The organism is Streptomyces sp. CNZ301 (genome assembly GCF_004217425.1).
In genome coordinates, this window is sequence record NZ_SHLG01000001.1 from 3,271,161 (window position 1) to 3,501,846 (window position 230,686).

Genomic DNA, 230,686 nt, shown 5'->3' on the forward strand with positions numbered 1-230,686 from the left:
CGGGCCCTCCGGCTCCGGGAAGTCCCGGCTCTCCGCGCGCAGCGGGCTGCCCGTCATGCGTCTCGACGACTTCTACAAGGAGGCCGGCGACCCCACGCTGCCCCAACTCCCGCACGGCATAGGCGTGGACTGGGACTCGCCCGCCTCCTGGGACGCCGACGCCGCCGTCGCCGCCGTGTGCGACCTGTGCGCGACGGGACGCACCACCGTGCCGCTGTACGACATCGCGCTCAGCGCCCGCGTCGGCAAGGAGACGCTCACGCTCGACGGTGCCCGGCTCTTCATCGCCGAGGGAATCTTCGCCGCCGACATCGTGGCCCGCTGCCGCGAACTGGATCTGCTCGCCGACGCGATCTGTCTGCGCGGACGCCCGTCGACGACGTTCCGGCGGCGGCTGCTCCGGGACCTGCGGGAGGGCCGCAAGTCGGCGTTGTTCCTGCTGCGACGCGGCTGGCGACTGCTGCGCGCCGAGGGGGCGATCGTGGCGCGCCACCGTGAGCTGGGCGCGTATCCGTGCACGCGGGACGAGGCCGCCGAGCGGATCGGCAGGCTGCGGGACGCGAGCCCGGCCCGCAGCCGGACCTGAGGCACCTGCCGCACGTGCGGCCGACCGGAAGAGTTGCGCCGACCGGACGGTGCACCCGGGGCAGGGCCACGGCACCGCGCACGCGACGCCGTTGGCCGGAGCAGGACACAACAAGGCCGTACAGCAGGGCACATGGGAGGCCAAAAGGGAGAGAGCGGGTTCGGGCAGACCCCCCGGTTGCCCGTACCCGCTCTCTCACCCCGTCCCCCCGGACGGGTCCCCGTATTCCCCTCTGTTCCCCCGGTGCACCCCCTCGGGGCTCCCCAGCCCCTCCTCCGAGGCTGCGGCGGGGGCCCATCCCCCGGCCCTCGCCCGCCTCGGGTCCCTGCGGTCAGGCGACCAGCTCGCCGAACGACTCCTCCCGGTCCCTGCCGAAGCTGAGCACTTCGTCGTCGCGCAGGCGGCGCAGCGAACGCCAGATACTGCTCTTCACCGTACCGACGCTGATGTCGAGTATGTCTGCGATCTCCGGGTCCGTGCGTCCCTCGTAGTAGCGCAACACCAGCATGGTGCGCTGGAGTTCGGGGAGCCGGGCGAGCGCCTGCCAGAGCACGGTGCGCAGTTCGGTGCCGCGCATCGCGTCCTGGTCGCCGGCGGTCTCCGGCAGTTCCTCCGTCGGGTACTCGTTCAGCTTGCGGCGGCGCCACGCGCTGATGTGCAGGTTCGTCATGGTGCGGCGCAGATAGCCGCCGAGCGCCGCCTTGTCGCTGATGCGGTCCCACGCGCGGTACGTGGAGAACAGCGCACTCTGCAGCAGGTCCTCCGCCTCGAAGCGGTCGCCCGTGAGGTGGTAGGCGGTGGCGTACAGGGAGGCGCGGCGCTCGCGCACGTAGGCGGTGAACTCCGCCTCCGACGCGGCCTGTTGCCGTGCTCCCGGCTCCTCCCTGTACTCACCGTCCCCCGTGCTGCGGGCCTCCCCTCGAAGGCCCTCCACCGCAGTGATGTGCGGCGGCCGCGCACGCCCGGACGGACGGACGCACCCACGCCCGATCGTCGCGGACTTCTCGGCGGCCTTGTTCGTCGGGTTTACCGGAACCGAAGGGGTGTGCAGACGCGTGTGAATGACTGCGCTGACGTTGTCCTTGTGCAGTGTGTTCATCTTGCGCCCCCCTCGGGCAAACCTGGCCGCCTGCTGATGACGTACACATTGCACGGCCGATTTCATCGCCAGGTCCCCCGTCTGTCACAGCGGTGTCACAAGGACGTGCGCGGCCGTGTCCTGCCGCCTGAGCTGCGGTCTCCCGCCGTGCCCGGAGCACCGCCGGAGCGCCGTGCCGGGCAGGGGACGGAGCCGTGCTGTCGAAGTGAACGGGGGGCATGGGACAGAATGGCCGGCGTGCCTTTCCTGTTGCTGATCGAGGACGACGACGCTGTCCGTACGGCCCTTGAGATGGGCCTGACCCGGCAGGGTCACCGAGTCGTGACCGCCGCGTCCGGCGAGGACGGCCTCAAACTGCTGCGCGAGCAGCGGCCGGACCTGATCGTGCTGGACGTGATGCTGCCGGGCATCGACGGTTTCGAGGTGTGCCGACGCATCCGCCGCACCGACCAGTTGCCCATCATCCTGCTGACGGCGAGGAGCGACGACATCGACGTCGTCGTGGGCCTGGAGTCGGGCGCGGACGACTACGTCGTCAAACCGGTGCAGGGCAGGGTGCTGGACGCGCGCATCCGCGCCGTGATGCGGCGCGGTGAACGCGAGTCCAACGACGCGGCGACGTTCGGCAGTCTGGTCATCGACCGCTCCGCGATGACCGTGACGAAGAACGGCGAGGACCTCCAACTGACGCCCACCGAGCTGCGGTTGCTTCTGGAGCTGAGCAGAAGGCCCGGACAGGCGCTGTCCCGGCAGCAGTTGCTGCGACTGGTGTGGGAACACGACTACCTCGGCGACTCGCGCCTCGTCGACGCGTGCGTGCAGCGGCTGCGCGCCAAGGTCGAGGACGTGCCCTCGTCGCCGAAGCTGATCCGCACCGTCCGCGGCGTCGGATACAGGCTGGACGCGCCGCAGTGACCACCCCGGCGCAGCCGACGCCGGAGCGGGGACAGGGCCCCGGGAAGCGGGGGCGGGACGACAGGGCACAGCAGGACCGGATACGGCCGAACCCGCGGCGTGAGGACCGGGTGCGCGGCTGGTTCGCGGGAGTGCTGCCGACCCTCCGGCTCAGGCTCGTCGTCGTCTTCGCGCTGGTGGCGCTGACCGCCGCGGTCTCCGCGTCGGGGATCGCGTACTGGCTCAACAGGGACGCCGTCCTCACCCGCACCCAGAACGCCGCGCTCAACGACTTCCGCAAGTCCATGGAGGACAACGCGGGAAGCCTGCCGCGCCGGTACGGCTGCCGCCAACTGCGCGACGCCGCCGAGAAGATGAGCGGTACGACGCAGAACTACGAGGTGCTGCTCACCGGTGAGGACGCCGACGGCTCCCGGTGCGCGGTCGCCTCCGACCCGGGTGCCTTCACGATGGCGGACGTACCGCCCCGGCTGCGCACGGCCGTCGCGAAGCGCCGCCCCGTCGACAGCGGCAACTCCTACCCGTACCACCTGTACTGGCAGCGGACCTCCGAGGAAGGCGGCAACGAGCCCTTCCTCGTCGGCGGCGCGAAGATGATCGGCGAGGGGCCGACCCCGTCGGGCTACATGCGCAAGTCGCTGGCGCCGGAGCGGGACGATCTCAACTCGCTGGCCTGGTCGTTGGGCATCGCGACCGGTCTGGCACTCGTCGGTGCGATGCTGCTCGCGCAGGCCGCCGCGACGACCGTGCTGCGTCCCGTGCGGCGGCTCGGCGACGCGGCGCGGCGGCTGGGCGAGGGGAAGCTGGACACCCGGCTGAAGGTTTCCGGCACGGACGAACTCGCCGAACTCTCACGAACGTTCAACCAGACCGCGGAGTCTTTGGAGCACCGGGTCGCCGACCTGAGCGCGCGCGAGGAGTCCTCGCGGCGCTTCGTCGCCGACATGTCGCACGAGCTGCGCACCCCCATGACGGCGATCTCGGCGGTCACCGAGGTGCTGGAGGAGGAACAGGACAACCTCGACCCGATGATCGCGCCCGCGGTGCAACTCGTCGTCAGCGAGACCCGCCGCCTGAACGACCTGGTGGAGAACCTGATGGAGGTCACCCGCTTCGACGCCGGCACGGCGAAGCTGGTCCTCGACGACGTGGACGTGGCCGACCAGGTCACCGCCTGCATCGACGCCCGCGCGTGGCTGGACGCCGTCGAACTCGACGCCGACCGTGGGCTGATGGCACGACTGGACCCCCGCCGGCTCGACGTCATCCTGGCGAACCTGATCGGCAACGCGCTCAAGCACGGCGGCTCCCCCGTACGCGTCTCGGTCCGCACGGAGGAGACGGCCGCGGGCGGCACCGGTGAGCTGCTGATCGAGGTGGCGGACCGCGGGCCCGGCATCCCGGAGGAGATGCTGCCGCACGTCTTCGACCGCTTCTTCAAGGCCAGCGCGTCCCGGCCGCGCTCCGAGGGAAGCGGCCTCGGGCTGTCGATCGCCCAGGAGAACGCGCACATCCACGGCGGCTCCATCTCGGTGCGCAACGACACCGAGCACGGAGGGGGCGCCGTCTTCACCCTGCGCCTGCCCCGCGAGTCGCACGAGGACGAAGCCGGACAGGACGACGACGCGGACCGCGGGCCCGGCCCGGACGGCGGCGGACGATGTCGCTCCGGCCGCGAGGGCGGCGACGGCGAAGACGACGACGGGAACGGCAGCGGAGGAGACAGCGGGAAGGGGGGAGACCGTTGAGGAGCACGGCACAGCGCCACGGCACGGCCGGGGGCCGGCTGCGGGCCGCGTTCACGGTGGTGACGCTGCTCGGCGCGCTCGCCTCGGGCTGCGGCATCCGCTCCACGTCGGTGCCCGTCGACGCGGGTGCGGCACCCTCACGCGTCGGCTGCGTGCTGCCCAAATCGCGGGAGACGGCCGGCGAGAGCGGCGGCGGGAACCTGCCTGTGCGCGTGTACCTCGCCTGCGGCTCCCGGGTCTCCCCGGTGGAGCGGCGCGTGACCCTGCCGGACGGCGACGACTCGGAGCGCCTGCCCGTGGCCCGCGGGCTGCTGGACGCCCTGCGGGCGCAGCCGGACTCCGAGGAGGAGGCCGCCGGATTCAGGACGTCCGTGCCACGCGACCTGGAGGTCTCAGGGCCGCGCGAAGGCGATCCGGCAGCGGCCCTGCGGCTGAACAGGCCCCTGAAGGACCTGCCGTCGTTCGCGCTCGCGCAGATCGTCTGCACGTACGCGGACACAGCGGCCGCGGGCACGGACCGTTCCGTGATTCTCGGCGGACTCACCGAGGAGGGCGGGAGCGGCGGGGACGAGGAGCCGGTGCGCAGCTTCGCGTGCGACACGGCCCTGCGCACGCACCCGGAAGCCGCAGCGACGGCCGGTACACCCCTGTGACCACGGACCGGAACCACGGGCAGGACCGCGGCGTCATTGGTGGTGTGCAGCGTCATGGCCGTGGCGGAGACACCGCCGCTTCCGCTCCCCGAACCCGCGTCGCAGGACTCGTCCTGCTGATCGCGTACCTGACCGTTGCCGGATGGCTGGCGCTGCGTCCGCTTCCGGTGCCCTGGGTCGCACCCCCGAATCTCCAGCCCTTCGCCACGATCCGCTCGGACCTCGCAGAGGGCTCGCTCGACGCCCTTCGCGGCCTGGCACGTGACCTGGCGACGCTGGCTCCGCTGGGTGTGCTCCTGCCGCTGGCGTCGGGGCGCGCCGAGCGTCCGCTGGCGGTCGTATGCGCCCGCACCGTCTGCGTGGGGGCCCTCGTCTCGTCCGCGATGCTGCTGTTGCAGTCGGGCGTCCCGGGGCACTCCGTCAACGTCGACTCGGTGCTGCTGAACACCGCGGGCGTCGCCCTGTCCTGCCTGCTGGTCTTCCCGCTCGTACGGGCGTGGCTGCGGCGCAGATCTGCCGGCGTGCCCCCATGGGCGGGGTCCGTCCCAGGTACGGCCGTGCCGGATGCGCTCCCTCTGCGGGACGAGGCCGGCGGGAGTGCGCCCCCGAGAACGGCCAGGGTCGGGATCGCTCCGTAGACCGACGTCAACGGGTGTGGGCACTCCATATCGTGGATACGCGGACACCGAGAAACAAGACGGAGTTAAGGAGTCGCGTCATGCCAGCACTTGCCCGACCGCGCGAAGGCCGGATGATCGGCGGTGTCTGTGCCGCGCTGGCCCAGCGCTTCGGAATGAAGCCCAACACCATGCGCCTGATATTCGTGGTCTCCTGCCTCCTGCCGGGACCGCAGTTCCTGATCTACCTGGCGCTGTGGATCCTGCTGCCGAACGAGAAGGAGCGCACTGCCTGGTGACGCCGGTGGCTCCGCCAGGGCCTGATACGACGGCGGGCCGCGCATCGGAAGCGATGCGCGGCCCGCCGCGTGCGCTGCGGCGCGAAGACCTCAGATCCTTGTGGGCTCGTCCAGCGTCCGGCTGACCGGACCGTCGAAGGCGACCGGCTTGGCGTGCTTCTTCATGGCGTTCTTCTTCGCCTGCCTCACGGCGCCGGTGACGTTCCCCGCGGCGTGATCCCCTTCCTGAACCGCCTTGGCGGGGTTGTTCGTCACGGAACGGAGAGGAGTGTCGGCGGAGGCGACCCCCGTGCCGGCCGAGGCGAGAGCGGCGCCGAGCACGGCGACTCCGAGGATCTTCCTGGTTACCTGCTGCATCGTGGCTACGTCCTGTCGTCTGTGGAGCAGTCCGGCGAAACGTAGCGACGCGGGCGCCGACGCGGCAAACATGCCGGAACGCCCGTAAATGCCCCCGCCGGCTCCGTGACCTCCCCGTCCGCACCGCCGGTCCGCCGCTGCCACGGCGAGGCGAGTGCAGGTCACAGCCCTGGCACTGGTCAGTCGCGGAAGAGCCACTCGGACTTGAGCTCGGCGTAACCGGGCTTGATCACCTCATTGATCATCGCGAGACGTTCATCGAAAGGAATGAACGACGACTTCATCGCATTGACCGTGAACCACTGCATGTCGTCGAGCGTGTAGTGGAACGTCCTCACCAGGTGCTCGAACTCCTTGCTCATGCTCGTACCGCTCATGAGCCGGTTGTCCGTGTTCACCGTGGCGCGGAAGTGCAGCCGCCGCAGCAGCCCGATGGGGTGTTCCTCGTACGAAGGGGCCGCCCCCGTCTGGAGGTTGGAGGTGGGGCAGAGCTCGAGCGGGATGCGCTTGTCCCGTACGTACGAGGCGAGACGGCCCAGCTTCACCGTGCCGCCGCCGTCCTCCTGGATGTCGTCGATGATGCGCACACCGTGGCCGAGCCGGTCGGCTCCGCACCACTGGAGCGCCTGCCAGATGGAGGGCAGCCCGAACGCCTCGCCGGCGTGGATCGTGAAGTGGTTGTTCTCGCGCTTGAGGTACTCGAAGGCGTCCAGGTGGCGCGTGGGCGGGTGGCCCGCCTCGGCGCCGGCGATATCGAAGCCGACGACGCCCAATTCGCGGTAGCGGTTGGCGAGTTCGGCGATCTCGAGGGCCCGCGCCGCGTGCCGCATCGCGGTGAGCAGCGCACCGACCCGGATGCGGTTGCCCTGGGCCCGCGCCCGCTGCTCGCCCTCGCGGAAGCCCTCGTTCACGGCCTCCACGACCTCTTCGAGCGTGAGGCCCTTCTCCAGGTGCTGCTCCGGCGCGAAGCGGACCTCCGCGTAGACGACTCCGTCGGCGGCGAGGTCCTCGGCGCACTCGGCGGCCACCCGGGTCAGCGCCTCCCGGGTCTGCATGACGCCCACGGTGTGGGAGAACGTCTCCAGATAACGCTCCAGGGAACCGGAGTCGGCGGACTCGCGGAACCAGCTCTCCAGCCGGCCGGCATCGGTCTCGGGGAGTGCGTCGTACCCCGTCTCGGCGGCCAGCTCGACGATGGTCGCGGGCCGCAGGCCACCGTCGAGGTGGTCGTGCAGCAGGGCCTTCGGAGCGCGGCGGATCTGCTGGGGGCTGGGAATGGTGTTGAGGGTCTGGCTCGTCATCCACGTACTCTAGCTCCTACGCGCGTAGATGGCATCTGCACCCTAACTCCCTTCTGACCGGGCACAGTTGGAGGACGACGGCCGCTTCGATACGCAATGGTGATCCCGCGGCACCGTTCGTGCACCCCCGCTTCTGCCATCGTCTTCCCTATGGCTCAGCAAGCTTTGCCCGAGCGGGAGGCCCGACTGGGGCGGGCGATGGGCGCGGACGCCTCCGGAGCGGCGCCGCATGCGGTGGTCCTGCTGCTGCCGGGCGGCGGCATGGAACACAGCGCCCGGCGGCGCTCGGCCGTCGCGGCGGCAGCGGTACGGCCGCTCGCGCGGCGCCTGGTGCGCGGGGCGCAGCACGGCGAGCCGGAGACGTCTCTGGTGGCTCACGTCGTCCACTACCGGTACCGGGGCTGGAACGGGGACGCGGCCCACCCCGCGAGTGACGCGGAGTGGGCCGTGGCGGAGGTGGTACGGCGGTACGGCGACGTGCCGGTGTGCCTGGTCGGCATCGATGTCGGCGCACGCGCGGCGCTGCGCGCGGCGGGGCATCCCATGGTCACGTCGGTGCTGGCGCTTTCGACGTGGCTCCCGGGCTCCGCGTCCGGCGGCGCCCCCGAGGAGCCGGTGAGGCAACTCATCGGACGTCAAGTGCTGTTCGTGCACGGCACCGACGACGAGCACACCGATCCGGAACTCTCGTACCGGCTGGCGGAGCGCGCCAAGAAGGCGAACGCCGAGGTGTGCCGGTTCGAGGTGCACACCGACGGACACCGGCTCCACCAGCACAACGCGGAGGTCGTCGCGCTCGCGGAGAACTTCGTCCTCGGCACGGTGTGCGGCCGCGACTTCGCCCGCCCCGTCGTCGACGCGATGGCGGCTCCGCCTCCGCTGGGCCTGCGAATGCCGCTGGCGACGGGGTTCGGGCAGAGCCTGCGCCGATAGGGCCTCCTCGCTGACGGCTGCGCATGCCGCGCGCTCACTCGGCGGGTGCGCCGAACCACCTGCGCAGCCTGCCGGGCAGATCCGTCTGGTCCTCACCGGCCCAGACCACGTGGCCGTCCGGGCGCAACAGCACGGCGGGCACGTCCAGTTCCTCGCTGCCGTCGACCACGTGGTCGACCCGGTCCGCCCACCCGGTGACGGAGAGCCGGCCCGTCCCGTCGAGGAGCAGCCCGCGGCCACCGTGCAGCAACTCGTAGAGGCGGCCCCCCTTCAGACCGATGTCGCGCATCCGTTTGCCGAGCAGTTCGGGGCCCTCGCCGAAGTCGTAGCGGACTCCGAGCGCGGTGATCTTCTCGATCAGGTACCGGTTCACCTCGTCGAAGCCCGCGAGCTGCGACACGAGCCGGCGCACTGCGCGGGGGCCCGGCTCGGTGGACATCAACTCCATCTGCGCACGGGTGTTGTCCAGCACGTCGGCGGCCACCGGATGCCGTTCGGAGTGGTAGGTGTCCAGCAGCCCCTCGGGCGCCCAGCCGCCGACCTCGGCGGCCAGCTTCCAGCCGAGGTTGAACGCGTCCTGGATGCCGAGGTTCAGGCCCTGCCCGCCGACCGGCGGATGGACGTGCGCGGCGTCCCCGGCCAGCAGCACCCGGCCGGACCGGTAGCGCTCGGCGAGCCGGGTGGCGTCGCCGAAGCGGGACAGCCAGCGCGGTGAGTGCACGCCGAAGTCGGTTCCGGCGACCGCCCGCAGCTGCCGTTTGAACTCCTCCATGGTCGGCGGGACCGTGCGGTCCTCGGCGACCCCCTCGGCGGGCACCACGACGCGGTGCACCCCATCGTCGCCGAAAGGCCCCACGCCGAACCGCAGTTGCGTCTTCCGGACCTCGGCGACCACGGCGGCCAGCTTCTCCGGTGCCTCGGTCACCTCCATCTCGCCCAGCAGCGTCTCGACCCTGCTGGGCTCACCGGGGAAGCCGACGCCGAGCAACCTGCGCACCGTGCTGCGCCCCCCGTCGCAGCCGACGACGTACCGCGAACGCAGACGCGTCCCTGCCCCGGCGGCCAGCTCGATCGTCACTCCGTCCTCGTCCTGGCTCAGCCCGGTCACCTCGCAGCCGCGCCGGATCTCCGCGCCGAGCTCGGCCGCACGCTCGGCCAGCAGGCGGTCGGTGACGGGCTGCGGGATGCCGAGGACGTAACCGTGCGCGGTATCCAGCCGCTCCGGGGGCGGCGTGGTGATGGCGGCGAAAAAGCCACCCACCGGGTACTTCTTGCCGTGCGCGAGGAACCGCTCCAGCAGACCGCGCTGGTCCATCACCTCGATGCTGCGTACGTGCAGGCCGAGCGAGCGGACATACCCGGCCGGCTCCGCGTCCTTCTCCAGCACGAGCACGTCCACGCCGTGCAGCCGCAACTCGCTGGCCAGCATCATGCCGGTCGGCCCCCCGCCGACCACGATCACGTCGATCATGAACCCCCCATTGAATATAAAGCGCACATACTGCGCGTATCTCTCATCCCCGCATGTTCCACCCGGGCCGCCACAGTGTGCGGCACGACGGGGGCCTTGCCGCAAGGCCCCCCACGCGCTATACGTTGAGAGAGGCAAGGAGAGAGCGACGCTCCTTGCCTTTGTCGTGCCCGGCGGACACGACCCGGTCTTTCGCGGACGCGCCGCATCGGCTGCTGCCAACGCTCGGCCGCGCAAGCGCCCGTGCTCCTCCCCGGCCGCCAGCCGAACTGGCCCCTGACGGAGCGAAGTCGAGGTCGCCAACGGCCCGGAGGGGCGGGACGTGGAGGGGGAGGTTCCGGGGCTTAACCGTGATTTGCGGACCGGTATATGAAGGGCAGCACGAAAACCCGTACCGGTTCAGGGAGGGAAATCGTGCCGCCCCGGGGCCGCCCCCGGAACGGCCCGCTCCGACCCCACGCCCCCCGCCCGCGACGTCCAGCCCCGCACGGGCGCACTCTGCCCGCTCCGCCCACACCCGGCAGCCCCGACGAGCCCGCCCCGCAAGAAGCGGCCCCTCAGCGCCGCCCCGCATGAACCGTCGTCGCCGTCAGATAGAAGGCGTCGTGACGGTGGAGGATGCCAGTTGGCGCCTCGTCGTCGAGGAGCGCGTTCAGGGCGCGCGTGTCCTCGGGCGTGAGCCACTCCCCCAGCGTGTCCCGGGCGCGCTCCAGCCTGTCGTGCAGGTGGCCGCGGGCCACGGGCTCCAGCGGCGCGGGCAGGTCGGTGAGGAATGTGCGGGTGCCGGCGGGTGCCAGGCCCGCTCGCGCCAGCATGGCCGGCCAGTCCTCGACGACGGGGGTGTGGCCCGTCAGTGCCTCCCGCATGGCGGTGAAGCGCTCCTCGTTCGCCGCCTCCAGACGGGCCAGGAGCCCGGGCCGCCCGATCCCGATGTCGCGCGGCAGGTAGCGGGGGGAGAGGCCGCGTTCGACGACGACGAGCAGCCCGCCGGGCCGCACCGACGCGGCGAGTGCGTCCAGGGCGGCCTGCTGGTCGCCGATGTGGTGGATGACGTTGCTCGTCCAGATGAGGTCCGCGCTGCCCAGCGCCCCGAAGTCGTCGGGGAGCCGGGCCTCCTGCGAAATCACGTTCCGGGCGACGCCCTCCCGTGCCGCGCGGTCACGGGCACGCTCGAGAAGCCCCTGTTCGCCGTCCACCGCGACGACTTCGGCCTGTGGAAACGTCCGCGCCAGCAGTGCCGTGAACACCCCGGGGCCGCTGCCGACGTCCAGCAGACGCTGAACCGTGTCGGGGCCGCAGCCGCCCTCGAGGAGCAGGCCGCGCAGCCACGCGAGTGCCTCCTCGACGAAAGGGATGCGCAGTTCGGCTTCCCTTTCGAGGAGCGCGGCCATGGCGTCCCAGTCGACGTCTTCGTGGTCGTGGCCTCCGTGGCCGTGGCCTCCGTGTCCGTGACCGGCGTGACCCTGCCCCTCGTCGCCGTGACCCCCGTCGTCCCGACCGTGTCCGTGACCGGCGTGTGTGTGCACGTTGTCCTCCTCGTCCGTACGGGAATCCTCATCCCGCGAGAAGCCTGTCGCGCCGGCTGAGCAGAAAGCTCTTGAACGCGGCGACGGGCGGCGTGTCGGGCCGGTCCGCGAGCCAGGCGACGCCGATCTCGCGTACCGCGCGCGGCGCGGTGACGGCCAGCTCGCGGACGCCCGGGCGCGGCACGGTCGGCGGTGGCAGCAGGGCGACGCCGAGCCCCGCCGCCACCAGCCCGCGGATGGTCTCCGGCTCCTCGCCCTCGAACGCGATCCGTGGCGTGAACCCGGCCTCCGCGCACAGGGATTCGAGGATGCGGCGCATCCCGTAGCCGCGTTCCAGCGTGACGAAGGGTTCAGCGGCCGCCTCGGCGAGACGGACGCGGCGACGCGCGGCCAGCGGATGGTCGTCGGGTACGACGAGCCGCAGCCGCTGTTCGGCGAGGCGCCGCGCGACGAGGTCGGGGGCGTCCGGCACGGGAGAGGTGAGGCACAGATCGAGTTCCCCGGCCCGCAGCCGCTCCAGCATGGCCTCGCCGTAGTTCTGGACCAGTGCGAAGCGGACGCGGGGATGATCGGCGCGGAAGGCGCGGATGAGGACGGGGACGGTCTCCCAGCCGAGCGTGTGCAGGAACCCGAAGGCGACCTTGCCCTTTCCGGGATCGGCGTCCGCCCGTACGGACTCGGCCGCCTGCTCGACGGCGGCGAGGGCCCGCTCGGCGGAGGCGAGGAACGTGCGCCCGGCCGGCGTGAGGGAGAGAGTGCGGCCGCGCCGGGCGAAGAGGGCCACCCCGAGGTCGTTCTCGAGCCGGGTGACGGCACGGCTCAACGTCGACTGGGGCACGCCGAGTTCGCTCGCGGCGCGGGTGACGTGCTCGTGGCGCGCCACGGCCGCGAACTGCGCGAGACGCGGGGTGAGCAATGCACCCCAGTCGGATGTGACAGGGATGTCTTTCTCGTTGCGTGCCAGTGACATACCTTCCTCAGCTGTACTGATGCGTGACTGGAACGGTTGTCGTGGTTCTGTGCATTGGACGCATCAATGCGTGAATCGTAACGTCGAAGCATGCCCTCCGCCGATACCGAGGCGTCCGCCGCCGCGGACGCCGCCGTTGCCAGTCCTCCCGACTCCACCACCCCCACCTCCTCTCACGACGACGCCACCAAGCTGAGCCCGGGCGACCCGGGTCACGGCAGGATGCGTCTCGCGCTGTTCGCCGCCGGGCTCGCGACGTTCGCGCTGCTGTACTCCACGCAGGCGCTGCTCCCCGAGATCTCCCGCGACCTCCACGCCGACCCCGGCTCGGCGAGCTGGACGGTCTCGGGCGCGACGATCGGTCTGGCGCTGGCCGTGCTGCCACTGGCGGCGCTCTCCGAACGCTACGGGCGGCGCCGTGTGCTGACCGTGTCGATGTCGGTGGCCGTGGCCCTGGCTCTCGCGGTGCCGTTCTCACCCGACCTGGGGACGCTGATCGCGCTGCGCACCCTTCAGGGCGCCGCGATCGCGGGCGTACCGGCCTCGGCGATGGCCTATCTCGCCGACGAGGTACGCGGCAAGTATCTGGTCGGCGCGACGGGCCTGTTCGTCGCCGGGAACAGTGTCGGCGGTATGAGCGGCCGCATCCTCAGCGGGTGGGTCACCGAAGCCTTGGGGTGGCGCATCGGGCTGGCCGCGGTGGCCGTGGCCTCGCTGCTGTGCGTGGCGGCGTTCCGGCTGCTGGCGCCGCGGGCCCGCCACTTCCGTCCGAGTCCGCTGAACGCGCGGGCCCTGACCCGTACGGTCTCGGCGCACCTGCGCAATCCGCTGCTGGTGCGGCTGTACGCGATCGGCCTGCTGTTCATGGTCGTCTTCGGCGGCGTCTACACGGTGATCGGCTACCGGCTGGTGGCCGAGCCCTTCGGGCTCTCGCAGGGGCTGGTGGGTTCCGTATTCGCCATCTACCTGGTGGGGACGGCGACTTCCGCGACGGCGGGGAAGCTCAACGCCCGGCTCGGGCGGCGCGGCATGATCTACGCGGGCATCGTCACGGCATCGTCAGGTCTGCTGCTGAGCCTCCTCGACAGCCTCGTAGCGGTCGCTTCCGGGCTGGTCCTGATCACCGCGGGCTTCTTCGCCGGGCACGCGGTGGCCTCCGGCTCCGTCAGCCACACGGCGACCGAGGGGCGCGCGCAGGCCTCGGCGCTCTACCAGATGGCCTACTACACGGGCAGTTCACTCGGCGGCGCGCTCGGCGCAGCGGCGTTCGCCGGGGGCGGCTGGGGCGGGACGGTCGCACTCACGCTCGGTGCGATGACCCTCGCGGCGGGCGTCACCTTCTACGGGACTCGCAGTGCTGCCGCTCTCCGTCGTCGCCGCCTTCTGGAGGCGCGAACCTGACGGGGTCGCCTCGGCCGGCTCACGCCTCCGGGAAGTCCGCCGTGTTCAGGGTGAGTTCGAAGGGTGCGGGCAGGTGGATGTCCTCGCCGGTCTTGACCGCTGTGTGCACGCGGTAGACGTCGCCGACCGGTTCTCCGTAGAGGGTCACGGTCGGACCGCCGGGGGCGTGGGCGTCCACGAGCAGGTAGAGCGGGACGCCGGCCTGCGCGTATCCGGCGGGTTTGACGATGCGGTCGTGGCCCGCGTTGGACGGCGAGGTGATCTCGACGATCAGCTCGGCCGCGGCGGCGGGGATGTAGTTGCCGGGTTCGTGCAGCACGGGCCTCGGAGCAACGACCAGATCCGGAATGTAGAGGCCGCTCCGGGAAGGGACGGCGACCCCCAGGGTCTGGTAGATGCCCCAGTCCTCCGGAATGACGGTGTAAAGGCGGCGCTGAACCAGGTCGGCAATGCTGTTGTGGCTGTTGGCGGGCGGCGGCGAGACGGTGACGATCCCCTCGATGATCTCCACCTTGGTGCCCTCGGGCCCGTCCGTCTGCTCCCACATCCGGACCAGGTCATCCCACTCCTGGCCTCCGGCCGGGCCGTGGTCGACGGTGAGTGCGCTCATGGCGGTCTCCTTCATCAGTACGTCACCGACTCCAGCATGCCGAAAGGGACGAGCACGGCGCTACTGATCGCCATCACCCGAAAGTGAACCCGACGCCGCCGGTCAGGCCGTCACGCGCTCCAGCACGATCGGCGGAACCGTGAACCCGGTGCCCTCCGGGGCGATGTCGTACGACCCCGCCAGTGCCTCCAGCGCGTACGGGAACTTCTCCGGAGTGTCCGTGTGCAGGGTCATCAGCGGGTCGCCGGCCCTGACCGTGTCGCCCGGCTTGGCGTGCAGCTCGATCCCCGCCCCCGCCTGTACGGGGTCCTCCTTGCGGGCACGGCCCGCGCCCAGGCGCCATGCCGCGACGCCGACGGCGTAGGCGTCGAGCCGGGTGAGGACCCCCGACGACGGCACCGCGACCGGCTGCTTCTCGCGTGCCGACGGAAGGGGCGCGTCCGGGTCGCCGCCCTGCGCGGAGATCATGCGGCGCCAGTGGTCCATGGCCCTGCCGTCGGCGAGCGCCTTGGCCGGGTCGGCGTCGGGCAGACCGGCGGCGTCGAGCATCTCGCGGGCGAGAGCGAGGGTGAGTTCGACGACGTCTGCGGGGCCGCCGCCCGCCAGCACCTCCACGGATTCGCGAACCTCGACGGCGTTTCCGACGGCGGCGCCCAGCGGGGTGTCCATGCCGGTGATGAGCGCCCGGGTCCGCAGGCCGTGGTCGTTGCCCAACTCGACCATGGTGGAGGCCAGTTCGCGCGCGTCGTCCAGGGACTTCATGAACGCGCCGGAACCGGTCTTCACATCGAGCACCAGCGAACCGGTGCCCTCGGCGATCTTCTTGCTCATGATGGAGCTGGCGATCAGCGGGATCGACTCCACGGTGCCGGTGACGTCGCGCAGCGAGTACAGCTTCCTGTCCGCGGGGGCCAGGCCCGCGCCCGCCCCGCAGATGACCGCGCCGGCCTCCTCCAGTACGCGGAGCATCTCCTCGTTGCTCAGCGACGCACGCCAGCCCGGGATCGACTCCAGCTTGTCGAGTGTGCCGCCGGAGTGTCCGAGCCCGCGGCCCGAAAGCTGCGGCACCGCCGCACCGCAGGCGGCGACGAGAGGGGCCAGCGGCAGCGTGATCTTGTCGCCGACGCCGCCCGTGGAGTGCTTGTCGGCGGTGGGCCGCCGCAGACCCGAGAAGTCCATCCGCTCGCCGGAGGCGATCATCGCCCCGGTCCAGCGCGCGATCTCCGGCCGTGACATGCCGTTGAGCAGGATCGCCATGGCCAGCGCCGCCATCTGCTCGTCGGCGACCTCGCCCCGCGTGTAGGCGTCGATCACCCAGTCGATCTGTTCGGGGGTGAGGCTGCCCCGGTCACGCTTCTCACGGATGACGGAGATGACGTCCATGGACATTGAGCGGAAGTCTCCTTCATACAAGGGGGCCGGACAGGGAGGAGGAACAGGCCGCGGAGGCGGGTGAGTTGCCCCGGTTGCTCAGCGTTTCAGGTCGGCCGGGCCGAACGCGTCCGGCAGCAGATCTGCCAGCGTGCGGATGCCGCCCCCGGTCTCCATCAGCAGCTGCGGGCCCCCGTGTTCCCACAGCAGCTGACGGCAGCGTCCGCACGGCATCAGCAGCTCACCGTGCTTGTCGACGCAGGTGAACGCGGTGAGCCGGCCGCCGCCCGAGGCGACCAGCGAGGAGACCAGGCCGCACTCGGCGCACAGCGTCATGCCGAAGGCGGCGTTCTCCACGTTGCAGCCGGAGACGGTGCGGCCGTCGTCCGCCAGCGCCGCCGCGCCGACCGGGAACCCCGAATAGGGGGCGTAGGCCCGGGACATCGCCTCCCGGGCCGTTTCCCGCAGCGCCGCCCAGTCGACATCCGCGGAGCCGACCGGGACGGTCGTCATGTGCCTTGCCCCCTGCGGTAGGACTTTCCGATGGCCTTGGGTGGCCGCAGCCGCTGCGCGGCGAGCGACAGCACCAGAAGGGTGGTGATGTACGGACTCATCTCGACGAACTCCAGGGGGACGGTGTCCGTCATCAGATACCACACCAGCAGGCCCACTGCGGTCACGCCGCTGATCGCGGCCTGCACCATGCCGCCCTTGCGCAGCTTCCACAACGCGAGCGCCGCCAGCATCACGGCGACGAGGAGCAGCAGCGCGTGCACCGTCGGGCCGCCGGCGCGCAGCTGGAGCGCGTCCATGAATCCGAAGAGGCCCGCGCCCATGGCGACGCCGCCAGGACGCCAGTTGCCGAAGATCATGGTGGCGAGGCCGATGTAGCCGCGGCCGCCGGTCTGCTGGTCCTGGTAGATGTGCACGCCGATCGCGAGGAACGCACCGCCCAGCCCGGCGAGCGCGCCGGAGACCGTGACCGCCGCGTACTTGTACCTGAGGACGTTCACGCCGAGGGTCTCCGCGGCGACGGGGCTCTCACCGCACGAGCGCAGCCGCAGCCCGAACGGGGAGCGCCACAGCGCGTAGAAGCTGCCCACGAAAAGGGCCGCGGCGAGAACCGTCAGCCAGGAGACGTTGCTGACGAACGAGCCGAGTATGCCCGCGATGTCGGAGACGAGGAACCAGTGGTGCTTCTCGACCGCCTGGAGCCCCTCGGCGAGGCCCGGAACCGTGAACGTCGGCATGTCCTCCATCGGCGGGGACTGTTTGTCGTTGCCTCCCGCGTCGGAGGCGGCGCTGCCCTCCGCGCCGAACCACAGCTTTGCGAGGAACTGCACAACGCCGAGGGCCAGGATGTTCACGGCGACACCGGAGACGATGTGGTCGACGCCGAAGGTGACGGTGGCGATCGCGTGGATCAGGCCGCCGAGTGCGCCACCCGCGATTCCGGCCAGCGCCGCCACCCAGGGCCCGTGCTGCCAGCCCATCCAGCCCGCGGCGAAGGCGCCGAGCATCATCATGCCTTCGAGGCCGATGTTGATGACGCCCGCACGCTCGGACCACAGACCACCCAGCCCCGCGAGGCCGATGGGCACGGCCGCGGCCAGCGCGCTCGAGTACTGGCCGCTGGAGGTGACCTGGTCCGATCCGGTCACCATGCGCAGCAGCGAGAGAGCGACCAGCCCCCCGGCGACGATCAGCAGCACGACGGGGTACGAGAGCTTGCGGCGTTCGCCGCCGGGCCTGCGGGCGGCGGTGCCGTTCCCTTCTCCGCGCTTCTTCCCGTCGCCGTTGCCCTTGCCGTTCGCACCGCCCTCGCCGCGAGTGCCGGTGCCGTTCCCTCCGGCCTTGGCAGTGATGTTCGTGCTCACGCGGACACCTCCGCCTTCTTCTTCGCGCTCTTGCGGGCCCGGGCGGCCAGCTCCTCGCCGACCCGGCGTTGCTGCCTGCTCAGCCCGTAGCGGCGTACGACTTCGTAAGCGATGACGACGCACAGGACGATGACGCCCTGCATCACGCCCACGATCTCCTGGGCGTACTCCTCGAACTCAAGCTGTGTGCCCGTGCGTTCGAGGAAACCCCACAGCAGCGCGCCGAGCGCCATGCCCACGGGGTGGTTGCGTCCCAGCAGGGCGATGGCGATGCCGGTGAAGCCGATGCCCGCGGGGAAGTCGGAGCCGTAGTTGTACGACGTGTTGAGCAGCGTCGGCATACCGACCAGGCCGGCGATGATGCCGGAGAGCACCATCGACGTGACCACCATCCGCTTGACGCTCACACCGCTCGCGGACGCCGCCGACTCGGAACGGCCCACGGCGCGCAGGTCGAAGCCGAACCGCGTACGTCCGAGGACGAACCAGTAGGCGACGCCGACGAGCACGGCGATCACGACGGTGCCCCACACCGGGTCGGGGTTCGTCGGGATGGTGAAGAAGTGGCTGGAAGCCGGGAGGTCGGGGGTGTGGAAGAGGTTCCCGTCCTTCACCGCGAGCCTGCCGTCCTGCAGGAAGTAGCCGATGGTGGAGGCCGCGATGAAGTTCAGCATGATCGTGGTGACGACCTCGTGGATTCCCCGCGTGATCTTCAACAGCCCCGCGATGCTGGACCAGATCCCGCCGACCACCATCGCGACGAGGATGATCACCGGGATCTGGACGATGCCGGGCAGCGTCAGCGCACCGCCGACGACGGCGGCGAAGAAGGCAGCGATCCGGTACTGGCCGTCGACGCCGATGTTGAAGAGGTTCATCCGGAAGCCGATCGCGACGGCCACGGCGGAAAGGTAGTACGGAATGGCCTTGTTGATGATCCAGACCTGGCTGTCGCTCTTCGAGCCGAAGTCGATCATCACGTAGAAGGCGTAGAACGGGTCCTTGCCCGTCGTCAGGATGACTCCGGAGGTGATGACGAGCGCCGCGACGATCGCGAGCAGCGGCGCGGCGACCGCCAGTACCAGCCGGTCCTTGTCGAACTTCTTCACCGCTCAGCACCCCCTTCCCGCTGTCCCGGAACGGCGTCCGGCGCGGAGTCCCGCACGTCCCCGTCGGTGTGTTCGAGGTGGCCGCTGGCGGCGCCCGTCATGGCGGAGCCCAACTCCTCCGGTGTGATGGTGGCGGGGTCGGCGTCCGCGACGAGGCGGCCGCGGTACATCACGCGCAGGGTGTCGGAGAGCCCGATCAGCTCGTCCAGGTCCGCGGAGATCAGCAGCACCGCCAGGCCCTCGCGCCGTGCCTCACGAATCTGGTCCCAGATCTGCGCCTGGGCGCCGACGTCCACGCCCCGCGTGGGGTGCGCGGCGATGAGCAGCTTGGGGTGGTGGCTCATCTCCCGTCCGACGATCAGCTTCTGCTGGTTGCCGCCCGAGAGGGAGGCCGCGGTGACCTCGATGCCCGGCGTGCGGACGTCGTACTCGGAGACGATGCGTGCCGTGTCCCTCCGCGCGCCTGCGATGTCGAGCAGCTGGCCCTTGCTGTTGGGCGCCTCGGTCACGTGCCCCAGCATGCGGTTCTCCCAGAGGGTGCCCTCCAGGAGCAGCCCGTGCCGGTGCCGGTCCTCGGGGATGTAACCGATGCCGCCCTCGCGCCGCTCACGCGTGGAGCGCGCCGTGATGTCCTTGCCGTCGAGTGTGACGGTGCCGGCGTCGAGCGCGCGCATCCCCATGACGGCCTCGACGAGTTCGGCCTGCCCGTTCCCCTCGACGCCCGCGACGCCCAGAACCTCGCCCTTGTGGATGGTGAAGGCGATGCCGTCCAGGACCTCACGCACCGGGCCGTCCGCGTCGGCCGCGCACAGCCGCAGCCCCTCCACGGTCAGCATCGGTGCGGTCGTCACCGTCGACTCGCGGGTCTCGGGCGAGGGCAGTTCGCTGCCGACCATCAGCTCGGCGAGCTGCTTCGGCGTCGTCTCCTCCGGCTTCACCGAGGCGACGGTCGTACCGCGCCTGATGACGGTGATGTCGTCGGCGACCGAGAGCACCTCGCCCAGCTTGTGCGAGATGAACAGCACCGTGAGGCCCTCGGCCTTCAGCTCCCGCAGGTTCTCGAAGAGAGCGTCGACCTCCTGCGGGACGAGCACCGCGGTGGGCTCGTCGAGGATCAGCGTCCGCGCGCCCCGGTAGAGGACCTTGAGGATCTCCACACGCTGCCGGTCGGCGACGCCCAGATCCTCGACGAGCACGTCGGGACGTACGCCCAGCCCGTACGCGTCCGACAGTTCCTTGATCTTCTGACGGGCGCGTCCGCCGATCCCGTACAGGCCCTCGGCGCCCAGCACGGTGTTCTCGAGCACCGTGAGGTTGTCCGCCAGCATGAAGTGCTGGTGCACCATGCCGATTCCGCGCGCGATGGCGTCACCGGGGGTGGCGAAGGACACCTGCTCGCCGTCGACGGTGATGGTGCCCTCGTCCGGCTTCTGCATGCCGTACAGGATCTTCATCAGGGTCGACTTGCCCGCGCCGTTCTCACCGACGAGGGCGTGCACGGTGCCACGGCGGACCGTGAAGACGATGTCGTGATTGGCCACGACGCCGGGGAACCGCTTGGTGATGCCGCGCAGTTCGACGGCGGGCCGGGAGGCCGAGCCGTTGCCGGTGCCCGCCGCGTCTGCGGCCGCCGGGGGGCTGCTGCTGGACGTTGAGATGACGCACTCTCCCGAAACGCTGCTGTTCAGTGGAGGGTTCGGCCCGTACAGGCAGAGGCGGGACGGTCGCGGGCGCATCCACAAGCAGCAAGGCCTGCGGATACGCCCGATCCCGGAATCCGTACCGCCTCCCGTTCCGTGCACGGGAGTCGCTGCCGGCCCGCGCTCACTCGCGGCGGACCGGCAGCGGGGTCACGGGGTGTCCTTGACCTTGATCTTGCCGTCGACGATGTCCTGCTTCGCCTTGTCGAGGTCGTCCTGGATGTCGTCGATGAAGCCGCCGGAAGTGGCCAGCGAAACGCCGTCCTCCTTCAGGTCGAAGGCGGTGGTGCCCTTCATCGGCTTCTTGTCCTCGACGCTCTTGACCAGGTCGAAGACGGCGACGTCCACGTTCTTGACGGCGGAGGTGAGGATCGCGTCCTTGTACTTCGCCAGGCCGGGCTGGTTGTACTGGTCGGAGTCGACCCCGATCGCCCAGGTGCCCTTCTTCTTGCTGACCTCTTCGATCGAGCCGACACCGGACTGGCCCGCGGCGGAGTAGATCACGTCGTTGCCGGCGTCGAGCATGCCCTTGGCCTTGTCCTTGGCGGCCGCCGGGTCGTTGAAGCCCTTGGTGTTCGTCGGGTACAGGTACTGCGAAGTGACCTTGACCTTCGGGTCGGTCTCCTTCACGCCCTGCTCGAAGCCCGCCTGGAACTTCTGGATCAGCGCGTTGTTGACGCCGCCGATGAAGCCGACCTCCTTGGTCTTGGTCTTCTTCGCCGCGGCGACGCCCGCGAGGTAGGACGCCTCGTGCTCGGCGAAGACCAGACCGGCGACGTTCTTCCCCTCCGAGGGGGAGTCGACGACACCGAAGGTGGTCTCCGGGAACTTCTTGGCGACCTTGTTGATGGACTTGCCGTAGTCGAAGCCCACGCCGATGACCGGGTTGAATCCGGCCTTCGCGAGCGAAGTTATTCGCTGCTCGCGGTCCGCCTCGGTCTCGTCGTTGCTGGCTGTCATCTCCTTGAAGTTGACGCCCAGTTCCTTCTTGGCCTTGTCGACGCCACGGGCCGCCGCCTGGTTGAAGGAATGGTCGTCACGCCCGCCGACGTCGAAGGCCAGGCCGACTCCCTTGTCCTTCTTGCCGGCGGACTGTGTAGAACTCTCACCGCACGCGGTGGCGGTCAGGGCGAGGGCCGCGGTGGTGGCGACCGCGGCTGCAAGCTTGGTTACCCGACGCAAGAGGAGTCCCCTTCGGCTCATGGAGCGCCTCTTCCGGCGCTGGCTTCCGGCACAGATTAACGCGCGTAGATTTCACGTAAAGACTTGCCGGAATGCTGTTATCGGATCGGTGCCAAGGGGGCTGCGCCCCCGGTCACAACGGCGCCGCGGCCCCCGACGCTGCGCGCGGGGGCGCGGCGCGGGGCGGCGGGTGCGTGGGCGGGTGCGGCTCGGGGTGCGTGGGTGGGGCGCCTGGGGTGGGTGGGTGGTGCCGGGGGCGTGCCGCTCCGGGAGGCAAGTCCGGGCGGCATGATTTACCTCCCTGAACCGTCACGGAGTGCTGTGCTGCCTTCCATATGGCGGTCCGCAAATCACTTCCCCACGCTTCGCTGGGGAGACCCCAATGGCCCGTCCATGCCCCCCTGCGCGTCCCGCCCCCTCCCGCCGGTCCAGTGGCTCTCCCCCGGGGGCCACCCAGACCCCCAGTTCTCCCGGGGGGCTGTGGGCCCGTGCCCGTCATCCTCGAAGACCGCCACAGATCGCGCCGCACCATGCGGACGGACACCGGGCCCGCTCGCACCCCGTCCCAACGCCCAGTGAACCCGTCTACACGGCAAGGGAGTTGAGCCACCGGACGAACCTGCGCGAGTGACCCAGAGGACCAGTGGCGGGCGGGGGCCCTCCAGCCAACCGGACCGCCCGGAGGGGAGAGGTGGACGAGAGCGGCAGACGCGAGACGGGCCGGAGGGGGCGGGACGTGCAGGCGGGGGGCACGGGGCTTAAACGTGATTTGCGGACCGCTATATGCAGGGCCGTACAGAAACCCATCCGGTTCAGGGAGGTAAATCATGCCGCCCCGGGACACCCGCCGGAACGGCCCGCACCCGCACCCACCACGAACCCCACGCGCACCCACCACGAACCCCACGCGCACCCCGCACGAGCCGGAGCAGCACCAACCACGAACCCGAAGCGAACACGGCCAACCCCGGCGACACCCGGACCCGCCGGACCCGTCAAGCAGGGGCCGGGGGGTCCAGGAGAGCCGCGGCCGTGAAGAGTTCGACGCCGACCTTGATGGCCGACTCGTCCACGTCGAAGTGGCCCTGGTGGAGGTCTCGCGGGTGGCGGTCCCCCGGGGGGCGGACGCCGAGGCGGGCCATCGCGCCGGGGACGTGCTCCAGGTACCAGGAGAAGTCCTCGCCGCCCAGGCTCTGTTCGGTGTCCTCGACCGTGGGCGTGCCGCGCCGCGCCGTCATCGCCGTACGCAACAGCTCGGTCGTGCCTGCCTCGTTGACGACCGGCGGCACTCCCCGCACGTACGTGATCTCCGACTTGGCGCGGTGCAGGGTGGCCGTCTCGTCGATGGCGGCGTGCACAAGGTCGGGCGCGTCCCGCCAGGCGACGATGTCCAGGCAGCGCAGTGTGCCGGAGAGCTCCGCCCGCTGCGGCACCACGTTGCAGGCGTGGCCGGATTCGATCCGTCCCCACGTGAGGGCCATCCCGGCGCGGGCGTCGACGCGGCGGGAGAGCAGCGCGGGCACCTCGGTGACGAGCTTCGCGGCCGCCGTGACCAGGTCGGTGGTCAGGTGCGGGCGCGCGGTGTGGCCGCCGGGGCCGCTGAGGCTCACTTCGACGCGGTCGCACGCGGAGGTGATGGGCCCGGGGCGTAGCCCGATGCGGCCGGCGTCGACGCGCGGGTCGCAGTGGACGGCGAGGATGCGGCCGACGCCTTCGAGCGCCCCGCCGTCGATGGCGTCGGTGGCGCCGCCCGGCAGAACTTCCTCGGCGGGCTGGAACAGGAGCCGCACGGAACGCGTCAGGTGGCCGGCGCGGGCGAGGTCCGCGAGGACGCATCCCGCTCCGAGCACGACCGTGGTGTGCACGTCGTGGCCGCAGGCGTGCGCACGGTCGGGGACGGTCGACCGGTACGGGACCGACTTGGTGTCGGGGATGGGCAGCGCGTCGATGTCGGCGCGCAGCGCCAGCATGGGACGGACGCCGTCCCAGCGCTCGGCGAGCCCGGGGTGGATGTCGCAGACGAGGCCGGTCCCCATCGGCAGGATGCGGGGTCGCAGCCCGGCCTGTTCGAGGCGGGCCTTGATCGCGGCGGTGGTGCGGAACTCCTGGTTGCCCAGTTCCGGATGCATGTGAAGGTCGCGCCGGAACGCGACCAGTTCCTCGCGAAGCTCGTCGGAAAGTCTGCCGGGCAGTTCGGGCACCACGCCCAGCAAGGCTGCTTCGACTGCTGCTTCGCCGGTTGGGTCCACCTCCGGCTCAGGGGACAGGACTCTGTTCATATCCGCAGGGTAGGCGTTTTCAGGCCACCACATGCTGCCGATGTCGGAAAGTTCAGCCCCTCAGGGGACAAAAATTTTTCAGGATGGCGATTATGTCCTGATGCTGATGGGTATACCTACGCGCTCGCCTGGCCCGCCTCTCTGGAGACCGATGTGCGCGAAGGCTGCTGCGGCGCCGGTGCCGCCTCCGCCGGTGCGGGCCCGGCCATCGTACGGCCCGCCCCCTCCCCCTGAATCCCGGTGTCTCCCAGTTTGCGCGCCCGGCGCGCACTGTCCGTGACGCCGGAGAGGAAGCCTTCGGCGCGGGGGGAGGCGCCCGCCGTGAACCACGTGCGGTCCACCTCACAGACCGCCACCGAGACGGGCGTACCGGCCAGAGCCAGCGGCAGGGTGTGCACGACGGTGGAAGGAAAGCTCACAACGGTTCGGCCGATGGGGCCGCGGCGGGCGACGAGCTCCAGCGGCAGATCGGGCCGGACGATCTCGAGGCCCGTGGCCTTCTGCACCCGGTGGAGCTTCTCGCTGCTCTCGCGGCGGTGGGCGAAGTAGCGCGTGGCTCCGTGTTCCCGGGCCAGCGCCGTGACTCCTTCGAGATAGCGCTCCAGGTCCACCACTCCGGTCTCCACCAGTGAGGTGCCGACGAGGTCGGTGCCGCGGGTCAGCCGGGGCGGGCCGAAGCGTGAGCGGGTCCAGGCGAAGTCGTTGGCGGCGACGGTGACGCCGAGTTCCCGGAGCCGGGCGTCGGAGGCGTCCACCGGCATCGAGCTGAAGATCTCGACCCGGCGGACGGCGTCGGGGGCACGGCCTTCGGGTTCCCCTGCCTGTGGCGGCGATGCCTGGGGCGGCGAGGCCTGCGGCGCTGCGGCCCCGGGGGTGAGCCGCGAGCGGGCTCGGCGCGCGAAGGGCGCGAAGAGGACCGCCTGCGCGGCCGCCTGCGGACCGGCCGGTGCCGAGCCCTTGCGGTGCCATCGCACCAGGCGTTCCCCGCCGGCGAGTTGGGAGACGAACTCCATGGTGGCGGTGCCGTCGTCGACCACGACGACGTCGCGCGCGGAGGTGAGCGTGAGCAGCAGCTGCACGTAGCGCGAGAAGGGGTCGCCGATGACGACCCGTCGCGCACGCCGCAGTTCACGCGCCAGCGAGCCGATGGTCTTGACCGGCGCGACGGGCCCGCCGCGCGCCTCCTCCCAGCGCACGGCGACGCCCTCGTCCCGTGCGAGCTCCGCGACGCGGCGCAACTGGCCACGCGTCATGGGGTCGTGGGGTGAGAGGACGACCACCGTGAGGCCGGGCGCCCGCACGCCGGCCTCCGCCGGTCCGGCCTCAACGGGACCGGGCGCGGCGGAGATCACCGCCGCGGAGTGCGCCCACTCCAGGACGTTGAGGAGCTGTACGGGGCTCTCGACGAAGGCGAGCGTGCCGCCCGCCCTTCGTCCCCGGCTCCGTGTCGCGTCCTGTCCGCTTCGGCTCACTGGGCGGCTCCGTCAGACGGCAGCCGGCTCGCGGTCGGCCCCGTCGGCTCCTGTGCCTGCAGCCGCCGACTCCGCCTCCGCGACGACGCCCTTGACGCGACGGAGCTTCTCCATCGGCTTCAGCTCGCTGTCGTAGACCTTCTTCACGCCGTCGCCCAGCGAGTCCTCGATGGTGCGGATGTCGCGCACGAGCCGCTGGAGGCCGCCCGGCTCGACGGACGCGGCCTGGTCGGAGCCCCACATGGCGCGGTCGAGGGTGATGTGCCGCTCCACGAAGCAGGCGCCGAGGGCGACCGCGGCGAGGCTGGTCTGCAGACCGGTCTCGTGGCCGCTGTAGCCGATGGGCACGTTCGGGAACTCGCGCTCCAGGGTGTGGATCATCCGCAGGTTCAGCTCGGCCGCCTGTGCGGGGTACGTCGAAGTGGCGTGGCAGAGCACGATGTTGGCGCTGCCGAGCACCTCCACCGCGTGCCGGATCTGCTTCGGGGTGGACATTCCCGTGGAGAGGATCACGGTGCGGCCGGTTGCGCGCATCGCGCGCAGCAGCTCGTCGTCCGTGAGCGACGCGGAGGCCACCTTGTAGCAGGGCACGCCGAACTTCTCGAGGAAGGCGACGGATTCGACGTCCCACGGCGAGGCGAACCAGTCGATGCCGCGCTTCTTGCAGTGTTCGTCGATGGCGCGGTAGCCGTCCTCGTCGAACTCGACGCGGTGCCGGTAGTCGATGTAGGTCATGCGGCCCCAGGGGGTGTCGCGTTCGACGTCCCACTGGTCGCGCGGGGTGCACACCTCGGGGGTGCGCTTCTGGAACTTCACGGCGTCGCAGCCGGCCTCGGCGGCGGCGTCGACGAGTGCGAAGGCGTTCTCGAGTTCGCCGTTGTGGTTGATGCCGATCTCGCCGGTGATGTACACGGGCTGTCCGGGGCCGACGGTCTTCTCACCGAGGCTGCGCAGACGGTTGGTGCTCATGAGGACGGTTCTCCATCTCTCTTCTTGCTGAGGTGAGTTACAGGGACGGCCCGAGGAGCCAGGAGGCGATCTCGCGGATCGCGCCCTCGCCCCCCGGCGTCGAGGTGATCGCGCGTGCCGCCTCGCGTACGACCTCGTGCGCTCCCGCGACTGCCACAGGCCAGCCCACGAGGTTGAAGCAGGGAAGGTCGTTGACGTCGTTGCCGACGTAGAGCACGCGCTCGGGGCCGATGCCCCTCTCCTCGCACCACTGCTTGAGCGCGAGGTCCTTGCGGTCGATGCCGTGCAGTACGGGGATCCGCAGCTTCCGGGCCCGTGCGGCGACGACCGGGTTCTCCTCCGTGGACAGGATCAGCAGTTCGAGACCGTCGCGGCGGAGCGCGGCGATGCCGAGTCCGTCGCCGCGGTGCACGGCGACCAGTTCCCGTCCCTCGGAGTCGATCAGCACCCTGTCGTCGGTCTGGGTGCCGTCGAAATCCAGTACGACCGCGTCCACGTCCTCGCGGCCCGGCAGCACGCGGGGGCGCGCGGCGTCGAGCAGCGGCGCGAGCGCGCGGGCGCGGGCGAGGTCGTGAGGGTCGTCGATCTCCAGGACGCGGGCGGGGTCCGTGCGGACCGGTTCGGTGCGTCCGAAGAAGCGGTGTCCGCTCTTGCGGAAGCCGGCGGCGTCCATGGCGTACGCGGCGCCGGTCTCCAGCAGGTCCTGCGGGCGGTCCTGGCGGCGCGGCCGGAACGCTTTGTCATGGTTGACGCCGAAGCCGCCGGTGTCCGAGGTGTCGCCGGGAGCCGCGGAATCCCCGTGGCCGGCGGCGTCCACGGTGCCGGGGCCGTCCGGGCCGTCGCGCCAGATGAAGCCGTGGAACGGGGCGACGGTCAGGGCGCTGTCCGCGCCGCCCTCGACGACCGCCGCGGCCACCGCGTCGATGTCGTCGCGGGTGATGAACGGGCTGGTGCACTGCACGAGCAGCACCGCGTCGACGGGGACGCCCGAGCGTGACTCGCAGACGTCGACGGCGTGCAGGACGGCGGCCTCGCTGGTCGCGGTGTCCCCCGCTATCTCGCCCGGCCGCTCCACGACCTGTGCGCCGGCCGCGCGTGCGGCGGCCGCGATCTCGGAGTCGTCCGTCGAGACGGCCACGTCCGTCACCAGGTCGGCGGCGAGGCAGGCCCGTACGGCCCTGGCAACGAGGGGTTCGCCGCCCACGGTGGCGAGGTTCTTGGCCGGCACGCCCTTCGACCCGCCGCGGGCGGGGATCACTGCGAGTACGCGGCGGGAGCGCGCCGTCACGGCGTTCGTCCCGGGCCCTGCTGCGGACAACTCGGTCATGTCAACACTCCTCGGCGGTGGATGGGGGGTGGGGTGCGGGCGGGCGCGGCGCGCACAGGCGCGCGGCGCCACGGCCCGTCACAGCTCCCCCATGCGGCGGATCACGGGCGCCACGCGCTGCACGCCGTGCCGGTACGCCCCGCGTGCCACGTCCCGGACAGCGCCCCGTACGGCGGCGCGCACCCCGGTCGAGGCCTCGGCTGCGGCGGCCTTCGCCGCACCGGGCAGCACCGACCCGTCGGCGCCGAAGCCGTAGCGGGCGAGGACGCCCGGCAGATATCCGGGTGCGGTAACGGGCGTGTAGTACGGGGTGACGGCGGGCAGCCGGTCGCGGCCCGCGAGCCGCGTCACCCGCTCCCGCGCGAAGTCGAAGGCGCGCTCGTACGCGCCTCCCGCCAGCACGCCCTGCCGCGCCGTCCACCCGGCGTCGGCCTCCGGCAGGTGCCCCGCGTCGAGTTCGTCCCACGAGGCGAGGCAGCCGGAGCCGAGGAAGTGGTGGTTGCCGAGCGCTTCCCGCACGCCGAGATCTGTGAGGACGGCGGTGGGGATCCCCCGGTGCAGCGACTCCAGCGCGGCGGTCGAGCTGACGGTCACCAGCAGGTCCGTGCGGTCCAGGACCTCGCTCATGTGCCCGTAGACGAGGCGGCAGTTGGACGGCAGGCCGCCGCTCAGCCGCTCGGAGAGCCGCTGGTAGGGCAGCTCCTCGATGTGCGTGGTGTGTTCGCCCGGGCGGCTGCGGAGCTTGACGAGCACCTCGCGCCCGGGATGGCTGCGGGCGTGCGCGGCGGCGCGGCGCAGCAGGTAGGCACGGTCGTCACGGCCGGCGGGCACGGACGGCTGCGCGGCGAAGACGACGGTGAACGGCCGCCCGGAGCCCGGGCCTTCGTAGGGCGCGCCGCCGAGGAACGGCAGTGCGCCCTCGGTGACGGCGGACGCGTCGGCGCCGGCGCCCTCGTAGACGTCGCGGAAACGCTCGGCGTCGTGGCGGGAGTTGGCGAGGACGACGTCGGCGCCGTGGCGCAGCAGCAGCCCGTCGGCGAGCTTCTCGTAGACGACGCCGACATATCCGGTGACGGTCACCGGGCGCCGCACCTCTGCCTGTGCCTCACCGCTCACGGCCACGTCGGCGCCGGGACCCGCTTCGGCGGGCTCCGCGGAGGCGCGCCGCGCCGCGTGCGCCATGCCGTGCAGCATCGCCTGCACCGCCCCGCCGACGCAGGCGAGGACGACGACGTCGTACGTGCCGCGGTCGGCGGCCTCCCCCACGAAGGCCGCGCCGGTCGTCTCCCGCAGTGAGTCCACCTCGACGCCCACCTCGGCGAGCTGCCGGGGCGTCGGGGTGGCACGCCCGCGCAGCAGCAGCCCGTCGACGCGGGCGCCGGGCGCGATGCGGCGGGCGGTGAGCGCTCCCCATTTCCAGCGGGTGTCAGAATCCGCGAGCACCGCCGTACGGAGCGGGGAGGCGGAATCCGCGGAATGGTCGGCAGCCGCGAAAGGAATGTTTGCTGGCACGTCCTCGACGCTAGAAAGCAATTCCGGAGCCCGGCCCAACGGAAATACAACAGCTGGTTAACAGCGCACCGCCGACCGGCCAACTGGCCGGCGGGGAAACGGATTCACCGTCCCGCCATGCGTCGTTCACCGGCGCTTGCCGGGCGCGCCACAAACAGGGCCGCGGGCGGCCCTATGGTCGGCCGGGTGGTCAATCTCTCCGTCATCGTGCCGTTCTACAACGTGCAGTCCTACGCCCCGGAAGCAATCAGAAGCCTACGCGCGAATGCGCGCGAGGACATCGAATTCATTCTCGTCGACGACTGTTCGACGGATGACACCCCGGAGATTCTCGCGGAAGCCGAGCGGGAACTGAGCGGGGCCGTTCTCGTGCGGCACGAACGCAACGGCGGTCTCGCGACCGCCCGCAACACGGGCCTGGACGCCTCCCGCGGCAGATATCTCACCTTCCTCGACGGCGACGACTGGCTCGCACCGGGCTACTACCCCCGGCTGCTCGCCGCCATCGAGGACCTGGGCTGCGACTTCGTACGCACCGACCACGTCAGCTGCACGGCACGTGCCCGTACGATCGCTCGCGTCCCGCACGGCCGCCGCGGCGTGGTCATGGATCCGCGGGAGGCGATCCTGCCGGCCGAGCGCACCACGTCCGTCGACTACGCCTACGCCTGGGCCGGCATCTACCACCGGCGGCTGCTGGACGACGGGCTGCTCCACTTCACGCACGGCCTGCGCACCGCCGAGGACCGCCCGTGGATCTGGCGGCTGCACCGCGAGGCCAAGTCGTTCGCCACGCTCGGGATGACGGGCGTCTACTACAGGCGCGGCGTCGCCTCTTCCCTCACGCAGATCGGCGACGTGCGCCAACTGGACTTCATCCGCGCCTTCGACCAGGTCGTCGACGAGACGGCACGCGACCGCGACGCGGACAGGCTGCTGCCGAAGGCCGTGCGCACGTACTGCGCGATCATCTCCCACCATCTGACCAGCGGACGGTTCCAGCCGCGCGTGGAGCGCGAGCTGCGTGCCCGCAGTGCGGCCGCACTCCGGCGGCTCCCCGCCGGCCCGCTTGCCGACGCGCTGAACTCCATGGACGTCGAGCGGGCCTCCCGGCTGCGCAGGCTGCGCCGCCGTCCCGCCCTCTTCCGCCAGGCGCCGGGAGAGGCGGCGTGAGCGACACACACCTCTCAGGACGGACCGACCGCATGCGTACGCAGATCTTCTTCGCCTCGACCCTCTACGGCGCCGCGACGCTGGCCGCCGCCATCGACGCCGGGAAGTTCACCTCCGGCGCGCCGGACGGGAAGCCCCGGAGCGGCCGCCGGCTGCTGCTGGTCAGCAACAACGCCGCCAACCCGGAGACGACTCCCGCGCTGGACACCATGCCGGGGTTCGAGCGCTTGCGGACCCGCTTCGACCGCGTGCTGTCGTGGAACGATGCCATCGCCCCGTTCCATCCGGGGGGATGGTCGCCGCGCGCGGACGACGTGCCCGTGCTGGAGCGGTATCTGCGGCTGCTGTGGGGGCTGGGCGACGACGAGGTGGAGCTCGTCGTGGAGTCCATCCAGGTCGAACCGGCCCTCGCCGTCGCCCGGTTGTTCCCCGACGCTCCCCTCGAGGTGTACGCGGACGGCCTGATGAGCTACGGGCCCACCCGCAACAAGCTCGACCCGCTGGTCGGCTCGCGTGTGGGGCGTCTGCTCCACCTCGACCTGCTGCCGGGCCTGGAGCCGCTGCTGCTCACGGAGTTCGGCGTGCGGAGCGAGGTCGTGCCCACCGGCGCATTCACCTCCGTACTGGCGGAGCTGGCGCAGGACGTTCCGCCGAGCGTGACGTCCCTGCCCCGGGGCGGTGCGCTGCTTCTGGGGCAGTACATGTCGGCGCTGGAGATCCTCACCCCCGAGGAGGAGGAGCAGCTTCATGTGCGGATGCTGCGCGGCGCCGCCGGACTCGGCCACAGCAGCGTGGTGTTCAAGCCGCACCCGGTGGCCCCGGCGCGTTTCTCGCGTGCGCTGGAGAAGGAGGCCGGTGAACTCGGCGTCGAACTGCGGGTGCTGAACACTCCGGTGCTCGCGGAGGTGCTCTACGAGCAGATGCGGCCGGAGCTCGTCGTGGGCTGCTTCTCGACGGCCCTGCTGACGGCCGCCTCCTTCTACGGGCTGCGCGTCGCCCGTACGGGCACGGGCCTGCTGCTGGAGCGCCTGACGCCGTACCAGAACAGCAACCGGGTGCCCGTCACCCTCGTCGACGCGCTGCTGCCGGACGTCGACGGTGAGACGTCGGGCGAAGGGGCGGATCCGGATGCCGGGCCGGGTGCGTGGCGCATCCCGGAAGCGGCGGAGATCGAGCACCGGTTGACGGGTCTGCTGCGGACGGTGGGGTTCTGCATGCAGCCGGAGATCCTGCCGGGGATGCGCGGCGAGGCGGAACGGTATCTCTCCGCGCATCTCGACTCCCGTACTCTGCGCTACTTCAAGCGGCGCCGCCTCACGGCGCTCGTTCTTCCGGGCGGCTGGACGCGGCAGTTCGCGTTCCTGCGGCGCAGGCCGACGGTGCGCAGGGCGGCCCGGCGCGTACGGGCGCTCAAGCGCGCGGCTCTCGGCTGACGCGACCGGCGGACGGCGGACGGCGGACGGCGGACGGCGGACGGGCCGGTGGGTACGCGCACTTCGACGCGTACCCACCGGCCCTTCCGCTGCCGCGAACGGGGTCAGACCACGAGCCAGAGCAGCAGCAGGAAGATCAGGGCGACGACGGAGATCAGGGTCTCCATCACCGACCACGTCTTGAGCGTCTGGCCGACGCTCATGCCGAAGTACTCCTTCACCATCCAGAAACCGGCGTCGTTGACGTGGCTGAAGAAGAGGGAGCCGGCACCGACGGCCAGTACGAGCAGCGCCGACTGCGCGGTGTTCATGTCCGCGGCCAGCGGGGCGACGAGTCCGGCGGCCGAGATGGTCGCCACCGTCGCCGAGCCGGTCGCCAGCCGGATGCAGACGGCGATGAGCCAGCCCAGCAGAAGCGCCGGCACGGACCAGCTCTTCGAGAAGTCCATGATCATCTGGCCGATGCCGACGTCGACCAGCGTCTGCTTGAAACCGCCGCCGGCGGCGACGATCAGCAGGATCCCGGCGATGGGCATGAGGGAGGTCTCGACGGTGGAGGTGATCCGCCCCTTGGTGAAGCCGGCGGCCCTGCCCAGCGTGAACATCGCGACGATCACCGCCGAGAGCAGTGCGACCAGCGGCGAGCCGGCCACGTCCATGACCCGCTGCACGGTGTTCTCCGGGTCGCCGACGACGATGTCCGTCAGCGCCTTCGCCAGCATCAGCACGACGGGCAGCAGCACCGTCCCGACGGTGACGGCGAACCTCGGGCGCCGCTCCAGATCCTCCGACGGACGCTCCGGCACGATCCCCTCGGGCGGCTGCACGTCGACCCACCTGGCCGCGAAGCGCGCGAAGAGGGGGCCGGAGACGACCAGCGTCGGGATGCCCACGAGCACGCCGAAGGCGAGGGTGACGCCGAGGTTCGCGTGCACCGAGTCGATCGCGGCGAGCGGGCCGGGGTGCGGGGGCACCAGGCCGTGCATCACGGAGAGCCCCGCGAGCGCCGGGATTCCGATGCGGATGAGGGAGAGGTTGCCGCGCCGTGCCACGAGCAGCAGCACCGGGATCATCAGGACGAGGCCGACCTCGAAGAAGAGCGGAAGGCCGATGATGCCGGCGATCAGTGCCATCGCCCACGGCATCGCACGCTCGCCCGTCCTGGCGAGGATCGTGTCGACGATCTCGTCGGCGCCACCGGAGTCGGCGAGAAGCTTGCCGAGCATCGCGCCCAGCGCGATGAGGACTCCGACCCCGGCGACCGTGTCGCCGAGTCCCGTGGAGAAGCTCTCGATGGTCTTGTCCAGCGGTGCGGCCGCCACGGCACCGAGGGCGAGGGTGCCGAGGGTGAGCGCGAGGAACGCGTGGACCTTGAAACGCGTGATGAGCAGGACGATGACGGCTATGCCGGCCAGGGCCGCGAGCCCCAGCTGAAGGTTGCCGGCGGAGCTGATGGGATCTATCGGCTCCGGTCCGGCGGCAATTATCTCGGCACTGAGACGGCGCACGGCTCTTCCTTGTCGTGAGTGAACGGGGTTACGGGGGCGGGAGGTCGGGTTCGGTTACTGCCGGGAGCCGCTGGGGGCGCCCGGCAATTGCGGGGATGCGTGGGCGACTTCGGGCACGGAGCGGGCCGCCGCCCCGGACCCGCGGCGTGGAGCCGGTGCCTACGGACGGACCGCTGAGGGCCCTTCCGGCATCGCGCACCACTCGCGGACAGCCGCGAGGGCCTGCCCGGTGACGGTGTCGGGGCCGTCGCACACGGGGACGGCGGCCCCCGCCTCGTCCGCCTGGAGCGGCTGGAGCGTCGCGAACTGGGAGTCCAGCAGCGTGAGCGGCATGAAGTGGTCGCGGCGCTGCTCCATGCGCCGGGCGATGAGCGAACGGTCTCCGGTGAGGTGGACGAAGAAGACCCCGGGGGCGGCCGCACGCAGCCGGTCGCGGTAGGCACGCTTGAGCGCGGAGCAGCTGACGACCCCTCCGGATTCCATCCGCTCGGCGGCCCACCGGCCGATGGCGTCGAGCCAGGGCTGCCGGTCGGCGTCGTCGAGGGGTTCGCCGGCGGTCATCTTGGCGACGTTCGCCGGCGGGTGGAAGGAGTCGGCCTCGGCGTAGGGCACTGCCAACGCCTCCGCGAGCATCGCCCCCACGGTTGTCTTGCCGGTTCCGGCGACCCCCATGACGATCACTACGCCGCCCGCGGTGGGCTGCTCGGCCGGGAGGGCGTCGCCGTGTTCGCGTCCCTGGTCACGGCCGCCGCCTGTCGGGCCCTTCCCCTGCCTTCGGCGGGGAGACCCCAACGGCCTTCGGCGGGGAGACCCCATATGCACCTCGCAGTCCTCTTCCGTGTGGGCGCCGCACACTCAACCTCATTACGTCACACTTATTCAATAGGTCGATGTTGATTGGTCATACTTAATTGGCGTGACGGCCACCACGTACTCTGAAGTCCCCGGAGGGGGCCGGTGCGTGGCACCGGCGGTGCGGGGTGCCGGCCGGTGCGGCGCCTCCCCCGGGCGAAGCCCGAGGGGAAAAGAGAACTCGGGAGACCCATGACCAGCCAGGCTGCGGACAGCCGGGGCCGGGGCCTGCACGCGCGGCTGCTCGGCCGGCTCGGGCCCGCGATCACCGCGGGCGACTACCCGCCGGGCACCGTGCTGCTCACGGACGAGCTGGCCGAGCGCTACGAGGTCTCACGCACGGTCGTACGCGAGGCGGTGCGGGTGCTGGAGTCCATGCATCTCGTGGAGTCGCGCCGCCGGGTGGGCGTGACCGTGCTGCCCACCGAGCAGTGGAACGTCTTCGACCCTCAGGTGATCACCTGGCGTCTGGCGGGTGCGGACCGGCCACGGCAGCTGCGTTCACTGACCAGGCTGCGTTCGGCTGTCGAACCCGTGGCGGCCCGGCTCGCGGCGGAGCTGGCCACCCCGGAGGAGTGCGCCGAACTGACCGAGCACGCTCTCGGGATGGTGCGCACCTCCCGAGGGCAGCAGCTGGCGAACTACCTCGTGCACGACGTCGCGTTCCACGGCGTGATACTGCGCGCCTCGCGGAACGAGATGTTCGCCCGGCTCGGCGATGTCGTCGCCGCCGTCCTCACCGGACGCACCGAGCACGAGGTGATGTTCAGCGACCCCCGCCAGGAGGCCGTCACCATGCACGTCCAGGTAGCCGAGGCCGTGCGGGAGCGGGACGGCGCGGCCGCGGAGCGCCTGATGCGCACCATCACCGAGGACGCCCTGGCCGAACTCGACGTCCTCGCTCCGTGAACCGCCGCCCGGCCCCGCCCTGGGAAGTGGGAAGGGGGACGGGCACGGGTCAGGCTCCCGCCACCCTCCGCACCACGCGCAGCAGGTACTCCTTCCTGTTGAGCGGGGCGTGGTCGGTGCGCGGCCGCGACGGGACCTCCCCCACCACCGGCCGGTAGCGGCCGAAGGCGCACTCCAGCACTCCCTCCCCGCTTGTCAGCGTGGGCAGTTGCCGCTCCAGCTCGTGCACCCGCGCCGCCGGGATCTCGCCCTCCAGCACATACGCGTCGCCCTTCGTCGCCGGTGCCTGCGGCACCCCGCGCAGGCGCGAGAGCACGGGCAGCACGGCACCGAACGTCTCCGCGGGGATCTCCACCCGGAACCGGTGCATCGGCTCGTGCACGGTCGCCCCGGCACGTCTCAGCGCCTCCATCAGGACGAGGGGCGTCAGCTGGCGGAAGTCGGCGCCGGTGCTCGACATGCTCTTGTCGAACATCGCGTGGGCATGGCTCTGGCGGGGCGCATGGCCGGAGTACGTCATGGTGACCGCGCAGTCGGGGATCTCCCAGCCGTGGACCCCCTCGCGCAGGGTCTCGCGCACGGTGTCCTCGACCGCCCTCATGAACGCGTTGGGCATGGAACCGAGTTCGACCTCCAGCCGTACCGCACGCCGCTGCCCGGCGGTGCCGGTTCGACGCGCAGACCGACGGTGGCCAGAAACGGGTTGGGCTCCTTGTGGATGATCTCCACGGCCGAGCCGGGCCCGTCGAGACGTTCGACGCAGATGGTCGTGGACTCGCGGAACGTGACGTCCAGCCCGAACTCGTCGGCGAGCGTGGCCTGGACGACCTCCTTCTGCACCTCGCCGTAGAGCGACACGTGGATCTCGCCTCGGAGTTCGTCCTGCCGCAGACCGAATGGCGTCTCCCCGCCGAAGGCGAAGGGGGTCCCCCGCCGAAGGCGAAGGGGGTCCCCCGCCGAAGGCGAAGGGGGTCCCCCGCCGAAGGCGAAGGGGGTCCCCCGCCGAAGGCGAAGGGGGTCCCCCGCCGAAGGCGAATGGGGTCTCCCCGCCGAAGGCAGGGGACGGGTCCTGCTCTTCGAGTTGAGTGAGCGCCGCGTGCAGTGCACCCGACTCCTCCGGGCGGCACGGCACGACGACGGTCTCCAGTGTCGGCGGCGCGAAGTGGTGCTGCTCCCGTGTCACCCTGCGGGCCAGGCCGGTGGACCCGGTGTGCGGCTCAGGCCTGCACGGCAGCCGCCTCGGGCGGCCACCGCTCGAACCACCGCCGGTCCGCCTCCAGCTGTGCGGCCAGCTGGACGAGCAGCGGTTCGCTGCTCTCGGGCCCGAGCAGCTGGGCACCCAGCGGCAGCCCCGAAGTGGTGAACCCCGCGGGGACGTTGACGCCGGGCCAGCCCAGCATGTTCCACGGCCACGCGTACGGGCAGTGGGCGATCATCGTGCGGTCGGTCCGCAGGCCGGAAAGGCCCGCCAGGTCGCCGATGCGCATCGGGGGCGTCGCCGTCGTGGGGGTCAGCACCACGTCATGGCGGCGGAAGATCCGGCCCACGCGCCGACCCAGCGGAGCCTCCGCCGCACGCGCCGCACGCAGCACCGAGCCCCCCAGCAGCCTCCCCGTGCGAGCGGCGCCGCGCGTACGGGGATCGAGCAGCGCGAATTCGGGGACGCGGCCCGTCCATTCGCGGATGCCCGCCGTGGCGCGGGGCACGAACGCCAGCCCGATCGGCCCGTAATCCGGATCGGCTTCCTCGACGTCGTGACCGAGCGCGGAGAGCCGCTCCGCGAGGTCGGTGACAGCTGCGCGTACCACCGGATCGAGTGACTTCCGCGTCGCCGTCCACGGAGGGCGCAGGGAAAGCGCGATGCGCAGGCGCCCCGGGTCCCGTCCGACCGCGGGCAGAACCTCGACCGGCGAGGGCCGGTGCAGGTCCCCTTCCGCGCTTCCGGAGGCCACGTCCAGCAGCAGCGCCGCGTCCCGCACCGTGCGGGCCAGCGGTCCGAAGACCGTGATCCCCTTGAACGCCTCCGGCTCGGGCATCGTCGAGATCCTGCCGCGCTGCGGCTTGATGCCGACCAGATGACTCCAGGCCGAAGGGATACGGATCGAACCCGCCCCGTCCGAACCCAACGCCGCCGGAACCAGACCCGCCGCGACCGCGGCGGCCGAGCCGCCCGAGGACCCGCCCGGCGTGTGCTCCAGACTCCACGGGTTGCGGGTGTCACCGAAGGCCTGCCCCTCGGTGAAGGGCCACTGGCCCAGTTCGGGAGAGTTGGTCTTGCCCACGATGACGGCGCCCGCCGCACGAAGCCGGCGCACGGCCTCGCTGTCCGCCTCCTTGCGGGGAAAGTCGCCTGGGCAGCCGAAGGCCGTCGGCTCACCGGTCACATCCACGTCGTCCTTCACGGCGACGGGCACACCCAGCAGCGGCAGACGCTCACCCCGCGCCAACCGCCGGTCGGCCGCGTCCGCTTCGACGAGCGCCGCCTCCCCGCGTACGCGGCGGAACGCGTTGAGCGTCGGCTGCGAGGCGGCGATGCGGGTCAGGGCACGCTCGGTCAGCTCCCGTGCCGTCACGTCTCCGGCCGCCAGGGCGGCGGCCTGCTCGGCCAGCCCGCCCGACTCCCGAGGCGCAGCCTGCGTACCGACTTCTGCCGTCACCAGCACTCCCCATACTCGCCGGTAATACAACCCTCATCCTGCTCCCCCATTGCCCGCTCGGCAACGCCGCGGATGGGCTAGGAAAGTCACATGCCAGTCGTCTGCGGCCCCGAAGGCCCCATCCGCGCCCGCCCTTCCACCCCACCGCAACCCGTCCGAGCGGTCCTCTTCGACTTCTCCGGGACGCTCTTCCAGATCGCCGCTTACGCGGACCGCATACGTGCGGCGCTGCCGGAACCCGTCGCAGAGCCGGAGATGGACGAAATCCTCACCGCCCTGGAGGCCGGCCTCCGGGACCCCGGCGTGATCGAGGCCCAACGCGGCCGCGACGTCTCGGCACAGGCCCACCGGCACGCCTTCACCACGTGGTACGCGTCGGCGCCCGCCCTCGCCCCGTACGCCGACGTGCTCTACGAACAGATGCAGGACCCGGAGCACTGGCGTCCGTACGCCGACGCCGGGGCCGTGCTCGCGAGGCTGACCGAAAGGGGCATCGGCCTGGGGGTCGTCAGCGACGTGGGCTGGGACCTGCGCGCCACCTTCGCCCGCCACGGCCTCGCGGACCACTTCACCTCCTGGGTGCACTCGTACGAACACGACACCGAGAAGCCCGACCCGCGGCTCTTCCAGTACGCCTGCGGGGAGTTGCAGGTGACCCCCGGGGAAACGCTGATGGTCGGCGACCACCCGGCCAAGGACGGCGGCGCGTCAGCGGCGGGCCTGCGCGCCTACGTCCTCCCCGCGGGCGCGTCACCCGGCTCGGAGCGGGGGCTGGGGGCGGTGCTGCGGCTGCTCTGAGCCTGAACGGCGCGGGTGAGCGGGGGGTTGGGCGGGGGTGCGGCTCGGGGTGCGCGTGGGGTTCGTGGTGGGTGCGCCTGGGGTTCGTGGTGGGTGCGCGTGGGGTTCGTGGTGGGTGCGCGTGGGGTTCGTGCGGGGTGCGCGTGGGGTTCGTGGTGGGTGCCGGGGGCGGGCCGTTCCGGCGGGTGTCCCGGGGCGGCATGATTTACCTCCCTGAACTGGATGGGTTTCTGTACGGCCCTGCATATAGCGGTCCGCAAATCACGTTTAAGCCCCGTGCCCCCCGCCTGCACGCCCCGCCCCCTCCCGCCCGTCTCGCGTCTGCCGCTCTCGTCCGCTTCTTCCCTCCGGGAGTCCGGTTGACTGGCGGGCCCCCGCCCACCGGCGATCCTCTGACGCCACTCGCGCAGGTTCGTCCGGTGGCTCAACTCCCCTGCCGCGTGGACGGGTTCACTGGGCGTTGGGACGGGGTGCGAGCGGGCCCGGTGTCCGTCCACCCTGTGCGGCGCGATCGGCCGCGCTCATTCAGGATGACGGGCACTGGCCCACAGCCCGGTGTGGAAGAGCAGGTCTCAAGGACCCCCGGGGGGAGAGCCACTGGACCGGCGGGAGGGGGCGGGACGCGCAGGGGGGCATGGACGGGCCATTGGGGTCTCCCCAGCGAAGCGTGGGGAAGTGATTTGCGGACCGCCATATGGAAGGCAGCACGAAGGCCCGTGACGGTTCAGGGAGGTAAATCATGCCGCCCGGACTTGCCTCCCGGAGCGGCACGCCCCCGGCACCACCCACCCACCCCAGGCGCACCACCCACGACCCAAAGGCAGACGACGGCCAAACCGTCAGAACGAGTCCGTCGGCACGTAAGCGCCCCAGATCTCCCGCAGCGTGTTGCAGACCTCGCCCACGGTGGCCCGTGCCCGCAGCGCCTCCTTCATCGGGTAGAGGACGTTGTCCGTGCCCTCGGCCGCCTTGCGCAGCTCCGCCAGCGCCCCGTCCACGGCCGCCTGATCGCGCTCCGCCCGCAGCCGCGCCAGCCGTTCGCACTGCTGCTGCTCGATCGCCGGGTCGACGCGCAGCGGCTCGTACGGGTCCTCCTCGTCGCGCTGGAAGCGGTTCACGCCGACGACGACCCGCTCGCCGCTGTCGGTCTCCCGCGCGATCGCGTACGCGCTGCGCTCGATCTCTTCCTTCTGGAAGCCCTGTTCGATCGCGTTGACGGCGCCGCCCCTGTCCTCGACCTGTTCCATCAGGGCGAGGGCTGCCGCCTCCACGTCGTCCGTCATCGACTCCACGACGTACGAGCCTGCGAAGGGGTCGACCGTCGCCGTCACGTCCGTCTCGTAGGCGAGGACCTGCTGGGTGCGCAGCGCCAGGCGCGCCGACTTGTCCGTGGGCAGGGCGATGGCCTCGTCGTAGGAGTTGGTGTGCAGCGACTGCGTGCCGCCGAGGACCGCACCCAGTGCCTGCACCGTCACCCGGGCCAGGTTGACCTCTGGCTGCTGCGCGGTGAGTTGCACCCCGGCGGTCTGCGTGTGGAAGCGCAGCATCAGCGACTTGGGGTTCTGCGCCCCGAATTCCTCCCGCATGACCCGCGCCCAGATGCGCCGCGCCGCACGGAACTTGGCGACCTCTTCCAGCAGCGTCGTGCGCGCGACGAAGAAGAAGGACAGCCGCGGTGCGAAGTCGTCGACGCTCATGCCGGAGGCGACGGCTGTGCGGACGTACTCGATGCCGTCCGCCAGGGTGAAGGCGATCTCCTGCGCGGGCGTGGCTCCGGCCTCGGCCATGTGGTAGCCGGAGATGGAGATGGTGTTCCACTTGGGGATCTCGGCGCGGCAGTACTTGAAGATGTCCGCGATCAGCCGCAGCGACGGCTTGGGCGGGAAGATGTACGTGCCGCGCGCGATGTACTCCTTGAGCACGTCGTTCTGGATGGTGCCCGTGAGCTTCGCGGGGTCGGCGCCCTGCTCCTCGGCGACGAGCTGGTAGAGCAACAGCAGCAGCGCAGCGGGCGCGTTGATCGTCATCGAGGTGGAGACTTCCTCGAGCGGAATCCCGCCGAAGAGCACCCGCATGTCGTCGATGGAGTCGATGGCGACGCCGACCTTGCCGACCTCGCCGTGTGCGAGCTGGGCGTCGGAGTCGTGGCCCATCTGGGTGGGCAGGTCGAAGGCGACGGACAGGCCCATCGTGCCGTTCTCGATGAGCTGCTTGTAGCGCGCGTTGGACTCGGTGGCCGTCCCGAAGCCCGCGTACTGCCGCATCGTCCAGGGCCGCCCGGTGTACATCGTCGGGTAGACACCGCGCGTGTACGGGTAGGCGCCGGGCTCCCCCAGCTTCGCGGCGGCGTCCCAGTCACTCAGCGCGTCCGGGCCGTAGACAGGCTCGATGGGCAGACCGCTCTCGTTGAACCGCTGGTTGCCCGACTGGCGTGCCATGGACTCTGCCTCCGTACGGTCTGGGTTCGCGCCGGTGTTCCTCCGGCCGCAGCCCTGTTGCGGCGCCGCTCGGGTGAGCCTGCTGCCGCTCGGGCTGTCGCTCTTCGATTGCCACGGACTGTAGCGATCCGCGTCCGTCCGTTGCAGGGCCGCACGCTGGGACCTTCCTCACAGCGTGCCGTCCCGCCCTCACAGGATGCCGCCGCGCACCGAGGTTCACACCCGGACCGCGAGGGAAGAGAATGGGCGATCGGTGTCGGGAAATTCCGTGTTGTCCGCTCAGGTTGCGGGGGGTTCGCATGGTGGGGGCCAGACGGCCGGGAAGGCCGGTACAGGCAAGGCGCGGCAGCGTGTGGGCGGTGACGGCGGCGCTCGTCGTCACCGGGGGTGCGGCAGCCGGTTGCAAGGCGCAGACGACGGGAAGTGCGCCGATTCATGTGACGAAGACTTCGGTCGCGCCCGAGCCGACGGAGAAGCCGGCGCGCTCCTCCGTGAGCAACAGCACACAGGACAAGAACCCCGACAAGCCGGCGCAGCAGCCGAAGCCCGCCAAGCGGGCCGCCCCCGCCGACCCGGTGCTCTTCACGACGGGTGCGGGCGGCGCGCAGGTGCGTGAACTCCAGGCGCGGCTGCGCAAGTTGCAGCTCTTCGACCGCAATCCGACGGGCTACTACGGGCCGGTCACGACGGCTTCGGTCCGCGCCTTCCAGCGGCAGCAGGGCATGAGTGCCGGAGGGGCGGTCACGTCGAGCGTGTGGGCCGCGCTGCGTGCCCGCACTTCCGCGCCGTCCCACGACGAGTTGTACCCGCAGACGGCTCGTCCGCTCGACGACCCGGACCCGCGCTGCCTCACGGGGCGTGCGCTGTGCGTCAGCAAGAAGAGCCGCACGCTGGCCTGGTACGTGAACGGGCGGATGATCTCGGCGATGGACGTGCGCTTCGGCTCGGCCTACACGCCCACGCGGGAGGGGAAGTTCAGCGTCGGGTTCAAGAGCCGGGATCACGTCTCGACGATCTACGACACCCCGATGCCGTACGCGCTGTTCTTCAGCGGCGGCCAAGCCATCCACTATTCCTCGGACTTCGCGGCCCGCGGATACGCCGGCGCGTCGCACGGCTGCGTCAACGTCCGGGACAAGAAGAAGATCGCGGCGCTCTTCGCCCAGGTGCGGAAGGGTGACAAGGTCGTCGTCTACAAGTGAGCCCGGCCGCCCGCCTGCCGCGCGACGCGCGAGCGGACGAGGCGTGAGGAGCAGCCGCAAGTAGCGGAAGGCTGCAGCGAGATGAGGGGACGCCGCTCTTGAGGCGGCTGCGCCGGCCGTTCACGCCGGGAGTGAGATGGGGCGCGGGCGGGACCGGGGGAACGTGTCCCGCCCGCGCCATATGCGCGAGCCCGAAGGTACGGGGGGAACCTCGGACTTGTCGCGCAGCCGATGACCAGTCGGCTCACTTTTTACTGCGCCGTCCCCGCCGAAAGTGTCACACCAGGATTCAACTAAACTGTGTGACCTGCGTCACAGTATTCCTTGCCCGGCTGAACCTTCCGCATACGGGCGCACAACACCGGTTGAACGGGCGGCTGTCCGGGGGCGGGCCGAGTCCGACACCGGACCGGTCGACGGCACTGCCACAGCATTGCCACGGCACTGCCACGGCGCGAAAATGCCCCCGGTGGGGATCCGGGGGCTGTGCCGGCACGAGCCGAACAGAACTGTGGGGACGACGAGTTCGCCCGCCTACTGCTGGGCGTCGGCGTCGGCCGATGCGGTCTCGTCGGCGCTGGGTGAAGGTTCGGCGTCCGGCGAGGAAACGCTCTCCGAATCGCCGGACTGGTCGTCGAGGTCCTCGGAGCCGCCGCCGTCATCGGGCCTGCTGCCGCCGTCGGAGCCACCGTCAGCCGTCTCCCCGCCCGTGGTTCCACCGTCGTCCGCGTCGGCGTCGTCGCCGGGACCGCCGTCATCACCCGACGACGAACCTCCGGGTCCGTCCGGCTCGCCTATGCCACCCGAGCCGTCCGCACCGCGGGAGCTGTGACTGTCACGCCCGGAGTCATACTTTTCGCACCACTTCTTCACGCCTTCGGGGCCACCGGCCACCAATTCGAGGCGGACCCTGTCGTGGGCGGAGAGCTTGCCGTCCTCGTACGCCTTGCACAGCGCACGCGCCATCGCCTTCTTGTCGGCCCCGGAAAGACCCTTGCCGTTGCCGTTCCACCAGTCCTCGTCGCCCGCGGGGCGACCCTTCGACGTCCCGTCCCGTCCGCGCTCCTTGCCCGCGAGGTCCTCGCCATTGGGCGAGTCGGACGGGTCACCCTCGCGGGTGCCGCGTCTTGGCCCGTTGCTGTCGTCGGGGCTGCCGCCGGTCGACTCCTCGCGTTCGTCGCCGGGGCTGGCCAGCGGGGAGACACTCGCCGCGGGTGACCCGCCCCCGCCGAACGGCGTGGGCAGCACTCCCGCTCCGGCCGCCACCGCCGCCCCACCGAGCGCGCATCCGGCGACGGCCATGGCGAAGCCCGCCCGCAGCGGACGTCCCATGAATGTGCCGCGCCGGACCGCTCCGGGCCGGCGGTCGCGCGCCCGGCCCGCGTTCTCGCGGGCGGCGCGCCTGCCGACGACCGTTTCGGCCTCCGTCGGGCCCGCCGTGATGTCGACGGTGCCGCTGTGCCCGGCGCTCAGGGCCGGCTGCGCCGCGCGGAAGGCCGCCACCGCGGCGGCCTCGCCGGGGAGTTCGGCACTCGCGTCACCCGGCGCCCTTGCGGCGCGGGCCGCGCCGAGCGCGTGGAGCGTCGCCGTCTGCTCGTCGACGAGCGCGTCGAGGAAGGAATCGAGGCGGTCCTCAGCCGTGCGCTGCTGCGGTACGGAACCGCCGCGTGCCCATGAGGGTGCGGGGGCGGAGGGGCGGCCCAAGCCGCTGGTGGGAGCGCCTTCAACGTTGTTGTGATCAGCTCGGTGACGTCCGCCGCGCCGGCTGTCGCGCGCATTGAGAACCTGACCGCGGAGCAAGCGCTCCGCCGCTTCGTCGTCCAGCCACCTGTACCGGTCGTCGTCCGCCATCACGTTTCCCTCAGCGTTCGTGTCGCCTTATGCGTCACACCGCGTGCCGTGGGAGACGCATTCGGACCGGGTGGCGGTTCTCCTGCGTCGGGGAGATCTTCGGCGGATTCGTCCAGCAGTTGTGCGAGCTTGCGCAGGCCCCGATGCGCCGCCGTCCGTACGGCGCCGGCACGCTTACCCAGCACCTCAGCGGCGCTCTGGGCGTCGAGACCGACCACGACGCGCAGCACCACGGCCTCGGCCTGGTCCTGTGGCAGACGGGAGATCAAAGCCATCGTGCGGCCGGTGCCGAGCGCTTCGAGCGCCTCGTCGGCGGTGTCGGCTCCGGCGGGCAGCACCGCCAAGTCGTTCTCGTCGCCGCCGATGACGGGGCGGCGGCCTCTCGTACGCAGGTGGTCGAGCGCCCGGTTGCGGGCTATTCGCGCCGCCCAGCCGCGGAAGCGGTCCGCGTCGCCGCTGAACCGGCCGATGTCCCGGGCTATCTGCAGCCAGGCCTCGGAGGTGACGTCCTCGGCGTCGGCGTCACTGACAAGGGTGCGGACATAGCCGAGCAGCCGCGGGTGCACAGTGCGGTACACAATGCGGAAAGCGACTTCGTCCCCGCCCTGTGCCGCAAGCACCGCGGCTGTCAACTCCGCGTCGTCCCCCTGCACGGCCGTCTCTCGCCCCACTCCGCGATGTCCCAACGGATCTGGTCATGCCCCCTGGTCGGGCACCTGTCGTCGTCTCACTGATATCTGCGTATACCTCACACAGAGACCAGCATCGATGCCAGAGCACGCTAAGGCCAAGTGTGCGTCATAGTCCACGCAAGTCGACCGTCGAAGTTGACCAGGTAACAGAATGAGGAGCGCGGACGCTGAAGGGAGTACGGGCCTGCCCCTGGCGTGGTGCGCCCGTTCTCGAGGGCGATCGGGGTCTCTCCTGTGGGGGGTGGCGACCCCGGTCGCTCTCGCATTTTCCGGCAGGCCCGCCGGGTGTCCTCAGCTCGTGCGCTCACCGAGCCGCTTGAAGTTTTCCCAGCTCATGGCCGGTTTCCGGGGGTTCCAAAGTTTCTGTGCCGTCGCGCGCAGCGGCGCCCTGATTCCCGCGGCGACCTGTTCGGGAGTCTGCGCCTGCGAGCGGTCGCACCAGACGGCGAAGCGGCCGCCGGGGATGTGCTCGGGACCCGAAAGGGATTTCGGAACTGGTTTCGTGCCACGGAGCACCGCCGGAGTCCATTTGTCGTAGATGCGGCGCCCCGTCGGATATGTGAAGTTGTTGGGCTCGCCGAGCACGTAGTAGAGGAACTCGTCGTTGAGGTTGATCAGCTTCCAGCCCTCCCTGAGATACGACTCGGGGCTGCGCTCGCCGGCCTCCCTGCCCGTCCAGTAGGCGACCTGCCGGTCGCGGTTGGCGCGGACCACGCCGCCCGCGTGGATGCCGTCGTTCCACGCCTGCGCCGTCTTGCCCTTCTTCCGTACGACCTCGGCCCGGTCGTTGAGCCAGTCGGTCGCCAGGTCCTGCACTCGGGCGTCACGGCCGAACTCCTCACGGGCCTTGGCCGCCAGGCCCGGATACGAGGCCTCGGGATCCCTCTGCGCCAGGGCCAGGTACTCGTCGCCGCCGAGGTGCGAGTACTTGCCGGGGAAGAGGTCGGCGTACTCGCGCAGCAGATCGTCCACGATCTTCGCCGCGCGCGGATCGGAGATGTCCACCGCGCCCTCGGTCGGCCGCCCGGCGGCGTTCTTCAGCTGGAGCTCCGGGTGGGCCTTGAGTACGGCGCCCAGGTGCCCGGGCGAATCGATCTCCGGGATGACGTCGATGTGCCGGGACTCGGCGAGCCGGATGATGCGGCGTACCTGCGCCTTGGTCAGATGCGGATCGGAGACCACTTCGGGGTGCGTGCTGCTCTCGACCCGGAACGCCTGGTCGTCGGAGATGTGCAACTGGAGCTGGTTCAGCTTGAGATCGCCCATCTCACGGATGCGTTCCTCGATCCAGCGGGCACTGAAGTGCTTGCGCGCGATGTCGAGCATGAGACCCCGCTGCGGCCGGTCCGGCTCATCGCGGACCACGCCGTCGGCGACTTCTCCACGGGCTCGCACGGACTGAAGCAGTGTGCGGGTGCCGTAGAAGGCGCCCGCCTGGCCGGCGCCGCTGATCTTCACCTGGCCCTCGCCGCTGTCCATCACGTAGCCCTCGTGGCCGGTGTCGAGGTCCCGGTCCAGGCTCAGCTGGACGTCTCCCGTGCGGGCCGGGCCCTTGGAGAAGGGGACACCGAGCTCCCCGGCGAGCAGTCTGGCCTCGTCGGCGAGCGGCCCCTCGGGGTCGGCGACGACCCTGGTGAACTTCGACGGCTTCCACGCCGGCCCTCGCACCGGCTTCCACTCCCTCACCGAGGGAACGGACGCGGGCGCGGGGCCCGTTCGGGCCGGACCTGTCGGCTGTGGCGCCGCGTGCGCGCCGCCGGTGCTGCCGGTTCCGGTCCCGCTCTCGCTCCCGCCGCCGGAATCGTCCGCGCAGCCGCCGAGGGCGAGAAGGCCGACCGCGCCGGCCGTGAGCAGGGCCCCGGAAGCCGTCAGGGTCTTTGGCCGCTTAGGTCGCATACGGATACGTTATTGCCCCTTTTCGTCTCGCACTCGCCAGGTATCCGACCAGGATCGTTCCCGTGCGGGTGAAATTCCCATAGTCGTCGAATCGTTCGGCTCTGCGTCGTTACGGTGGCCGAGGCACACCCGCACAGCTGTATCGGGCGTCACACAGCAGGAGTTGGGCGAGCCGCAGGGTGAGTCCGGCCGTTCACGGCCGCGCTCCCCCACCGGTCCGCGGTCGCGGGCGTTGACCCGTACGCCGGACCGGTACCCACACGCCAGTCGGCCCCCCGAGGAGCCCATGCCGCCCCCAAGCCCGCGAAGCGACGAGAAGGCCCCGGCAGTGCATACCCTCGGCGCCCCCGGGAGCGCCCCCGGCCTGCTGGGCGGGGGCGGCCCCGACCGAGGGCCGGAGGACGGCCCGCCCGCCGGAGCCGGCCCGGCGCCGGCTTGGCCCGGACCGGTGCCGGCTCCGCTTCCGATGCCGCTGTCGCGCTTCAACGCCGCTCCCGACGAAGTGGCCGCCGCCGTGCTGCTGCGCTGCTGCGGGAGCAGCCGCTGGGCCGCCCGCATCGCCGCCTTCCGCCCGTACCCGGAGGCGGGCTCGCTGCTGGCCGCCCTGGACGAGGCGAGCTACGACATGACGCCGGCGGACGTGGCCGAGGCGCTGTCCTCGGAGTCGCCCGAACTGCCCTCACCCGCCGACGGCTCGGCGCGGTCCGCATCCGGCGGCGGTCCGCGGGGGCACGACCGGCCCGGGGTCCTCGTGGCGCACACCGCCTTGCGGGCGGCGCATGCCGCGTACGAGAACCGCTTCGGCCACGCCTTCCTCATGTGCCTCGACGAATGGGGCCCGGACGAACAGCTCGGCCAGGCCCTCGCCGCCATCCGGACACGCCTCGGAAACGATCCGGAGGAGGAACGTCCGGTGGTGGCGGAGGAGCTGCGGCGCCTCGCCCGCGCCAGGCTCCGGCACATCGTCGGAGGTCTTCCGTAGGCCTGCCGGGGCGTGCCGCGCCCCGCGGGGGGCTCGTGTGACGCAGGCCTCGCGGCGCACCTCTTTCGGCGTCCGGTCGGCGAGCCCCCAGGTCACAGCGCGGCGGTCCGGAGTTCCCGCCTGCCCCTCCTCCGCGCCGGCCGTCTCTGCCTGATTGATCACATCCGGCCCTCCCGGGGCCGACGTACCGACAATGCGTCGTTACGATGGCTCAGGCCGGTGGACCGTACCCGGCCGAGCCCGACCGACACCGCTGCATTCTCAGTCGAAGATGGCGGCCGGCTCTGACTTCGCTCCCGGAGGAGTTTTTTTCCGTGCCGGCTGGAACGCTGTACCGCGGCCGGGAAGGAATGTGGTCCTGGGTGGCTCACCGAGTCACCGGCGTCCTCATCTTCTTCTTCCTGTTCGTGCACGTGCTGGACACTGCGCTCGTCCGCGTATCGCCCGAGACGTACGACGAGACGGTGGCGATCTACAAGACGCCGCTCGTCAATCTCATGGAGTACGGCCTCGTGGCCGCGGTCCTCTTCCACGCGCTGAACGGCCTGCGGGTCGTGGCCGTCGACTTCTGGTCGAAGGGCCCGAGGTACCAGAAGCAGATGCTCTGGACCGTGACCGGTATCTGGGGCGTGCTGATGATCGGCGCCTTCTACCCCGTCCTGCAGCACACTCTGCACTCGCTGTTCGGGAGCTGATGAACCATGTCGACCGACACCGCGAACACGACCTCCGAGAGCGCCGGCGACGGCGGCTCCCGCTACAGCGTCGACAACCCCGCGCCGGTGATCACGCCACCGCGCGTCCGCACCTCGCAGACCCCGAAGGCGACCCGCACCAACTTCGAGCTGTACGGATGGCTGTTCATGCGGCTGTCCGGCATCGTCCTCGTCGTCCTGGTCATCGGCCACCTGCTGATCCAGCTCGTGCTCGACGGCGGCGTGACCAAGATCAGCTTCGCGTTCGTCGCCGGGCGCTGGGCCTCGCCGTTCTGGCAGGTCTGGGACCTGATGATGCTGTGGCTCGCGACGCTGCACGGCGCGAACGGCCTGCGGACCGTCATCAACGACTACGCGGAGCGGGACGGCACCCGCCTGTGGCTGAAGATGCTCCTGTACACGGCGACCGTCTTCACCGTCCTGCTGGGCACGCTGGTGATCTTCACCTTCGACCCGAACATCCGCTGACGCACGTACGGGGCTGAGGTAACCCAATGAAGATCCACAAGTACGACACCGTGATCGTCGGGGCCGGCGGCGCCGGCATGCGCGCCGCCATCGAGGCGACCAAGCGCAGCCGCACCGCCGTACTGACGAAGCTCTACCCGACCCGCTCCCACACCGGCGCCGCCCAGGGCGGCATGGCCGCGGCCCTCGCCAACGTCGAGGAGGACAACTGGGAGTGGCACACCTTCGACACGATCAAGGGCGGCGACTACCTGGTCGACCAGGACGCCGCCGAGATCCTGGCGAAGGAGGCCATCGACTCCGTCCTCGACCTGGAGAAGATGGGCCTGCCGTTCAACCGCACCCCGAACGGCACCATCGACCAGCGCCGCTTCGGCGGTCACAGCCGCAACCACGGTGAGGCGCCGGTGCGCCGCTCCTGCTACGCGGCGGACCGCACGGGCCACATGATCCTTCAGACGCTGTACCAGAACTGCGTGAAGGAGGGCGTGGAGTTCTTCAACGAGTTCTACGTCCTGGACCTGCTCCTGAACGAGGTCGACGGTGTGCGCAAGACCGCCGGCGTCGTGGCCTACGAGCTGGCCACCGGCGAGATCCACGTCTTCCAGGCCAAGGCGGTCGTCTTCGCCTCCGGCGGCAACGGCAAGTTCTTCAAGGTCACTTCGAACGCGCACACCCTCACCGGGGACGGACAGGCCGCGGCCTTCCGGCGCGGACTGCCGCTGGAGGACATGGAGTTCTTCCAGTTCCACCCGACGGGCATCTGGAAGATGGGCATCCTGCTCACCGAGGGCGCCCGCGGCGAGGGCGGCATCCTGCGCAACCGGGACGGCGAGCGCTTCATGGAGAAGTACGCCCCGGTGATGAAGGACCTCGCCTCGCGTGACGTCGTCTCCCGCGCGATCTACACCGAGATCCGTGAGGGGCGCGGCTGCGGCGCGGACAAGGACCACGTCTTCCTCGACCTGACGCACCTGCCGCCCGAGCAGCTGGACGCGAAGCTGCCGGACATCACCGAGTTCGCCCGTACCTACCTGGGCATCGAGCCGTACACCGACCCGGTGCCGATCCAGCCGACCGCGCACTACGCGATGGGCGGCATGCCGACCAACGTGCAGGGCCAGGTGCTGGCCGACAACAACACGCCGGTGCCCGGGCTGTACGCGGCCGGCGAGGTCGCCTGCGTCTCCGTGCACGGCGCGAACCGTCTCGGCACCAACTCGCTGCTGGACATCAACGTCTTCGGGCGGCGCGCCGGCATCGCCGCCGCCGAGTACGCCGCCACCGCCGACTTCACCGAACTGCCGGAGAACCCTGCCGCGTTCGTCGAGGGCGAGGTGGAGAACCTGCGGGACGCCACGGGCAACGAGCGCGTGGTGGAGATCCGCAAGGCGCTCCAGGAGTGCATGGACAAGAACGTCATGGTCTTCCGCAGCGAGCAGACGCTGAAGGAGGCCGTCGAGGAGATCGGCGAACTGCGCAAGCGCTACAGGAACATCAGCGTCCAGGACAAGGGCAGGCGCTTCAACACCGATCTGCTCGAGGCCGTCGAGCTGGGCAACCTGCTGGACCTGGCCGAGGTGACGGCCGTCTCCGCCCTCGCCCGCAAGGAGTCCCGCGGCGGTCACTACCGCGAGGACTTCCCCAACCGCGACGACGTCAACTTCATGCGGCACACCATGGCGTACCGCGAAGTGGGTGACGACGGCACGGAGTCGATCCGGCTCGACTACAAGCCGGTCGTGCAGACCCGCTACCAGCCGATGGAGCGTAAGTACTGATGAGCACCGCAGTTCTGGACAAGTCGGGCGATTCCGCGGCAGGTTCGCGGCCCGGGGCCTCGCACCTGGTCACGGTCACCTTCCGGATCCGCCGCTTCAACCCGGAGGTCTCGGCTGAGGCCCGCTGGGATGACTTCACCCTCGACATCGACCCCAAGGACCGCGTCCTGGACGCGCTCCACAAGATCAAGTGGGAGCTGGACGGGACGCTCACCTTCCGGCGTTCCTGCGCGCACGGCATCTGCGGCTCGGACGCGATGCGCATCAACGGCCGCAACCGGCTGGCCTGCAAGACGCTGATCAAGGACATAGCGGCGATCAAGGACGGCAAGGGCGCCAAGCCGATCGTCGTCGAGGCGATAAAGGGCCTGACGGTCCTCAAGGACCTCGTCGTCGACATGGACCCGTTCTTCCAGGCGTACCGGGACGTCATGCCGTTCCTCGTCACGAGCGGCAACGAGCCGACGCGTGAGCGGCTGCAGTCCGCCGAGGACCGGGAGCGCTTCGACGACACCACGAAGTGCATCCTGTGCGCGGCGTGCACCAGTTCGTGCCCGGTCTTCTGGAACGACGGGCAGTACTTCGGCCCGGCGGCCATCGTCAACGCCCACCGGTTCATCTTCGACAGCCGCGACGAGGCCGGCGAGCAGCGGCTGGAGATCCTCAACGACAAGGACGGCGTGTGGCGTTGCCGTACGACGTTCAACTGCACGGACGCCTGCCCTCGCGGCATCGAGGTGACGAAGGCGATCCAGGAGGTCAAGCGGGCGCTGATCACGCGCCGCTTCTGACCCACGACGCGAGGGGGCGCCCGCCACGCGCCCGCTCGGACAGGAACGCGACGGCGCCCGGGGCACGGCCCCGGGCGCTTTGTCGTGCCGGTGCCCCGACTTCCGTTCATCGGGGCCGATTTCGGGGCACGCTATCGACGCACCACCGCATCACCGGGATCTCGTATCCCTGCAAACGCACGTCTGTCCGCACCCCTCATCTGCCCCATCCCAGCAGAAGGAGTACGCGTGAGACGCACACGACGTACGCGCCGCACCGCCGGCGCCCTGGTGGCCGCAGGCGCCCTCCTCGGCCTCGCGCTGCAGACCACCCCCGCGACCGCCGACTCCGGCGGCAGCACGCCCACTTCGGCGGTGCCCAAGGCCGCACAGGAACGCGCCGCCGGGGCGTGGACCGCCGAGCGGATGCGTGAGGCCACGCCGGTCGAAGATCTCCTCGACATCGGTGCCCGCGCCGTCGAGCGGGCAGGCAAGGCCGTGCCCCGCGGCGAGGAGCTGAAGATACCCCCGCTCGACACGGACCCCATCACCAAGGCGCTGCCCGAGCCGGGCGGTCCCTGGTCCGGCGGCGGCGACGTGGTCGAGACCACGGGCCGTGTCTTCTTCAAGATGGGCGGCCGTGACGCCTCCTGCTCCGGCGACGCGGTCACCAGCGACAACGGCAGTACGGTCATCACGGCAGGGCACTGCGTGAAGTACCAGGGCGCCTGGCACACCGACTGGGTGTTCGTGCCCGGCTACCACGACGGCGAGGCACCGCACGGCAAGTGGACCGCCTCCAAGACGCTGACCACCCCGCAGTGGGAGGCCAGTGAGGACATGAACTTCGACATCGGCGCCGCCGTGGTGAACCCGCTGGACGGCAAGAAGCTCACGGACGTCGTCGGCGGTCAGGGGCTTTCGTTCAACGCCCCCTACAACACCACCATGTACGCCTTCGGCTTCCCCGCCGCCGACCCGTACGACGGCGAGAAGCTCATCTACTGCAGCGGAACGTCCTTCCAGGACTTCCTGCTCACCAAGGACCACGGCCTCTCGTGCAACATGACGGGCGGCTCCAGCGGCGGCCCGTGGTTCACGGAGTTCGACGAGGCGTCGGGCACGGGTCTGCAGGCCTCGGTCAACAGCTTCGGTTACACCTTCCTGCCGAACACGATGTTCGGTCCGTACTTCGGGGAGGACGCGAAGACGCTGTACGAGACCGCGCAGGCCGGCTGAACCCGCGGGGATACCCCGCACAGTCATAGCCACCGTCGCTGCGGCGGGGCCGGAGGTCCTCACGACCTCCGGCCCCGCCGCGGCTATCCAGCCTCCGGGTCGCCGCGCAGACGCACCTCGCACTCGCCGTCGTAGGACTGGTAGGAGGTCACCGACTCCGGCACCCGCAGGCCCGGGCTGTTCCGGTACAGCGCGCGCACCTCGTCGAAGTCCGCGGCCACGGTTACGCGGGCCGCCTCGTCGAGCACGGCCAGCGTCTCCTCCCCGGCCTCGTCCTGGCCGTCGCGCCCGGCGTCGCCGGCTCCCCACGCGTCCCAGGGCAGCACCTCGGCCCTGTTGAGCGCGGCCAGGTCGCGTACGACGTTGGCGCGCACCATCCACATGCCCATCAGGCCCAGCACGCTGACGCCGAAGGTCTTCGGGTCGGCCTCACCGCTGCGGCAGCGGCGCCAGCTCTCCCCGGCGACGAGGAAGCGGTCGCGGGGCACGTCGAGCGGGTCGAAGTCCAGCTCGTACGGGGACTCGATGCGCACGTCCGGCACCATCTGCGGATCGCTGAGCGTCCAGCCGCGCTCGGGATGTACGTATTCGGTGACCCAGTGGTCGTCGTGGAAGCCCTCGGCGAAGTAGGTGGCGTAGCCGCAGCGGATACGGGCCGGGGTGCCGGAGTGGCGCAGCAGTGCGCAGTGCAGCAGCGCGAAGTCGCGGCACGTGCCGGCGAAGCGGTCGAGAGGACGGCGGGGTGCGATGAGCGGAGCGTCGTCGAGCTCCAGCACCATGTCCAGGATGTCGGCTATGTAGCGGGTTTCGGCTTCGGTGCGGTAGCGGGATTCCGGCAGGGCACACCCGAAACGGCCGGCCTCCTCGCGGTGGATGAGCAAGTGCCTCACGAGAAGGGCCAGTTCGTCGGGACTACTGGGCAGCCCCGCGAGTCTGTCCTCTGTACCCGGATCACTGTGGGCGCTCTGAGTTAAATAGAAGTCACGCTCTGCGGGCAGCATGCGCGAAATCGTTGCGGATATCGTCCCGGATTTCCAGCCGGGAGGAATACCAGGTTCCGCGGACCCGCGCGGGGGTGCGTAGGGTGCCCCGCGTGGGACGCATACCGAAGGCAAGAGCGGGCTTCGCCGCGCTGCTGATGCTGGCCGCGACGGCGGCCTGCTCCGGCGGCGGCACGGACGACGCGGCCAAGCCGGACGACGACCACGCGGCGATCCACGTCGACCGTCCCGTGGCGCTCGCCGACCAGGACATGAAGGTGCGCATCGGCGGGCTCGGGGCACGGGACCGTGTGACTGTCGCCACGCACGCCGTGGACCAGCGGGGTCAACGGTGGAGCGCGCGCGGCGACTTCAGCGCCGACGCCCACGGCCGCGTCGATCTGGAGAAGCAGGCACCGCGCGGCGGACGCCCGTACGCCGAGGCGGACAGCATGGGACTGTTCGGCGCGATGCTGCCCACGTCGGGAAGTGGCGTGAAGATGACCGGCAGCGGCGACGCCTTCTCCTACCACCCGCCGTCACCCGCCGAGAAGCGCTCGTACGAAGTGCGCCTGACCGTCAGCGAGAACGGCGAGCACATCGCGGACCGTACGGTCACCCGCCAGTGGCTGACGTCCAAGGTGCGCCACCGCAAGCTCACTGTCGCGAGGAACCGCATCGACGGCGAGATGTACACGCCGCCGAAGGGCGAGCGCCGCCGCGCACCGGTCCTGGTCTTCGGCGGTTCGGAGGGCGGCAACTCCGGCGAGTACGCGGCCGCGTTGCTGGCCGCGCACGGCCATCCGGCCATGTCGCTGTGCTACTTCCGCTGCGGCAAGGGCTCCGGGCGCCCTGACGCCATCAACATGATCGACACGTCCTACTTCGTCAGGGCCGCCCGCGTACTGGCCCACGAGCCGGGCGCCGACCCCGACCGCCTTGCGGTGATGGGCAATTCGCGCGGCAGCGAGATCGCGCAGCTCCTCGGGCAGCGCCACCCGCGCGTCTTCCGCGACGTCATCGCCTACGCGCCCTCCGCCAAGGTCAACGGCCCCTATCTGGCGGGGCCTTCGGGCCGCGCAGCCTGGGCCGAGCGCGGCCGGCCGATCCCGGCGGGGCCGATCCGGCTGGACAACGTACGCGGCACGGTCCTCGCGATCGCCGGCGGGAACGACAAGATGTGGGGCTCGGCGGGGGCCGCCCGCGTCATCGCCTCGCAGCACAACGCGTCCGGCGCGAGCCACCGGCAGGTCACGTACCCGAAGGCGGGCCACCATGTGAACTGGTTCCCCTTCGGGCAGCCCGGCCAGGAGGGCGGCGCCGACGGGGAGGTCGTCAGCACCTCCGGCTCCGACCAGGAGGCCCGCGAGGACAGCTGGGCGCGGGTGCTGAATCTGCTGCAGAAGTAGAGCGGAACCGGAGAGGCCGGAGACGCAGGGGCGGAGAAGGAGACACAGGGGCCGCAGAACCGTTCAGAAGCAGTACGGGCGGGACCGTGCGAGTGCCTCTCGCACGGTCCCGCCCGTCTGTGCGGCGGCGCGCCCGCGGGCGCCGGCCGAAGCCCCCGGACCAGCCGCCGAGCCCGGATCAGCCGCCGAGTGCGTCGACGAGCTGCTCCAGACCCCAGTCGAGGTCCTCCTTCGTCACCACGAGCGGGGGCGCGATACGGATCGTCGAGCCGTGCGTGTCCTTGACCAGCACTCCGCGTTCCATCAGCTTCTCCGACAGCTCCCGGCCGCTGCCGTGCGCGGGATCGATGTCCACGCCCGCCCACAGACCGCGGCCGCGCACCTCGCGCACCGCGGCGCCGCCGGTCAGCACGCCCAGTTCGTGGTGGAGGTGCTCGCCCAGCTCCTTCGCACGCTGCTGGTACTCGCCGGTGCGCAGCATGGCGATCACTTCCAGCGCGACGGCGCACGCGAGCGGGTTCCCGCCGAAGGTCGACCCGTGTTCGCCGGGCCTGTAGACACCCAGCACGTCCCGCGAGGAGATCACCGCCGAGACCGGCACGACACCGCCGCCGAGCGCCTTGCCCAGCACATACATGTCGGGCTGCACGCCCTCGTGTTCGAGGGCGAAGGTCGCGCCGGTGCGGCCCAGCCCGGACTGGATCTCGTCCGCGATCATGAGCACGTTGCGGCGGCGCGTGAGTTCACGCACGCCCGGCAGGTAGCCGGCCGGCGGCACCAGCACGCCCGCCTCGCCCTGGATCGGCTCCAGGAGGACCGCGACGGTCTCGTCGTCGACTGCGGCCTCCAGGGCGGCGAGGTCTCCGTAGGGGACGATCTCGAACCCCGGCGTGTACGGACCGAAGTCGGCGCGTGCCTCGGGGTCGGTGGAGAAGGAGACGATCGTCGTCGTACGCCCGTGGAAGTTGTTGTCCGCGACGATGATCTTCGCGCGCCCGTCGGGCACGCCCTTGACCCGGTAACCCCACTTGCGGGCCGTCTTCACGGCGGTCTCCACGGCCTCCGCGCCGGTGTTCATGGGCAGGACCATCTCCATGCCGCACAACTCGGCGAGCTGCTCGCAGAACTCGCCGAAGCGGTCGTGGTGGAAGGCGCGGGAGGTGAGCGTCACCCGGTCCAGCTGGGCCTTGGCGGCGTCGATGAGCCGCTGGTTGCGGTGTCCGAAGTTGAGCGCCGAGTAACCGGCGAGCATGTCGAGGTAGCGCCGCCCGTCGGCGTCCGTCACCCACGCGCCCTCTGCGGAGGCGATGACGACGGGCAAGGGGTGGTAGTTGTGGGCGCTGCGCGCTTCGGAGGCGGCGATCAGCCTTTCCGACGTGGACATCCGGGGTCTCCGTTCGTCTCGTGTGGTCCCGCGGCGCCTCCCGCTGCGCCACGTTCTTCCCGTGGCGGTGCGGAAGGCTGCCTATTTCTATCGTCCACCCGGCCTGCTGCGAAGAAGCTTTGCTGCCGGTGCGGGGTTCTCACGGGACGATCCGGGGCGGGCGGGGCGGAGAGAAGCGGGCGGACGCAGCACCGGCCCGGCCGTGGACGGGGCGCGGAGCCGGCGCACGCGGACGCGGGAACCGCGCTGAGGCGGCACGCACACGCGACACGGTGCCTCAGGTCACTGCACAACTGTGCGCGCCCGGCCGGGCGGACCTGAGACAATGGGCGCATGGCCAATGACCGTCCGCGTGTACTCTCCGGCATCCAGCCCACCTCGGGCTCGTTCCACATCGGCAACTACCTGGGTGCCGTGCGTCAGTGGGTCGCGATGCAGGAGACCCACGACGCCTTCTACATGGTCGTCGACCTGCACGCTCTGACACTTCCGCAGGATCCGGCGCAGCTGCGGGCCAACACCCGCCTCGCCGCGGCGCAGCTGCTGGCCACCGGCCTCGACCCGGAGCGCTGCACCCTCTTCGTGCAGAGCCACGTGCCCGAACACACCCAGCTGAGCTGGCTGATGGAGTGCCTGACGGGCTTCGGCGAGGCCTCCCGGATGACGCAGTTCAAGGACAAGTCCTCGCGCCAGGGGGCCGACCGGACGTCCGTGGGCCTGTTCACGTATCCGATCCTCCAGGTCGCCGACATCCTGATCTACCAGGCCAACCGGGTTCCCGTCGGTGAGGACCAGCGCCAGCACGTCGAACTCACGCGGAACCTCGCGGAGCGGTTCAACAGCCGGTACGGCAGGACCTTCACCGTCCCCGAGCCGCACATCCTGCGCGAGACGGCGAAGATCTTCGATCTCCAGGACCCGACGATCAAGATGAGCAAGTCCGCGTCGTCGCCGAAGGGGATCATCGACCTTCTGGACGACCCGAAGGCGTCCGCGAAGAAGATCAAGAGCGCGGTGACGGACACGGGCACCGAGATCCGATTCGACCCCGAGAACAAGCCGGGCATCAGCAACCTGCTCACCATCTACGCCACGCTGACGGATTCCGCGGTCGCGGATGTGGAGGAGAAGTACGAAGGCAAGGGTTACGGTGCGCTGAAGACCGACCTCGCCGAGATCGTGAGCGAGTGGGCGGCCCCCTTCCGCGCCCGTACGCAGGAGTACCTGGACGACCCGGAGACGCTGGACTCGCTCCTGGCCAAGGGCGCGGAGAAGGCACGGGCCGTCGCGGTCGAGACGCTCGCTCAGGCCTACGACAAGGTGGGACTGCTGCCCGGCAAGCACTGAGGCCACGGAAGACCAGCCGGCAGCGGCTCACGACCACCAGCCAGGAAGATGCAGCTCACAGCACACAAGCCCAGACAGCAGGCCGGGGACCGGCCATCGAGCAGGGAGGAGCACGAGGTGGGGACCGTCACGCTCGGTGTATCGATCGCCGTCCCCGAGCCGCACGGCAGTCTGCTCCAGCAGCGGCGTGCGAGCTTCGGTGACCCGGCGGCTCACGGCATCCCCACCCACATCACCCTGCTCCCGCCGACGGAGGCCGACCCGGCCGACCGGCCGGCGATCGAGGCGCACCTGGCCCGGGTGGCCTCGGCCGGGCGCCCGTTCACTCTGCGCCTGTCGGGCACCGACACCTTCCGTCCGCTCTCCCCCGTGGTCTTCGTGCGGCTCGTCGAGGGGGCGTCGGCGTGCTCCTGGCTCCAGGAGCGGGTGCGCGCCGCGGACGGCCCGGTGGCGCGTGAACTGGCCTTCCCGTACCACCCGCACGTGACCGTCGCGCACGGGATCTCCGAGGAATCGATGGACCGGGCCTTCGAGGAGCTGGCCGGCTTCGAGGCGTCGTGGACGGCCACGGGCTTCGCACTGTACGAGCAGGGCTCCGACCTCGTATGGCGACTCCAGCGGAAGTTCACCTTCGGCTCGGGCGAGGAGCCGGCGCTGTCCGTCTCCGGCGTTCCGCGGCAGGTCCCGCAGCCCTTCCCCGTCTGCGGGGACGGCGCGGACTCCTTCGCTCCGTCGCACTGAGCGCAGACCCGCAGGTTCGCAGGTTCGCCCGGCCACGCGGGGCCGGCAGGCCCGCCGGGCCAGGCGGGGCAGCCGGATGAGAGACCGCTGAGCGGGTAGTCGCCGATCATGGAATGGCTGAAGAAGCTGCCGGTGATCGGTCCCGTGGCGGCGTGGTTCTTCCGGACCCGCGTATGGCGGGTCTACCAGCATCTGGACAAGCACAAGTGGGACCGGCACGCCGCGTCCGTCACCTTCACCAGCTTCATCTCCCTCTTCCCCATGTTCGCGGTCTTCGCGGCCGTCGGGGCGTCGCTGCTGACTCCCGAGCGGATGCGGACCGTGCAGCGCACGATCGACCGTCAAGTGCCGGGAATCTCCGATCAGTTGAATCTGCAGTCCCTGGCCGACAACGCGGGCACCATCGGGCTCGTCGCGGGTGCGGTGCTCGTACTCACCGGCGTCAACTGGGTCGGCACCCTCCGGGAGAGCCTGCGCGCGCTGTGGGACCTGGAGGAGGACCCGGGCAACCCGGTCGTGCTGAAGCTGAAGGACCTCGGGGCGCTGGCCGGGCTCGGGCTCGTCGGGCTCGTCTCGCTCGCCGGGTCCGCGTTCGCCGTCTCCACAGTCGGCTGGGCAGCAGGTCTTGTGGGGCTCCGCGAGCACGGGGTCGGGACGTTCCTGCTGAGCGCGGCCGGATACGCGGCGGCTCTCGCGGCTGACTTCGCGCTGCTGTGGTACGTGCTGACGGTGCTGCCCGGCGTCCGTCCGCCCCGCCGTGCGACCGTCCTGGCCTGCGGGACGGGCGCCGTCGGTTTCGAGCTGCTGAAGCTGCTGCTGGGCGGCTATCTGCGGGGCGTCGCGACGAAGAGCATCTACGGTGCCTTCGGTACGCCGATCGCATTGCTCCTGTGGATCAGCTTCATGGCGAAGCTGATGCTCTTCTGCGCGGCGTGGACGGCGACGGAACGCACCCGCAAACCGATCGAGGACATCGACGCACTCGGGAGAGGCGCGCCCGAACCCGCGGAGTCCGAACGCGCCGCTCCCGTACGCGACGCGGAATCCCGGCGCGGTGTCAGTCGGGCTTCCGAGCCCCCACCGGATCCGAGCCCGAAGGCCCGTCCTGACCGGGAGAGCCCGGAGAGTCCGAAGAGTCGGAAGAGTCCGGAGAGCCCGTCCCCCCGGAGCCGGCTTTTGAGTCCGCACCGGTGGCGGAGCCGGAAGCGGAGTCCGTGAGGGAGGCGGAACCGCCCGCAGAGGCCGGAGGGGTTCCGTGGACGAACGGAAGAGTCCGCAGCTTCGCCAGCTCCGGGATCGGCCAGCGGCGGTGCACCGCGTAGGCCACCGCCGCCACGAGCACCAGACAGCCGGCGGTGATGGCCAGGGCGATCCCGGCTCCGCCCGAGTCCTCGCCGCCCTCGCCGCTGCCACCGGTGGCCCTCTCGGCGGCCTTGCCGCGGTCCTCGCGGTCACCGGACTTCCCGGAGGAGCCGATGCCGGCCGGCGCGACGAGTTCGCCGACCGGCTCGACCTTGTCCGCGGCCTTGAACCCCCAGTCGAAGAGCTTGGCGGTCTCCTTGTAGACCTCGAGCCCGCCCTGCCGACCGTCCGGGTGCATGCACGTCACCAGCAGGACCCTGTCGCCGCGCTGTGCGACGCCGGTGAAGGTCGCCCCGGCGTTCGAGGTCGAGCCGTTCTTCACGCCGGCGATGCCCGGGTACGGGTCGAGGCCGATGTCGCCGGTCAGCAGCCGGTTGGTGTTCTGGATCTCGTACGTCTCCCGCTTCTTCCCCTTCTTCTCCTCGCCGGGGAACTGGGCGCGGGCCGTGGAGGCGTACTCGCGGAAGTCGGCCTTCTGCATTCCGTTGCGCGCGAAGAGCGTCAGGTCGTACGCCGAGGAGACCTGGCCCTTCTTGTCGTAGCCGTCGGGGCTGACGACGTTGGTGTCCCCGGCCCGCAGCTTCTCGGCCTGCTCGTTCATCTCGCGGACGGTCTTGTCCTTGCCGCCGTTCATCGCGGCGAGGACGTGGACCGCGTCGTTGCCGGAACGCAGGAAGACACCGCGCCACAGATCGCGCACGGAGTACGTCTGGTCCTCCTTCACGCCGACGAGACTGCTGCCCTCTCCCAGCCCCTCCAGGTCGGACGCCTTGACCTTGTGCGTCTTCGTCTTCGGGAACTTCGGCAGCACTGTGTCGGCGAAGAGCATCTTCAGCGTGCTGGCCGGCGGCAGCTTCCAGTGCGCGTTGCTGGCGGCGAGCACCTTCCCCGACTCCGCGTCGGAGACGATCCAGGACCGCGCGGTGATGTCCTCGGGGAGTTCCGGCGGCTTCTGCCCGGACTTGGGCTTCATCTGCGTACCGGGTGAGCCGAGCGATTTCCCGCCGACCTCCGACATACGGGCCGGCGGCTGCGGTTCCTCGCCCTCGTCGGCCACGGCACGAGCGGGCGCTGCGCCGGGGGAGGCCGCATGAGCGGTGCCGCTGAGCGATGCGGGGGCGAGAAGTGCGAGGGACAAGGCGGCGGCGGCTGTCGCGGACATGCGAACGGCGCTGAGTGAGGAAGTCGGCACAGGGCGAAATTACATGCCCCTCGAACACTTGTGGATGCCGCAGTCCTCCGTAGGGCCCGTCAGGTGGCCCCTCATGGGCTACGCGGTTAGGCCGACAGACATACGCCGCCTCCACGCGTCCCCTCGGCCTCAGCCGTCCCGCGTCATGTTCCTGCCGATCTCGGAGTGTGGTCCCGACCGTCCGGATCAGCTTCGGGACGAACCTCCGCGAGGACGGCCGCCCCGCCCCGGGCCCGCCCCCGCGCGGAGCCACCGCCGTACGCATCCGGCAAAGACAGCAGCTCACACCCCTCCCCACCGAAGCTACTGAAGGGTATGGTCGGGCGCCCCACCTCCCGCACACGTACCCGACCCCGATGGCGCAGGGACTCAGATGACGATGGAGAGGGAAACCGGGTCGTGCAACGGCTCGGTCGACGCTTCCGACAGACGCTGGCAGTGCATCTGGAGCCACCGTGAGCAGCTTCTCAAGGTGGCTCGCCGCCGGTCCCTGGGCGTCGAGGACGCGGAGGACGCCGTGCACGAGGCGATGTTGCGGGCGTGGGAGAAGCCGGACCTCGACGAGAGCCGGGTGGGCGCGTGGCTCACCACGGTCACCATCCGGCTGTGCGTGGACCGGCACCGGCAGGTGAGCCGCGAGACAGACGTGCAGGGCCTCTCCCCCGCCGCGTCCTTCCACTCCTCGGTGGAGGAATTGGTCTGCGACCGCTTGGAGGCGGACTGGCTGGCGCAGCGCAGCAGCGAACTGCCCCCGCGGCAGGCACACGCACTGTGGCTGAAGTCCGCGAACCTGGACGTCGCGCAGGTGGCCGAGGAGATGGGGCTGAGCTACCGCACGGTGGAGTCGCTGCTCGCCCGCGGCCGACGGACGCTGCGCCGACTGCTCGCCGGCGCGCTCGCTTTCGGGAGCTGGCACTGGGTGACGGGCTGGGCCCGTACCGGCGGCGGCGCGGTGGCCACAGGCGTCGCGTCCACCGCCGCGACGCTGGCGGTTCTCGGACTCCTCCTGCCCGGTGGTGCCTGGCCCGGGGCCGACGGGCCACGGCCCGCGACCACACGCCCCGGGGGACCCGCGGCGGGGCCCGGCGGCCCGGGAGCGCCCGCCGCCACCCCGGAGCCGGCGGGAGGCCGCGGGAGCGAAGCGGGTGCCGCGCGGGTGCCGGCCGGCACGGGACCGCCGGTGGCGGTGTTCGCGCTCCCCGGGCCGGTCGGCGTACTGCGGACGGACACGTTGCCGGCCTCGCACGTCACGGACGTCGGAGTCCGGCCCGACATCCCGCACGCCCGGTTGCCGGGGCGGGTCACATCCATCCCGTCGACGGTGGCGCAGCACACGGACGCACCGGAGCTGACGGCCCCCGCCGAACCGCAGGTGCCGCCCCGTCCCTCCTCCGCGGTCCCGTCGCCGCGGGCGGACGTACCGAAGCCGACGGCACCGGACACGTCATCGGTGCGCACACCGGTCGAGCCCTCCGCGCCGTCCGAGCCCCTCCTCGGGACGTCGGCCGAAGACCTCCCGTAGCCGCCCCTGCCCACACCCCTGACCGGGCCCACGCGCCCCGGCGCACACCGGTCGGCCGGATATCCCCCGCACTGTCCAGAAATTTTTTCCGCCGCTCGCGACGGACGACGCACTCCCCGCCGTAGAACACGTGGCAGGACGGTTGGTCTACGGGCTGGAAGGTGGGCTGGATGGGCGTCGAGATCAGTGTGTCAGGGCTGACCAAGTCTTTCGGCACGCAGGTCATCTGGCAGGACGTCTCGCTGACGCTGCCCGCCGGGGAGATATCGGTCATGCTCGGCCCGTCGGGCACGGGCAAGTCCGTCTTCCTCAAGACTCTCGTGGGGCTGCTCCGGCCGGACCGGGGCTCGATCCACGTCGCGGGCCAGGACATCACGCAGCTGAGCCGGCACGACCTGTACGAGGTGCGAAAGCTCTTCGGCGTCCTCTTCCAGGACGGTGCGCTCTTCGGCTCGATGAACCTCTACGACAACATCGCCTTCCCGCTGCGGGAGCACACCCGCAAGACGGAGAGCGAGATCAAGAAGATCGTGTCGGAGAAGATGGACATGGTCGGTCTCATCGGCGACGAGGACAAGCTTCCGGGCGAGATATCCGGCGGCATGCGCAAACGGGCCGGGCTGGCACGGGCGTTGGTGCTCGATCCGGAGATCATCCTCTTCGACGAGCCCGACTCGGGGCTCGACCCGGTGCGCGTTGCCTACCTCAACCAGCTGATCGTGGACCTCAACGCGCAGATCGACGCCACGTTCCTGATCGTCACCCACGACATCGCCTCGGCCCGTCAGGTCCCGGACAACATCGGCCTGCTCTTCCGCCGCGAGCTGGTGATGTTCGGCCCCCGTGCCCTGCTGCTGCACAGCGACGAACCCGTGGTCGGCCAGTTCCTGGGCGGCCGGATGCAGGGCCCGATCGGGATGGCGGAGGAGAAGGACGCCGCACAGGTCGAGCAGGAACTGGCCGCGCTGAAAGCCGGGAACGGCGGCGGCCGTCTTCCCGACAGGGGAGCCGCGCTCGCCGCGGCGTCCGTACCCCGGCTGCTGCCCAGTGCCGGCATCGAGCGGCCGCGGCGATGGGAGACGATCGCGGAACTCGAGAGAGCCCGTGCGGCCTGGGTGGGGCCCGGGGCCGGCAAGCGCCGTAGGAGCGACGAGGGCCGTGTGCCCGGCACGGCTCGTGGGACCGGCACGGGGCCGCGAGCGCAGGCCGCCCTGGAGCCGGCACGGGAGACCGGGACGGAGCCGGCCGTGGAACCGGAAGGAGAGCAAGGCCGCGGACCCGGCCTGTTCGCCCGCTGGAGAGCCGCCCGGAAGGCCGCCCACGACGCGGAGCGCAAGGCGGACGGTGCCACATGAAGATCTCCCCCACCACAGCGGCCAGACACTCGGGCGACCTGTTCGCCCTTGCCCTGGACACCCTGCGCGCCCTGCCCCGACGCCCTTTCCAGCTGCGGGAGTTCATCCAGCAGGCCTGGTTCATCGCCAGCGTCACGATCCTGCCGACAGCGCTCGTCTCGATCCCCTTCGGCGCCGTGATCGCGCTGCAGATCGGAAGCCTGACGCGGCAGTTGGGCGCCGAGTCGTTCGCGGGCGCCGCATCCGTGCTGGCAGTGCTGCGGGAGGCGTCCCCGATCGTCACGGCCCTGCTGATCGCCGGAGCCGGAGGCACCGCCATCTGCGCGGACTTCGGGTCCCGGAAGATCCGGGACGAGATCGACGCCCTGGAGGTGCTGGGCATCGATCCGGTGCACCGGCTCGTCGTTCCGCGGACGCTGGCGGCGATGGTGGTCGCCGCCCTGCTCAACGGGCTCGTCTCGGTGGTCGGCGTGGCCGGGGGCTACTTCTTCAACGTCATCCTCCAGGACGGCACTCCGGGCGCGTACCTCGCCTCCTTCACCACACTCGCGCAGCTCCCCGACCTGTGGGCGGGCGAGATCAAGGCGCTGGTGTTCGGAGCGATCGCCGCCGTCGTCGCCTCGTACAAGGGGCTCAACGCCAAGGGCGGGCCCAAGGGCGTCGGTGACGCCGTGAACCAGTCGGTGGTGATCACTTTCATGCTGCTGTTCGTCACGAACTTCGTGATGACCGCCGTCTACTTCCAGATCGTTCCGCAGAGGGGGTAGGGCATGGCGCTGTCGGACAAGAGTCTTCTCACCCGGCCACTCCGCTCCCTGGAGGAGCTGGGCACCCAACTGGTCTTCTACGGGCGTTCGCTCGCGTGGAGCCACCGGACGGTGCGCCGCTACCGGAAGGAGGTGCTGCGGCTGCTGGCCGAGGTGAGCTTCGGCCGCGGGGCGCTGGCGGTCGTCGGCGGAACGGTCGGCGTGATCGCGTTCCTGACGTTCTTCACCGGTACCGAGGTGGGCCTCCAGGGGTACACCGCGCTCAACCAGCTCGGCACCTCCAACTTCGTGGCCTTCCTCTCCGCCTACTTCAACACCCGCGAGATCGCCCCCCTGGTCTCGGGCCTCGCGCTGTCCGCGACGGTGGGCGCCGGCTTCACCGCGCAGCTCGGTGCGATGCGGATCAACGAGGAGGTCGACGCTCTCGAGGTGATGGCCGTCCCCTCGCTGCCGTTCCTGGCGACGACGCGGATGCTCGCCGGGTTCCTGGCGGTGATCCCGCTGTACGTGCTCGGGCTGCTTTCCTCCTACTTCGCCTCACGGACCATCACCACCCTCTACTTCGGGCAGTCCGCAGGCACCTACGACCACTACTTCCAGCAGTACCTGTCGCCGGTCGACGTGCTCTGGTCCTTCGGGAAAGTGATCGTCTTCGCCGTCGTGATCATCCTGGTCCACTGCTACTACGGCTACCACGCCAAGGGCGGCCCGGCCGGAGTCGGCGTGGCCGTCGGCCGGGGGGTGCGCACCTCCATCGTCGCCATCAACGTCATCGACTTCTTCCTCAGCCTGGCGATCTGGGGCGCCAGCACGACCGTACGGATTGCGGGGTAGCCGCCGATGCAGATGCCCGCCGCGATACGCGGACCACTGTCGACCGCCGCCCGGCTGCGGCTGTACGGGGTCGTCTTCCTCACTGTGATCGCCCTGCTGCTGTCGCTCACCGTCGCCGTCTACCAGCAGGTGTTCACTCCGGTCGTCCGGATCACGCTGGAGGCCGACACCCTCGGCAACCAACTGCAGCGGCGCGCGGACGTCAAACTGCGCGGCCTGATCGTCGGCGAGGTCCGCGACGTACGGACCGACGGGAGGAAGGCGACGCTGGACATCGCCCTGCAGCCCGGTCAGACCAGGCACATCCCCTCGGACGTGCACGCCCGGCTGCTGCCCAAGACGCTCTTCGGGGAGAAGTACGTCGACCTGGTCACCACGGCCGGCTCCTCGCACCGGCACATCGAGGACGGCGACGTCATCACCCAGGACCGCACCAGGGCCGGCATGGAGCTCCAGAAGCTGATGGACGACCTCCTGCCGCTCCTGCGGGCCGTGCGTCCCGGGGACCTCAACGCCACGCTCTCCGCCTTCGCCACGGCGCTGGAGGGACGGGGGGAGAAGATCGGCTCCAACTTGGCCAGGCTGGAGGCCTACTTGCGCAAGCTCAACCCGCACATGCCGGCGCTCCAGCGGAACATCTCCCGCCTCGCCGACACGACCGAGATCTACGCGGACGCCGCGCCCGACCTGCTGCGAGTACTGCGCAACACCGTCACCACCAGCCGGACGGTGGTGGAGAAGAGACAGACCCTGCGGGCGTTCCTGACCGGCACCACCACCGCGTCCGACACCCTCGAGGGCTTCCTGGGCCAGAACGAGGACCGTCTCATCACCCTCGGGCGGGTGTCCCGGCCCACGCTGGCCCTCCTGGACGAGTACTCCCCCGAGTACCCGTGCCTGCTGAACGGCCTGGTGGACCAGAGCAACCGCTCCGACGCGGCGTTCAGGGGCGGCAAGATGCGGATCACGCTCGAGTTCGTACGCCCGCGCCCCGGCTACAAGCCCGGTGAGGAGCCGCGCAACGAGGCCGATGCCGGTCCCTTCTGCGCGGATCTGCCGAACCCGCCGGTGCCCGCGCCCAACTATCCGCTCGCGGACGGGACATCGAGCACGCGGTCGAGCTCCGCCTCCGCGGCCGGCCCCGGCCCCGTGTCGGGGACCGCGGCCGAACAGCGGCTCATCGGCCCGCTCGTGGCTCCGGTCATGGGTGAGTCCGCCGACGAGGTGCCGCCGGTGGCCACGCTCCTCTTCGGCCCGATGGCGCGGGGAACGAAGGTGAACGTCGCATGAGCGCACGCACGATCACCGGGCCCCTGATCAAGTTCGGCGTGTTCGCCGTGGTGACGGTGGCGGCGACGGCACTGCTCGCGGCGACCATCGTCAACTTCAACTTCCGGCCCGAGAAGACCTACACCGCCACCTTCAGCGACGTCACGAGCCTGGAGGAGGGCGACGACATCCGCGTGGCCGGGGTGCGGGTCGGCGAGGTCGAGGACATCCGGGTCACGCGCCGCAAGCTGGCAGAGGTCGAGTTCACCGTCAGCGGCGAACGTCCGCTGCTGCGCAGCACGGGTGCCACCGTCCGCTACCGGAGCCTGGTCGGCCAGCGGTACATCGCCCTCACCGAAGGCGCGGGGAACGGCTCGCGACTGCCGGACGGCGGGCACATCCCGCTCTCCCGGACGCAGCCCGCGCTCGACCTCAACGTGCTCCTGAACGGCTTCAAACCGCTCTTCGCAGCGCTGAGTCCGAACGACGTCAACCAGCTCGCAACGGAGATCATCAAGACGCTGCAGGGCGAGGGCGGCACCGTGGGCAGCCTGCTCGCACACACCGCCTCGCTGACGACGACGCTCGCCCAGCGCGACAAGCTGATCGGCGCCGTCATCACGAACCTCAACACCGTGCTGGCCACGCTGGACAAGCGCAGCGCACGCTTCTCCTCCCTGCTCACACAGCTCAGGCGGCTCATCTCCGGGCTCTCCGCCGACCGCAAGCCGATCGGCGACTCCCTGGCCGGCATCAACGACCTGACCGGTGCCACCGCCGGCCTGCTGGAGGACGGCCGGCCCGCGCTGAAGACGGACATCGGGGAGCTGTCGAAGCTGTCCAGGACGCTGAACGGGCACGAGAAGACCGTCGAGGGCGTGATCCAGCGGCTGCCCGGCAAGCTCAACAAGCTGACCGGCACCGCCACTTACGGCTCCTGGTTCAACTTCTACATGTGCGACTTCGACGGCAAGGTCGTGCTGCCGGGCACCGCCAAGGTGATCACTCCCGAGTACCACGTCGCCAGTGGGAGGTGCGGCGGATGACCCCCTTCCGTGACCGCAGTCCGGTGAAGATCGGAATCGCGGGCCTCACCACCCTCGCGCTGCTCACCGCGGCCGCGTTCAACATCGACGACCTGCCGCTGATCGGAAGCGGCGACCACTACAGCGCCGCCTTCTCCGAGGCGGGCGGTCTCAAGCCGGGCGACGAGGTCCGCATCGCCGGGGTGAAGGTCGGCAAGGTCGACGAGGTGGCGCTCGACGACGACCACGTCCGGGTGGCCTTCCGGCTCAGGGGCGACCCCGCGCTGGGCACGCGCACCGGGGCCGCCATCCGCGTCAAGACGATCCTCGGCGCGAAATACCTCGCGCTCGAACCGGACGGCCGGGGGCAGTTGCCGGAGGGCAGCACGATCCCGCGTTCCCGCACCACCCCCGCCTACGACGTGGTGGAGGCGTTCAGCGATCTGACGACCACCTCGGAGAAGATCGACAAGAAGCGGCTGGCCAAGTCCATGGACACGCTCTCCGCCACCTTCAAGGACTCGCCGGCGGAGGTCCGGGCCTCCGTCAAGGGCCTGTCGAAGCTGTCGCGGACGGTCTCCTCCCGCGACGAGAAGCTGCGTGAACTGCTCCGGCACGCCAAGGGCGTCAGCGGCGTCCTGGCCGAGCGGTCGGGGGACTTCACCCGACTCGTCGATGACGGAGACAAGTTGTTCAAGGAGATCAGCGCCCGGCGGAAGGTCATCCACTCGCTGCTGAAGAACGCGGTGCGGATGAGCGTCCAGCTCTCCGGCCTGGTGAAGGACAACCGCGAGCAGATAGGCCCCGCGCTATCCCGTCTGAACACCGTGGTGCGGATGCTCGAACGCAACCAGAAGAGCCTCGACCGCAGCGCCGAACTGCTCGGCCCCTACTCTCGCGTCTTCGCCAACACCCTCGGGAACGGGCCCTGGTTCGACTCGTACGTGCAGAACCTGGTCGCCGTGCCCGGGAAACCCCGCGGCGGCCCCGACGTGAAGCCGGGAGGGTCCCGATGAAGCCTCTGCCTGCCGCGCTCGGCTCACTGCGCCGTGTGCGCACCGACCCGCGCTCCGCCCTTGCGCTCGCCGTGGCGCTGGTGGTGACGGCCGCGGCGGTGATCGTGCTCTGGCCCCGGAGCGACCCCAAGAACGTCACCGCCTACTTCAGCCGCACCGTCGGCATCTACCCCGGGTCCGACGTGCGGATATTGGGAGTCAAGGTGGGCGAGGTCAAAGACGTGACCCCGCAGGGCGAGCGGGTTCGCGTGCGCCTCGAGTTCCCCGCCGACCGCAAGATCCCCGCCGACGCCGAGGCGGCGATCATCAACTCCTCGGTCGTCAGCGACCGTTACGTGCAGCTCCTGCCCGTCTACCGCAAGGGCCCGGCGATGCCCGACGGCGCGGTCATCCCCCAGAACCGCACCGCCGAGCCGGTGGAGCTGGACCGCGTCTACGACAGCCTCCACATGACGTCCGAGGCGCTGGGCCCCAAGGGGGCCAACAAGGACGGCTCGCTCTCCCGGCTCCTGGGTGTCAGCGCGGACAACCTGGACGGCCAGGGCAAGCAGGTCAACCGCACGGTCCACGACCTGTCGAAAGCCCTGACGACACTCTCCGACGGGCGGGGCGACATGTTCGGCTCGATCCGGAACCTGCAGGTCTTCACGGCCGCCCTCGCAGCCGACGACGACAGCGTACGGTCCTTCAACGACAGCCTGGCCAAGGCGTCGAAGACGCTCGCCGGGGAGCGGAAGGACCTGGTCGCTGCCGTGCGGTACCTCGCGATCGCACTGCGGGACGTGTCCGGCTTCATCAAGGAGAACAAGAAGTCGCTCAGCTCCAACGTACGGGGCCTGAGCAAGGTGACCCGCGTACTCGTCAAGCAGCGCAGCGCCCTTGAGGAGCTGATGGACGCCTCTCCCACCGCACTGTCCAACCTGAAGGAGGCGTACAACCCGTCCTCGGGCACGCTCGACACCCGGAACAACGCCGAACAGGCGCAGGATCCGGACGCCGTGCTGTGCTCCCTGCTGAAGACGGCCGACCCGAAGACCGACTGCGGGGATCTGAAGGACCTCTTCGACTCGCTTCCCGAGCTGCCTGCGGCCGGTGCCCCGAAGGTGGAGAAGCCCCGTATGGACCGGTCCCTCGGCGGAATCCTGGAGGACCGTGCATGAACGCCGTGAACAGCACAGCGCACAGTGCGCCGCGGAACGCAGCGCACAGAGCCGTCAGGAGGGCCGTCGTCTGGGGTCTCACCGGATCGCTGATGTCGGGTTGCACGTTCAGCGGGCTCTACGACGTGCCGCTGCCCGGCGGCGCCGCTGCCGACGACGACGCCTACCGCGTCACCGTCGAGTTCCGGGACGTGCTCGATCTCGTGCCGCAGTCCACCGTGAAGGTCAACAACGTCACGGTCGGCGCCGTGGAGAAGATCCAGCTGGACGGCTGGCACGCACGGGCCCGGCTGCGGGTGGCCGACCACGTGAAGCTGCCGGGCAACGCCGTCGCCTCGGTGCGCCAGACGAGCATCCTCGGCGAGAAGTACGTGGCGCTGGCCGAGCCCGGGGGCGTGAAGCAACCGCACGGCAGGCTCCGGGACGGAGCGGTGATCCCGCTGTCGCGAAGCGGCTCCGGCGCCGAGATCGAAGAGGTGCTCTCCGCCCTGTCGGCGCTGCTGAACGGCGGCGGCGTGGCCCAGCTGAAGATCATCACCACGGAGCTGAATCACGCCCTCGACGGCCGGGAGGACCGCGTCAGGTCCCTCCTCAAGCAGCTCGACAAGTTCGTCGGCGGCCTCGACAAGCAGCGCGACGAGATCGTGCGTGCCCTGAAGGGGATCGACAGACTGTCCGCGCGGATGAAGCGGGAGCGCAAGACGGTCGGCACCGCGGTGGACACCCTTCCACCGGCCCTGAAGGTGCTGGCCGACGAGCGGCGCAAGCTCACGAAGATGCTGACCTCCATGTCGGAACTGGGGAAGACCGGAACCCGGGTCGTCAACGCGTCCCGCGACGACACGGTCGCGAACCTGCGGCATCTGGCTCCGATTCTCCGGCAGTTGAACAAGGCCGGCAGCGACCTGCCCAACTCCTTGGAGCTGCTGACCACTTATCCCTTCCCGCGCAACGCCGCGGACGCGGTCAAGGGCGACTACGTCAACATGAAGATGACGGCCGACCTCGACTTCGACAGCGTCTACGGCAATCTCACCGACAGGAAGAAGAAGCCGAGGAAGCCCCGCCCCGGAAGCCCGAAGCTGCCGGATCTCCCCGGCACACCCGATGTGCCCGACGTGCCCGACGTGCCCGACGTCCCGGACCTGCCCGGAGACGGGAGCGGCGGAGACGGCGGCGGAGACGGAGCCCTGTGCCCGCCGCTGTGCACCGGCGACCCCATCTCCTACCGGGACCACGACGGGCGGCCCCGCTACGGGAACGGGGTCTCCGCGTCCCTCGTCCGGCTCATGACAGGGGGGATGTACCCGTGAAGCTCACCCGTACCGTCACGGCCCAGCTCATCGCCTTCGCCACCATCACCGTCGCCGGTGTCTCCTACGTCGGAGCCGAGTACGCCGGACTGGCCGACCGCCTCACGGACCGGGGCTACACCGTGCGGGCCCGGTTCGCCGACTCGGGCGGGATCTTCAAGGGTGCCGAGGTCACCTACCGCGGGGTGCCCGTGGGCCGCGTGGGAGCACTGAAGCTGTCCGGACCTGACGGTGTCGCCGTCGAGATGCGGCTCGATGACGGTCCGCGCATCCCGTCCGACTCGCTCGCCGTGGTGGCCAGCCGCTCCGCGGTCGGCGAGCAGCATGTCGACCTCCAGCCCCGCACCGGCAACGGCCCCTACCTGAAGGACGGCAGCACCATCGCCCGCCGGGACACGCGGGTGCCGCTCCCCACGACGGAAATGATCCGCAGCCTGGACCGTCTCACCCGCTCCGTCGGCAAGAAGGACCTGCGCGTCACGGTCGACGAGCTGGGCAAGGCCTTCGCCGGAACGGGACCGGCCCTGGGGAGGACGGTCGACTCGGGCGACAAGCTGGTCAAGGCCGCAACAGCGTCACTGCCGCAGACGATCTCGCTGATCGAAAACTCCGAGACCGTGCTCAAGACGCAGGTGGACAAGGGGTCGGCGATCAAATCCTTCTCCCGCGACCTGGCGCTCCTCAGCGGCGACGTCAAGTCCGGGGACGGGGACTTCCGGAAACTGCTGAAGAACGGTCAGACGGCCGCACCGCAGATCAACTCCCTGGTCAAGGCCAACGAGTCGGCACTGCCCCTGCTGATCGGCAACCTCATCAGCGGCGGCCAGATCACCTCGGCCCGGCTGCCGGGGATGGAACAGTTGCTCGTCGCGTTCCCGCTCACCGTCGCGGGGAGCAAGACCGTCGTCCCCGGTGACGGCACCACGCACTTCGGGCTGGTCGTCAACGCCGACGACCCGCCGGCGTGCCGGCAGGGGTACGAGGGCACGAAGCGCCGTGACCCCTCGGACACCAGCGAGCGGCCCGCCAACACCGACGCCCGCTGCACGGCGCCGCGCGGCAGCGGCACCAGCGTCCGGGGAGCGCAGAACTCCCCGCGGCCCTCCGGGTCGGGCAGCGCCGGCGCAGGTACGGCTGACCGGACCGCGGCGCAGGTCAGCCCCTACGACCCGGAGACCGGAGCGGTCCGCGGACCGGACGGACGGACCGTTCGGATCGGTACCTCGGGCGGGGGACAGAGCACGTTCGGAAAGGACTCCTGGCAATGGCTGCTCGTTGGACCCATGGCATGACCTTCGCGGCCGGCCGCATAGCCGCCCGGCTGGACAGCCGCCTGGACGGCACCGGGCGGGCGATCACCGCAGCGCTCGTGGCCGCGGCGGGCGCGCTGCTCGCGCTGTCCGGCTACTTCGGCTACCAGCTCTACGGACAGCACCAGGAGGAACAGCGCCGGCAGGACGTCCTCTCCGCCGCACGGCAGACAGCGGTGAACTTCACATCGCTTCACTACAAGACCTACGAGGCGGACAGCAGGAACGTCCTGCAAGGCGCCACCGGCCGGTTCAAGAAGCAGTTCTCCGCGCAGACGGAGGAGCTGACGCAACTCGTCACCCAGAACAAGTCGGTCTCCAAGGGGCAGGTCCTGGAGGCGGGGGTCGTCCGGGCCGACGACAAGTCGGCGCGGGTGCTGGTCGTCGCCGACAGCACGGTGAAGAACGTCTCCACGCCCAAGGGGGAGACCCGCAACTACCGCTTGCAGCTCGACCTCGTGCAAGAGGGCGGACGCTGGCTCACCTCGAACGTCGAGTTCGTGTCCTGACGGGCAGAAAGGAGAGGAGGACCAATGGCGAAGTCATCCGTCCGTACTCGCAACGGGTCCGGCGCGAGCCGCAACCGCGCTGTCGCCGCCGCCGCCCGTGCGGCGGCCAAGCGGGCCGAACGTGCGCGGACCGAGGAGAGTGACGAACCGCTCGCCGTCGCCGCCGACGCGAAGGCACCGCGCGCGAAGCCGTCACCGAAGGTGCGGCAGGCCCGGAAGGCCCCGGAGCGCGCGGAGGGGCGGCAGCGGCGCGGGCGCGGCACGCGCGTGGCCCTGCTCGCCGCACTCGTCGTCGTCGGCCTGGTCTCGGCGGCGCTGCTCGGCCGGCTCCAGCATTCCGGCGAGGGCGCGCGGGAAGCGCGGGCGCAGGCACTGGCCGCCGCCCGCAAGGCCGCCCCGGACATCCTCAGCTACCGCTACCAGCATCTGGACCGGGACTTCGCGAAGGCCCGCACCCATCTCACAGGCGGCTTCCACAAGGAGTACGCGAAGACGACCGAGAAGGTGGTGGGCCCGACCGCGAAGAAGTACAAGGGCGAGGTCACCGCCACGGTCGCCGAACCCCGCTCCGGCGGAACCCCGGCCGCCTCGGTGGTCACGGCCTCCCCGGACCGGGTCGTCGTCCTGCTCTTCATGAACCAGGTCACCAAGAACACGCAGGCCAAGAGCCCTCGAGTGGACCTCAACCGGGTCCGGTTGACGATGGTGCCCACGGCGGGGAGCTGGAAGGTGAGCGCGGTGGACGCTCTCTGAGCCTGCCGGTGTCCGGGCGTCACCGAAGGGTCCGGGGCCCGCCCTCCTCCGTCCGAACCGCACCGAACCGAATCAACCGCACCGCACCGAACCAACCGCACCGCACCGCACCGCACCGCAGGGAGCCAGTGCGCCCGCCGCGGGGCGAAGCTCCGCGGCGGTGCTCTGCACGGGCGGCACGTGAGAAGGATCTGCGGGGCCCCGGCACGCGCGGGCGGTGCGCCGGGTAAGGCGGCCCTCCCGGGCTGCTTGTTCAGGCCGACAGACATACTTGACCCCATGAGTCAGTCTGCGGACACACGCTCCTCGCCGCCCTCCACGCGTCCCCTCGTCCTCAGCCGCCGCGTGTCCTGGTTCCTGCTGGCCTTCGGGGTGTGGTCCTGGACCGTCTGGATCACCTTCGTGAAGAACCTCTGGAAGGACAGCAGCGGGCTGGCCTTCGACGGCGCAGGCGAACCGACGGGCTATTTCTGGGTTCATCTGGTGCTGGCGGTCGTGTCCTTCCTGCTGGGCACGGCGATCGGCGTCCTCGGCCTGCGCGGGCTGCGGGCCCTGCGGGCAAGACCCGGCGAATGAGGGGGTGACGGACTGTGGCCGTGGTCTTCCTGCTCATCGCAGCGACGGTGATCGTTCTGGTCGGGCTCGCGCACTGGTACCTGTGGCGCCGGCTCGTACGTGACGTGGCGCGCCCCGGCAGCGTGTGGCGTCGTACGGGGACGTTCCTGGCGTTCGTGCTGCCCGTACTGGTGGTCACGAACGTCGTTGTGGGGCGCAGCGAAGCGCCCTTCGCTCTGCAGCAGATGCTGGCGTGGCCCGGCTACCTGTGGCTGGCGCTGCTGCTGTATCTGCTGATGGCCCTCGCCGTCGGGGAGGCCGTGCGGCCGCTGCTCCGTCGTGTGCTGGAGCGCCGCGCGGCGGCCGCGGGTGCTTCCGGCACGGAGCGTGGAGCGGCGTCGCAGGTGCCCTCCGGGGAGGACCGGGGTGCGCGGGACGAGAGTCCGGACAGTGCGGCGGCCGTGATGGTCACCGGCGCGACGGATGCGGAAGCAGCGGACGGAAGGGGGGCCGCGCGGCCCGCCACACCCCCGCAGCCCGGAGGTCCCGGCAGTGCCGGCGGCCCCGGAAGCGCCCGCCGTCCCGGAAGTACCGGCGGCCCCGGAAGCGCCGGCGGCCCGCAGGCGACCTCACGGAGACTGTTCGTGGCCCGTACGGTCGCCGCGGGTGCCACCCTCGCCGCGGCCGGAACCGTCGGCGCGGGCGCCTGGAACCTGCTCGACGGGCCCACGCTCAAGCGCGTCACCGTACCGCTCGCCAAGTTGCCGCGCTCCGCGCACGGCTACCGCATCGCCGTCGTCAGCGACATCCATCTCGGCACGGTTCTGGGGCGCTCCCACGCCGAGCGCATCGTCCGCACGATCAACGGCGCACAGCCCGATCTCGTCGCGATCGTCGGCGACCTCGTCGACGGGACCGTCGAGGACCTCGGGCCGGCCGCCGCACCGTTGCGTCAACTGCGCTCGCGGCACGGCTCGTTCTTCGTCACCGGCAATCACGAGTACTTCGGCGACGCCCGGGCTTGGGTGGACCACCTGCGCGAGCTGGACGTGCACCCGTTGGAGAACGCGCGGGTGGAGCTGCCCGGCTTCGATCTGGCGGGAGTCAACGACGTACGCGGCGAAGACAGCGGCGAGGGGCCGGACTTCGAGAAGGCGCTCGGCGACCGCGACACCGCACGCGCCTCGGTACTCCTCGCGCACCAGCCCGTGCAGATCCACGAATCGGTCGAGTACGGCGTGGACCTCCAGCTGTCGGGGCACACCCACGGCGGGCAGATCTTCCCCTTCCACCTGGCGGCGGCGCTCGCCAACCCGACGGTGGCGGGACTGGAACGGTACGGCGACACACAGCTGTACGTCACGCGCGGCGCCGGCGCCTGGGGCCCGCCGGTGCGGGTGGGCGCCGACCCCGACGTCACTCTCGTCCAACTGGCCTCGAAGTCGGCATGAGCCGGACGGTCCGGCGCGGGCCCGGTCGCATCGGCGGAGCCGGGCGCCCCGTCTGCTCCGGCACACCCCTCCCCTCCGCGCGGCGCCAAGTGTCTTCGGGGCTCTGAAAAGTACGGAGATGAGTGTCGGTGTCCGCCCGTAGAGTCTGCGGCATGACGACGACGGCACACGCGCACACGGACGGTGCGCGGACTCAGGCCCCCCGGCCCAGGATGGAGCTCTTCCGGGTCGCCCCCGACATCTACCGGACCATGTCCGCCTTTCAGTCGGCCGCGTCCGACGGTCTGGACCCGGCCGTGGCCGCTCTGGTCAAAATCCGCGCCTCCCAGCTGAACAAGTGCGCCTTCTGTCTGGACATGCATCTCACGCACGCCCGCGAGGCCGGCGAGACACAGCTGCGCCTGGACCTGCTCTCCGCGTGGGAGGAGCTCGGCGACCAGGGCGTCTACTCCGAGCGGGAGCGGGCGGCGCTCGCGCTGACCGAGGCGATGACCGACCTGGCCGGCGGTTCCGTGCCCGACGAGGTGTACGAGCGGGCCGCACGGCACTTCGACGAGGCCGAACTCGCCCGTCTCATCGCCCAGATCGTGGCCATCAACGCCTGGAACCGCTTCCAGGTGGCGACCCGCGCGGTCCCCGCCGGGCTCGCAGCGAAGAGGAGCGAGCGGTGAGTGCGAACACGGGCGGGAACGTGGAGGGGAGGACGGGGGACGACGGCGTCGCACGGCTGCGGTCGCTGCATCAGGGCCGCTCAACGGGCGATCCCCTCGTGCTGCCCGGCCCGTGGGACGCGGCGAGCGCACGCATCTTCGCGGAGGCGGGATTCGAGGCGCTCGCCACGCCCAGCCACGGGGTCTCGGCCTCGCTGGGCCACGCGGACGGCGACACCCCGGCCGACGAGATGTTCGCCGCGATCAGCAGGATCGTACGAGCGGTGGACGTGCCGGTCACCGCGGACATCGAGAGAGGTTACGGACTGCCGCCGGAGCAGATCGTCGAACGGCTGCTGGAGAGCGGCGCCGTCGGCTGCAACCTGGAGGACTCGGAGGGCGGGGAACTGGTCGAGCCACGGCGGCAGGCGGACTTCCTGGCACAGGTGCACGAGGCCGCGGGCGGGCGGCTGTTGGTCAACGCCCGCATCGACAGCTACCTGCGGGGTTCCGCCGACCCCCTGGCCGACGCCCTTGAACGCGGGCGGCTGTACGTGGAGGCGGGCGCCGAGTGCGTGTATCCGATGAAGGCGCCGCTCGGCGACATCGGCGTGCTGGCAGCGGAGTTGAAGGTTCCGCTCAACGCGTGGGCCCCGGTGGGCGGCGGGCCGTCGCCGCGCGAACTCGGCGCGGCGGGTGCCTCCCGCATCACTTTCGGAGGCGGGCTCGCGCACCTCGCGAGAGCGGCGGTGCAGGAACTGGCCGGGAGTCTGCGCGACGCGTGACGACGGGCCGGAGCGGGCTGCTACCGGATGTCCGCTGTGCGGCGACAGCCCACTGCCCGGCGGCCGCCGGACGGCGGACAGCGGACGGCGGACGGCGGACAGCAGGCAGCAGGCAGCAGGCAGCAACACGAGCGGGCCGGGACACCCTGAGCGGTGCCCCGGCCCGTCGCGGGAGTGTGTCCCTCAGCGGTGACGCGGCAACGTCACTTCTTCGGGATCCACTTCTGCCAGGTGGCCTTGTTCGCCTTGATCCACTTCTCGGCGGCGTCCTCCGGCTTCATCTTCTTGCCGGCGATGTCACCCGCGACCTCGTTCTGGTCCTTGGTCGTCCACTTGAAGTTCTTGATGAACTGCGCGGCGGGGCTGTTGCTCTTCGCGAAGTCCGCGTTGAGGAACTTCTCGAGCTGGTTGGTCTCGTAGCCGCACTTGGCCTTCGCCGCCGGCTCCTCACAGCCCGGCGTGTGCTTCGGCAGTTCGATCTCGACCATGTCGATCTTGTTGTTCATCCACTGCGGCTCCCACCAGTAGGTGAGGAACGGCTTCTTGGCGTCGTAGAGCCGCTGGATCTCCTTCAGCTGCGCCGCTTCGGCGCCGCTGGGGATGTGCTTGAAGTCGAGCTTGAGGTTCTTGATCAGTTCCTTGTCGTGCTGGGAGTACGACGGGGCGGCACCGATGAAGTGACCCTTGTCGCCGCTCTCGGACGTGCGGAAGTCCTTGGCGTACTTGTTGAGGTTCTTCCATTCCTTGATGTCAGGGTGCTTGTCCGCGTAGTACTTCGGCACGAACCAGCCGATGTGCCCGACGACACCGAGGTCGCCGCCGGAGACGACGGTCTTCTTCTCCTCGACGTACTTCTTTTCCTTCTTCGGTACGCCGTGCCAGTCCTCGAGGATCGCGGAGGCCTTGCCGCTGTCGAGCGCGTCGAAGGCGACGGGCTCGTCCATCTGCTTGGCCTCGACCTTGACGTCGAGTTCGTCCTCCAGGAGCTTCTTCACGACCGCGGCGTTCGCCTGCGCACCGACCCATGACGGTTCAGCGAGGACGACCTTGTCGTCCTTGCCTCCCCCACTGCTCGTGTCGGCCTTGCCGCAGCCGGCGGTGAGGGTGAGCGCGCCGAGGATGCTGATTCCGGCGACGACCGTGTTGCGTATCTGCTTGTTCTTCATGTGCGTGACCTGATTTCTCTTCTCGGGGTAGAGGGTTCCGTCGGGTGGGGGGTGCGTTTCTGGGGGTGCCGGTTACTCACTGCGCCGCTCACCTGCAGGCTGGGAGATCCGGTCGAGCATGATGCCGAGACAGACGATGGCGATACCCGCGGGCAGGCCCTGGGCGAGGTTGCCCTTGGACAGGCCCTGCACGACGTCGTAGCCGAGGGCGCCGCCGCCGATCAGGCCGGCGATGACGACCATCGAAAGCACCAGCACCACACCCTGGTTGACGCCGACAAGCAGCGACTTGCGGGCCAGCGGCAGCTGGACGCCGAAGAGCTGCTGCCTGCTCGTCGCACCGAGCGATCGGGACGCCTCCATCGCCGCGGGGTCGACGTAGCGCAGACCCTGCGCGGTGATGCGGATGACGGCCGGGCACGCGTAGATGACGGCCGCGATGATTCCGGCGCTGCGGCTGAGGCCGACGAGTGCGATCACCGGGATCAGATACACGAACTGCGGCATCGTCTGCATCGTGTCGAGCACGGGACGCATCATCCGTTCGACGCGCTGGACTCGCGCCGTGAGGACGCCGAGCACGATCCCGATGAGCATGGTCACCACGAGACCCGCGATCACCTGGGAGAAGGTGTCCATCGACTTGTCCCACAGGCCCATCACGCCGACCAGACCGAGGCAGATGGCGCCGGTCAGCGAGGCCCGCCAGGTGCCGACGATCCAGCCGATGGCCGCGACCAGAAGCACCAGCGCCCACCACGGGGTGGTCTCCAGGCCCGTGCGCAGCGGGTTGAGCACATAGACCGTGAAGCCCTTGGCCCACACTTCCGTTCCGCCCAGCAGCGGGACGCCGTGCCCGATCGCGCCGGTGAGCCAGTCCACGGCCCCCTGCAGGGGACGGGTCACGTCCACCGTCCACGCTTCCGGCCACTCGCGCTCGCCCAGGGAGGCGCCGATCGCGGAGAACACGCCGATCAGGACGACGACCAGTCCCCACACGGCCATTCGCACGCGCCTCATGAGGCTTGTCGCGCCGACGGTCACGGTGGCGTCCAGCCGCTCGCCCGCAGCGGCGGTCGTGCGGTCCAGCAGCACGGCGATCAGCACGACGGCGATGCCCGCGGTGAGGGCCGTCCCGACGTCGAGGCTGCCGAGCGCCTGGTAGATCTCGTCGCCCAGACCCTCCGAACCGATGAGGGAGGCGAGGACGACCATCGACAGGCACATCATGATCGCCTGGTTGAGGCCGAGCATCATCTGCTTCCGTGCCAGCGGCAGCCGCGCCGTCCACAGTCGCTGCCAGGAGCTCGACCCCAGGGACGCGGAGGCCTCCAGCGCCGCGGGGTCGGCGCTGCGCAGCCCGAGCGAGGTGAGGCGGGCCATCGGCGGAGCCGCGTAGATGACGGTCGCGATGAGCGCGGAGGGAACACCGACACCGAACATCAGCAGCAGGGGCAGCAGATACGCGAACGCCGGCATGACCTGCATCGTGTCGAAGACCGGGCGCAGCAGCCTCTCGATGCGGTCCGAGAGGCCGGCTCCGAGCCCCAGCAGGAAACCGAGCAGGGCGGCGGCGAAGACGGCGACCGTCATCAGGGCCAGCGTCTCCATCGTGGCCTGCCACATGTTCAGCACGCCGCAGGCGACGAAGACGCCGAGCGTGGTGGCGCCTGTGCGCAACGCGCGGCGCGAGAGGTCGGAGCCTCCGGCCGCCCAGCCGACGAGAGTGCCGACGACGGTGACGCCCACCCAGCCCATCGCGTCGAACAGACTGACGATGGCGTCCACGGAGCTCTCGGCGCCGTTGCTGATGTGCAGCAGGAAATAGAGGAAGATCGGGCTCGTCTCGCGGTTGTCGACGAGCCAGTTGTCGAGGTCGTCCAGGGGCGACTTGATGTCGACGGTCCAGCTCGCGGGCCAGATACCCGAGCCGCTGACCGCCGCGCTGACGACGACGACCAGCGCAGCGAGAAGCAGCACGAGCAGCTTCGGGTTGCCGGCGAGTGCCCCGAGTGTGCCGGGGGTCTTCTGCTGCTCCGGCCGCTTCTCCGGCTGCTCCTGCGGGGGAATGCCGGTTGCCCGCTGTTCGCCCTGTTCGGGAATGGTGGGAGTGCTCACGCCGGCCTCACCTTCCCCCTCTCGTCCGCGGGGCGGCCCTGCCGTGCGGCGGGCGCTGCGAAGCGGGTGCTCATACGGCGGCCACCTCCTTGTCCCTGCCCGGGTCGCCCTTGCCGTCCTCGTCGGTGTCGCCGCCGTCGAGACCCGCGACGACGTTGAGCAGGCAGGCGTGGTCGATGACGCCTATGGTCCGTCCGCCGTCGACGACGCGGAGGTTCTCGCCGCTGCGGGCGACGGCCTCGATCGCGTCGGAGACCAGCGTGTCCGGCGAGACGTCCGCGCCGCGATCGGCCTCGGCCTTCTCGGCGGGACGCATGGCACGGCGCACGGATATGACCTGCTCGCGGGGGACGTCGCGGACGAAGTCGCGGACGTAGTCGTCGGCGGGGTTGGCGACGATCTCCTCGGGGGTGCCGAGCTGCACGATCTCTCCGTCGCGCATCAGAAGAATCCGGTCGCCCAGACGCAGCGCCTCGGACAGGTCGTGCGTGATGAAGACCATCGTCCGCCCCTCCTCGCGGTGCAGGCGGATGACCTCCTCCTGCATGTCGCGGCGGATCAGCGGGTCGAGAGCGCTGAACGGCTCGTCGAACAGCAGCACTTCGGGGTCGACGGCGAGGGCGCGGGCCAGCCCGACGCGCTGCTGCTGACCACCGGAGAGCTGTACGGGGCGGCGGTCGCCGAGGCCCGTGAGGCCGACCTTCTCGACCATCTCGAGGCCCTTGGCGCGGCGCTGCTGCTTCGACATTCCCTGGATCTCCAGGCCGTAGGCGACGTTGTCGGTCACCGTGCGGTGCGGCAGCAGGCCGAAGTTCTGGAAGACCATGGCGGTGCGGTGGCGGCGCAGTTCGCGCAGGCGGTGCTTGTCCATGGCGCGCACGTCCTCGCCGTCCATTTCGAGCACGCCCGAGGTCGGCTCGATGAGGCGGGTGAGGCAGCGTACGAGCGTCGACTTGCCGGAGCCGGAGAGGCCCATGACGACGAAGACCTCGCCCTTGCGTACGTCGAACGAGACGTCGCGGACGGCGGCGGTGCAGCCGGTGCGCTTGGTCAGTTCGGCGGCGGAGAGCCCGGCGAGCTCTTTGTCGCCGGGCACCCGATGTGCCTTGGGTCCGAACACCTTCCACAGATTGCGGACGGAGAACACCGGGCTGGCCGGGGCGGACTCGTGGGTCTCGGACATCACGCAACACCTCCCGGTGCCGTAGTCGTAGCGGGTCGATCGGATCGGATGAGGTCAGCGGCCTTCTCCCCGACCATCAGCACACCGATCATCGGGTTGACCGCGGGCATGGTGGGGAAGACGGAGGCGTCCGCGACGCGGATGCCCTCCAGTCCGCGGATCTTCAGCTGGGGGTCGACGACGGCGAGGGCGTCGTCGTGGGCGCCCATGCGGCAGGTGCCGGCGGGGTGGTAGACGGTGTGGGCCACCTTGCGGGCGTATTCGCTGATGTCCGCGTCGGAGGTGACGTCGGGGCCGGGGCACACCTCTCGCTTGAGCCAGCCGGCGAACGGCTCGGTGCCGGCGACCTGCCGGGCGGCCTTGATGCCGTCGACGAGTGTGCGGCCGTCGTAGTCGTCCTCGTCCGTGAAGTACCGGAAGTCCAGGGCCGGTTTGTCGGCCGGGTCGGCAGAGGTGAGGTAAAGGCGCCCGCGGCTGCGCGGCTTGGGGATGTTCGGCGTCAACGACACGCCGTGCGGGGGCCGTTCGTAGCCCAGCCGCTCGGGATTGTCGGTGAAGGGGATCTGGTAGAAGTGGAACATCAGGTCGGGTCCGGCCGACTCCGGGTCCCGGCGCAGGAAGAGCCCCGCGTCGGAGTCCATCGCGGAGTTGTCGGGGATGGGCCCGTCCGTCTCCCAGACGATCACCGACTCGGGGTGGTCGAGCAGGTTCTCCCCGACGCCCGGCAGGTCGTGCGTGACGGGAAGACCGAGCGCCTCCAGGTCCGCCTTCGGACCGATGCCCGAGTGCATCAGCAGCCTCGGGGTGTCCACGGCCCCTGCGCAGACCAGCACTTCGCTCGCCGCGGAGATCAGCCGTTCCGCGCCGTCCTTGCCGCGGACGTGCACGCCGGTCGCCTTGTTGCCCTCCAGTTGGAGCCGGTACGCCCAGGTCTCCAGGAGGATGTCGAGGTTCGGGCGGTCACCGGCCTCGATGTGGGGGTGGAGGTAGGCGACGGACGCCGAGGAGCGCTTGTTGGTCTCCGGGTGGTAGGCGAGGTCGAAGAAGCCGACGCCCTCGTGGAACGGCTGCTTGTTGAAACCGTCTATCTCCGGGACGTCCAGGGCGTCCTTGGCCGCGGCGATGAAGTCACGGGCGATGTCGTTGCGGTCCTGCTCGCCGACCGGCACGACGTTGTTGCGCAGCTTGGCGAAGTAGGGATCCATGGCGGCGGCACCCCAGCCCTTGGCGCCGCCGGCCTCCCACTCGTCCCAGTCGGACGGCAGCGGCTTGAAGGAGATCAGGGTGTTGTGCGATGAACAGCCGCCGAGCACCTTCGCCCGGCTGTGCCGGATGTGCGAGTTGCCCCGGGGTTGTTCGGTGGTGGGGTAGTCGTAGTCGAGCTCGCCGCCGAGCAGACCGAGCCAGCGGCGCAGTGTGAGCACCTCGGGCCGGTCGATGTCGGACGGACCGCCCTCGATGAGGGCGACGGTGACGTCCGGGTCCTCGGTGAGCCGTGAGGCGATCACCGACCCGGCGGTACCGCCGCCGACTATGACGTAGTCGTAGGTGGATATGTCTCTGGACATTTCCGTGTTGCGCTCCTCGGGATTCACGCGTCGGGACGGAGAGGACGAGGCGGGCATGGTGCGGCTGCTCCGTCAGCCGGAGAACCAGCGGACCGGTCGGGGACGCAGGTTCTCGTACACGTGCTTGGTCTCGCGGTACTCGGCGAGTCCGTGCGGGCCCAGCTCACGGCCCACGCCCGACTTGCCGAATCCACCCCACTCGGCCTGCGGCAGGTAGGGGTGGAAGTCATTGATCCACACGGTGCCGTGGCGCAGACGGGCCGCGACGCGGCGGGCACGCGCGGTGTCCGCGGAGAAGACGCCGCCGGCGAGCCCGTATTCGGTGTCGTTCGCCAGCGCCACCGCTTCGTCCTCGGTCCGGAAGGTTTCGACGGTGAGGATAGGCCCGAAGGTCTCCTCCCGGATCACCTTCATGCGCCGGTGACAGTTGTCGAGGATCGTCGGTGAGTAGAAGTAGCCGTCGGCCGGCCGCACCTCGGACGGTTCGGGCCGCTCCCCGCCGCTGCGCAGCACGGCACCCTCGTCCAGCGCGGACGCCACGTACGCTTCGGTCTTGGCCAGCTGCTGCGCGGAGACCAGCGGCCCGCACTCGACGCCCTTCTCGGTGCCGCGGCCAAGGCGGATGCGCCGGGCGCGGGCGGCGAGCTCGGTGACGAAGCGCTCCCGCACGGACTCTTCGATGATGAGGCGGGCACCGGCGGAGCAGACCTGACCGCTGTGGATGAAGGCGGCGTTGAGGGCCTGGTCGACGGCGGTGTCGAAACCCTCGTCGGTGGCACAGGCGTCGGCGAAGACAACGTTGGGGTTCTTGCCGCCGAGCTCCAGCGCCACCTTCTTCACTCCGGGGGCGGCGGCCTGGGCGACCTTCGTCCCGGAGACGAGACCGCCCGTGAAGGAGACGAGGTCCACGTCGGGGTGCTCGGACAGGCGGGCGCCCACGGGGTCGCCGGGCCCGGTGACCAGGTTCGCGACGCCCGGCGGGAGGCCGGCCTCGGCAAGCAGCTTCACCAGGTGGATCGTGGTCATGGGGGTGATCTCGCTGGGCTTGATCACGAAGGTGTTGCCGGCGGCCAGCGCCGGGGCTATCTTCCAACTGGCCTGGAGCAGCGGGTAGTTCCAGGGCGTGATCATGGCGCAGACCCCGACGGGCTCGTGCACGACGACGCTGTGCACGTCCGGGTCGCCGGCGTCGACGACGCGGCCGGCCGATTCGCCGGTGACGAGGTCGGCGAAATAGCGGAAGGCCGCGGTGACGTCGTCGACGTCCACCCGGCCCTCTTCCCACGTCTTGCCCGCATCCCGTGACTCGGTGAGGCCTATCTCCTCGCGGTCGCGCTGGAGGAGGTCCGCGACGCGGCGGAGGAGGGCGGCCCTCTCCGCGACCGGTGTCCTTGGCCAGTCGCCCTCGTCGAAGGCGCGGCGGGCGGCGGCGACGGCGGCGTCGGTGTCCTGAGCGCCGCCCTCCGCCACGACGGCGAGCGTGGTGGCGTCAGCGGGGTCGAGGATTTCCCGCGTTCCGCCGGCCTGCGCGGAGCGCCAGTCGCCGTCGATATGAATGCTTTCTATTTCGGACACCTTCTGTACTGCCTTCCGAGCTGTAATGACGCATCGTGTCACGAAACAATCACATCGTGACTGCTGTGAAATAAGCCATGCGCTGGTCACATGGCAAGAGCGAACCCTGCCCCGTCTTGGCGTTTGCATGTCCGTCCGCGGCAGATAAGTGGGGTTCCTCACGAGCCGAAGTGTGCGCGTGACGGACGAAGAGCCCGGTTGACGCCCTCTGAGAGCGTTTTATAACGATTCTGATGCAGGCCTGGCCGATTCTTTTGCATGACGTGGGGGGCGGTATTGACGGTTCTGGCCGCGGCGATCAAGACCTCGCCGGTACTGCGTTCCTGTCCGCCCGGGCATGGATTGCGGGGCGGAACGGCGCGGCAGCGAGGGGTGGATGGAGGCCGCCGCCCGATCCGCGTCACCGGGCTGCGGTCTCGCCGGACCCGTCCTCCCCGCCCTTTCCGCAGTCCACGCCAGTCGGGCAGAAGAACGCCAGCGCCGTGTCGAGCAGCTCCTTCTGGTCTTCCGAGGCGCCGTCCTTGTCCGGCCCGTACGCGATGACCGCGTACAGCTCGCCGTCCTGGGCCTCGAAGCGGTGGTCGATGACGCGGCGCGTACCGCCGTGCTCATCGGAGTCGTAGGTGTACTCGAGACGGGCCGCCGGACCGTCGCCGCCGTCGAGGCGGTCGAGGGATTCGCGCTCGTAGCTCTTGTTCTTCTCCGCGTTCGCCTCCGCCAGCTCCAGCGACTCATACGGATCCGAGTCCTCCACCCAGAACACCTGAAGCTGACTGGAGCGGCCGGGCCCCTCGTAGAAGACGGCCTGGGAGCCTTCCCGGCCCTCGGCGCGGCGCTCCCAGCCCTTCGGGACGGCGAGGCTGAACCCCTCCGGGTCGTTCGCGATCTCGAACCCGCTCGGCGGGCTCGACTCGGCCGCGCCGGTGGGGTCGGCGGACTCCTCCCCCGCGGCCGCCGGCGCGCTCGTGGCGGGCCGGGACGTGGTATCCGGGTCGGGGACGACCACCTGCGAGCGGTTGTCGGGCGGAGCCGGCTCGTCCTTCCAGCCCAGCGCCCACGCGCCGAAGGCGAGCGCGCACACCGCGAGAACCGCCAACGCGCCCTTGGCCGCGGTCCGTTGCTGACGCGCGGACTCGGTGTGCTGCCGCGCCTTCAGGATCTCGGCCTCGTGGTCCACCCAGCGCTGCTGGTCGGCGTCGAAACGGATCACCAGGTCTCACCTCTCACGTCGCTCACCCCAGCACCTGCGCGGCGGCCTGCACGACGGCGGCCGCGGACGCGAGCATGCCGACGGCGCTCGCGCCCGTCTCCAGCCGCTCGCGGAGCCGGGTGAGGCGGCCGGTGCCGGCGCTGCCCGTACGAGTGATCTCGCCCTCGATCTCGCCCAGTTCGCCGTCGACCGCGGTGGTCTCGTCGGTGGCCGCAAGGATCCGCATGTCCGCACGCAGCGCCCGCACCGCCTCCAGGAGCGCCAGCGTCGCCTCGTCCGTCTGCGGCGGCGGCTCGGCCCGGCCGTACGAAGTCGCCCGGCCGTGCGCGCCGGTGGCGACGGCTCCCCCCGACATGTTCCCGATGTGCACGGCGCCGCCACCGCCCCCGGCCGTGAACTCCTGGACCGGCTCGGACGCCGGTTCCTGCGAGGTTTCCCGCTCTCGTTCGTCGCCGGGCGGCATCACGCCGGGCTCCCTTCCATGTGCTGCGCCTTGCCGTGCTCGCCCGTGGCCACGGCGCCGCCGCTCATCTCCTCGATGTAGACGCCGCCGTCACGTACGTTCACGATCTGCTGCTCGAAGCGGTCGGTGCGGAAGCCGCGCTGTTCAAGCGCGTCCCGCACGCCGCTGGCGATCCTGTCCTGGACTGTCTTGATGTACCGGCTGACGTCCATCTCCTGGAACAGCGACAGCTCGTTCGTGCTCGCCAACTCCCGTACGGAGATCAAAGGAGCGTCCGGCGCCGCGTACTCCGGGGAGCTGAGCCAGACGCGGCAGACCGACAGCAGCGTGCGGGCCGCGGCGATCCCAGCCGCCGCGGTGGCCGCCGGTGCCGTGAGGTAAGCGAGCAGCCCCTCACGCAGCGCGCCCCCCGCGCGGCGCTCGACGATGGCGTCGACCTCCCTGAACTCCTCGGCGACCGGCCCCAGTACGTGCGGGACGACCTCCAGCACCAGCATTCCGCCCTGTGTATGGACGCGCACGAGCAGCGAGACGACCACCTGCTCGTGCCAGGAGCCGACCCGGACGCGCAGGAAGTGCCGGCGCGCCTCACCACCGTCGTCGGCCGCGTCGGCGAGATGCTCCTGGACGTTCTCCTCCCGGTAGACGCCGCTGTCGCGGCGCACCCCGGACGGCAGATAGACGAACTCCTCGATCTCCAGGGCGCGCAGGCTGTCCCTGCTGGTGCGCGCGGTCGCCTCGCGCAGCGCCACGAGCCGGGGGGTGATCATGTCGAGGACGTGACGGCTGGAGAGGTGGTTCGCCGGCGGCAGCGGCGGGTGTTCCCGCGCGTGCGCCGGTGTCCGTCCGTCCGGCGCCGGTTCGGTGGGATGCGCCTGCGCCCTGTGATGGGCCTGGGGCGGGACGGCGTTGGCCGGTTCGGTGGAGAGCGTCTCCTTCTTGCGCCGCAGTTCCAGCGCGAAGGACCACGGTCTGTGCGGAACACCGGCGCCGACGAACGGCCGGTTCGCGTCGTACAGCGTCGCAGGCGCGTGCTGTTCGCGGTCGATCGCGTCACCGATGCGCCGGTACCGCTCGGAGTGGGGAAGCATGGGCTGCTGCGCCGTTGCGAACGTCTCGCGGCTGAGCTGCTCCCGCAGAACGGACGTGACCCTGATCCGGTGCAGCCAGACCACGGCGACCATCAGAAGCGGAAAGATGACCGGATAGGGGTTGTCGGCGACGGCGCCGAGGGCGGTGAGCCAGTAGCCCGCCGCCAGCGCCCGCGCGGCGTAGGTGACGGCCGTGCCCAGCCGGCGGCGTACCGCGGACCTGAAGGACTTGCGCGGCGCCCTGGCACCCGCGTACAGCAGCGTCTCCCGGCCCGCGATCGCACGGCCCGCCCACAGGGCGAGGACCACACCCGCGTAGAAGAGCACCCAGCTGGTGGGCCGCTCCGACACCGACGAAAGCCGGTCGTCACCCAGGAACAGGGCCATGGACAGGAGTTCGTCGAGGGGGACGTCGAAGTTCCCGCCGAACCGGTCGTCCAGCGCGTCCCACGTCACCAGCACGGAGACGAGGAAGAAGCCGGCCCAGACGGCCAGCAGCGCGAGCGCGGTCTGCATTTCCTGCCGCCGCGCCTGCAACGCGTGGGCAAGCACGGGACGCACGTCCACACCCAGCGACGGCGGAACGGGACGCTCGGCATGCCCGACCAGCTCGTCGATGACGCGCTGACGGAATCCTGCGTTCAGCCGCGCACCGGCGCACAGCAGACGCGTCGCCTCACTGTGAGCATGCGTGCGCAATGAGTAACTCATGAGTAGCCCCGATTTCCCCAAGGTCTGTTCCAGGGATTGGTCCTGAACATACCCGAGGAGCGCCGCCTCGACCACGGCGGCAAAATCCCTGTGGATAACGCTTCGGGAACGCCGGGGGCCACCTTGCCGAGTCCCACGTGAGCGGCAACTGCCCTTGGATGACGACGTGTTGGAAATGGGGCCGGGCGACGCGGCCCCGGCCGGCACACCGACGCGTCACGGGAGCGCCGTCCGACCGGGCCGCCCGCGCCGGCGCACGCCGTGAGCCGAAGAGACGCCGTGAGCCGAAGAGGCGTGGTGAGCCGGAATGACAGCGGCTGCGGCAACCGCCGCGGCAGCAACGGCGGAAGGAAACGGAGCGGGCCGGAAACGGGACGGGCCCGTGCGCCACAGGGAGGTGTTCTCCCTTGCCGCACGGGCCCGTTGTGTCCTCGCGCTCACGCGCTCAGCCCGGGGAAGTCCCTGCTTCTCCGGCCTTCCGGCCTTCCGGCCGTCCGGAATTCCGGTCGTCCGGCCGTCCGGCCGCGGAGCGCGGACATCCGCGACTGAAGGCGTCTCAGAGCAGGCCGAGACCGCGGACCGCGTCGCGCTCCTCCGCCAGTTCCTGCACGGACGCGTCGATCCGGGGCCGCGAGAAGTCGTTGATCTCCAGGCCCTGGACGATCTCGTACGAGCCGCCCGAACAGGTCACGGGGAAGGAGGAGATCAGACCCTCGGGGACGCCGTACGAACCGTCCGAGGGGATGCCCATCGACGTCCAGTCGCCGGCCGGCGTCCCGTTGACCCAGGTGTGGACGTGGTCGATCGCCGCGTTGGCGGCGGAAGCCGCCGAAGAGGCGCCGCGGGCCTCGATGATGGCGGCGCCGCGCTTGGCGACGGTCGGGATGAACTCCTCGGCCAGCCACTTCTCGTCGTTCACCGTCTCGGCGGCGTTCTTGCCGGCGACCTCGGCGTTGAAGATGTCCGGGTACTGCGTGGCGGAGTGGTTGCCCCAGATCGTCAGCTTCTTGATGTCGGAGACCTGGGAACCGGTCTTCTTGGCGAGCTGCGTGAGCGCGCGGTTGTGGTCGAGGCGCGTCATCGCGGTGAAGCGCTCGGCGGGCACGTCCGGGGCCGCGGCCTGAGCGATCAGGGCGTTGGTGTTCGCGGGGTTGCCGACGACGAGGACCTTCACGTCGTCCGCCGCGTGGTCGTTGATGGCCTTGCCCTGCGGCTTGAAAATGCCCCCGTTGGCCTCGAGCAGGTCACCGCGCTCCATGCCCTTCGTGCGCGGACGCGCGCCGACGAGGAGACCCACGTTGGTGCCGTCGAAGGCCACCTCGGGGTCGTCGGTGATGTCGATGCCGTGCAGCAGGGGGAAGGCGCAGTCGTCGAGCTCCATGGCGGTGCCCTCGGCCGCCTTCAGAGCCGGTGTGATCTCCAGCAGCCGCAGCTTGACGGGCACGTCGGCGCCCAGCAACTGGCCGGAAGCGATACGGAAGAGCAGCGCGTAGCCGATCTGGCCGGCCGCTCCGGTGACGGTGACGTTGACGGGGGTGCGGGTCATGGCGGTCTCCGTAATGCCTGGCGGTGGCAGTTTCGAGGCGGGGTCCTTCCCTGGGCACCTCCCCGGGGTCCTCCCTGGGCCCCTCCCGGCGAAGCGTTCGGGAGAAGCGAGGGGGAGTAGCCAGGGGGAGAAGCCAGAGGGAACGCGCCCTGCCGTGTTCGGAAGTCTCTCAGGATGTCTCTCTACATCAAGAGACCCCGCGCCAGGCTATCCGACGTCATATACGTACCGGCAGCCGCCCGCGGAAGGAGGGACGACGCGGACGGCTGCCGGTATGGCCAGCCCGTGGGGGGGTGCTGAAAGGGCGCTTTCCCGGGATCGGACGAGCCATGCATGCGCATTCATCCGACCACCAACGAGTTTCGGACAGCTTCAACAGGGTGCGGGGAGCAACCGATTGGGAGATTTGAGGGATGAAAGGACGAGAGACGCGGAATGAGAAATTCGGGAGAAGAATTATGAGCGAGCTCGGCTGACATGCCGGGAATCAGTGGTCAACCACTGACATCCCGGGGGTCAGTGGCCGAACGGCCAGTCATGGGCGGCTCGTCCTGGCGGCCGACCTGTAAGCGGTGAACGGTGAACGGTGAACGGTGAACGGTGAACGGTCAGCGGCGAACCGCGAACCGCGAACCGCGAGCGCCGACCCTTGAGTTGTGAGTCGGCGGCGCCGCTCACGAGGGCTCGCCCGCCCGTGAGCCGGCATTCGCCCATAAGTCAGCGGTGCCGCCCGCGAAGCCGGGGGTCGTCCGGGGTCAGCGCACGGCGTCGCCGGTCCCGGCCGGGCCTTCGGCGTCGCCCGTGCCTCCCGGCGCACCCACGTCGCCTGTCGCCGCGGGGTCCGCCGTGCCGGCGGGGTCGGCCGAACCAGCCGTTCCGGCCGTCTCGTCGGCACCGGACGCTCCGGACGCGTCCACCTTCGTGCAGCCCGTGGTACCCGCAACGAGAGTGGCGCAGGCACGCGCCTCGGTCGCGGAGGTCACCGCGACCATTTCCGTGTAGGCGTCGTTCGTCGTGCCGACCTTGTCGCTCGCCGCTTCGCCACCCGCGCTGATCTTGAGGTTGTCGCCCTGCGCCGCACCCGTTATACGGCCCCACGCGGCCTTGCAGACCTTGCTGTAGCGCACCTCGACCATGCTCGGACCGACGAACGCGGAGTTGCTGCTCTTGACGTTCTGGCCGCCACAGCCCATCTTCTCCGGATCCTTGCCCGTGCAACTCTCACCCTGGCACTTCACGCCCGCGGGCAGGGTCCGGGCCGAGTTCGTCGCCGAAGGCGAAGGCGACGCGGACGACTTGCCCGACCCTCCGGGCAGGCCGAAAACCAGCACACCGGCACCGAGAACCGCGAACACGCCCACCGCGCCCCCGAGAAGCGCGGCGACTCGGCGCCCGCGCGAGGAACGGGTGCCGCCTTCGGGCCCCTCTGGGCCGCCCGGGAGGTCTGCCCCGTCCCCGACCGGCGCTCCGTCGGCCCCGTGGCCCGGGTACGCGGGCGGGCCGTGGTCCGGTCCGGGCGGTTCCGCACGCCAGGGCCCGGCCCTGCCGGAGTCGCGGTGCTCACCGGGGGTGCCCCATGACGCCACGTCGACCCGCTGCGAGGGCACCCCGGCCGTCCCCGCACCTCGGCCTCCGTGGCTCCCTCCGCCGTGGTTACCGCCGTGCCCCTGCCGCTGACCGCCCTGGCCGGGAAGCGGACGGGGGCGCAGCACGGCCGTCTCGTCGTCCATGGGCGGCCGGTTCACGGCAGGAGCCGCGGGAGCGGCCGCGGAACCGTCACGGGCTCCCGGGATCGCGGAGGCGGACGGCGGAGCGAAGAAGTCCCAGGACCTCTGCTGCGAACTCTCGGCGGGGACAACGGAGTTCTCCCCCGTCTTCTCCTTCCACTCCTCTTCCTTGGGCGCGGCTTCGGGGGCGGCGCTCCCCTCGTCCCGCCGCCCGTTCCGGTCCTTGCCCCGATTCTTGTCCTTCTCCCGGGCCTTGTCCTTGTTGCGGCCCCACTTGCGGCCCTTGGCGGGCTCGTCGTCCCAGAACTCGCCGAGGGCTTCGCGGGCCTGCGCGACGCGGATCGCCTCCATGGTCACGTCGTGACGCATCTCGTCGCGGCTCCAGGCCCGTTCGGCCAGTTCCCACATCGTCTCGAGGTGACGGATGTCGGTGCCCGTGACGTCGCCGAGCGCGTGCGTGGCACCGCGGGGAGGCAGCAGCCGTCCGCCCAAGTACCTCTCCCAGGAGGACTTGCTGTAGCCAGTGCGGTCAGCGATGGTCGCGACGCTCATTCCGCTTCGGTCCACAAGCCGTCGCAGTTGGCTGGTGAACTCCCGGATCTGTGGGTCCAGTTCCTCCGGTAGCGGCCTCCACCGAGGCATTTCCTCCCCCTCGTCCCCCGAACATACCGAGTTCCTTCACGTGTTCCCCTAGTCTGCCACCCGGCTCCGCGACTGCCACCGCATCGTCGTTCGCTTCCGCATCACTTCACGGGCCGCGGCGGGGCGGCGGATGCGGGGATGGGCGGCGGCTGCACGCTCGCGCGTACTCCTGGAGCGGTGTCACGCCACCCGGGCCCGTGCAACGGTGCCGTCCCGGCTTCAGGTTCACGCGGACATGCAACGCGGCCTGCACCCGGCGGCCCGTGAATGACGGAGGTGACCGGCCGGAAGGGGCGGAGCGCGCGCCACCGGAAGCGGCGGCAGGGACGCGAGGTCGCCCGACCACGCGCTCTGGCCGGGCCGCAACACCCAGGGGGAACACGGCCGTTCGGTCTTCCGGCTCCACGACGCGGCAGGCGCACGGCCTCGGCCGGGCCGCGCGCGGAGGGCAGGTCCGCCGTCAGCTCTCGCCCGGGCGTACGAGCCCGCTCTCGTAGGCGAGGACCACGAGTTGGGAACGGTCGCGGGCGTCGAGCTTGGTCAGCAGCCTGCTGACGTAGGTGCGCGCGGTTTCCGGGCTGAGGTGCAGGACGGCCCCGATCTCCGCGTTGGACCGCCCCGCGCCGACCTGTGCGAGGACGTCGCGTTCCCGTTCGGTGAGCCCGGCGAGCCGGGCCGGATCCGCCACCGGGGACCGGGCCGCCGCGGCGAGCACCCGCCGGGTGACGGCGGGGGACAGCAGCGCGTCCCCGCCCGCGACGATGCGGACGGCCTCCCGCAGGGCGTCCGGTGCGGTGTCCTTGAGGAGGAAGCCGGCGGCGCCGGCGCGGATGGCCTCGAAGAGGTACTCGTCGTCGTCGAAGGTCGTCAGCATGACCACGCGGACGTCGCACAGTTGAGGATCGGCCAGGATCCGCCGTGTCGCCTCGAGCCCGTCGGTTCCGGGCATGCGCACGTCCATCAGGACGATGTCGGGTCGCTCCGCACGGACGACGTCCAGCCCGGCCGATCCGTCACCGGCCTCGCCGACGACGGTGATGTCCGGGGCGCGTTCGAGCAGGGCGCCGAGCCCGGCGCGCACGAGGTGCTGGTCGTCGACCAGGACGACCCTGACCGGGTTCATGTCTCACCCCGGGGCAGCGGCAGGCAGGCGTGGACCCGGAAACCGCCGGACTCGGCGCTGCCGGACTCGACGGTGCCGCCGAGCAGAGCGACCCGCTCGGACATGCCCCGCAGGCCCTGTCCCTTGCCGCGTGCACGGGCGTCGCGGGACATCCCCCGGCCGTCGTCGACGACCTCCAAGGACAGCCGCGCGGGCGTGATCCGGATCGTGACCGTGACCCGGGTGGCCCGCGCGTGCCGAAGGACGTTGGTCAGCGCCTCCTGCACGACCCGGTAGACGGTCGTGCCCACCACCGCCGGCAGTCCGCCGCTCTCGCCGGTGACCAGCAGATCGGCCGGCAGGCCGCTGCCCCGGACGCCGTCCACGAGCTCGGGCAGCCGGTCGAAGCCGGGGGCCGGTTCACGCGTTCCGGAGTCGCTGCGCAGCGTTCCCAGCGTGGCGCGCAGCTCGGCCATCGCGCTGCCGCCCGCCGAGTGGATCGCGGCCAGCGCGGCCTTGGCGGACTCGGGCCGGTCGTCGGCGAGCGCCTCCTCGCCCACCGCGGACTGGAGCGTGATCACCGACATCGTGTGCCCGAGGGTGTCGTGCACCTCCCGGGCGATGCGCAGCCGTTCGGCCTCGACCTGGCGCGCTGCCTCCCGGCGCCGGTCCTCGGCGGCCGCGGTGGCCTGCCGGGCCATCTCGGCCCGGAGCGAGCGCCTGTTGCGGACGGCGTCGCCGAGGGCGATGACCGCGACCATCAGCACCGCCTCGGAGCCGAGTTCGAGGCCCACGACGACCGAAGGGTCGTCGCCCTCGATCAGCCGCGCGGGGATCGAGACCGCGAGCAGGCTCCCGCCGACGACGGCGGCCGGCACCACACGGCCCCGCTCCGCCGACACGTACAGCACGGCGGCGATCGGCGCGGCCAGGCCCACCGGCGGCAGGTCCGCCACGTAGTAGCCGAGGATGCCGGCCGCGGTGACGAGCAGCACGGGAACGGGCCACCGCCGGCAACAGAGGATCAGCACGCCGAGCCCGAGAGCGAAGCAGTATGCGAGCGCCGCCCGTGCGGGTGCGGCATGGCTGGTCGCGGCGGCCGCCGCGACCAGACAGAAGGTGGCGGCGGCGAGGATCGCGTCCGTTCGCGTGGGTCGGATTGCCGGCACCTGGCCAGCGTAGACCGGCCCCGGCCTGGGCCGCTGTCGCCGCAGGGCGTCTTCTCCGGGGCTCCCCGTACGTCGAGAAGCGACCCGGTTCGCGCTGCCACGCGGCAGACCCCGCAGCCCCGCGAACCTAGCGTCGAAGCCGACCTGACGGAGCACGTCCCGCGCGGCGCGACGAACGACAGGAGGCCTCCGAGGTGTCCCGTACAAGACTGACCTGGATCGTGCTGACCGCACTCGTGTGGGGAGCGATCCTCTCCTTCGGCGGTGTCGCCGCCGAGACCGTGATGCTGTATCCGAACATCTTCGGTGACCCGCCGGAATCGCTGGACCGGGCCCGCGAGTTCATGGTGCACGGGGGCCCGAGCGACTACTTCCCGCCGCTCGGCGCCGCGGTGGCGCTCAGCGGCGTCGCCGCCACCGTGCTCGCGTGGGGGGACCGCCGGCTGCGCTGGTGGGTCGCGGCGGCGGCCGGCACCTTCCTCGCCTGCGAGTTCCTCTTCTCCGCGGTGTTCTTCTGGCCGCGCAACGAGATCATGTTCGTCGACCCGGCCGGCACCCACTCCGCGGCGTATCTGCGCCAGGTCGCCGGGGAGTTCGTCGCCGGGCACCGGGTGCGGCTCGCCGGTGGTGCGGTGACCTCCGTGCTCGCATTCACCGCGTTCGTGCGGTTCGTCCGCGGGACCGGGCGTCCGGCCGCCGACGGACTTGCGGCCGGCGCGGGAACGGCCCGCGCTCGGGCGAACGAGGCGGCGGAGGCCGGTGCGGCGGAGGGCGGGCGATGAGCCGGGCGACCCGCGAGCTCGGCTTCTCCTGGCCGGCCCTGATCGGGCTCGCCGCGCTGGCCGCGCCCCGCGTGGTGCTGCACGATCTCGGCGTCATCGAGGAAGGCACCTTCGTCAACGGGCTGTTCGTGTTCGTGCCGCCGCTGTGCTGGATCGCCGCCGTGCTGTGGCGGCGCCCGCCGCGTCCCTTCCTGACGACGGTGGTCGTCGGCGGGTTCTACGCGGTGTTCCTGGCGGCCGGCCACCAACTGCTGTGGGAGGAGAGCCTCGGGGCGACGGCTCCGGCCCTCGGCGGCAACCTCGCCGGCCTCGCCCCCACGGCACAGGAGGGCATCCTGCGTACGGCCGCGGCCGTCTCCGGCATCGTCACCGGCACGGTCGTCGGGGCGGTCACCGGTGCCGTAGCCGCGCTGTTGTGCCGCCTGGTGCCGGACCGTGAGCCTCCACGGGGTTCCCGCTGAAGGGGCGGGGACCGACGCCCGGTTCTTCCGGCTCTTCCGCACCGTCGGCGCGTTGAGGCCGAGCCCCGAGACGTCCTCGGACCGCCTCAACTCGACGACCGGTCAGCGCACTTCGACGAACCGGCTCCCGCCGGCACACCCGGGACCGGTACTCGTGCCGAGGGGACAGGCCGAGGCCGGTCACGTTGAAAGGGCGCCGGCGGCGGCCCGACCCCTGCCCGGGGGAAGGAAGAGCCCGGCCGCGTCGTGCGTCCTCCGCGCCCGCCCGCCTCCGCCCTGCGGGGCTTCTACGGCAGCCGCAGCGCCGTCACCCGCCGTCCCTGCCGACCACGAAGTGGACGATCTTCTCCAGCACCGGGACGTTCAGCCACGGCTCGGGCTGCGCCATCATCGCCAGCAGGATGATCGACAGGCCGAGCACTCCGTACGTGACGACGTCCGTGTAGGGGGACCGCACGGCGAGCATCCCCACGGACGGCAGCAGCCACCGCATCACCGCGCCGGCGATCAGCGACAGACCGATGATCAGCGTCCCCGCGCGGAACTCCCCGACCGTCACCAGCAGCCCGGTCAGCACTCCGCAGCAGACCGCGAGCAGCGGCCACTGCCGGTACGGCGCCGCGTGGCCGGCGCCCATCGCGCGCTGCCCGCCCTCCGGCCGGGCCGTGTCACGCGTGACCGCCGGGAAGCGGCGCGAGGAACCTCCCACCTTCATCTCCGTCACTCCCCCGCGGCGCGCTCTGCGGCCTCGACGACGTTTACGAGGAGCTGCGCGCGGGTCATCGGACCCACGCCGCCGGGGTTCGGCGAGATCCAGGCCGCGACCTCGGCGACGCCCGGGTGCACGTCCCCGACGATCTTGCCGTTCTCGTCCCGGCTCACGCCCACGTCCAGGACCGCCGCGCCCGGCCGTACGTCCTCGGGCTTGATCAGGTGCGGCACCCCTGCCGCGGCCACGATCACATCGGCCTGCCTCAGCAGCGCCGGCAGGTCGCGTGTGCCGGTGTGGCACTGCGTCACCGTGGCGTTCTCGCTGCGTCGCGTCAGCAGCAGCGGAATGGAACGGCCGACCGTGATGCCACGCCCGACGACGACCACGTGCGCTCCGTCGAGTTCGACGTCGTGCTTGCGCAGCAGTTCGATGATGCCCCGCGGGGTGCAGGGCAGCGGGCCGGGCTCGTTGAGCACGAGACGGCCGAGGCTGGTCGGGTGGAGCCCGTCCGCGTCCTTGTCGGGGTCCATCATCCCGAGCACGCGGTTGGTGTCGATGCCCTTGGGCAACGGCAGCTGGACGATGTAGCCGGTGCAGGCCGGGTCCTCGTTCAGCTCCCGCACGACCGCCTCGATCTCCTCCTGCGTGGCGGTGGCGGGGAGTTCACGCCGGATCGAGCGGACGCCGATCTGTTCGCTGTCGCGGTGCTTGCCCGCGACGTACTTCTGGCTGCCGACGTCGTCGCCGACGAGCAGGGTGCCGAGGCCGGGCGTTACGCCTCGTGCCCGAAGGGCGTCGACGCGCTCCTTCAGTCCGGACTTGATCGCTGCCGCCGTGGCCTTGCCATCGAGAATCTGGGCCGTCATGGGTCCATTCTCACGGATGCGGGGGCCGCTGCCGAAATCCGTACCGCTCCGCAGACACCCCCGCCCGGGCACCGCGCAACAGGGGTGTCCGCGTCGCATTTCGGATTCGCCACATTCCGAGATCTAGCTGGACAGCAAGACCATTCGGCTACCAACATGAAGCGCTGGTGCCGCGCCCGCCCACAGGGCCGTTGGCTCGGCGCCGCGCATCGGGGGAGGCACAACGTGCATGCCGCACAGCTCACGCAGTCCACGCATGGCGTCTGCGGGGGCGGAACGGTCGTTCCCCCGAGCATTTCGACCCATTCCGTCCCCTTTCGACTGCTCGGAGGAACGCACTCGTGAGCTACCCACCACCCGCCGGCCAGGACCCGAACAACCCGTACGCCCAGCCGCAGCAGCCACCGCAGCCACCGCAGCAACAGGGCTACGGCTACCCGCAGCAGCCGCAGGGCGGCCAGCCCGGCTACGGCTACCCGCAGCAGCCGCAGTACGGCCAGCAGGCGCAGCCCGGCGGCATCCCCGGACAGCCCGGTTACGGCTACCCGCAGCAGCCCGGAACCGTGCAGGCCAACAACGGCTACATAAACGTCGGCCACCTCGGTTCCCTGCAGCTGGCCACGATGGGGCAGCGATTCCTCGCCAGGCTCCTCGACGGCCTGATCGTGGGCACGGTCTACACCGTCATCATGTTCCTCGGCGTGGGCAGCGCCCTCGGGATCGCCTCCCAGGCCGAGGACTGCGGGACGTACACCGACCCGGGTTACAGCGAGTGCATCCAGGACGCGCAGGCGCAGGCATCAGGCGTCATCGGCACCATGGTCATGGTGATGCTGGTGTTCGCCTCCCTCATGCTGTTCTACGAGTGGCTGATGATCGCCTTCAAGGGCGCGACGTTCGGCAAGATGGCCCTGGGCCTGCGGGTCATCAAGGAGGCCGACGGTCAACTGCCGGGCGCCGGCAGCGGGTTCATCCGCTACATCATCCCGGTGGCGGGCTCCATCCTGTGCGGCATCGGCACGCTCCTGGTCTACCTCTCGCCGTTCTTCGACAACAGCGGCAAACTTCAGGGCTGGCACGACCGCGGGGCTGGGACAGTGGTCGTCAAGAAGTGACCTCGAGGGCTTCGCAACCGCGCTGCGATGCCCCACAGTGAGTGTCCGGTGCAGCTCTGCGCGGCATTGCTCTGCAGCACCATCACGAAGGCCGCGCCGGGTGACAATCGACGCGGCCCTTCGTGATGTCTGGCCCGCGGCACCGGAACGCCGAAGTGAGGGGAACGCGATGAGCTATCCACCAGAGCCACCGCCCGGCTACCGGTACGCCCGGCAGCCGCAGCAGCCCCGGCGGCCGCGTCAGCAGCCGTACGGCGGTCCCCAGGCGCCCCGGCCCGGCTACGGCTTTCCTCAGGCGCCTCCCCCGCAACCCGGCTACGGCTATCCCCAAGAGCCGCCGCAGCAGCCGGTCTACGGCCATCCCCAGGCCCCGCCCCGGCAACAACCCGGCTACGGCTTCCCGCAAGCACCGCCCCAGCTGTCCCCGGGTGATTTCCCGCAGCCGGCACAGAGCGGCTTCCCCCGCCAGCCCGGCTTCAACTACCCCAACGCACCGCGGACGATGCCGGGTTCCGTGAACGCTGTCCGCGTGATCATGTACGTCTTCGGTGTGCTCGGTGTGCTCGGCGCGATCGGCACCTTCTACAACGCGTCGCAGGGGGGCGGGAGTTCCACCGGCGGGGGGCCGGCTGCCATCGACCCCGGGATCCTGGTCGCGGGGGGCGTCGTCTCGCTGCTGCTGTCCGCCACGGCGATCTTCCTGGCCTCCCGGTTCAACGGCGGCGGCAACGGCGTCCGCGTGGGCGCCATCGTCTACGGCTCGGTCCTCGCGGTCCTCGGGCTGCTCACCGTCATCATCGTCGTCGGTGTCGTCCCGCTCGCCGTCGGCATCCTGATCATCATCTTCATGGTGAAGCAGGAAGGTTCCGAGTGGTTCAGGCGCACATACTCCTGAGACCACTGCTCCCGAGACGGGCGCTCCCGAATCCGTGCTCACCGCACCCGGGAAGAGAAGCGCGGACCGGTGGCACATCGCGGCACGCGGCGCCCGCACCGTCCGGGCCCGGCAGCTCCCGAACCGTTCCGGAGGTCTCAGACGCTCACGGAGCGGGCGTAGTTGACCTGCTGCATGATGTAGTGCACGGCCATCGGGTCGTACACGGGGATCATCGTCGAGTGGAACTTTCCGCCGCTGTTCACGGTCACCTGCACATGACCCGCCGTGGTCCGCTCCTTCATCAGCAGGAACAGCAGGCCCAGGAAGCAGATGACGAGGAAGACCATGGCGAGGACGATCGCATGGGTGGGTATCTTCTCCTCCGTGCGGGTCATGTCGGTGACCGTCCAGACGGCGCCCTTCAGCGGCATCGTGCCCGCCGGCGTGATGACGCCGTCGGGCGTGACGGTGATGTCACCGATGACGACCAGCGGCTGGGCGTACCCGCCCGCCTGACCGTAGGTCTGAGCCGGTCCGGCGCCGGACGGATAGCCGTAGCCCGCCTGAGGACCGGGATATCCGTACGCCGCCCATCCGCCCTTGGGTGGCGTGGCATCCCCCGCGGGCCCGAACCCGCCCTGAGGCGGCGTGGCATCCCCCGCGGGCCCGAACCCGCCCTGAGGCGGCGTGGCATCCCCCGCGGGCCCGAACCCGCCCTGAGGCGGCGTGGCATCCCCCGCAGGCCCGAACCCGCCCTGAGGCGGCGTGGCATCCCCTGCGGAGCCGAACCCGCCCTGCTCCGGCGTCGATCCATCTGTCATGACAACCGAGTATGTCGCACTGCCAACTGCCGGTCGGTGGCCGCCTTTCGGAACGCCATGCCTGTGCAACCAACCTGCCCCTCGCAGGCACAAGCGTCCGCTGAGCCCGCCGTCGGGTGGTGCGGTGTCCAAGCGGCCACCGCACCACGAGACAATCGACGCGACCTCCGTACATCACGGAGCCGCACGTGCGGAATGCACCGAACTGAAGGAAAACCGCGATGAGTTACCCGTCCGAGCCGCCCAACAACCCGTACGGGAACAATCCGTACGCCAACAACCCGTACGGCCAGCAGCCGCAGCAGCCCCAGCAGAGCTACGGCTACCCGCAGCAGCCGCAGCAGGGTTACGGCTATCCGCAGCAGCCCCAGGGCGCCCAGCCCGGCTACGGATACCCGCAGGCGCCGCCGCCGGGCGGACCCGGGCCGGCGGCGGCCGCGCTCCAGGGCAAGGTGAACGCCGTCCGCATCATCATGTTCATCGTCGGCGGGCTTCAGGCCCTCTTCTCGATAGGCGTTCTCATCATGCTCGCCTTCGCGACGAGCAGCGTGAACGAGCTTCCGAACATGGCGGACGCCCGGATCGGGATCGGCGTCGGCTATACGTTGTTCGGGGTCTTCCTCGCGCACGCCATCATCGGCATCGTGCTGGGCATTTCGCTTCCCAAGGGCAGCAACGGCGTGCGGGTCGCAGGAATCGTCTGGTCGTCCTTCCTCACCCTCTTCGGCCTGGTGTTCCTTCCCTTCGGGATCATCTGGCTCGGCCTCGGGGTCACGTGCATCGTGCTGCTGGCCCAGTCGGGCCCCTGGTTCAGCAGACAGCAGTACTGACCGGCGGTCCTTCCCGCCGGTGACCCGTGACGCCCCGGCGACCTGCCGCGGAGCAGGCCGGCAGGGGCGCCGCGAGTGGAGCCCCGGCCCGGGGGGCCGGACGGTCCGCCGCCGCCGGCCGCCGCCGGTGGAGGACCGGCCGACGTCAGGCCCGGCGACGTACGGCCGGACGGCGTACGGCCGGACGACGTCAGTGGAAGAAGTGCCGTGTGCCGGTCAGGTACATCGTGATCCCGGCCGCCTTCGCGGCCTCCGTCACGGCCTCGTCGCGTACCGAACCACCGGGCTGCGCCACGGCCTTGACGCCCGCGCGGGCCAGCACCTCGAGCCCGTCGGGGAAGGGGAAGAACGCGTCGGAGGCTGCGTACGAGCCCCGAGCGCGCTCCTCACCCGCGCGCTGCACGGCGAGCTTCGCCGCGTCCACCCGGTTGACCTGGCCCATCCCGACACCGACCGTGGCGCCGTCCTTGGCGAGCAGGATCGCGTTGGACTTCACGGCACGGCAGGCGCGCCAGGCGAAGGAAAGCTCCTCCAGCTCGGCCGGTGAGAGCGCTTCGCCGGTCGCGAGCGTCCAGTTGGCGGGGTCGTCGCCCGCGGCCTGGAGACCGTCCTTGACCTGGAGCAGCGCACCACCCTCGATGGGCCTCAACTCGACGGACGCGGAGGGCTCTTCGGCACAGCGCAGCACCCGGATGTTCTTCTTGCGGGAGAGCACCTCGACGGCGCCCTCCTCGTAACCGGGTGCCACGACGACCTCGGTGAAGATCTCGGCCACCTGCTCGGCCATGGCGAGCGACACCGGCCGGTTGACGGCGATGACGCCGCCGAACGCGGAGAGGGAGTCACAGGCGTGCGCCTTGCGGTGGGCCTCGGCGACGTCCGAACCGACCGCGATACCGCAGGGGTTGGCGTGCTTGATGATCGCCACGCAGGGCCGGTCCCCGTGCTCGTACGCGGCTCGGCGCGCGGCCTCCGTGTCGACGTAGTTGTTGTACGACATCTCCTTGCCGTGCAGCTGCTCGGCGGCGGGGAGACCCGTGCCGCTGCCGTCCGTGAAGACCGCGGCCGGCTGGTGCGGGTTCTCGCCGTAGCGCAGCACGCTGCGCCGGGTGAAGGCCGCACCGGCGAACGATGGGAGCGGGTTCGCCGCCTCGGCGCCGGCCCCGGCCTCCGTGGTCGCGTCGTCCGGCGCGTAGCCGTCGGCGAACCAGTTCGCCACGGCCACGTCGTAGGCCGCCGTGTGCTGGAAGGCCTCGCCCGCCAGACGCTTGCGCTCGGCCAGGGAGAACCCGCCCCTTGAACCTTCGGCCCCGGTGGTGCCGCCGACCGCCTCCAGCACGTCGCCGTAGCGCTCCGGGTTGACGACGACGGCGACCGAGGGGTGGTTCTTCGCGGCCGCACGCACCATGGAGGGACCGCCGATGTCGATCTGCTCCACGCACTCGTCCGGGCTCGCGCCGGAGGCGACGGTCTCCCGGAACGGGTAGAGGTTGACGACGACGAGGTCGAAGGGCTCGATGTCCAGCTCGTCCAGCTGCTCCCGGTGCGAGCCGAGACGGCGGTCGGCGAGGATGCCCGCGTGCACCCGGGGGTGGAGCGTCTTGACCCGTCCGTCGAGGCACTCGGGGAAGCCCGTCAGTTCCTCGACCGGCGTCACCGGGACGCCCGCCGCGGCGATCCGCTTGGCGGTCGATCCCGTCGAGACGAGCTGCACGCCCGCCGCGTGCAGGCCCCGCGCCAGCTCCTCCAGGCCCGTCTTGTCGTAAACGCTCACCAGCGCCCTGCGGACCGGGAGTCGCTGCTCGGTGTCCTGACTCCGGCCCTGACTCATGCCCTCACCCATCCTGCAGCCGTACCTTTCGTCCCTCGATGCGGTATCCGCCACGGGAGAGGCGGCCCACGACGTCGACCAGCAGGCGTCGCTCGACCTCCTTGATCCGCTCGTGCAGAGCGGCACCCCCGTCGGCGTCGTCCTCGTCCAGGACCTCCACCACGCCCTGCGCGATGATCGGTCCCGTGTCGACACCGTCGTCGACGAAGTGGACGGTGCACCCGGTCACCTTGGCCCCGTACGCGAGAGCGTCGCGGACACCGTGGGTGCCGGGAAAACTGGGAAGGAGCGCCGGATGGGTGTTGACCACCCGGCCTCCGAAGCGGGCGAGGAATTCCTTGCCCACAAGCTTCATGAAACCCGCGGAGACGACGAGGTCCGGCTCGTGCTCGGCGGTCGCCGCCGTCAGCGCCTCGTCCCACTCGTCCCGCGTCGCGTGGTCCCTCACCCGGCACACGTACGTGGGGATGCCCGCGCGCTCGGCACGCTCGACCCCCTCGGTCCCGTGGCGGTCGGCCCCGACGGCCACGATCCGGGCGCCGTACGACTCCGGGCCCTCCGCCTCGATGGCGTCCAGCAGTGCCTGGAGGTTCGTGCCGGAGCCGGAGACGAGAACGACGAGACGGGCGGGGTGCGTACGGGAGCGGGGGCCGAGGCCCTGTCCGCTGCCGGTGTCGGGGCGGCTCGGGCTCTGGTGCGCAGCCACGGCGAAGCTCTCTCTCACGGGATTCCCCCGGCGCGGAGGACGCCGGACAAGGGGAGAAGCGGTTTGTGTGGTCGTACGAACTCATGGAGCGGCGGGTTCCGGGGAACTCTACGAAGCGTCCGACCGTCGGCAACGATACCGGCCCCTCGCACGGCCCCCGCGGGACGGGGGCGGATGTGCCAGGTAGCGTCGGGAGGTACGGGCCCGTCACGGAACGGGCGCATCCGGCACCTGCGGCGCGCGTGGCCGCGAAGGGCTGCACGCCGGGCCCTGCCGGACAGAACGACGGCCGGCAGAGGCACGGCCGGGCAGGAGGCACGGCCGGCGCGGGAAGCGGCGGCACGCCGCACACAGGACGAGACGACGACAGCACAAGGGGAAGACGCACTCCACATGGCCGACCGACGCCGCCGCCGTGCGGCCCCCTCGGACGACGCTTCGCGCGCGGACAACCCCTTCGCGGCACCACCGGAGGGGCAGGCCGACCAGCCCTGGCAGCCGCGCCGGTCGGCGGGCTCCCGGAGCGGCACGGGGACGGACTCGGGACAGGGCCCCGGCGGCCCGGACTCCGAGAACGGCTCCGGGGACTCCGGGAACGGGAACGACGGGTCCGGTTCCGGCTCCGACCCGGGCCGTGACCGCTCCGCGTGGGGCAGCCACTGGAGCAGCAAGCAGCCGGGCCGGCAGAGCGGTGGCTTCGGCGGCCCCGGTGCGGGCGGCGGCCAGGACGGCGGCAACGGCGACGGCACGGGCGGCACGGGCGGCGGGCTCGCCCGCGGCATGCGCTGGGACCCGACGGACCCGAAGCAGCGGCACGCGCGCTACTCCCTCCACACCGGCGTCTGGGCGCTGTTCTTCGCCCTCTTCAGCCTCCCGGAGGTGGCACTGCTGCTCGGGGCGCTGTCCCTGTACTGGGGCGGGAGCGCGCTGCGCGCCGGCAAGTCCTCGTCCAAGTCCGGGACTTCGGGCACTCCGGGCACTCCGGGCAAGCGCGGTCACCAGGGTGGGGCGACCGCGGAGGACGTGGCCGGCACCGACCGTACGGCCGACGGCGAGGCACCGAAGCCGGTGCCGCAGGTCCCCGTCGCGGTCAGTCCGGCGCAGGCGGCCAAGTCCCGTAGGACGGCGGCGGTCAGCGGCCTTATCGCCGCGTCGCTCGCGCTCGCGGTCGTCGCGGCGACGTTCACCTTCCAGCAGGTCTACAGCGACTACTTCACGTGCACGCAGGACGCGCTGACGCAGTCCTCCCGCGAGGACTGCAAGGACCTGCTGCCGAGCGAACTGCGGCCGCTCCTCCAGGACCGTTCGTCATCGGCCGGCGGCCTGCAGCTGAACTGAGGCCGGGCCGGTGGCGGGCCCGCCACCGGGCCCTCGGCGAGCGCGGCACGACTCGGACGGGCCGGCGCGGCAGGGCTGTTGAGGTCCCGCAGAACGGTTGAGGCCCCGCGGGAAGGGGGCGCGCCGGCCGGATGCGGCGGCCCGGCGGCTCCGGGGGTCCACGGCCCGGCGGCTCCGGGGGTCCACGGCCCGGCGGCTCCGGGGGTCCACGGCCCGGCGGCTCCGGGGGTCCACGGCCCGGCGGCTCCGGGGGTCCACGGTCCGCCGGCTCCGGGGGTCCACGGCCCGGCGGCTCCGGGGGTCCACGGCCCGGCGGCTCCGGGGGTCCACGGCCCGGCGGCTCCGGGGGTCCACCGTCGGGCGTCAGCCGGTTCGGTCAGTCCCGGCGCGGTTCGAAGTCCGGCATCAGTCCCCCCGACACCGCCTTCAGCTCGCTCCAGCGGGCCTGACGCGCAGCGGCCGCGTCCGGACCGTCGTCGCCTCCGCTCCCCCGTAGTCGCCACGCCCGCATCGCGAGCGCCACCGGCGCCCCGACCAGCACCGCCCACATGAACGCGGCGACGCCCGTCAGCGGCCAGCTCGGCCCCAGAACCGCCATGGCCCCGGTGCCGAGGGCCCCGCCCGAGAACGCGGCGAGGACGGCGACGCCCACGGCGCATTCGCACCCCACGAGGACGACGACGGCCACCGCAGCCCGCCGGCTCACCGCCGCCTCGCACCGGCCCGGGGCAGGCGCGGCGGCGCGCCCCACGTACCAGCCGACGGTCGCGCCGGCGGCCAGCGGTACCGCCACCGCCGCGATGCCCCCGAGGAGGCCGGGGCCGCCCCCCGCGGCGGGCAACACCTCCAGCAGCGGGAACGACAGCAGTGACGTCGCACCCGTCTGCGTGAGCGGGCCGACCACGGCACCCGTACCGAGGGCGAAGCCGGGGCCGAGCCCGTAAGCGGCCGCCCACACCGCGGCGTTGGGCAGCAGCGCGATCACCAGGAGCAGCACCGCGAACTGCCCCGTCCAGGAACCTCCCGCGAGGCGCGGGAAGGCGGACTGCACCTCGTCCACGTGCCACAGCAGCGCGCCGAGCGTGACGACGAGACCTCCGCAGCACAGCACCGCCATGGCCGTCAGCGCCGTGCGAGCCGGGCGCAACCGCCGCGAGAGGGCTCGCGCCTCGGCGAGCACGGGCACCGGGAAGTCCCGCTCCCGCGCCGTCGGCACCGCGGGCCACTGCGCACTCCCGCCGGGTGATGAACTGGCGGGCTTATCAAGCTCGTTGAGCGCCGCCGGTGGCGTGCGTCCCCAGCCCGGCCACATCGCCGCCGCCGCGATGCACAGGACGAACAGCGGCAGCCGTACCGAAGCGCTCAGCACGTCGGCGCGCACGGGCCCGGCGGACGCGAACAGCACGGTGACGGCGCCCGTCACCAGATATCCGCCGGCCACGCAGCCGAGGGGCGCCAGCGCACCCGGCGCATCCTCGGCGTCCGCCCCGGTCCGTGCATCACCGGCCCTCTCGTCCCCGTCTGCGGAGAGCGCCTGCGTACACGCCCGGTACAGCAGGCACACGGGCGGGATCACCAGCAGCAGCGGAGTCAGCGCGACCGGAGCCGGAATACCGGACAGCGTCTCGGTGCGGACGAGTGCGCTCCCGTGCCCGAGCAGCCACAGGTCGGCGGCGAGATGCAGGGCGGCACCCGCGCCGCTCTCCGGGTACGGCGAGATGATCCACAGAAGCAGCACGAGGACGGTAAGCGCTGCGAGCCCCAGCCCCGCGGCGAGCATCCCCTCGAAGAACCACGAGGCCTTCGACGGCAGTCGTGACGTGCTCCGGCCGTACGGGGACAACGTCGGGCTGCGATGCGTCACTTGGCTCACGTCGACATGCTGTCAACAACACACGTTCTGTCCTGGTAACACGCATGTTGTCGCTGTGTCGCCCAATATGTGCGCATGCACCTTGTACGACAAAGCACTCATACGTGGCCGGGACTGTCTCCCGGGCCGGAAGATCTGGGGAGCTCATGAGCGGACAGCAGCACGAGCCGGCCGTCGCCGCAGCGGATACCGCCGGCTCCCCGGCAGGGGACGACGCGGTGCTCCCGCCGCACGAGGAGGCCTCCTCGCCCCGGGGCGAAACCGAGGCAGGAGCCGAGGACGGAGCCGAGGCAGCAGCCGAGGACGAGGCCCGGAGCGAAGTCCCGGACGAAACCCAGAACGAAACCCAAGACAAGGCCCCGATCGGAACCCGGACGGGACCCCAGGCCGGAACCCGGAACGGCGCCCAGGAAGGGCCACGGGGAGAACCCCGCCCCTTCCCTGTCGCCGCGGCCGACTCCTTCGACCTGCTCTACGGGGGCAGCGCCCCCGCCCTCGCCCGGCAGGCATTCCTGCTGTGCGGTTCGATCGGCCCGGCCCGCCGCTGCGTCGCACACGCCTTCCGGCTCGCCTGGCGCCGCTGGCCGCAGGTCGCGGTCGATCCCGATCCGGCGGGCTGGGTGCGGGCCGCCGCACACCGCTTCGCGCTTGCTCCCTGGCGAGGGTTCCGGCCCGTCCACTTCGTACGCCGCGTGCGGGCGATGCGTCATGTCCCGCCGGGTGACCGGGCGTTGCTGGACGCGCTGCTGCGCCTTCCGCCCTCCTACCGTGCGGCACTGCTGCTGCACGACGGGCTGGGCCTGAGCCTCGGGGACACCGCTGCGGAGGTGGAGGCCGGCACGGCGGCGACATCGGGGCGGCTGTGCCACGCACGGGCGGCGCTCGCCGAACGCGTACCGGTGCTGCGTGACGCGTCTGAGGAGGAGCTGCCGCGTGTGGCGGCGCTGCTCGTGGGTCAACTTGCGGCGCCGCAGCCCGTGTCACTGCCGCAGGCACGGCGCGTACGCAGGAGCAGCGAGGTCCGCGGCCGGTGCGGGACGGCCGCCGCGCTGGGGTTCGCCGTCTCCGTGGCGGCCGTGGGTTTCGCGCTTGTCACGTCCGACGACGAGCGGAACCCGCCTTCGCTGCCTGTTCCCAAACCGCCGACGGCGACGCTCGGTCCGGACCGGCAGCCGGAGCGCCTCCAGCCGATGGCCCGGAGCGCAGCGCTGCACGCACCGCGCGGGAAGACCGTGAGAGCTGTGATGGCCGTGAAGAGCGACGGGCCCGCTCCCTGCGCTTGTCGCGAGGGAGCGGGCCCGTTCGTCGTACGAGTGCAAAAGCTCCGGGCGTGACCGGTGTTCGCGTGTGTCACACCCTTAACCGGCCGGGCCGGGCCGGACCCGGCCGGAGGCCGGTGCGGGGAGCTCAGCCGACCAGCAGGCCGCGTGCCAGCTTCGCCGTCTCGGACGGCGTCTTGCCGACCTGCACGCCCGCTGCCTCCAGCGCCTCCTTCTTCGCCTGGGCGGTGCCCGACGAACCGGAGACGATGGCGCCCGCGTGGCCCATCGTCTTGCCCTCGGGAGCGGTGAAGCCCGCGACGTAGCCGACGACGGGCTTCGTGACGTTCGCCTTGATGAAGTCCGCCGCACGCTCCTCGGCGTCGCCGCCGATCTCACCGATCATCACGATCAGGTCGGTGTCGGGGTCGGCCTCGAACGCCTTGAGGGCGTCGATGTGCGTGGTGCCGATGACGGGGTCGCCGCCGATGCCGACGCAGGTCGAGAAGCCGATGTCACGCAGCTCGTACATCATCTGGTACGTCAGCGTGCCGGACTTGGAGACCAGACCGATGCGTCCCGGCTTGGTGATGTCCGACGGGATGATGCCGGCGTTGGACTGGCCGGGCGTGATCAGGCCGGGGCAGTTGGGGCCGACGATGCGGGTCTGGTTGCCCTTCTGGGAGGCGTAGTCCCAGAAGTACGCCGTGTCGTGCACCGCGATGCCCTCGGTGATGACGACGGCCAGGCCGATCCCGGCGTCGACGGCCTCGACGACCGCGTCCTTGGCGAACTTCGGCGGTACAAAGATGACGGTCGTGTCGGCGCCGGTGGCCTCGATGGCCTCCTTCACGCCGCCGAAGACCGGCACCTGTGCGCCGTCGAAGTCGACGTTCGTGCCCGCCTTGCGCGGGTTGACGCCGCCGACGATGTTGGTGCCGGAGGCCAGCATCCGCTTCGTGTGCTTCTGGCCCTCGGAGCCGGTCATCCCCTGGACGATGACCTTGCTCTCCTTGTTGAGGAAGATAGCCATGGTGTGTCGATGTCCTCGCAGATCTCGGTCTCGTCCGCTTACTTTGCGGCCAGCTCGGCAGCGCGGTCGGCCGCACCGTCCATGGTGTCCACCTGCTGCACGAGCGGGTGGTCCGCATCCGTGAGGATCTTGCGGCCCAGCTCGGCGTTGTTGCCGTCGAGCCGCACGACCAGCGGCTTGTTGACGTCCTCACCCTTGCTCTTGAGCAGTTCGAGGGCCTGGACGATGCCGTTCGCGACGGCGTCGCAGGCGGTGATCCCGCCGAAGACGTTGACGAAGACCGACTTCACGTCCGGGTCCCCGAGGATGATCTCCAGGCCGTTCGCCATGACCTCGGCGGAGGCGCCGCCGCCGATGTCCAGGAAGTTGGCCGGCTTGACGTTGTTGTGCGCCTCGCCCGCGTAGGCGACGACGTCGAGGGTCGACATGACCAGACCCGCGCCGTTGCCGATGATCCCGACCTGCCCGTCGAGCTTTACGTAGTTGAGGTCCTTCGCCTTGGCGGCGGCCTCCAGCGGGTCGGCCGCGGCCTTGTCCTCCAGCGCCGCGTGATCCGGCTGACGGAACTCGGCGTTGGCGTCGAGCGAGACCTTGCCGTCCAGCGCGATGACCTTGCCGTCGCCCGCCCCATCACTGGAGCGAGTCAGCACGAGCGGGTTGACCTCGACGAGCAGCGCGTCCTCGCGCACGAAGACGTCCCACAGCTTCTTGAGGACCTCGGCGACCTGGTCGATCAGCTCGGCCGGGAACTTCGCGGCCTCGGCGATCTCGCGGGCCTTGGCGTCGGTCACACCCTTGATGGCGTCGACGGGGATCTTCGCGAGCGCCTCGGGCTTCGTCGCGGCGACCTCCTCGATCTCGACGCCGCCCTCGACGGAGGCCATGGCGAGGAAGGTCCGGTTGGTGCGGTCCAGCAGGAAGGAGACGTAGTACTCCTCCGCGATGTCAGCGGTCTCGGCCAGCATGACCCTCTGGACCGTGTGGCCCTTGATGTCCATGCCCAGGATGGCCCCGGCCTTCTCGACGGCGTCCGCGGGGTCGGCCGCAAGCTTCACACCGCCGGCCTTGCCTCGTCCTCCGGTCTTCACCTGCGCCTTGACGACCGCGCGACCGCCGAGTCGCTCGGTCGCCTCGCGCGCCGCCTCGGGCGTATCGATGACTTCGCCGGCCAGCACCGGTACGTCATGCTTGGCGAAGAGGTCCCTCGCCTGGTACTCGAACAGGTCCACGCGCGTACGTCCCCTTAATCAGTGGTTCGCGGTTGTCAGCGTGATCATGGGCGTGCCGCGTGGCCGCGGCGTCACGACGAGGCGCGGCATGTCCGCCTTGCAGGTTAGCCCCGCACTTGAGCGGTGCATAAATTCCAGCTCACACCTGTGCGGTGACAACGGTCACAGCGGCACGCACATGTTGTGCGGACGGAATCTACGCTCCGGGCCGCCTCTTCCGCACGCCGCGGGCGGCGGGAACAGTGGGTTCTCCCGTGTTCCCGCACCCCTCCCGGACGGTTCGCGCGGGGCTCCGGCATCGCCCCCTCGGCTGCTGCACGGAAGGGCAGCGTGGAACCCCTGCACGGGGGAACTACCCGCTGTGCAGGGGCACTTGGTCCAAGCTGTTCGGTTGCGAACCGGTGTCAGAGCGCCGGGATCGCCGGCGTGACGGGGAGGGCGGGAATCGAGGAAGGGATGATGCCGATGCTCGGGACGCCCGGGATCAGTTCGGGCACCTCGATCACGAGGCCTTCCGGCAGCCCCGGCGCGGACGATGGGGCTGCCTGAGCCGGGATGCGGGACACAGAGCCCAGGTCCTTATCCGAGGGAGCCGACTGCTTTTCGGACACGGCCTCACCGGCCTTCTGCGTGACATCCCTGCGCCTTCCCTGAGCTCCGCGTCGCGTCCCCCGTCTCCCTTTCGTTCTTCGCGATGCGTCCGGTCTTCTTGAGAGTGTGCTGTGCGCTGTGTGCGGCGTCGGTGACTGCGTCGGTGCCGCCCGTGACGGCACGGCCGGCCGGTGCTTCGTTCGCCGACGCGCTGCCGGCACCGACTGCCAACAGCCCGGCAGCGACTGCCGCAACGGCGAATCCGCGGCGAACACTGCTGCTCATGTGCATGGTTACCTCGATCGCATGTTCCGGTGGTGGTGAAGCGATGAGCGATGGGTGGAGATGCGGGGTGGCCCGACCCCCTTTGCCGGCCACCCCGCATCCCCCTTACCGGCGGCTCAGAGGCCGGCCGGCACCTGGGAGGCGACGGGAACGACCGGGATGTCGGCCGGGATGTTGGCCGGGTCGGTCAGGTCGCGCTTGGTCGGAGCGGTGATGAGGCCCGCCACGTTCGTGGCGGTGTGGGCGACCAGCCTGTTCACGTTCCCGTGCACACCGGTGCCGACCAGTTCGTGTGCGTACACCGCCGAGTCGGAGGCGACGCCGTGAGCGAAGGTGCCCAGGTCACCGGTCGCACCGTGACTGAGCGCCTCGGTGCGGTAGTAGGTGCTCTCCACGAAGGGAGCGGTCGTGGACAGGGCGCAGTCGACCGTCTTGGCCGCGTCCGTTCCCAACTGGTAGGCGGTGGCGCGCGCGTGGAGCTGGACGGGACGGGCCGGGGGCACGATGCCGCTCACGTTGTCGATGACCGGGTGGACGGTGGCGACGGTGTTGCGGGCCGTGGTCACCGTCTCCTCGGTGGGGCGGCTCTTGAGCACCGCGGTCAGCCGCTCGGGACGCAGAGGCGCCGCGGGGAGGGCCTGGGCCGGCTCGCCGGTGGCCGGGACGGACGGCACCGTCGGGACGGCGGGAACGGCGGGCACGGCGGGAACGGCCGGCACTGCAGGAACGGCGGGCACTGCAGGAACGGCGGGCACCGCGAGGGCGGGCAGCGTGTGAGGCGGCAGGTGGCCGGAGACGTCGTCCACACCCGGAACCGCCGGAACGGTGGCGTCCGCGCCGCGCGGCTTCCCGGTCACGCCGTCGGCGGCGCCGGTGGGCAGGTCGCCGGTCGGCAGGTCGCCGGTGGGCAGGGTGTTGGTGGGCAGGCCGTTCTCGGGAATGCCCTTGCTCGGCAGGTTCTCGCGGACCTCGCGGCTGACGTCCTCGACCGTTCCGGTCGTCTCCTTCACGGTGTCCGTCGCACGCCGGACCGTGTCGGCCACGGTGCCCTTGCCGCCTTCACCGGCCATCTCTGCCTTCTCGGCCGTGCCGCCCACGGCGCTGCCGGCGTCGGACGGCACGGGCAGCTCGGCCGCGGACGCGCCGGCCGTGCTCAGCGCCCATATGCCGGAGGCGGCGGCAGCGACCATCAGTGAACGTCGGATGTTCTTGCGCATGAGACGGAAGTCCTTCGAATTCAGGGGTTCTTGAGCCCCGGGACGCCGGCCTGGGGATTCCGGTCAGGAACCCGGACCGCTGCTCCGGGGATTCGGGCGGGCGGACCTGTCCACCCCCGCGTGGCAGGTCGCGAGCGCGCGTAACGCGCTGCACAGACGGGTGGAAGGTCTGCCCTAGCCGGGGAATTCGAGGACGTCGCCGGCGCTGTCACGCGTCGGCGCACCGTCCGCGGCGCGCACGGCGCCGGACTGAAGCGGCCCGGAGTGCCCGGCGCCGGGCACGACCGCGTCGTGCTGGTGCGGGCCGCCGCGCTGGCTGTGGCCGTCGCCGGTGCAGTGCGACGCGCTGGGCGCGGGCACCGCGGGCATGCGGTGGAACGGGAGACGCTCGGCGGGGTCTCCGTCGTCCTGGGAGGTGCCGGCGTCGGGCGTCGCACCGGCAGCCCCGTAGTAGGACGCCGAAGGCGTCATGGCCCGACTGCCGTGCGTACGCGGCCCGTCGGTGCGGTCGCCCGCGTCATCGGCTGTGGCTTCGGACGTGCCGTCCGTGCCGAGGTCACCGGCATCGCCGCCGGTCCCGCCCGGCCCCTCGCCGACGACGGCTTCGCCGAGCCCGAGGCCGAGACGCCCGGGCAGTCCGGCCAGGCCCGACGGATCGGACACGCTGTCGACGGCTTCGCCGACCGGGCGGGTGACCTCATCGGTTCCGCCGGCGCCTTCCGAGACCGGGTCCACGACGTGCGAGGCCGTGCGCTCGGCGGCGTTCCGCACCTCGTGCCTGTGCTTCGCCGCGAGTTCGGCCTGGGTGTGGGCAAGACCGGCCTGCTCCTTGCCGGTCGTGCCTGCCTCGTCCGAGGAGCCCCGGTCCGAGGCGGACGGCTGGGACGTCACCAGTCCGGACGGTGCTCCGCCCGCCTCCCGCACCTCGTGGCCGGGCGCCGAAGCGGCCTGCGCACTGCCGCCGAAGGCGACGGCGAGAGCGAGGAACCCTCCCAGGAAGAGAACGGTCAGCAGGGCCCGCCGCGCGGCGGCCGAGTGCGGCAGGCGCACAACGGCAGGCACAGCTAAGGATGCTGACAAGACAGGGACCTTCCAAGGCGGGGGGATGCGGACGCACGCTGCTCAGGGGGCACAACTGCCCGCCGGGAACGCTGCGTTCCGGACAACGGAGATCCTTGCACGGACGCCGGTCCCACGCGCAACTGCCGTCACAACTTGTTCACTTCGTGGCCCTGAGCACTCCGCCGAGGCCCTCACCACGCCTTCCGCGTCGGGCTCGCACCTCCGCCCGCCCGAAGTCGTTTCCGCCCGCTCGACGTCGTTCCTGCGATGTCATTCGTCCGGTACGGGGAAGGTCATTCATCCGGTACGGGGAGGGGCCGCTTCTCGATGGCCGCCGCCATCACCTCCGGGAAGTGGTCGGGCGTGCAGGCGAACGCGGGAGGCCCGAGCGCGGCGAGGGCGCTCGCGTGGGCGCGGTCGTACGCGGGTGCGCCCTCGTCCGACAGCGCGAGGAGGGCGACGAACTGCACACCGGCCGCCTTCATCTGCGCCACCCGCTTGAGCATCTCGTCACGGATGCCGCCCTCGTAGAGGTCGCTGATGAGGACCACGACGGTCTCGGACGGACGGGCGATGTGCGACTGGCAGTACGCCAGCGCCCTGTTGATGTCAGTGCCCCCGCCGAGCTGTGTGCCGAAGAGCACGTCCACCGGATCGTCGAGTTCCTCCGTCAGGTCGACGACGCCGGTGTCGAAGGCGACGAGCCGGGTGTTCAGCGACCGCATCGAGGCGAGCACCGCGCCGAAGACCGACGCGTGGACCACGGACGCCGCCATGGAGCCCGACTGGTCGATGCAGAGGACGACGTCCTTCTTCACACCCCGCGAGGCCCGCCCGTGGCCGATGAGCCGTTCCGGGACGACCGTCCGGTGCTCTGGCAGGTAGTTCTTGAGGTTGGCGCGGATGGTGCGGTCCCAGTCGATGTCCCCGTGACGTGGACGGTGCACCTTCGCGGAGCGGTCGAGCGCGCCGGTGAGGGCCGACCGCGTGCGGGCGGCGAGCTTCTTCTCCAGCTCGGCGACGACCTTGCGCACCACGGCGCGTGCCGTCTCCCTGCTGGTCTCCGGCATGGCCGACTTCAGCGACAGAAGCGTGCCGACGAGGTGCACATCCGGCTCCACCGCTTCCAGCATCTCCGGCTCCAGCATCAGAGACGCGAGGTTGAGCCTCTCGATGGCGTCCCGCTGCATGACCTGGACGACGGAGCTGGGGAAGTACGTCCTGATGTCCCCGAGCCACCGGGCCACTTGAGGGGCGGATGCGCCGAGACCGCCGGTGCGTTCACCGCGTCTCCCCTGACCGGAGCCGGCGCCGGGGCCGCTCTGCGGTCCGCTGCCGTAGAGCGCCTGAAGCGTACGGTCCATGGCCACGTCCGCGCCGCTCAACTCGCAACCCGTGCCGTCGGAACCACCGGAACCGCCAGATCCGCCGAGCACCAGGCGCCATCGGCGCAGCCGTTCGGCGGCGGGGGTGAGGCCGCCGGTGTCCGCGGGTGCGCCGTGGGCGCCCTGGCCCAGCGGGCCCGACGGCACCGGCGACGCGGTTACCGGAGCGGCGGGGGCCCTGGTCGCGGGAGCCGTACCGGACGGGTCGGGCGGGGCGTTCGTGCCGGACGGGCCTTGTGTTCCTGACGCGGCGGTCATAGGGGCGCCTCCTCCTGCTCGATCGTGTGCTCGGCCCGCCCGCCCACCGGTTCGAGCAGCAGGCGCAGTGTCGGCAGGACCGCGTCCGCGCGGATCTCGTCCAGCCCGGGCCCGAATCCGGGCCGTACCGGGCGCGGCGGCGGCAGCGAACCGCCCGCGCTTCCCGCTCCGTTGGGCACTGCTCCGGTATCGGTCGTCCCCAGCAGAGCGCCACGCCGCACGAGTTCGCCCACGGTGCGCCGCACACCGGACTCGAATCCGGCGAACGTCCTGCGCAGCAGCGGCAGCACGTCGATGAAGGCCGCACCGGGAACGGACGACAACCAGCCGTCGACGAGGGCGAGCAACCGCTCGTCGTGGACGAGCAGCATCCCGCCTCCGGACAGGAACCCTTCGATCCATGCCGCTGCTTCCGGCGGGCCGGTGCCCGGCGAGAGGGCCAGACCCATCAGCCGGGCGGCTTCCGCCTGCGTCAGCTGGGCATCGTCCAGGAGCAGCCGGGCACACCGGCCGCGGATGAGACCCGGTATCCGGTCCCGCGAGGCGAGCTTGCGCAGGACCGCGCGCCAGCGGGACTGCACGCCCCCCGCGGCACCCTCGGCATCGGGCTCGTCGTCCCCGGCATCCCCCGCGTTCCCGGCGTCCCCGGCGTCCCCGGCGTCCCGCGAACCCTGCGACGCGGGCGTCACGTTGGTCACGCCGGAAGGCTCGGCGCACGCCTGCACCAGAAGCGCCACGGACCGGTGGACGGCGTCGATGTGGTCGCGCATCCGGGCAGCGCCGTCCGCGTCCAGCCCCGCGCAGGCGGGCGGGAGCCCAACGCACACACGCTCCGCCAGCCCGAGGGTGACCTCCGTCAGCGCCGCCGAGTCGGTGCCGCGCACATTGCCGTACCTGAGGGAACGCACCAGCGCGGGCAGGGCCTCCGCGAGCCCGCCGACATCGGCGTCCAGCGCGGCCCGGTCGGCGAGCGCCCGCATGACGACCCTCAGCGCATCCGGCAGATCCGCCGGCAGACAGCTCTCGGCGAGGGCGGTGGCGTCCGCCAGGGCAGGGGCCTCGGTGGCGCGGGCGACGGCCCTGGCCGTCGCCGCGCTCTCCACGGTCGTGCCCCACACTCCCGCTTCCGCCGTACGCACCGACAACTCCGGTTCCCAGCACAGCCGCCAGCTCTCGCGGAACGTGCCCGTGCTGCCGGTACGGGAGCGCGCGGGCACGGCCCAGTCGATGTCCAGCAGGCGCAGCCGGTGCAGGAGCCTGCTGCGCGCCGAGTCCGTCTCCTTGCGCAGGTCGAGCTCCAACTCCCGCACGGACGCCTCCGGTTTGAGGCGCAGCGTGCGCTGCTGCCTGGTCAGGTCCCGCTGGAGCGGCACGGCGGGCGCATCCTCCGGTACCTCGCCCAGTACGTCTCCGACGACGAGCCCGTCCCGTACGAGGGCGAGCGGCACGTCGGAGCCCTCGCACATCACGGCCCGCACCGCGTCGAGAGTCTCGGTGAGCCCCGGAAGCGGCCTGCCGCGCACAGCGGCGAGCGAATCGGCCAGCCTGACGGCCTCGATGACGTGTGCCGAGGAGACGACCCGGTCCTCGGCACGCAGCAGGCGGGCCACCTTGGTCATCCACCGCTCGACGACCCGGTCGGGCGAGGCGAAGAGGTGCTCGTACCAGCCGGGAGAGGTGATGCCCGCGCCGTAGCCGCTGTGGCGTGCGAGCCGCCGGTGCGTCCAGGGGACCCAGGTGATCTCCGCCTTCACCTTCGCCAGGCCCCTGAGTGCCTGTCTGTCGTCGGCGACCTTCACCTTCGCCGCCAGGGCCGGAACGTGCCACGCTCCGCAGACGACGGCGACGTCGCCCGGCCCGAACTCCCGGACCGCGTCGCGCAGTCGCAGCCGCATATGGGCCTCACGCACATGGTCGCGACGGTGGCCGGCCCCCGATTCCGTCAACGCGTGGACCGCTTCGGCACCTTGCTGCTCGCGCAGGGCGGCCATGGCCTCACCGAGCACCGCGAACGGCGCGTACGGGTCGGCGCCGGCCCGGGCCTCGCGGTGTTCGATCACGTCCTCCCACCACCGCTCGGCATCGTCGTAGCCCGCGGCCCCGGCGAGAGCCGCCAGCGGATCGACGCGCAGCACTTCACCGTTGCCCTTCCCGCATGCGGACCCGGCGTCCCCCGGCCCCGGGGCCCCCGGACCGGCCTCCCCGGCGTCGTTCCCTCCCGGTCCGGCCGCGTCGTCGGCGAGGGCGAGCGCGTGCGTGGCGGGAAGGTCGATGAAGCGGACCGGCACCCCGTGCCCCAGCGCCCATCTGATCGCGACCCATTCCGGGGAGAACGCGGCAAGCGGCCAGAACGCCGCCCGCCCCGGCTCGTCCAGGGCGTGGGCGAGGAGCGCCACCGGCGGACGCATCGCCTCGTGCCCGGCGAGCGCGACGACACCGTCCGCCTCCGGCGGCCCCTCGACGAGCAGCACACGCGGCCGCCGTGCCTCCAGTGCGGCTCGCACCGCTCGTGCCGAACCCGGCCCGTGGTGCCGTATGCCCAACAGCAGCGGCACGCCGCCCGGTCCGGACGCGGACCGGCCGGCGCCGGCGTCCGCAGCGGTCACGGGGAGACCTCCCGGCAGGCACGGTAGAAATCCTTCCAGCCGTCGCGCTCCCGTACGACAGCCTCCAGGTACTCCTGCCACACGACCCGGTCCGAGGCCGGGTCGCGCACCACGGCACCGAGCACGCCGGCGGCCACGTCGGCGGCCCTGAGCACCCCGTCGCCGAAGTGGGCCGCCAACGCCATGCCGCCGGTGACGACGGAGATGGCCTCCGCCGTGGACAAGGTCCCGGAGGGGGACTTGATCTTCGTGCGCCCGTCGGCCGTCACGCCGTCGCGCAGCTCCCGGAAGACGGTCACCACACGCCGTATCTCCGCCGTGCCGTCGGCCGCGGCAGGAAGGTCGAGGGAGCGGCCGAGCTGGTCGACGCGGCGCGCGACGATGTCGACCTCCTCCTCCGCCGTACCGGGAAGCGGAAGGACCACTGTGTTGAACCGCCTGCGCAGGGCGCTGGAGAGCTCGTTGACTCCCCGGTCGCGGTCGTTCGCCGTCGCGATGAGGTTGAAGCCGCGCACCGCCTGGACCTCGTCGCCCAGCTCCGGAATCGGCAGGGTCTTCTCCGACAGCACGGTGATCAGGCTGTCCTGCACATCGGCCGGGATCCGGGTCAGCTCCTCCACCCGCGCCGTCCTGCCCTCGGCCATCGCCCGCATCACCGGGCTGGGGACCAGGGCGTCACGGCTCGGCCCGTGGGCGAGCAGCTGGGCGTAGTTCCACCCGTAGCGGACGGCCTCCTCGGCGGTGCCCGCCGTGCCCTGCACGAGCAGCGTCGAGTCACCGCTGACGGCGGCCGAGAGATGCTCCGAGACCCACGTCTTGGCGGTGCCGGGCACACCGAGGAGAAGCAGGGCCCGGTCCGTCGCCAGCGTGCTGACGGCGACCTCGATGAGGCGGCGGGGGCCCACGTACTTCGGCGTGATCACCGTCCCTCCCCCGGGCAGTTCACCTCCGAGGAGGTATGTGGAGACCGCCCACGGGGAGAGGCGCCAGCGCTCGGGGCGCGGCCTGTCGTCCGCCGCGGCGAGCGCCTTCAGCTCGTCGGCGAAGGCGTCCTCGGCATGCGGCCGCAGCGTCTGCTGCGGCGCGGCGTCCACGGCACAGGAATCGGTCACGAGTCCCCCTCCACACACGGCGGTCGATGTCCCCTCAGCGTGCACCCCGCCACTGACAGTCACCTCCCCAACCCGTCCCGACCTGCGGGAACTTCCGGCCGGAACCGCAGCGGCGACGGATTGTCAGTGGCCGGCCGTACGGTCGGGACCATGACTGGACAGGGGGTCCGCTGGAGCGCGGAAGAGGTGCTGGCGCTCGCTCCCGACGACGCGTCACGCAGGGCGGGGAGCAAGCTCTCCTCGCCGGGTCCGTGGGCGGAGGCGGGGTCGGGCGCCGGTGCCGTATGGGGCCTGTGCAAGGGCAGCGGGAGCAGTCCGTACCGGACGGTGGTGGACCTCGGCGGAGGCGACGGCGCCCGTGACGGCAGGGGCGGTGCCGACGGGGCCGCCGGAACGCTGGACGGGCCCGGATACAGCTGCAGTTGCCCCAGCCGCAAGTTCCCGTGCAAGCACGCACTCGGGCTGCTGCTGCTCTGGGCCGGTGACCGGACACAGGCCCGGGGGGAGCCGCCGGAGTGGGCCGGCGAGTGGCTCAGCGGCCGACGCGAACGGGCCGCCCGCAGGGCCGCGGAAGATGAGGCGGGGCGAGCCGCCTCAGGGCCCGCTGCCGCCGGCGGCACGGGGAGCGGCGGCGGCCGCCGGGCCGACCCGGAGGCCGCCCGGCGCCGCTCCGAGCGCCGCTTGAGCCGCGTCACAGCGGGCGCCACGGAACTCGAGGAACGCCTCGCCGACATGCTGCGGGGCGGTCTGGCCGGTGCGGAGCAGGGCGGCTACGCGCAGTGGGAGGAGACTGCGTCCCGCATGGTCGACGCCCAGGCTCCCGGACTGGCCGCCCGCGTACGGGAGTTGAGCGCGATACCCGTCTCCGGCCAGACGTCGCCGGAGGCCGAGGGGGCATACGGAGGCTGGCCGGCCCGGCTGCTGTCGGAGTGTGCCCTTCTCCATCTGCTGAACCGGGCCGTCCTGGCTCTGGACGACCTGCCGGAGGCTCTCGCCGCGACGGTACGCACGAGGGTCGGGCTCACCGTCGACTCCGCCGATCTGCTGGCGGACGACGCCGCTCCCGGCTCCGACGGGAGGTCCGGCGGCAAGGTCAGGGACCGGTGGCTGGTGCTGGCTCAGCGGGACACGGAGGAGGGACGCCTGACGGCCAGGCGCATATGGCTGCGCGGCCTGGAATCGGGGCGTCCCGCGCTGCTGCTGTCGTACGCGGCGGGGGACCGTGCGCCCGAACAGGCCCTGCCCGTGGGCTCGGTGATGGACGCCGAGCTGGCCTATCACCCGGGCGCCCGCCCGCTGCGTGCCGCGCTGGGTGAGAGACACGCGGCGCCGGAAGCCGGTGCCGTGCCGGAAGGGGGCACGGTGACCGACGCGCTGGCCTCGTACGGACGGGCCCTGTGCGACGACCCGTGGCTGGACGCCTGGCCGGCGGTGCTGAGCAGCGTGGTCCCGACGTTCGACGACCGGGGCGGGGTCGACGGGCGTAGCGGTGGCGGCGTCGTCCGCCAACTCGCGGATGCCGACGGCCGGTTCGCGCTCCCGATTGCCCCCGGCACGTCGCCCGGGACCCTGTGGAGGCTCACGGCGGTCTCGGGCGGGCGCCCCCTCACCGTCTTCGGCGAATGCGGCCACAAGGGTTTCGCCCCGTACACGGCCTGGAGCGAGGGCGAGGCGGTGCAGCTGTGAACGCAGCGGTGAGGGCTGCCCTGTTGGGCCGCCACAGCGCCGAACCGTCCGCGTCCGGGCACAGGGAGGCGGCGATGAACGCGGTACCGCCGACGAACGGCGCTCCGGAGGGCCCGGATGAGCCGGGAGGGCGGGATGCGCCGGACGCCGCGTGGGGCGAGCTCGTCACGGCGGCGCTGCTCGGCAGCGAGCGACGCACACCGCCGGGCGGGAGCCCGGCGGCTCTGCTCGACGCGGCCGCGGTGGCGACGGTCCGGCACCGTGCCGGGCTGCTCCCCGCGCCGGCCCGCGCCCGACCCGAGCCGGCTCCCGAGGACCCGCGGCCGTCGCTGCCGGCCGCGGCCGCCCACCGGCTGACGATGCTGCTCGCCGGCCGTCCGGGGGCGGCCGGCCCCGGAGGCGGACGGCGGGGCTCCTCGCCCGACCTGACGGAGCTGCTTCCGCAGTGGCTGTCCGCCGCCAACGAGCACGGGTACCGCGCCCCTGACGCCCAGCTGCCCGCCCTGCTGGACGCCGCCCGGGCCCGCACCGATCTCCGGGCGGAGACGCTGGCGTTCGCGGGCCCGCGGGCACTGTGGCTGGCACGCCTCAACCCGGAGTGGAAGTTCGCGCTGCGCAACAGCGTGCCGCAGCACCGCGCCTCCCCCGGCGCCACGGCGCAGTCCGCGTCGGCCCGTGTGAGGCCGGACACGGAGGCGGCCCGGCAGCTGTGGGACGAGGGGCTGTTCGCGGAACGGGTCGCTGTGCTGGCCTCGCTCCGCCGCAGCGATCCCGCGCTGGGGCTCGCCCTGCTCGCCGCCACCTGGCCGGCCGAGCGCGCCGAGGACCGGCTGATGTTCCTCGACTCGCTCCGCGAAGGGCTCTGCCCCTCCGACGAGCCCTTTCTCGAGCAGGCGCTCAGCGACCGCTCCCGCACGGTGCGCGCCACCGCGGCCGAACTGCTCAGCACCCTGCCCGGTTCCGCGCTCGCGGCCCGCATGGCGGTGCGGGCCCGTACGTACGTCACGCAGGACCCTCTCGCCACGGAACCGCGGATAGCCGTCGAGGCCCCGCACGAGTGCGACGCGGACATGCAGCGTGACGGAGTGGTGCCCAAGCCCCCTTCGGGCCGGGGCGAACGGTCCTGGTGGCTGGGGCAGTTGGTGGAGGCGGCACCGCTGCCGGCGTGGACCGCGCAGTTCGGCGGGCGCGGCGCACGGGAGATCGTCGCTCTGCCGGTGGCCGACGAGTGGAAGCAGGATCTGCACGCGGCCTGGTGCCGCGCCGCGGTGCGCCAGCGCGACGTCGAGTGGTCCCGGGCGCTGATCGGGTCCCCGGCGGCTCCGGCCGCCGAGGGGGCGGGAGACGCGGCGAAGCTCCTCGCGGTGCTTCCCGCCACGGAGCGCGCCGTGTGGGCGGCGGGATTCATCGAGGCGCACGGGCTGTCGGAGGCGTTCCGCGTGCTCGGGGTGTGTGCCGTGCCGTGGGCAGGGCCACTGGGACGGGCGGTGGTGGACGCCCTGGAGATCGCGCGGGACGCCGGCAGCTATCCCTGGAGTTTCAGCGGCGTCCTCGGGCTCGCCGAACGCTGCCTCTGGCCCGCGGACGCGGGGCGGCTGGAGCCCCTGGCCGCGGTGCCGGACGAGCCGGAAGGCGGTTCACCGGGCGCTGGCGCCTACTGGGCAGAGGCCTTCCAGCGGCTCGTTGCCACGCTGCGTCTGCGCGCGGCAATGCACGCCGAACTGGCGGGAGTTCGCGAAGAGGAGGCCGGGGGCGTGGAGCAGGGCGAAGGGCAGGCCGACGGCGAGGAGCAGGGCGAAGGGCAGCGCCGCGAACCGGAGCACGGGCGACGGCCCGGCGCGGAGACCGACGGGCGGTGGTGACCGGACAGGACGGTCAGCGGCCGGTGGTCAGCGGCTGGGCGGCCACAGGCCGGCGGCCGACCGCCGCCCCCTACCCCGACTCTCGGCCGACAACGCTCGCTGGTCAGCGGTCAAGCGGCGAGGCTTCCGACGTTCGCGCGGATCCATTCGACGACCTCGTTGGTCGTCGCTCCGGGGGTGAAGATCTCCGCGACACCGCTCTCCTTCAACGGAGGGATGTCGTCCTCGGGGATGATGCCGCCGCCGAAGACCTTGATGTCCTCCGCATCCCGCTCGCGCAGCAGCTCCAGCACCTTCGCGAAGAGCGTGTTGTGTGCCCCGGAGAGGATCGACAGACCGATCGCCTCGGCGTCCTCCTGGATCGCGGTGTCCACGATCTGCTCCGGCGTCTGGTGCAGCCCGGTGTAGATGACCTCCATGCCCGCGTCGCGCAGCGCGCGTGCGATGACCTTCGCTCCGCGGTCATGGCCGTCGAGCCCCGGCTTGGCGACCACCACACGGATCGGACCCGGCACACTCATCACAGCCTCCATCTCGACGGTCCCCCTACGCCCGACGGCGTGGGAGGTGCCCCCACCTCGGGGGTTGGTTCTACGACGGCGCTTCGTCGTTCGCGGAGGCGTCCGCGACTCCCCGAGTGAACGAACGTTATCCCCAGCATCCCGCACCCCGGCGCTTCCGGTCGGCAAGCGAGGGGGAAATCACACGACGTCCGGCACCGCCGACGACCACCGCTCACTCCCGCACCGTCCACAGGGAAGCCCTGGCGTCCTGACGCCCTGACGCACAGGGCACCCGAGCACCCGAGCACCCGAGCACCCGGACATCCTCACGCCCGCCGGCCCGCACACCCCCAGTCACGCGAGCCGGGCGCCGGCGGCCGGAGCACACCTGCACCGGTATGCCCCTTCCTCACTTTCTCCCGGACACTTCTCCACCATGTCTCCCCACCCCGCGCGGCGGCCCTCACGAACACCGGACACCGGCCTCGGCACACGCACCGCCGAAGGGGCACACCTGATCCCGTCCGCACGCTCGGCCGTCGCGGGCACCCCGCACCCACCGACCGGGTGGCACCGGGCCGAACGGGACGGCTGTGTACGGCAGTTCGCGGATACCGCCGCCGTGCACCGGAGGCCTCGGACTCCCCGGAGCGGGGCGCACGCGAAGTTCTTCCGCTCCAACCCCACCCGTCTGAGCGGCCGTTGCGTCCCACCGCGTCCGCCTGCGCGGAGATACCGGCGTTTCCCCTTGCTTCGCACCGGAGTTGGAAGGCCTGAGCGGGCGGCCGGGAACCCCGGCCAGGGGTGGCCCGACGGCCCACCGTTTGGCCAAGTTGGTCGAACATTCATCGAACGCAAGGCCAAATACCCGTGCGTAGAACGCCGAAAGGCCACCGAATGCCCGTTTCTCCGGGCTGCAAAACCTGTTGAAGATTGTCGTCCTCACGTACCGCCGGGTACAGTCACCGCACTGCTCCGCCCCTGCTGTCGAGGCGAAAGAGAAGTTGGTGGTGAACGACAGTCACCCGTCGGGAAGCTCGTTCCCGGCAGATACCTCTCACGGCTTCTCGTACGCGGCCTCCGGCGCCGGACAGTACGAGCAGGCTGCTTTCGGCTCCTACGCGCAGCAGGGCCACGGCCAGCCGTCCTCGTACGAGGAGTACCCCCCGGGCAGCTTCGGCAACCACGGATTCTCCTCCGACGAGGACCCGCTCTACGGCTCGATGGCCGGTTCCGGCACGGGCAATGACGGCGCGTGGATGTCGGGCACCTACGACGCGTACTCCGGCCACGGCGCGTACGACACCGGGACCTACGACACCGGGACGTACAACTCCGGGAGCTATGACACCGGCGCGTACAACTCCGGGAGCTATGACACCGGGAGCTATGACACCGGCGCGTACGACCCGAACGAGGCCTGGACGAACGCCGGGTTCCAGCACACCGCCGACGTCCACGCCCAACCCGGCGCAAGCCAGGCGGACTTCGACTCCGGCTGGAGCAGCGGCCAGTGGGACTCCTCTCAGTGGAACGCCTCGCAGTGGGAAGGCCAGTGGGAGACCGGCGGCGAGTGGAGTTCCGCCGACAGCAACGGCGACTGGGACGCCTACGGTTACGACCAGATGCCCGCCCAGAGCCCCGAGGGTGCGGCTACCGGCTCCTTCGAGGCGTACGACCACTTCGACGCCCAGGAGTCCTACGAGGCGTACGAGCCCGGGACCACCGGGAGCTACGGCACCCAGGACCAGCAGCAGCAACCCTCGTACGATGACGCGGCGTTCACGCACGGCGCCGAACCCGACGCCACCACGGCATTCCCCGCTTTCGACGGCGGCTACGAGAATTACGACGGCTACGACGCCTACGGCACGGACTCCACCTTCGGCACGGACTCCCCCGCGCACGTCGGTGAGCCCGGCGGGCAGCACGACGCCACGCACGGCCACGCCGCGGAGAGCCGCGAGGACGCCGGAGCTCCCCACGTACGCCCGGAGCAGGACCTTAGGGTCGCGAACCTGCCGGGCCGCCGACGCTCCCCCAGGCCCAGACGTTCCGCACTCCTCACCGTCGCCGTCCCGTCCGTCGCGGTGATGGGTGTGGCCGGTGCGGCCGCGGCTTCCGTGGCGGGCAACGCCCAGCCGGACGACACGACGACACAGGCCTCCGCCGACGTCCCCGTCAAACCGGTCAACAAGAAGCTCGACACCCAGCTCGCCGGACTCTCCGCCGACGCCGACGACTTCGCCGACCGGGCCAGCCGCGCCCAGGAACGCAGGGACCTCCAGGCCCGCCAGGAAGCGGAGCGCAAGCGGAAGGCCAGGGAGGCCGCCCGCAAGGAGGCGCTGCGTCCGAAGTTCGCGCTCCCCGTCAAGGAACACGGCCTGAGCGCCACCTACGGGCAGGCCGGACTCAACTGGATGTCCGTGCACACCGGAATCGACTTCCCGGTCAGCGAGGGCACCCCCGTGATGGCGGCGACCGACGGCACGGTCACCGTCAAGTACGACGTGTCCTTCGGCAACATGGCCGTGGTGACGGCGCCCGACGGCACCGAGACCTGGTACTGCCACCTCAGCAGCACCAAGATCCGCAGCGGCCAGGTCAAGGCCGGGGACACCATCGGCTACTCGGGCACATCGGGCAACTCCACAGGCCCGCACCTGCACTTCGAGGTCCACCCGGGCGGCGGCGACGCGATCGACCCGCTCCCGTGGCTGCGGGGCAAGGGCCTGAACCCCCAGTAAGGCCGAACCCGCCGTGGGGCTGAACCTCCAGTAGGCCCGACCTGAGTCTCCCGGCCCCCGACGCCTCCCACCGGCAGCCCTCGAGCGGCTCCCGGCGCGGGGCATCGCGCCCGCGCGGCACGGCTGCTGGACGGACGCGGCGGTCCGGCTGCCCGCTCGCCCGCCTGTCGCCTGTCGCCTGTCGCCTGTCGCCTACAGCTTCTGCACCGGCGCGTAACGCAGCAGCAGCCGCTTGGGCTTCTCGCCGCCGAAGTCGACCGTCGCCTCCGCGTTGTCGCCGCTGCCCTTCACCGCGACGACCCTGCCGAGCCCGAACGTGTCGTGCGTGACCCTGTCGCCGACCGACAGAGCGACAACGGGACGGTCGGACGTACGCCGCGTCGCGAACCCGCTGGGCCCGCCACGCCGCTCCGCACCGGCGGTGCCCGCCCGGGCGGCCAGGGACGCCCCCGCGCCCAGCCCCGAGCCGATGCCGCCACCGCCGCTCGCACCGCCCCCGGCTGCGGCTCCCGTGCGCTTCCAGTCCACGTAATGGTCCGGGATCTCCTCGAGGAAGCGCGACGGCGGGTTGTAAGAGGGCTGTCCCCACACGCTTCGCAGCACCGACCGCGTCAGATAGAGCCGCTTGCGCGCACGCGTGATGCCCACGTACGCCAGCCTCCGCTCCTCCTCGAGCTCCTTCGTCTGACCGAGGGCCCGCATGTGCGGGAAGACTCCGTCCTCCATGCCCGTGAGGAAGACCACGGGGAACTCCAGCCCCTTGGCCGTGTGCAGCGTCATGAGCGTGATGACGCCGCTCTCCTCCCCCGCTTCCTCGTCGGGGATCTGGTCGGAGTCCGCGACGAGGGCGACCTGCTCCAGGAAGTCGGCGAGCGTGCCCGGCTCCTCCTCGCCGCGCTCCTGCTCGAACTCCAGGGCCACGGCGGCCAGTTCCTGAAGGTTCTCGATGCGTGTCTCGTCCTGCGGGTCCGTGGAGGACTGGAGCTCGGCGAGATAGCCGGTCTGCTCCAGCACCGCCTCCAGCACGGTCGCGGGCCCCGCCCCGGACTCGACGACCGTGCGCAGCTCCTCCATCAGTACGTTGAAGCGGCGCACGGCATTGGCCGAGCGGGCGGCCATCCCGTACGCCTCGTCGACTCGGGCGAGCGCCTGCGGGAAAGTGATCTTCTCCCGGAGCGCCAGCGCTTCGATCATGGCCTCGGCGCGGTCGCCGATGCCACGCTTGGGCACGTTGAGGATGCGGCGCAGCGGCACCGTGTCCTCCGGGTTGGCCAGCACCCGCAGGTAGGCGAGTACGTCGCGCACCTCGCGGCGCTCGTAGAAGCGGACGCCTCCGACGACCTTGTACGGCAGCCCGACGCGGATGAAGACCTCTTCGAAGACACGCGATTGTGCGTTCGTGCGGTAGAAGACCGCCACGTCGCCGGCCCTGGCCTCGCCCGCGTCGGTGAGCCGGTCGATCTCGTCGGCCACGAACTGGGCCTCGTCGTGCTCGGTGTCGGAGACGTAGCCGGTGATGCGGGCACCGGCGCCGGACTCCGTCCACAGGTTCTTCGGGCGGCGGTTCTCGTTCCGCTCGATCACGGCGTTGGCGGCGCTGAGGATCGTCTGCGTGGAACGGTAGTTCTGCTCCAGGAGGATCGTCGTGGCGTCCGGATAGTCCTCCTCGAACTGGAGGATGTTGCGGATCGTGGCGCCGCGGAAGGCGTAGATGGACTGGTCGGCGTCGCCCACCACGCACAGCTCGGCCATCGGGGGCGCCGGCCTCTCCTCCTCGCCGCCCTCGGCCCCGTCCTCGCCCTCGTCCCGGGCGGCGCGCGGTTGCTGCTCAGCGGCCTCGCCGGTGCCGACGAGTTCGCGCACCAGCATGTACTGGGCGTGGTTGGTGTCCTGGTACTCGTCGACGAGGACGTGACGGAAGCGGCGCCGGTAGTACTCGGCGACGTCGGGAAACGCCTGGAGCAGATGGACGGTCGTCATGATGATGTCGTCGAAGTCCAGCGCGTTGGCCTCGCGCAGCCGCGCCTGGTACATCGTGTACGCCTCGGCGAGGGTCTTCTCGTAGTTGTCCGAGGCCTGCGCGGCGAAGTCCTCGTCGTCGATCAGCTCGTTCTTGAGGTTGGAGATCTTCGCGCTGAACGCCTTCGGCGGATACCGCTTCGGGTCCAGGTCGAGGTCCCGGCACACCAGCGCCATCAGCCGCTTGGAGTCGGCCGCGTCGTAGATCGAGAAGGACGACGTGAAGCCGAGCTTCTTGCTCTCGCGGCGCAGGATGCGCACACAGGCACTGTGGAAGGTGGACACCCACATCGACTGGGCGCGGGGTCCGATCAGTTCCTCGACGCGCTCCCTCATCTCGCCGGCCGCCTTGTTGGTGAAGGTGATGGCGAGGATCTGCCCGGGGTGAACATGCCGTGCGGACAGGAGATGGGCGATGCGGTGCGTGAGCACACGCGTCTTGCCCGAGCCGGCGCCCGCGACGATCAGCAGCGGCGAACCGGAGTGCACGACGGCCGCACGCTGCGCCTCGTTCATCTCCTTCAGCAACGCCTCGGGGTCGACGACAGTCCTCGGCGAACCGCCCCTGTGGTACGAGGACGGGCCTCCGGCGCCGCCTCCGCGAGGGCCGTCCGGGGCTCCCCCGGAGCCGTCTCCCGCGCCGGCCGAGGGGCCGTCGGAGCTGCTCGGTCCGCCCTGCCCGGGTGAGGCACCGTCCTGCGCGCGCACGGGTGCGAGGTCCGCCAGAAAGCTGTCGTCGAAGAGGCTGCTCATCGTCGTAGAAGTCTAGATTGCCGCGCCGACACCGCACCGCCACCTCCCGCACGGGATAACGAACAGATATCGGACGTATCACCTGACGGCCTTCACATACGCCCCACATCTCGCTACGGTGCCGTGCCAGGCGGTCCGCACCATTCGCCGGCGAAAGCGTCGGCACGGGCCGCCTCCGCCGAATCCGACGGACATCCGAAGGGCATCTGACGAGCACTGCCCACGGAGCCGGGGACCCACCGCGCATGCGCGCTCAGGCGTGCGCACCCGGGGTGAATCGGGAAGTCGCACCGCGCAAGCACCGCGCACGACCCGTAGGGCAGCCTTCCGAGAGCCCGAACCCGACAGCTAACCCGGTAGGCGGTTCACGGAAGGAGTTGCCGGTCTTGGCGTCCCACCGCAAACCGCGCAGCCGGATACTGAAGTCCGCCCCGACGAAGCGCGGAGTCCTCGGCGTCACCACCGCCGCACTCGCCTCCGTCTCCCTTCTCTCCCAGAGCGCGCAGGCCGCGCCGGACGACGGCAGACCGTCGGTCTCGGAGGTCAAGAAGAAGGTCGACGAGCTGTACCAGAAGGCCGAGGTCTCGACCCAGAAGTACAACGCGGCCAAGGAGAAGACTGAGGCCCAGCGCAAGAAGGCGGACAGATCCCTCGACGAGGCGGCCGAGAGCACGGCGAAGCTCAACGACGCCCGCCGCACACTCGGCAACTACGCGACGGCCCAGTACCGTTCGGGCGGCATGTCCCAGACCGCGACCCTCCTGCTCACCGAGGACCCGCAGCAGTTCTTCCAGCAGACGCACGTGCTGGACCGGATGAGCGGCCGCCAGAAGGAAGCCGTCGCCGACTTCGAGAAGCAGCAGCAGGCGGCGAAGGACAAGCGGGAGGCCGCCACCGAGGAACTGGGCTCGCTCACCGCGTCCCAGAAGGCTCTGAAGAAGAACAAGCAGGAAGTGCAGGACAAGCTCTCCGAGGCGCGGAAGCTGCTGTCGAAGCTGACGGCCGAGGAGAAGGCACGCCTGGCAAAGATCGCGAAGCAGAAGCAGGAGGCCGCCCGCAAGGCCGCGGAACGTGCCGAGGAGGCGCGCCGCGAGGCGGAGCAGGGCGACGGCTCACAGTCGGACGGCTCGCAGGCGACGCAGGCCGGGAAGGTTCTCGACTACGCCAAGGCGCAGTTGGGCAAGCCGTACGTGTGGGGCGCGACGGGCCCCAGCTCCTTCGACTGCTCCGGCCTCACCCAGGGAGCCTGGAAGGCCGCCGGGATCTCCCTGCCCCGCACGACGTGGGACCAGGTCAAGGTCGGCACGAAGGTCGCCAAGTCGGAGATGAAGGCGGGCGATCTGATCTTCTTCTACGACGACATCAGCCACGTCGGCATCTACGTCGGCGACGGGCAGATGATCCACGCGCCGAAGCCGGGCACGAACGTGCGGTACGAGTCGACCGGCAACATGCCCTTCCACTCGGCGGTGCGCCCCGGCTGACGGCGGGCCGCCCCGTCCGGGCGCCCGGGTCGCGCTGCCGCGGCCCGGTCGCCCCCCGGTGTGACCGGGGCAGGGGCGGGTGGTGCGGCGGCTCGACCCTCCGCCGACGACGGCGATCTCAGGCCTTCATCGCGTCCGTCACGTCCACAGGACGGCGATGAAGATGTTCGCCACCGTCAGCGCGCCGACCGTGCCGAAGAGGGACGAGGGCACCTTCTCCTCGTCCCTCTTCACATAGACCAGGCCGAGGATCACGACGAGCAGCGCGAGCTTGACGCCGATCTTGACGTTGTTCACGGGGTCGCCGCCCGCCTGGTTGAGGCCCACCAGGACCATCCCGGTCAGCAGCATCGTGAGCGCGCCGTGCAGCATGCCGGGCACGAAGCGGGCCTCGTCCGCACGCATCGCCTTCATCTGGAAGAAGAAGCCGCCCAGCAAGGCCGCGATGCCGATGACGTGGAGGCCGACGAAGACATGTATGAGTACGTCCATGGACAGGGAGCCTAGCGGCGGGGCCGCCGGCAGACCGGCGCGGGGCCGCCGGCCCGCCTGCGGGAGCCCGGGTGCCGTTTCACCAGCGCACCGGCAGCTCCTTCACCCCGCGCATCAGCATCCCCGTCAGCCACGGCAGAGAGGACTCGTCCGCGTCCGCCTCGATGTCCGGGCAGCGCTCCAGCAGAGTACGGATCGCGATTCGTCCCTCCAGGCGGGCCAGCGGAGCCCCCAGGCAGTAGTGCAGGCCGTGGCCGAAGGCGATGTGGCCGCGGGCGTCGCGGCGGATGTCGAAGCGGTCGGGGTCCTCGAAGCGCTCCGGGTCGCGGTCCGCGTCGGCCATGGCGATCAAGACCGTCGAGCCCGCGGGAATGGTCACCCCGCCCATCTCGACGTCCTCCAGGGCGAGTCGCTGGGTGCACGTCTCGACGGGGCCGTCGTAGCGGAGCATCTCCTCGACGGCGCCCTCCAGCAGCCCGAAGTCCGCACGGAGCCGGGCGAGTTGGTCCGGATGTGCGAAGAGGGCGCGCATTCCGTTGCCGATGAGGTTGACCGTGGTCTCGTGGCCTGCGACGAGCAACAGCACGCACATGCCGGTGAGTTCGTCGCCGGTTAGCCGATCGCCACCGTCGTCGACCTCCTGGATCATTGCGCTGAGCAGGTCGTCGCCAGGGTCCTCCCGCTTCGCCTCGATCAGCCCGGTGAGATAGGCGGGCATCTCCTGGTACGCGCGGGCCTCCTCCTCCGCGCTGGTGGGCCCGACTATCGCGTTGGACCAGCCACGGAAGGCCTGACGGTCGAGTTCGGGTACGCCGAGCAGTTCGCAGATGACCGTCATCGGCAGCGGGAAGGCAAAGGAGGCGATCAGGTCCGCACGCCGCTCCTCCTTCCCCAGCATCGCGTCGAGCAGCCCGTCGGTGATCTGCTGGACGCGCGGTCCGAGCGCGGCGATCCGGCGCGGCGTGAACGACCCCGCCACCAGGCGACGCAGCCGGGTGTGGTCCGGCGGGTCCGTCGTCAGCATGTGGCCGATCGCCGGCAGGTCGGGGTTGAGGATCTGCCCTATGCCCCCGTGGTTCTGCCAGTCCCGACTGAGCCGGGGGTCGGTGAAGGCCGTGCGGCACATCTCGTGCCCGACCACGAGCCACAGCTCTCTCCCGTCGGGCACGCGTACGTGGTGCACGGGTGCCTCGGCGCGGAGTGCTGCGTAGACGGGGTAGGGATCGCGTACGAAGTCCGGGCTGAGCTGGGTCAGTTCGACGATGCCGTCGGCCGCCATGTGTTCCCCTCTGGTCTTGGGTCCCGGCGCACGCTACTCGCCGTAACTTCGGCTGAAGAACATCACTCTCGGACAATCGTCCACACCTCGCCCGCCTCTCCGAGGCGTTCGGAGTACGGCCGTCCACGGCCCGGCTCCTCGTCTCACACGGCCGGGTGACGAAGCGCGCCCTGCCGACGAAAGCCCCCGGTCCGTAGGGCACAATGCGCCTTTCACGAACGGTGTTTGAGAGGCGGGGTTGCGCAGTGGCCGTGGACACGGCACGAGACGGCACGGGCGGCGGCAGCGGCGCACGCGAAGAGGCCGTCCCGCTTCAGAAGTCGGCTCCCTCACAGGCGCCTTCGGGGGCCCACTCCACGTCCTGCACCTGCGGCGACTGCCCGCACGGTGTCCGCGAGGGCCACCGGCACGCACGCGAGGACTTCCGCCGCCGCCGCGACGAACTCGCCGCCGGCAAGGGCCTTCCCGCCGCCCTCGCGCACTCCCCCGGGGCCTCCCGGCAGTGGGTCTCCGACGAGTTGACCCGGGCCGCCCGCAGGGTCGCCGAGCGTGCCCGCGACGAAGGCGCGGTGCGGCTGGAGTCGATGTGGCGGCACACCGTCGTCGGCACGTGGGCGGCCGTCGGCGTGCTGCTGCTCGGGCAGTTGCTCTCCGCCCTCGCCGTGGGCTGGACGGCCGGGCGCACCGCGTCCCTCGTCGCCGCGGTGATCGCCGCCGGGGCCGTCTCGCTCGCCGCGTACCTGCACAGGGAGCGCGGCGGGGCGCTGGCCCCGCTCATCGGTGAGGACAACAGGCTCTCCACCTCCCGCGCCGTGGCGGCGGCCTGGGTGCTCCTCGCCGTGTACGACATCCTCGTCCTCGCGCTCGAACTGGCGGGCCGCTCCGGCCGGGCGGAGCGGAGCGTCCTCATCGAGGGCCTCGAACTCTCCCGGGGCGCGGGGCTGTTGACTGTTCTCGCCCTGAGCTGCGCCGTCGCGGTCTTCGTGCGCAGGACCGTTTCGGTACGCGTGCAGCACCAGCGGCTCCAGAAGGTGCGTGCCGACCGGCCGCGAGCCGCCGACCTCCTCACCGACGACGCCGGCCGGGGGTCCTTCTGCGACGTGCAGTACGTCCTGATCAGCGGCGTCGCCGTGGTGTTCGCCGCCGTCCGCCTCGCGCGGCAGCCCGACCAACTGCCCGACCTGCCCTGGAGTCTGGCGCTGCTGGTCGTGGTCTCGGCGGCGACGTACCTCACGGGCAAGTACGCCGAGGGCGGCCGTCCTGTGGTGCTCTCCGTCGTACGGGCCCGCGAGGTAGGCGACCTGCACGCGCCCATCCGGACGGGTGACGACATCGAGATCCGCGGCGCGGGCTTCGTGCCGCCGGGCGCCGGCGAACCGGACCGGCTGTCGCGGATGGTGGTCCGTGTCGGTGCGGTGCATGTGCCGGTCCCGCTGATCCCCTCCGGCAACGGTTTCTCCAACCCGGCCGACGCGACGCTCACCGTGCCGGTGCCCGTCGAGGTCGAGCCGGGCCGGGTCGAGATCCAGGTCGTCACCGCCGCAGGCGTGGAGACCAACCGCTACCCCATCGACGTCGCCGACTGAGACGGAGCGCGGTCGGCGCCGGGAGGGGACGCCCGCGCGAGGCGCATCCGGACCGCGGAACCGGCGACGGCCGGCGACGCCACCGGGGCAGCGACGGCGACGAACCGCGGGACTTCACGCGCTGCCGCATCCGGTTGGCCCCTTCTGCCGCGAATGCACCCCCACCCGCGAAGTACCCGGCGGGGGATGCTCACTGAGATCGTTCAGAGAGGGTGTAACGCGGGCCACAGCCGCGTACCGTAGCGACCCGACTTCAGCCCGAGCCGAACACCCATGCGGCACAGGCGGCGACTACGGAAGGTGGACTGTCATGTCTCTGGCTGATCAAACCAGGACTGATGCGCCTGTCAGCGGCTCCCCGGGCAGCCTGCGGGCAAGAGCGTCCAAGTACGCGCTGCTCCCGCTCCGCCTCTTCCTCGGAGCCACCTTCATCTACGCGGGACTGGACAAGCTCGTCCTCAACAAGGAGTTCCTCTCCGGCAAGGGCAGCGACTCGCTGGTCCAGGTCCTGGACTCCGTGGAGAACGTCGCGGCGATCCCCGCCCTGGTCAACCTCGCGCAGAACGACCCCAAGGCCTTCGGCATCGCCATCGCCGCGGGTGAAATCGCCGCCGGGCTGGGCGCGTTGGTGGGCCTGCTGACACGCCTGGCCGCCTTCGGCGGCATGCTCATATCGCTCAGCCTGTGGCTGACGGTCAGCTGGGGGAGCGACCCGTACTACTACGGCAACGACCTGCCGTACATGATGGCCTGGGTACCGCTGATGTTCGCCGGAGCCTCCGTGTGGTCGCTCGACATGGCCTTCTCACGCCGGCGGCGACGGAAGGGCAGGCACATCTTCGGCTGACGCACGAGCACCCGGACGGTGTGGGACGAGGCGGGGGGCCGGGCTCCCGGGGCGCGGCCCCGGGAGCCCGGCCCCCCGTCTCAGTCCGTTCCGCTTTCCCCGCCGCCGCGGCCGGGCTGCTCGTCCCCGTCCCGCTGGTCGTCACGCTGTCCCTGGAGGCGTCGTCCTCCGCCACGCAGCCCCTCGGGAGGCAGTCCCTCGTCGCCCCGTGCACCCCCGGTCCCCGACCGCTCGTACCCGCCGAGCAGTTCGTCCATCGGCATCCGCCCGGGCACGTCCGGCGCCTGGGCCCTCCGCCCTCGCAGCAGCCGCCGCACGGCGTACGCCGCCCCCGCCGTCAGCGCCGCCACCACCAGCGCCACAGGCACCAGCAGCAGCAGCGCCCACACCGGCACCCGCCACTCCCCCAGCGCGTCCAGAACATAGACCGACGCGGCGCCCATCAGCAGCAGGCCCAGCAACAGCCGGGCCGGTTCGAAACGGTGCCGGGTCATCGGCGGGCCTCGCTCAACTCGTCCCCGGGTACGGTGCCGGCAGGCAGGTCGTCGGTCCGTTCACCGGAGGGGAGGAGACGCACGATCTCCAGCTGTCCGACCGTCACGTCCGCCGCCAGCTTCAGCGTGCCCTTCCCCTCGCCGCGGCCGGAAGGCGCCAGGGTCAGCCGCTCGTGCCTGTGGACACCGCCGATGCTCTCCACCACGAAGTACTCCCCCTTGCGCTCGGTCCGCGAGGGCAGCCGGATCTCGCCCGCGCCGACCTTCGCGTCGAGTTCGACGCTCGTTCCGCTCGGCACGACCACCTTCATCGATCCGGCACCGAGCCGTACCCGCGTCCGCACGGTGTCGCGGTCGCCGGTGAACCGTACGCCGCCCAGGTCGAGTTCAGCGGCGCCGCCGTCGAGTTCGTAGGCGCCCGCGACGTCCGAGGCGGAGGCCGGTGCCCAGGTGACCTCGCGCCAGTCCGTGCCGATGCTCTTCGGGATCAGGGAGACGCCGGCCAGCATCACGGCCGTGACGACCGTCAGGAACACCGTTCCGAAGCCGACCCGGCCCGCGAACGCGCTGACCGCGAAGCCGATTCCGTACACCGCGAGAGCGCAGGCCAGCCCGACAGTGAGACCCGTGCCGAGCGACCGCGGGTCCCAGGCGGCCGCGGTCCCGGCGACCGCCGCGGCCGACGCCAGCATCGCGAGGAGCCCGCCGAATCCGCCGTCACGGCCGCGGCCCGGGCGAACGCCCGCCCCGTGACGCATCCAGGGGCCCCAGTGCGGGAAGTGCCCATGGCCCGAGGGCGTGTCCGCCTCGTCGGGCCCCCACAGATACCCGGTGTCGTACGCGGTGCCGGCGCCGTCCTTCGTCAGCGGCTCGCGCCACCACGACGGCGTCCCCGGCACCGGCGGAGCCTGCGCCTCCGGCGGCGCGTCGGCGACCGCGTGCGCCGTTGCCGGATCAACGGGGGCTCCGACGGCCTCCGCGGCCTCGGCCTCCCGCCTGTGGCGCGACCAGAACGCGGCACCGGCGACCGCCGCCGCGAGGAGTACGGAGAAGGGCGCGCTGCGGTTGCCCAGCGACGCCAGGAAGAGCCCGCAGCCGACGAGGGCCACGAGGATCGCCGAGAGCGTCGTGCCCTCGACGCGGCCGGACAGCAGCCACCGTGCCTCGTTCTGCTGCTCGCCCTCCTCCGGGATCAGCAGCCATGCGACCCCGTAGAAGACGAGGCCGAGCCCCCCGATGACGGAGAGGACGACGAGCGGCACACGGAAGATGACGGGGTCGAGGTCGAAGTAACGGCCGAGGCCCGAGCACACACCGGCGGCGACCTTGGGACGACGGCTCCGCGTGAGCCTCGCGTCCGCGGGACCGGTGCCGTCGTGGCCGTCGCCCGTCCCCCCGCCGGTGGCGTCACCCGTGGGGCCGCCGACGGGGCCGGGAGCAGCGCCGTGGTCGCCCCGCGGCTCTCCGCGGTTCCCCCGGGCCCCGCCACGTTCATCGCGCCGGTCGCGGTCGCCGCCCGCGTCGCCGTCGCCGCGCACCGGCCCGTCCGCCGGCTGATGCCGCGGCGGCACGTGCTCGTCGTCCTCCGTCATGCGCCCATGGTGTCCCCTCCCTCCCACCGGGTACATCCGGGCCCGCCCCCCATACGACCCTGATTCCGGCGCCGCTCACTGCGCCTCCGCGCGCCCGCATGAGGGTGCACGTACGGGTGGAGGATCAGGGACGACCCTGATGCCCCGCACCGCGCAAGCGTGTGACGATCGGTGCATGACCCCCGCCTCGTCGACCGCTTCCGGCCCCGGCGCCGCCCGCGCGGCCACGGGGGTCCCCCCGGCGCAGCCAGGGGGAGGGCCGCCGCCCGCCGGCGACGCCTCGCCGCCCCCGCTGCGCAAGCTCTACCGCAGCGCCGAGGGCCGCATGCTCGGCGGCGTCGCGCGGGGCCTGGCAGGGCACTTGGGGCTGCCGGTGTCCTGGGTCCGCATCGTCTTCATCGCCCTCAGCGTGACGCAGGGGCTGGGCGTGCTGCTCTACGCGGCCTTCTGGTTCGTCGTACCGCTCGGCACGGGCGGAGTGGGCACCGGCCGCAGACCGGCCGGCCGGCCCGCCGCCGGCTGGGATTCCGCCGCGGGTTCCGAGGCTCAAGGCCGGCGGGAGAGCGACGGAGGCTGGTCGCGGCTGCGGGTGCGCAAGCCCGACAAGGGCCAGCTCTTCGCCGTCCTGGCACTGCTCGTCGGCGCGGCCGTCATCGCCGACAACCTGCAGTTCGGGCGGATCAACACCTATGTGTGGCCGGTGCTGCTGATAGGCCTCGGCGTGGTCCTGGTCTGGCGCCAGGCCGACGACGCACGCCGCGCGCACTGGGCCGAGGTCAGCCGCCGCCGCGGGCTGGTCCCCCTCGCACGCAGTGCTGCCGGCGTGGTGCTGGTGGCGGTGGGGGTGAGCGGAATCGTCGTCGTGCAGGGATCGGCCAGACATCTCGGCCCGGTCCTGCAGGCCGCCCTCGCCGTCCTCGTCGGTGTCGCGCTGCTCGCCGGCCCGTATCTGGTGCGGATGATGCAGGACCTCTCCGAGGAGCGGCTGATGCGCATCCGCGCGCAGGAGCGGGCCGAAGTCGCCGCGCACGTCCACGACTCGGTGCTGCACACCCTCACGCTGATCCAGCGCAGCGCCGACGACTCCCGCGAAGTGGCCCGCCTCGCCCGGGCCCAGGAGCGCGAGCTGCGCAACTGGCTGTACAAGCCGCACGGCAGGGGCAAGGAGGAGGACGAGAAGGCGCAGACCCTCTCCGAATCCGTCAAGGAGGCGGCGGCCGAGGTCGAGGACCGTCACGGGGTGCCGATCGAAGTCGTCTGCGTCGGCGACTGCCCCCTGGACGAAGGTCTCGACGCACAGATTCAGGCAGCGCGAGAGGCGATGGTGAACGCCGCCAAGTACGGTTGTGGGGGCACCACCCACGCCGGAGGCCATGGGCGAGGAGGGGCGGTCCAGGTGTTCACGGAGGTGGAGGGGCGCACGGTCTTCGTCTCCGTGCGCGACCGTGGCCCCGGTTTCGACCCGGACGCGGTACCGGAGGACAGGATGGGCGTGCGCGAGTCCATCATCGGCCGCATGCGCCGCCACGGAGGAACGGCCCGGCTGCGGTCGGTGCCCGGCGAGGGGACAGAGGTGGAGCTCGAAATGGAGAGGGCGGCCCAGTCGTGACCAACGAGACACCAGGCACCGCGGAAGGCGCCGACACGGGCACGTCCCGCCAGGTCAGCGTGGTCCTCGTCGACGACCACCGCATGTTCCGTGCCGGCGTGCAGGCGGAGATCGGCCGCACGGACGAGACGGGCGTCGATGTCGTCGGGGAGGCCGGCGACGTGGAACAGGCGGTCTCCGTGATCGCCGCCACCCGCCCCGACGTCGTGCTGCTGGACGTCCATCTCCCCGGCGGAGGCGGCGTGGAGGTCCTGCGCCGCAGCGCCTCGATGATGGGCGCGGCCGAATCGCCCGTGCGGTTCCTCGCCCTGTCCGTGTCCGACGCGGCCGAGGACGTCATCGGCGTCATCCGCGGCGGTGCGCGCGGCTACGTCACCAAGACCATCACCGGCACCGACCTCGTCCACGCGATCTTCCGGGTCGCCGACGGCGACGCGGTCTTCTCGCCGCGCCTGGCGGGCTTCGTCCTGGACGCCTTCGCGTCCACCGACGCCCCGCCCGTCGACGAGGACCTCGACCGGCTCACCCAGCGCGAACGCGAGGTGCTGCGCCTGATCGCGCGCGGCTACGCGTACAAGGAAGTGGCCAAGCAGCTCTTCATCTCGGTGAAGACGGTGGAGTCCCATGTCTCGGCGGTACTGCGGAAGTTGCAGCTGTCCAACCGTCACGAACTGACCCGCTGGGCGGCCGCGCGGCGCCTGGTCTGAGCCGCTCCGCCGCCCGGCGCGGTGGCCGTACGGGGCTGCGCGGGGCACGGGCCGCGGCCCACGCGCGGGCATCCCGCACCCTGGCCGGGCGTCGCGACGTACCTGATGTACCGCACACATGCTCCGGGTTCGGCTGCGGCCGGTCGTCACGATGGCGCAGGATGGTGGCATGGCCCGCTCATTGCCGTGCAGAAGCGGCGGGCTCGTAACCGGCCGAGGCCGACCCCGGGAAGTTCGGGCCATGTGGAGAGCTGGGGGTCTTGGCGGCTGCGGGCACGTGCGCAGAGGTGTTCGCCATGACTCAGCCACCGCAGGACGATGACGTCGGTCCGCGGTACACGGGGCAGCGGCCTCCCCCGCCGCCGGTGCCGCGGCAGCCTCCGCCGCAGCAGCTACAGCCGCGCCAGCCGCCGCCGCAGCCGCCCACGGCCGGGTACGGGTACTGGGATTCCCCGACGCAGCAACTCCCTCCGGAGCCCCCGCCGCAGCCGCCGCTGCCCCCACAGCAGGCGTCGTGGCAGACGTCGTGGCAGACGCCGGCTCCACCGCCTGCGCCCCCGCCGCCTCCGTACGACTACGAGTACCTGTCCGACGGCTCGTACCAGGAGCCGCCACCGGGCTACGGCTACCCGCCGACGGGACCGCGGTGGGCCGCCCACTCGAAGCGGAAGCTGGTCGCCCTTCTCACGGGGACGGTCGTCGCGGTGCTGCTCGCCGCGGGCGGCGTCTACTACATGGTGGTGGGCGAGCGCGGCGGGGAGACCGGAGCGAGCGCGCCGAGCGGCGACAAACCCGAACCGGGACCTGCCGGCGAGCGGCCCGAGGGCGGGCAGAAGGGCCCCGGCCAGGACGACGGCGCTGGACGCGGCGGACAGGACGCCGGGCAGAAGGCGTTCATCGGCACGTGGCAGTCACGCGGCGGAGAGACGCTGACGGTGGGCCGGGAGGTCCGGTCCGGCAAGGCCGCCGGCAAGAACGCCGTTTCTTACAACCGCCCCGGCCGCCTGTCCACCTGCCCCGGTGTCGGCGAGCTGGACAAGTCCGGCGCGGCGTTCCGGCTGGCCCTCAAGTGCGTCAACGGAACGGTGAGGAGCGACCTCACGGGCAACGCCGGCCGGTCCGGCGACAAGCTCACCGTCGAGTGGGAGGGCGGCAGCAAGGACACCTTCGAGAGGCAGGGCGCGCGGAACGCGAGATGAGGCCGGTACGGGCCCCGGGACCGTGTCCGGTGCGGCCGCCGGCGACGCTCACCCGCACGCACCGGCCGACGCTCGCCGCGGGACTCGCACGGCCCCACCGGCTCCCGCGCACAGCGCATCAAGCGGCGCGACGACGAAGTTCAGCAGTCGACGACGCGGCGGTCGGCGGCCGGGACGGTCAACAGCGCGGCGGTCGGCGGCCGGGACGCCGCGGTCAGGAGCGGCCCGCCAGGTCGCGCACCTGTCGCCCCGAGAGTGCCGAGCCGAAGGCCCGCACCTCGTCGACGGTGCCCCGCAGCCCTTGGAAGGGCGCTCCGTCGAGCAGTCCCCTGCCGACCGTGAAGTCTCCGTCCGCCCGCCAGTCCCGCCCGTGCCTGACCGTGTCCTCCAGCCTGCCGTCGACGTACAGCCGGATCACGTTGCCCGGATCGTCGTAGACGCCGGTGAGCCGGGTCCAACTGCCCACCTTCGGCGAGGAGTCGGACAGGGCCGCGCTCTCCCCGGCCTCCGAGGAGTCGTCACCCCGGATCGCCATCGCCCAGCGGTCCTCGGCGGCGTCGTACTGGAGCGAGAACCCGCTCACGGCCTGACCGTCCTGGCTGACGACGGTCTGGGTGCCGCCCTTGTCCTGCAGCTTCACGCGAACGGAGACGGAGAAGCTGGACCCGGTGTCGAGCACGGCACCTTCCGAGCTGACGTCCTGCGTCCCGTTGAACTGGAGGGCGCCGTTCAGCAGTGCCGGCAGCGGGTCGCCGAAGAGCGTCCCGAGGATGCCGTTGGCGGAGCTGTCCGTTGTCGTCGCGCCCTGCACCGTGTCGAAGAGCCATTCCACCGCCGTGTCGACAACCGGCACCCCTCTCGGCGGCTCGCTGCCGCTGCCGCCGGGACGTCCGCCGCCGTTCCCGCGGGGCGGGGCGGTCTCCGTGGCCGTGACGGTCGAGGTGGCGGTGGCCGTCGCCGTCGTCGGCGAGGGCCGGGCCGGCTGCGCGGTGACCTGCGAACCGCCCCTGGCGGGCGGCGATTCGGCGCTCTGCGGAGAGCCGGGGCGGAAGGCCCCGGTGTAGGCGACGGCCACGACGAGCGAGCACGCGGCCACGAGCGCCGCGCTCTGCACCACGCGCTTGGTCCTGTGCCGTCTCCCCCTTTCGCCGGGGCGGACGTCCGCGTCGTCAGCACCCGGGTCTCCTCCCAGGAGCCGGCCACCGGCTCGGCCACCGGACCAGCGGAGAATCAACCCCCGCAATCGTCCCGCGTGTTGGTCCTCGTGGGTGCGCTCCCCGCGGCCCGCGCCGGCCGCGGCTCCGCTCCCGTCGGCGGCGTCGGCCTCCGAGCCGTGCGCGGCGCGGACACCCGCCGGCGAGGGCAGGCTGGATGCGGCGTACTCCGGTCCGCCCCACGGAAGCAGCGCCTCCGCCAGCAGCGCCCCGCAGTGGACGTGCATCAGCCCGAGGTCGTCGACGGCCTGTGAGCAGTGTGCGCACCGCTCCAGGTGCGGCAGAAGGTCCGCCGCGGTCTCGATCGACTTCTGGTCCGCGTAGGCGAGTACCGTCCGCTGGAGGCGTCGGCACTCGTCCTCCCGCATCTCGTCCTGGTGCATGCGCACGTAGGCGTTGTAGAAGTCCCTGCGCGCACGCCTGCCCAGCACCGAGACCTCGTCTGTCCCGCCGCCGAGGAGCTGGTCGATCCTGGCTACGCCGTCGTACTCGACCGCGTAGTGCCACAGCACCGTCTGCGCGTGATCGGGAAGCGATCCGAAGGCCCGCGCCGCCATGGACGTCCGGGGGAAGTCGTCCGCCGAGGAATCCCCGCGGCCCTCCGAGACGTAGCTCTGGATCCAGCTGACCAACTCTTCGTGCAGTTCCTCGCGTTTGGCCGTTCCGGCCCAGTCGGCCGTCGTACGCAGCACCGAGCACAGCGCGTGCGGACGCACGGCGCCGACACCCGTGTCCGCCCGTAACGCCGTCGTCGCGCGGCGCCACGCGTTGCCGGCCAGTTCCTCGGCCGCCGACGAACTGACGGTGCACACCGCCGCGAAGGCCTTCACGGCCTGGAAGTGGCGCCGCTCCAGCTCACGGAGCGCATCGCGGGACGACTCGCCCTCCTCCCGCACCAGCGAGAGGAGTTCGGCGTCTGACAGTCGCGCCCATTCCATCCGTTCGTTCAATCCCCAGACTCGACGGCGTCCCGATGCCGAGACGGATGCTCAGAGTGCATGGCCGATAACAGTACGAGGATACGACGTACCGGCGGCCGAATCGGCTCCATCGAGAGGGAGCGGGGAAGATGCCCGAAAAGACCGCAGGCATAACGGATTTACCGATCCAACCGGACAGGAGGGAACAAGACGGCAACCGGTCTCCGGGCAGCCGAGTCAGTCGTCGCTGCCGCCGCCCTTCTGGAAACCGTACGGATAGGGCAGCCGACGCCGCGCGGCACTGGTGAGCCGCTTCACCTGCGTGGACTCCAACTCCCAGTCCACAACGGCGAGATGGGAGGCGAACTGCTCCATCGTGCGCGCACCGACGATCGGCGCGGTCACACCGTCCTGCCGGAGCAGCCAGTTGACCGCCACCTGGGCCGGAGGACGTCCCGACTCCTCGGCGACAGCGAAGAGTTCGTCGAGTACGCGCCACGTCCGCTCGTCCTCCGCGTAGGCGCTCCACGACTCGCTCCAGCCCCTGCTCTCCGCGGTCCTCACCCGGCTTCCGCTCGGCGGCTCCTCCATGCCGCGCCGGATCGCGCCGCTCAGCCAGCCGCCACGCAGCGGGCTCCACGGGATCACGCCCAGGCCCTCGTTCCGGCAGACCGGGAGCAGCTCCCACTCGGCCTCCCGGTCGAGCAGGTTGTACAGCGGCTGAAGTGAGGTGAAGGGCTCCCAGCCGCGGCTGCGGGAGATGTCCACCGCCTTCTGCAACTGCCACCCGGTGAAGTTGCTCGCGCCCACCGCCCGGACCTTGCCGGCCCGCACGAGCGAGTCGAGGGTGGAGAGTGTCTGCTCCAGCGGCGTGTGCGGGTCCCAGGCATGCACCTGGTACAGGTCGATGTGGTCGGTTCGCAGCCGCCGCAGGCTCGCCTCCACGCCCTGGACGATGTGCTTGCGGCCCAGGCCCTGGTCGTTGGGGCCGTCGCCCATCGGAAACCTGACCTTGGTCGCGATGACGAGATCGTCGCGCCGCTGCCTGCTCAGCCAGCGCCCCAGTATCTCCTCGGACCCGCCGGTGGAGTACACGTCGGCGGTGTCGATGAAGTTGCCGCCCGCCTCGACGAAGGCGTCGAGGATGGCGCCGCTGGTCTCCTCGTCGGTCTCGCGGCCGAACGTCATGGTCCCCAGGCACAGTTCGCTCACGTGGAGCCCTGAGCCGCCCAGCAACTTGATGCGCATGTGTTTCTCGACCTCCGGCCGGTGTCGTACGAGGGCAGGACCTGCGCCCTTCCGCGGTCGGCGCATTCCGGAAGGGGTGGCGCGAAACCCTTCACCTCCCCGGCGGCGCCGGATCTTTCGCTTCTGTGACGGTGCCGTACGGGGCAGGGCGTACCGGCCGCAGCGCACCTACCATCACGGCATGCCCGTACCCCGTTGGAAGAGCCTCATCCGCGACATCGTCCTCGTCGTGGCGGCGCCCCTCGTGCTGGCCGGGTTCGGGCTCACGCACCCGGCCGGACTGCGGCCGCACAACGCCGCGATGTGGGCCGAGATGCACATCTGGCTGCTGCCCGTCTGGCCGCTGCTGGCGCTGGGCCTGGTCGTGCCCCTGTGGGGAAGGCCGCGCCCTGACGTGCCGGGCGTGGCCACCGTCGTCGCATGGACCGGGGCCTTCGGCTACGCCTGCTTCTACACGGGACTGGACGCCGTCGCCGGTATCGGGGCGGGCGTCGCCGAGGAGCACGGCGGCGAGCAGCGCCGCCGCGTCGTCAACCCGCTCTTCCACACCGGTGACGCGCTCGGTCAGGCGGGCGTGTGGTGCCTGGCCGTCGCGGTGGTCGCGGCGTCGGTCGCGCTGTGCCTCAGGCACGGGGCACGCGTGCTGCCGGGCACAGCGGTGCTGCTGGTGTGCTGCTGGTCGTTCTTCGACAGCCACATCTTCCACCCGCGAGGGGTGGTGACGATGCTCGGCTTCGCGCTCGGCTTCGCCCTGCTCGTGTGGGCGTCGTCGGCGTCCGCGGGACGGGCGGACGACCGTGCGTCCCAAGGACGTACGTGATGTCCGTGCGGCAGTGCGGACCGCCGCCGGGGACGGGACTCATCGGAGCGGGGCGGTGACCGCCGCCGTCTGTGGGCGGACCGGGCGGCCCCGGAGGCGGAGGCGTGGAAGGCTGCCACCATGACCCGAACCATGCCGGACGGACGTCCCGTCCCCGCCCCGCACGCCGACGAACGCACCACGCTGGAGGGCTGGTTGGACTTCCACCGGGCCACCCTGGCCCTCAAGTGCGCGGACCTCGACGACACTCAGGTGCGCGAACAGCCGGTGAAGCCCTCGTCGATGACACTGCTCGGGCTGGTTCAGCACATGGCGGAAGTCGAACGCAACTGGTTCCGGCGGATCTTCGCCGGAGAGGACGTCCCACGGCTGTACGGGGAAGAGGAGGACGGGTTCACGCTCGTGCCCGGGCGTGGCATGGGCGAGGCGATGGCCCTCTGGAAGCGCGAGGTCGAGCACGGCCGGGAGCTGATCGCCACCGCTTCCCTCGACGACTCCGGCAGACTCCCGGCGGACGCGGCGGCGCTCATGGGCGACGACAGCGTCTCCCTGCGCTGGATCCTGGTCCATCTGATCGAGGAGTACGCGCGGCACAACGGGCACGCGGATCTGCTCCGCGAGCGGATCGACGGCACCGCGGGCAGCTGAGCGGCGGGGGCCGGGCAATCGCGTCCGGCCGCCGACTTTCGCTCGGAGCACCCGATGCCCGGAAGACGGCGCACACCGTCAGGTGCGGGGCGGGCCGGCCGGGACCCGTGAGGGCACCCGTGGCTTCGTACAGCTCCACCGGTCGGCCTGCCGCTCGGCGAAGCCGGCCAGCAGCGACCGCATTCCCTCCGCGTTCAGCACCGGCGCCCCGCCGTCCCCGCCGAGCGCCCGGACGCGGAAGGCGGCGTCCGCGCCGTCGCAGCGCGCGGTCGCCCACCCCTGGGTCGCGCTCACCCACGGCTCCTTCCTGCCGAAGGCCTTCCACAGGCGGCGGGAGAAGTCGCCGTGGAACGCGGTGAGGTCGAGCGCCTCCTTCCCCCCGGCCGTCCGACCCGGCCCGGTGCCGTTGCCGTCGCGTTTCAGCAGACAGCTGCCGACCGGCGCACGCTCCGACATCCGTACCTCCACGCTCCAGGCGCTCTTCGGAGCGACGGGCGCGTGCGCGAGGACCGAGCACGGCGTCCCGCCCGTACGTCCCAGGGGCACCGGTTCGGGCCGGGTCACCTTCGCGGGTACGGAAAGGGGTTCCGCTCCGCAACCGAGCTTCTCCGCCGCCTTGTTGGCGAAGGAGACGGCGGCACGCGCACCGGCGTCGTACGACGTGCCCGCAGCGGGTTCGCCCCCGGAATCGCCCTCACCGAAGTAGCCGGGGATCTGAGCCCTGGTGTGCAACTGCCGCGGCCTCCCCGAGGCTTCCGTGCCCCGCCGGAGGCAGGCCAGCGTCACGACGAGGTCGCCGCGCGGTGTTTCGTAGCCGGGCAGCCCCGCCGGAAGCGCCAGCCGGGCCGGTTCACGGCCGGAGAAGTCCTCCGAGAGGTGGCCGTCGATGTCGTCGCGGGCGGTGTAGGCCGAGGCACGGAAGCGGTATCCGCGGCCGTCGCCGCCGTCGTTCACCTCGCAGCGGTATCTGCCGAGCGGAGCGTCCACGGTCTCCTCGTGTCCATACAGGTGTCCGTCGTCGTCCATCGGCTTCGTGCCCATGTCGTCGAGGACCCCGTGCGGCAGCGCTCCGCTGCATGCGTTGCGGGCGACCCACCAGTCGTTCATGTACGGAACGAAGACCGCCGCGAGGATTCCGAGCAGCACCACTCCCGCGGCGGCGGCCCCGACGATCCGCTTCCGACTGTCCAGGCGGCGGGGCCACCCCCCGATATCGGTCACCCGGGAAACCTACCGCCGCGGACGCCGGACCTCCGAGTTCATCGGGCCTGGCCCGGGCGGTCGTCTCTAGAGGTGGTCGATCTCGGTGAGGTCGATGTCGACCTGGAAGGGAACCGAGAGCTTCAGCTGATCATGGTGGATGCCCGTGACGGCGTACACCATGGTCGTCGGGTCCAGCTCGTAGACATAGACCACCGGACGGTCCTCGTCACCGGACATCTCCACGCGCCAGAAGTGCGGGATGCCCGCCCGCGCGTACTTGTGCGGCTTGGTGTCGCGGTCCCGCTCCTGGGAGTCCGGCGAGACGACCTCGACCGCGAGCACGACGTCCTCCGCCTCGTAGCGAGTCTGGCGCCCGTCCTTGTCCGCTTCGGCACGGACCACGCAGATGTCCGGTTCCGGTACGGTGCCGGGGCTGAGGACCACCGCCATCTCCCGGCGCACACGCAAGGTCTCAGGAACCGTGCCGCGCATCCCGCGCTCCAGCAAGTACATCGCCAGCGAATGGAACTTCCGCTGTGGGCTCACGAAGACCAGGCTCCCGTCGATCAACTCAGTGTGCGGCGGGAGGTCAGGCAGACTGAACAGGTCGTCCACGGTGTAGCCCTGCCGCGGCGGCACGGGCCACCGCGGGGCAGCATCCTGGGAATCGCCGGTGGTGGGCACGGGCTCGGCGGTCATGGTTCCTCCCATGGACGGGATTCTTGGCCCTGTGCCCACCGTAGCGGGCGGGGACGGCCTCCTGGTCACTCAGAGGCATGAAGCACAACGCCGCGTTGACGGGTGGCGCGCCTGGGGCACCCTCCCCGTGCGCCGCCGCTCACTCCCACTCGATCGTGCCCGGCGGCTTGCTCGTGATGTCGAGCGCGACGCGGTTGACGCCGGAGACCTCGTTCGTGATGCGGGTGGAGATGCGGGCCAGCACGTCGTACGGCAGCCGCGACCAGTCCGCGGTCATCGCGTCCTCGGACGAGACCGGGCGCAGCACCACGGGGTGCCCGTACGTGCGCCCGTCTCCCTGCACGCCGACGGAGCGGATGTCGGCCAGCAGCACGACCGGGCACTGCCAGATCTCGCGGTCCAGGCCGGCGGCCGTCAGCTCCTCGCGGGCGATGGCGTCGGCCTCGCGCAGCACCTCGAGGCGCTCGCGCGTGACCTCGCCGATGATGCGGATCCCGAGGCCGGGGCCGGGGAACGGCTGCCGCTGGACGATCTCCTCCGGCAGGCCCAGCTCCTGGCCGACCATGCGGACTTCGTCCTTGAACAGCTTCCGCAGCGGCTCGACCAGTTCGAACTCCAGGTCCTCCGGCAGTCCGCCCACGTTGTGGTGGGACTTGATGTTGGCCGCGCCGGTGCCGCCGCCGGACTCGACGACGTCGGGGTAGAGGGTGCCCTGCACGAGAAAGGCGTAGTCGTGGGCGGACCCACCGGCGGCGCCCGCCTCGGCGACGAGCTCTGCCTGCGCCTGCTCGAAGACCCGGATGAACTCACGTCCGATGATCTTCCGCTTCTGCTCCGGGTCGGAGGCTCCGGCCAGCGCAGTGATGAAGCGGTCGGCGGCGTCGACGACCTTCAGCTGCACGCCCGTGGCGGCGACGAAGTCCTTCTCCACCTGCTCCGTCTCGCCCTTGCGCATCAGCCCGTGGTCGACGTACACGCAGGTCAGCTGCGTACCGACGGCCTTGTGGACGAGGGCGGCGGCCACGGCGGAGTCCACGCCGCCGGACAGCCCGCAGATGGCGCGCTTGCTGCCGATCTGCTCGCGGATCGCCGCGACCTGCTCGTCGACGATGCTCGCGGTCGTCCAGGTCGGGGAGAGGCCGGCGCCGCGGTAGAGGAAGTGCTCCAGCACCTGCTGGCCGTGCGTGGAGTGCATGACCTCGGGGTGGTACTGGACGCCGTACAGCCTGCGCTCGTCGTTCTCGAACGCGGCGACCGGGACCAAGTCCGTCGACGCGGTGACCGTGAAGCCCTCGGGGGCCGCGGAGCACGCGTCGCCGTGCGACATCCACACCTGCTGGTGCGAGGGAGTGCCCTCGAAGAGCGTGGAGACGCCCTTCGAGACCGACAGATCCGTGCGCCCGTACTCCCGGCTGCCGGTGTTGTCGACGGTGCCGCCGAGGGACTGGGCCATCAACTGGAAGCCGTAGCACAGACCGAGGACGGGGACGCCGGCGTCGAAGAGCGAGCTGTCGAGCGACGGGGCGTCGTCGGCGTACACGGACGAGGGCCCACCGGAGAGAATGACCGCCTTCGGGTTCCTGGCCAGCATCTCCTCCACCGGCATGGTGGAGGGCACGACCTCGCTGTAGATCCGTGCCTCACGTACACGGCGCGCGATGAGCTGCGCGTACTGGGCGCCGAAATCCACCACGAGGACGGTCTCCGGGGCGTCCGGAGATGCGGAGGCGGATTCCGGGGAGCCTGAGCCCCGGGGGGCGGGCGCTGATGCCACGGAGCGGCTGCCTTTCGGCCTTTACGGCGGTGGTACGGGAGCGTGGGACGGCGTGGACGGCGCTTGTGCACGCCGTGCCGGAGCGCGGAGCACGTGCTCGCTTCGTACGGCCGATTCTAACGGGAGGCGCCCGTGGGGCTGCCCGGCCTCCGCAGCAGGCTCGTGCATACTGTCGGGCATGTTCGAGCTGCCCGTCACCAGTTTCTGGTTCGGCTACGGATCCGGCCCTCAAGGCCGCCGTGGTCGAGCTGCTTGATCCACTGACGAGCGACTCACCGGGCGCCCCGGGCCGACAAGGCCCGGGGCGCTCGTCGTTTCCCCTTCCCGGGCCGCGAGGTGCGGGGCTCCGCCGTACGTACGACCTACGAGGACGGAGACGTGAACACCATGAGCACCGAAGCCGCAGAGACCACCGGGCGTACCACCCCGGACACGACGGAGGCAGGCATGGGGGGCGGAGGCGAGTCCGGAGAGGGCTCCGGAGCCGGAGTCCGCTGCCGCATCGACGACCTGGACGCCCGCATCATCGCGCTCGTGCAGGAACGCAGGGCGGTCGCGGCAAGCATCCGGCAGGCGCACACCGGAGCGGGAGAGAGCCGGACCGGAGAGAGCTCCCGGACCGGCGACGCCGTGGGCCTGGCCCGTGAAATGGAGATCCTGAACCGCTACCGCGGCGAACTGGGCCGTCCCGGCACGCAACTTGCCATGACGCTGCTCGCGCTGTGCAGCGCGCAGCCGTGAACCGGGGCACGTACCGCCTTCGGCCGGCGCATCGTTCGCACAACGCGGCAAATCCGCGGCGCACCGGTCACCCGTAAGGAGCGTGACCGCCGCGTGAGCGGGTTCGTTGGTCCCGGTGACCCCGATGCCCGCCGGACGTCCGGCGTTCGGGGCGCGCCATCGCAGCGATGAGACGCCCGTTCCTCCTCGTGGGCGGGGACGGAAGTGTCGTGGGACCTCGCTCCGGCGCGAGTGACCGGTCAGCAGGGGACAGCAGCCCGGTCACCAACTCTCCCCGCGCGGGGAGACATTGGCCGGTCCGGGGGACGCCCTGGACCGGCCACTCCACGGAACGGGAATCCGCGAGTCAGGAAGATTCTCGGGAGATTGTCGGCCGACGGTAAAAGTTCCGGCCGGTCGGTACGAATGCCGTGACCGTGGGGCCGACGCCTTGCGCGGCACGTGAGCATCCAGCACGATGCACACGAACTCCCTTTCAGGACCCGGCCGTTGACCTGCTGTGCAGCTTGCTGCCGCAGCCACGACGGCCAGGCGGCACTACCCCCCGGTGCCGCTTCTCCAGCCGGGCGCTGCCCTGACGCCCTTGCTGGACGCCGAGAGCCCCGTGGCGCCGGCCACCACCCGGTCGGCGCCACGGGGCCCTTTGCGTGTGCACGGGTCCCCAGCGTGTACGCGAGCCCGCCCCCGCCGGCAGAGCTGCCGGGGCGGGGGCGGCGACTCGGGGACTACTCCACCTCCGCGCTCTCCTTCGCCGCCGTCTCCTGCCGCCTGGCAGGCACCTTCGGGACGGGCAGCACGGTCAGCCGCAGCGCCCCGAACGCGTCGTCCGGCACGACCGGTGCGCGCGGCGCCACCGGCGCCATCCGTACGTACTGCGATCCCTGCTCGGGACGCGCGTCCTCCTCGCCCCTGTTCGGCCACAGGGACATCGCGCGCTCCGCCTGTGCGGTGATGGTGAGCGCGGGGTTGACGCCGAGGTTCGCGGAGACGGCGGAGCCGTCCACGACGGTGATGCCCGGGTGCCCGTAGAGGCGGTGGTACGGGTCGATGACCCCGCTTGCGGCGTCCGCGCCGATCGGGCAGCCGCCGAGGAAGTGCGCCGTGAGCGGCATGCCCATCAGCTCCCCGAGGTTGGTCCCGGCGAAGCCGTTGATGTCCTCTGCGAGATGCCGTGCGGCCTCCGCACCCTCGGGAATGTAGGCCGGGTTGGGCGCGCCGTGTCCCTGACGTGCGGTGAGCAGTCCCTTCCCGAGACCCTTCGTCTTCCGGTACGTGGTCAGGGAGTTGTCGTGGGTCTGCATCACCAGGCCGATGATGATCCGCTCGGACCACTTGCGTCCGGAGAGCGACCGCAGGAACAGGTTCGGGTGCCGCAGGCAGGTGACCAGGTGGCCCAGCAGCTTGGGCAGCTTCGTGTCGTGGTTCACCTGGAGAGTGGTCAGGGCGCTCATCGCGTTGGAGCCCCTGCCGTAGCGGACGGGCTCGATGTGCGTGTGCTCGTCGGGGTGGACGGAGGACGTGATCGCGACGCCCCGCGTGAAGTCGAGCTTCCGGCTGTCCTTCCACTTCTTGCGGTAGCGCCGCTCGATGGTCTGCGCGCCCACCAGGGCCTCGGAGTTGGTGCGGGTGAGCTCGCCGAGGCGTTCGGAGAGCCTCGGCAGGGTGCCGGTGTCGCGCATGCGGTGCAGCAGGGTCTGCGTCCCGTACGTGCCGGCCGCCATGACCACCTTGCGGGCACGCAGCACCGTCCGGGGGCCCTTGCGCTTGTCCGTCGCGACGCAGGTGACGGCGAAGCCCTGCCCGTCCGGCAGTTCCTCGACCTCGCGCACCGTCGTCATCGGGTGGACGACGGCGCCCGCCTTCTCGGCGAGGTAGAGGTAGTTCTCGTTGAGGGTGTTCTTCGCGCCGTGGCGGCAGCCCGTCATGCACTCGCCGCACTCCGAACAGGCCCTGCGCGAAGGGCCGGCTCCGCCGAAGTACGGGTCGGCGACCTCGCCACCGGGCTCGGTCGTCGCCTTGCCGTCGGCATCCTGGCCGTCGCCGAAGAAGACGCCGACCGGAGCCATGTGGAAGGTGTCGCCGACGCCCATCCGCTCGGCGGCCGTCTTCAGATGCTCGTCCGAGGGCGTCATCGTGGGGTTGAGCCGTACGCCGAGCATCCGCTGCGCCTGGTCGTAGAAGGGCTTCAACTCCTCCTGCCAGTCGGTGATGTGGCCCCACTGGCGGTCCTGGAAGAAGGCCGGCGGCGGAACGTAGAGGGTGTTGGCGTAGTTCAGCGAACCGCCCCCGACGCCCGCGCCTGCCAGGATCATCACGTTGCTGAGCACATGGATGCGCTGGATGCCGTAGAGGCCGAGCGCGGGCGCCCATATGTAGTTCTTCGTGTCCCAGGAGTTCTTGGGCAGCGTCTCGCGGGTGTAGCGGCGTCCCGCCTCCAGCACTCCGACGCTGTACCCCTTCTCCGTGAGACGGAGAGCGGAGACGGAACCGCCGAAGCCGGAGCCGATGACAATCACGTCGTAGTCGTACGAACCGCCCTTATTCTGGGCGGAGTTCTCCTCGGGCACGGTGGGCCTCCGGTGCGAGTGGTTCGGCTCGGGATCGGTTGTGCGGTTCGTCGGGCTGGGCCGGCTCGGCGGGCGCCGGCCCGGATCAGCGGAAGCGGAGAGCCTTGAGCGCCTTCAGGGAAAGGCTCATGAACTGGGAGTACTTCGCGTCGTCCATGCCGAAGGACGGCGCCATCGGAAGCACGCGCTGGTGCGCCACGGTCTGCGACTCGGTGTACTTGAGGATGCCCTCGCTGCCGTGCCGTCTGCCGAGGCCGGAGTCGCCCATGCCGCCCATCGGGGACTGCACGCTGCCGTAAGCCGCCGCGTAACCCTCGTTGACGTTGACGGTGCCGCTGCGCAGCCGTGCCGCGACCTCCCGCGCCTGGCGTCCGTTGCGGCCCCAGACGCTCGAATTCAGGCCGTACGCCGTGGAGTTGGCGAGCTCCACGGCCTCGTCCACGTCCGAGTAGCGGTATACGGAGACGACGGGGCCGAAGGTCTCCTCGGTGCACACGGCCATCGGCGACTCGACGCCGTCGAGGATGGTCGGCTCGTGGAAGAGCGGCCCGACATCGGGCCGTGCGCGCCCGCCCGCGAGTACCTTCGCGCCCTTGGCGACCGCTTCCTCGATGTGCCGGCTGACGTTGTCGAGCTGCTTCTGCGATACGAGGGAGCCCATGTCGGCGCCGTAGGCAAGTGCCGAACCGAGCCGCATCCGCTTCGTACGGGCGACGAAGCGTTCCACGAACGCGTCCGCCACCGACTCGTGCACGTACAGCCGCTCGATCGAGATGCACAGCTGGCCCGCGGAGGAGAACGCGCCGCGCACCGCACCCGCCGCTGCCTTGTCCAGGTCGGCGTCGGGCAGCACGATCATGGCGTTCTTGCCGCCGAGTTCGAGGGAGGCGCCCACCAGGCGCTCCGCCGCCTTCTGCGCCACGCCGCGGCCGGTCCTGGTGGAGCCGGTGAACGAGACGTAGTCGCCGCGCTCGACGACCGCGGGGCCGACCACATGGCCCTCACCGATGACGACCTGCCACACGTTCTTCGGCAGCCCGGCCTCGATGAGCAGACGGCGCGCCCACAGGGCGGTCAGCGCCGTCTCCGTGTCGGGCTTCATCACGACGGCGTTGCCCGCGGCGAAGGCGGGAAGGGCGTCGCCGACGGAGAGTTCGAAGGGGTAGTTCCAGGGCGCGATCTGCCCGACGACGCCACGGGGATGACGGTTCTCCGTCACCTTGGTCAGGACGGGGAACGCGCCCGTGTGCCGCCTGGGACGCAGATAGGCGGGGGCACGCCGCCCGTAATGGCGTGCGGCGACCGCGACGGCCTGTACCTCCTCGTGCGCGTGCAGCCGCGCCTTGCCGGTCTCCAGCTGGATCAGGTCCAGCACCTCGCTCTGCCGCGCCAGTACCAGATCGTGGAAACGCAGCAGGACGGCGGCCCGCTCCCGTACGGGCGTCGCGGCCCACGCACGCTGTGCCTCGCGGGCGCGGTGGAAGGCGAAGGCGACGTCCTCGGGCGTCGACTCCGGCAGCTCGGCGAGCTTCTTGCCGGTGAACGGCGTGTGACTGGACGTGCGACCGCTGCCGATCACTCCCTCGGTGAGGGCCTCGACGAGTTCGGCGGTGACGACGTCGGCGGCCGTGCGCACCCCTGTGGGAGCGGCGGCCACCGGGTTGCCGCCGGGAGTGCCTTCGGATGTGGCGCTGCCACCGGCGGTGCCGCGGTCTTCGCCGTTGCTCTGGGAGCGGGTGTCCTGCGTGTCCGTCATGCGAGAGAGAGTACGACCCGGGAAACACGCTGCATACCCGGCGGTAACCACTTTCACCGAATCTGCCAGTGAACGCTGGCGTGACGATTGGGCGGCCGGTGCCGGCTCAGGTCTCCGGCCCCGGCACCGGGCCGGGGCCCGGGAACCGCGGCACCCCGGCCGCGGCACGGCGTACGCAGATCAGCGCCCTGTGGAGCGGTAGGTGTCGGCCACGGCCTCGAAATGCCGGTCGATCTCCTGCTTCTTGCCCTTCGAGCCCATCACCATCAGTACGTGGTAGCGCCCGTCGAGGATCATCGCACGGTTGCGTGCGTACACGTCGCGGCCGCCGTCCTTCCAGCTGAACGTGCCCTCGGCCATGGCGGTTTCACCGACGTCGATGCGCCGCAGTCCCGACGTCGACGCCCAGTCCGAGGCCCGGTAGGCCTTCAGCTCGGGCTCGTCGTCGCTCTGGTAGGCCATCGGGTCGTTACCGAACTTCCCCACGCTGTCACGGCCGTTGACGACGACCATCTCGATCTCGCCGCCGTTGTAGCGGACCTGGCCGCGGCCGGTCGTCGAGCGGCGGTTCCACTCGTCGGGAACGGCGATCCGGAAGCCCGCGGGGTCCTGGCTGAGCTTGTAGCCCTTCGGTGCCTTGCCGGCGGCGGGCGGCCGCTGCTTCCCGGCGCCGCCTCCACCGTCGCCATCGCCATCGCCGTCGCCGCTGCCGTCACTGCCGTCACCGGGCTGCGAGGAGGGCTTGCTCTCGCCCCCGACCGAGCCGCGCTGCTGGTTCGAGGCGCCGTTCGTATCGCCCTTGGGCATGAACCACACCGCGTACGCCAGTGCAGCGGCCAGACCCGCCAGCACGAGCCCCACCAGCACGCCGCCGAGCCTGCGGGGGCCCGCACCCTGCCGCGGCTTCTTCTCCCGCGCGGACCGGCGCCGCCCGTGCGCGGCCCGTTCGCGCCCGGCTTCCGGTGCCTGCCGGGGCAGGGGCGGGACAGGGCCGGGCTGCCGGCGCTGCGTCTGATGACGCACTGCCTGATCGGCTGCTGCCTGATGGTGGCGGTCCTGATCGGGCGGGACCTGATGGTGGAGGCCCTGATCGGGCGGGGCCTGGTGCGGGGCGGCCCGCGGTCGTTGCTGCTTCTGGCGGCGCTGTTCCCGCGGCTGATGCCGGTGCTGCTGTCGCTGCTCGGCGCGGGCCGCGCGTCTCGCCGCCCGCCGTCTGCGTACGAGTTCGCCGCGACGACGCAGGATCGGCAGCCGTCTCGGATCCGACGTGCCGCCGGGGTCCAGGGAGGGGGCGTACACCGTGTGCCAGCCGACCTCCGGCTCCGGTGCCGAGCGCACCAGGGACCGCAGCCAGCCCCTCAGCTCCTCGAAGTCCGGCCGCTCCGTGGGGTCCTGACGCAGCAACGACTCGACGACGGGACGCAGCGGGCCGCACTCCTCCGCGAACGCGGGAGGTTCGCCGCACACCATCTGCACCAGCTCGGCGACATCGTCCTCGGGGTAGGGCGCATGGCCCTGCACGGCACGGAAGAGCAGCACGCCCAGCGCCCAGAGGTCCGCGGACGGGCCCACCGGCGGCGCCAGCCGCCAGTTCTGATGCACCGGCCCCGCCTGCTCGGGCGCCCACCGCTCGCTGACCGCACCGACGACCGTCATGCGCGCCTGCCGCGCACGTTCGGCGGCCAGCGCCGTGGCGGGGCCGTGCAAGCCTTGCGGCGCGCCGTGCTCCTCGGCACCCTCGCCGCCCCAGGGCCGGCTGCCGGAGCCGTCGGCCAACGGGCCGTCGCCGTACGAACCTTCGTCGTACGGGCTTTCGCCGTACGGGCTTTCGCCGTAGGAGCTTTCGCCGTACCGGGCCCCGGCGTACTGGTCCGCGTCGTACCGGTCGTCGTCGTGGTGACCGCTGGAGGGGTCCTCGCTGTAGGGGTCCTCGCTGCGCGGACCCTTGCCGAACTCGCCCTCGGCGTAGGGAACATCGGCGTCGTAAGGGACGTCGGCGTACCGGGAGCCCTCCGGTCCGCCCTCGCGACCGTGCCCGGGCCGGGACTCGGGCCCGGGCTCAGCCGGACGCCAAGTGGCCTTCACCGGAAGGCTGTTGGGCGGACGTGAACCCGGCAGATCGCTCGGGGTGACCTCGTCCTCCCCGGACGGGAACCAGCGCACGTAGTCGTCCGGCGTGGCGTGACGAGTGTCCGCCGGAGGCGCCGATCTGGGGCGGTTCCACCAGTCCTCCCCCGCGCCCCCCTCGTCCTGCTGCCGCCCCTCCTGCCGGTCCTCCCGCTCCGCTTCACCGCTCTCCGTGCCGCGCACACGGGCGGCAGCGCCGCGCCGTGCGCCCGCCTGATATGCCGCGACGGCGCCGCTGCGCGGTCCGCGCCCCCCGGTCTCGTACCCGTGGCGCACGGGCCCGCCGCCCTGCTGTGCCGAGCCGGTGCCGGTGCCGGTGCCGTTCCCAAGGCTCTGGAGGCCGAAGATGCCGCGCGGTGAGCCGCCGGCACCCGAAGTGCCCGTGCCCGCAGCGCTGTTGGGGCCAGAACCACCCCCGCGCCCGTACGGGTCGTCCGCCTGGTCCGCCTGGTCCGCCTGCCGTTCGTCGAAGCCCTCGGGAAGCGCGATGCCCTTCAACGACGCCGGTACGGGCGCCCCCTCGGGCCCCGCCTGCGGCCGCTGCCCGCCTTCGTCCGTCCCGCCCCCGGCACCGCCGCCACGCCGCGGCTCCCCCGGAATGTTGCCGCTGGGCGGCAGCGCCACTCGCTCGGAGTCGGGCAGAGGGCTGTATCCGCACAGCGCCTCCTCGGCCGCGCCGACCGCAAGCCCCGTCAGCAGGGCCCGCCCGTCGTCGCAGATGAGGACGGTGCGCGGGGTGACGTTCCGGTGGGTCCAGCCGTGCGCGTGGACCACGCGCAGCGCGGTCAGCAGATCGGCCGCGATCTCCGCGGCTCTGTGCGCGGTCAGGGTCTGGTGCGAAAGCAGCGTCGCCAGTGGCGTGGCGGGCAGCAACTCGCTGACGATCCACAGGCCGTCACCCTCGACGAAGACGTCGAAGACCTGGTCGAGCCTGGGGTGGTCGGGCAGCCGCGCAGCCGCTATCGCCGCCTCGAGGGCCCGCCGGACGGCGGGATCGGCGGGCCTGCGGGTGGCGCGCCCGACCGAGCCGCGGAATGCGGCGCCCTGTGCGGTGCCGGCGACGGGGTCGCCGCCGTCCTCCAGTACCTCGGCCTCGACAATCTCGGGCAACGGCACCTGGCGCACGAGCACTTCCTGCCCGCTGGCCGTGTCGTAGGCCACCGACTCCGTCAACTGGTGCGAATCGGCGGTGGTGCGGGGCAGGCGGTAGCGGTCGGCGAGCAACCGTCCCGTCTTGTCCGCGTAGTCGTCCACGACGCCTCCCCACCGCGCGCGAGACCGTCGATTCCACAACGCATCCGCATCTTTACGGACGGATACCGGTCCGCGGCCATTCACGATACGTGCCCGAGCTGTCCGGCGCGGGCGGACTCGGTGACTCTCCGGCCGCACGCGCGCCGCAGCAGACCTCACTCACGTGAAACGCTTGCCCGATTCGGCCTCAACCCGAACGTCCCCCGCGCCGCGGGCCGGGAACCCCGTCGGGTGAGACTTCAGGTGAGCGGCTTGAACGTGCTGAACGCCGTCTTGCGGAGCGTCTTGCACTCCTTGTCGTCCCACTTGTCCGCCCGGCACGTAATCATGATCGCGTAGCCGTGTGAATCGTCCACCCGGAAACCGCGGTTGAGCACCCGCACCTTGGTGCCGTCCTCGTCGCGCTCGAACAGCCAGTCGCCGACGGTCGGGTAGCCCCGCCAGTCCTTGCTCTTGATGCTGATCTGCCGGTACCCGCTGCTGTTGCTCCTCACGGACGGCTCCAGGTCGCGCCATCCGGCTGCGGCGTCCTTCAGCGGCTTGGGGCTGAAGTCCACCTGGAGCTTGGGCAGTCCGCCGTCGGAGTACTTGGCGCCCGAGTTGGCTCCGGCGACTCCCGAACGCTCGAAGTCCTCCGGCATCGCCATGCTGAAGTGGAAGCGCTTGTCGGTGACTTGCTCGTAGTCCTCGGGGAGTGAGGGCTCCGCCCCGGGCTCCTCCTCGTCCTCGCCGCTGCCGGAGGAGGCACTCGGATCAGGGGACGCACTCCCCTTGTCCTCGCCGCCCTTGTCCTCCTTCTTGGTGCTGCCGCCGCCTTCGCCCTTGTCACGTTCGGCGCCTCCGGCACCCGAACTCGACGTGTCCTTCGAGGAGTTGTCGCCGCCCTCGCCACCGCCGCCGTAATTGAGAGCGAGGACCGCGATCAGCGTCAGCACGGCGACCGCCGCCACGGCCACGATGGCCAGCGAGCGGCGAGAGACGCGGCCCGCGAGCCGCGATACGCCCGTCGCCGCCCCTCCCGTGCCGTCCCCGGAACCCGTCGAGGCATGCGCTGCCTCCGTGTCACCGCTGCGTGCGAGTGCGCCGGAGCCGACGGGCGCCGAGGACTCGTCACCGTCGCCGCCCGCAGCGCCGCCGGATTCGGCGTCGCCGGCCGCGGAGGCTGAACCCGCGGCACCCGCAGCCGCGGCACCCGCGACCGCCGCGCCCGACGCGCCGCGCGAAGCCGCCTTCTTCGAAGTGCCACGCGCAAACGCCGGCTTCCCCTCGCCCTCACCGGGCTCGGCGCCCTGCTTCCTGCCACCGTCGCCGCGCCCGGCCTCTGCGGCCTCTGCGGCCTCGGAGGCGTCGCCCTCGGTGCCGTCCGGCTTCGGCGGCAGCACGGCCGTCGTACCGCCGTCCTGCGCGGCAGCGGCACCGGCGCCCGCGCCGTGCCTCCCGAGGGCCACCGGTTCCAGCAGTGCGCGTGCGCCCGCCACGTCGAGTCGCTTGTCCGGGTCCTTCGTGAGCAGCCCGAAGATCACTTCCTCGAGCTCACCTGCCTGCTCCGGCGGCGGCACGTCCTCCGTCATCACCGCCGTCAGAGTCGATATGGCCGAACCCTTGTCGTACGGGGGATGGCCCTCGACCGCCGCGTACAGCAGGGCGCCGAGCGACCACAGGTCGGCCGGCGGCCCCGGCGGCTTCCCGCGGGCCCGCTCGGGAGAGATGTACGAGGGAGCGCCCACGAGCATGCCCGTCGACGTGACCGACGGGTCGCCCTCGACCTTCGCGATGCCGAAGTCGGTGAGCACCACACGTCCCGTGACATCCTCCAGCAGCACGTTGGACGGCTTCACATCGCGGTGCAGGACGCCTTCGCGGTGCGCGGCACGCAGCACATCGAGCACGGCGAGCCCGACCTCCGCGGCGCGCTGCGGAGTGAGCGGCCCTTCGGTGCGGATGTGATCGGCGAGCGAACCGCCCTCGACGAGCTCCATCACGATCCACGGCCGGTCGTCCTCGTCGACCACGTCGAAGACCGTCACAGCACTGCCGCTGCGGATACGCGCGATCGCCTTCGCCTCGCGCAGAGTACGGGTGATGAGCCGCTGCTTCTCGTCCTCCTCGACGCTCGAGGGGAAACGGAGCTCCTTCACGGCGACCGAACGGCCCAGGACCTCGTCCTCGCCGCGCCACACGGTGCCCATGCCACCACGGCCGAGGACTCCCCCGAGCCGATAGCGACCTCCTACCAGCCGACCCTCGTGCTCGCTCATGAATCCCCTTGTATCCCCTCAGCGATGGCCCACCCCAGCCCGGCTCTCATTGTGAACCATCGTGCCGTCACATCGCGTCCGGGGGCGCCGCAACCGGGCAGCACGACGCCGTCGCACACGCCGCCCCGCGCATCGCCGCGGACGCCGTCGGAGCAACGGAAGTGCGGGTGCCCCACCCGGGTGCCGCCTACTCATGCGGCGCCGGTGAGCGGGGCCCGGTCCGCCCACTCGCACCCACCGTGCAGAGCCACGTCGTCGACGCGGCGTCCCGACGTCGCTCGGCGCGGCAAGCTCCACGCCAACCCACGCGACGACCCGGAGAAGTTCCCTCAACGCCTGCATGCCGAACGTCCGGAAGCACCACGGCCACAAGGGCCGACCCGCGCACAGACGCAAGCCGGCTCCCCCAGCTCTCGGCGCCGCACCTCACACCGGCGCGATGTCCGGCGCTCCCAACCGTGCGGCGTCCGCCGTCAGATCGTCCGGCTGGAGCTGCGACTCACGCTCCGCCTCGACGCGCTTCTCGTAGTACTCGACCTCGCGGTCGATCTGGTCCGCGTCCCAGCCGAGGACCGTTGCCATCAGCTCGGCGACCTCGCGGGCGCTGCGCACGCCGCGGTCGAACGTCTCGATCGAGATGCGCGTACGGCGGGTGAGGACGTCGCCGATGTGCCGCGCGCCCTCGTGGGTGCACGCGTAGACGACCTCCGCCTTGAGGTAGTCGTCCGCGGCCGGCAGCGGCTCGCCCAGCTTCGGTTCCTCGGCGACGAGTTGGAGCAGCTCCTCCGTCAACGTGCCGTACCGGTTGAGGAGATGCTCCACACGCGCTACATGCAGGCCCGTACGGGCGGCCAGTTGGGCCCGCCCGTTCCACAGCGCGTGATAGCCCTCGGCGCCGACGAGCGGCACCTCCTCGGTGACGCAGTCCGCGACGCGGCGGTCCAGCCCGTGCACCGCCTCGTCCACGGCGTCCTTCGCCATAACGCGGTACGTCGTGTACTTGCCGCCCGCGACGACGACCATCCCCGGAACCGGATGTGCGACCGTGTGCTCCCTCGACAGCTTGCTCGTCGCCTCCGACTCGCCGGCCAGCAGCGGACGCAGGCCCGCGTACACGCCCTCCACGTCGTTGCGCGTCAGCGGCACCGCGAGCACCGCATTGACGTGGTCCAGCAGATAGTCGATGTCGGCACTCGACGCCGCCGGGTGCCTCTTGTCCAAATCCCAGCTGGTGTCGGTGGTGCCGACGATCCAGTGCCGACCCCACGGGATGACGAACAGCACGCTCTTCTCGGTGCGCAGGATCAGCCCGGTCGTCGAGTTGATCCGGTCCTTCGGCACGACCAGGTGGATGCCCTTCGAGGCCTTCACGTGGAACTGGCCCCGCTCGGCGATCAGCCCCTGTGTGTCGTCCGTCCACACACCGGTGGAGTTGACGACCTGCCGGGCACGCACCTCGTACTCGCCGCCGAGCTCCAGGTCCTTCACCCGCGCCCCGACGACGCGCTCGCCCTCGCGGAGGAAGCCCACGACCTGCGCCCGGTTCGCGGCGTGCGCCCCGTACGCGGCGGCGGTGCGGACCACCGTCGCGACGTACCGGGCGTCGTCCATCTGTGCGTCGTAGTACTGCAGTGCACCGACCAGCGCGTCCTTCCTCAACGCCGGTGCCACGCGCAGGGCGTGACGCCTGCTGAGGTGCCGGTGCCGGGGAAGCCCGCGCCCGTGCCCCGAGGAGAGCGACATGATGTCGTACATGGCCACGCCCGAACCGGCGTAGAGCCGCTCCCAGGCCTTGTGCTGCAACGGGTAGAGGAACGGCACCGGCTTCACCAGGTGCGGCGCGATGCGCTGGAGCAGCAGCCCGCGCTCCTTGAGCGCCTCTCTCACGAGGGCGAAGTCCAGCATCTCCAGATAGCGGAGTCCGCCGTGGATCAGCTTGCTGGAGCGGCTGGAGGTACCCGATGCCCAGTCGTTCGCCTCGACGATCCCGGTGGACAGTCCGCGCGTGACGGCGTCCAGCGCGGTACCGGCGCCGACGATGCCACCACCGACGACCAGCACGTCGAGTTCGTGCTCGGACATCTGCGCCAGCGCCCGTACGCGCTGCTCCGGTCCCAGTGTCGCCGTCCTCACCGCTGCCTCCCGTGGGTCGTGCGTCCGTCGGTGTGCTTGTAGTGGTGGTTGATAAGAACGTAGGCAGTGTTCCCCCGCCGATGGTCCTCCAATTCCCTGACTTCGGCCGCGCTGCGGGCGCCGCAGAGCGGGTAATCCCAGATATCCGTCATATTGCCGATTAACTTGCTATAGCGCCGCACAGCACCGGACCGGGCAGTTCGACGCGATCTTCGGGGACCGCCCCCCGGAACGGCACGCACGGGGCCTCGCCACCCCAGCGAGGGAAGCAAGGGGAAGGATGTCCGCAGCAATGCCCGCAGATCTCGCCGTCCTCGGACTGGGCCATTCGGGTCTTCCGGTCGCACAGGCCGCCGTCGCCGCGGGGATCGAGACCATCGGCTACGACGCGGACGAGGAGACCGTCGCCGGCCTCAACGCGGGCAGGCCGCCCGCCGACGGCATCATCACCGCCGCCGGGGTCCGCCGCATGATCTCCCGGGGCTTCCGCGCCACGACCGACCCCGAAGTCCTCAGCCACGTCCGCACGGCCCTCATCTGCGCCCCGACGTCCCTAGGGCCCGACCGCGCGCTCAACCTGGACGCGGTGCGCGCCACAGCTCAAACTCTCGCCTCTCACCTGCGCCCCCGCACGACCGTCGTGCTCGAGTCCGCGGTCTACCCGGGCAGTACGGAAGAAATCCTCAAACCGCTGCTCGAAGAAGGCTCCGGCCTGCGCGCCGGCCGTGACTTCCATCTCGCCTACTCCCCCGCCCGGCTCGACCCGGGCAGCCGCCGCTACGGCTACGCCAACACCCCCAAGGTCATCGGCGGCCTGACACCCGCCTGTACGGAGCGGGCCGCCGCCTTCTACGGGCGGCTCGCCGGAAAGGTCGTACGGGCACGCGGGCCGCGCGAGGCGGAGACGGTGAAGGTGCTGGAGACCAACTTCCGCCAGGTCAACATCGCGCTGGTGAACGAGATGGCCGTCTTCTGCCACGACATCGGCGTCGACCTGTGGGACGTCATCCGCTGCGCCGAGACCAAACCGTTCGGCTTCAAGGCCTTCCGTCCCGGACCCGGAGTCGGTGGCCACAGCGTCTCCATCGACCCCAACTACCTTGCGTACCGCAGCCGTTCACTGGGCTATCCGCTGCGCATGGTCGAACTCGCCCAGGAGGTCAACGGGCGCATGCCGCGGTACGTGTGCCAGCGCGCCGCCGAACTCCTCAACGAGCACGGCAAGTCGGCACGCGGAGCTCGCGTACTGCTGCTCGGCGTCACGTACAAGCCCGACCTGCCCGACCAGGAAGGTGCGCCGGCACGCGAGGTGGCACTGCGGCTCAAGCAACTCGGTGCGCAGCTGAGCTTTCACGACCCGTACGTCATGCAGTGGCAGGTCGCCGACCAGCCCGTGCCGCGCGCCGATTCCCTCTACGAGGCCGCCGCGGCCGCCGACCTCACCGTGCTGCTCCAGCACCACCGCAGGTACGACCTGCAAGGGCTGGCCGCGAAGGCCCGACTGCTCTTCGACACAAGGGGAGCCAGCCCCACGGGCGCCGCACACCGCCTGTGACGCGGGCGGCGGGCGAGCGGGCGAAGGCCCGCCGCGGGCGCCGCTGCATACGCCCCGCGGCCGGGGCGCAGAGCGGTTTGATCCGCCGTGGAGAAGCGCGCTCACGGCTGCCAGACTTGTTCACCGCCCCAGCAGAACGGCACCCGGCCTCGTCCGCCCCGTCGACGGGAGAACCGTGACCGACACCGAAAAGACCCGGCCCCTCCCGGCCGAGCTCCTGACTTCCATGCCCTTCGCGGCTCAACTCGGGATCGAACTTCAGGACGCCACCGCGAACCGCGTCCTCGGCTGCCTCTCCTGGTCCCCCGAGAAGTGCACCGTGGCCGGCGTTCTCCATGGAGGAGCCCTGATGGCGCTGGCCGACTCCGTCGGGGCCGTGTGTGCGTACCTCAACCTGCCCGCAGGGGCGGGTACTTCCACGGTGGAGTCCAAGACCAACTTCCTGCGGCCCGTGTCCGCGGGCCGAGTCCACGCCGAAGCCCGTCCCCTGCACACCGGACGCACCGTCGTGGTGGTGCAGACCGACCTGCGGGACGACGAGAACCGCCTCTGCGGTCAGACCACCCAGACCCAGCTCGTGCTCGTTCCGAAGGCCGGCTCCGCGGACTGACGTCCGTTCACGGTGCCGAGAGGGAACCGCCCGGACCGGACGGGTGCCACTGTGCTCAAGCCCGCTCTGTGCCGCCGCTCTGTGCCGCCGCCCTGCAACGCGACCTGCGCCGCGGGTGCTACCGGGCCACCGTCACCTCGACGCGCTGGAACTCCTTCAGCTCCGAGTAGCCGGTCGTCGCCATCGCGCGGCGCAGGGCGCCGAAGAAGTTCATCGAGCCGTCCGGGGTGTGCGACGGGCCGAGCAGGATCTCCTCCGTGGTGCCGACCGCGCCAAGGTCCATGCGCTTGCCACGCGGCACGTCCTCGTGCACGGCCTCCATGCCCCAGTGGTGCCCGCGCCCCGGTGCGTCCGTGGCCCGGGCCAGCGGCGAGCCCATCATCACCGCGTCCGAGCCGCAGGCGACGGCCTTGGGCAGGTCGCCGGACCAGCCGACGCCACCGTCCGCGATGACGTGCACATACCGGCCGCCCGACTCGTCGAGGTAGTCGCGGCGCGCGGCCGCCACATCGGCCACAGCCGTCGCCATCGGCACCTGGATGCCGAGCACGTTGCGCGTGGTGTGCGCGGCTCCGCCGCCGAAGCCGACCAGCACGCCCGCCGCGCCCGTACGCATCAGGTGCAGCGCCGCCGTGTACGTCGCGCAACCCCCCACGATGACGGGCACGTCCAGCTCGTAGATGAACTGCTTGAGGTTGAGCGGCTCCGACGCCCCGGAGACGTGCTCCGCGGAGACGGTGGTGCCGCGGATGACGAACAGATCGACGCCCGCGTCGACAACGGCCTTCGAGAACTGGACCGTACGCTGCGGCGAGAGCGCGGCGGCCGTCACCACGCCCGCGTCACGCACCTCCTTGATCCGCTCACCGATCAGGTCCTCCTTGACCGGCTCGGCGTAGATCTCCTGCATCCGGCGGTTCGCCGTGCGCTCGTCCAGCTCGGCGATCTCGGCGAGAAGGGGCTCGGGGTCCTCGTAACGCGTCCAGAGCCCCTCGAGGTTGAGCACACCGAGCCCGCCCAGCTCGCCGATGCGGATCGCGGTGGCGGGTGAGACGACCGAATCCATCGGCGCGGCCATGAACGGCAGTTCGAAGCGGTAGGCGTCGATCTGCCAGGCGATCGACACCTCTTTGGGGTCGCGCGTGCGGCGGCTCGGCACCACAGCAATGTCGTCGAAGGCGTACGCCCGGCGTCCGCGCTTGCCGCGTCCGATCTCGATCTCAGTCACCTGTGAAGCCCTTCTCGCCGTGCGCTGTGCTGTGCCGCTCCAGTATCACCGACACGCGGCGCCCTCAGGCCCCGTGGGTGGCGGGCGCTCAGCGGCGTGAGTAGTTCGGCGCCTCGGTCGTCATCTGCACATCGTGGGGATGGCTCTCCTTGAGCCCCGCCGAGGTGATGCGCACGAACCGGCCGCGCTCCTTCAGATCCGGCACACTCCGCCCGCCGACGTAGAACATCGACTGCTTGAGCCCGCCGACCAGTTGGTGCACCACGGCGCCCAACGGGCCCCGGTAGGGCACCTGTCCCTCGACGCCCTCCGGGATGAGCTTGTCGTCGCCGCCGACCTCCTCCTGGAAGTAGCGGTCCTTCGAGTACGACTTCTGCTCGCCGCGCGTCTGCATCGCACCCAGCGAGCCCATGCCCCGGTAGGACTTGAACTGCTTGCCGTTGATGAACAGCAGCTCGCCCGGCGACTCCTCGCAGCCGGCGAGCAGCGAGCCGAGCATCACCGTGTCGGCGCCGGCCACAAGGGCCTTGGCGATGTCGCCGCTGTACTGGAGGCCGCCGTCGCCGATGACGGGGACCCCGGCCTCCCGCGCGGCGAGCGACGCCTCGTAAATGGCCGTGACCTGCGGGACCCCGATGCCCGCGACGACGCGCGTCGTGCAGATGGAGCCCGGCCCGACACCGACCTTGATGCCGTCGGCGCCGGCGTCGATCAGCGTCTGCGCACCGTCACGGGTGGCGACGTTGCCGCCGACGACGTCGACCGGCGAATTGGACTTGATCTTGGAGACCATGTCGCCGACGAGCCGCGAGTGACCGTGCGCCGTGTCCACCACGACGAAGTCCACACCAGCCTCGATCAGGGCCTGCGCCCGCTCGTACGCGTCGCCCGCGACACCGACCGCCGCACCCACGACGAGGCGGCCCTCCGCGTCCTTCGCGGCATACGGATACTGCTCCGCCTTCACGAAGTCCTTGACGGTGATGAGCCCTTTGAGCACACCCTCGTCGTCGACCAGCGGCAGCTTCTCGATCTTGTGACGGCGCAGCAGTTCCATCGCGTCGTTCCGCGAGATCCCGACCTTGCCGGTGACCAGCGGCATCGGCGTCATCAACTCGCGCACAGGACGGTCGCGGTCCGACTCGAACGCCATGTCGCGGTTCGTGACGATGCCGAGCAGCTTGCCCGCGTCGTCGGTGACCGGCACGCCACTGATGCGGAAGCGGCCGCACAGCACGTCGGCGTCGCCGAGCGTGGCGTCCGGACGGATCGTGATGGGGTCGGTGACCATGCCCGACTCGGAACGCTTGACCCTGTCGACCTGGGCCGCCTGGTCCTCGATCGAGAGATTCCGGTGGAGCACGCCGACGCCGCCCTGGCGGGCCATGGCGATGGCCATCCGCGCCTCGGTGACCTTGTCCATCGCGGCCGACAGCAGCGGCACGTTCACGCGGACGTTGCGGGAGATCCGCGAGGAGGTGTCGATGTCACCGGGAGCCATGTCCGACTCGCCGGGCAGCAGCAGGACATCGTCGAACGTCAGGCCGAGCATGGCGAATTTCGCGGGGACTCCGGCCTCGGTTGCGACTCCGTCGTTCGCTGTCATGACACCTTCCAATGCTTGCCCAGGGTGAAAGTCCATGCTAAACGGCACAGGCCTACTGCTCGGCCAGTGCCCTCAGCCTGCTCAGCGCCCTGTGCTGTGCGACACGCACCGCACCCGGCGACATCCCGAGCATCTCGCCGGTCTCCTCGGCGGTGAGCCCGACCGCGACGCGCAGCAGCACGAGTTCGCGCAGATGCTGCGGAAGGTTCGCGAGCAGTTGCTTGGCCCACGCCGCGTCGCTGCTGAGCAGCGCGCGCTCCTCCGGACCGAGCGAATCGTCCGGCTGCTCGGGCATCTCGTCGGAGGGCACCGCGGTCTGGCCGGGGCCACGCATGGCGGCCCGCTGCAGGTCGGCGATCTTGTGCTGGGCGATGGCCACGACGAAGGCTTCGAAGGGCTTCCCCGTGTCGCGGTAACGCGGGAGGGCGCAGAGCACCGCGATGCAGACCTCCTGCGCCAGGTCGTCCACGAAGTGCCGTGCGTCGCCGGGGAGTCGGGTCAGCCGCCTGCGGCAGTACCGCAGCGCCAGCGGATGCACGTGGGCGAGGAGATCGTGCGTGGCCTGCTCGTCGCCCTCCCTGGCGCGTCGTACGAGTGCGCTCACGACCGCGTTGTCGTCGGACCCGTCGTTGCGCATCGGTCCATGGTGCACCTGGGCCCCGGGATCCGTCGCGCCGCGTCCTTGGTTGTGCACCGAAGCGTTATGAGCAGGGGTGCTGACCCTCATCTCCCGCGCCCTCCCCTCACGCATGACCGACCGGTCCCCGAGGAACTCCATACGACAAGCATGCGGCACGCGCGGGATTCCTGGGCCTCATACGCCACCCCGCCCTTCCCCCCCGGGCCGGCCCCGCGCATCGCGGATCACGCAACTTCGCAGGCGGGGACGGGCGGGCAATGGGCGAACGTGAGCTATCTATCGGACGAGACCCCAGCGGAAACCGAGGGCCACGGCGTGGGCCCGGTCCGATGCGCCGAGCTTCTTGAACAGCCGCCGTGCGTGGGTCTTCACCGTGTCCTCGGAGAGGAAGAGCTCCCGGCCGATCTCGGCGTTGGACCTGCCGTGGCTCATGCCCTCCAGCACCTGGATCTCTCGGGCGGTGAGGGTCGGGGCGGCACCCATCTCGGCCGAACGCAGCCGGCGCGGCGCGAGCCGCCACGTCGGGTCCGCGAGCGCCTGCGTGACCGTGGCGCGCAACTCGGCGCGCGAGGCGTCCTTGTGCAGGTAGCCGCGGGCGCCGGCTGCCACGGCGAGTGCGACGCCGTCGAGGTCCTCGGCCACCGTCAGCATGATGATGCGGGCACCGGGGTCGGCCGACAGGAGCCGCCGCACGGTCTCAACACCACCGAGACCGGGCATGCGGACATCCATGAGGATGAGGTCGGACCTGTCGGCGCCCCAGCGGCGGAGGACTTCCTCGCCGTTGGCCGCCGTCGTCACGCGCTCTACGCCGGGCACGGTCGCGACCGCGCGGCGGAGCGCCTCTCGGGCAAGCGGGGAATCGTCACAGACGAGGACGGATGTCATGACCGCCCTCCGCAGCTGATGCGCGTCACCTTGAGCCTCCAGGCTGTTACGAGTCGTCACCTGTGCGGTTGACACCCCTCGGACAACAGTGCCCGAGATCGTTCCGCCAACCGCCTCCGCACACTCAACGACGGTCACCCAAAAGAGTTACGGGTTTCGGCCACCGCCATCAGCACTCTACGTGATCGCGCGTACACAGATCTGCCGCGTCGCGCTGAAGGGTTTCCCCGAGTGGCGTCTTTTACCTTTTGCCCTATTTAGCAGACTTAGCGCTCCTTCTTGCTTTCTTTCGGCTAGGTTCGCAATGAGTCATATTTGTCTATAAATGGACGGAGCGAGAGCGAGCCCCACGTACGCCGACGAGAGGACACGCAATGGCAGACTTCTCCCGCCTACCGGGCCCCAACGCCGACCTGTGGGACTGGCAGCTGCTCGCCGCCTGCCGCGGAGTCGACAGCTCTCTCTTCTTCCACCCCGAGGGCGAGCGCGGCGCCGCCCGCAGTGCGCGTGAGGCATCGGCCAAGGAAGTCTGCATGCGCTGCCCGGTCCGCTCGGAGTGCGCCGCCCACGCTCTGGCCGTACGTGAGCCGTACGGGGTATGGGGCGGACTGACCGAGGACGAGCGCGAGGAACTGATGGGGCGTGCCCGCAGCAGGCTCGTCGCCGTGCCCGACAGCCAGAATTGAGAACAAACGTATTTGCCCGAGTCAGCGCTCAAGAGGCCGGACCGTCCTCGCCGTAGCCCACGTCTCGTCCTGTTCCTCGCCCCGCCGCACATCTGCCGAGCCGGTACGGAAACCGGTCGTCCGCGGAAATTCACCCGCATAGCCTGACGCTCATGAAATTGCTCTCCGTCAATGTCGCCAGGCCGCTGCACGCCCCTTCGTACACCGACGCACCGGGGAATCTGACGGGCATCGACAAGCGCCCCGCCCCCGGGCCCGTCGAAGTGGCCCCGCCCGGGCCGAAGGGCACCGGCGGCAGTGGCCTCGCGCGGGACACCATCGGCGACATGCGCCACCACGGCGGCGACGACCAGGCCGTTTACGCCTTCTCGCGCGAAGACCTCGACGACTGGGCGCACGTACTCGGCCGGGCGCTGGACAACGGCTCGTTCGGCGAGAACCTGACCACCCGCGGGCTGGACGTCAACGGCGCCCGCATCGGCGAGCGCTGGCTCGTGGGAAGCCGGGTGGTGCTGGAGGTGACCGCACCGCGCATTCCCTGCCGTACGTTCGCGGGCCGGCTCGGGGAGCGGGGCTGGGTCAAGCGCTTCACCGAGAGGGCCCGGCCCGGGGCGTATCTGCGGGTGATCGAGCCCGGGCAGGTGTGCGGCGGCGACGGGATCGAGGTCGTGCACCGCCCCGGCCACGAAGTGACCGTGAGCTTCCTCTTCCGCGCACTGACGCGGGAGCCGGAGCTGCTCCCGCGCGTGCTGGCCGCGGGCGACGCCCTCCATCCGGAGGCCCGCCGCAATGCCCTGCGGCGCACGGGCGGTTGACCCGCGGATAGCGTGCCCTCATGACGACTGCGCTGATCACGGGAGCGACCGCCGGCCTCGGAGCCGCCTTCGCCCGACGGCTCGCACGGGACGGGCACCACCTCGTACTGGTCGCCCGCGACAAGGAACGGCTGTCGCAGGAGGCGACGCGCCTTCACGACCTGCACGGCGTCGAGGCGTCCGTGCTCGCCGCCGACCTCGCCACCGACGAGGGGATCTCCGCTGTCGAGGAGCGGCTGCGGGACCGGGAACACCCCGTGGACCTGCTGGTCAACAACGCCGGCTTCGGCAACAAGGGCGCGTTCCTGGACGTGCCCGTCGAGGACGAGCTGACGATGCTCAAGGTCCACTGCGAGGCGGTCCTGCGGCTCACCTCGGTCGCGGCGGAGCGCATGCGGGAGCGGGGGCGCGGAGGTGTCCTGAACGTCGCGTCGGTCGCCGCGTTCGTCCCGCGCGGGACGTACGGGGCGAGCAAGGCGTGGGTCGTGCAGTTCACGCAGGGTGTGGCCAAGGACCTGGCGGGCTCGGGTGTGCGGCTGATGGCGCTGTGCCCCGGGTTCGTGCGGACGGAATTCCACCAGCGGGCCGGGATGGAGACCGGGAGCGTGCCCGGCTGGATGTGGCTGGAGGCGGACGACGTGGTCGACGCGGCGATCAAGGACCTGGCCCGCGGCAAGAGCCTCTCGATCCCGGACGCCCGCTACAAGGCGCTCATGGGCGCGGCGCGGCTCCTGCCCAGGGACCTGCTGACGAAGGCGTCGTCGACGACGGGCCGCCGGTTCGGGCCCCGCTGACAGCCACGGCACGGCCGGGACGCCCGTACGCGCGAAGGCCCGGTACCCCGCGAGACGGGTACCGGGCCTCTGCGTGTGACGCGTCAGTGGGCGTGGCCGTGACCGTGGCCCGCCGCTGCCGGCTCTTCCTCTTCCGGCTTCTCGACGACCAGCGTCTCGGTCGTGAGCATCAGCGACGCGATCGACGCCGCGTTCTCCAGCGCGGAGCGCGTGACCTTGACCGGGTCGATGACGCCGGCCTTGATCAGGTCGCCGTAGTCGCCGGTGGCCGCATTGAAGCCCTGGTTGCGGTCGAGTTCGGAGACCTTCGAGGTGATGACGTAGCCCTCGAGGCCGGCGTTCTCGGCGATCCAGCGCAGCGGCTCCACCACGGCACGGCGCACGACGGCGACACCGGTGGCCTCGTCGTCCGTCTTGCCGAGCGAGCCTTCCAGGACCTTCGCGGAGTGGACGAGGCTGGCGCCGCCGCCGGCGACGATGCCCTCCTCGACCGCCGCGCGGGTCGCGGAGATCGCGTCCTCCAGGCGGTGCTTCTTCTCCTTGAGCTCGACCTCGGTCGCGGCACCGACGCGGATGACGCAGACGCCGCCGGCCAGCTTGGCCAGGCGCTCCTGGAGCTTCTCGCGGTCCCAGTCGGAGTCGGTGGCCTCGATCTCGCTCTTGATCTGAGCGACGCGGGCCTCGACGTCCTCGTGCTTGCCGGCACCGTCGACGATCGTCGTGTCGTCCTTCGTGACGGTGACGCGGCGGGCGGAGCCGAGCACGTCCATCCCGGCCTGGTCCAGCTTGAGGCCGACCTCTTCGGCGATGACGGTGGCGCCGGTCAGTGTCGCCATGTCGCCGAGCATCGCCTTGCGGCGGTCACCGAAGCCGGGCGCCTTGACGGCGACGGCGCTGAAGGTGCCGCGGATCTTGTTCACGACCAGGGTCGAGAGCGCCTCGCCCTCGACGTCCTCGGCGATGATCAGCAGCGGACGGGAACCGCCGGCCTGCATGATCTTCTCCAGCAGCGGCAGCATGTCCTGGATGGAGCTGATCTTGCCCTGGTGGATCAGGATGTACGGGTCGTCGAGGACGGCCTCCATACGCTCCTGGTCGGTGACCATGTACGGCGAGAGGTAGCCCTTGTCGAAGGCCATGCCCTCGGTGAAGTCGAGCTCCAGGCCGAAGGTCTGGGACTCCTCGACGGTGATGACACCGTCCTTGCCGACCTTGTCCATCGCCTCGGCGATCAGCTCACCGACCTGCTTGTCCTGGGCGGACAGACCGGCGACCGAGGCGATGTCCTCCTTGGAGTCGATCGGGCGTGCGTTGGCGATCAGGTCGTCGGAGACGGCCTTGACCGCGGCGTCGATGCCCTTCTTCAGAGCCGCGGGCGAGGCGCCGGCGGCCACGTTGCGCAGACCCTCGCGGACCAGGGCCTGGGCGAGCACGGTGGCGGTGGTGGTGCCGTCACCCGCGATGTCGTTGGTCTTGGTCGCCACCTCCTTCACCAACTGGGCGCCGAGGTTCTCGTAGGGGTCCTCGACCTCGACCTCACGCGCGATGGTGACGCCGTCGTTGGTGATGGTGGGCGCGCCGAACTTCTTGTCGATGACGACGTTGCGGCCCTTGGGGCCGATGGTCACCTTCACGGTGTCGGCCAGCTTGTCGACGCCGCGCTCGAGGGCGCGGCGCGCGTCCTCGTCGAACTTCAGGATCTTGGCCATGGGAGCTGTGGGTCCTCTCAGACGAACCGCGCCCCGGCCCCGGTACATCTCGAGTCGATGCGGGAGGGACCGGGGCGCGGATCAGAAATGTCTTCCGGCTGCGGTGACTTACTTCTCGACGATCGCGAGAACGTCGCGAGCCGAGAGGACGAGGTACTCCTCGCCGCTGTACTTCACCTCGGTGCCGCCGTACTTGCTGTACAGCACGATGTCGCCGACGTTCACGTCGAGCGGCAGACGGTCGCCGTTCTCGAAGCGGCCCGGGCCGACAGCCAGGACCGTGCCCTCCTGGGGCTTCTCCTTGGCGGTGTCAGGAATGACCAGGCCCGAGGCCGTGGTTTCCTCGGCGTCGAGCGGCTGGACCACAATGCGGTCCTCGAGCGGCTTGATGGCAACCTTGCTGGCGGTCGTCACGATCCGACCTCCCCCTTCGGAGATCTCATAACGGGGTCTTATGTCTGGGGTGGCGACCTGGCAGATCCGTCGTCGCGGGTGCCGGATCTTCCTGTCGCTGTGTCTGGCACTCGCATTGGGAGAGTGCCAGAGCCGACATTATGCCGCGGTTAGCACTCCGTCAACCAGAGTGCCAGTCGCGCCGGTGCCGCCGCCCCCCGCCCCCAGGCGGAACCGGGCGCCGCCGGAGGCGAGAATGCCGTGGTGGACCGTGAGGCGTTCGCCGCGTTGCTCGGCGATGAAGGACAGGCGCTGCTGGGCTCGTTGGAGCACTACGAGCCGGAGAGCGAGCTGGCCGTGGCGACGCGGCTGCGGCGTACGCATGCGCCGGAACTGGTGTCGGCCGCCCTCGGCCAGGCACGGCTGCGGCAGCGGGCGGCGGCGAAGTTCGGCGCCGAGGACGCAGCGAGGATGTACTTCACACCGGGCGGCCTGGAGCAGTCGACGCGGGCGAACGTCGCCGCCCACCGGGCGGAGCGCTTCCGCCGGTCGGGGGTGGAGCGTCCGGCAGATCTGTGCTGCGGCATCGGCGGGGACGCGATCGCACTGGCGCGCGCCGGGATGCACGTACTGGCCGTCGACAGCGATCCGTTGACGTGCGACGTCGTACGGGCGAATGCCGCGGCGCTCGGGCTCGGCGACCGCATCGAGGTCCGCTGCCAGGACGTCGGGGACGCCGACGTCTCGGGTTGCGACGCCCTCTTCGCGGATCCCGCGCGCCGGGGCGGCAAGGGCCGGATCTTCGACCCCGAGGCGTACTCCCCGCCCCTGTCATGGGCCGTCGAGGCGGCACGGCGCTTCCCGCACTCGGCGCTGAAGGTGGCGCCCGGCATTCCGCACGAGGCGGTTCCCGGCGACGCGGAGGCGGAGTGGATCTCGGACTCGGGGGACGTCAAGGAGGCCGTGCTGTGGTTCGGCGCCGCGGGCACGGAGGAAAGTTCCCCCGTACGGGCGACATTGCTGCCCGCGGGGCGTTCACTCTCGTCGCGGGGGCTGCCCGATCCGCCGGTCGGGCCGGTGGGCCGCTTCCTGTACGAACCGGACGGCGCGGTGGTGCGCGCGCACCTCGTGGCGGAAGTGGCGGCGGATCTGGACGGCAGGCTCATCGACCCGACGATCGCCTATGTGACGTGCGACGAGGCGCGTTCCACCCCGTACGCCACCGGCTACGCGATCACCGATGTGCTGCCATTCCAGCTGAAGCGGCTGCGGGCGCTGCTGCGCGAGCGCCGCATCGGCGTGGCCACCATCAAGAAGCGCGGCTCGGCGGTGGAGCCGGCCGAGCTGCGAAAGAAGCTCAAGCTCGAAGGGCCGGGCGAATGCACGGTGTTCCTCACCCGGGTCGCGGGCGCACCCACGGTGCTGCTCGGACATCCACTCGGTTCGCCGGCGGCGGCCTGACCGAACTGGCCCGTGGCGGATCGGAGTTGATCCAGGGATGGTGCGGTCGGGAAGCCGTCCGCGAGCTCTCGGAACGCAACCAGGCGTCTTCCGGAGGTAGTTGGCAGAATCCTTCCGGAGGCAGTTGGCAGAATCACCGCGAAGTCCAGGATTTCCCGATCCTGTTGACGCTCCGTGAGAAGTGACACGCAGGCACCTGCCCCGGGCGCCCTCAGACCTGTTCGAACCGCCAGCGGTGCACCGGACGGGCGCTCAACTTCGTTGGAGGGTCCGGGAGTTCGGGAAGCTTCTCGGACAGCTCCGCGGACCACCAGGTGATGACCAGGACGCGGCCACCCGGAGCCCTGAAGGTCTCCCGGCGCTGCGGGGAACCGTCCAGCTCCTGGGCACGGGCCCAGGAGAGCAGCTCACCGCCGCGGCCCTCGGCCGCCTTCGCCTCCCACATCAGGGCGACCGTCATGAGTAGAGGTTCTCCCGGCTCAGATCGTGCACGTGGTCGTGGGTGTGACCGTGCCCGTGCGCGTGCCCCTGGCCGGGCAGGTGCGGTTCGGTGACCGGGAGCGAGGAGTCCGCGGGAAGGTCCCAGTCGGAGGCGGCGCGGCGGCGCGCGACCATCTCGGCACCGAGAGCCGCGACCATCGCCCCGTTGTCCGTGCACAGCTTGGGACGGGGCACGCGCAGCTCGATACCGGCGCCGGCGCAGCGCTCCTCGGCCATGGCGCGCAGGCGCGAGTTGGCCGCGACACCGCCGCCGATCATCAGATGGGACACGCCCTCGTCCTTGCAGGCCCGGATCGCCTTGCGCGTCAGAACATCGGTGACGGCTTCCTGGAAGGACGCGCTCACGTCGCGTACGGGCACCTCCTCCCCCGCGTTGCGCCTGGCCTCGATCCACCTGGCCACGGCCGTCTTGAGGCCCGAGAAGGAGAAGTCGTACGGGGCGTCGCGCGGACCCGTCAGACCGCGCGGGAACGCGATCGCGTCGGGGTTTCCCTCCCGTGCGTACCGGTCGAGGACCGGGCCGCCCGGGAAGCCGAGATCGAGCAGGCGCGCCACCTTGTCGAAGGCCTCCCCCGCCGCGTCGTCGATGGTCGAGCCGAGCGGACGCACGTCCGCCGTGATGTCGGGCGCCAGCAGCAGCGAGGAGTGTCCGCCCGAGACGAGCAGGGCCATGGTCGGTTCGGGAAGCGCACCGTGTTCGAGCTGGTCGACGCAGATGTGGGACGCGAGGTGGTTGACCCCGTACAGCGGCTTGCCGAGCGCGTACGCGTAGGCCTTGGCGGCGCTGACACCGACGAGAAGGGCGCCCGCGAGCCCCGGGCCCGCGGTGACCGCGACGGCGTCGAGGTCGGAGGCGGCGACGCCGGCGTCGCGCAGGGCGCGTTCGATGGTGGGGACCATCGCCTCCAGATGGGCTCGGCTGGCGACCTCGGGGACGACGCCGCCGAAGCGTGCGTGCTCGTCGACGCTGGAGGCGACGGCGTCGGCGAGCAGCGTGTGGCCGCGGACGATGCCGACGCCGGTCTCGTCGCAAGAGGTCTCGATGCCGAGGACGAGGGGTTCGTCAGCCATGAGTCTTCGTTCCTTGGGAGTTCGTCGAGGGGGCGGGGTTCTCCAGGCGCATCACGAGGGCGTCCACGTTGCCGGGCTGGTAGTAGCCGCGGCGGAGCCCGATCCGGGTGAAGCCGAAGCGCTCGTAGAGACGTTGGGCGGGTGCGTTGTCCACGCGGACCTCCAGCAGCACCTCGTGGCAGGCGAACCCTGCGGCCGCGGCGAGGAGTTCGCCGAGCAGGCGGGCGCCGAGGCCGGTGCCGCGGTGGGAGGGGAGCACGCCGATGGTCTGGATGTCGCCGGTGCCGCCGACGGCGGCCAGGCCGCCGTAGCCGACGAGCATGCGGCCGGCGCCGGCCGTCCGGCCAGTCGCGTCCGCGGTGCCGGCTCCCACGGGCCCGGCGTCCTGTTCCTCCGCCACGATGTAGCGACGGGTTGCTCCGGGGCCGCGGGCGTGCGCGAGTTCCGACCAGAAGAGGCCGGCCGACCAGGCGTCCTCGGGAAAGAGGATCCGTTCGAGTTCGAGCACGCGCTCGATGTCCCACCAGCGCATCTCACGGAGCACGACACCGGCGCTGCCCCCGCGGCGGTCCTCGGCGGCGGTCCGGGTCACTTCGGCGTGACCACCTTGTAGTTGGCGGGCACGCGGGCGTCGGGGCGGCGCAGGTAGAGCGGCCGGGGCGGCGGGAACTCCTCGCCCTTGGCGAGCCTCTCGGCGGCGAGGCAGGCGAGCGCCGCGGCCGACTGGTCGAGGGGGAGATCCGTGCGCAGACCCGCGAAGACCTCCTCGTACAACCGTGCCCCGGCACCGACGGCGGGCATCGCCGTGACATCCGCGGGCAGCTCGCCGGGACGGTCGACGGACGGATCTCCCAGTCGCGTCCGGGCGTCGGAGTACCGCGCCCAGTAGACCTCCTTGCGGCGGGCGTCCGTCGCCACGACGAAGGGGACCTCCAGCCCGGAGGCGTACGCGATGCCGTCGAGCGTGCACATGCCGAGCACCGGTACGCCGAGGGCGGCGCCGAAGGACTCGGCCGTCGCCAGCCCGACCCGCAGCCCCGTGTACGGACCGGGGCCCGTACCGACGACGATGCGGTCGACGTCCTGGAGCGGGCGGCCGGCCTCGCGCAGCACCCGGTCGACCGAGGGAAGCAGCAGCTCGCCGTGGCGGCGGGCGTCGGTCTGGTCGGAGGCCGCGAGGAGGCGGTCACCGTCGGTGTCGTACAGCGCGACGGTGACCGCCGGAGTGGCGGTGTCGAGAGCTAGCAGCAGCACGGTAGCCAGCCTACGGCGAACGCACGGCCGCCGGTCCCGGGGTGCCGTGCTGGACGCTTTCGGGTGACTCACCGCACGCGAGGGCGCAGGCGCGGGGGCACAGGGAGGCGCGGAGCCGGGCGCCTCCGGCGAGGCCGGCCGTTCCCGGAGCCGGTGCGGCGCTCGTCGGCCGAGGGGGACGCCGGGACCGCCGCGCACTCGCCGGGAGCGCGGCCCCTTCGCCTTCGGGATCCCCGACTCGCCCCCGGTGGCAGGCAGATGCCGCTCCCGCGCGCCCGGCGCTCGGATCCGCTCCGCACCCCCTGCTGCTACCGTCGACGCTGCGAAATGCGGACTCGGAGAGGTGGCGGCGCACGGTGGCACGTGGCAGCAGCGCGGGAGTGGTAGTGGCCGCCCTTACGGCGGCGGCCCTCGCCGTCATCGGCTTCTTCACATACCAGGCGAGCGCCGCGCAGGACCGCGACAAGGCGGGCTCCTCCGATTCCTCCGACTCCCGCGGCGGTTCCGGGGGTCCGGCCGAGCGCGAGAAGAAGAAGCGGGAGACCAACCTCCCCGCGTTCTCGGGCTCAGGCGAGCGGGTCGTGTACGACCTGGACCGGGACCGGGTCTGGCTGATGGGCCCGAATCAGGAGGTGAAGCGCACCTTCCGGGTGGCGCCCAGCTCCGTCGACCCGAAACCGGGGACCTACAAGGTCGAATCCCGCGCGCCGCACGTGACCGGCTCGGACGGAGTTCCGGTGGAGAACGTGGTGCGCTTCGCGACCAGCCAGGGAACGACCATAGGGTTCAGCTCCGCGCTCGACGGGTCGTTCCCGGAGGCCGACCCGCAGAAGCAGACCGGCGGGATCCGGGAGCGACGGGCGGACGGCGAGGCCATGTGGCTGTTCGCCACCATCGGCACGAAGGTCGTAGTGGTCCGCTGACGAGGCGCCCTCACGGCGGCTTTCCCGCCCGGGACGTTCCCGCTCAGGCGGCGTCCCGGCCACGGTGCCGCCCGGGGCTTCCGGCGGCATCGCTGGAGCCCTCGTCGGCGTCCACCGTCACCGGCTTCCCGCGTTCCGCATGCTCAGCGTGCCAGGCGTGCCCGGCGGCGTCCGACGGCGGAGTCGATACCGCGTCCGCCGCCACGCAGGACGCGAGCAGCGCACTCATCGAAACGCCCGTCTCCTCCGGAGCCGACGGCAGCGTGCCGGGCTTCCGCGCTCGGTCTTCGGCGGGCATGGGTTCCTCCCCGTGGCTCCTGGGCGGGCGGGTCGAGTGGTGCCAAGTGAGGCAGACCTAACCCGCTCTCCGGACCATCTGACCATGCCCGGCAGCGCCCGTGCAACATCTTGCCGACACCCTGTCGGAACGTGCCCGCACGGGTTCTGCCTGCTGGAACGTCAGCCGAGGACGGAGAGATCCACCCCGCGCCACCGCTCGCCGACGGCCGTGACCGTCACGGTCCGCTCGTCGTCCGCGGTGTGCTCGTCCGCGCCCTCGTCCGGGCCGCCGTGGGGGGCGGCGTCCGTGTGTTCACCGCTCTTGCGCTCGATCAGCACGTGCAGCCGGTCCTCGGAGAGCTCCTCGACTCTTCCCTCGCCCCACTCGACGATCACGACCGACTCCGGCAGCGAGACGTCGAGGTCCAGGTCGTCCATTCCCTCCAGACCGCGCCCGCCCAGCCGGTACGCGTCCACGTGCACGAGCGGCGGCCCGTCACCGAGCGGCGGATGCACGCGCGCGATGACGAAGGTCGGCGACGTGACGTCGCCCCGCACTCCGAGCGCGGCACCGAGACCGCGTGCCAGCGTGGTCTTGCCCGCGCCGAGTTCACCCGTGAGCAGTACGAGGTCACCGGGGCCGAGCAGCCCGGCGATGCGCCGTCCCACCTCCTGCATCCGCTCGGGCGTCGGTACGAGGGTGGTGCGCCGGGCGGTGAGCGGCTCGGACGCCGCCGGGGACTGTGGTGCTTCCATGCGTCCGGATGGTACGCGCGCCGGGGGGTGCCCTGTGCTGCGCTTCCCGCGGCGTGCGCGGCGAGGTCTCAGTCGCCGGTCACGGCGCAGGTGATCAGCTGTGCCAGCGCCTCGTTCACCTCGTGCGGACGCTCCAGCATCGACAGATGACCGGTCCTCTCGAGAATCCGCAGCCGGGCCGAGGGCAGTGCGGCGGCGATGGCTTCGCTGTGCGCGTACGGCGTGAGCAGGTCCCGCTCCCCAGCGAGCACGAGCGCCGCGCACCCGTCGAACGCCGCCAGCGCCGCCGTCTTCTCGTGCGCCTCGAACGCCGGATAGAACTCCGCGACCACATCGATCGGCACCGACTCGAGCAGGCGCTCCGCGAAGCGTGCCACCCCTGGGTCGACGTTCGGCCCGTCCCCGAAGGAGTAACGCTTGACCAGTCCGGCGAAGAGGTCGGCGGTGGCCCGCCGCCCCCGTTCGACCAGGGCGCTCTGCGCGACCATCGCCTTGAGCACGCCGGGCACCACCCGCCGGACGGCCTTGAGGCCCGCGGACGGAAGCGGCAGTCCGTACGTCACCTCGCCGAGGCCGCCCGCGCTGGTGTCGATCAGGGCGACGCCGGTGACGCGCTCGGCGACGAAGTCCGGGTACTGGTCGGCGAGCGCCATCAGCGTCATGCCGCCCATCGAGTGGCCCACGAGGACGAGCGGGCCCTCCGGGGCGGCCTCGTCGAGCACGGCCTTCAGGTCGCGGCCCAGCCTGTCGATCGTCACCGCCTCGCCCGCGGGGCCGCGGCCGGAGCGGCCGTGGCTGCGCTGGTCCCAGTAGACGGTGCGTACGGCGCCGCGCAGGGCGGCCCGCTGGAAGTGCCAGACGTCCTGGCTGAGGCAGTAGCCGTGGGTGAAGACGACCGTGGGCATTGCGGCCGTTGCCTTCCGCGAGGCCCCGTCCGCTCCCTCCGTGCCGTGCGACGGCCCGGAGCGGCGTCTGAGCATGCGCATCAGGCGGCTGCGGTGCGGGGCGGGCGGGCCCCCGGCCAGGGCGTCGCCGTCGTCGGCCCCGACGCCCCGACCGGTCCCGGCGTCGATGCGCACGGGCTCCACGGTCGGACCGCCGACTCCGTCGCCGGCCGCCGCGGCGGCAGCGGTACGGGCTGCCGCGGGCGCCGGCCCGTCCGCGGTGCGCCGGCGGCCCTGACGGGCAGCCCCTCGTGGGCTGCGCCCGGAGCCGGCGCCGGCCTCGGGGTCGGGGGCGTCCTCGTACGACTCGGGTTCGTCGGTCTCGAAGTACAGCTCCGTGTCGTCGTCCGCGCGGGCAGTGCCGGGAGTGCCGCGCAGAGAGCCGTACGGTCCGGAGGCGTCCAGGGCGAGGCGGGCCTTGCGCCGTACCCCGCGGTTGACCGTCATGCGCTCCATGGCGACGCCTGCCGCGACGAGTCCGAGCGTCGCACCGGCGAGCCCGGCCCTTCGGCCCCACCCCCGGCGGCCACCGGGGGTGACCACTTCGGCGGCGCGGGCCGCGGCGTCCGCGACCTCCTCGGCCTCCACGACGGCAGTCATCCGCTCAACCCCCCGTATTCGCCCGTTCGTTCGTATAGATGCGTGGTACCCGGGCGCCGATGCGCGTAACGATCTCGTACGAGATGGTGCCCGCCGCGCGCGCCCAGTCCTCCGCCGTCGGTTCCCCGCGGTCGCCCGGGCCGAACAGCACGACGTCGTCGCCCTCCGAGGCCGCGTCCCCGCCGAGGTCGATCACGAACTGGTCCATCGCCACACGCCCCGCCACCGTCCGCCACTTGCCCGCGGCCAGCACCGGCGCGGTGCCGGAGGCGTGCCGGGGCACCCCGTCCGCATAGCCGAGCGGCACCAGCCCGAGGGTGGTCGGGCCCGGCGTGCGGTAGGTGTGCCCGTAGCTGACGCCGTGACCGGCGGGTACCTCCTTGACGAGTGCGAGCGACGCGCTCAGCGTCATCGCCGGACGCAGCCCCAGCTCCGCCGCCACCCCGACCTCCGGGGACGGCGAGAGTCCGTAGACGGAGACGCCCGGCCGTACGAGGTCGAAGTGGGACTCGGGAAGGGTAAGCGTCGCGGGCGAGTTGGCGTGATGCCGCACCTCCGGGTCGAGACCCGCGCGCTCCGCCAGCGCCAGCACCTCGCGGAAGGTGTCGAGCTGCGCGGCGTTGACGGGGTGCCCCGGCTCGTCGGCGCACGCGAAGTGCGACCAGATGCCGGTGACCTTCACGGCTCCCTCGGCCTCGGCCGCGCGTGCGGCGGAGACGAGGCCCGGCCAGTCGGCGGGCTGGCAGCCGCCGCGCCCCAGGCCGGTGTCCGCCTTGAGCTGCACCCGCGCGGTACGGCCGCTCCTGCGGGCCGCGGCCACGATCTCCTCCAGCGCCCACAGCGCACTCGCCGAGACGTCGATGTCCGCCTCGACGGCCTCCTGCCACGGCCCGCCCGGCGTCCACAGCCAGCTCATCAGCCGGCCCGTGTCCCCGGCGGCGCGCAGAGCCAGTGCCTCCTGCGGCGTGGCGGTGCCCAGCCAGGACGCGCCCGCCTCGCGCGCCGCGCGGGCGCAGGGCACGGCTCCGTGCCCGTACCCGTCGGCCTTCACCACCGCCATCAGTTCCGCGCGCGGTGCGCAGGCGCGCAGCGTGCGGACGTTCGCGCGCACGGCGTCGAGGTCGATCTCGGCGCGGGCACGGCACGCTTCCGTGCCGGCCGGCGCCGAGGACGCAGCGCCCGTCGTCGCGGAGGGGGCAGCGCCGCCCGGCGCGGAGACGCCGGTGCCGTGCGGCGCCGGGAAAGCCGTGGGGGGCGACGCTGAGAAAGCGGTGGGGCCGGAGCGGTCGTTCACTGTGCCAGTGTCTCAGGTGGACGGGTACGGCCTTTCTCCGTCCCGTCCCGGTTCCGCGGCGAACCGCCGTGCGGGGGCGGGAGAACCGCTTGCGGACGAGGCACGGCGAGGCGCGAGCATCCCCGGGCATTCGCCGAGGGCGGGTCGCCCAGGGCGGGGGCCGACGGGCCCGCCGGACGTGCGGGAGTGCGGCTGCTCGTCCCGATGATCACGGAGGGGCACCGCCCACCCGGGCACTTCTTCGAGAAGCGCCCGGCTGCCGGAAAGACGCCTCGGCCGGCCGCACACGTCAGGCAGGCGTCGGCGCGCCGTCCCGCAGCAGGTCGCGCCAGGCGGCCGTCAGCGCCTCCGCGACGTCCGAGGCACCCGCCGGGCGCGGTGCGAACCGGCCCGCCAGACCATGCACGTACGCCCCGGCGGAAGCCGCGTCCAGCGCGTCCAGACCCCCGGCCAGCAGCGAACCGATCAGCCCCGACAGCACATCGCCCGTGCCCGCGGTCGCCAGCCAGCCGCTCCCCGTCGGGTTGACGCGCACGCCGCCGGGGCCGGCGACGACCGTCGTCGACCCCTTCAGCAGCACCGTCGCGCCGGTGCGGTCCGCCAGCTCCCGCACGGCCGCCAGCCGGCGCGCCTCGACCGCGCCGCGCTCCCAGCCGAGCAGCGCGGCGGCCTCCCCGGCGTGCGGCGTCAGCACGGTCGGTGCCGTACGTGCGCGCAGCGCCGACTCGTCCGCCAGCCGCAGCCCGTCGGCGTCGATGAGCACCGGCACCTCCGCGGACAGCACGTCGTCCAGCCGCTCCCGGTCATCCCCCAGGCCCGACCCGACGGCCCACGCCTGGACGCGTCCCGCCTTGCTCGGCGGGCCCGCGGACACCAGCGTCTCCGGGTGCTTGGCGATCACGGCGTCGGCGGCGGGCCCCACGTAGCGCACGGCTCCCGAACCGCCGCGCAGCGCCCCCGAAACGGCGAGCACGGCCGCCCCGGGATAGCGCGCCGACCCGGCGACGACCCCGACGACACCGCGCCGGTACTTGTCGCTCTCCGCTCCCGGGCGGGGCAGCAGCCCGCTCACATCGGCGTGCTGAAGGGCCTCCGCCGCCGGGCGCCCCTCGAGGAACGGACCGAGCCCGATGTCGACGAGCCGCAGCGCACCCGCGTACTCCCGTGCGGGATCGAGAAGCAGCCCGGGCTTGTACGCGCCGAACGTCACCGTCGCGTCGGCCCGTACGGCCACGCCCGGCACCTCGCCGGTGTCCGCGTCGACTCCGCTGGGCAGGTCCACGCTCACGACCGGCGAGCGCACCAGTTCCATCAGCTCGACCGCCGCGGGGCGCAGCCCGCCCTTGCCGCCGATCCCGACGATCCCGTCCACGACGAGGTCCGCACCCGCGATGACCGGCTCGACCGGCACTGCGACGCCCTCCACGGCGGCTCCCGGAGCGACCAGCGCCCGCCCCCCTGCCGCCCGCAGAGCCGCCAGGCCGCCCTCGTGGACCCGCTCGGGCGACAGCAGTACAGCGCTCACTCCGGCTCCGCGCCGGGCGAGCCGTGCCCCAGCGAACAGGGCGTCGCCGCCGTTGTCCCCGCTTCCGACGAGCAGCACGACGCGGCTGCCGTACGTCCGTCCGAGCATTCCCGCGCAGGCGGCCGCGAGGCCGGCCGCGGCGCGCTGCATCAGCACACCGTCGGGGAGGCGCTCCATCAGTTCCCGCTCTGCCGCCCGTACGGTCTCCACGCTGTAAGCAGTCCTCATGCCCCCAGTCTGACGGCGCACCAGCGGGGCGGACCACACGAAGATGACGAGGGCTCACCGGCGCCGGCGGGGACGCCGTCCCTCCGCGGAGGTCACCCCTCGGCGATCACCACGGCGGAGGCGATGCCCGCGTCGTGCGACAGCGACAGGTGCCACCCCCGCACGCCCAGCGACTCGGCACGTGCCGCCACCGTGCCGCGCACCCGCAGCGACGGCTGGCCCGAATCGGACTGTACGACCTCGGCGTCGGTCCAGCTCAGGCCGCCCGGCGCCCCCAGCGCCTTGGCCAGGGCCTCCTTCGCGGCGAAGCGGGCGGCCAGTGACGCCACGCCTCGCCTCCCGCCGCCGGGCAGCCACAACTCGGCGTCCACGAAGAGCCGTTCGGCCAGTGTCGGAGTACGCTCCAGCGCCTCGCCGAACCGGTCGACCGCGGCCACGTCGATGCCGACCCCGACGATCACCCGGCACCCCCGACGGTCTCGTCCTCGTCCCGCCCCCGGTGCGTGTCCGGCTCGCCGGCGCCGGCGGCCCGCACGTCGTACGGAAGCAGGTCCACCGGCACACCGTCCAGGTCGGTGACCCAGGCGCCCTCGGGGCGCACCGTCACCACCCGGCCGTCGCCGACATCGGCCGCTTCCCGTGCGTGCGGTGCGAACGCGGCGGCGTGCGACGCCAGGAACGTCTCCCCGTCACCGATGCCCACCGTGAGCGGCAGCCCGCCGCACCCGCCTGTGATCACCTCGGGCTCGTCGGCGTGTACGGCGACCAGGGCGAAGGCACCGGTGAGCTGCCGGCAGACCTGGCGCATGGCCTCCGCGGGGTCACCGCAGGAGGAGTAGTGCTCGGCGAGCAGATGCGCCGCGGCCTCGGTGTCCGTCTGCGAGACCAACTCGTGGCCGCGGGCGGCGAGTTCGCCCCGCAGCCGGTCGTGACCCGTGATGTCGCCGCTCTGGACCACGGCGACGCGGCCCGAACCGTCCATGTGCGGATGCGCGTTGACGTCCGTGGGCGGCCCCGGCGTGGCGCGGCGGATGTGCCCGATCCCCGTCGTGGCGGCGGGAAGGGGACGGACCCTCAGCTCCTCCCGCACGTCGCCCAACGTCCCCGCCTTCTTCGCCGCGGCCAGTCCGCCGTCGACGAGCAGGGCGACCCCGGCCGAGTCGTAGTCGAGGGGCTCGAGCCGGCGCAGTCCGTCGAGGAGGACGGCAAGGGCGGAACGCCCTCCCGTGTACGCAACGATTCCGCACATGCGAGCACCCTAGAGCGTGGACGCGGCCGGGCGGCGGCGGGCGCTCAGCTGCCCCGTGCGATGCGCTCTATGGCGTCCTCGACGAGCTCCAGGTACTCGGCTTCCTCGCACCGCGGCTTGCTGCCCAGTACGTACATGTCGAGGCTCTCCGTCAGATCCTCTGCCAGATCCTCGTCCGGCAGGTAGTCCAGTGCCAGATCGCCCTGTATGCGGGCCGCGAAGTCCCGGTCGGGAGGCGCCTGGGCAAGGGGGGATCGTCTTCGTATGCGGTGCTTCAGGCTCATGCGGCCGATGCGGAGGGACATGGCAGGAAACGTAATGGCACCGACCCCCGCGCGTACACCGTCTGCACATCCCGTTTTCACGGAAGGTCCGTGCAGGTCGCTCCGGTCTCTCCGCCGCGCCCCTCAATCGTCCCCCGCCGGGCGTTCCGCACCCTCCCCCGCCTGATTCAGGCCACAAGAACGGCGCAGAATGATCCCGTGCCGACGAAGCCCTACGTGGATCTCTCACGTGCCGAATGGAGCGTTCTGCGGGAACGCACGCCGCTGCCCCTGAACGCCGCCGAGGTCGAGGAGCTGCGCGGCCTCGGCGACGTGGTCGACCTCGACGAGGTGCGGGAGGTCTTCCTGCCGCTCTCCCGCCTGCTCAACCTGTACGTCGCGGCCACGCACGGGCTGCGCTCCGCGGTGAACACCTTCCTCGGCGACGCCGGCCGGGGGCGGGACGGCGCTCAGCGCGGAACCCCCTTCGTGATCGGAGTCGCGGGCAGCGTCGCCGTCGGCAAGTCCACGGTCTCCCGGCTGCTGCGGGCGCTGCTCGCCCGGTGGCCCGAGCACCCCCGCGTCGAACTGGTCACCACCGATGGCTTCCTGTTGCCGACGGCCGAGCTGGAGGAGCGCGGCCTGTTGTCCCGCAAGGGCTTCCCCGAGTCCTACGACCGCCGCGCGCTGCTCGGCTTCGTCGCCGACGTCAAGGCGGGCAAGCCGGAGGTGACGGCGCCCGTCTACTCGCACCTCGTCTACGACCGGGTCCCCGGGGAGCGGCTGACGGTACGGCGGCCCGACATCCTCATCGTCGAAGGGCTGAACGTCCTCCAGCCCGCGCTGCCGGGCAGGGACGGCCGCACCCGCCTCTCCGTCTCCGACTACTTCGACTTCTCCGTCTACGTCGACGCCCGTACGAGCGACATCGAGGAGTGGTACCTGAACCGCTTCCGCGCGCTGCGGGAGACCGCCTTCCAGGATCCGCGCTCCTACTTCCACCGCTACACGGAGGTGACTGAGGAGGAGGCGCTGGACTTCGCGCGCCGGACGTGGCGCACCGTCAACGAGCCCAATCTGCGGCAGAACATCGCGCCCACGCGCGGCCGGGCGACGCTGCAACTGCACAAGGGCGCGGACCACAAGGTCCGGCGGCTCTCGCTGCGGAAGCTGTGAAGGGCCCGGGCCCTGCCCGTCGCGGGCGCCGGCCGGGCCCTCCCGCGCTCAGCCCAGCGAGCTCTTCACCACGTCGGCCAGGCGGCCCGCGACGGACTCGGCCTGCTCGCTGTCGGCGGCCTCCACCATCACCCGCACCAGGGGCTCGGTGCCCGACGAGCGCAGCAGCACCCTGCCCGTCTCGCCCAGTTCCCGTTCGGCGTCCGTGACGGCGGCAGCCAGCTCGGCGGAGGTGTCCACCCGGCTCCTGTCCACGTCCCGCACATTGATCAGCACCTGCGGCAGGCGCTCCATGACGTTCGCCAGCTCCGAGAGGGACTTGCCGGTCGCGGCGACGCGTGCGGCGAGCATGAGCCCCGTCAGCGTTCCGTCGCCGGTGGTGGCATGGTCCAGCGCGATCACGTGCCCGGACTGCTCGCCGCCCAGGGCGTATCCGCCGCGCTTCATCTCCTCCAGCACGTAGCGGTCACCGACCGCCGTCTGCAGCACCTCGATGCCCTCACGGCCCATGGCGAGCCTGAAGCCGAGGTTGGACATGACCGTGGCCACCACGGTGTCCTTGCGCAGGTGCCCCGAGTCGCGCAGGGCCAGGGCGAGCACGGCGAGGATCTGATCGCCATCGACGACCTCGCCCCGGGCGTCGACGGCCAGGCAGCGGTCCGCGTCGCCGTCGTGCGCCACTCCCAGGTCGGCCCCGTGCTCCACGACGGCCGCGCGCAGCCCGTCCAGATGCGTCGAGCCGCAGCCCTCGTTGATGTTGAGCCCATCGGGGTCGGCGCCGATGGTGAACACCTCGGCACCGGCGCGCGCGAACGCCTCCGGGGAGACGCGGGAGGCCGCGCCGTTAGCCCCGTCGATGACCACCTTCAGCCCGTCGAGCCGGTTCGGCAGCACGCCGACGAGGTGGGCCACGTAGTTGTCGAACCCCTCGTCGTAGTCGCGCACGCGCCCGACCGCGGCGCCCGTGGGACGCTCCCAGGGCTGGCCCGTGCCGTGCTCGCGGTACAGCGCCTCGATGCGGTCCTCCAGCTCGTCCGCGAGCTTGTGGCCGCCCTGCGCGAAGAACTTGATGCCGTTGTCGGGCATGGGGTTGTGGCTCGCCGAGAGCATCACGCCGAGGTCCGCACCGAGCGAGCCGGTCAGGTAGGCGACGGCCGGGGTGGGCAGCACGCCCACGCGCAGTACGTCGACGCCGGCGCCCGCCAGACCCGCGACGACCGCGGCCTCCAGGAACTCCCCGGACGCTCGTGGGTCCCGTCCGACCACGGCCACCGGCCGGTGCCCCTCGAACGAGCCCACTTCAGCGAGCACATGCGCCGCCGAGACCGACAGGCCGAGCGCCAGCTCGGCGGTCAGTCCCTCGTTGGCGACACCGCGCACACCGTCCGTTCCGAAGAGTCGTCCCACTGTGGTTCCTCCGAGTCCGAGTCGAGTCCGAGTACCGGGCCGAGGGCGGCTCCCGACCGGATACGAGCTGTATACAAGCCGCATATGAGGCGAACACGAACCGGACACCACCCGGTCCTGACGGGAAAGCCCGAGCCCGTCCTCATCCGTGCAAGGTACCCGCCGGGCCCCGGCCTTCCGCTCTCCCCCGCGCCCGGCACGCCCACGCGCCGCCCGCACTCACCAAAGGTGCCCGTCGCCACGCGTTGTATACCGAGTGCACGCGGCAGGCATGCCACCCCGGCGACGCCTGTGCACCGCCCGCGTGACCCGCCCCGCGCCCGTCATCCTCACAGACGAACGCCCCGGGGGACGGTTTCGTACCCCGGGGCGGTTCAATATCGCTGCTGTGAACAGCGCAGCCGGCGCGGCGCGTCAGCGCTTGCTGTACTGCGTGCCCTTGCGGGCCTTCTTCAGACCGGCCTTCTTGCGCTCGACGGCACGAGCGTCACGCGTGAGGAAGCCGGCCTTCTTGAGCGGACCGCGGTTGTTGTCCGTGTCCGCCTCGTTCAGCGCACGGGCCACACCGAGGCGCAGCGCGCCCGCCTGGCCCGAGATGCCGCCGCCGTTGATGCGGGCGACGATGTCGTAGCGATCGTCCAGCTCGAGCACCTTGAAGGGCTCGTTGACTTCCTGCTGGTGCACCTTGTTGGGGAAGTAGCCCTCGAGGGTGCGACCGTTGATCTTCCACTTGCCGCTGCCCGGGATGATACGGACGCGGGCGACGGCGTTCTTGCGGCGCCCGGTGCCGGCGGCCGGCTGCGGGTCGCCGAAGCGGGACGCGAGCGACTCGGAGGTGAACTCCTCCGGCGCCTCGGGGGTCTCGGACGTGTACTCCTCGACACCCTCGACGGGGGTCTCAGCAGTGGTCTCGGCCACGATTCTCCTCAACTTCTCTCTGTATCGGGTTGGTGGCCGGACTTACTGCGCGACCTGGCTGATCTCGAACGGCACGGGCTGCTGGGCGCCGTGCGGGTGCTGGTCACCCGCGTACACCTTCAGCTTCGAGAGCATCTGGCGGCCCAGGGTGTTCTTCGGGAGCATGCCCTTGACGGCCTTCTCCACGGCCTTCGCGGGGTCCTTCTCCAGCAGCTCGTCATAGCGGACGGACCGCAGACCACCCGGGTAGCCGGAGTGGCGGTACGCCAGCTTCTGGGTCCGCTTGTTGCCGGACAGGTGCACCTTGTCGGCATTGATGATGACGACGAAGTCACCGGTGTCGACGTGAGGCGCGTACACCGGCTTGTGCTTGCCCCGGAGAAGGGTGGCGGCCTGGGTGGCCAGACGGCCCAGGACAACGTCCTGCGCGTCGATGACGTGCCACTGGCGCTTTACATCGCCGGGCTTGGGGCTGTACGTACGCACTGTCGTAGCCTTCGCTTCTTCTAGTGGGGTCTCCCCGGGCCCACCAAGGGCCAGGGGACGGGTCTCCGGGCCCGCAGGGCCAGAGGACGGGGTCTCCCCATGCCCCGGAGGGCCACGGGAAAGGTCCTGACAAGGCCCTGGCAGATCACGACAGCCTTGACCGCACTACGGTGACGCGAGCCGCTGGTGCTGATCGCTGGTCATCGGCCGATGGGCCGGGTGTAAGGCCCTCCCACGTGAGAATGAGCAAGCCAATACACACAACGAACCGGCAGCTTACCGGGGCGCACCCGTACGGGTCAAAGCGGGCCACGCACGCCCTGTGACCGGCTCCGACTCACCGTCGCGAAGCCCCCGCCGGCCTCCCCGCCTCCCCGCTGCGCCCGCCGCGCCCATGCGGCCGGGCCCGCGCCGCCGCGCCCATCGCGCGCCGGCCCGCCGCTCGGCGTGGGGGCTCACCCCGGTTCGTCGCCCGCGGCCTCCCGCCTCTCCGGACGAGACCGTTCCTTCCCTGACGGCACCGTCCGCGCCCAGCACCGGGGCCCGGCCGCAAGGCCGGGGCCAGGCCGCAGTGCGCGGCGGGCCGACCGAAGGGGGCTTGTGCGTACCGCAGTTGAGTGTCCTGGTCGCCGGAGTGCGCCACGGTGACGGCCAGTTGGGCCCCGTCCCACCTCCTCGGCGTCCTCTGCGGCGGGACGGACGGTGGCGGACCAGGACAGACGGTGGCGGACCAGGCCGGGCGGGGACGGGTCGGGGCTGGGAAAAGCACGGGCCCCGGCAAGATGCCGCCAGACGCCCGCAGTTCACGCCGGACCGGGTGTGGCGGCCTCGCCTTCCCGCCTCGTTCGGACCCGCCGGCGCGACCGGGACCCCTTTCCGGTCCGGGACGGGAGATCGGAGAGCAACGGCCCCCGCAGGGGAGAAAGTGCTCGAGAGAGGCGTCACTTCAGGGCGGCGAACGGGCTCGTGCTCACGGTGGCAATCACCCGCAACCAACCGAATATGATGCGCCCATGAGCTTTGGGCAGGGTGGACCCGGCGAGGGTCCCGGCGGTTCTTCCACTCCCGACTGGGGGGCGCTCGCCGAAGAGACGGAACGGGAGCGCGCGCGCAAGCGCCGCTGGATGATAGCCGGTGCCGGCGCGCTCGCCACGGTCGTGGTGGCCGGCATAGTCGCCGTCGCGGTGGTCAACGAGGGGGGCAGCGGGGGCCGTGCTTCCGGCAAGCCTTCGGAGACGCTCCCCACCCCTGAGGATCTGCCGTCGAGCACCGCGGGCCAGCCGGAACCGACGTTCAAGGACGAGCCGCCGCCACCGCCCCCGCCCCGTGACTTCGTCTCCGACTCCAGGACCGACAAGGCCCCGCTCAACGTCGGCACGCTCTTCCCCGCCAAGCGCGTCAGCATCAACGGCCGTCCGTACAAGCGCGCTTCGACGGATACGAGCAAGGGCTGCACCGACGCCGCTCATGCCGGGCTCGGAGAGGTACTCAGTGACAACGGGTGCAAGAGCCTCTTCCGGGCCACCTACACCCGCGGCGGGCTCGGCGTCACGGTCGGCATCGCGGTCTTCGACGACGCGAGGACGGCGGCCAAGGTGAAGAAGCAGTACAAGCCCAACCTCGTCGCGCTGAAGGGCGGCGGCGTCCCCGAATTCTGCCGCACCGTCACCTGCCGTACGACCGCCAACTCCTACGGGCGATATGCCTACTTCACCATCTCGGGCCGCACCAACGGCAAGCCTTCCACTGAGTCCGACACCCAGGCGGAGCAGGCGGGCCGCGACGGTTCCACGTACGCCTACGCCCGCATCCTCAAGCGCGGCAAGGATCAGGCGGAGGCCTCCGTCGAGCAGTAGCGGCCGGCCCAGGAGGTTCAACAGCAGCCCCCGGACCGGCAGTTCAGCAGCACCCGGCAGTAGCCGCCGCACCTGCGTCGGGCAGCGAACGCCTGTTGCGCGCCGCGAGGTTGCGCGCCGCCAGCTCACCGTCCGGCGGGTATCCGACCTCTTCCAGTGTCAGCCCGTGCGGCCGTACGACGTGGACCGCCGAATCCCGTACCTGCCGGGCCAGCACCTCTCCCGGCCACTGCGGGGGCCTGTGTCCGTCACCCACGAACAGCATCGCGCCCACGAGCGAGCGCACCATGTTGTGGCAGAAGGCGTCGGCCTTGACCGTCGCCTCCAGCACGCCGTCGTCGTGCCGCTGCCAGTGAAGCTGCTGCAGCGTGCGGATGGTGGTCGCACCGTCGCGCCGCTTGCAGTACGCCGCGAAGTCGTGTTCGCCGAGCAGATGCCCGGCTGCGGCGTTCATCGCATCGACGTCGAGCGGCCAGTTGTGCCAGAGCACGTGCGAGCGCAGCAGCGGGTCGACGCCGCCGGGATTGTCGCTCACACGGTACGAGTAGCGTCGCCAGATCGCCGAGAAGCGGGCGTTGAAATGCGGGGGCGCCGCAGCGACCCGCCACACGCGCACGTCCATCGGGAGCCGTCCGGCAAGGCGCCGCAGCAGCTGCCCGCTGTGCTCGGCCCATACCTCTTCCGGCAGGTCGACGTGTGCGACCTGACCCCGCGCGTGCACTCCTGCGTCCGTTCGCCCCGCGACGGTCAGATCCACCGGCGTGGCGTTCTCCTGCTGACCGAGGCGCAGGACCACGCGGATGGCGTCCTCTATCTCCTGCTGCACGGTCCGTCGGCCCCGCTGCCGGGCCCAGCCGGAGAAGCCCTTGCCGTCGTAGCTCAGGTCGAGCCGCACCCTCACCTTGCCGGGCTCCACCGCGTCCGTCCCGAAGGTCCCGTCCCCCGCGTCCGTCCCGAAGGTCTCGTCCCCCGCGTCCGTCACGTCCGTCACGCGGCCGATCCTCCCGTTCCTCTCCCTGTGAAGAACGAACAGGCCCGCTCCCCGAAGGGAACGGGCCCGCTCACGAGCTCCACGAGTGTCAGGCGTCCTTCGACTCCTCGGCCGCGGACTCGCCGCCCTCGGCCTCGGGTGCGGCATCGGCCTCGGCCGCTGCCTCCTCGGACTGCTTCTTCGCGGCGGCCTTCTTGGCAGGCGCCTTCTTGGCCGGTGCGTCCTTCGCCGTCCGCTTGGTCGCGGCCTCGGCCTCGCCGACAGCCTGCTGCTGCACGGTCAGGGCCTCCACCAGCTCGATCACGGCCATGGGCGCGTTGTCGCCACGGCGGTTACCGATCTTGGTGATGCGGGTGTAGCCACCCGGCCGGTTCTCGTAGCGGGGGCCGATCTCGGTGAAGAGGGTGTGGACCACGCTCTTGTCCGTGACCGTGCGCATGACCTGGCGACGGTTGTGCAGGTCGCCCTTCTTGGCCTTGGTGATCAGACGCTCCGCGACGGGACGCAGCCGACGTGCCCGCGCCTCGGTGGTGGTGATGCGCCCGTACTCGAAAAGGTCCGTGGCGAGGTTCGCCAGCATCGCCTTCTGGTGCGCGGCGCTGCCGCCCATGCGGGCACCCTTGGTGGGCTTCGGCATCGTGCTTCTCCTTCTGTGTTCCTGCACCGGCCGTATCAGGTACCGGTGGCAGTTCCGGCCGTATCAGGTACCGGAATGGGTGTCCCCTCAGGCCCATCAGAGCCAAGGGGCCCGGCCGGGCGGATTCCCGGCCGGGGCAACGGGGCCGCGTGATGCGTCCCCGTGGATCAGAACCGCTCGGCGAGGCTCAGTACTGCTCGGTCTCGACGAAGCCGGCGTCCGTGTCGTCCTCCGCGCCGAAGGCGTCGGCGGCGGCCGTCGGGTCGAATCCGGGCGGGCTGTCCTTCAGGGCGAGGCCCATTCCGGCGAGCTTCGCCTTCACCTCGTCGATCGACTTCGCGCCGAAGTTACGGATGTCGAGCAGGTCCGCCTCGGAACGCGCCACGAGCTCACCCACGGAGTGGATGCCCTCGCGCTTCAGGCAGTTGTACGAACGGACGGTGAGCTCCAGCTCCTCGATCGGCAGCGCCAGATCGGCGGCGAGCGCGGCATCCGTCGGGGACGGACCCATGTCGATGCCCTCGGCGTCGACGTTCAGCTCGCGGGCCAGGCCGAAGAGCTCGACCAGGGTCTTGCCGGCCGAGGCCATGGCGTCGCGCGGCCGCATGGCCTGCTTGGTCTCGACGTCGACGATCAGCTTGTCGAAGTCGGTGCGCTGCTCGACACGGGTCGCCTCGACCTTGTACGTGACCTTGAGCACCGGCGAGTAGATGGAGTCGACCGGGATGCGCCCGATCTCCTGGCCCATCTGCTTGTTCTGCACGGCGGAGACGTAGCCGCGGCCGCGCTCGACCGTCAGCTCCATCTCCAGCTTGCCCTTGCCGTTGAGCGTGGCGAGGACCAGGTCGGGGTTGTGCACCTCGACACCGGCCGGCGGTGCGATGTCCGCGGCGGTGACCAGGCCGGGGCCCTGCTTGCGCAGGTACATCACGACCGGCTCGTCGTGCTCCGAGGAGACGACCAGGGACTTGATGTTGAGGATGAGGTCGGTGACGTCCTCCTTGACGCCCGGCACGGTCGAGAACTCGTGCAGGACACCGTCGATCCGGATGCTGGTGACAGCGGCTCCGGGAATCGAGGAGAGGAGCGTGCGACGCAGGGAATTGCCGAGGGTGTAGCCGAAGCCCGGCTCCAGCGGCTCGATCACGAACCGTGAGCGGAATTCGTCGACGACCTCTTCGGTCAGGGACGGGCGCTGAGCGATCAGCATGTGGTTGTGCCTCCAGTCTTCGGCAACCGCTATTTGATGCCGTACTGACAGGGTACGGGCGGCACGGCACATCCGAGTGCCGTACCACCCACCCCGGTTGAACCGCTGTCCCGAGCAGAGCTCGCGATCAGCAGCCGGACCGGACCCGAATCACTTCGAGTACAGCTCGACGATCAGCTGCTCCTGCACCTGGGTGTCGATCACCTGGCGCTCGGGCAGCGAGTGGACGAGGATCCGCAGCTTCGACGGAATGGACTCCAGCCAGGCCGGAACCGTCTTCTCGCCGGCCTCCGCCGCCGCCACCTGGAAAGGCGTGAGGCTGCGGGAGGACTCGCGGACCTCGATGATGTCGCTCACGGACACGCGGGCCGACGGGATGTCGGTCTTGCGCCCGTTCACGGTGATGTGCCCGTGCCGGACCAGCTGACGGGCGTGGTCGCGGGACTTGGCGAAGCCGGCCCGGTAGACCACGTTGTCCAGACGGGTCTCGAGGATGCGCAGCAGGTTGTCGCCGGTCTTGCCCTGCAGGCGGTTGGCCTCGTTGTAGTACCCGCGGAACTGCTTCTCCAGGACGCCGTAGATACGCGCTGCCTTCTGCTTCTCGCGCTTCTGCAGCAGGTACTCGGAGTCCTTGGTGCGCCCGCGACCGTGCTCACCCGGGGGGTAAGGACGGATCTCGATCGGGCACTTCGCGCTCTCGCACTTAGCTCCCTTGAGGAAGAGCTTCTGCTTCTCCCGACGGCAACGCTTGCAGTCGGCCCCGGTGTAACGCGCCATGTCTCAGTTCTCCTGTTTCAGCTGGTCAGACTCGGCGGCGCTTCGGCGGGCGGCAGCCGTTGTGCGGGGTCGGGGTGACGTCCTGGATGGAGCCGACCTCGAGGCCCGTGGCCTGGAGGGAACGGATCGCGGTCTCACGGCCGGAGCCGGGGCCCTTGACGAAGACGTCGACCTTGCGCATGCCGTGCTCCTGAGCGCGGCGGGCCGCGTTCTCGGCGGCCATCTGCGCGGCGAACGGCGTCGACTTCCGGGAACCCTTGAAGCCGACGTGGCCGGCGGAGGCCCAGGAGATCACGTTGCCGGTCGGGTCGGTGATCGAAACGATGGTGTTGTTGAACGTGCTCTTGATGTGAGCGTGCCCGGCGGGGACGTTCTTCTTGTCCTTGCGGCGCACCTTCTTGGCGCCGGCCGTACGGCCCTTCGGAGGCATATGGATTTACTCCTGTGGAGGTCGTCGGTCCTGCAACACGGACCGCTTGCAGCGTGTCCGGTGCGGACTACTTCTTGCCCGGCTTCTTCTTGCCGGCGATCGCGCGACGCGGGCCCTTGCGGGTGCGGGCGTTGGTCTTGGTGCGCTGGCCGTGGACGGGCAGGCCGCGGCGGTGCCGCAGGCCCTCGTAGCAGCCGATCTCGACCTTGCGGCGGATGTCGGCCTGGATCTCACGGCGGAGGTCACCCTCGACCTGGAGATTGTTGTCCACGTATTCGCGGATCTTGACGAGGTCCTCCTCGGCCAGATCCCGCACCCGGGTGTCGGGGTTGATCCCGGTCTCACCAAGGGTCCGCTGGGCAAGGGTTCGACCGATGCCGAAGACGTAGGTGAGGGCGACCTCGACGCGCTTCTCACGCGGGAGGTCGACGCCTGCGAGGCGTGCCATTACTTGGGCTCCTGATTGCTTTGCGGAGGTCTGCCGCAGCGCCGTCCCCTGTTGTTCGTGCCGTACGGCAGTGCCGTACACGCACCCGTGAACAAGGTCCCCGGCCTCCGACCGAGGGTGTCGTCCCCACCGGCATGAGACATCAGGCGGGGGGTCGGGCGTCTGCGTATGTACTTTTCACTTGCGTCGCGCGAAGAGTGCGATCTGTGCGAAGGCTCGTGGTCTGGTGTGCTTCAGCCCTGGCGCTGCTTGTGGCGCAGGTTGTCGCAGATGACCATGACCCGGCCGTGACGGCGGATCACCTTGCACTTGTCGCAGATCTTCTTGACGCTCGGCTTGACCTTCATGGATGAGGTTCTCCGGGTCAGGCCGCCGCCCACGGACGTGGGTCAACGGCTCGATCTGTGAGCTACTTGTAGCGGTAGACGATCCGCCCGCGGGTCAGGTCGTACGGAGAGAGCTCCACCACGACCCGATCGTCGGGAAGGATACGGATGTAGTGCATCCGCATCTTGCCGCTGATGTGCGCGAGAACCTGGTGCCCGTTCTGAAGCTCCACCTTGAACATCGCATTCGGCAGAGATTCGACGACCGTGCCCTCGATCTCGATGGCCCCTTGTTTTTTGGCCATGCTCTAGCGCTTCACCTTCCGGGATCGGCTACCTGGGGTGATCCCGGGCATACCAATACCCCGGGACCGACGAGCCAGTCTACGATACGCGTCCCGCAAAGACGAATTCGGGTAGCCTCCCCGGCTCCCAAGATCGTTATGCTCCCGCGGATGAAGTCGGCTCACACTCGCCGCCGCGGCCAGGAGGCCGCCGGGCCCACAGGGACCGATCGCCGGGACCGCGCCCGCGGCACGTCAGGCGAGCGGATCGGGTGCTGCCGTGATGCCCAGCTCTGCGAGCTTCGCCTTGCCGCCGTCCGGCGCGGTCAGCACGAGCGGGCCGTCGTCGGTCAGGGCCACGGAGTGCTCCCAGTGGCTCGACCAGCTGCCGTCGTTCGTCTTGACCGTCCAGTCGTCCGACAGCACGTGCGTCTTGGACGTGCCCAGGGTCACCATGGGCTCGATGGCCAGGCACAGCCCCGGCACCAGCTTCGGCCCGCGCCCGCGACGCCGATCGACATAGTTCAGCAGGTGGGGGTCCATGTGCATCTGGGAGCCGATGCCGTGCCCGCCGTAGTCCTCGACGATCCCGTACGAGCCCGAGGCGGGCCGCGGCTGGCGCCGGATGCAGCCCTCGATCGACCGGGAGACGTCCACGAGCCGGTTGCCCTTGCGCACGGCGGCGATGCCGGCCCACATGGACTCCTCGGTGACCCGGCTCAGCTCACGGAGCTCCGGCGAGTGGCCTTCGCCGACGAAGACCGTGAGCGCGGCGTCGCCGTGCCAGCCGTCGATGATCGCGCCGGCGTCGATGGAGAGAAGGTCACCGTCCTTGAGGACGGTCTCCCTGTCGGGGATGCCGTGCACGACGATGTCGTTCACGGACGTGCAGATGTTGCCCGGGAAGCCGCCATAGCCCAGGAAGTTGGGCTTTGCTCCATGATCGGCGAGGACCTTGGCGGCGACCTCGTCCAGGTCCTTCGTGCTGGCCCCCGGGACGGCGGCCTCACGGCAGGCCTTGTGCATCGCCGCCACGACAAGGCCCGCCTCGCGCATCTTCGCGATCTGTTCCGGGGTCTTGATCTCCACCATGCGGCGGTGCCTTCCTCGACGGGTGCTGAAGGGGTGCTCACGGCCGGCGCACCGGCTCGGGGGTCGTACGCGGGAGAACCCCGCTTCAATCAGTGTGCCGTACAAGCCTGCGGCCGCGGACCCTTCCCGGGTACCGCGGCCGCGGACGAAGCCGGATACGGAACGCTCTCGGTCAGTCGGCGACCGAGTCCTTCGCGGCATCGAGAGCCTGCATCGAACGCTCGGTGACCTCGCTCACCTCGCCCAGCGCCGAAATGGTGGTGACGAGGTCCTGACGCTTGTAGTGGTCGATGATCGGCTCGGTCTCGCTGTGATAGACCGCCAGCCGCTTGCGGACGGTCTCCTCCCGGTCGTCGTCACGCTGATACAGCTCGCCGCCGCACACGTCGCACACGCCCTCCTGCTGCGGAGCGCTGTACTCCGCGTGGAAGACGTGGCTGCTGTCGCTGCGGCAGATGCGGCGGCCCGCGATCCGCTTGACGACTTCCTCCTCCGGGACCTCCAAGTCCAGCACGGCGTCGAGCCGTTGGCCCCGCTCCTCCAAGACCCCGTCCAGCGACTCGGCCTGCGCGATGTTCCGGGGGAAGCCGTCGAGCAGGAAGCCGTTCGCAGCGTCCGGCTCGTCCATCCTGTCCGTCGCCATGCCGATCGTTACCTCGTCGGGCACGAGCTGACCCGCCCGCATGTACTCCTGCGCCTGCTGCCCGAGCGGGGTGCCCTGGCTGATGTTCGCGCGGAAGATGTCGCCCGTGGAGATGTGCGGAATCGACAGGTTCTTGGACAGGAGCGCGGCCTGCGTTCCCTTGCCCGCGCCAGGCGGTCCGACGAGGACGATACGCATCAGCGGAGGAACCCTTCGTAATTGCGCTGCTGAAGCTGGCTCTCGATCTGCTTCACGGTCTCGAGCCCGACGCCCACGATGATCAGAATGCTCGTCCCGCCGAACGGGAAGTTCTGCTGAGCACCGAACGCGATCAGCGCGACGGTCGGCACCAGAGCGATCAACCCGAGATACAGGGACCCCGGCCATGTGATGCGGTTCAGCACATAGCTCAGGTATTCCGCAGTGGGCCGACCTGCCCGGATGCCCGGGATGAAGCCACCATACTTCTTCATGTTGTCGGCGACTTCTTCGGGGTTGAAGGAGATCGCCACGTAGAAGAACGCGAAGAAGACGATCAGCACGAAGTAGGTGACGATGTAAATCGGGTGGTCACCCTTCACGAAGTGCGCCTGGATCCACTCCGCCCAGCCCGCCTGCGAGCCGCTGAACTGAACGATGAGCGCGGGAATGTAGAGCAGCGAGGACGCGAAGATGACGGGAATCACACCGGCCTGATTGACCTTCAGCGGAATGTAGGTCGAAGTGCCGCCGTAGCTGCGGCGCCCGATCATCCGCTTCGCGTACTGCACGGGGACGCGTCGCTGCGCCTGCTCGACCAGCACCACCAGGGCCACCATCGCGAGACCGCTGATGATCACCGCGCCGAACTCGATCCAGCCGTCGGCGAGCTTGCCCTGCTTCTTGATGGCCCACAGCGCGCCGGGGAAGCCGGCGGCGATCGAGATGAACATCAGGATCGACATGCCGTTGCCGATACCGCGGTCGGTGATGAGCTCGCCGAGCCACATGATGAACGCGGTGCCCGCCGTCATGCAGATGACCATCGTGACGGTGGTGAAGATCGACTGGTCCGGGATGATCTGGTCGCGGACCTGGCACTGGGGGAAGAGGGTGCCGCTGCGGGCGGTGGCCACGAGACCCGTTGCCTGGAGGATCGCGAGCGCGACCGTCAGATAACGCGTGTACTGCGTGATCTTGGCCTGCCCCGCCTGGCCCTCCTTCTTCAGCGCCTCGAGCCGCGGAATGACCACGACCAGCAACTGAAGAATGATGCTCGCGGTGATGTACGGCATGATGCCGAGCGCGAAAATCGTCAGCTGCAGCAGTGCGCCACCGCTGAACATGTTCACCAGCCCGAAGAGACCCTGGCTCCCCTTGGCCTCGTTCATGCACTGGTTGACGTTCTCAAAGCTGACACCCGGCACCGGAATGTGCTGCCCCAACCGGAAGAGCACCACAATGCCGAGCGTGAACAACAGCTTCTTTCGCAGGTCGGGCGTCTGGAACGCCCGGGCGAACGCGGTGAGCACGGTGCCTCCTGCGCCCCCCGCGTCGCGCGCGAGAGGTGACGGTCTTGGGGTCGACAAATACCAACAGTGCCCGCCACCTTACCGGCGACGGTGCCCGCCGTGGAACGACGGACCGGGGACGTCCCGTTGGGACGTCCCCGGCCAGTCAGTCAACGAACTCAGCCGAGCTCGGTGACGGTGCCGCCGGCAGCGGTGATCTTCTCCTTGGCGGAGCCGGAGACCTTGTTGACGGTCACCGTCAGAGCCACGGAGATCTCGCCGGTGCCGAGCACCTTGACGAGCTCGTTCTTGCGAACCGCGCCCTTGGCGACCAGGTCGGCCACCGTGACCTCGCCCCCCTTGGGGTACAGCTCGGCCAGCTTGTCCAGGTTCACGACCTGGAACTGCTTGTGGGCAGGGTTACGGAAACCCCGGAGCTTGGGCAGCCGCATGTGCAGCGGCATCTGCCCACCCTCGAAGTTCTCCGGAACCTGGTACCGGGCCTTGGTGCCCTTGGTGCCGCGTCCGGCCGTCTTGCCCTTCGACGCCTCGCCGCGACCCACGCGGGTCTTGGCGGTCTTGGCGCCCGGGGCCGGCCGGAGATTGTGGACCTTCAGCGGGTTGCTCTGCGAAGAGTCAGCCATGTCAGTCGACCTCCTCGACCGTGACGAGGTGCCGCACGGTGTGCACCATGCCGCGAACCTCGGGACGGTCCTCACGTACGGAGACGTCGCGGACCCTCTTCAGACCGAGCGTCCGCAGCGTGTCCCGGTGGTTCTGCTTCGTACCGATGACGGAACGCGTCTGCGTGATCTTCAAGCGAGCCATTACGCACTCACCCCGGCACGGGCCCGCAGCAGAGCGGCGGGCGCCACGTCCTCGAGCGGCAGGCCACGGCGGGCGGCGATCTCCTCGGGGCGCTGAAGGCCCTGCAGAGCCGCACGCGTGGCGTGCACGATGTTGATCGGGTTCGACGAACCGAGCGACTTGCTCAGCACGTCGTGGATGCCCGCGCACTCCAGCACGGCGCGCACCGGGCCACCGGCGATCACACCGGTACCGGGCGAAGCCGGCTTGAGCAGCACGACGCCCGCGGCTTCCTCACCCTGGATCGGGTGCGGAATGGTGCCCTGGATGCGGGGGACCTTGAAGAAGTGCTTCTTGGCCTCCTCAACACCCTTGGCGATGGCGGCAGGCACCTCCTTGGCCTTGCCGTATCCGACGCCCACGGTGCCGTCACCGTCGCCCACCACGACCAGCGCGGTGAAGCTGAAGCGACGACCACCCTTCACAACCTTGGCCACGCGGTTGATCGCGACGACGCGCTCAACGTACGCGGTCTTCTCGGCGGCGGCGCCGCCGTCCCGGCCCTTGCGGTCCCGACGCTCGCCGCCACCGGCGCCGCCACCGCGGCGCTGGGGTCCAGCCATTGGAATTACCTCTCTCGTTTACGTCCGCTCAGCGTGGACCGGCTCAGAACCTGAGCCCGGCTTCTCGGGCGGCGTCCGCGAGGGCGGCGATCCGCCCCGCGTACCTGTTGCCACCGCGGTCGAACACGACGGCCTCGACGCCCGCGGCCTTGGCACGCTCGGCGACCAGTGCGCCGACCTGCTTGGCCTGCGCGCTCTTGTCGCCGTCACCGCTGCGGATCGACGCGTCCAGCGACGAGGCCGAGGCCAGGGTGTGGCCCGCCAGGTCGTCCACGACCTGGGCGACCATGTGGCGGTTCGAGCGCGTCACCACAAGACGGGGGCGGGCGGGGGTGCCCGAGACCTTCTTGCGGATGCGGATGTGACGGCGCTTGGCGGCGGCGCGCTTGTAGGCGTCGCCCTTAGCGATCTTCACGCCGTATGCCATGGCTTACTTACCAGCCTTTCCGACCTTGCGGCGGATGGTCTCGCCCGCGTACTTCACGCCCTTGGCCTTGTACGGGTCCGGGCGGCGCAGCTTGCGGATGTTGGCGGCGACCTCGCCGACCTTCTGCTTGTCGATGCCCTCGACCGAGAACTTGGTCGGCGACTCGACCTTGAACGAGATGCCCTCCGGCGCCTCGACCAGGATCGGGTGGCTGTAGCCCAGCGAGAACTCCAGGTTGGAGCCCTTCGCCTGGACGCGGTAACCCACGCCGCTGATCTCGAGGTCCTTGGTGAATCCCGTGGTCACGCCAGTGATCATGTTCGCCACCAGCGTGCGGGACAGACCGTGCAGGGCCTTGTTCCGGCTCTCGTCGTTGGGACGGGAGACGACCAGCGCGCCGTCCTCGCCCTTCACGATCTCGATGGGCGCGACAACGGTGTGCGAAAGGGAACCCTTGGGACCCTTCACGGCGACCGCCCGGCCATCGATGGTGACGTCCACACCGGCGGGAACCTGGATGGGGAGCTTGCCGATACGCGACATTGCTTTACCTCCGTTCCCTTCCGTTACCAGACGTAGGCGAGGACTTCCCCGCCTACGCCCTTCTTCTGTGCCTGCTGGCCGGTGAGCAGCCCGTGGGAAGTGGAGATGATCGCCACTCCCAGGCCACCGAGCACCCTGGGCAGGCTGGTGGACTTCGCGTAGACCCGCAGGCCCGGCTTCGAGATCCGCTTGATACCGGCGATCGAGCGCTCGCGGTTGGGGCCGAACTTCAGCTCGAGCACGAGGCTCTTGCCGACCTGGGCCTCCTCGGTCCTCCAGCCGGTGATGTAGCCCTCCTGCTGGAGAATCTCCGCGATGTGCGACTTGATCTTGCTGTGCGGCATCGCGACGGAGTCGTGGTACGCCGAGTTCGCGTTACGCAGACGCGTCAGCATGTCCGCGATCGGATCGGTCATTGTCATGTGATGGCCTTCGGCCTCTCTCGCCGGGGTTTCCTGTATGCGCCCTCCTTCTCCCCGTACAGGGACAGGACAGGTGGGGCGCGGGGACCTACGGCGTAGTAAGACGGTCACGGACGGCGGGCGGCCGCACTGCCTCAGTGGCGTGCGGTGAACACCCGTCCGGCCTTGATGCTCTTACCGAGAGTCCTGGCTGGCCCGAACCGCTCGCCCTCCTGACGAAGGGCGGGCGACGGGTTACCAGGAACTCTTGGTGACGCCCGGCAGCTCGCCACGGTGTGCCATCTGGCGAAGGCACACGCGGCACAGGCCGAACTTGCGGTAGACGGAGTGCGGACGGCCGCAGCGCTGGCAACGCGTGTAAGCGCGGACAGCGAACTTCGGCTTACGGCTCGCCTTGGAGATCAGAGCCTTCTTAGCCATGGTCAGTTCTCCTTGAACGGGAAGCCGAGGTGACGAAGCAGGGCGCGCCCCTCGTCGTCGTTGGTCGCCGTGGTGACCACGGTGATGTCCATGCCCCGGACCCGGTCGATCTTGTCCTGGTCGATCTCGTGGAACATGACCTGCTCCGTGAGACCGAAGGTGTAGTTGCCCCTCCCGTCGAACTGCTTCGGCGACAGGCCGCGGAAGTCGCGGATGCGCGGCAGTGCGAGGGACAGCAGGCGGTCCAGGAACTCCCACATCCGGTCGCCGCGCAGCGTCACGTGCGCGCCGATCGGCATGCCCTCACGCAGCTTGAACTGCGCGATGGACTTGCGGGCCTTGGTCACCGCCGGCTTCTGGCCGGTGATCGTGGCGAGGTCCCGGATGGCACCGTCCATCAACTTGGAGTCGCGGGCGGCGTCGCCCACACCCATGTTGACCACGATCTTGGTGAGACCGGGAACCTGCATGACGTTCTCGTACTTGAACTCGTCCTGCAGCTTGCCCTTGATCTCGGAGCGGTAGCGCTGCTTGAGGCGCGGGGCTTCAGTCGTGGCAGTCATCAGATGTCCTCACCGGTCCGCTTGGCAACGCGGATCTTGTTGCCGTCGTCATCGAAGCGGTATCCGACGCGGGTGACGACCTTCTTGCCGTCCTTCTCCACCACGAGCTGCACGTTGCTCACGTGGACCGGAGCCTCGGTCGTCACGATTCCGCCCGTCTTCGAACCACGAGCGGTCTGGCCGGCCTTGGTGTGCTTCTTGACCCGGTTGACACCCTCGACCAGGACTCGGTCCTCGCGGGGGTAGGCCACGATGACCTTGCCCTGCTTGCCCTTGTCCTTGCCGGTGATGACCTGGACCAGGTCGCCCTTCTTGATCTTCATGGTCACAGCACCTCCGGCGCGAGAGAGATGATCTTCATGAACTTCTTCTCGCGCAGTTCCCGGCCCACGGGGCCGAAGATGCGGGTGCCGCGGGGGTCACCGTCGTTCTTGAGGATGACCGCGGCATTCTCGTCGAAGCGGATGTACGAGCCGTCGGGCCGGCGGCGCTCCTTCACGGTGCGCACGATGACGGCCTTGACGATGTCGCCCTTCTTCACGTTCCCGCCCGGGATCGCGTCCTTGACGGTAGCGACGACGACGTCACCGACGCCCGCGTAGCGCCGGCCCGAACCGCCGAGCACACGGATGGTGAGAATCTCTTTCGCACCCGTGTTGTCGGCGACGCGCAGCCGGGACTCCTGCTGGATCACGTCTATCTCCTGATCGTCTGCCGGTTCCCGGCAGGGTCACACCCGCGCGGGGTGTGCCCTGCCGAGCCTGGCGGAACTGTCCTGGGGGTCCCCAGGCTGATTGCCAAGCCAATTCCGTTTCGGAACTGCTTACTTCGCCTTCTCAAGGACCTCGACGACGCGCCAGCGCTTGGTCGCGGACAGCGGCCGGGTCTCCATGAGGAGTACGCGGTCGCCGACCCCGGCGGCGTTCTGCTCGTCGTGCGCCTTGAGCTTGTTGGTACGGCGGATGACCTTGCCGTACAGCGCGTGCTTGACGCGGTCCTCGACGGCGACGACGACGGTCTTGTCCATCTTGTCGCTGACGACAAGACCCTCGCGGGTCTTGCGGAAACCGCGCTCCTGCGTCTTCTCAGTCACATTCGTCTCGCTCATCAGGCGCTCTCCACCGTCTCGATGCCCAGCTCACGCTCACGCATCAGGGTGTAGATCCGGGCGATGTCCTTGCGGACGGCCTTCAGCCGGCCGTGGTTCTCCAACTGCCCGGTCGCCGCCTGGAAGCGGAGGTTGAACAGCTCTTCCTTGGACTCGCGAAGCTTTCCGAGAAGCTCCTCGTCGCCCAGCTCACGCAGCTCGGAGGTCTTCGTCCCGGCCGCCATCACGACTCACCTGCCTCGCGCCGAACGATCCGGCACTTCATCGGAAGCTTGTGGGCGGCGCGGGTGAGCGCCTCCTTGGCAATCTTCTCGTTCGGGTAGGACAGCTCGAACATCACGCGCCCCGGCTTGACGTTCGCGATCCACCACTCGGGAGAACCCTTACCGGAACCCATGCGGGTCTCGGCGGGCTTCTTCGTCAGCGGACGGTCCGGGTAGATGTTGATCCAGACCTTGCCGCCACGCTTGATGTGACGAGTCATGGAGATACGAGCTGCCTCGATCTGCCGGTTCGTCACATACGCGGCGGTCACGGCCTGAATGCCGTACTCACCGAACGAGACTTCGGTGCCACCCTTGGCCATGCCCTTGCGCTTCGGGTGGTGCTGCTTACGGTGCTTGACCCTGCGCGGGATAAGCATGGCGGTCAGCCCTCCTTCCCGGCAGCGCCGGGCTCTGCTGCCGCAGCGGCGGGCGTCACGCTCTCGACCTTGGGAGTCTCGGCGGAACCGCTCTGCTGCTGCGGCTTGCGGCCGCGGCCTCCGCGCTCGCCACCACGACGGGGACGGTCGCTGCCGCCACCGCGGGACGGGCGGTTGCCCGCACGGGCGGCGGCGTTCTCGGCGCGGACCTCGGCGATGTTCTTGACGTCACCCTTGTAGATCCAGACCTTCACGCCGATGCGGCCGAAGGTGGTCCTGGCCTCGAAGAAGCCGTAGTCGACGTTCGCGCGGAGCGTGTGCAGGGGCACACGGCCCTCGCGGTAGAACTCCGAGCGGGACATCTCGGCGCCGCCGAGGCGGCCACCGCACTGGATCTTGATGCCCTTCGCGCCGGCCTTCATCGTGGTCTGCATGCTCTTGCGCATCGCACGACGGAAGGAGACACGGGAGGACAGCTGCTCGGCGACGGCCTGGGCCACCAGCTGCGCATCCGTCTCGGGGTTCTTGACCTCGAGGATGTTGAACTGGATCTGCTTGCCGGTCAGCTTCTCCAGGTTGCCCCGGAGCCTGTCGGCCTCGGCGCCGCGGCGGCCGATGACGATGCCGGGACGTGCGGTGTGCACGTCGACACGTACGCGGTCACGGGTGCGCTCGATCTCCACCTTGGAGATGCCGGCCCGCTCCATGCCCTGCGTGAGCATCTTGCGGATCGCGACGTCTTCCTTGATGTAGTCCTTGTAGAGCTTGTCGGCGTACCAGCGCGACTTGAAGTCGGTGGTGATGCCGAGGCGGAACCCGTGCGGGTTTACCTTCTGGCCCATTACCGGGTTCCTTCCTTGCTGCTCACGACCACGGTGATGTGGCTCGTCCGCTTGCGAATCCGGTAGGCGCGGCCCTGGGCGCGCGGACGGAAACGCTTCAGGGTCGGGCCCTCGTCGACGTACGCCTCGGAGATGAAGAGGCTGTCGGCGTCGGTGTGGTCGTAGTTGTGTGCGGCGTTGGCGATGGCGCTGTCCAGCACCTTGCCCACCGGCACGCTCGCGGCCTGCGGGGCGAAGCGCAGGACCGCCTGAGCCTCCGTGGCAGGCAAGCCACGGACAAGGTCCACCACCCGGCGGGCCTTCATGGGCGTGACGCGCACATAGCGCGCGGAGGCCCTGGCTTCCATGGTTGTCCCTTCGGTGTCAGTCATAGGTCTTCACACCCGCCCATCAGCGACGACGCGACTTGCGGTCGTCCTTGACGTGGCCGCGGAAGGTGCGGGTCGGCGCGAACTCGCCGAGCTTGTGGCCGACCATCGACTCGGTGACGAACACCGGGACGTGCTTGCGGCCGTCGTGTACCGCGATCGTGTGGCCGAGCATGGCCGGGACGATCATCGAGCGGCGGGACCAGGTCTTGATGACGTTCTTGGAGCCTGCGTCGTTCTGCGCGTCCACCTTCTTGATCAGGTGGTCGTCGACGAAGGGCCCCTTCTTGAGACTGCGCGGCATCTAAAACCCGCCTCCTAGCGCTTCTTGTTCGTCTTGCGGCGGCGGACGATGTACTTGTTGCTGGCCTTCTTCGGCGAGCGCGTACGGCCCTCCTTCTGGCCCCACGGCGAAACCGGGTGGCGGCCACCGGAGGTACGGCCCTCACCACCACCGTGCGGGTGGTCGATCGGGTTCATGACCACACCGCGGACGGTCGGGCGGACGCCCTTCCAGCGCATGCGGCCGGCCTTGCCCCAGTTGATGTTCGACTGCTCGGCGTTGCCGACCTCGCCGACAGTGGCGCGGCAGCGGACGTCGACCAGGCGGATCTCACCGGACGGCATGCGCAGGTGGGCCATGCGGCCCTCCTTCGCCAGCAGCTGTACGGAGGCGCCGGCGGACCGGGCGAACTTCGCGCCGCCGCCGGGCCGCAGCTCGATGGCGTGGATCGTCGTACCGACCGGGATGTTGCGCAGCGCCAGGTTGTTGCCCGGCTTGATGTCGGCCCCGGGACCGTTCTCCACGCGGCTGCCCTGCGACAGGCCGGCCGGCGCGAGGATGTAGCGCTTCTCGCCATCGGCGTAGTGCAGGAGCGCGATGCGCGCGGTGCGGTTCGGGTCGTACTCGATGTGCGCGACCTTGGCGGGCACGCCGTCCTTGTCGTGACGACGGAAGTCGATCACTCGGTAGGCGCGCTTGTGGCCACCGCCCTGGTGGCGAGCGGTCACACGACCGGCGTTGTTACGGCCGCCCTTGCTGTGCAGCGGGCGGACCAGTGACTTCTCCGGCGTGGACCGCGTGATCTCGACGAAGTCGGCGACACTGGCGCCACGACGGCCCGGAGTCGTCGGCTTGTACTTGCGGATACCCATTTCTCAGTCCTCGTCCGATATCGGACGGTCCTGTCTCCGTCAGGAGACCGGGCCGCCGAAGATGTCGATTCGGTCGCCCTCGACCAGGGTCACGATGGCGCGCTTGGTGTCGGCGCGCTTGCCGTAACCGGTGCGGGTGCGCTTGCGCTTGCCCTGCCGGTTGAGCGTGTTGACCCCGCTGACCTTGACCGAGAAGACCGCCTCGACGGCCTGCTTGATCTGGGTCTTGTTGGCGCGCGGGTCGACGATGAAGGTGTACTTGTTCTCGTCCAGCAGCGCGTAGCTCTTCTCCGAGACCACGGGCTTGATCAAGATGTCACGGGGGTCCGTGAACGTCTTGCTGGCGGCCTGGGCGGCTGTTGCCTCGCTCATCAGGCGTCGCTCCCTTCGAGCTCTGAGGTGGCAGCCTTCTGCGGGCCGGCCACGAAGGACTCGAAGGCGGCCTTGGTGAAGACCACGTCGTCGGAGACGAGCACGTCGTACGTGTTCAGCTGGCCCGGCTCCAGGATGTGGACCTGGGGCAGGTTCCGCGCGGAGAGCCAGGCGGCCTCGTCGCCGCGCTCGGCGACCAGGAGCACGTGCTTGCGCTCGCTGACCTTGCCCAGCAGCGTCTTCGCGGCCTTCGTCGAGATCTCGTTCTCGACGACACCGGAGACGACGTGCACACGGCCGTGACGGGCACGGTCCGAGAGGGCGCCGCGCAGCGCGGCCGCCTTCATCTTCTTCGGCGTCCGCTGCGAGTAGTCACGCGGGACGGGCCCGTGCACGACGCCACCGCCCGCGAACTGCGGAGCGCGGGTCGAGCCCTGACGGGCGCGGCCGGTGCCCTTCTGGCGGTACGGCTTCTTGCCGCCGCCGCGGACCTCGCCGCGGGTCTTGGTCTTGTGCGTGCCCTGTCGGGCAGCGGCCAGCTGGGCGACGACGACCTGGTGGATCAGCGGAACGCTGACCCGCGCGTCGAAGATCTCCGAGGGGAGCTCGACGGAGCCGTCCTTCTTGCCGGCCGGCGAAAGGATGTCAACGGTAGTCATGGTTTAACCTCAGGCCCCCTTGGCCGCGGTGCGGACCAGGACGAGGCCGCCGTTCGGACCGGGGACTGCGCCCTTGATGAGCAGCAGGCCCTTCTCCGCGTCAACGGCATGGACGGTCAGGTTCTGGGTGGTGACCCGCTCGTTGCCCATGCGGCCGGGCATCCGCGTGCCCTTGAAGACACGTCCGGGCGTGGCGCAGCCGCCGATGGCACCGGGCTTGCGGTGGATGCGGTGCGCACCGTGCGATGCCTTGCCGCCGCGGAAGCCGTGGCGCTTCATGCCGCCGGCGAAGCCCTTGCCCTTGGACTTGCCCGTCACGTCCACCTTGCCGCCGGCCTCGAAGGCGTCGGCGTTGATCTCCTGGCCGGGTGTGTACTCACCGGCGTCGGAGGTGCGCAGCTCGACGAGGTGACGGCGGGGAGTGACGTCCGCCTTGGCGAAGTGGCCCTTGAGGGGCTTGTTCACCTTGCGCGGGTCGATCTCGCCGAAGGCGATCTGAACGGCTTCGTAGCCGTCCTTGTCTGCGGTGCGGACCTGGGTCACGACATTGGGCCCGGCCTTGACGACGGTCACGGGAACGACGCGGTTCTTGTCGTCCCAGACCTGGGTCATGCCGAGCTTCTCGCCCAGGACACCCTTGATCTGCTTAGCCATCTTCTTCCCGCACCCCTCAGAGCTTGATCTCGATGTCGACGCCGGCCGGGAGGTCCAGGCGCATCAGCGAGTCAACGGTCTTGGGCGTCGGGTCGAGGATGTCGATCAGACGCTTGTGGGTGCGCATCTCGAAGTGCTCGCGCGCGTCCTTGTACTTGTGCGGCGACTTGATGACGCAGTACACGTTCTTCTCTGTGGGCAGCGGCACCGGGCCTGCGACCGACGCTCCCGTGCGCGTCACCGTCTCGACGATCTTCTTCGCCGAGTTGTCGATGACCTCATGGTCGTAGGCCTTCAGCCGGATGCGGATCTTCTGTCCCGCCATGGCTACTTCGTAGTCCTGTCTCTCGTAACGCTCTGGAACCCATGGGTGCCGCCCTCCTCGACCCGCCGACCCACGCGGTCGGGCGTGTCGACTTCCTTCCAATAAACAGAGTCTTCCCGCGACGAACCGCGGAGGTTTCTCTGGAGAGAAAGGATCGGGGGTGCGGACCCACCGGGCGCCTGGCTGGAAGCCCCTCCTGCACTTCCCGGAAGATTCCCGTACTTCCGCCCCTGATGAGAGGCGACGAATACGCTGGGACTCGCTTCCGGTCCTCCCGGCGGGAGGCGTGCAGCATCGGCACTCAACCGAGCAACCTGGACAGTGTGCCATATGGCGTTTGGCGCACGCCAATCGGGATGATTGCCTGCCTCGACGGGCTCCGAGCGCTCATCTGCCCGGCAGGCTGCCCGCGCGGGGGCGTCCTCAATCGTCCGGCGAGTTCAGCACTTCGAGTGCCCGGTCGATGTGCTCGATCGTATTGAAGAGGTGGGGCGAGAGCCTGATGTTGCCCTCCCGCACCGCGACGTGTACACCCGCAGCCGCCAGCGCCGAAGCAGCACCGTCCACCGGTCCCCGGCGCCCGGCGAGGACGACAAGGCTGGAGCGCTCCTCCGGTTCCTGCGGACCGACCACCTCGTACAACTCCGGGTCCACCGCGTCGAGCAGCCGCTGTACCAGCCGCTGCCCGTGGGCGTGGATGTTGTGCACGCCGAGGCCGCCGAGCAGTCCGACGGAACTCGTCCAGGCCGCCGTGTCGAGGAAGTCGGCCGGGCAGAAGACGTCCAGGGCACGAACGCCCCGATTCTCGATCGTGTACGAACGCATGTGCTCTAGCCCCCGGCCACACTGCTGGGCGAGCCAGTAGACCCTGCGGGGGTCGAGCAGCTCGGTCAGCGCGGGACGGAGCCAGGCGAAGCCGGTGCCGTAGGGGCCGCACATCCACTTGTAGCCGCACGACACGAGTGCGTCGACGGGGGTTGCCGCGACGTCGACGGGCCGGGCGCCGACCGCCTGCGAACCGTTCACCACGAGGAGGACCCCCGCCGTGTGGCAGATCTCACCCAGTGCACGCAGATCGGCGGCGGCGCCGGTGAAGGAGTCGACCCAGGTGACGGCGAAGACGCGGGTGCGCGGCGCAAGAGCACGGCGGACCCGCTCGGGGTCGAGCCGTCCGTGCCGGTCACGCCGCACGAACCGGACGCTCGCTCCGCGCTGCCGCTGCGCCAGCCAGGGCAGCACCGTGGCCGGGTAGTCCCCCTCGACGCACAGCACCTCGTCCCCCGCACGCCATGGGAGTCCGTACGCGATGAGGTTCAGCCCGTGGGATGTGCTGTCCCCCAGAACGATCTCGTCGGGGTGCCCTCCGACGAACTCAGCCAGCAGCGCCCGGAGTTCCTCGGGGCGCTCGGTGAACGCGGCGTCGGGGATGCGATACGGGGTCGCCTTCTCGTGTGCCGCCCGGACGGCCGCCCGAACGGCGGCTTCCGGCATCGGTCCCTGGTGCGCGGTGTTCAGCCAGACGTGGCCCGCCTGGTCGCTGAAGTACCGGGTGTAGTCCGGCTGTTGAGCGGCAACGGCGGTCCCGTCGGATGCCTTGCCGGAGGGCTTGCCGGACCCCTTGCCGGAGGTGCCGGGTGCCGCCAGGTCCTTCGCCACAGGGCCCTCCTCAGCCGTCGGCCGCGGTGGAGACGACGCAGTCGTCACCCCGGCACACGTCGTGCTCGCAGAGCCGGCAGATCCGGTGGGGCGAGGACCCGTCGCCGGGAAGGTGCGGCAGGAGGGCCCTGAGAGCACGCTCCAGGCTTCCGGCCTCGTCGGGCGAGAGCCGTCCTACGACGCCCTCCAGCGCCCGGCGGCGCGCCCGCAGCATCCGCCGGCCCACGTCCTCGCCCGCCTCGGTCAGCCGGAGCCCGCGCGTACGGCCGTCGGGCCCCGGCCCGCGCAGCAGCAGACCCGAGTCGACGAGGCGTCCCACGACTCTCACGCAGCCCGAGTGCGTCAGGGCGAGCGTCGCGGCAAGGTCCGAGACCGACTGCCCGGGCCGCGCCCGCACGGTGAGCACCGCGGCGACGGCCGCGGGGTCGAGCCGGGACTCCTCCCGCAGCGAGTGGTCCAGAAGGTCGCCGAGGCCGACGGTCAGCGCGCCGAGCCAGTTCGCCGTCAGTTCGTTCGCCGATGACATTGAAGAAGTGTGACACAGACACATGTCTGCCGCATACGTCTGTATGCGACGGGGGCGAATCCCGTGGCACGGGATACCAGGGCGTCGCCTACGCCGGATCGACGGTCCGGAACGTGCGCCTGTACGCGAGTAGCGAGACCCCGATGGCGGCCTGCGGAGAACAGGCGCCGGAAGTCATCGGCCAGTGCCCGGTGCGTGGCTGCCGGGCGGCCGTCGAGAAGGCCGGCGGCGGCCGGCACCAAGGCCCCCGTACAGACGGACACGGTGCGGACGCCGGGAGGGATCAGTCGAGCGCGTCGGCGACCGGCTCGGACAGCGGCGCGGTGGCCAGTGACATGCCGAAGGAGGGATCACCACGGTGTCGGCCGTACGCAGCGCCTCCGGACCGTGTCCGACGACGAGCCGAAGCCGGGGTCAGAGTCGCTGCGCACCGGGCGATTGTCGACACTGAGCCGACGGCTGCGGCGCCGGCGCGGTACGGCCCCGCAACCGTCGCAATCCGGCGCCCGCGCCGGGGTCAACCGGCCATCGACGTGGCGGACGCGTGCGGACCGCGGACGGTCTCACCACCGGGCACGGGCTCGCCGGCGTCCGTGCCCGTACCCACGACGTGGTTGTCCGCGTCCACATGTACGACGGCGGGCCGCAGACGCCGCGCCTCCGCGTCGTCGACCTGCGCATAACTGATCAGGATGACCAGGTCACCGGGGTGCACCAGGTGGGCGGCGGCTCCGTTGATACCGATGACGCCCGAGCCCCGTTCGCCCTCGATGACGTACGTCTCCAGACGCGAACCGTTGGTGATGTCGACGATGTGCACCAGCTCGCCGGGCAGCAGATCGGCGGCTTCCATCAGGCCGGCGTCGACGGTGACAGAACCCACGTAATGGAGATCGGCCTCGGTCACCGTGGCCCGGTGGATCTTCGACTTGAACATGGTCCGCAGCATGCGTCGCTCCAAGGGAAGAAGGTCGCGCCCTCGCGAAAGGTGCGCGCCGACGCGGCCATAGTAGGCGAAGCGCACGAGGACCCGGCAGGACAGCGGGAGATCGCCCGCTCCACCACGGTCCGCACGGGCCGGCCCACGCCGTGAACCGTTGTGGAGCAGGACGTGGGCCGGGGCGTACGGGCGATGGCGCCGGTGGTCAGCTCTGCTTGACGGCTGAGATCTCGAACTCGAGCGTGACCTTGTCACTCACGAGGAATCCGCCCGTCTCCAGTGCCGCGTTCCAACTCACGCCGAAGTCCTGGCGGTTGATCGTAGTGCTGCCTTCGAGGCCGATCCGGCTGTTGCCGAACGGATCGGTGGCCTGACCCTCGTAGCTGAACGGGACGGTCACCGAGCGGGTCACCCCCTTGATGGTGAGGTCGCCGGTGACCTCGAAGGCGTCCTCCCCGCTCCGGCGGACCTCCGTGGACCGGAAGGTGATCTCCGGGAAGTCCTCCATCTTCAGGAAGTCGTTGCTCCGCAGATGGGCGTCGCGGTCCGGGTTGCGGGTGTCGATGCTCTCGGCCTTGATGACCAGCTCCGCCGACGACTGCTCGGGCTTGTCGCCGTCGATGTGGGCGGTGCCGGTGAATTCGTTGAAGGCGCCCCGGACTTTGGTCACCATCGCGTGACGTGCGACGAAGCCGATGCGCGTGTGGGTCGGGTCGAGGACGTACTCCCCGGTGAGCTGGGCGTAGTGGCCGGCAGTGGTCATGGCGTTCCTCTCCAAGGTGGACAGTGCTTACTGCATCACCAACCTAGTTGAACGCTGAACTATTCCAGCCTGGCTCCGGGAATCCGATTCCCGGACACGGACCCTCACACGCGGACCCTCGCCGCACAGCACGGAGGGCCCGCACGACCGGAGTCGTGCGGGCCCTCCCCCGGCTTCGGCAGCCGGGTAACGCTCAAGGCGTCGAGGTCACTTGACGATCTTCGTGACCTGGCCGGCGCCCACGGTACGGCCACCCTCACGGATGGCGAACTTGAGGCCCTCTTCCATGGCGACGGGCTGGATGAGCTGGACGCTCATCTCGGTGTTGTCGCCCGGCATGACCATCTCGGTGCCCTCGGGGAGGGTCACGACGCCGGTCACGTCGGTGGTACGGAAGTAGAACTGCGGGCGGTAGTTGTTGAAGAACGGGGTGTGCCGACCGCCCTCGTCCTTCGACAGGATGTAGGCCTGGCCCTCGAACTCCGTGTGCGGGGTGACCGAGCCCGGCTTGATGATGACCTGGCCGCGCTCGACGTCCTCGCGCTTGATGCCGCGGAGGAGCAGACCGACGTTCTCACCGGCCTGGCCCTCGTCGAGGAGCTTGCGGAACATCTCGATACCGGTGACGGTCGTCGAGGTCTTCTGCTCCTTGATGCCGATGATGTCGACGTTCTCGTTGACCTTCAGCACACCGCGCTCGATACGGCCGGTGACGACCGTACCGCGGCCGGTGATGGTGAAGACGTCCTCGATCGGCATCAGGAACGGCTTCTCGACGTCGCGCTCCGGCTGCGGGATCGCGTCGTCGACGGCGTCCATGAGCTTGCCGATGGAGTCGGCCCACTCGGCGTCGCCCTCAAGGGCCTTCAGCGCGGAGACCTTGACGACCGGAACCTCGTCGCCCGGGAACTCGTACTCGGAGAGCAGCTCACGGACCTCGAGCTCGACGAGCTCCATGATCTCCTCGTCGTCCACCATGTCCGCCTTGTTGAGGGCGACCACGATGTAGGGAACGCCGACCTGGCGGGCCAGGAGGACGTGCTCCTTGGTCTGCGGCATCGGGCCGTCGGTGGCGGCGACCACGAGAATGGCGCCGTCCATCTGGGCCGCACCGGTGATCATGTTCTTGATGTAGTCCGCGTGCCCCGGGCAGTCCACGTGAGCGTAGTGACGGTTTTCCGTCTGGTACTCGACGTGTGCAATGGAGATCGTGATTCCGCGCTGGCGCTCTTCGGGCGCCTTGTCGATGTTCTCGAACGCGGAAGCCTCGTTCAGGTCCGGGTACTTGTCGTGCAGCACCTTGGTGATCGCCGCGGTAAGAGTCGTCTTACCGTGGTCGATGTGACCGATGGTGCCGATGTTGACGTGCGGCTTAGTCCGCTCGAACTTCGCCTTCGCCACTGGGGTCCTCCTGTGGACTGGTGCTGTACACCCTCCACATTCTGCGGAGGGGTTCAGATGGTCGTTATGAACCGGTCAGGACCCCGAGGGGGATGCCCTTGACCAGTTCGCTTCGGGGGCTGGCGACCGGGGAACCCCGGCACAGCCGACGGACGAGCCGCACGGTCTGTACCGAAGTGCCCCGAATGCCTTTGCTCCAGCCTAAGGGGTGCGCAACGGTGAGTTACTCGCCCTTGGCCTTCGCGATGATCTCCTCTGCGACGCTCCGCGGAACCTCGGCGTAGGAGTCGAACTGCATGGAGTAGTTCGCGCGGCCGGAGGTCTTGCTGCGCAAGTCCCCGACGTAGCCGAACATCTCCGACAGCGGAACCAGGCCGGTGACGAGCTTGGCGCCACTCCTGTCGTCCATGGACTGAACCTGGCCACGACGGGAGTTGATGTCGCCGATCACATCGCCCATGTACTCCTCGGGCGTGGTGACTTCGACCTTCATCATCGGCTCCAGCAGGGCCGGGCTCGCCTTCCGCGCGGCCTCCTTGAACGCCATGGAACCGGCGATCTTGAAGGCCATCTCCGAGGAGTCGACGTCGTGGAAGGCACCGTCGAGCAGCGTCACGCGGACACCGGTCAGCGGGTACCCCGCCAGCACACCGAACTCCATGGCCTCCTGGCAGCCGGCGTCCACGGACGGGATGTACTCCCGCGGGATGCGGCCACCGGTGACCTGGTTGACGAACTCGTAGCCGTCACCCTCGAGCGGCTCGACAGCGATCTGCACCTTCGCGAACTGACCGGAACCACCGGTCTGCTTCTTGTGGGTGTAGTCGACCTTGTCGACCGGCTTGCGGAGCGACTCGCGGTACGCCACCTGCGGCTTACCGACGTTGGCCTCGACCTTGAACTCGCGCTTCATGCGGTCGACCAGCACATCAAGGTGCAGCTCGCCCATGCCCGCGATGATCGTCTGGCCGGTCTCCTCGTCGGTCTTGACCTGGAAGGACGGGTCCTCCTCGGCCAGCCGCTGGATCGCGACGCCCAATTTCTCCTGGTCGCCCTTGGACTTGGGCTCGATCGCGACCTCGATCACGGGAGCCGGGAACTCCATCGACTCCAGGATCACCGGGTTGCCCGCGTCGCAGAGGGTCTCACCGGTGGTGGTCTGCTTGAGACCCATGACGGCGACGATGTCGCCGGCACCCACCGACTCGATCTCCTCACGCTTGTTCGCGTGCATCCGGTAGATCTTGCCGATGCGCTCCTTCTTGCCCTTCACCGAGTTCATCACCTGCGAGCCGGTGACCAGCCTGCCGGAGTAGACCCGGATGAAGGTGAGCTTGCCCAGGTGCGGGTCGCTCGCGATCTTGAACGCGAGGGCCGACATGGGCTCCTGCTCGGACGGCTTCCGCGTCAGGACCTCTTCGGGGTCCTTGACGGAGTGACCCTCGATCGCCTCGACGTCCAGGGGGGACGGGAGGTAGCGGGCGATGGCGTCGAGCAGGGGCTGAACGCCCTTGTTCTTGAACGCCGTTCCGCAGAAGACGGGGGTCACGGTGGTGGTGCCCTCGGCGCCGGTGGAGGCGAGGGTGATGCGGCGGATCGCCGCGTAGAGCTGCTCCTCGGTGGGCTCCTGGCCCTCGAGGTAGAGCTCCATCATCTCCTCGTCGTTCTCCGCGACGGCCTCGAGCAGATTGCCGCGCCACTCGTCGGCGGCCTCCGCGTGCGTGGCCGGGATGTCGACGGTGTCGTACATCTCGCCCATCTTCGCCTCGGGCGACCAGACCAGCGCCTTCATGCTGACGAGGTCGACGACGCCCTTGAAGTCCGCCTCGGTCCCGATCGGGATCTGCATGACCAGCGGCACCGCGCCGAGGCGGTCCACGATCATGTCCACGCAACGGTGGAACTCCGCGCCGGTGCGGTCCAGCTTGTTGACGAAGCAGATGCGCGGCACGCCGTAGCGGTCCGCCTGACGCCAGACGGTTTCGGACTGCGGCTCGACGCCGGCCACACCGTCGAACACCGTCACGGCACCGTCGAGCACACGCAGCGCACGCTCCACCTCGACGGTGAAGTCGACGTGGCCGGGGGTGTCGATGATGTTGATGGTGTAGTCGACGTCGTTGAGCGGCCAGTGAGTGGTGGTCGCGGCAGACGTGATCGTGATGCCGCGCTCCTGCTCCTGGGCCATCCAGTCCATCGTGGCAGCGCCGTCGTGGACCTCACCGATCTTGTAGCTGCGACCGGTGTAGAACAGGATCCGCTCGGTGGTCGTCGTCTTGCCCGCGTCGATGTGGGCCATGATCCCGATGTTCCGGACCTTGGCCAGGTCAAGTGAAGTGGTAGCCATAAGGCTTCAGTCTTCTCTCGGTCTCGATGGGGTCTGCGACTACCAGCGGTAGTGCGCGAAGGCCTTGTTGGACTCGGCCATCTTGTGGGTGTCCTCACGCTTCTTCACGGCGGCGCCGAGCCCGTTGGAGGCATCGAGCAGCTCGTTCAGCAGGCGCTCGGTCATGGTCTTCTCGCGGCGGGCGCGGGAGTAACCCACGATCCAGCGCAGCGCGAGAGTGGAGGAACGGCCGGGGCGGACCTCGACCGGAACCTGGTAGGTGGCGCCACCGACGCGCCGCGAGCGGACCTCGAGGGTCGGCTTGACGTTCTCCAGCGCGCGCTTGAGGGTGATGACCGGGTCGTTGCCGGTCTTCTCCCGCAGACCCTCCATGGCGCCGTACACGATGCGCTCCGCAGTGGAACGCTTGCCGTTCAGCAGCACCTTGTTGATGAGGGAGGTCACCAGAGGAGAACCGTAGACCGGGTCGATGATGACCGGGCGCTTCGGGGCGGGGCCCTTACGAGGCATGCTTACTTCTCCTTCTTGGCGCCGTAGCGGCTGCGAGCCTGCTTGCGGTTCTTGACGCCCTGCGTGTCGAGGGAGCCGCGGATGATCTTGTAGCGAACACCCGGCAGGTCCTTCACACGGCCGCCGCGCACGAGCACGATGGAGTGCTCCTGCAGGTTGTGGCCCTCACCCGGGATGTAGGCCGTGACCTCGATCCCGCTGGTCAGACGCACACGCGCGACCTTACGCAGGGCCGAGTTCGGCTTCTTCGGGGTGGTGGTGAAGACACGCGTGCAGACGCCGCGACGCTGAGGGGAACCCTCAAGTGCGGGCGTCTTGTTCTTCTCGACCTTGTCCTGCCGGCCTTTGCGGACCAGCTGCTGGATCGTAGGCACAATTTCTCCAGTTTCTGTGTGCCGTCTCGGTGAAGCTAACCTGGGCCACTCTCCCGACCCACGAGGTCGGGCGTGTCGAAAACTGCAGAGTCCCGCGCGACGGCGAAGGGCCCCTCAGGTGAGAAGCATGCAGATCCGGTGCCGCCGCCCGCACTTCCCGAGCGTTGATCGCTTACGAGAGAGCAGGGGGCACCCCAGGCACAAGGTCAGAGCCTACCTACCGCGTCGTCCCCGGTCAAAACAAGCCTCCACGCGGCACTCGGGCCCCCTCAGCCCCAGGTCGGAGGCCCGCCGGGACACTGCGGCGAGGCTCGCGCTCAGTTCGACGCCGCGACGAGGATCGCCATCAGTCCGCTGAGTGCCAGGAAGATCCAACTGAGGAGCAGACCTGCCGTCGCCGAGCCCTCGCCGCGCTCTCCCGTACGGCGGATCTCGTGGCGCGCCTTGTGCCCGAGGACGACGCCCGGCGCCGCTCCGATCCAGAACAGGTACGGGGCGTCGAACCCCCACATCAGCGGTGCCGTGACCAGGGAGACGACGGGCGCCGCGATGCCGCAGACCAGTGCCGCGGCCGCCGTGCTGTTGTGTCGGCGCGGAACCGAGTACGGCACGGAGGGCTGCGGCTGGAAGGGCACCAACTGCCCCTGGGCGAACGGCCGTTGAAAGGTCGGAGGGACGGCGCTGGGCCCGTTGGGCACATCACTCGTCAGCTGCTGGAGCTCCTCCACCGTGCGCGCGCCCAGGGCGCGGCCGAGGCGGTAGTCGTACTCGTCCTTCGTCAGCCGGCCCTCTGCGTAAGCGGCCTTCAGTACGTCTCCCGCCCTGTCCCGGTCGGCGTTCCCCGCGAGCATCCGCCCCACCCCCTTCGAGCCATCATGCCCAGAGGGCGACCGCCCCGGTAGGGACGGCCGCCCTCTGTAGCAGAGCTATGACTTCGGGTCAGGCGTTGTACGGACCGTAGTCGTAGTCCTCGAGCGGGACCGCCTGGCCGGAGCCGGTGCCGAACGGCGAGTAGTCGATGTCGTCGTAACCGACAGCCGAGTACATCGCGGCCTTGGCCTCCTCGGTGGGCTCCACCCGGATGTTGCGGTAGCGGGACAGGCCCGTACCGGCCGGGATGAGCTTACCGATGATGACGTTCTCCTTGAGGCCGATCAGGGAGTCGGACTTGGCGTTGATCGCCGCGTCCGTGAGGACCCTGGTCGTCTCCTGGAAGGACGCCGCCGACAGCCACGACTCGGTCGCCAGCGAAGCCTTGGTGATACCCATCAGCTGCGGACGGCCGGAGGCCGGGTGGCCGCCTTCCGCCACGACGCGACGGTTCTCGCCCTCGAACTTCGTACGCTCCACCAGCTCGCCCGGCAGCAGCTCGGCGTCGCCGGACTCGATGATCGTCACGCGGCGCAGCATCTGCCGGATGATGATCTCGATGTGCTTGTCGTGGATCGAGACGCCCTGGGAGTTGTAGACCTTCTGGACCTCGCCGACCAGGTGCACCTGGACCGCACGCTGGCCGAGGATGCGCAGCACGTCGTGCGGGTTGGTGGCACCGACCGTAAGGGCCTGGCCGACGGTGACGTGGTCACCCTCGCCCACCAGCAGCCTGGCGCGCTTGCTGACCGCGTACGAGGTCTCGTCCGAGCCGTCGTCCGGGGTGACGACGACCTTCTTGGTCTTCTCCGTCTCCTCGATGCGGACCCGGCCGGCCGACTCCGAGATCGGCGCGACGCCCTTGGGCGTGCGGGCCTCGAACAGCTCGACCACACGCGGCAGACCCTGCGTGATGTCGTCGCCCGCCACACCGCCGGTGTGGAAGGTACGCATCGTCAGCTGGGTGCCGGGCTCACCGATCGACTGGGCCGCGATGATGCCGACGGCCTCGCCGATGTCGACCAGCTTGCCGGTGGCCAGCGAACGCCCGTAGCACATGGCGCAGGTGCCGACCGCCGACTCACAGGTGAGCACGGAACGGGTCTTGACGGTCTCGATGCCGTGCCGCACGAGCTCGTCGATGAGCACGTCGCCCAGGTCGGTGCCGGCCGGGGCCAGCACCTTGCCGTCGACGACGATGTCCTCGGCGAGGCAGCGCGCGTACACGCTGGTCTCGACGTCCTCGGCCTTGCGCAGCACGTCGTCCGCGCCCTTGGCCGCGATCTCCAGCTTGAGGCCGCGGTCGGTGCCGCAGTCCTCCTCGCGGATGATCACGTCCTGCGAGACGTCGACGAGGCGACGCGTCAGGTAACCGGAGTCGGCGGTACGCAGAGCGGTGTCCGCGAGACCCTTACGGGCACCGTGCGTGGAGATGAAGTACTCCAGCACGGAGAGACCCTCACGGAACGACGCCTTGATCGGCCGCGGGATGGTCTCGTTCTTCGCGTTGGACACCAGACCGCGCATACCCGCGATCTGACGCATCTGCATCATGTTCCCTCGGGCGCCCGAGTCGACCATCATGAAGATCGGGTTCGTCTTCGGGAAGTTGTCGCTCATCGCCTCGGAGACCTCGTTGGTCGCCTTGGTCCAGATCGCGATGAGCTCCTGCGTGCGCTCGTCCTTGGTGATCAGGCCGCGCTCGTACTGCTTCTGGACCTTCTCGTCCTGCGCCTCGTAACCGGCGATGATCTCCGGCTTCGCGTCGGGGACGACAACGTCCGAGATGGCGATGGTGACGCCGGAACGGGTCGCCCAGTAGTAACCGGCCGACTTGAGGTTGTCCAGCGCCGCCGCCACGGTGACCTTCGGGTAGCGCTCGGCCAGGTCGTTGACGATCTGGGAGAGCTCCTTCTTGCCGACCGAGTACTCGACGTACGGGTACTCCTCGGGCAGCAGCTCGTTGAAGAGCGCGCGGCCCAGCGTCGTACGCAGCCGGAAGCCGTCGCCGGGCTGCCACTCGGGCTCACCCTGCTCGGGCAGCGGCGGCGTCCAGTCCGCAGGCGGTACGGAACCGATCGGGAAGCGGACGTCGATCTCCGCCTGGAGCGAGAGCTCCCCGGCGTCGAATGCCATGATCGCTTCGGCGGTCGAGTTGAACGACCTGCCGTCGCCGATCGTCTCGCGCTGCTCCTCGGTCGTGGTGAGGAAGAACAGCCCGAGCACCATGTCCTGCGTCGGCATGGTCACCGGCCGGCCGTCGGCCGGCTTCAGGATGTTGTTCGAGGACAGCATCAGGATGCGGGCCTCGGCCTGCGCCTCCGCGGACAGCGGCAGGTGCACGGCCATCTGGTCGCCGTCGAAGTCCGCGTTGAACGCGGTGCACACGAGCGGGTGGATCTGAATGGCCTTGCCCTCGACCAGCTGCGGCTCGAAGGCCTGGATGCCGAGGCGGTGCAGCGTCGGCGCACGGTTCAGCAGAACCGGGTGCTCCGCGATGACCTCTTCCAGCACGTCGTAGACGACCGTGCGGCCGCGCTCGACCATGCGCTTCGCCGACTTGATGTTCTGCGCGTGGTTCAGGTCCACCAGGCGCTTCATCACGAACGGCTTGAAGAGCTCCAGTGCCATCGCCTTCGGCAGACCGCACTGGTGCAGCTTGAGCTGCGGACCGACGACGATCACGGAACGGGCCGAGTAGTCGACGCGCTTACCCAGCAGGTTCTGCCGGAAGCGGCCCTGCTTGCCCTTGAGCATGTCGGACAGCGACTTCAGCGGACGGTTGCCGGGACCCGTGACGGGACGGCCGCGGCGGCCGTTGTCGAAGAGCGCGTCGACGGCCTCCTGCAGCATCCGCTTCTCGTTGTTCACGATGATCTCGGGCGCACCGAGGTCGAGAAGCCGCTTGAGGCGGTTGTTGCGGTTGATGACGCGGCGGTAGAGGTCGTTCAGGTCGGAGGTCGCGAAGCGGCCACCGTCCAGCTGCACCATCGGACGCAGGTCCGGCGGGATCACCGGCACGCAGTCCAGCACCATGCCCTTGGGGCTGTTGCTGGTCTGCAGGAAGGCGGAGACGACCTTGAGGCGCTTGAGCGCACGGGTCTTCTTCTGCCCCTTGCCGGTACGGATGATCTCGCGGAGCCGCTCCGCCTCCTCGTCCAGGTCGAACGTCTCCAGGCGCTTCTGCAGGGCAGCGGCACCCATGGAGCCGTCGAAGTAGGTCCCGAAGCGGTCGCGCAGCTCACGGTAGAGCAGCTCGTCGCCCTCCAGGTCCTGGACCTTGAGGTTCTTGAAGCGGGACCACACCTCGTCGAGGCGGTCGATCTCGCGCTGGGCGCGGTCGCGGATCTGCTTCATCTCGCGCTCCGCACCCTCGCGCACCTTGCGACGCACGTCCGCCTTGGCGCCCTCGGCCTCGAGTTCGGCCAGGTCGGACTCCTGCTTCTTGGCGCGGGCCTCCAGGTCGGCGTCGCGGCGCTGCTCGATCTGCTGGCGCTCGACACCGACGTGCGCCTCCAGGGAGGGCAGGTCGCGCGTGCGGCGCTCTTCGTCGACGTACGTGATCATGTACGCCGCGAAGTAGATGACCTTCTCCAGGTCCTTCGGAGCGAGGTCCAGCAGGTAACCCAGGCGCGACGGAACGCCCTTGAAGTACCAGATGTGGGTGACGGGGGCGGCAAGCTCGATGTGGCCCATCCGCTCACGGCGCACCTTGGCGCGGGTGACCTCGACACCGCAACGCTCACAGATGATGCCCTTGAAGCGGACGCGCTTGTACTTGCCGCAGTAGCACTCCCAGTCCCGCGTCGGACCGAAGATCTTCTCGCAGAAGAGTCCGTCCTTCTCGGGCTTGAGGGTGCGGTAGTTGATGGTCTCGGGCTTCTTGACCTCACCGTGCGACCACTGACGGATGTCGTCAGCGGTGGCGAGGCCGATCCGCAGTTCGTCGAAGAAGTTGACGTCGAGCACTCTCGTCAATCCCTCTCAGGGTTGTGTCGATGAATGGTCTGAGCGGGGTTTGGAGGGTCACCTCCAGGCCCCCAGGGCCGAGGGGGAGGCCGGAACGCCTGGCGAACGCGTCCCGGCCAGACCCGTCAGACCTCTTCGACGCTGCTCGGCTCGCGCCGGGACAGGTCGATACCGAGCTCCTCCGCCGCGCGGAAGACGTCCTCGTCCGTGTCACGCATCTCGATGGACATGCCGTCCGAGGACAGCACCTCCACGTTGAGGCAGAGCGACTGCATCTCCTTGATGAGCACCTTGAACGACTCAGGGATGCCCGGCTCGGGGATGTTCTCGCCCTTGACGATGGCTTCGTAGACCTTCACGCGGCCGGTGACATCGTCGGACTTGATGGTGAGCAGCTCCTGCAGCGCGTACGCGGCGCCGTACGCCTCCAGGGCCCACACCTCCATCTCACCGAAGCGCTGGCCACCGAACTGTGCCTTACCGCCCAGCGGCTGCTGGGTGATCATGCTGTACGGGCCGGTCGAGCGGGCGTGAAGCTTGTCGTCGACCAGGTGGTGCAGCTTGAGGATGTACATGTAGCCGACGGAGATCGGGTCCGGGAACGGCTCACCGGAGCGGCCGTCGAACAGGTGGGCCTTACCGGAAGGCAGCACCATCCGGTCGCCGTCCCTGTTGGGGACCGTGGCCTGGAAGAGGCCGGCGATCTCGTCCTCGCGCGCACCGTCGAAGACCGGGGTGGCCACGTTGGTGCCCGAGTCGACTTCGTCGGCGCCGATCTGCTTGAGGCGCCGTGCCCACTCCTCGTCGATGCCGGCCACGTTCCAGCCCTGGCTGGCGAGCCAGCCCAGGTGGATCTCCAGCACCTGCCCCGGGTTCATGCGGGACGGGACGCCCAGCGGGTTGAGGATTACGTCGACCGGCGTGCCGTCCTCGAGGAACGGCATGTCCTCGACCGGGAGGATCTTGGAGATGACGCCCTTGTTGCCGTGACGGCCGGCGAGCTTGTCACCGTCGGTGATCTTCCGCTTCTGCGCCACGTACACGCGCACCAGCTGGTTCACACCCGGGGGCAGCTCGTCGCCCTCCTCGCGGTCGAAGACGCGCACGCCGATGACCTTGCCGGTCTCGCCGTGCGGCACCTTCAGCGAGGTGTCACGGACCTCGCGGGCCTTCTCACCGAAGATCGCGCGAAGCAGCCGCTCCTCCGGGGTCAGCTCCGTCTCACCCTTCGGGGTGACCTTGCCGACCAGGATGTCTCCGGCCTCGACCTCGGCACCGATGCGGATGATGCCGCGCTCGTCGAGGTCGGCGAGGACCTCCTCGGAGACGTTCGGGATGTCCCGGGTGATCTCCTCGGGGCCGAGCTTGGTGTCACGGGCGTCGACCTCGTGCTCCTCGATGTGGATCGAGGAGAGGACGTCGTCCTGCACCAGGCGCTGGCTGAGGATGATCGCGTCCTCGTAGTTGTAGCCCTCCCAGGGCATGAAGGCGACCAGCAGGTTCTTGCCGAGCGCCATCTCACCTTCGTCGGTGGACGGGCCGTCGGCCAGGACCTGGCCCTCGATCACGCGGGAACCCTCGTCCACGAGCACCTTCTGGTTGAAGGAGGTGCCCTGGTTGGAGCGGGTGAACTTCGCGACGCGGTACGTGATGTAGGTGCCGTCGTCGTTGGCCACCGTGACGTAGTCGGCGGAGACCTCCTGGACGACGCCGTCCTTCTCGGCCTTGATGACGTCGCCGGCGTCGACCGCGCAGCGGTACTCCATGCCGGTGCCGACCAGCGGCGACTCGGCCTTGATGAGCGGCACGGCCTGCCGCATCATGTTCGACCCCATGAGCGCGCGGTTGGCGTCGTCGTGCTCGAGGAAGGGGATCATGGCCGTCGCGACCGACACCATCTGGCGCGGCGAGACGTCCATGTAGTCCACGTCGTCACCCGGGATCAGGTCGACCTCGCCGCCACGGCGGCGGATGAGCACCCGGTCCTCGGCGAAGCGCATCTGCTCGGTGAGCGGCGCGTTCGCCTGGGCGATGACGAAGCGGTCCTCCTCGTCGGCCGTCAGGTAGTGCACCTCGTCGGTGACGACACCGTCGACCACCTTGCGGTACGGCGTCTCGACGAAGCCGAACGCGTTCACGCGTCCGTACGAGGCGAGCGAACCGATCAGACCGATGTTCGGGCCTTCGGGCGTCTCGATCGGGCACATGCGGCCGTAGTGCGAGGGGTGCACGTCACGGACCTCGAAGCCGGCGCGCTCACGGCTCAGACCGCCGGGACCCAGCGCCGAGAGACGACGCTTGTGGGTGAGACCCGAGATCGGGTTCGTCTGGTCCATGAACTGAGACAGCTGGCTGGTGCCGAAGAACTCCTTGATGGAGGCGACGACCGGCCGGATGTTGATCAGCGTCTGCGGCGTGATCGCCTCGACGTCCTGCGTCGTCATCCGCTCACGGACGACACGCTCCATGCGCGCCAGACCCGTACGGACCTGGTTCTGGATCAGCTCGCCGACATTGCGCAGACGGCGGTTGCCGAAGTGGTCGATGTCGTCGGTCTCGATGACGATCTCGTCGCCCTCGGCCGAGGTCGACTCGGTCTCCCCCGCGTGCAGCTTGACCAGGTACTTGATCGTGGCGATGACGTCGGCCGTGGTGAGCACGCCCGAGTCCAGCGGCTCGTCGCCGCCGAGCTTCTTGTTGATCTTGTACCGGCCGACCTTGGCCAGGTCGTACCGCTTCGGGTTGAAGTACAGGTTCTCCAGCAGCGTCTGCGCGGCCTCACGCGTCGGCGGCTCGCCCGGACGCAGCTTGCGGTAGATGTCGAGCAGCGCGTCGTCCTGCCCCTGGGTGTGGTCCTTCTCCAGGGTGGCGCGCATCGACTCGTACTGGCCGAACTCCTCGAGGATCTGCTCGTTCGTCCAGCCGAGCGCCTTGAGGAGAACGGTCACCGACTGCTTGCGCTTGCGGTCGATGCGCACGCCGACCATGTCGCGCTTGTCGACCTCCATCTCCAGCCAGGCACCCCGGGACGGGATGATCTTGGCGGAGTAGATGTCCTTGTCGGACGTCTTGTCGATGGAGCTGTCGAAGTAGACACCGGGCGAGCGGACGAGCTGCGAGACCACGACACGCTCGGTGCCGTTGATCACGAACGTGCCCTTGTCCGTCATGAGCGGGAAGTCGCCCATGAAGACGGTCTGGGACTTGATCTCGCCGGTCTCGTTGTTGGTGAATTCAGCGGTGACGAAGAGCGGAGCCGCGTACGTGAAGTCGCGCTCCTTGCATTCGTCGATCGAGTTCTTGGGGGGCTCGAAGCGGTGATCGCGGAAGGTCAGCGACATCGATCCGGAGAAGTCCTCGATGGGGGAGATCTCCTCGAAGATCTCTTCCAGACCGGACTTCGTGGGGACGTCGTTTCCGCTCTCCAGCGCCGCCTCGACCCGGGACTTCCAGGCCTCGTTGCCGAGCAGCCAGTCGAAACTCTCGGTCTGGAGGGCAAGGAGGTTGGGAACCTCGAGAGGTTCCTTGATCTTCGCGAAAGAGATACGCAGCGGGGCGGTGCTGGCGCCGTTGTTCGAATTGGCAGTCGAGGCAGTGCGCGAGGCGGCCAAGAGGGGGTCCTTCCGAGGGCTCGGACTCTCTGCGCGCATACCGGTGCCCCTGGCGACGGGCAGGGAGCAGCTAACAGGCAGCGCAAAGGGTCAGTGTAGCCTCAAGGCCCACTGATGTCCAGAGCAGATTTCCGGGACCGGGTACGGTCCCGGTCTCCGCCTCCAGCCGGTGGCAATCTCTCCTCCGGGAGGACCCTGTCCTTCGTTCCCTCCGGGAGGGCCCCCTAGTTGTTCATCTCCGCCGCGGCCCGTCCGGACGGCCTCGGTACGTCAGGACGGAACGGGCTTGCCGCAACACTTCCCGCTTCGTTCTCGATCCATGCCTCGGAACCCGGATCGATGCGAACGGCGCGTCCAGAGAATTACGTGCTGAGTGGCGTTCGTCAAGGGCCCCTCGGCGGCGGAGATCACGATACCGGCCGGTTCCGAGGGGGCACGGAACCGCTTCAGAGATGCCGAAGGGCGACCACCCGGCTGGGTGATCGCCCCTCGCTGAGGGGTCATGCGACCCCGGTGATCACTTGACCTCGACGGAGGCGCCGGCGCCCTCGAGGGACTCCTTCGCCTTCTCCGCGGCGTCCTTCGCGACCTTCTCGAGGACCGGCTTCGGGGTGCTGTCCACGAGCTCCTTGGCCTCCTTCAGACCCAGCGAGGTCAGCTCGCGCACGACCTTGATGACCTGGATCTTCTTGTCGCCGGCGCCGGTGAGGACGACGTCGAACTCGTCCTGCTCCTCTGCCTCCTCGGCGGCGCCGCCGCCCTGGCCCGGGGCGGCAACGGCGACGGCGGCCGGGGCGGCGGCCTCGACGTCGAACTTCTCCTCGAACGCCTTAACGAACTCGGAGAGCTCGATGAGGGTCATGTCACTGAACTGCTCGAGCAGCTCGTCCTGGCTGAGCTTCGCCATGGTGGCGGTCCTTCCACTAGTCCGGCTGGTGCCGTGTGTATGTATCGACGGGTTCGTCAGACTCCGAGCCCGCTGCGACCGGGCGCGCGTGCCTGCCCGGCCTCGACGGGAGCCGAATTACTCGGCACCGCCCTGCTCGACCTTGCTGCGCAGCGCGTCCGCGGTACGGGCGAACTTCGACAGCGGGGCCTGGAAGGTCGCCGCGGCCTTCGCCATCGACGCCTTCATGCCGCCGGCCAGCTTGGCGAGCAGCACCTCGCGGGATTCGAGCGCCGCGAGCTTGTTCAGGTCGGCGGCGCTGTAGAGCGCGCCGTCGACGATGCCGCCCTTGACCACAAGGGCAGGGTTGTCCTTGGCGAAGTCACGAAGACCCTTCGCCGCCGCGACCGGGTCACCGGTGACGAAGGCGACGGCCGACGAGCCCGTGAAGAACTCGTCGAGCTCGTTGATCCCGGCCTCGTTGGCCGCGATCTTGGTCAGCGTGTTCTTCACCACGCGGTACTGGGCGTCTTCACCGAGCGAACGGCGCAGCTCCCTGAGCTGGGCAACCGAAAGCCCCGTGTACGCGGTGACCACTGCGGCGTTGGAGTCACGGAACTTGTTCGTGATCTCCTCAACGGCGGCGATCTTGTCGGGCGCGACTTGTTCCCTCGCCATGAGCCTCGGCCTCCTTCCGGGTGATGAGACCGCTCGGAAGGGGCTGGAACGACGAAACGCCCCAGCGCAGGCGCATGGGGCGTGGCTCGACCGGGACGACATACATCTCCCGGGAGCTTTCCTCATCACCTACGCGGGTCGCCCGCAGTTAGCGGATCCTTCGGCCGCCGTGCCTCTTTGGTGAGCACGACGACGACCAGCGGTCTTTGGCTTCGTACGAGATTACGCGACGGCCCCCTCCGGCACCAAATCGGGTGCCGGAGGGGGCCGTCCGAAGACCTGCCGGGCTGCGCTCAGCTGCGGCCGGGCAGCGCGTCCTCGAAGGCGACCGTGTCGGACGCGGGCGGTGCCTCGACGGAGACATCGGTGCCGTAGTCCGAGTAGTAGACCGTGGAGTCCAGGTCGCCGTTCTTGCCCTTCGCCCGCTCCTGCTTCTTCACGAGCAGGTCGTCGCCGTCGATCCAGACGTCGACCTTCTCGGTCTTGAAGCCCTGCTGCTCGAGCTGGTCGGCGAGCTGGTCCAGTTCCTTCTCAGTGAGCTTCTTGGACTGCATACGGGCCAGTTCGGCCACCTCGACGGTGCCGCTGTAGTGCTCGGTCTTCTTGCCCTTGACGGTCTCGGAGCCCACCTTCTTCACCTTGCCGCTGGCCAGGAGCAGATCGACCGAGCGGGCAGGATTGTTGTTCTGCATCTGGTCCTTGACCAGCGCGCCCGACGGGCCGGCCTGCTTCGCGAGCCTGTCGTAGTCGTACTTCATCCAGTGCTTGCCCTTGCCGGCCGTGGAGGCGAACTGGTCACCGAGGTTCACGTACATGGCGTCCTCGGTGTAGCGGGCGGGCATCGCCTTGCCGCTCGTCGGAAGGGCGCTCGCGCCGGAGCCCTGCTGCGTGACGGTCATCTCGGCGGTGGTGCCGCCGCCGGACCAGTCGATCGAGCCCTCGGTCTTCGTGGAGATCTCGCCCTGCGGAGTGCCCTGCGTCTGGTCACCGGCCACCTTCGCGGACTGCTTCGCCTCGGTGCTCTTTGACGCCTGCTCCAGCTCGCTGACGGCCACCTGGGCCGGCGAGAGGCCCTCTTCGTCCTTGGCGCCGCCGCCGGCGTCCGTACCACCGGAGCCGCCGCTGCAGGCCGTGAGACAGGCCGCCATCACAACTCCTGCCGCCATCATGGCGGTTCGGGCCTGACGCATCTGATTCCCCCAGTTTTTCCACTTGTTGAGCAGTACGCACAGGACCCTATCCCGGGCGGTTCCGTCCCGCGCAACGCAGCACCGGGCCCCGCCCTCCGGGGAGGACGGGGCCCGGTGTTCAGTGCGGCCCGCGCGGGTCCGAGCGTGGCGCTCAGACGGCGGCGGGGTCCTCCTCGGTGAGGAGGTTGCGGGTGCGGTTGGGGTCGACGGGAATGCCGGGGCCCATCGTGGTGGCGATGGACGTCTTCTTCACGTACCGGCCCTTGGCGGCCGAGGGCTTCAGCCGCTGGACCTCTTCGATCGCCGCGGCGTAGTTCTCGACGAGCTGCGTGTCGTCGAAGGACGCCTTGCCGATGATGAAGTGGAGGTTGGCGTGCTTGTCGACGCGGAACTCGATCTTGCCGCCCTTGATGTCGTTGACGGCCTTGGTCACGTCGGGCGTGACGGTGCCGGTCTTCGGGTTGGGCATCAGACCACGCGGACCGAGCACGCGGCCGAGGCGGCCGACCTTGCCCATCAGGTCCGGGGTGGCGACGACGGCGTCGAAGTCCAGACGACCGCCTGCGACCTCGTCGATCAGCTCGTCACCGCCGACGATGTCGGCTCCCGCGGCCTCCGCGGCTGCTGCACGGTCACCGGTCGCGAAGACCAGGACCCGGGCGGTCTTGCCGGTGCCGTGCGGCAGGTTCACGGTGCCGCGGACCATCTGGTCGGCCTTGCGCGGGTCGACGCCCAGACGCAGGGCGACCTCGACGGTCGCGTCGAACTTCTTGGTGGAGGTCTCCTTGGCGAGACGCACTGCCTCGAGCGGGGCGTAGAGACGCTCCCGGTCGATCTTGGCATCCGCCTCGCGGAAGTACTTGCTGCGCTTCACTTCTGCTCCTGACAGTGGCGTCGTGCGGCTGTGACCGCACGGCGGGTTCGGAGTCGTGGTACGGGCCTGCGCGGGCCCTTCCACGGGAGGGACGGGCCGGTCAGCTCTCGACGGTGACGCCCATGGAACGGGCGGTGCCGGCGATGATCTTCTCGGCCTGGTCCAGGTCGTTGGCGTTCAGGTCGGGCATCTTCGTCGTGGCGATCTCCCGGACCTGGTCGCGCGTGATCTTCGCAACCTTGGTCGTGTGAGGAGTGCCGGAGCCCTTCTCCACGCCCGCGGCCTTCAGGATCATCTTCGACGCCGGCGGCGTCTTGGTGATGAAGGTGAAGGAGCGGTCCTCGTAGACCGTGATCTCCACGGGGATGACCCAGCCGCGCTGCGACTCGGTCGCCGCGTTGTAGGCCTTGCAGAACTCCATGATGTTGACGCCGTGCTGGCCCAGTGCCGGACCGACCGGCGGTGCCGGGTTGGCGGCGCCGGCCTGGATCTGGAGCTTGATCAGCCCCGCGACCTTCTTCTTCTTGGGAGGCATGCTCTCTCCGGGTCTTTAGTGAGAGGTGATTCGTCCTCCACCCTCGAGCGGATGAAGGCATACCGCACCACGATAGCGGGTACCGCGGTGCGGCCTGAAACCGGCTGCTCAGAGGGCCACGGCGGGCGGCCGGGCACGGCGCCGGGCCGACGGCGGGCCGGGGAGCCGCCCGCCGCGCACACCGGACGGGGCCTCCGCGCCTCATCGTTGCGACGGCGCCGCACCACGGCCGGCAGATCTCTCTCATGAGCACGCGCCGCCCGTCGCAGGCGCGGCCCTCCGACCTGCACCGGTCACTCGGCCAGTTGTCGTCGTCACCGTCGCTCAACCTCGTACGGCCCGGACACGGCCCATCAGCGCCCACCGACGGGCCGTGAGTGGCCGGCGTGTTTGAACGTCGCCACTCAGTCGGCAGGTTGTGGTGATCGCCGCCTCGCCGGTGGCGGTTCTTCCCCGAACACCCAAGGGGCAAGGACGAGTTCGCGACCGTCGGGGTCGAGGAAGGTGATTGCGTCGTTGAGCTCCCAGTACCGGTACTGCTCAGTCGGCTGGTACCCGGCGTCGGTGATCCGGCGTGCCACGACATCGCGTGCCGGCTCGCCCGAGAAGTACAGCACCAGCTCCTCGTGCCGATCGACCGCCACCGGTTCGAGCGCCTGGACCAGCTCGAACGTCGTCGACGTTCCTGGCAGGCCGAAGATCGCACACCCGAAGCCGTCCGGACCCGTCTCCGCACGATGGACGAGAGGCAGTCCCACCACGTCACGGTAGAAGAGCACGGATTCCTCGTACTGGTTGCAGCGGCGGCCGATCCTGGTGGCACCAACTGCCAAGCCGCACGGCCAACTGTGACTCTCGCTCATGGATGCAGCCCACCTGCACGCTGTAGTGATCGACCTTCGGCATTGACGCTACGGCGTGAGGCGCCCGGTCACATCGGGCGGCGGAACCAGGCCGCAAGGCCGGGCCGCCTCATACACCCCACGTCGGTGCAACGGCCGGAGTGGAGCGGCCACGGGGCGAGAGATCACGGTCGCAGGCCGGCCGCAGCTCGCGGCAGTCTCGCGGCCTGCCCACAACAGCCCGAAGCGAACCTCTGATCC

The 230,686-nt window shown here is 70.6% G+C and carries 206 protein-coding genes, 3 pseudogenes and 1 riboswitch (1 of these 210 running past the window's edge); of the genes and pseudogenes, 67 read left to right on the forward strand and 142 right to left on the reverse strand.

The genetic code is table 11. The features are described from left to right. A protein-coding gene (locus EV375_RS14010) for a hypothetical protein (protein ID WP_486588467.1) crosses the window boundary here: on the forward strand, positions 1–586 show its 3' portion. 50 nt of this gene lie to the left of the window's left edge; only the last 586 of its 636 coding nucleotides appear in the window; the start codon falls outside the window, past its left edge; its stop codon occupies positions 584–586. Between the two features lie 331 nt (positions 587–917). Here the strand turns inward: EV375_RS14010 and EV375_RS14015 are convergent, their stop codons facing one another. Beyond that, a complete protein-coding gene (locus EV375_RS14015) occupies positions 918–1,685 on the reverse strand; it encodes a SigE family RNA polymerase sigma factor (protein WP_130299741.1) in 768 nt (255 codons plus the stop codon). Positions 1,686–1,922: 237 nt separating this feature from the next. Between EV375_RS14015 and afsQ1 the strand changes: the two genes are divergently transcribed. The 5 genes from afsQ1 to EV375_RS14040 all read left to right on the forward strand — a co-directional run bounded on the left by afsQ1 (position 1,923) and on the right by EV375_RS14040 (position 5,917). Further along, positions 1,923–2,600, forward strand: coding sequence for a two-component system response regulator AfsQ1 (afsQ1, locus tag EV375_RS14020; protein ID WP_074466747.1), 678 nt, complete (start codon positions 1,923–1,925; stop codon positions 2,598–2,600). Then, positions 2,597–4,348: a sensor histidine kinase gene (locus EV375_RS14025; protein ID WP_130299742.1), complete on the forward strand. Its 1,752-nt coding sequence runs from the start codon at positions 2,597–2,599 to the stop codon at positions 4,346–4,348. The genes afsQ1 and EV375_RS14025 overlap by 4 nt, the downstream gene beginning before the upstream one ends. Next, the gene (locus EV375_RS14030) at positions 4,345–5,001 is read left to right on the forward strand and encodes a hypothetical protein (RefSeq protein WP_486588468.1); all 657 of its coding nucleotides are present in this window, start codon (positions 4,345–4,347) and stop codon (positions 4,999–5,001) included. Before EV375_RS14025 ends, EV375_RS14030 begins: the two co-directional genes overlap by 4 nt. Further along, positions 4,998–5,639, forward strand: coding sequence for a VanZ family protein (locus tag EV375_RS14035; RefSeq protein WP_486588469.1), 642 nt, complete (start codon positions 4,998–5,000; stop codon positions 5,637–5,639). The genes EV375_RS14030 and EV375_RS14035 overlap by 4 nt, the downstream gene beginning before the upstream one ends. An 80-nt stretch (positions 5,640–5,719) precedes the next feature. Then, positions 5,720–5,917, forward strand: a complete 198-nt coding sequence (locus EV375_RS14040; protein WP_130299743.1) for a PspC domain-containing protein — start codon at positions 5,720–5,722, stop codon at positions 5,915–5,917. Between the two features lie 90 nt (positions 5,918–6,007). Here EV375_RS14040 and EV375_RS14045 read toward each other — a convergent pair whose 3' ends face one another. Then, positions 6,008–6,274 (reverse strand): hypothetical protein, encoded by a 267-nt coding sequence (locus EV375_RS14045; RefSeq protein WP_130299744.1) that lies wholly within the window; start codon positions 6,272–6,274, stop codon positions 6,008–6,010. Positions 6,275–6,453: 179 nt separating this feature from the next. Then, positions 6,454–7,575, reverse strand: coding sequence for an adenosine deaminase (locus tag EV375_RS14050; RefSeq protein WP_130299745.1), 1,122 nt, complete (start codon positions 7,573–7,575; stop codon positions 6,454–6,456). A gap of 150 nt (positions 7,576–7,725) precedes the next feature. Here EV375_RS14050 and EV375_RS14055 point away from each other — a divergent pair, with 150 nt between their 5' ends. After that, on the forward strand, positions 7,726–8,508 hold the full coding sequence (locus tag EV375_RS14055) for an alpha/beta hydrolase family protein (protein ID WP_130299746.1): 783 nt from the start codon (positions 7,726–7,728) through the stop codon (positions 8,506–8,508). Positions 8,509–8,542: 34 nt separating this feature from the next. On the opposite strand, the gene rox is transcribed toward EV375_RS14055, so the two are convergent. From rox to EV375_RS14070, 3 genes are all read right to left on the reverse strand, one after another. Continuing rightward, positions 8,543–9,979, reverse strand: a complete 1,437-nt coding sequence (rox, locus tag EV375_RS14060; RefSeq protein WP_130299747.1) for a rifampin monooxygenase — start codon at positions 9,977–9,979, stop codon at positions 8,543–8,545. Between the two features lie 557 nt (positions 9,980–10,536). Further along, positions 10,537–11,505: a class I SAM-dependent methyltransferase gene (locus EV375_RS14065; RefSeq protein WP_486588470.1), complete on the reverse strand. Its 969-nt coding sequence runs from the start codon at positions 11,503–11,505 to the stop codon at positions 10,537–10,539. Positions 11,506–11,533: 28 nt separating this feature from the next. Beyond that, on the reverse strand, positions 11,534–12,475 hold the full coding sequence (locus tag EV375_RS14070) for a LysR family transcriptional regulator (RefSeq protein ID WP_130299748.1): 942 nt from the start codon (positions 12,473–12,475) through the stop codon (positions 11,534–11,536). Between the two features lie 90 nt (positions 12,476–12,565). Between EV375_RS14070 and EV375_RS14075 the strand changes: the two genes are divergently transcribed. Continuing rightward, positions 12,566–13,876 (forward strand): MFS transporter, encoded by a 1,311-nt coding sequence (locus tag EV375_RS14075; protein WP_130299749.1) that lies wholly within the window; start codon positions 12,566–12,568, stop codon positions 13,874–13,876. 19 nt (positions 13,877–13,895) lie between these two features. Here the strand turns inward: EV375_RS14075 and EV375_RS14080 are convergent, their stop codons facing one another. The 12 genes from EV375_RS14080 to EV375_RS14135 all read right to left on the reverse strand — a co-directional run bounded on the left by EV375_RS14080 (position 13,896) and on the right by EV375_RS14135 (position 29,215). Further along, a complete protein-coding gene (locus tag EV375_RS14080; protein WP_130299750.1) occupies positions 13,896–14,486 on the reverse strand; it encodes a Uma2 family endonuclease in 591 nt (196 codons plus the stop codon). Positions 14,487–14,588: 102 nt separating this feature from the next. Then, positions 14,589–15,869: a thymidine phosphorylase gene (locus EV375_RS14085; RefSeq protein WP_207228354.1), complete on the reverse strand. Its 1,281-nt coding sequence runs from the start codon at positions 15,867–15,869 to the stop codon at positions 14,589–14,591. An 87-nt stretch (positions 15,870–15,956) separates the two neighbouring features. Then, positions 15,957–16,370 (reverse strand): cytidine deaminase, encoded by a 414-nt coding sequence (locus EV375_RS14090; RefSeq protein ID WP_130299752.1) that lies wholly within the window; start codon positions 16,368–16,370, stop codon positions 15,957–15,959. Beyond that, positions 16,367–17,734: an ABC transporter permease gene (locus EV375_RS14095; RefSeq protein WP_486588471.1), complete on the reverse strand. Its 1,368-nt coding sequence runs from the start codon at positions 17,732–17,734 to the stop codon at positions 16,367–16,369. The genes EV375_RS14090 and EV375_RS14095 overlap by 4 nt, the downstream gene beginning before the upstream one ends. Further along, positions 17,731–18,843 (reverse strand): ABC transporter permease, encoded by a 1,113-nt coding sequence (locus tag EV375_RS14100; RefSeq protein WP_130299753.1) that lies wholly within the window; start codon positions 18,841–18,843, stop codon positions 17,731–17,733. The genes EV375_RS14095 and EV375_RS14100 overlap by 4 nt, the downstream gene beginning before the upstream one ends. Further along, a complete protein-coding gene (locus EV375_RS14105; RefSeq protein WP_130299754.1) occupies positions 18,840–20,579 on the reverse strand; it encodes an ABC transporter ATP-binding protein in 1,740 nt (579 codons plus the stop codon). The genes EV375_RS14100 and EV375_RS14105 overlap by 4 nt, the downstream gene beginning before the upstream one ends. 114 nt (positions 20,580–20,693) lie before the next feature. Further along, positions 20,694–21,725 carry a BMP family ABC transporter substrate-binding protein gene (locus EV375_RS14110; protein ID WP_130299755.1) on the reverse strand — a complete coding sequence of 344 codons (1,032 nt, stop codon included), beginning with the start codon at positions 21,723–21,725 and terminating at the stop codon, positions 20,694–20,696. 995 nt (positions 21,726–22,720) lie between these two features. Beyond that, positions 22,721–24,004: an amidohydrolase gene (locus tag EV375_RS14115; protein WP_130299756.1), complete on the reverse strand. Its 1,284-nt coding sequence runs from the start codon at positions 24,002–24,004 to the stop codon at positions 22,721–22,723. A gap of 116 nt (positions 24,005–24,120) precedes the next feature. Next, the gene (locus EV375_RS14120) at positions 24,121–25,476 is read right to left on the reverse strand and encodes a hypothetical protein (RefSeq protein WP_130299757.1); all 1,356 of its coding nucleotides are present in this window, start codon (positions 25,474–25,476) and stop codon (positions 24,121–24,123) included. A 12-nt stretch (positions 25,477–25,488) separates the two neighbouring features. Next, positions 25,489–26,445, reverse strand: coding sequence for an N-acetylneuraminate synthase family protein (locus tag EV375_RS14125; RefSeq protein ID WP_130299758.1), 957 nt, complete (start codon positions 26,443–26,445; stop codon positions 25,489–25,491). A gap of 37 nt (positions 26,446–26,482) precedes the next feature. Beyond that, a complete protein-coding gene (locus EV375_RS14130) occupies positions 26,483–27,772 on the reverse strand; it encodes an acylneuraminate cytidylyltransferase (protein ID WP_130299759.1) in 1,290 nt (429 codons plus the stop codon). Positions 27,773–27,850: 78 nt separating this feature from the next. Further along, a complete protein-coding gene (locus tag EV375_RS14135) occupies positions 27,851–29,215 on the reverse strand; it encodes a DUF6716 putative glycosyltransferase (protein WP_130301843.1) in 1,365 nt (454 codons plus the stop codon). Positions 29,216–29,470: 255 nt separating this feature from the next. On the opposite strand from EV375_RS14135, the gene EV375_RS14140 reads away from it, so the two are divergent. Both EV375_RS14140 and EV375_RS14145 read left to right on the forward strand, forming a co-directional pair. After that, a complete protein-coding gene (locus EV375_RS14140) occupies positions 29,471–30,457 on the forward strand; it encodes a glycosyltransferase family 2 protein (RefSeq protein WP_130299760.1) in 987 nt (328 codons plus the stop codon). Positions 30,458–30,489: 32 nt separating this feature from the next. Next, entirely contained in the window at positions 30,490–31,890 is a 1,401-nt protein-coding gene (locus EV375_RS14145) for a polysialyltransferase family glycosyltransferase (protein WP_130301844.1), read from the forward strand. A gap of 104 nt (positions 31,891–31,994) precedes the next feature. Here the strand turns inward: EV375_RS14145 and EV375_RS14150 are convergent, their stop codons facing one another. Further along, positions 31,995–33,398, reverse strand: coding sequence for a GntT/GntP/DsdX family permease (locus EV375_RS14150; RefSeq protein WP_130299761.1), 1,404 nt, complete (start codon positions 33,396–33,398; stop codon positions 31,995–31,997). Positions 33,399–33,557: 159 nt separating this feature from the next. Continuing rightward, a complete protein-coding gene (locus EV375_RS14155; RefSeq protein ID WP_130299762.1) occupies positions 33,558–34,070 on the reverse strand; it encodes a gluconokinase in 513 nt (170 codons plus the stop codon). Between the two features lie 372 nt (positions 34,071–34,442). Here EV375_RS14155 and EV375_RS14160 point away from each other — a divergent pair, with 372 nt between their 5' ends. Beyond that, on the forward strand, positions 34,443–35,159 hold the full coding sequence (locus tag EV375_RS14160) for a FadR/GntR family transcriptional regulator (RefSeq protein WP_130299763.1): 717 nt from the start codon (positions 34,443–34,445) through the stop codon (positions 35,157–35,159). Positions 35,160–35,208: 49 nt separating this feature from the next. On the opposite strand, the pseudogene EV375_RS14165 reads toward EV375_RS14160, so the two are convergent. Then, positions 35,209–36,053 (reverse strand): annotated as a pseudogene (locus EV375_RS14165) (GTP-binding protein); the annotation flags it as partial. 323 nt (positions 36,054–36,376) lie between these two features. Then, entirely contained in the window at positions 36,377–37,816 is a 1,440-nt protein-coding gene (locus tag EV375_RS14170) for an amidase (protein WP_130299764.1), read from the reverse strand. Between the two features lie 90 nt (positions 37,817–37,906). On the opposite strand from EV375_RS14170, the gene EV375_RS14175 reads away from it, so the two are divergent. Next, the gene (locus tag EV375_RS14175) at positions 37,907–38,614 is read left to right on the forward strand and encodes an HAD family hydrolase (protein WP_130299765.1); all 708 of its coding nucleotides are present in this window, start codon (positions 37,907–37,909) and stop codon (positions 38,612–38,614) included. Positions 38,615–39,453: 839 nt separating this feature from the next. Here the strand turns inward: EV375_RS14175 and EV375_RS14180 are convergent. Further along, positions 39,454–41,052, reverse strand: a complete 1,599-nt coding sequence (locus tag EV375_RS14180) for a methylmalonyl-CoA mutase family protein (protein WP_130299766.1) — start codon at positions 41,050–41,052, stop codon at positions 39,454–39,456. A gap of 437 nt (positions 41,053–41,489) precedes the next feature. Between EV375_RS14180 and EV375_RS14185 the strand changes: the two genes are divergently transcribed. Then, the gene (locus EV375_RS14185; protein WP_486588472.1) at positions 41,490–42,254 is read left to right on the forward strand and encodes a L,D-transpeptidase family protein; all 765 of its coding nucleotides are present in this window, start codon (positions 41,490–41,492) and stop codon (positions 42,252–42,254) included. A 534-nt stretch (positions 42,255–42,788) separates the two neighbouring features. On the opposite strand, the gene EV375_RS14190 is transcribed toward EV375_RS14185, so the two are convergent. The 3 genes from EV375_RS14190 to EV375_RS14200 form a co-directional block, all read right to left on the reverse strand. After that, entirely contained in the window at positions 42,789–44,105 is a 1,317-nt protein-coding gene (locus EV375_RS14190) for a hypothetical protein (RefSeq protein ID WP_130299768.1), read from the reverse strand. After that, on the reverse strand, positions 44,105–44,758 hold the full coding sequence (locus tag EV375_RS14195; protein ID WP_130301845.1) for an RNA polymerase sigma factor: 654 nt from the start codon (positions 44,756–44,758) through the stop codon (positions 44,105–44,107). Before EV375_RS14195 ends, EV375_RS14190 begins: the two co-directional genes overlap by 1 nt. A gap of 330 nt (positions 44,759–45,088) precedes the next feature. Continuing rightward, on the reverse strand, positions 45,089–46,693 hold the full coding sequence (locus EV375_RS14200; RefSeq protein ID WP_130299769.1) for a family 20 glycosylhydrolase: 1,605 nt from the start codon (positions 46,691–46,693) through the stop codon (positions 45,089–45,091). A gap of 466 nt (positions 46,694–47,159) precedes the next feature. On the opposite strand from EV375_RS14200, the gene EV375_RS14205 reads away from it, so the two are divergent. The 6 genes from EV375_RS14205 to EV375_RS14230 all read left to right on the forward strand — a co-directional run bounded on the left by EV375_RS14205 (position 47,160) and on the right by EV375_RS14230 (position 52,649). Further along, entirely contained in the window at positions 47,160–47,675 is a 516-nt protein-coding gene (locus EV375_RS14205) for a 2-oxo-4-hydroxy-4-carboxy-5-ureidoimidazoline decarboxylase (RefSeq protein WP_130299770.1), read from the forward strand. Between the two features lie 314 nt (positions 47,676–47,989). Next, positions 47,990–48,370, forward strand: a complete 381-nt coding sequence (gene sdhC, locus EV375_RS14210; RefSeq protein WP_130299771.1) for a succinate dehydrogenase, cytochrome b556 subunit — start codon at positions 47,990–47,992, stop codon at positions 48,368–48,370. Positions 48,371–48,376: 6 nt separating this feature from the next. Continuing rightward, on the forward strand, positions 48,377–48,859 hold the full coding sequence (locus EV375_RS14215) for a succinate dehydrogenase hydrophobic membrane anchor subunit (protein ID WP_130299772.1): 483 nt from the start codon (positions 48,377–48,379) through the stop codon (positions 48,857–48,859). A 26-nt stretch (positions 48,860–48,885) separates the two neighbouring features. Then, positions 48,886–50,640 (forward strand): succinate dehydrogenase flavoprotein subunit, encoded by a 1,755-nt coding sequence (sdhA, locus tag EV375_RS14220; RefSeq protein WP_130299773.1) that lies wholly within the window; start codon positions 48,886–48,888, stop codon positions 50,638–50,640. Further along, positions 50,640–51,431, forward strand: a complete 792-nt coding sequence (locus EV375_RS14225) for a succinate dehydrogenase iron-sulfur subunit (protein ID WP_130299774.1) — start codon at positions 50,640–50,642, stop codon at positions 51,429–51,431. The genes sdhA and EV375_RS14225 overlap by 1 nt, the downstream gene beginning before the upstream one ends. A 228-nt stretch (positions 51,432–51,659) precedes the next feature. Continuing rightward, positions 51,660–52,649: a S1 family serine peptidase gene (locus EV375_RS14230; protein WP_130299775.1), complete on the forward strand. Its 990-nt coding sequence runs from the start codon at positions 51,660–51,662 to the stop codon at positions 52,647–52,649. Between the two features lie 83 nt (positions 52,650–52,732). On the opposite strand, the gene EV375_RS14235 is transcribed toward EV375_RS14230, so the two are convergent. Next, the gene (locus EV375_RS14235; RefSeq protein ID WP_130299776.1) at positions 52,733–53,650 is read right to left on the reverse strand and encodes a transglutaminase-like domain-containing protein; all 918 of its coding nucleotides are present in this window, start codon (positions 53,648–53,650) and stop codon (positions 52,733–52,735) included. Positions 53,651–53,742: 92 nt separating this feature from the next. Between EV375_RS14235 and EV375_RS14240 the strand changes: the two genes are divergently transcribed. Beyond that, positions 53,743–55,038 carry an acyl-CoA thioesterase/bile acid-CoA:amino acid N-acyltransferase family protein gene (locus tag EV375_RS14240; RefSeq protein ID WP_486588473.1) on the forward strand — a complete coding sequence of 432 codons (1,296 nt, stop codon included), beginning with the start codon at positions 53,743–53,745 and terminating at the stop codon, positions 55,036–55,038. Between the two features lie 178 nt (positions 55,039–55,216). On the opposite strand, the gene rocD is transcribed toward EV375_RS14240, so the two are convergent. Continuing rightward, positions 55,217–56,422 carry an ornithine--oxo-acid transaminase gene (gene rocD, locus EV375_RS14245; protein WP_130299777.1) on the reverse strand — a complete coding sequence of 402 codons (1,206 nt, stop codon included), beginning with the start codon at positions 56,420–56,422 and terminating at the stop codon, positions 55,217–55,219. Positions 56,423–56,755: 333 nt separating this feature from the next. Between rocD and trpS the strand changes: the two genes are divergently transcribed. The 3 genes and pseudogenes from trpS to EV375_RS14260 form a co-directional block, all read left to right on the forward strand. After that, on the forward strand, positions 56,756–57,769 hold the full coding sequence (gene trpS, locus EV375_RS14250; RefSeq protein WP_130299778.1) for a tryptophan--tRNA ligase: 1,014 nt from the start codon (positions 56,756–56,758) through the stop codon (positions 57,767–57,769). 117 nt (positions 57,770–57,886) lie between these two features. Continuing rightward, on the forward strand, positions 57,887–58,510 hold the full coding sequence (locus EV375_RS14255) for a 2'-5' RNA ligase family protein (RefSeq protein ID WP_130299779.1): 624 nt from the start codon (positions 57,887–57,889) through the stop codon (positions 58,508–58,510). A 108-nt stretch (positions 58,511–58,618) separates the two neighbouring features. Next, positions 58,619–59,446: pseudogene (locus EV375_RS14260) on the forward strand (YihY/virulence factor BrkB family protein); the annotation flags it as partial. Positions 59,447–59,567: 121 nt separating this feature from the next. Here EV375_RS14260 and EV375_RS14265 read toward each other — a convergent pair. Beyond that, a complete protein-coding gene (locus tag EV375_RS14265; protein WP_130299780.1) occupies positions 59,568–61,034 on the reverse strand; it encodes a D-alanyl-D-alanine carboxypeptidase family protein in 1,467 nt (488 codons plus the stop codon). Positions 61,035–61,437: 403 nt separating this feature from the next. On the opposite strand from EV375_RS14265, the gene EV375_RS14270 reads away from it, so the two are divergent. From EV375_RS14270 to EV375_RS14345, 16 genes are all read left to right on the forward strand, one after another. Further along, positions 61,438–62,586 (forward strand): sigma-70 family RNA polymerase sigma factor, encoded by a 1,149-nt coding sequence (locus EV375_RS14270; protein WP_130299781.1) that lies wholly within the window; start codon positions 61,438–61,440, stop codon positions 62,584–62,586. Between the two features lie 170 nt (positions 62,587–62,756). Beyond that, entirely contained in the window at positions 62,757–63,941 is a 1,185-nt protein-coding gene (locus EV375_RS14275; protein ID WP_486588474.1) for an ABC transporter ATP-binding protein, read from the forward strand. Continuing rightward, the gene (locus tag EV375_RS14280; protein WP_130299782.1) at positions 63,938–64,708 is read left to right on the forward strand and encodes an MlaE family ABC transporter permease; all 771 of its coding nucleotides are present in this window, start codon (positions 63,938–63,940) and stop codon (positions 64,706–64,708) included. Before EV375_RS14275 ends, EV375_RS14280 begins: the two co-directional genes overlap by 4 nt. 3 nt (positions 64,709–64,711) lie before the next feature. Beyond that, on the forward strand, positions 64,712–65,542 hold the full coding sequence (locus tag EV375_RS14285; protein WP_130299783.1) for an ABC transporter permease: 831 nt from the start codon (positions 64,712–64,714) through the stop codon (positions 65,540–65,542). Between the two features lie 6 nt (positions 65,543–65,548). Further along, positions 65,549–66,832 carry an MCE family protein gene (locus EV375_RS14290; RefSeq protein WP_486588475.1) on the forward strand — a complete coding sequence of 428 codons (1,284 nt, stop codon included), beginning with the start codon at positions 65,549–65,551 and terminating at the stop codon, positions 66,830–66,832. Continuing rightward, the gene (locus EV375_RS14295; protein WP_130299784.1) at positions 66,829–67,857 is read left to right on the forward strand and encodes an MlaD family protein; all 1,029 of its coding nucleotides are present in this window, start codon (positions 66,829–66,831) and stop codon (positions 67,855–67,857) included. The genes EV375_RS14290 and EV375_RS14295 overlap by 4 nt, the downstream gene beginning before the upstream one ends. Next, positions 67,854–68,852: an MCE family protein gene (locus tag EV375_RS14300; RefSeq protein WP_130299785.1), complete on the forward strand. Its 999-nt coding sequence runs from the start codon at positions 67,854–67,856 to the stop codon at positions 68,850–68,852. The genes EV375_RS14295 and EV375_RS14300 overlap by 4 nt, the downstream gene beginning before the upstream one ends. After that, positions 68,849–70,012, forward strand: coding sequence for an MCE family protein (locus tag EV375_RS14305; protein WP_130299786.1), 1,164 nt, complete (start codon positions 68,849–68,851; stop codon positions 70,010–70,012). The genes EV375_RS14300 and EV375_RS14305 overlap by 4 nt, the downstream gene beginning before the upstream one ends. A gap of 92 nt (positions 70,013–70,104) precedes the next feature. After that, the gene (locus EV375_RS14310; protein ID WP_486588476.1) at positions 70,105–71,325 is read left to right on the forward strand and encodes an MCE family protein; all 1,221 of its coding nucleotides are present in this window, start codon (positions 70,105–70,107) and stop codon (positions 71,323–71,325) included. Then, complete coding sequence (locus EV375_RS14315) at positions 71,322–72,617, forward strand: MlaD family protein (RefSeq protein WP_130299788.1); 1,296 nt, start codon at positions 71,322–71,324, stop codon at positions 72,615–72,617. Before EV375_RS14310 ends, EV375_RS14315 begins: the two co-directional genes overlap by 4 nt. Then, positions 72,590–73,144, forward strand: a complete 555-nt coding sequence (locus EV375_RS14320; protein WP_486588477.1) for a hypothetical protein — start codon at positions 72,590–72,592, stop codon at positions 73,142–73,144. Before EV375_RS14315 ends, EV375_RS14320 begins: the two co-directional genes overlap by 28 nt. A gap of 24 nt (positions 73,145–73,168) precedes the next feature. Continuing rightward, on the forward strand, positions 73,169–73,897 hold the full coding sequence (locus tag EV375_RS14325) for a hypothetical protein (protein WP_130299789.1): 729 nt from the start codon (positions 73,169–73,171) through the stop codon (positions 73,895–73,897). Positions 73,898–74,176: 279 nt separating this feature from the next. After that, positions 74,177–74,473: an SCO4848 family membrane protein gene (locus EV375_RS14330; RefSeq protein ID WP_130299790.1), complete on the forward strand. Its 297-nt coding sequence runs from the start codon at positions 74,177–74,179 to the stop codon at positions 74,471–74,473. Positions 74,474–74,487: 14 nt separating this feature from the next. After that, the gene (locus tag EV375_RS14335; RefSeq protein ID WP_130299791.1) at positions 74,488–75,903 is read left to right on the forward strand and encodes a metallophosphoesterase; all 1,416 of its coding nucleotides are present in this window, start codon (positions 74,488–74,490) and stop codon (positions 75,901–75,903) included. 152 nt (positions 75,904–76,055) lie between these two features. Further along, entirely contained in the window at positions 76,056–76,574 is a 519-nt protein-coding gene (locus tag EV375_RS14340) for a carboxymuconolactone decarboxylase family protein (protein ID WP_486588478.1), read from the forward strand. Beyond that, positions 76,571–77,338 (forward strand): isocitrate lyase/PEP mutase family protein, encoded by a 768-nt coding sequence (locus EV375_RS14345; RefSeq protein WP_486588479.1) that lies wholly within the window; start codon positions 76,571–76,573, stop codon positions 77,336–77,338. Before EV375_RS14340 ends, EV375_RS14345 begins: the two co-directional genes overlap by 4 nt. A gap of 203 nt (positions 77,339–77,541) precedes the next feature. Here EV375_RS14345 and EV375_RS14350 read toward each other — a convergent pair whose 3' ends face one another. The 12 genes from EV375_RS14350 to EV375_RS14405 all read right to left on the reverse strand — a co-directional run bounded on the left by EV375_RS14350 (position 77,542) and on the right by EV375_RS14405 (position 94,609). Continuing rightward, positions 77,542–78,504 carry an ABC transporter substrate-binding protein gene (locus EV375_RS14350; RefSeq protein ID WP_130299792.1) on the reverse strand — a complete coding sequence of 321 codons (963 nt, stop codon included), beginning with the start codon at positions 78,502–78,504 and terminating at the stop codon, positions 77,542–77,544. A gap of 72 nt (positions 78,505–78,576) precedes the next feature. Continuing rightward, the gene (locus tag EV375_RS14355; protein ID WP_130299793.1) at positions 78,577–80,622 is read right to left on the reverse strand and encodes an ABC transporter permease subunit; all 2,046 of its coding nucleotides are present in this window, start codon (positions 80,620–80,622) and stop codon (positions 78,577–78,579) included. Between the two features lie 70 nt (positions 80,623–80,692). Next, positions 80,693–81,805 (reverse strand): glycine betaine/L-proline ABC transporter ATP-binding protein, encoded by a 1,113-nt coding sequence (locus EV375_RS14360; RefSeq protein WP_130299794.1) that lies wholly within the window; start codon positions 81,803–81,805, stop codon positions 80,693–80,695. Further along, complete coding sequence (locus EV375_RS14365; RefSeq protein WP_130299795.1) at positions 81,805–83,373, reverse strand: GMC oxidoreductase; 1,569 nt, start codon at positions 83,371–83,373, stop codon at positions 81,805–81,807. The genes EV375_RS14360 and EV375_RS14365 overlap by 1 nt, the downstream gene beginning before the upstream one ends. Positions 83,374–83,445: 72 nt before the next feature. Then, positions 83,446–84,948, reverse strand: coding sequence for an aldehyde dehydrogenase family protein (locus EV375_RS14370; RefSeq protein WP_130299796.1), 1,503 nt, complete (start codon positions 84,946–84,948; stop codon positions 83,446–83,448). A gap of 400 nt (positions 84,949–85,348) precedes the next feature. Then, positions 85,349–86,158 carry a hypothetical protein gene (locus EV375_RS14375; protein ID WP_130299797.1) on the reverse strand — a complete coding sequence of 270 codons (810 nt, stop codon included), beginning with the start codon at positions 86,156–86,158 and terminating at the stop codon, positions 85,349–85,351. A 22-nt stretch (positions 86,159–86,180) separates the two neighbouring features. Next, positions 86,181–86,624 (reverse strand): hypothetical protein, encoded by a 444-nt coding sequence (locus EV375_RS14380; RefSeq protein WP_130299798.1) that lies wholly within the window; start codon positions 86,622–86,624, stop codon positions 86,181–86,183. Then, positions 86,621–88,411, reverse strand: a complete 1,791-nt coding sequence (locus tag EV375_RS14385; protein WP_165434736.1) for a hypothetical protein — start codon at positions 88,409–88,411, stop codon at positions 86,621–86,623. Before EV375_RS14385 ends, EV375_RS14380 begins: the two co-directional genes overlap by 4 nt. Positions 88,412–88,979: 568 nt before the next feature. Beyond that, on the reverse strand, positions 88,980–89,969 hold the full coding sequence (locus tag EV375_RS14390; protein WP_130299800.1) for a malate dehydrogenase: 990 nt from the start codon (positions 89,967–89,969) through the stop codon (positions 88,980–88,982). A 755-nt stretch (positions 89,970–90,724) separates the two neighbouring features. Continuing rightward, positions 90,725–92,248 carry a DUF2690 domain-containing protein gene (locus tag EV375_RS14395; RefSeq protein WP_486588480.1) on the reverse strand — a complete coding sequence of 508 codons (1,524 nt, stop codon included), beginning with the start codon at positions 92,246–92,248 and terminating at the stop codon, positions 90,725–90,727. Between the two features lie 550 nt (positions 92,249–92,798). Further along, positions 92,799–93,461 (reverse strand): response regulator transcription factor, encoded by a 663-nt coding sequence (locus tag EV375_RS14400; RefSeq protein WP_130299802.1) that lies wholly within the window; start codon positions 93,459–93,461, stop codon positions 92,799–92,801. Then, complete coding sequence (locus EV375_RS14405; protein ID WP_130299803.1) at positions 93,458–94,609, reverse strand: sensor histidine kinase; 1,152 nt, start codon at positions 94,607–94,609, stop codon at positions 93,458–93,460. Before EV375_RS14405 ends, EV375_RS14400 begins: the two co-directional genes overlap by 4 nt. 194 nt (positions 94,610–94,803) lie before the next feature. Between EV375_RS14405 and EV375_RS14410 the strand changes: the two genes are divergently transcribed. Together EV375_RS14410 and EV375_RS14415 are read left to right on the forward strand one after the other, a co-directional pair. After that, entirely contained in the window at positions 94,804–95,391 is a 588-nt protein-coding gene (locus EV375_RS14410) for an anthrone oxygenase family protein (RefSeq protein ID WP_130299804.1), read from the forward strand. Next, positions 95,388–95,852, forward strand: a complete 465-nt coding sequence (locus EV375_RS14415) for a hypothetical protein (protein WP_130299805.1) — start codon at positions 95,388–95,390, stop codon at positions 95,850–95,852. The genes EV375_RS14410 and EV375_RS14415 overlap by 4 nt, the downstream gene beginning before the upstream one ends. Positions 95,853–96,159: 307 nt before the next feature. On the opposite strand, the gene EV375_RS14420 is transcribed toward EV375_RS14415, so the two are convergent. Together EV375_RS14420 and EV375_RS14425 are read right to left on the reverse strand one after the other, a co-directional pair. After that, positions 96,160–96,567: a DUF3017 domain-containing protein gene (locus EV375_RS14420; RefSeq protein ID WP_130299806.1), complete on the reverse strand. Its 408-nt coding sequence runs from the start codon at positions 96,565–96,567 to the stop codon at positions 96,160–96,162. Positions 96,568–96,572: 5 nt separating this feature from the next. Continuing rightward, positions 96,573–97,430 (reverse strand): bifunctional methylenetetrahydrofolate dehydrogenase/methenyltetrahydrofolate cyclohydrolase, encoded by an 858-nt coding sequence (locus tag EV375_RS14425; protein ID WP_130299807.1) that lies wholly within the window; start codon positions 97,428–97,430, stop codon positions 96,573–96,575. A gap of 341 nt (positions 97,431–97,771) precedes the next feature. Between EV375_RS14425 and EV375_RS14430 the strand changes: the two genes are divergently transcribed. Further along, positions 97,772–98,545 (forward strand): RDD family protein, encoded by a 774-nt coding sequence (locus EV375_RS14430; protein WP_130299808.1) that lies wholly within the window; start codon positions 97,772–97,774, stop codon positions 98,543–98,545. A gap of 169 nt (positions 98,546–98,714) precedes the next feature. Continuing rightward, a complete protein-coding gene (locus EV375_RS14435; protein ID WP_130299809.1) occupies positions 98,715–99,440 on the forward strand; it encodes a YML083C domain-containing protein in 726 nt (241 codons plus the stop codon). Positions 99,441–99,577: 137 nt separating this feature from the next. Here EV375_RS14435 and EV375_RS29120 read toward each other — a convergent pair whose 3' ends face one another. After that, complete coding sequence (locus EV375_RS29120) at positions 99,578–100,243, reverse strand: hypothetical protein (protein WP_165434737.1); 666 nt, start codon at positions 100,241–100,243, stop codon at positions 99,578–99,580. Between the two features lie 221 nt (positions 100,244–100,464). Between EV375_RS29120 and EV375_RS29705 the strand changes: the two genes are divergently transcribed. Then, entirely contained in the window at positions 100,465–101,073 is a 609-nt protein-coding gene (locus EV375_RS29705; RefSeq protein ID WP_486588481.1) for a hypothetical protein, read from the forward strand. A gap of 190 nt (positions 101,074–101,263) precedes the next feature. Here the strand turns inward: EV375_RS29705 and purH are convergent, their stop codons facing one another. Continuing rightward, complete coding sequence (purH, locus tag EV375_RS14450; protein WP_130299811.1) at positions 101,264–102,904, reverse strand: bifunctional phosphoribosylaminoimidazolecarboxamide formyltransferase/IMP cyclohydrolase; 1,641 nt, start codon at positions 102,902–102,904, stop codon at positions 101,264–101,266. Between the two features lie 4 nt (positions 102,905–102,908). Further along, positions 102,909–103,610, reverse strand: a complete 702-nt coding sequence (purN, locus tag EV375_RS14455; RefSeq protein WP_130299812.1) for a phosphoribosylglycinamide formyltransferase — start codon at positions 103,608–103,610, stop codon at positions 102,909–102,911. A 393-nt stretch (positions 103,611–104,003) separates the two neighbouring features. Between purN and EV375_RS14460 the strand changes: the two genes are divergently transcribed. Next, positions 104,004–104,948 carry a hypothetical protein gene (locus tag EV375_RS14460; RefSeq protein WP_130299813.1) on the forward strand — a complete coding sequence of 315 codons (945 nt, stop codon included), beginning with the start codon at positions 104,004–104,006 and terminating at the stop codon, positions 104,946–104,948. Between the two features lie 376 nt (positions 104,949–105,324). Here EV375_RS14460 and EV375_RS14470 read toward each other — a convergent pair whose 3' ends face one another. Beyond that, positions 105,325–106,821, reverse strand: a complete 1,497-nt coding sequence (locus EV375_RS14470; RefSeq protein WP_130299815.1) for a cell division protein PerM — start codon at positions 106,819–106,821, stop codon at positions 105,325–105,327. Between the two features lie 146 nt (positions 106,822–106,967). On the opposite strand from EV375_RS14470, the gene EV375_RS14475 reads away from it, so the two are divergent. Continuing rightward, a complete protein-coding gene (locus EV375_RS14475; protein ID WP_486588482.1) occupies positions 106,968–108,155 on the forward strand; it encodes a sigma factor-like helix-turn-helix DNA-binding protein in 1,188 nt (395 codons plus the stop codon). A gap of 73 nt (positions 108,156–108,228) precedes the next feature. Here EV375_RS14475 and sucD read toward each other — a convergent pair whose 3' ends face one another. From sucD to EV375_RS14525, 9 genes are all read right to left on the reverse strand, one after another. Next, on the reverse strand, positions 108,229–109,113 hold the full coding sequence (gene sucD / locus EV375_RS14480; RefSeq protein WP_130299816.1) for a succinate--CoA ligase subunit alpha: 885 nt from the start codon (positions 109,111–109,113) through the stop codon (positions 108,229–108,231). Positions 109,114–109,151: 38 nt separating this feature from the next. Beyond that, positions 109,152–110,342: an ADP-forming succinate--CoA ligase subunit beta gene (sucC, locus tag EV375_RS14485; protein WP_130299817.1), complete on the reverse strand. Its 1,191-nt coding sequence runs from the start codon at positions 110,340–110,342 to the stop codon at positions 109,152–109,154. 404 nt (positions 110,343–110,746) lie between these two features. Beyond that, positions 110,747–110,953 (reverse strand): hypothetical protein, encoded by a 207-nt coding sequence (locus EV375_RS14490; RefSeq protein ID WP_130299818.1) that lies wholly within the window; start codon positions 110,951–110,953, stop codon positions 110,747–110,749. A 4-nt stretch (positions 110,954–110,957) separates the two neighbouring features. Continuing rightward, positions 110,958–111,218 carry a hypothetical protein gene (locus tag EV375_RS14495; protein ID WP_130299819.1) on the reverse strand — a complete coding sequence of 87 codons (261 nt, stop codon included), beginning with the start codon at positions 111,216–111,218 and terminating at the stop codon, positions 110,958–110,960. Between the two features lie 116 nt (positions 111,219–111,334). Next, complete coding sequence (locus EV375_RS29125; protein WP_165434738.1) at positions 111,335–112,435, reverse strand: hypothetical protein; 1,101 nt, start codon at positions 112,433–112,435, stop codon at positions 111,335–111,337. A 174-nt stretch (positions 112,436–112,609) separates the two neighbouring features. After that, a complete protein-coding gene (locus EV375_RS14510) occupies positions 112,610–113,497 on the reverse strand; it encodes a hypothetical protein (RefSeq protein WP_130299821.1) in 888 nt (295 codons plus the stop codon). 293 nt (positions 113,498–113,790) lie between these two features. Then, positions 113,791–115,140 carry a vWA domain-containing protein gene (locus EV375_RS14515; RefSeq protein ID WP_486588483.1) on the reverse strand — a complete coding sequence of 450 codons (1,350 nt, stop codon included), beginning with the start codon at positions 115,138–115,140 and terminating at the stop codon, positions 113,791–113,793. Beyond that, positions 115,137–117,746 carry a DUF5682 family protein gene (locus EV375_RS14520; protein WP_130299822.1) on the reverse strand — a complete coding sequence of 870 codons (2,610 nt, stop codon included), beginning with the start codon at positions 117,744–117,746 and terminating at the stop codon, positions 115,137–115,139. Before EV375_RS14520 ends, EV375_RS14515 begins: the two co-directional genes overlap by 4 nt. Next, the gene (locus EV375_RS14525; RefSeq protein WP_486588733.1) at positions 117,743–118,876 is read right to left on the reverse strand and encodes an ATP-binding protein; all 1,134 of its coding nucleotides are present in this window, start codon (positions 118,874–118,876) and stop codon (positions 117,743–117,745) included. Before EV375_RS14525 ends, EV375_RS14520 begins: the two co-directional genes overlap by 4 nt. 132 nt (positions 118,877–119,008) lie before the next feature. On the opposite strand from EV375_RS14525, the gene EV375_RS14530 reads away from it, so the two are divergent. After that, positions 119,009–120,544: an SWIM zinc finger family protein gene (locus EV375_RS14530; protein WP_130299824.1), complete on the forward strand. Its 1,536-nt coding sequence runs from the start codon at positions 119,009–119,011 to the stop codon at positions 120,542–120,544. A 74-nt stretch (positions 120,545–120,618) separates the two neighbouring features. Beyond that, entirely contained in the window at positions 120,619–122,406 is a 1,788-nt protein-coding gene (locus tag EV375_RS14535; protein WP_486588484.1) for a DUF5691 domain-containing protein, read from the forward strand. 110 nt (positions 122,407–122,516) lie between these two features. Here EV375_RS14535 and icmB read toward each other — a convergent pair whose 3' ends face one another. After that, positions 122,517–122,927 carry a coenzyme B12-dependent isobutyryl CoA mutase small subunit gene (gene icmB / locus EV375_RS14540; RefSeq protein WP_055485842.1) on the reverse strand — a complete coding sequence of 137 codons (411 nt, stop codon included), beginning with the start codon at positions 122,925–122,927 and terminating at the stop codon, positions 122,517–122,519. A 992-nt stretch (positions 122,928–123,919) separates the two neighbouring features. On the opposite strand from icmB, the gene EV375_RS14545 reads away from it, so the two are divergent. Further along, positions 123,920–125,656, forward strand: coding sequence for a peptidoglycan DD-metalloendopeptidase family protein (locus EV375_RS14545; RefSeq protein WP_486588485.1), 1,737 nt, complete (start codon positions 123,920–123,922; stop codon positions 125,654–125,656). Between the two features lie 192 nt (positions 125,657–125,848). On the opposite strand, the gene pcrA is transcribed toward EV375_RS14545, so the two are convergent. Continuing rightward, positions 125,849–128,428, reverse strand: coding sequence for a DNA helicase PcrA (gene pcrA / locus EV375_RS14550; RefSeq protein WP_130299825.1), 2,580 nt, complete (start codon positions 128,426–128,428; stop codon positions 125,849–125,851). A 207-nt stretch (positions 128,429–128,635) separates the two neighbouring features. Beyond that, a riboswitch (cyclic di-AMP (ydaO/yuaA leader) is annotated at positions 128,636–128,807 on the forward strand. Positions 128,808–128,814: 7 nt separating this feature from the next. On the opposite strand from pcrA, the gene EV375_RS14555 reads away from it, so the two are divergent. Beyond that, positions 128,815–129,912 carry a C40 family peptidase gene (locus tag EV375_RS14555; RefSeq protein WP_130299826.1) on the forward strand — a complete coding sequence of 366 codons (1,098 nt, stop codon included), beginning with the start codon at positions 128,815–128,817 and terminating at the stop codon, positions 129,910–129,912. A gap of 138 nt (positions 129,913–130,050) precedes the next feature. Here the strand turns inward: EV375_RS14555 and EV375_RS14560 are convergent, their stop codons facing one another. Continuing rightward, a complete protein-coding gene (locus tag EV375_RS14560; protein WP_130299827.1) occupies positions 130,051–130,404 on the reverse strand; it encodes a hypothetical protein in 354 nt (117 codons plus the stop codon). A 79-nt stretch (positions 130,405–130,483) separates the two neighbouring features. Beyond that, positions 130,484–131,683, reverse strand: a complete 1,200-nt coding sequence (locus tag EV375_RS14565) for a cytochrome P450 (RefSeq protein WP_130299828.1) — start codon at positions 131,681–131,683, stop codon at positions 130,484–130,486. Between the two features lie 245 nt (positions 131,684–131,928). On the opposite strand from EV375_RS14565, the gene EV375_RS14570 reads away from it, so the two are divergent. Together EV375_RS14570 and EV375_RS14575 are read left to right on the forward strand one after the other, a co-directional pair. Beyond that, positions 131,929–133,269, forward strand: a complete 1,341-nt coding sequence (locus tag EV375_RS14570) for a hypothetical protein (RefSeq protein WP_130299829.1) — start codon at positions 131,929–131,931, stop codon at positions 133,267–133,269. Positions 133,270–133,579: 310 nt separating this feature from the next. Beyond that, positions 133,580–134,116: a DoxX family protein gene (locus EV375_RS14575; RefSeq protein WP_130299830.1), complete on the forward strand. Its 537-nt coding sequence runs from the start codon at positions 133,580–133,582 to the stop codon at positions 134,114–134,116. Positions 134,117–134,196: 80 nt separating this feature from the next. Here EV375_RS14575 and EV375_RS29130 read toward each other — a convergent pair whose 3' ends face one another. Then, entirely contained in the window at positions 134,197–134,610 is a 414-nt protein-coding gene (locus tag EV375_RS29130; protein WP_165434652.1) for a hypothetical protein, read from the reverse strand. Next, a complete protein-coding gene (locus tag EV375_RS14585) occupies positions 134,607–136,202 on the reverse strand; it encodes a PspC domain-containing protein (protein ID WP_207228117.1) in 1,596 nt (531 codons plus the stop codon). The genes EV375_RS29130 and EV375_RS14585 overlap by 4 nt, the downstream gene beginning before the upstream one ends. A 175-nt stretch (positions 136,203–136,377) precedes the next feature. Here EV375_RS14585 and EV375_RS14590 point away from each other — a divergent pair, with 175 nt between their 5' ends. From EV375_RS14590 to EV375_RS14600, 3 genes are all read left to right on the forward strand, one after another. After that, entirely contained in the window at positions 136,378–137,811 is a 1,434-nt protein-coding gene (locus EV375_RS14590) for a PspC domain-containing protein (protein WP_486588486.1), read from the forward strand. Further along, complete coding sequence (locus EV375_RS14595) at positions 137,808–138,518, forward strand: response regulator transcription factor (protein WP_130299833.1); 711 nt, start codon at positions 137,808–137,810, stop codon at positions 138,516–138,518. Before EV375_RS14590 ends, EV375_RS14595 begins: the two co-directional genes overlap by 4 nt. 296 nt (positions 138,519–138,814) lie before the next feature. Further along, positions 138,815–139,717: a hypothetical protein gene (locus tag EV375_RS14600; protein WP_130299834.1), complete on the forward strand. Its 903-nt coding sequence runs from the start codon at positions 138,815–138,817 to the stop codon at positions 139,715–139,717. 214 nt (positions 139,718–139,931) lie between these two features. On the opposite strand, the gene EV375_RS14605 is transcribed toward EV375_RS14600, so the two are convergent. After that, a complete protein-coding gene (locus tag EV375_RS14605; RefSeq protein ID WP_130299835.1) occupies positions 139,932–141,869 on the reverse strand; it encodes a LamG domain-containing protein in 1,938 nt (645 codons plus the stop codon). Between the two features lie 219 nt (positions 141,870–142,088). After that, positions 142,089–143,099: an aldo/keto reductase gene (locus EV375_RS14610; RefSeq protein ID WP_130299836.1), complete on the reverse strand. Its 1,011-nt coding sequence runs from the start codon at positions 143,097–143,099 to the stop codon at positions 142,089–142,091. Positions 143,100–143,280: 181 nt separating this feature from the next. On the opposite strand from EV375_RS14610, the gene EV375_RS14615 reads away from it, so the two are divergent. Continuing rightward, positions 143,281–143,919: a hypothetical protein gene (locus EV375_RS14615; RefSeq protein WP_130299837.1), complete on the forward strand. Its 639-nt coding sequence runs from the start codon at positions 143,281–143,283 to the stop codon at positions 143,917–143,919. A gap of 120 nt (positions 143,920–144,039) precedes the next feature. Continuing rightward, on the forward strand, positions 144,040–144,567 hold the full coding sequence (locus tag EV375_RS14620; protein ID WP_130299838.1) for a DinB family protein: 528 nt from the start codon (positions 144,040–144,042) through the stop codon (positions 144,565–144,567). Positions 144,568–144,645: 78 nt separating this feature from the next. On the opposite strand, the gene EV375_RS14625 is transcribed toward EV375_RS14620, so the two are convergent. The 3 genes from EV375_RS14625 to guaA form a co-directional block, all read right to left on the reverse strand. After that, on the reverse strand, positions 144,646–145,788 hold the full coding sequence (locus EV375_RS14625; protein ID WP_130299839.1) for a hypothetical protein: 1,143 nt from the start codon (positions 145,786–145,788) through the stop codon (positions 144,646–144,648). A 66-nt stretch (positions 145,789–145,854) separates the two neighbouring features. Then, on the reverse strand, positions 145,855–146,481 hold the full coding sequence (locus EV375_RS14630; protein ID WP_130299840.1) for a Uma2 family endonuclease: 627 nt from the start codon (positions 146,479–146,481) through the stop codon (positions 145,855–145,857). Between the two features lie 127 nt (positions 146,482–146,608). After that, positions 146,609–148,162, reverse strand: coding sequence for a glutamine-hydrolyzing GMP synthase (gene guaA / locus EV375_RS14635; RefSeq protein ID WP_486588487.1), 1,554 nt, complete (start codon positions 148,160–148,162; stop codon positions 146,609–146,611). A 468-nt stretch (positions 148,163–148,630) separates the two neighbouring features. On the opposite strand from guaA, the gene EV375_RS14640 reads away from it, so the two are divergent. Continuing rightward, positions 148,631–148,984: a chorismate mutase family protein gene (locus EV375_RS14640; RefSeq protein ID WP_130299842.1), complete on the forward strand. Its 354-nt coding sequence runs from the start codon at positions 148,631–148,633 to the stop codon at positions 148,982–148,984. A gap of 725 nt (positions 148,985–149,709) precedes the next feature. Here the strand turns inward: EV375_RS14640 and EV375_RS14645 are convergent. The 5 genes from EV375_RS14645 to EV375_RS14665 form a co-directional block, all read right to left on the reverse strand. Further along, on the reverse strand, positions 149,710–151,551 hold the full coding sequence (locus EV375_RS14645; protein WP_130299843.1) for a GMC family oxidoreductase: 1,842 nt from the start codon (positions 151,549–151,551) through the stop codon (positions 149,710–149,712). An 85-nt stretch (positions 151,552–151,636) separates the two neighbouring features. After that, the gene (locus EV375_RS14650) at positions 151,637–153,307 is read right to left on the reverse strand and encodes a succinic semialdehyde dehydrogenase (protein WP_130299844.1); all 1,671 of its coding nucleotides are present in this window, start codon (positions 153,305–153,307) and stop codon (positions 151,637–151,639) included. Positions 153,308–153,487: 180 nt separating this feature from the next. Next, positions 153,488–156,688 (reverse strand): serine/threonine protein kinase, encoded by a 3,201-nt coding sequence (locus EV375_RS14655; RefSeq protein WP_130299845.1) that lies wholly within the window; start codon positions 156,686–156,688, stop codon positions 153,488–153,490. A gap of 239 nt (positions 156,689–156,927) precedes the next feature. After that, positions 156,928–158,946 (reverse strand): serine/threonine-protein kinase, encoded by a 2,019-nt coding sequence (locus EV375_RS14660; RefSeq protein ID WP_130299846.1) that lies wholly within the window; start codon positions 158,944–158,946, stop codon positions 156,928–156,930. A gap of 426 nt (positions 158,947–159,372) precedes the next feature. Then, entirely contained in the window at positions 159,373–161,079 is a 1,707-nt protein-coding gene (locus EV375_RS14665; protein ID WP_130299847.1) for a glycerol-3-phosphate dehydrogenase/oxidase, read from the reverse strand. A 292-nt stretch (positions 161,080–161,371) separates the two neighbouring features. Here EV375_RS14665 and EV375_RS14670 point away from each other — a divergent pair, with 292 nt between their 5' ends. Both EV375_RS14670 and EV375_RS14675 read left to right on the forward strand, forming a co-directional pair. Then, positions 161,372–162,634, forward strand: coding sequence for a nucleotide sugar dehydrogenase (locus EV375_RS14670; protein ID WP_130299848.1), 1,263 nt, complete (start codon positions 161,372–161,374; stop codon positions 162,632–162,634). Between the two features lie 226 nt (positions 162,635–162,860). After that, positions 162,861–163,244, forward strand: coding sequence for a PaaI family thioesterase (locus tag EV375_RS14675; protein ID WP_130301853.1), 384 nt, complete (start codon positions 162,861–162,863; stop codon positions 163,242–163,244). A gap of 118 nt (positions 163,245–163,362) precedes the next feature. On the opposite strand, the gene EV375_RS14680 is transcribed toward EV375_RS14675, so the two are convergent. The 4 genes from EV375_RS14680 to EV375_RS14695 form a co-directional block, all read right to left on the reverse strand. Continuing rightward, positions 163,363–164,472: a GuaB3 family IMP dehydrogenase-related protein gene (locus EV375_RS14680; protein WP_130299849.1), complete on the reverse strand. Its 1,110-nt coding sequence runs from the start codon at positions 164,470–164,472 to the stop codon at positions 163,363–163,365. Positions 164,473–164,560: 88 nt separating this feature from the next. Further along, positions 164,561–166,078 carry an IMP dehydrogenase gene (gene guaB / locus EV375_RS14685; protein ID WP_130299850.1) on the reverse strand — a complete coding sequence of 506 codons (1,518 nt, stop codon included), beginning with the start codon at positions 166,076–166,078 and terminating at the stop codon, positions 164,561–164,563. Positions 166,079–166,130: 52 nt separating this feature from the next. Beyond that, the gene (gene shbA, locus EV375_RS14690; RefSeq protein ID WP_486588488.1) at positions 166,131–166,715 is read right to left on the reverse strand and encodes an RNA polymerase sigma factor ShbA; all 585 of its coding nucleotides are present in this window, start codon (positions 166,713–166,715) and stop codon (positions 166,131–166,133) included. Between the two features lie 279 nt (positions 166,716–166,994). Beyond that, on the reverse strand, positions 166,995–167,606 hold the full coding sequence (locus EV375_RS14695) for a response regulator transcription factor (RefSeq protein WP_003948568.1): 612 nt from the start codon (positions 167,604–167,606) through the stop codon (positions 166,995–166,997). 374 nt (positions 167,607–167,980) lie between these two features. Between EV375_RS14695 and EV375_RS14700 the strand changes: the two genes are divergently transcribed. The 3 genes from EV375_RS14700 (at position 167,981) to EV375_RS14710 (ending at position 169,901) form a co-directional block, all read left to right on the forward strand. Next, positions 167,981–168,292 carry a WhiB family transcriptional regulator gene (locus tag EV375_RS14700; protein WP_055485864.1) on the forward strand — a complete coding sequence of 104 codons (312 nt, stop codon included), beginning with the start codon at positions 167,981–167,983 and terminating at the stop codon, positions 168,290–168,292. A gap of 152 nt (positions 168,293–168,444) precedes the next feature. Next, complete coding sequence (locus EV375_RS14705; protein WP_130299851.1) at positions 168,445–169,107, forward strand: MOSC domain-containing protein; 663 nt, start codon at positions 168,445–168,447, stop codon at positions 169,105–169,107. A gap of 20 nt (positions 169,108–169,127) precedes the next feature. Continuing rightward, on the forward strand, positions 169,128–169,901 hold the full coding sequence (locus EV375_RS14710) for an SDR family NAD(P)-dependent oxidoreductase (RefSeq protein WP_130299852.1): 774 nt from the start codon (positions 169,128–169,130) through the stop codon (positions 169,899–169,901). Positions 169,902–169,984: 83 nt separating this feature from the next. Here the strand turns inward: EV375_RS14710 and groL are convergent, their stop codons facing one another. Together groL and groES are read right to left on the reverse strand one after the other, a co-directional pair. Then, a complete protein-coding gene (gene groL / locus EV375_RS14715) occupies positions 169,985–171,610 on the reverse strand; it encodes a chaperonin GroEL (protein WP_130299853.1) in 1,626 nt (541 codons plus the stop codon). Positions 171,611–171,718: 108 nt separating this feature from the next. Next, entirely contained in the window at positions 171,719–172,027 is a 309-nt protein-coding gene (groES, locus tag EV375_RS14720; protein WP_028431119.1) for a co-chaperone GroES, read from the reverse strand. 237 nt (positions 172,028–172,264) lie between these two features. Between groES and EV375_RS14725 the strand changes: the two genes are divergently transcribed. After that, positions 172,265–173,464 (forward strand): THUMP-like domain-containing protein, encoded by a 1,200-nt coding sequence (locus EV375_RS14725; protein ID WP_130299854.1) that lies wholly within the window; start codon positions 172,265–172,267, stop codon positions 173,462–173,464. Between the two features lie 211 nt (positions 173,465–173,675). Here EV375_RS14725 and EV375_RS14730 read toward each other — a convergent pair whose 3' ends face one another. Genes EV375_RS14730 through tsaB form a run of 4 tightly spaced genes read right to left on the reverse strand, consistent with a single transcriptional unit; the run spans position 173,676 to position 176,290 of the window. Then, positions 173,676–173,924: a hypothetical protein gene (locus EV375_RS14730; protein WP_130299855.1), complete on the reverse strand. Its 249-nt coding sequence runs from the start codon at positions 173,922–173,924 to the stop codon at positions 173,676–173,678. After that, the gene (tsaD, locus tag EV375_RS14735) at positions 173,921–175,036 is read right to left on the reverse strand and encodes a tRNA (adenosine(37)-N6)-threonylcarbamoyltransferase complex transferase subunit TsaD (RefSeq protein ID WP_130299856.1); all 1,116 of its coding nucleotides are present in this window, start codon (positions 175,034–175,036) and stop codon (positions 173,921–173,923) included. Before tsaD ends, EV375_RS14730 begins: the two co-directional genes overlap by 4 nt. Further along, positions 175,029–175,568 carry a ribosomal protein S18-alanine N-acetyltransferase gene (gene rimI / locus EV375_RS14740; protein WP_130301855.1) on the reverse strand — a complete coding sequence of 180 codons (540 nt, stop codon included), beginning with the start codon at positions 175,566–175,568 and terminating at the stop codon, positions 175,029–175,031. The genes tsaD and rimI overlap by 8 nt, the downstream gene beginning before the upstream one ends. A gap of 56 nt (positions 175,569–175,624) precedes the next feature. Beyond that, positions 175,625–176,290: a tRNA (adenosine(37)-N6)-threonylcarbamoyltransferase complex dimerization subunit type 1 TsaB gene (gene tsaB / locus EV375_RS14745; protein ID WP_130299857.1), complete on the reverse strand. Its 666-nt coding sequence runs from the start codon at positions 176,288–176,290 to the stop codon at positions 175,625–175,627. Between the two features lie 356 nt (positions 176,291–176,646). Here tsaB and EV375_RS14750 point away from each other — a divergent pair, with 356 nt between their 5' ends. Further along, a complete protein-coding gene (locus tag EV375_RS14750; RefSeq protein WP_130299858.1) occupies positions 176,647–177,213 on the forward strand; it encodes a hypothetical protein in 567 nt (188 codons plus the stop codon). 43 nt (positions 177,214–177,256) lie between these two features. Here the strand turns inward: EV375_RS14750 and EV375_RS14755 are convergent, their stop codons facing one another. From EV375_RS14755 to EV375_RS14790, 8 genes and pseudogenes are all read right to left on the reverse strand, one after another. Further along, on the reverse strand, positions 177,257–177,511 hold the full coding sequence (locus EV375_RS14755) for a hypothetical protein (protein ID WP_130299859.1): 255 nt from the start codon (positions 177,509–177,511) through the stop codon (positions 177,257–177,259). Between the two features lie 161 nt (positions 177,512–177,672). After that, entirely contained in the window at positions 177,673–178,248 is a 576-nt protein-coding gene (gene tsaE / locus EV375_RS14760) for a tRNA (adenosine(37)-N6)-threonylcarbamoyltransferase complex ATPase subunit type 1 TsaE (protein ID WP_130299860.1), read from the reverse strand. A gap of 68 nt (positions 178,249–178,316) precedes the next feature. After that, complete coding sequence (locus EV375_RS14765; protein WP_165434740.1) at positions 178,317–179,792, reverse strand: alpha/beta fold hydrolase; 1,476 nt, start codon at positions 179,790–179,792, stop codon at positions 178,317–178,319. A gap of 4 nt (positions 179,793–179,796) precedes the next feature. Further along, on the reverse strand, positions 179,797–180,918 hold the full coding sequence (alr, locus tag EV375_RS14770; RefSeq protein ID WP_486588734.1) for an alanine racemase: 1,122 nt from the start codon (positions 180,916–180,918) through the stop codon (positions 179,797–179,799). Between the two features lie 457 nt (positions 180,919–181,375). Then, entirely contained in the window at positions 181,376–182,839 is a 1,464-nt protein-coding gene (locus tag EV375_RS14775; RefSeq protein ID WP_130299862.1) for an NAD(P)H-hydrate dehydratase, read from the reverse strand. 92 nt (positions 182,840–182,931) lie between these two features. Continuing rightward, a complete protein-coding gene (locus tag EV375_RS14780) occupies positions 182,932–183,300 on the reverse strand; it encodes a holo-ACP synthase (RefSeq protein ID WP_130299863.1) in 369 nt (122 codons plus the stop codon). Positions 183,301–183,371: 71 nt separating this feature from the next. Then, a pseudogene (locus tag EV375_RS14785) lies at positions 183,372–184,088 on the reverse strand (hypothetical protein); the annotation flags it as partial. Between the two features lie 44 nt (positions 184,089–184,132). After that, positions 184,133–184,393 (reverse strand): hypothetical protein, encoded by a 261-nt coding sequence (locus EV375_RS14790; RefSeq protein WP_254665976.1) that lies wholly within the window; start codon positions 184,391–184,393, stop codon positions 184,133–184,135. A 141-nt stretch (positions 184,394–184,534) separates the two neighbouring features. Between EV375_RS14790 and coaA the strand changes: the two genes are divergently transcribed. Continuing rightward, positions 184,535–185,527 carry a type I pantothenate kinase gene (gene coaA / locus EV375_RS14795; protein ID WP_130301857.1) on the forward strand — a complete coding sequence of 331 codons (993 nt, stop codon included), beginning with the start codon at positions 184,535–184,537 and terminating at the stop codon, positions 185,525–185,527. A gap of 48 nt (positions 185,528–185,575) precedes the next feature. Here the strand turns inward: coaA and glmM are convergent, their stop codons facing one another. From glmM to rplM, 3 genes are all read right to left on the reverse strand, one after another. Further along, the gene (gene glmM / locus EV375_RS14800) at positions 185,576–186,934 is read right to left on the reverse strand and encodes a phosphoglucosamine mutase (RefSeq protein WP_130299865.1); all 1,359 of its coding nucleotides are present in this window, start codon (positions 186,932–186,934) and stop codon (positions 185,576–185,578) included. A 414-nt stretch (positions 186,935–187,348) separates the two neighbouring features. Continuing rightward, a complete protein-coding gene (gene rpsI, locus EV375_RS14805) occupies positions 187,349–187,852 on the reverse strand; it encodes a 30S ribosomal protein S9 (protein ID WP_055485881.1) in 504 nt (167 codons plus the stop codon). 42 nt (positions 187,853–187,894) lie between these two features. Beyond that, positions 187,895–188,338 carry a 50S ribosomal protein L13 gene (gene rplM / locus EV375_RS14810; RefSeq protein WP_130299866.1) on the reverse strand — a complete coding sequence of 148 codons (444 nt, stop codon included), beginning with the start codon at positions 188,336–188,338 and terminating at the stop codon, positions 187,895–187,897. Between the two features lie 1,013 nt (positions 188,339–189,351). On the opposite strand from rplM, the gene EV375_RS14815 reads away from it, so the two are divergent. Next, the gene (locus EV375_RS14815) at positions 189,352–190,194 is read left to right on the forward strand and encodes a hypothetical protein (protein WP_207228121.1); all 843 of its coding nucleotides are present in this window, start codon (positions 189,352–189,354) and stop codon (positions 190,192–190,194) included. Positions 190,195–190,237: 43 nt separating this feature from the next. On the opposite strand, the gene truA is transcribed toward EV375_RS14815, so the two are convergent. The 49 genes from truA to EV375_RS15065 all read right to left on the reverse strand — a co-directional run bounded on the left by truA (position 190,238) and on the right by EV375_RS15065 (position 230,446). Beyond that, positions 190,238–191,110, reverse strand: a complete 873-nt coding sequence (truA, locus tag EV375_RS14820) for a tRNA pseudouridine(38-40) synthase TruA (protein WP_130301859.1) — start codon at positions 191,108–191,110, stop codon at positions 190,238–190,240. A gap of 163 nt (positions 191,111–191,273) precedes the next feature. Next, entirely contained in the window at positions 191,274–191,822 is a 549-nt protein-coding gene (rplQ, locus tag EV375_RS14825) for a 50S ribosomal protein L17 (protein ID WP_130299867.1), read from the reverse strand. Positions 191,823–192,009: 187 nt separating this feature from the next. After that, positions 192,010–193,032, reverse strand: a complete 1,023-nt coding sequence (locus tag EV375_RS14830) for a DNA-directed RNA polymerase subunit alpha (protein ID WP_055485885.1) — start codon at positions 193,030–193,032, stop codon at positions 192,010–192,012. A gap of 150 nt (positions 193,033–193,182) precedes the next feature. After that, positions 193,183–193,809 carry a 30S ribosomal protein S4 gene (gene rpsD / locus EV375_RS14835; RefSeq protein ID WP_055485886.1) on the reverse strand — a complete coding sequence of 209 codons (627 nt, stop codon included), beginning with the start codon at positions 193,807–193,809 and terminating at the stop codon, positions 193,183–193,185. A 25-nt stretch (positions 193,810–193,834) separates the two neighbouring features. Further along, positions 193,835–194,239: a 30S ribosomal protein S11 gene (gene rpsK / locus EV375_RS14840; protein ID WP_028433270.1), complete on the reverse strand. Its 405-nt coding sequence runs from the start codon at positions 194,237–194,239 to the stop codon at positions 193,835–193,837. A gap of 67 nt (positions 194,240–194,306) precedes the next feature. Next, positions 194,307–194,687, reverse strand: a complete 381-nt coding sequence (rpsM, locus tag EV375_RS14845; protein WP_028433879.1) for a 30S ribosomal protein S13 — start codon at positions 194,685–194,687, stop codon at positions 194,307–194,309. 233 nt (positions 194,688–194,920) lie between these two features. Next, on the reverse strand, positions 194,921–195,034 hold the full coding sequence (rpmJ, locus tag EV375_RS14850; protein ID WP_003956441.1) for a 50S ribosomal protein L36: 114 nt from the start codon (positions 195,032–195,034) through the stop codon (positions 194,921–194,923). Positions 195,035–195,096: 62 nt separating this feature from the next. Further along, complete coding sequence (gene infA / locus EV375_RS14855) at positions 195,097–195,318, reverse strand: translation initiation factor IF-1 (RefSeq protein ID WP_003948620.1); 222 nt, start codon at positions 195,316–195,318, stop codon at positions 195,097–195,099. 234 nt (positions 195,319–195,552) lie between these two features. Next, entirely contained in the window at positions 195,553–196,389 is an 837-nt protein-coding gene (map, locus tag EV375_RS14860) for a type I methionyl aminopeptidase (RefSeq protein WP_130299868.1), read from the reverse strand. A gap of 172 nt (positions 196,390–196,561) precedes the next feature. Beyond that, positions 196,562–197,230, reverse strand: coding sequence for an adenylate kinase (locus tag EV375_RS14865; protein WP_130299869.1), 669 nt, complete (start codon positions 197,228–197,230; stop codon positions 196,562–196,564). Continuing rightward, a complete protein-coding gene (gene secY, locus EV375_RS14870; protein WP_055485890.1) occupies positions 197,230–198,543 on the reverse strand; it encodes a preprotein translocase subunit SecY in 1,314 nt (437 codons plus the stop codon). The genes EV375_RS14865 and secY overlap by 1 nt, the downstream gene beginning before the upstream one ends. Before the next feature lie 158 nt (positions 198,544–198,701). Then, positions 198,702–199,166: a 50S ribosomal protein L15 gene (gene rplO / locus EV375_RS14875; RefSeq protein WP_055485891.1), complete on the reverse strand. Its 465-nt coding sequence runs from the start codon at positions 199,164–199,166 to the stop codon at positions 198,702–198,704. A gap of 1 nt (position 199,167) precedes the next feature. Beyond that, positions 199,168–199,350, reverse strand: a complete 183-nt coding sequence (gene rpmD, locus EV375_RS14880; protein ID WP_130299870.1) for a 50S ribosomal protein L30 — start codon at positions 199,348–199,350, stop codon at positions 199,168–199,170. After that, entirely contained in the window at positions 199,350–199,952 is a 603-nt protein-coding gene (gene rpsE / locus EV375_RS14885) for a 30S ribosomal protein S5 (protein WP_055485893.1), read from the reverse strand. Before rpsE ends, rpmD begins: the two co-directional genes overlap by 1 nt. A 43-nt stretch (positions 199,953–199,995) precedes the next feature. Continuing rightward, positions 199,996–200,379 carry a 50S ribosomal protein L18 gene (rplR, locus tag EV375_RS14890; protein WP_130299871.1) on the reverse strand — a complete coding sequence of 128 codons (384 nt, stop codon included), beginning with the start codon at positions 200,377–200,379 and terminating at the stop codon, positions 199,996–199,998. A gap of 3 nt (positions 200,380–200,382) precedes the next feature. After that, a complete protein-coding gene (gene rplF / locus EV375_RS14895) occupies positions 200,383–200,922 on the reverse strand; it encodes a 50S ribosomal protein L6 (protein ID WP_130299872.1) in 540 nt (179 codons plus the stop codon). 23 nt (positions 200,923–200,945) lie between these two features. After that, positions 200,946–201,344 carry a 30S ribosomal protein S8 gene (rpsH, locus tag EV375_RS14900; RefSeq protein ID WP_130299873.1) on the reverse strand — a complete coding sequence of 133 codons (399 nt, stop codon included), beginning with the start codon at positions 201,342–201,344 and terminating at the stop codon, positions 200,946–200,948. A gap of 234 nt (positions 201,345–201,578) precedes the next feature. Then, positions 201,579–201,764 carry a type Z 30S ribosomal protein S14 gene (locus EV375_RS14910; protein WP_028433259.1) on the reverse strand — a complete coding sequence of 62 codons (186 nt, stop codon included), beginning with the start codon at positions 201,762–201,764 and terminating at the stop codon, positions 201,579–201,581. Positions 201,765–201,766: 2 nt separating this feature from the next. Then, on the reverse strand, positions 201,767–202,327 hold the full coding sequence (gene rplE, locus EV375_RS14915) for a 50S ribosomal protein L5 (RefSeq protein WP_130299874.1): 561 nt from the start codon (positions 202,325–202,327) through the stop codon (positions 201,767–201,769). Continuing rightward, the gene (gene rplX, locus EV375_RS14920; RefSeq protein ID WP_028433869.1) at positions 202,327–202,650 is read right to left on the reverse strand and encodes a 50S ribosomal protein L24; all 324 of its coding nucleotides are present in this window, start codon (positions 202,648–202,650) and stop codon (positions 202,327–202,329) included. The genes rplE and rplX overlap by 1 nt, the downstream gene beginning before the upstream one ends. 2 nt (positions 202,651–202,652) lie before the next feature. Beyond that, positions 202,653–203,021, reverse strand: coding sequence for a 50S ribosomal protein L14 (gene rplN, locus EV375_RS14925; RefSeq protein ID WP_028433256.1), 369 nt, complete (start codon positions 203,019–203,021; stop codon positions 202,653–202,655). A gap of 129 nt (positions 203,022–203,150) precedes the next feature. Further along, a complete protein-coding gene (rpsQ, locus tag EV375_RS14930; protein WP_130299875.1) occupies positions 203,151–203,435 on the reverse strand; it encodes a 30S ribosomal protein S17 in 285 nt (94 codons plus the stop codon). Then, positions 203,435–203,659 carry a 50S ribosomal protein L29 gene (gene rpmC / locus EV375_RS14935; protein WP_055485899.1) on the reverse strand — a complete coding sequence of 75 codons (225 nt, stop codon included), beginning with the start codon at positions 203,657–203,659 and terminating at the stop codon, positions 203,435–203,437. The genes rpsQ and rpmC overlap by 1 nt, the downstream gene beginning before the upstream one ends. Further along, positions 203,659–204,078: a 50S ribosomal protein L16 gene (rplP, locus tag EV375_RS14940; protein ID WP_055485900.1), complete on the reverse strand. Its 420-nt coding sequence runs from the start codon at positions 204,076–204,078 to the stop codon at positions 203,659–203,661. The genes rpmC and rplP overlap by 1 nt, the downstream gene beginning before the upstream one ends. 5 nt (positions 204,079–204,083) lie before the next feature. Further along, positions 204,084–204,920, reverse strand: coding sequence for a 30S ribosomal protein S3 (rpsC, locus tag EV375_RS14945; RefSeq protein WP_055485901.1), 837 nt, complete (start codon positions 204,918–204,920; stop codon positions 204,084–204,086). Then, positions 204,920–205,267 (reverse strand): 50S ribosomal protein L22, encoded by a 348-nt coding sequence (rplV, locus tag EV375_RS14950; protein WP_055485902.1) that lies wholly within the window; start codon positions 205,265–205,267, stop codon positions 204,920–204,922. The genes rpsC and rplV overlap by 1 nt, the downstream gene beginning before the upstream one ends. A gap of 43 nt (positions 205,268–205,310) precedes the next feature. Further along, entirely contained in the window at positions 205,311–205,592 is a 282-nt protein-coding gene (gene rpsS / locus EV375_RS14955; RefSeq protein WP_055485903.1) for a 30S ribosomal protein S19, read from the reverse strand. A gap of 14 nt (positions 205,593–205,606) precedes the next feature. Then, the gene (gene rplB / locus EV375_RS14960; protein ID WP_055485904.1) at positions 205,607–206,443 is read right to left on the reverse strand and encodes a 50S ribosomal protein L2; all 837 of its coding nucleotides are present in this window, start codon (positions 206,441–206,443) and stop codon (positions 205,607–205,609) included. Between the two features lie 39 nt (positions 206,444–206,482). Then, a complete protein-coding gene (gene rplW / locus EV375_RS14965; RefSeq protein WP_055485905.1) occupies positions 206,483–206,815 on the reverse strand; it encodes a 50S ribosomal protein L23 in 333 nt (110 codons plus the stop codon). Continuing rightward, positions 206,815–207,474, reverse strand: coding sequence for a 50S ribosomal protein L4 (gene rplD, locus EV375_RS14970; RefSeq protein WP_130299876.1), 660 nt, complete (start codon positions 207,472–207,474; stop codon positions 206,815–206,817). The genes rplW and rplD overlap by 1 nt, the downstream gene beginning before the upstream one ends. Before the next feature lie 9 nt (positions 207,475–207,483). Beyond that, complete coding sequence (gene rplC / locus EV375_RS14975) at positions 207,484–208,128, reverse strand: 50S ribosomal protein L3 (RefSeq protein ID WP_130299877.1); 645 nt, start codon at positions 208,126–208,128, stop codon at positions 207,484–207,486. Between the two features lie 16 nt (positions 208,129–208,144). Next, the gene (rpsJ, locus tag EV375_RS14980; protein WP_016909683.1) at positions 208,145–208,453 is read right to left on the reverse strand and encodes a 30S ribosomal protein S10; all 309 of its coding nucleotides are present in this window, start codon (positions 208,451–208,453) and stop codon (positions 208,145–208,147) included. 423 nt (positions 208,454–208,876) lie between these two features. Beyond that, positions 208,877–210,109, reverse strand: a complete 1,233-nt coding sequence (locus EV375_RS14985; RefSeq protein ID WP_130299878.1) for an aminotransferase class V-fold PLP-dependent enzyme — start codon at positions 210,107–210,109, stop codon at positions 208,877–208,879. Between the two features lie 10 nt (positions 210,110–210,119). After that, positions 210,120–210,635: a MarR family winged helix-turn-helix transcriptional regulator gene (locus EV375_RS14990; RefSeq protein WP_165434741.1), complete on the reverse strand. Its 516-nt coding sequence runs from the start codon at positions 210,633–210,635 to the stop codon at positions 210,120–210,122. 517 nt (positions 210,636–211,152) lie between these two features. Then, on the reverse strand, positions 211,153–211,584 hold the full coding sequence (gene panD / locus EV375_RS14995; RefSeq protein WP_130299880.1) for an aspartate 1-decarboxylase: 432 nt from the start codon (positions 211,582–211,584) through the stop codon (positions 211,153–211,155). A gap of 196 nt (positions 211,585–211,780) precedes the next feature. After that, positions 211,781–212,338, reverse strand: coding sequence for a YceI family protein (locus EV375_RS15000; RefSeq protein ID WP_130299881.1), 558 nt, complete (start codon positions 212,336–212,338; stop codon positions 211,781–211,783). A gap of 207 nt (positions 212,339–212,545) precedes the next feature. Continuing rightward, complete coding sequence (gene tuf / locus EV375_RS15005; protein WP_130299882.1) at positions 212,546–213,739, reverse strand: elongation factor Tu; 1,194 nt, start codon at positions 213,737–213,739, stop codon at positions 212,546–212,548. 223 nt (positions 213,740–213,962) lie between these two features. Then, entirely contained in the window at positions 213,963–216,086 is a 2,124-nt protein-coding gene (fusA, locus tag EV375_RS15010) for an elongation factor G (RefSeq protein ID WP_130299883.1), read from the reverse strand. 39 nt (positions 216,087–216,125) lie between these two features. Continuing rightward, entirely contained in the window at positions 216,126–216,596 is a 471-nt protein-coding gene (gene rpsG / locus EV375_RS15015) for a 30S ribosomal protein S7 (protein WP_028433241.1), read from the reverse strand. 2 nt (positions 216,597–216,598) lie between these two features. After that, positions 216,599–216,970, reverse strand: a complete 372-nt coding sequence (gene rpsL / locus EV375_RS15020; protein ID WP_003948652.1) for a 30S ribosomal protein S12 — start codon at positions 216,968–216,970, stop codon at positions 216,599–216,601. Positions 216,971–217,287: 317 nt separating this feature from the next. Beyond that, positions 217,288–217,821, reverse strand: coding sequence for a DUF1707 and DUF4190 domain-containing protein (locus tag EV375_RS15025; protein WP_130299884.1), 534 nt, complete (start codon positions 217,819–217,821; stop codon positions 217,288–217,290). Positions 217,822–217,909: 88 nt separating this feature from the next. Beyond that, positions 217,910–221,809 (reverse strand): DNA-directed RNA polymerase subunit beta', encoded by a 3,900-nt coding sequence (locus tag EV375_RS15030; protein WP_130301860.1) that lies wholly within the window; start codon positions 221,807–221,809, stop codon positions 217,910–217,912. A 125-nt stretch (positions 221,810–221,934) separates the two neighbouring features. After that, entirely contained in the window at positions 221,935–225,420 is a 3,486-nt protein-coding gene (gene rpoB, locus EV375_RS15035) for a DNA-directed RNA polymerase subunit beta (RefSeq protein WP_130299885.1), read from the reverse strand. Positions 225,421–225,937: 517 nt separating this feature from the next. Next, entirely contained in the window at positions 225,938–226,327 is a 390-nt protein-coding gene (gene rplL, locus EV375_RS15040; protein ID WP_055485916.1) for a 50S ribosomal protein L7/L12, read from the reverse strand. Positions 226,328–226,444: 117 nt separating this feature from the next. After that, positions 226,445–226,984 (reverse strand): 50S ribosomal protein L10, encoded by a 540-nt coding sequence (gene rplJ, locus EV375_RS15045; RefSeq protein ID WP_130299886.1) that lies wholly within the window; start codon positions 226,982–226,984, stop codon positions 226,445–226,447. A 293-nt stretch (positions 226,985–227,277) separates the two neighbouring features. Beyond that, positions 227,278–228,174 (reverse strand): SCO4651 family lipoprotein, encoded by an 897-nt coding sequence (locus EV375_RS15050; protein ID WP_130299887.1) that lies wholly within the window; start codon positions 228,172–228,174, stop codon positions 227,278–227,280. Positions 228,175–228,325: 151 nt separating this feature from the next. Further along, on the reverse strand, positions 228,326–229,048 hold the full coding sequence (gene rplA, locus EV375_RS15055) for a 50S ribosomal protein L1 (RefSeq protein WP_130299888.1): 723 nt from the start codon (positions 229,046–229,048) through the stop codon (positions 228,326–228,328). A gap of 100 nt (positions 229,049–229,148) precedes the next feature. Further along, the gene (gene rplK, locus EV375_RS15060) at positions 229,149–229,583 is read right to left on the reverse strand and encodes a 50S ribosomal protein L11 (protein ID WP_055485920.1); all 435 of its coding nucleotides are present in this window, start codon (positions 229,581–229,583) and stop codon (positions 229,149–229,151) included. A 404-nt stretch (positions 229,584–229,987) separates the two neighbouring features. Beyond that, positions 229,988–230,446: a VOC family protein gene (locus EV375_RS15065; protein ID WP_130299889.1), complete on the reverse strand. Its 459-nt coding sequence runs from the start codon at positions 230,444–230,446 to the stop codon at positions 229,988–229,990. Positions 230,447–230,686 lie beyond the last annotated feature (240 nt).

Excerpts from the sequence above, each read along its gene's own strand:
- EV375_RS14050 (WP_130299745.1), bottom strand. The coding sequence starts at position 7,575 with ATGACGAGCCAGACCCTCAACACCATTCCCAGCCCCCAGCAGATCCGC.
- EV375_RS15050 (WP_130299887.1), bottom strand. The coding sequence starts at position 228,174 with ATGCGTCAGGCCCGAACCGCCATGATGGCGGCAGGAGTTGTGATGGCG.
- rpsK (WP_028433270.1), bottom strand. The coding sequence starts at position 194,239 with ATGCCTCCGAAGGGCCGTACGGCCGGCGCCAAGAAGGTGCGCCGCAAG.
- rplR (WP_130299871.1), bottom strand. The coding sequence starts at position 200,379 with ATGGCATACGGCGTGAAGATCGCTAAGGGCGACGCCTACAAGCGCGCC.
- EV375_RS14070 (WP_130299748.1), bottom strand. The coding sequence starts at position 12,475 with ATGTCACTGGCACGCAACGAGAAAGACATCCCTGTCACATCCGACTGG.
- trpS (WP_130299778.1), top strand. The coding sequence starts at position 56,756 with ATGGCCAATGACCGTCCGCGTGTACTCTCCGGCATCCAGCCCACCTCG.
- EV375_RS14200 (WP_130299769.1), bottom strand. The coding sequence starts at position 46,693 with ATGCGACCTAAGCGGCCAAAGACCCTGACGGCTTCCGGGGCCCTGCTC.
- EV375_RS14055 (WP_130299746.1), top strand. The coding sequence starts at position 7,726 with ATGGCTCAGCAAGCTTTGCCCGAGCGGGAGGCCCGACTGGGGCGGGCG.
- rpsG (WP_028433241.1), bottom strand. The coding sequence starts at position 216,596 with ATGCCTCGTAAGGGCCCCGCCCCGAAGCGCCCGGTCATCATCGACCCG.
- tsaE (WP_130299860.1), bottom strand. The coding sequence starts at position 178,248 with ATGGAAGCACCACAGTCCCCGGCGGCGTCCGAGCCGCTCACCGCCCGG.
- EV375_RS14340 (WP_486588478.1), top strand. The coding sequence starts at position 76,056 with ATGACGACGACGGCACACGCGCACACGGACGGTGCGCGGACTCAGGCC.
- EV375_RS14710 (WP_130299852.1), top strand. The coding sequence starts at position 169,128 with ATGACGACTGCGCTGATCACGGGAGCGACCGCCGGCCTCGGAGCCGCC.
- sdhA (WP_130299773.1), top strand. The coding sequence starts at position 48,886 with ATGAAGATCCACAAGTACGACACCGTGATCGTCGGGGCCGGCGGCGCC.
- EV375_RS14190 (WP_130299768.1), bottom strand. The coding sequence starts at position 44,105 with ATGGCGGACGACGACCGGTACAGGTGGCTGGACGACGAAGCGGCGGAG.
- EV375_RS14640 (WP_130299842.1), top strand. The coding sequence starts at position 148,631 with ATGAGCACCGAAGCCGCAGAGACCACCGGGCGTACCACCCCGGACACG.
- EV375_RS14280 (WP_130299782.1), top strand. The coding sequence starts at position 63,938 with ATGAAGATCTCCCCCACCACAGCGGCCAGACACTCGGGCGACCTGTTC.
- EV375_RS14235 (WP_130299776.1), bottom strand. The coding sequence starts at position 53,650 with ATGCTGCCCGCAGAGCGTGACTTCTATTTAACTCAGAGCGCCCACAGT.
- EV375_RS14415 (WP_130299805.1), top strand. The coding sequence starts at position 95,388 with ATGAGCCGGGCGACCCGCGAGCTCGGCTTCTCCTGGCCGGCCCTGATC.
- EV375_RS14395 (WP_486588480.1), bottom strand. The coding sequence starts at position 92,248 with ATGAGCGTCGCGACCATCGCTGACCGCACTGGCTACAGCAAGTCCTCC.
- rpmJ (WP_003956441.1), bottom strand. The coding sequence starts at position 195,034 with ATGAAGGTCAAGCCGAGCGTCAAGAAGATCTGCGACAAGTGCAAGGTG.
- EV375_RS14015 (WP_130299741.1), bottom strand. The coding sequence starts at position 1,685 with ATGAACACACTGCACAAGGACAACGTCAGCGCAGTCATTCACACGCGT.
- rplW (WP_055485905.1), bottom strand. The coding sequence starts at position 206,815 with ATGAGCGAGGCAACAGCCGCCCAGGCCGCCAGCAAGACGTTCACGGAC.
- map (WP_130299868.1), bottom strand. The coding sequence starts at position 196,389 with ATGGTGGAGATCAAGACCCCGGAACAGATCGCGAAGATGCGCGAGGCG.
- EV375_RS14695 (WP_003948568.1), bottom strand. The coding sequence starts at position 167,606 with ATGACATCCGTCCTCGTCTGTGACGATTCCCCGCTTGCCCGAGAGGCG.
- rpsD (WP_055485886.1), bottom strand. The coding sequence starts at position 193,809 with ATGGCGCGTTACACCGGGGCCGACTGCAAGCGTTGCCGTCGGGAGAAG.
- rpsQ (WP_130299875.1), bottom strand. The coding sequence starts at position 203,435 with ATGAGCGAGACGAATGTGACTGAGAAGACGCAGGAGCGCGGTTTCCGC.
- EV375_RS14075 (WP_130299749.1), top strand. The coding sequence starts at position 12,566 with ATGCCCTCCGCCGATACCGAGGCGTCCGCCGCCGCGGACGCCGCCGTT.
- EV375_RS29125 (WP_165434738.1), bottom strand. The coding sequence starts at position 112,435 with ATGCGCAAGAACATCCGACGTTCACTGATGGTCGCTGCCGCCGCCTCC.
- EV375_RS14310 (WP_486588476.1), top strand. The coding sequence starts at position 70,105 with ATGTCGGGTTGCACGTTCAGCGGGCTCTACGACGTGCCGCTGCCCGGC.
- EV375_RS14670 (WP_130299848.1), top strand. The coding sequence starts at position 161,372 with ATGCCCGCAGATCTCGCCGTCCTCGGACTGGGCCATTCGGGTCTTCCG.
- EV375_RS14360 (WP_130299794.1), bottom strand. The coding sequence starts at position 81,805 with ATGTCCGAGACCCACGAGTCCGCCCCGGCCAGCCCGGTGTTCTCCGTC.
- panD (WP_130299880.1), bottom strand. The coding sequence starts at position 211,584 with ATGCTGCGGACCATGTTCAAGTCGAAGATCCACCGGGCCACGGTGACC.
- EV375_RS14350 (WP_130299792.1), bottom strand. The coding sequence starts at position 78,504 with ATGAAGAACAAGCAGATACGCAACACGGTCGTCGCCGGAATCAGCATC.
- shbA (WP_486588488.1), bottom strand. The coding sequence starts at position 166,715 with ATGCGCAACGACGGGTCCGACGACAACGCGGTCGTGAGCGCACTCGTA.
- rplL (WP_055485916.1), bottom strand. The coding sequence starts at position 226,327 with ATGGCGAAGCTCAGCCAGGACGAGCTGCTCGAGCAGTTCAGTGACATG.
- EV375_RS15065 (WP_130299889.1), bottom strand. The coding sequence starts at position 230,446 with ATGAGCGAGAGTCACAGTTGGCCGTGCGGCTTGGCAGTTGGTGCCACC.
- icmB (WP_055485842.1), bottom strand. The coding sequence starts at position 122,927 with ATGAGTGTGCCGGGTCCGATCCGTGTGGTGGTCGCCAAGCCGGGGCTC.
- rplO (WP_055485891.1), bottom strand. The coding sequence starts at position 199,166 with ATGGCTGACTCTTCGCAGAGCAACCCGCTGAAGGTCCACAATCTCCGG.
- purH (WP_130299811.1), bottom strand. The coding sequence starts at position 102,904 with ATGAGTCAGGGCCGGAGTCAGGACACCGAGCAGCGACTCCCGGTCCGC.
- pcrA (WP_130299825.1), bottom strand. The coding sequence starts at position 128,428 with ATGAGCAGCCTCTTCGACGACAGCTTTCTGGCGGACCTCGCACCCGTG.
- EV375_RS14325 (WP_130299789.1), top strand. The coding sequence starts at position 73,169 with ATGGCGAAGTCATCCGTCCGTACTCGCAACGGGTCCGGCGCGAGCCGC.
- EV375_RS14730 (WP_130299855.1), bottom strand. The coding sequence starts at position 173,924 with ATGACGGTCGCCCTGATGTGGGAGGCGAAGGCGGCCGAGGGCCGCGGC.
- EV375_RS14295 (WP_130299784.1), top strand. The coding sequence starts at position 66,829 with ATGAGCGCACGCACGATCACCGGGCCCCTGATCAAGTTCGGCGTGTTC.
- EV375_RS14160 (WP_130299763.1), top strand. The coding sequence starts at position 34,443 with ATGACCAGCCAGGCTGCGGACAGCCGGGGCCGGGGCCTGCACGCGCGG.
- EV375_RS14660 (WP_130299846.1), bottom strand. The coding sequence starts at position 158,946 with ATGAGCGAGCACGAGGGTCGGCTGGTAGGAGGTCGCTATCGGCTCGGG.
- EV375_RS14615 (WP_130299837.1), top strand. The coding sequence starts at position 143,281 with ATGCCCGTACCCCGTTGGAAGAGCCTCATCCGCGACATCGTCCTCGTC.
- rpsE (WP_055485893.1), bottom strand. The coding sequence starts at position 199,952 with ATGGCTGGACCCCAGCGCCGCGGTGGCGGCGCCGGTGGCGGCGAGCGT.
- EV375_RS14630 (WP_130299840.1), bottom strand. The coding sequence starts at position 146,481 with ATGGGAGGAACCATGACCGCCGAGCCCGTGCCCACCACCGGCGATTCC.
- rplD (WP_130299876.1), bottom strand. The coding sequence starts at position 207,474 with ATGACTACCGTTGACATCCTTTCGCCGGCCGGCAAGAAGGACGGCTCC.
- rplP (WP_055485900.1), bottom strand. The coding sequence starts at position 204,078 with ATGCTTATCCCGCGCAGGGTCAAGCACCGTAAGCAGCACCACCCGAAG.
- EV375_RS14225 (WP_130299774.1), top strand. The coding sequence starts at position 50,640 with ATGAGCACCGCAGTTCTGGACAAGTCGGGCGATTCCGCGGCAGGTTCG.
- EV375_RS14435 (WP_130299809.1), top strand. The coding sequence starts at position 98,715 with ATGAGCTATCCACCAGAGCCACCGCCCGGCTACCGGTACGCCCGGCAG.
- EV375_RS14815 (WP_207228121.1), top strand. The coding sequence starts at position 189,352 with ATGAGCTTTGGGCAGGGTGGACCCGGCGAGGGTCCCGGCGGTTCTTCC.
- EV375_RS14460 (WP_130299813.1), top strand. The coding sequence starts at position 104,004 with ATGGCCGACCGACGCCGCCGCCGTGCGGCCCCCTCGGACGACGCTTCG.
- EV375_RS14910 (WP_028433259.1), bottom strand. The coding sequence starts at position 201,764 with ATGGCTAAGAAGGCTCTGATCTCCAAGGCGAGCCGTAAGCCGAAGTTC.
- EV375_RS14530 (WP_130299824.1), top strand. The coding sequence starts at position 119,009 with ATGACTGGACAGGGGGTCCGCTGGAGCGCGGAAGAGGTGCTGGCGCTC.
- EV375_RS29120 (WP_165434737.1), bottom strand. The coding sequence starts at position 100,243 with ATGACAGATGGATCGACGCCGGAGCAGGGCGGGTTCGGCTCCGCAGGG.
- rplQ (WP_130299867.1), bottom strand. The coding sequence starts at position 191,822 with ATGCCGAAGCCCACCAAGGGTGCCCGCATGGGCGGCAGCGCCGCGCAC.
- EV375_RS14115 (WP_130299756.1), bottom strand. The coding sequence starts at position 24,004 with ATGAACAGAGTCCTGTCCCCTGAGCCGGAGGTGGACCCAACCGGCGAA.
- guaB (WP_130299850.1), bottom strand. The coding sequence starts at position 166,078 with ATGACAGCGAACGACGGAGTCGCAACCGAGGCCGGAGTCCCCGCGAAA.
- EV375_RS14290 (WP_486588475.1), top strand. The coding sequence starts at position 65,549 with ATGCAGATGCCCGCCGCGATACGCGGACCACTGTCGACCGCCGCCCGG.
- EV375_RS14420 (WP_130299806.1), bottom strand. The coding sequence starts at position 96,567 with ATGAAGGTGGGAGGTTCCTCGCGCCGCTTCCCGGCGGTCACGCGTGAC.
- EV375_RS14390 (WP_130299800.1), bottom strand. The coding sequence starts at position 89,969 with ATGACCCGCACCCCCGTCAACGTCACCGTCACCGGAGCGGCCGGCCAG.
- rplV (WP_055485902.1), bottom strand. The coding sequence starts at position 205,267 with ATGGAAGCCAGGGCCTCCGCGCGCTATGTGCGCGTCACGCCCATGAAG.
- EV375_RS14305 (WP_130299786.1), top strand. The coding sequence starts at position 68,849 with ATGAAGCCTCTGCCTGCCGCGCTCGGCTCACTGCGCCGTGTGCGCACC.
- EV375_RS14365 (WP_130299795.1), bottom strand. The coding sequence starts at position 83,373 with ATGTCCAGAGACATATCCACCTACGACTACGTCATAGTCGGCGGCGGT.
- EV375_RS14205 (WP_130299770.1), top strand. The coding sequence starts at position 47,160 with ATGCCGCTGTCGCGCTTCAACGCCGCTCCCGACGAAGTGGCCGCCGCC.
- rpsS (WP_055485903.1), bottom strand. The coding sequence starts at position 205,592 with ATGCCGCGCAGTCTCAAGAAGGGGCCCTTCGTCGACGACCACCTGATC.
- EV375_RS14585 (WP_207228117.1), bottom strand. The coding sequence starts at position 136,202 with ATGACGGAGGACGACGAGCACGTGCCGCCGCGGCATCAGCCGGCGGAC.
- EV375_RS14535 (WP_486588484.1), top strand. The coding sequence starts at position 120,619 with ATGAACGCGGTACCGCCGACGAACGGCGCTCCGGAGGGCCCGGATGAG.
- EV375_RS14755 (WP_130299859.1), bottom strand. The coding sequence starts at position 177,511 with ATGCCCGCCGAAGACCGAGCGCGGAAGCCCGGCACGCTGCCGTCGGCT.
- EV375_RS14400 (WP_130299802.1), bottom strand. The coding sequence starts at position 93,461 with ATGAACCCGGTCAGGGTCGTCCTGGTCGACGACCAGCACCTCGTGCGC.
- EV375_RS14790 (WP_254665976.1), bottom strand. The coding sequence starts at position 184,393 with ATGTCCCTCCGCATCGGCCGCATGAGCCTGAAGCACCGCATACGAAGA.
- EV375_RS14560 (WP_130299827.1), bottom strand. The coding sequence starts at position 130,404 with ATGGACGTACTCATACATGTCTTCGTCGGCCTCCACGTCATCGGCATC.
- rplK (WP_055485920.1), bottom strand. The coding sequence starts at position 229,583 with ATGCCTCCCAAGAAGAAGAAGGTCGCGGGGCTGATCAAGCTCCAGATC.
- EV375_RS14215 (WP_130299772.1), top strand. The coding sequence starts at position 48,377 with ATGTCGACCGACACCGCGAACACGACCTCCGAGAGCGCCGGCGACGGC.
- EV375_RS14155 (WP_130299762.1), bottom strand. The coding sequence starts at position 34,070 with ATGGGGGTCGCCGGAACCGGCAAGACAACCGTGGGGGCGATGCTCGCG.
- EV375_RS14565 (WP_130299828.1), bottom strand. The coding sequence starts at position 131,683 with ATGGCGGCCGACGGCATCGTCGAACTGACCCAGCTCAGCCCGGACTTC.
- EV375_RS14865 (WP_130299869.1), bottom strand. The coding sequence starts at position 197,230 with ATGCGTATCGTCCTCGTCGGACCGCCTGGCGCGGGCAAGGGAACGCAG.
- rplF (WP_130299872.1), bottom strand. The coding sequence starts at position 200,922 with ATGTCGCGTATCGGCAAGCTCCCCATCCAGGTTCCCGCCGGTGTGGAC.
- EV375_RS14610 (WP_130299836.1), bottom strand. The coding sequence starts at position 143,099 with ATGCGCATCAAGTTGCTGGGCGGCTCAGGGCTCCACGTGAGCGAACTG.
- rplX (WP_028433869.1), bottom strand. The coding sequence starts at position 202,650 with ATGAAGATCAAGAAGGGCGACCTGGTCCAGGTCATCACCGGCAAGGAC.
- EV375_RS14040 (WP_130299743.1), top strand. The coding sequence starts at position 5,720 with ATGCCAGCACTTGCCCGACCGCGCGAAGGCCGGATGATCGGCGGTGTC.
- EV375_RS14175 (WP_130299765.1), top strand. The coding sequence starts at position 37,907 with ATGCCAGTCGTCTGCGGCCCCGAAGGCCCCATCCGCGCCCGCCCTTCC.
- rpsJ (WP_016909683.1), bottom strand. The coding sequence starts at position 208,453 with ATGGCGGGACAGAAGATCCGCATCCGGCTGAAGGCCTACGACCATGAG.
- rpsH (WP_130299873.1), bottom strand. The coding sequence starts at position 201,344 with ATGACAATGACCGATCCGATCGCGGACATGCTGACGCGTCTGCGTAAC.
- EV375_RS14515 (WP_486588483.1), bottom strand. The coding sequence starts at position 115,140 with ATGACCGCCGCGTCAGGAACACAAGGCCCGTCCGGCACGAACGCCCCG.
- EV375_RS14700 (WP_055485864.1), top strand. The coding sequence starts at position 167,981 with ATGGCAGACTTCTCCCGCCTACCGGGCCCCAACGCCGACCTGTGGGAC.
- EV375_RS14320 (WP_486588477.1), top strand. The coding sequence starts at position 72,590 with ATGGCTGCTCGTTGGACCCATGGCATGACCTTCGCGGCCGGCCGCATA.
- EV375_RS14285 (WP_130299783.1), top strand. The coding sequence starts at position 64,712 with ATGGCGCTGTCGGACAAGAGTCTTCTCACCCGGCCACTCCGCTCCCTG.
- groL (WP_130299853.1), bottom strand. The coding sequence starts at position 171,610 with ATGGCCAAGATCCTGAAGTTCGACGAGGACGCGCGCCGCGCCCTCGAG.
- EV375_RS14265 (WP_130299780.1), bottom strand. The coding sequence starts at position 61,034 with ATGTCCGCGACAGCCGCCGCCGCCTTGTCCCTCGCACTTCTCGCCCCC.
- EV375_RS29705 (WP_486588481.1), top strand. The coding sequence starts at position 100,465 with ATGAGTTACCCGTCCGAGCCGCCCAACAACCCGTACGGGAACAATCCG.
- EV375_RS14270 (WP_130299781.1), top strand. The coding sequence starts at position 61,438 with ATGACGATGGAGAGGGAAACCGGGTCGTGCAACGGCTCGGTCGACGCT.
- EV375_RS14590 (WP_486588486.1), top strand. The coding sequence starts at position 136,378 with ATGACCCCCGCCTCGTCGACCGCTTCCGGCCCCGGCGCCGCCCGCGCG.
- rpsM (WP_028433879.1), bottom strand. The coding sequence starts at position 194,687 with ATGGCACGCCTCGCAGGCGTCGACCTCCCGCGTGAGAAGCGCGTCGAG.
- EV375_RS14765 (WP_165434740.1), bottom strand. The coding sequence starts at position 179,792 with ATGACTGCCGTCGTGGAGGCCGAGGAGGTCGCGGACGCCGCGGCCCGC.
- EV375_RS14990 (WP_165434741.1), bottom strand. The coding sequence starts at position 210,635 with ATGTCATCGGCGAACGAACTGACGGCGAACTGGCTCGGCGCGCTGACC.
- EV375_RS14090 (WP_130299752.1), bottom strand. The coding sequence starts at position 16,370 with ATGACGACCGTCCCGGTCGGCTCCGCGGATGTCGACTGGGCGGCGCTG.
- EV375_RS14145 (WP_130301844.1), top strand. The coding sequence starts at position 30,490 with ATGCGTACGCAGATCTTCTTCGCCTCGACCCTCTACGGCGCCGCGACG.
- EV375_RS14495 (WP_130299819.1), bottom strand. The coding sequence starts at position 111,218 with ATGAGCAGCAGTGTTCGCCGCGGATTCGCCGTTGCGGCAGTCGCTGCC.
- fusA (WP_130299883.1), bottom strand. The coding sequence starts at position 216,086 with ATGGCTACCACTTCACTTGACCTGGCCAAGGTCCGGAACATCGGGATC.
- EV375_RS14080 (WP_130299750.1), bottom strand. The coding sequence starts at position 14,486 with ATGAGCGCACTCACCGTCGACCACGGCCCGGCCGGAGGCCAGGAGTGG.
- rimI (WP_130301855.1), bottom strand. The coding sequence starts at position 175,568 with ATGCGCTGGTGGGACATCGAGCGCGTGCTCGAACTCGAACGGATCCTC.
- rpmD (WP_130299870.1), bottom strand. The coding sequence starts at position 199,350 with ATGGCTCGCTTGAAGATCACGCAGACGCGTTCCGTCATCGGTACGAAG.
- rplE (WP_130299874.1), bottom strand. The coding sequence starts at position 202,327 with ATGACTGCCACGACTGAAGCCCCGCGCCTCAAGCAGCGCTACCGCTCC.
- EV375_RS14575 (WP_130299830.1), top strand. The coding sequence starts at position 133,580 with ATGTCTCTGGCTGATCAAACCAGGACTGATGCGCCTGTCAGCGGCTCC.
- EV375_RS14650 (WP_130299844.1), bottom strand. The coding sequence starts at position 153,307 with ATGACGGACACGCAGGACACCCGCTCCCAGAGCAACGGCGAAGACCGC.
- EV375_RS14600 (WP_130299834.1), top strand. The coding sequence starts at position 138,815 with ATGACTCAGCCACCGCAGGACGATGACGTCGGTCCGCGGTACACGGGG.
- EV375_RS14475 (WP_486588482.1), top strand. The coding sequence starts at position 106,968 with ATGAGCGGACAGCAGCACGAGCCGGCCGTCGCCGCAGCGGATACCGCC.
- EV375_RS14330 (WP_130299790.1), top strand. The coding sequence starts at position 74,177 with ATGAGTCAGTCTGCGGACACACGCTCCTCGCCGCCCTCCACGCGTCCC.
- EV375_RS14620 (WP_130299838.1), top strand. The coding sequence starts at position 144,040 with ATGACCCGAACCATGCCGGACGGACGTCCCGTCCCCGCCCCGCACGCC.
- rplJ (WP_130299886.1), bottom strand. The coding sequence starts at position 226,984 with ATGGCGAGGGAACAAGTCGCGCCCGACAAGATCGCCGCCGTTGAGGAG.
- EV375_RS14105 (WP_130299754.1), bottom strand. The coding sequence starts at position 20,579 with ATGCGCCCGCGACCGTCCCGCCTCTGCCTGTACGGGCCGAACCCTCCA.
- EV375_RS14425 (WP_130299807.1), bottom strand. The coding sequence starts at position 97,430 with ATGACGGCCCAGATTCTCGATGGCAAGGCCACGGCGGCAGCGATCAAG.
- EV375_RS14130 (WP_130299759.1), bottom strand. The coding sequence starts at position 27,772 with ATGACCGAGTTGTCCGCAGCAGGGCCCGGGACGAACGCCGTGACGGCG.
- EV375_RS14275 (WP_486588474.1), top strand. The coding sequence starts at position 62,757 with ATGGGCGTCGAGATCAGTGTGTCAGGGCTGACCAAGTCTTTCGGCACG.
- EV375_RS14045 (WP_130299744.1), bottom strand. The coding sequence starts at position 6,274 with ATGCAGCAGGTAACCAGGAAGATCCTCGGAGTCGCCGTGCTCGGCGCC.
- EV375_RS14300 (WP_130299785.1), top strand. The coding sequence starts at position 67,854 with ATGACCCCCTTCCGTGACCGCAGTCCGGTGAAGATCGGAATCGCGGGC.
- EV375_RS14705 (WP_130299851.1), top strand. The coding sequence starts at position 168,445 with ATGAAATTGCTCTCCGTCAATGTCGCCAGGCCGCTGCACGCCCCTTCG.
- tsaD (WP_130299856.1), bottom strand. The coding sequence starts at position 175,036 with ATGGCTGACGAACCCCTCGTCCTCGGCATCGAGACCTCTTGCGACGAG.
- rpmC (WP_055485899.1), bottom strand. The coding sequence starts at position 203,659 with ATGGCGGCCGGGACGAAGACCTCCGAGCTGCGTGAGCTGGGCGACGAG.
- rplB (WP_055485904.1), bottom strand. The coding sequence starts at position 206,443 with ATGGGTATCCGCAAGTACAAGCCGACGACTCCGGGCCGTCGTGGCGCC.
- EV375_RS14125 (WP_130299758.1), bottom strand. The coding sequence starts at position 26,445 with ATGAGCACCAACCGTCTGCGCAGCCTCGGTGAGAAGACCGTCGGCCCC.
- EV375_RS14830 (WP_055485885.1), bottom strand. The coding sequence starts at position 193,032 with ATGCTGATCGCTCAGCGCCCGTCCCTGACCGAAGAGGTCGTCGACGAA.
- EV375_RS14180 (WP_130299766.1), bottom strand. The coding sequence starts at position 41,052 with ATGGCACGCCAGTCGGGCAACCAGCGGTTCAACGAGAGCGGTCTGCCC.
- EV375_RS14085 (WP_207228354.1), bottom strand. The coding sequence starts at position 15,869 with ATGGACGTCATCTCCGTCATCCGTGAGAAGCGTGACCGGGGCAGCCTC.
- sucD (WP_130299816.1), bottom strand. The coding sequence starts at position 109,113 with ATGGCTATCTTCCTCAACAAGGAGAGCAAGGTCATCGTCCAGGGGATG.
- EV375_RS14675 (WP_130301853.1), top strand. The coding sequence starts at position 162,861 with ATGCCCTTCGCGGCTCAACTCGGGATCGAACTTCAGGACGCCACCGCG.
- infA (WP_003948620.1), bottom strand. The coding sequence starts at position 195,318 with ATGGCCAAAAAACAAGGGGCCATCGAGATCGAGGGCACGGTCGTCGAA.
- rocD (WP_130299777.1), bottom strand. The coding sequence starts at position 56,422 with ATGTCCACGTCGGAAAGGCTGATCGCCGCCTCCGAAGCGCGCAGCGCC.
- rox (WP_130299747.1), bottom strand. The coding sequence starts at position 9,979 with ATGATCGACGTGATCGTGGTCGGCGGGGGGCCGACCGGCATGATGCTG.
- EV375_RS15000 (WP_130299881.1), bottom strand. The coding sequence starts at position 212,338 with ATGACCACTGCCGGCCACTACGCCCAGCTCACCGGGGAGTACGTCCTC.
- EV375_RS14775 (WP_130299862.1), bottom strand. The coding sequence starts at position 182,839 with ATGAGGACTGCTTACAGCGTGGAGACCGTACGGGCGGCAGAGCGGGAA.
- rplC (WP_130299877.1), bottom strand. The coding sequence starts at position 208,128 with ATGGCTAAGCAGATCAAGGGTGTCCTGGGCGAGAAGCTCGGCATGACC.
- EV375_RS29130 (WP_165434652.1), bottom strand. The coding sequence starts at position 134,610 with ATGACCCGGCACCGTTTCGAACCGGCCCGGCTGTTGCTGGGCCTGCTG.
- EV375_RS14605 (WP_130299835.1), bottom strand. The coding sequence starts at position 141,869 with ATGGAATGGGCGCGACTGTCAGACGCCGAACTCCTCTCGCTGGTGCGG.
- EV375_RS15025 (WP_130299884.1), bottom strand. The coding sequence starts at position 217,821 with ATGCTCGCGGGGAACGCCGACCGGGACAGGGCGGGAGACGTACTGAAG.
- rpsC (WP_055485901.1), bottom strand. The coding sequence starts at position 204,920 with ATGGGCCAGAAGGTAAACCCGCACGGGTTCCGCCTCGGCATCACCACC.